Annotated in this window: 200 protein-coding genes and 5 tRNA genes (2 of these 205 only partly in view); 81 read left to right on the forward strand and 124 right to left on the reverse strand. The window is 47.8% G+C overall.

The genetic code is table 11. From position 1 onward, the window contains the following. A protein-coding gene (locus tag HH196_RS03315) for an FMN-binding glutamate synthase family protein (RefSeq protein ID WP_169450659.1) crosses the window boundary here: on the forward strand, window positions 1-1351 show its 3' portion. The gene continues 185 nt to the left of window position 1, outside the view; only the last 1351 of its 1536 coding nucleotides appear in the window; the start codon falls outside the window, past its left edge; it ends in the stop codon at window positions 1349-1351. Here the strand turns inward: HH196_RS03315 and HH196_RS03320 are convergent, their stop codons facing one another. Beyond that, window positions 1352-1747, reverse strand: a complete 396-nt coding sequence (locus HH196_RS03320; RefSeq protein WP_169450660.1) for a hypothetical protein — start codon at window positions 1745-1747, stop codon at window positions 1352-1354. Window positions 1748-1949: 202 nt separating this feature from the next. Here HH196_RS03320 and HH196_RS03325 point away from each other — a divergent pair, with 202 nt between their 5' ends. From HH196_RS03325 to HH196_RS03345, 5 genes are all read left to right on the forward strand, one after another. Continuing rightward, window positions 1950-3350: a dihydrolipoyl dehydrogenase gene (locus tag HH196_RS03325; protein WP_169450661.1), complete on the forward strand. Its 1401-nt coding sequence runs from the start codon at window positions 1950-1952 to the stop codon at window positions 3348-3350. Window positions 3351-3433: 83 nt separating this feature from the next. After that, window positions 3434-4414, forward strand: a complete 981-nt coding sequence (locus tag HH196_RS03330; protein WP_169450662.1) for an MDR family oxidoreductase — start codon at window positions 3434-3436, stop codon at window positions 4412-4414. Between the two features lie 111 nt (window positions 4415-4525). Further along, window positions 4526-5143 carry a DsbA family protein gene (locus tag HH196_RS03335; protein ID WP_169450663.1) on the forward strand — a complete coding sequence of 206 codons (618 nt, stop codon included), beginning with the start codon at window positions 4526-4528 and terminating at the stop codon, window positions 5141-5143. Between the two features lie 122 nt (window positions 5144-5265). Continuing rightward, on the forward strand, window positions 5266-5709 hold the full coding sequence (locus HH196_RS03340) for a YeeE/YedE family protein (RefSeq protein WP_169450664.1): 444 nt from the start codon (window positions 5266-5268) through the stop codon (window positions 5707-5709). Next, window positions 5706-6182 carry a YeeE/YedE family protein gene (locus tag HH196_RS03345; protein WP_169450665.1) on the forward strand — a complete coding sequence of 159 codons (477 nt, stop codon included), beginning with the start codon at window positions 5706-5708 and terminating at the stop codon, window positions 6180-6182. The genes HH196_RS03340 and HH196_RS03345 overlap by 4 nt, the downstream gene beginning before the upstream one ends. Window positions 6183-6807: 625 nt before the next feature. Here HH196_RS03345 and HH196_RS03350 read toward each other — a convergent pair. Next, complete coding sequence (locus HH196_RS03350; protein ID WP_169450666.1) at window positions 6808-8637, reverse strand: ABC transporter ATP-binding protein; 1830 nt, start codon at window positions 8635-8637, stop codon at window positions 6808-6810. 164 nt (window positions 8638-8801) lie between these two features. Between HH196_RS03350 and HH196_RS03355 the strand changes: the two genes are divergently transcribed. The 3 genes from HH196_RS03355 to HH196_RS03365 all read left to right on the forward strand — a co-directional run bounded on the left by HH196_RS03355 (window position 8802) and on the right by HH196_RS03365 (window position 11544). Continuing rightward, window positions 8802-9425, forward strand: coding sequence for a TetR/AcrR family transcriptional regulator (locus HH196_RS03355; protein WP_248276885.1), 624 nt, complete (start codon window positions 8802-8804; stop codon window positions 9423-9425). Window positions 9426-9519: 94 nt separating this feature from the next. Further along, window positions 9520-10179: a response regulator transcription factor gene (locus tag HH196_RS03360; RefSeq protein ID WP_169450667.1), complete on the forward strand. Its 660-nt coding sequence runs from the start codon at window positions 9520-9522 to the stop codon at window positions 10177-10179. 3 nt (window positions 10180-10182) lie between these two features. Next, window positions 10183-11544: a histidine kinase dimerization/phospho-acceptor domain-containing protein gene (locus HH196_RS03365; RefSeq protein ID WP_169450668.1), complete on the forward strand. Its 1362-nt coding sequence runs from the start codon at window positions 10183-10185 to the stop codon at window positions 11542-11544. Here the strand turns inward: HH196_RS03365 and guaD are convergent. The 4 genes from guaD to xdhA are packed head-to-tail and all read right to left on the reverse strand — an operon-like array spanning window position 11534 to window position 17285. Then, entirely contained in the window at window positions 11534-12838 is a 1305-nt protein-coding gene (gene guaD / locus HH196_RS03370; protein ID WP_169450669.1) for a guanine deaminase, read from the reverse strand. The two genes, HH196_RS03365 and guaD, sit on opposite strands and share 11 nt — an antisense overlap. A gap of 2 nt (window positions 12839-12840) precedes the next feature. Continuing rightward, window positions 12841-13611, reverse strand: a complete 771-nt coding sequence (gene xdhC / locus HH196_RS03375) for a xanthine dehydrogenase accessory protein XdhC (protein WP_169450670.1) — start codon at window positions 13609-13611, stop codon at window positions 12841-12843. 3 nt (window positions 13612-13614) lie between these two features. Continuing rightward, a complete protein-coding gene (gene xdhB, locus HH196_RS03380; RefSeq protein ID WP_169450671.1) occupies window positions 13615-15891 on the reverse strand; it encodes a xanthine dehydrogenase molybdopterin binding subunit in 2277 nt (758 codons plus the stop codon). After that, on the reverse strand, window positions 15891-17285 hold the full coding sequence (gene xdhA / locus HH196_RS03385) for a xanthine dehydrogenase small subunit (RefSeq protein WP_169450672.1): 1395 nt from the start codon (window positions 17283-17285) through the stop codon (window positions 15891-15893). Before xdhA ends, xdhB begins: the two co-directional genes overlap by 1 nt. A 222-nt stretch (window positions 17286-17507) precedes the next feature. On the opposite strand from xdhA, the gene HH196_RS03390 reads away from it, so the two are divergent. The 6 genes from HH196_RS03390 to HH196_RS03415 all read left to right on the forward strand — a co-directional run bounded on the left by HH196_RS03390 (window position 17508) and on the right by HH196_RS03415 (window position 24205). Continuing rightward, window positions 17508-18875, forward strand: coding sequence for an 8-oxoguanine deaminase (locus tag HH196_RS03390; RefSeq protein WP_169450673.1), 1368 nt, complete (start codon window positions 17508-17510; stop codon window positions 18873-18875). Window positions 18876-18884: 9 nt separating this feature from the next. After that, window positions 18885-19373, forward strand: a complete 489-nt coding sequence (gpt, locus tag HH196_RS03395; protein ID WP_169450674.1) for a xanthine phosphoribosyltransferase — start codon at window positions 18885-18887, stop codon at window positions 19371-19373. A gap of 215 nt (window positions 19374-19588) precedes the next feature. After that, window positions 19589-21109 (forward strand): ABC transporter ATP-binding protein, encoded by a 1521-nt coding sequence (locus HH196_RS03400; RefSeq protein WP_169450675.1) that lies wholly within the window; start codon window positions 19589-19591, stop codon window positions 21107-21109. Then, window positions 21106-22185, forward strand: coding sequence for an ABC transporter permease (locus HH196_RS03405; RefSeq protein ID WP_169450676.1), 1080 nt, complete (start codon window positions 21106-21108; stop codon window positions 22183-22185). Before HH196_RS03400 ends, HH196_RS03405 begins: the two co-directional genes overlap by 4 nt. Further along, window positions 22185-23108 carry an ABC transporter permease gene (locus HH196_RS03410; protein WP_211160813.1) on the forward strand — a complete coding sequence of 308 codons (924 nt, stop codon included), beginning with the start codon at window positions 22185-22187 and terminating at the stop codon, window positions 23106-23108. The genes HH196_RS03405 and HH196_RS03410 overlap by 1 nt, the downstream gene beginning before the upstream one ends. 26 nt (window positions 23109-23134) lie before the next feature. Then, window positions 23135-24205, forward strand: coding sequence for a BMP family ABC transporter substrate-binding protein (locus HH196_RS03415; protein ID WP_169450677.1), 1071 nt, complete (start codon window positions 23135-23137; stop codon window positions 24203-24205). A gap of 64 nt (window positions 24206-24269) precedes the next feature. Here HH196_RS03415 and HH196_RS03420 read toward each other — a convergent pair whose 3' ends face one another. The 3 genes from HH196_RS03420 to HH196_RS03430 all read right to left on the reverse strand — a co-directional run bounded on the left by HH196_RS03420 (window position 24270) and on the right by HH196_RS03430 (window position 27780). After that, on the reverse strand, window positions 24270-25712 hold the full coding sequence (locus HH196_RS03420; protein WP_169450678.1) for a sigma-54 dependent transcriptional regulator: 1443 nt from the start codon (window positions 25710-25712) through the stop codon (window positions 24270-24272). Window positions 25713-25736: 24 nt separating this feature from the next. After that, the gene (locus HH196_RS03425; RefSeq protein WP_371807845.1) at window positions 25737-25955 is read right to left on the reverse strand and encodes an Hpt domain-containing protein; all 219 of its coding nucleotides are present in this window, start codon (window positions 25953-25955) and stop codon (window positions 25737-25739) included. A gap of 616 nt (window positions 25956-26571) precedes the next feature. Further along, window positions 26572-27780 carry a hypothetical protein gene (locus HH196_RS03430; RefSeq protein WP_169450679.1) on the reverse strand — a complete coding sequence of 403 codons (1209 nt, stop codon included), beginning with the start codon at window positions 27778-27780 and terminating at the stop codon, window positions 26572-26574. An 804-nt stretch (window positions 27781-28584) separates the two neighbouring features. On the opposite strand from HH196_RS03430, the gene HH196_RS03435 reads away from it, so the two are divergent. Further along, the gene (locus HH196_RS03435; RefSeq protein WP_169450680.1) at window positions 28585-29169 is read left to right on the forward strand and encodes a uridine kinase; all 585 of its coding nucleotides are present in this window, start codon (window positions 28585-28587) and stop codon (window positions 29167-29169) included. Window positions 29170-29391: 222 nt separating this feature from the next. Here the strand turns inward: HH196_RS03435 and HH196_RS03440 are convergent, their stop codons facing one another. Next, a complete protein-coding gene (locus tag HH196_RS03440) occupies window positions 29392-30549 on the reverse strand; it encodes a DUF6538 domain-containing protein (RefSeq protein WP_169450681.1) in 1158 nt (385 codons plus the stop codon). A gap of 48 nt (window positions 30550-30597) precedes the next feature. On the opposite strand from HH196_RS03440, the gene HH196_RS03445 reads away from it, so the two are divergent. Beyond that, window positions 30598-30840: a hypothetical protein gene (locus tag HH196_RS03445; RefSeq protein WP_169450682.1), complete on the forward strand. Its 243-nt coding sequence runs from the start codon at window positions 30598-30600 to the stop codon at window positions 30838-30840. 52 nt (window positions 30841-30892) lie between these two features. Here the strand turns inward: HH196_RS03445 and HH196_RS03450 are convergent, their stop codons facing one another. After that, window positions 30893-32065 (reverse strand): nucleotide sugar dehydrogenase, encoded by a 1173-nt coding sequence (locus HH196_RS03450; RefSeq protein ID WP_169450683.1) that lies wholly within the window; start codon window positions 32063-32065, stop codon window positions 30893-30895. 55 nt (window positions 32066-32120) lie between these two features. Beyond that, entirely contained in the window at window positions 32121-33518 is a 1398-nt protein-coding gene (locus HH196_RS03455) for a mannose-1-phosphate guanylyltransferase/mannose-6-phosphate isomerase (protein ID WP_169450684.1), read from the reverse strand. Between the two features lie 157 nt (window positions 33519-33675). On the opposite strand from HH196_RS03455, the gene HH196_RS03460 reads away from it, so the two are divergent. Next, window positions 33676-34056: a diacylglycerol kinase gene (locus tag HH196_RS03460; protein WP_169450685.1), complete on the forward strand. Its 381-nt coding sequence runs from the start codon at window positions 33676-33678 to the stop codon at window positions 34054-34056. A gap of 73 nt (window positions 34057-34129) precedes the next feature. After that, window positions 34130-35704, forward strand: a complete 1575-nt coding sequence (locus HH196_RS03465; RefSeq protein WP_169450686.1) for a bifunctional GNAT family N-acetyltransferase/carbon-nitrogen hydrolase family protein — start codon at window positions 34130-34132, stop codon at window positions 35702-35704. A 175-nt stretch (window positions 35705-35879) separates the two neighbouring features. Here the strand turns inward: HH196_RS03465 and HH196_RS11625 are convergent, their stop codons facing one another. Beyond that, window positions 35880-37016, reverse strand: coding sequence for a HopJ type III effector protein (locus tag HH196_RS11625; RefSeq protein WP_169450687.1), 1137 nt, complete (start codon window positions 37014-37016; stop codon window positions 35880-35882). Window positions 37017-37069: 53 nt separating this feature from the next. On the opposite strand from HH196_RS11625, the gene thiB reads away from it, so the two are divergent. Genes thiB through HH196_RS03485 form a run of 3 tightly spaced genes read left to right on the forward strand, consistent with a single transcriptional unit; the run spans window position 37070 to window position 40247 of the window. Next, window positions 37070-38071: a thiamine ABC transporter substrate binding subunit gene (thiB, locus tag HH196_RS03475; protein WP_169450688.1), complete on the forward strand. Its 1002-nt coding sequence runs from the start codon at window positions 37070-37072 to the stop codon at window positions 38069-38071. A gap of 30 nt (window positions 38072-38101) precedes the next feature. Continuing rightward, on the forward strand, window positions 38102-39643 hold the full coding sequence (locus HH196_RS03480; RefSeq protein WP_169450689.1) for an ABC transporter permease subunit: 1542 nt from the start codon (window positions 38102-38104) through the stop codon (window positions 39641-39643). Beyond that, the gene (locus HH196_RS03485; protein WP_169450690.1) at window positions 39636-40247 is read left to right on the forward strand and encodes an ATP-binding cassette domain-containing protein; all 612 of its coding nucleotides are present in this window, start codon (window positions 39636-39638) and stop codon (window positions 40245-40247) included. Before HH196_RS03480 ends, HH196_RS03485 begins: the two co-directional genes overlap by 8 nt. A gap of 12 nt (window positions 40248-40259) precedes the next feature. On the opposite strand, the gene HH196_RS03490 is transcribed toward HH196_RS03485, so the two are convergent. Together HH196_RS03490 and HH196_RS03495 are read right to left on the reverse strand one after the other, a co-directional pair. Beyond that, window positions 40260-41243 carry a quinone oxidoreductase gene (locus HH196_RS03490; protein WP_169450691.1) on the reverse strand — a complete coding sequence of 328 codons (984 nt, stop codon included), beginning with the start codon at window positions 41241-41243 and terminating at the stop codon, window positions 40260-40262. 22 nt (window positions 41244-41265) lie between these two features. Continuing rightward, a complete protein-coding gene (locus HH196_RS03495) occupies window positions 41266-42027 on the reverse strand; it encodes a DUF4198 domain-containing protein (RefSeq protein ID WP_169450692.1) in 762 nt (253 codons plus the stop codon). A 55-nt stretch (window positions 42028-42082) separates the two neighbouring features. Between HH196_RS03495 and HH196_RS03500 the strand changes: the two genes are divergently transcribed. After that, the gene (locus tag HH196_RS03500) at window positions 42083-43225 is read left to right on the forward strand and encodes a HupE/UreJ family protein (RefSeq protein WP_169450693.1); all 1143 of its coding nucleotides are present in this window, start codon (window positions 42083-42085) and stop codon (window positions 43223-43225) included. Window positions 43226-43368: 143 nt separating this feature from the next. Here HH196_RS03500 and HH196_RS03505 read toward each other — a convergent pair whose 3' ends face one another. Then, complete coding sequence (locus HH196_RS03505) at window positions 43369-44499, reverse strand: aminotransferase class V-fold PLP-dependent enzyme (protein WP_169450694.1); 1131 nt, start codon at window positions 44497-44499, stop codon at window positions 43369-43371. Window positions 44500-44692: 193 nt separating this feature from the next. Between HH196_RS03505 and HH196_RS03510 the strand changes: the two genes are divergently transcribed. Beyond that, entirely contained in the window at window positions 44693-45580 is an 888-nt protein-coding gene (locus HH196_RS03510; protein WP_169450695.1) for a DMT family transporter, read from the forward strand. Window positions 45581-45651: 71 nt separating this feature from the next. Next, the gene (locus tag HH196_RS03515; protein WP_169450696.1) at window positions 45652-47256 is read left to right on the forward strand and encodes an ATP-binding protein; all 1605 of its coding nucleotides are present in this window, start codon (window positions 45652-45654) and stop codon (window positions 47254-47256) included. An 11-nt stretch (window positions 47257-47267) separates the two neighbouring features. On the opposite strand, the gene HH196_RS03520 is transcribed toward HH196_RS03515, so the two are convergent. The 3 genes from HH196_RS03520 to HH196_RS03530 form a co-directional block, all read right to left on the reverse strand. Beyond that, window positions 47268-48089 (reverse strand): phosphate/phosphite/phosphonate ABC transporter substrate-binding protein, encoded by an 822-nt coding sequence (locus HH196_RS03520; RefSeq protein ID WP_169450697.1) that lies wholly within the window; start codon window positions 48087-48089, stop codon window positions 47268-47270. Beyond that, window positions 48086-49942 (reverse strand): response regulator, encoded by a 1857-nt coding sequence (locus tag HH196_RS03525; protein ID WP_169450698.1) that lies wholly within the window; start codon window positions 49940-49942, stop codon window positions 48086-48088. The genes HH196_RS03520 and HH196_RS03525 overlap by 4 nt, the downstream gene beginning before the upstream one ends. A 748-nt stretch (window positions 49943-50690) precedes the next feature. After that, window positions 50691-50778 (reverse strand) — tRNA-Ser (locus HH196_RS03530). A 249-nt stretch (window positions 50779-51027) separates the two neighbouring features. Between HH196_RS03530 and HH196_RS03535 the strand changes: the two genes are divergently transcribed. Then, on the forward strand, window positions 51028-52005 hold the full coding sequence (locus HH196_RS03535; RefSeq protein WP_169450699.1) for a calcium/sodium antiporter: 978 nt from the start codon (window positions 51028-51030) through the stop codon (window positions 52003-52005). A gap of 145 nt (window positions 52006-52150) precedes the next feature. Here HH196_RS03535 and HH196_RS03540 read toward each other — a convergent pair whose 3' ends face one another. Beyond that, complete coding sequence (locus tag HH196_RS03540) at window positions 52151-52864, reverse strand: YebC/PmpR family DNA-binding transcriptional regulator (protein WP_169450700.1); 714 nt, start codon at window positions 52862-52864, stop codon at window positions 52151-52153. Window positions 52865-52995: 131 nt separating this feature from the next. Between HH196_RS03540 and HH196_RS03545 the strand changes: the two genes are divergently transcribed. The 3 genes from HH196_RS03545 to HH196_RS03555 are packed head-to-tail and all read left to right on the forward strand — an operon-like array spanning window position 52996 to window position 55294. Continuing rightward, window positions 52996-53244, forward strand: a complete 249-nt coding sequence (locus HH196_RS03545; RefSeq protein ID WP_169450701.1) for a Trp family transcriptional regulator — start codon at window positions 52996-52998, stop codon at window positions 53242-53244. Then, complete coding sequence (locus HH196_RS03550; protein WP_169450702.1) at window positions 53244-54638, forward strand: anthranilate synthase component I family protein; 1395 nt, start codon at window positions 53244-53246, stop codon at window positions 54636-54638. The genes HH196_RS03545 and HH196_RS03550 overlap by 1 nt, the downstream gene beginning before the upstream one ends. After that, complete coding sequence (locus HH196_RS03555) at window positions 54635-55294, forward strand: aminodeoxychorismate/anthranilate synthase component II (RefSeq protein ID WP_169450703.1); 660 nt, start codon at window positions 54635-54637, stop codon at window positions 55292-55294. The genes HH196_RS03550 and HH196_RS03555 overlap by 4 nt, the downstream gene beginning before the upstream one ends. Window positions 55295-55315: 21 nt before the next feature. Here the strand turns inward: HH196_RS03555 and HH196_RS03560 are convergent, their stop codons facing one another. From HH196_RS03560 to leuA, 5 genes are all read right to left on the reverse strand, one after another. Then, on the reverse strand, window positions 55316-56311 hold the full coding sequence (locus HH196_RS03560; RefSeq protein WP_169450704.1) for an HD domain-containing phosphohydrolase: 996 nt from the start codon (window positions 56309-56311) through the stop codon (window positions 55316-55318). Between the two features lie 5 nt (window positions 56312-56316). Further along, window positions 56317-59952 carry a hybrid sensor histidine kinase/response regulator gene (locus HH196_RS03565; RefSeq protein WP_169450705.1) on the reverse strand — a complete coding sequence of 1212 codons (3636 nt, stop codon included), beginning with the start codon at window positions 59950-59952 and terminating at the stop codon, window positions 56317-56319. Window positions 59953-60118: 166 nt separating this feature from the next. Beyond that, a complete protein-coding gene (gene gcvP / locus HH196_RS03570; RefSeq protein WP_169450706.1) occupies window positions 60119-62986 on the reverse strand; it encodes an aminomethyl-transferring glycine dehydrogenase in 2868 nt (955 codons plus the stop codon). 136 nt (window positions 62987-63122) lie between these two features. Continuing rightward, window positions 63123-64511: an MFS transporter gene (locus HH196_RS03575; protein ID WP_169450707.1), complete on the reverse strand. Its 1389-nt coding sequence runs from the start codon at window positions 64509-64511 to the stop codon at window positions 63123-63125. A 252-nt stretch (window positions 64512-64763) separates the two neighbouring features. After that, a complete protein-coding gene (gene leuA, locus HH196_RS03580) occupies window positions 64764-66425 on the reverse strand; it encodes a 2-isopropylmalate synthase (RefSeq protein ID WP_169450708.1) in 1662 nt (553 codons plus the stop codon). Window positions 66426-66586: 161 nt separating this feature from the next. Between leuA and HH196_RS03585 the strand changes: the two genes are divergently transcribed. The 4 genes from HH196_RS03585 (at window position 66587) to kdsA (ending at window position 69412) form a co-directional block, all read left to right on the forward strand. Further along, window positions 66587-67045 (forward strand): Lrp/AsnC family transcriptional regulator, encoded by a 459-nt coding sequence (locus HH196_RS03585; RefSeq protein ID WP_169450709.1) that lies wholly within the window; start codon window positions 66587-66589, stop codon window positions 67043-67045. Between the two features lie 59 nt (window positions 67046-67104). After that, window positions 67105-68061 (forward strand): MBL fold metallo-hydrolase, encoded by a 957-nt coding sequence (locus tag HH196_RS03590; protein ID WP_169450710.1) that lies wholly within the window; start codon window positions 67105-67107, stop codon window positions 68059-68061. 170 nt (window positions 68062-68231) lie between these two features. Then, window positions 68232-68432 carry a DUF2788 domain-containing protein gene (locus HH196_RS03595; protein ID WP_169450711.1) on the forward strand — a complete coding sequence of 67 codons (201 nt, stop codon included), beginning with the start codon at window positions 68232-68234 and terminating at the stop codon, window positions 68430-68432. 128 nt (window positions 68433-68560) lie between these two features. Then, a complete protein-coding gene (gene kdsA, locus HH196_RS03600; RefSeq protein ID WP_169450712.1) occupies window positions 68561-69412 on the forward strand; it encodes a 3-deoxy-8-phosphooctulonate synthase in 852 nt (283 codons plus the stop codon). Between the two features lie 146 nt (window positions 69413-69558). Here kdsA and HH196_RS03605 read toward each other — a convergent pair whose 3' ends face one another. Together HH196_RS03605 and trpS are read right to left on the reverse strand one after the other, a co-directional pair. Continuing rightward, window positions 69559-70011, reverse strand: coding sequence for a tetratricopeptide repeat protein (locus tag HH196_RS03605; protein ID WP_169450713.1), 453 nt, complete (start codon window positions 70009-70011; stop codon window positions 69559-69561). Between the two features lie 83 nt (window positions 70012-70094). Further along, window positions 70095-71378, reverse strand: a complete 1284-nt coding sequence (trpS, locus tag HH196_RS03610) for a tryptophan--tRNA ligase (RefSeq protein WP_169450714.1) — start codon at window positions 71376-71378, stop codon at window positions 70095-70097. A gap of 131 nt (window positions 71379-71509) precedes the next feature. On the opposite strand from trpS, the gene HH196_RS03615 reads away from it, so the two are divergent. The 3 genes from HH196_RS03615 to HH196_RS03625 all read left to right on the forward strand — a co-directional run bounded on the left by HH196_RS03615 (window position 71510) and on the right by HH196_RS03625 (window position 73698). Then, window positions 71510-71779: a hypothetical protein gene (locus HH196_RS03615; RefSeq protein WP_169450715.1), complete on the forward strand. Its 270-nt coding sequence runs from the start codon at window positions 71510-71512 to the stop codon at window positions 71777-71779. A 14-nt stretch (window positions 71780-71793) separates the two neighbouring features. Next, window positions 71794-72567, forward strand: coding sequence for a peroxide stress protein YaaA (yaaA, locus tag HH196_RS03620; RefSeq protein ID WP_169450716.1), 774 nt, complete (start codon window positions 71794-71796; stop codon window positions 72565-72567). A 279-nt stretch (window positions 72568-72846) separates the two neighbouring features. After that, window positions 72847-73698: a RimK family alpha-L-glutamate ligase gene (locus tag HH196_RS03625; RefSeq protein ID WP_169450717.1), complete on the forward strand. Its 852-nt coding sequence runs from the start codon at window positions 72847-72849 to the stop codon at window positions 73696-73698. 231 nt (window positions 73699-73929) lie between these two features. On the opposite strand, the gene clpX is transcribed toward HH196_RS03625, so the two are convergent. The 9 genes from clpX to HH196_RS03670 all read right to left on the reverse strand — a co-directional run bounded on the left by clpX (window position 73930) and on the right by HH196_RS03670 (window position 81621). After that, on the reverse strand, window positions 73930-75204 hold the full coding sequence (gene clpX, locus HH196_RS03630; protein ID WP_169450718.1) for an ATP-dependent Clp protease ATP-binding subunit ClpX: 1275 nt from the start codon (window positions 75202-75204) through the stop codon (window positions 73930-73932). Window positions 75205-75276: 72 nt separating this feature from the next. Then, a complete protein-coding gene (locus HH196_RS03635; RefSeq protein ID WP_169450719.1) occupies window positions 75277-75945 on the reverse strand; it encodes an ATP-dependent Clp protease proteolytic subunit in 669 nt (222 codons plus the stop codon). A gap of 129 nt (window positions 75946-76074) precedes the next feature. After that, on the reverse strand, window positions 76075-77379 hold the full coding sequence (gene tig / locus HH196_RS03640; RefSeq protein WP_169450720.1) for a trigger factor: 1305 nt from the start codon (window positions 77377-77379) through the stop codon (window positions 76075-76077). A gap of 270 nt (window positions 77380-77649) precedes the next feature. Then, window positions 77650-77734: transfer RNA gene (locus HH196_RS03645), tRNA-Leu, on the reverse strand. A gap of 41 nt (window positions 77735-77775) precedes the next feature. Continuing rightward, window positions 77776-77860: transfer RNA gene (locus HH196_RS03650), tRNA-Leu, on the reverse strand. Window positions 77861-77882: 22 nt separating this feature from the next. Then, window positions 77883-77958, reverse strand: a tRNA-His gene (locus tag HH196_RS03655). A gap of 30 nt (window positions 77959-77988) precedes the next feature. Continuing rightward, window positions 77989-78065, reverse strand: a tRNA-Arg gene (locus tag HH196_RS03660). A gap of 472 nt (window positions 78066-78537) precedes the next feature. After that, window positions 78538-79923 carry a cysteine--tRNA ligase gene (gene cysS / locus HH196_RS03665; RefSeq protein ID WP_169450721.1) on the reverse strand — a complete coding sequence of 462 codons (1386 nt, stop codon included), beginning with the start codon at window positions 79921-79923 and terminating at the stop codon, window positions 78538-78540. Between the two features lie 18 nt (window positions 79924-79941). After that, the gene (locus HH196_RS03670; RefSeq protein ID WP_169450722.1) at window positions 79942-81621 is read right to left on the reverse strand and encodes a glutamine--tRNA ligase/YqeY domain fusion protein; all 1680 of its coding nucleotides are present in this window, start codon (window positions 81619-81621) and stop codon (window positions 79942-79944) included. Between the two features lie 168 nt (window positions 81622-81789). Between HH196_RS03670 and HH196_RS03675 the strand changes: the two genes are divergently transcribed. Together HH196_RS03675 and HH196_RS03680 are read left to right on the forward strand one after the other, a co-directional pair. Next, the gene (locus HH196_RS03675; protein WP_169450723.1) at window positions 81790-82284 is read left to right on the forward strand and encodes a peptidylprolyl isomerase; all 495 of its coding nucleotides are present in this window, start codon (window positions 81790-81792) and stop codon (window positions 82282-82284) included. Window positions 82285-82287: 3 nt separating this feature from the next. Beyond that, a complete protein-coding gene (locus HH196_RS03680) occupies window positions 82288-83025 on the forward strand; it encodes a UDP-2,3-diacylglucosamine diphosphatase (RefSeq protein ID WP_169450724.1) in 738 nt (245 codons plus the stop codon). Between the two features lie 18 nt (window positions 83026-83043). Here the strand turns inward: HH196_RS03680 and HH196_RS03685 are convergent, their stop codons facing one another. Further along, entirely contained in the window at window positions 83044-83676 is a 633-nt protein-coding gene (locus tag HH196_RS03685) for a tRNA-(ms[2]io[6]A)-hydroxylase (RefSeq protein WP_169450725.1), read from the reverse strand. A gap of 292 nt (window positions 83677-83968) precedes the next feature. Here HH196_RS03685 and acnB point away from each other — a divergent pair, with 292 nt between their 5' ends. Continuing rightward, window positions 83969-86566, forward strand: a complete 2598-nt coding sequence (gene acnB / locus HH196_RS03690; RefSeq protein ID WP_169452299.1) for a bifunctional aconitate hydratase 2/2-methylisocitrate dehydratase — start codon at window positions 83969-83971, stop codon at window positions 86564-86566. 267 nt (window positions 86567-86833) lie between these two features. Here acnB and HH196_RS03695 read toward each other — a convergent pair whose 3' ends face one another. The 13 genes from HH196_RS03695 to HH196_RS03755 all read right to left on the reverse strand — a co-directional run bounded on the left by HH196_RS03695 (window position 86834) and on the right by HH196_RS03755 (window position 102652). Continuing rightward, a complete protein-coding gene (locus HH196_RS03695) occupies window positions 86834-87379 on the reverse strand; it encodes a DUF1415 domain-containing protein (RefSeq protein ID WP_169450726.1) in 546 nt (181 codons plus the stop codon). 348 nt (window positions 87380-87727) lie between these two features. Next, window positions 87728-88003, reverse strand: a complete 276-nt coding sequence (yfaE, locus tag HH196_RS03700; protein WP_169450727.1) for a class I ribonucleotide reductase maintenance protein YfaE — start codon at window positions 88001-88003, stop codon at window positions 87728-87730. A gap of 18 nt (window positions 88004-88021) precedes the next feature. Then, window positions 88022-89152: a class Ia ribonucleoside-diphosphate reductase subunit beta gene (gene nrdB / locus HH196_RS03705; RefSeq protein WP_169450728.1), complete on the reverse strand. Its 1131-nt coding sequence runs from the start codon at window positions 89150-89152 to the stop codon at window positions 88022-88024. 39 nt (window positions 89153-89191) lie between these two features. Beyond that, on the reverse strand, window positions 89192-91459 hold the full coding sequence (gene nrdA / locus HH196_RS03710) for a class 1a ribonucleoside-diphosphate reductase subunit alpha (protein ID WP_169450729.1): 2268 nt from the start codon (window positions 91457-91459) through the stop codon (window positions 89192-89194). A gap of 446 nt (window positions 91460-91905) precedes the next feature. After that, entirely contained in the window at window positions 91906-92841 is a 936-nt protein-coding gene (locus tag HH196_RS03715; RefSeq protein WP_169450730.1) for a sensor histidine kinase, read from the reverse strand. Further along, complete coding sequence (locus tag HH196_RS03720) at window positions 92838-93377, reverse strand: heme NO-binding domain-containing protein (protein ID WP_169450731.1); 540 nt, start codon at window positions 93375-93377, stop codon at window positions 92838-92840. The genes HH196_RS03715 and HH196_RS03720 overlap by 4 nt, the downstream gene beginning before the upstream one ends. 121 nt (window positions 93378-93498) lie before the next feature. Further along, window positions 93499-94851 carry a Do family serine endopeptidase gene (locus tag HH196_RS03725; protein ID WP_169450732.1) on the reverse strand — a complete coding sequence of 451 codons (1353 nt, stop codon included), beginning with the start codon at window positions 94849-94851 and terminating at the stop codon, window positions 93499-93501. 407 nt (window positions 94852-95258) lie between these two features. After that, a complete protein-coding gene (locus HH196_RS03730) occupies window positions 95259-96476 on the reverse strand; it encodes an FAD-dependent oxidoreductase (protein WP_169450733.1) in 1218 nt (405 codons plus the stop codon). A gap of 14 nt (window positions 96477-96490) precedes the next feature. Beyond that, the gene (gene serS, locus HH196_RS03735; RefSeq protein WP_169450734.1) at window positions 96491-97771 is read right to left on the reverse strand and encodes a serine--tRNA ligase; all 1281 of its coding nucleotides are present in this window, start codon (window positions 97769-97771) and stop codon (window positions 96491-96493) included. Between the two features lie 26 nt (window positions 97772-97797). After that, complete coding sequence (gene crcB, locus HH196_RS03740) at window positions 97798-98169, reverse strand: fluoride efflux transporter CrcB (protein WP_169450735.1); 372 nt, start codon at window positions 98167-98169, stop codon at window positions 97798-97800. After that, complete coding sequence (locus HH196_RS03745) at window positions 98170-99525, reverse strand: replication-associated recombination protein A (protein ID WP_169450736.1); 1356 nt, start codon at window positions 99523-99525, stop codon at window positions 98170-98172. It abuts the gene before it with no gap. Then, complete coding sequence (gene lolA / locus HH196_RS03750; protein ID WP_169450737.1) at window positions 99525-100100, reverse strand: outer membrane lipoprotein chaperone LolA; 576 nt, start codon at window positions 100098-100100, stop codon at window positions 99525-99527. The genes HH196_RS03745 and lolA overlap by 1 nt, the downstream gene beginning before the upstream one ends. Before the next feature lie 86 nt (window positions 100101-100186). Continuing rightward, a complete protein-coding gene (locus HH196_RS03755; protein WP_169450738.1) occupies window positions 100187-102652 on the reverse strand; it encodes a DNA translocase FtsK in 2466 nt (821 codons plus the stop codon). Window positions 102653-102834: 182 nt separating this feature from the next. Between HH196_RS03755 and trxB the strand changes: the two genes are divergently transcribed. The 4 genes from trxB (at window position 102835) to infA (ending at window position 105560) form a co-directional block, all read left to right on the forward strand. Further along, window positions 102835-103791, forward strand: coding sequence for a thioredoxin-disulfide reductase (gene trxB, locus HH196_RS03760; protein WP_169450739.1), 957 nt, complete (start codon window positions 102835-102837; stop codon window positions 103789-103791). Between the two features lie 7 nt (window positions 103792-103798). Further along, window positions 103799-104491: a leucyl/phenylalanyl-tRNA--protein transferase gene (gene aat / locus HH196_RS03765; RefSeq protein WP_169450740.1), complete on the forward strand. Its 693-nt coding sequence runs from the start codon at window positions 103799-103801 to the stop codon at window positions 104489-104491. A 5-nt stretch (window positions 104492-104496) separates the two neighbouring features. Continuing rightward, the gene (locus HH196_RS03770; RefSeq protein WP_169450741.1) at window positions 104497-105222 is read left to right on the forward strand and encodes an arginyltransferase; all 726 of its coding nucleotides are present in this window, start codon (window positions 104497-104499) and stop codon (window positions 105220-105222) included. 119 nt (window positions 105223-105341) lie between these two features. Continuing rightward, window positions 105342-105560 (forward strand): translation initiation factor IF-1, encoded by a 219-nt coding sequence (gene infA / locus HH196_RS03775; protein WP_169450742.1) that lies wholly within the window; start codon window positions 105342-105344, stop codon window positions 105558-105560. 46 nt (window positions 105561-105606) lie between these two features. Here infA and clpA read toward each other — a convergent pair whose 3' ends face one another. Beyond that, window positions 105607-107868, reverse strand: coding sequence for an ATP-dependent Clp protease ATP-binding subunit ClpA (gene clpA / locus HH196_RS03780; protein WP_169450743.1), 2262 nt, complete (start codon window positions 107866-107868; stop codon window positions 105607-105609). A gap of 88 nt (window positions 107869-107956) precedes the next feature. After that, a complete protein-coding gene (gene clpS / locus HH196_RS03785) occupies window positions 107957-108280 on the reverse strand; it encodes an ATP-dependent Clp protease adapter ClpS (RefSeq protein WP_169452300.1) in 324 nt (107 codons plus the stop codon). A 275-nt stretch (window positions 108281-108555) separates the two neighbouring features. Here clpS and HH196_RS03790 point away from each other — a divergent pair, with 275 nt between their 5' ends. Further along, window positions 108556-109167: a pseudouridine synthase gene (locus HH196_RS03790; RefSeq protein ID WP_169450744.1), complete on the forward strand. Its 612-nt coding sequence runs from the start codon at window positions 108556-108558 to the stop codon at window positions 109165-109167. On the opposite strand, the gene HH196_RS03795 is transcribed toward HH196_RS03790, so the two are convergent. Continuing rightward, window positions 109124-109585, reverse strand: a complete 462-nt coding sequence (locus HH196_RS03795; RefSeq protein WP_169450745.1) for a molybdenum cofactor biosynthesis protein MoaE — start codon at window positions 109583-109585, stop codon at window positions 109124-109126. The genes HH196_RS03790 and HH196_RS03795 overlap by 44 nt on opposite strands. A gap of 83 nt (window positions 109586-109668) precedes the next feature. Here HH196_RS03795 and HH196_RS03800 point away from each other — a divergent pair, with 83 nt between their 5' ends. From HH196_RS03800 to HH196_RS03820, 5 genes are all read left to right on the forward strand, one after another. After that, window positions 109669-110154, forward strand: a complete 486-nt coding sequence (locus HH196_RS03800; RefSeq protein ID WP_248276887.1) for an NUDIX hydrolase — start codon at window positions 109669-109671, stop codon at window positions 110152-110154. A gap of 3 nt (window positions 110155-110157) precedes the next feature. Further along, on the forward strand, window positions 110158-111282 hold the full coding sequence (gene mnmA / locus HH196_RS03805) for a tRNA 2-thiouridine(34) synthase MnmA (RefSeq protein WP_169450746.1): 1125 nt from the start codon (window positions 110158-110160) through the stop codon (window positions 111280-111282). Continuing rightward, on the forward strand, window positions 111279-111950 hold the full coding sequence (gene hflD, locus HH196_RS03810; RefSeq protein ID WP_169450747.1) for a high frequency lysogenization protein HflD: 672 nt from the start codon (window positions 111279-111281) through the stop codon (window positions 111948-111950). The genes mnmA and hflD overlap by 4 nt, the downstream gene beginning before the upstream one ends. A gap of 306 nt (window positions 111951-112256) precedes the next feature. Then, window positions 112257-113621 (forward strand): adenylosuccinate lyase, encoded by a 1365-nt coding sequence (purB, locus tag HH196_RS03815; RefSeq protein WP_169450748.1) that lies wholly within the window; start codon window positions 112257-112259, stop codon window positions 113619-113621. A 66-nt stretch (window positions 113622-113687) separates the two neighbouring features. Next, window positions 113688-114419, forward strand: coding sequence for an RNA methyltransferase (locus tag HH196_RS03820; protein ID WP_169450749.1), 732 nt, complete (start codon window positions 113688-113690; stop codon window positions 114417-114419). A gap of 100 nt (window positions 114420-114519) precedes the next feature. Here HH196_RS03820 and gorA read toward each other — a convergent pair whose 3' ends face one another. Beyond that, entirely contained in the window at window positions 114520-115878 is a 1359-nt protein-coding gene (gene gorA, locus HH196_RS03825) for a glutathione-disulfide reductase (RefSeq protein WP_169450750.1), read from the reverse strand. 140 nt (window positions 115879-116018) lie between these two features. Between gorA and xthA the strand changes: the two genes are divergently transcribed. After that, window positions 116019-116834, forward strand: coding sequence for an exodeoxyribonuclease III (gene xthA, locus HH196_RS03830; RefSeq protein WP_169450751.1), 816 nt, complete (start codon window positions 116019-116021; stop codon window positions 116832-116834). Here xthA and HH196_RS03835 read toward each other — a convergent pair. After that, a complete protein-coding gene (locus tag HH196_RS03835) occupies window positions 116831-117733 on the reverse strand; it encodes a universal stress protein (protein WP_169450752.1) in 903 nt (300 codons plus the stop codon). The two genes, xthA and HH196_RS03835, sit on opposite strands and share 4 nt — an antisense overlap. Before the next feature lie 194 nt (window positions 117734-117927). Here HH196_RS03835 and HH196_RS03840 point away from each other — a divergent pair, with 194 nt between their 5' ends. After that, entirely contained in the window at window positions 117928-118248 is a 321-nt protein-coding gene (locus HH196_RS03840; RefSeq protein WP_169450753.1) for a metalloregulator ArsR/SmtB family transcription factor, read from the forward strand. A gap of 1 nt (window position 118249) precedes the next feature. On the opposite strand, the gene HH196_RS03845 is transcribed toward HH196_RS03840, so the two are convergent. Further along, entirely contained in the window at window positions 118250-118561 is a 312-nt protein-coding gene (locus HH196_RS03845; RefSeq protein ID WP_169450754.1) for an AzlD domain-containing protein, read from the reverse strand. Then, the gene (locus HH196_RS03850; RefSeq protein WP_169450755.1) at window positions 118558-119217 is read right to left on the reverse strand and encodes an AzlC family ABC transporter permease; all 660 of its coding nucleotides are present in this window, start codon (window positions 119215-119217) and stop codon (window positions 118558-118560) included. The genes HH196_RS03845 and HH196_RS03850 overlap by 4 nt, the downstream gene beginning before the upstream one ends. Before the next feature lie 243 nt (window positions 119218-119460). On the opposite strand from HH196_RS03850, the gene HH196_RS03855 reads away from it, so the two are divergent. The 3 genes from HH196_RS03855 to rarD all read left to right on the forward strand — a co-directional run bounded on the left by HH196_RS03855 (window position 119461) and on the right by rarD (window position 121884). Next, the gene (locus HH196_RS03855) at window positions 119461-119652 is read left to right on the forward strand and encodes a PA3496 family putative envelope integrity protein (RefSeq protein WP_169450756.1); all 192 of its coding nucleotides are present in this window, start codon (window positions 119461-119463) and stop codon (window positions 119650-119652) included. A gap of 259 nt (window positions 119653-119911) precedes the next feature. Next, window positions 119912-121000: a histidinol-phosphate transaminase gene (gene hisC / locus HH196_RS03860; protein WP_169450757.1), complete on the forward strand. Its 1089-nt coding sequence runs from the start codon at window positions 119912-119914 to the stop codon at window positions 120998-121000. Continuing rightward, a complete protein-coding gene (rarD, locus tag HH196_RS03865) occupies window positions 120997-121884 on the forward strand; it encodes an EamA family transporter RarD (protein WP_169450758.1) in 888 nt (295 codons plus the stop codon). Before hisC ends, rarD begins: the two co-directional genes overlap by 4 nt. A gap of 362 nt (window positions 121885-122246) precedes the next feature. On the opposite strand, the gene HH196_RS03870 is transcribed toward rarD, so the two are convergent. The 7 genes from HH196_RS03870 to HH196_RS03900 form a co-directional block, all read right to left on the reverse strand. Next, window positions 122247-125408, reverse strand: a complete 3162-nt coding sequence (locus HH196_RS03870; RefSeq protein ID WP_169450759.1) for an ATP-binding protein — start codon at window positions 125406-125408, stop codon at window positions 122247-122249. Window positions 125409-125906: 498 nt separating this feature from the next. Continuing rightward, window positions 125907-127802, reverse strand: coding sequence for a molecular chaperone HtpG (htpG, locus tag HH196_RS03875; protein ID WP_169450760.1), 1896 nt, complete (start codon window positions 127800-127802; stop codon window positions 125907-125909). 79 nt (window positions 127803-127881) lie between these two features. After that, on the reverse strand, window positions 127882-128610 hold the full coding sequence (locus HH196_RS03880; RefSeq protein ID WP_169450761.1) for a DUF599 domain-containing protein: 729 nt from the start codon (window positions 128608-128610) through the stop codon (window positions 127882-127884). Then, a complete protein-coding gene (locus HH196_RS03885) occupies window positions 128607-129065 on the reverse strand; it encodes a YaiI/YqxD family protein (RefSeq protein ID WP_169450762.1) in 459 nt (152 codons plus the stop codon). Before HH196_RS03885 ends, HH196_RS03880 begins: the two co-directional genes overlap by 4 nt. A 63-nt stretch (window positions 129066-129128) precedes the next feature. Beyond that, a complete protein-coding gene (locus HH196_RS03890; RefSeq protein WP_169450763.1) occupies window positions 129129-129560 on the reverse strand; it encodes a heme-binding protein in 432 nt (143 codons plus the stop codon). 2 nt (window positions 129561-129562) lie between these two features. Then, window positions 129563-130528 carry a DedA family protein gene (locus tag HH196_RS03895; protein WP_169450764.1) on the reverse strand — a complete coding sequence of 322 codons (966 nt, stop codon included), beginning with the start codon at window positions 130526-130528 and terminating at the stop codon, window positions 129563-129565. Beyond that, a complete protein-coding gene (locus tag HH196_RS03900; RefSeq protein WP_211160814.1) occupies window positions 130528-131010 on the reverse strand; it encodes a GNAT family N-acetyltransferase in 483 nt (160 codons plus the stop codon). The genes HH196_RS03895 and HH196_RS03900 overlap by 1 nt, the downstream gene beginning before the upstream one ends. 162 nt (window positions 131011-131172) lie before the next feature. Between HH196_RS03900 and HH196_RS03905 the strand changes: the two genes are divergently transcribed. From HH196_RS03905 to HH196_RS03925, 5 genes are all read left to right on the forward strand, one after another. Further along, window positions 131173-132303 carry a cupin domain-containing protein gene (locus HH196_RS03905; protein ID WP_169450765.1) on the forward strand — a complete coding sequence of 377 codons (1131 nt, stop codon included), beginning with the start codon at window positions 131173-131175 and terminating at the stop codon, window positions 132301-132303. A 445-nt stretch (window positions 132304-132748) separates the two neighbouring features. Further along, window positions 132749-134353 (forward strand): isocitrate lyase, encoded by a 1605-nt coding sequence (locus tag HH196_RS03910; protein WP_169450766.1) that lies wholly within the window; start codon window positions 132749-132751, stop codon window positions 134351-134353. 197 nt (window positions 134354-134550) lie between these two features. Next, window positions 134551-136572 (forward strand): response regulator, encoded by a 2022-nt coding sequence (locus HH196_RS03915; RefSeq protein WP_169450767.1) that lies wholly within the window; start codon window positions 134551-134553, stop codon window positions 136570-136572. Window positions 136573-136590: 18 nt separating this feature from the next. Continuing rightward, on the forward strand, window positions 136591-137316 hold the full coding sequence (locus HH196_RS03920) for a fumarylacetoacetate hydrolase family protein (protein ID WP_248276888.1): 726 nt from the start codon (window positions 136591-136593) through the stop codon (window positions 137314-137316). 47 nt (window positions 137317-137363) lie between these two features. After that, window positions 137364-137549, forward strand: coding sequence for a DUF2892 domain-containing protein (locus tag HH196_RS03925; RefSeq protein WP_169450768.1), 186 nt, complete (start codon window positions 137364-137366; stop codon window positions 137547-137549). A gap of 133 nt (window positions 137550-137682) precedes the next feature. Here HH196_RS03925 and HH196_RS03930 read toward each other — a convergent pair whose 3' ends face one another. The 4 genes from HH196_RS03930 to HH196_RS03945 form a co-directional block, all read right to left on the reverse strand. Continuing rightward, a complete protein-coding gene (locus HH196_RS03930; RefSeq protein ID WP_169450769.1) occupies window positions 137683-138864 on the reverse strand; it encodes an NAD(P)/FAD-dependent oxidoreductase in 1182 nt (393 codons plus the stop codon). A gap of 10 nt (window positions 138865-138874) precedes the next feature. Continuing rightward, a complete protein-coding gene (locus HH196_RS03935) occupies window positions 138875-139195 on the reverse strand; it encodes a hypothetical protein (RefSeq protein WP_169450770.1) in 321 nt (106 codons plus the stop codon). Further along, window positions 139196-140107, reverse strand: coding sequence for a ribosome biogenesis GTPase YlqF (ylqF, locus tag HH196_RS03940; protein ID WP_169450771.1), 912 nt, complete (start codon window positions 140105-140107; stop codon window positions 139196-139198). 126 nt (window positions 140108-140233) lie between these two features. Next, the gene (locus tag HH196_RS03945; RefSeq protein ID WP_248276889.1) at window positions 140234-141658 is read right to left on the reverse strand and encodes a glyceraldehyde-3-phosphate dehydrogenase; all 1425 of its coding nucleotides are present in this window, start codon (window positions 141656-141658) and stop codon (window positions 140234-140236) included. Between the two features lie 536 nt (window positions 141659-142194). On the opposite strand from HH196_RS03945, the gene HH196_RS03950 reads away from it, so the two are divergent. Beyond that, the gene (locus tag HH196_RS03950; protein WP_169450773.1) at window positions 142195-142404 is read left to right on the forward strand and encodes a cold-shock protein; all 210 of its coding nucleotides are present in this window, start codon (window positions 142195-142197) and stop codon (window positions 142402-142404) included. A gap of 739 nt (window positions 142405-143143) precedes the next feature. Here the strand turns inward: HH196_RS03950 and HH196_RS03955 are convergent. The 3 genes from HH196_RS03955 to HH196_RS03965 form a co-directional block, all read right to left on the reverse strand. Beyond that, on the reverse strand, window positions 143144-143566 hold the full coding sequence (locus tag HH196_RS03955; RefSeq protein ID WP_169450774.1) for a VOC family protein: 423 nt from the start codon (window positions 143564-143566) through the stop codon (window positions 143144-143146). A 62-nt stretch (window positions 143567-143628) separates the two neighbouring features. Next, on the reverse strand, window positions 143629-144426 hold the full coding sequence (locus HH196_RS03960) for a class III extradiol ring-cleavage dioxygenase (protein ID WP_169450775.1): 798 nt from the start codon (window positions 144424-144426) through the stop codon (window positions 143629-143631). A gap of 27 nt (window positions 144427-144453) precedes the next feature. After that, window positions 144454-144888, reverse strand: coding sequence for a DoxX family protein (locus tag HH196_RS03965; protein ID WP_169450776.1), 435 nt, complete (start codon window positions 144886-144888; stop codon window positions 144454-144456). A gap of 104 nt (window positions 144889-144992) precedes the next feature. Here HH196_RS03965 and HH196_RS03970 point away from each other — a divergent pair, with 104 nt between their 5' ends. The 5 genes from HH196_RS03970 to HH196_RS03990 all read left to right on the forward strand — a co-directional run bounded on the left by HH196_RS03970 (window position 144993) and on the right by HH196_RS03990 (window position 150940). Further along, a complete protein-coding gene (locus tag HH196_RS03970; RefSeq protein WP_169450777.1) occupies window positions 144993-145856 on the forward strand; it encodes a LysR family transcriptional regulator in 864 nt (287 codons plus the stop codon). Between the two features lie 60 nt (window positions 145857-145916). Continuing rightward, window positions 145917-146504, forward strand: a complete 588-nt coding sequence (locus tag HH196_RS03975) for a TMEM165/GDT1 family protein (protein WP_169450778.1) — start codon at window positions 145917-145919, stop codon at window positions 146502-146504. Window positions 146505-146562: 58 nt separating this feature from the next. Next, window positions 146563-147474, forward strand: a complete 912-nt coding sequence (locus tag HH196_RS03980; protein WP_169450779.1) for an MBL fold metallo-hydrolase — start codon at window positions 146563-146565, stop codon at window positions 147472-147474. Between the two features lie 226 nt (window positions 147475-147700). Then, window positions 147701-149635 carry an FAD-dependent monooxygenase gene (locus HH196_RS03985; RefSeq protein WP_169450780.1) on the forward strand — a complete coding sequence of 645 codons (1935 nt, stop codon included), beginning with the start codon at window positions 147701-147703 and terminating at the stop codon, window positions 149633-149635. 99 nt (window positions 149636-149734) lie between these two features. Further along, the gene (locus HH196_RS03990) at window positions 149735-150940 is read left to right on the forward strand and encodes a YbfB/YjiJ family MFS transporter (RefSeq protein WP_248276890.1); all 1206 of its coding nucleotides are present in this window, start codon (window positions 149735-149737) and stop codon (window positions 150938-150940) included. A 2-nt stretch (window positions 150941-150942) separates the two neighbouring features. Here the strand turns inward: HH196_RS03990 and HH196_RS03995 are convergent, their stop codons facing one another. Continuing rightward, window positions 150943-151986, reverse strand: coding sequence for a nitronate monooxygenase family protein (locus HH196_RS03995; RefSeq protein WP_169450781.1), 1044 nt, complete (start codon window positions 151984-151986; stop codon window positions 150943-150945). A gap of 234 nt (window positions 151987-152220) precedes the next feature. Between HH196_RS03995 and HH196_RS04000 the strand changes: the two genes are divergently transcribed. From HH196_RS04000 to HH196_RS04010, 3 genes are read left to right on the forward strand one after another with little or no spacing between them, the layout of a single operon-like run. Then, a complete protein-coding gene (locus tag HH196_RS04000; RefSeq protein ID WP_211160815.1) occupies window positions 152221-153246 on the forward strand; it encodes a Fe(3+) ABC transporter substrate-binding protein in 1026 nt (341 codons plus the stop codon). Between the two features lie 12 nt (window positions 153247-153258). Then, entirely contained in the window at window positions 153259-154881 is a 1623-nt protein-coding gene (locus tag HH196_RS04005) for an iron ABC transporter permease (protein ID WP_169450782.1), read from the forward strand. Window positions 154882-154894: 13 nt separating this feature from the next. Further along, window positions 154895-155932 (forward strand): ABC transporter ATP-binding protein, encoded by a 1038-nt coding sequence (locus tag HH196_RS04010; RefSeq protein WP_169450783.1) that lies wholly within the window; start codon window positions 154895-154897, stop codon window positions 155930-155932. Window positions 155933-155955: 23 nt separating this feature from the next. On the opposite strand, the gene HH196_RS04015 is transcribed toward HH196_RS04010, so the two are convergent. After that, window positions 155956-156456, reverse strand: a complete 501-nt coding sequence (locus HH196_RS04015) for a YgjP-like metallopeptidase domain-containing protein (RefSeq protein ID WP_248276891.1) — start codon at window positions 156454-156456, stop codon at window positions 155956-155958. A gap of 67 nt (window positions 156457-156523) precedes the next feature. Beyond that, window positions 156524-158782 carry a bifunctional diguanylate cyclase/phosphodiesterase gene (locus HH196_RS04020; protein ID WP_169450784.1) on the reverse strand — a complete coding sequence of 753 codons (2259 nt, stop codon included), beginning with the start codon at window positions 158780-158782 and terminating at the stop codon, window positions 156524-156526. A 128-nt stretch (window positions 158783-158910) separates the two neighbouring features. On the opposite strand from HH196_RS04020, the gene HH196_RS04025 reads away from it, so the two are divergent. Further along, on the forward strand, window positions 158911-159891 hold the full coding sequence (locus HH196_RS04025; RefSeq protein ID WP_169450785.1) for a nucleoid-associated protein: 981 nt from the start codon (window positions 158911-158913) through the stop codon (window positions 159889-159891). A gap of 75 nt (window positions 159892-159966) precedes the next feature. Here HH196_RS04025 and HH196_RS04030 read toward each other — a convergent pair whose 3' ends face one another. Together HH196_RS04030 and grxB are read right to left on the reverse strand one after the other, a co-directional pair. Next, a complete protein-coding gene (locus HH196_RS04030; protein ID WP_169450786.1) occupies window positions 159967-160422 on the reverse strand; it encodes a cytochrome c in 456 nt (151 codons plus the stop codon). Between the two features lie 303 nt (window positions 160423-160725). Then, complete coding sequence (gene grxB / locus HH196_RS04035; protein ID WP_169450787.1) at window positions 160726-161376, reverse strand: glutaredoxin 2; 651 nt, start codon at window positions 161374-161376, stop codon at window positions 160726-160728. A gap of 158 nt (window positions 161377-161534) precedes the next feature. Between grxB and HH196_RS04040 the strand changes: the two genes are divergently transcribed. The 3 genes from HH196_RS04040 to HH196_RS04050 all read left to right on the forward strand — a co-directional run bounded on the left by HH196_RS04040 (window position 161535) and on the right by HH196_RS04050 (window position 163428). After that, a complete protein-coding gene (locus HH196_RS04040; RefSeq protein ID WP_169450788.1) occupies window positions 161535-162467 on the forward strand; it encodes a DMT family transporter in 933 nt (310 codons plus the stop codon). A gap of 1 nt (window position 162468) precedes the next feature. Then, window positions 162469-162924, forward strand: a complete 456-nt coding sequence (locus HH196_RS04045; RefSeq protein WP_169450789.1) for a PaaI family thioesterase — start codon at window positions 162469-162471, stop codon at window positions 162922-162924. A gap of 267 nt (window positions 162925-163191) precedes the next feature. Then, window positions 163192-163428, forward strand: a complete 237-nt coding sequence (locus tag HH196_RS04050) for a hypothetical protein (protein ID WP_169450790.1) — start codon at window positions 163192-163194, stop codon at window positions 163426-163428. Window positions 163429-163432: 4 nt separating this feature from the next. On the opposite strand, the gene fba is transcribed toward HH196_RS04050, so the two are convergent. The 9 genes from fba to HH196_RS04095 form a co-directional block, all read right to left on the reverse strand. Next, on the reverse strand, window positions 163433-164467 hold the full coding sequence (gene fba, locus HH196_RS04055; protein WP_169450791.1) for a class II fructose-bisphosphate aldolase: 1035 nt from the start codon (window positions 164465-164467) through the stop codon (window positions 163433-163435). A 50-nt stretch (window positions 164468-164517) separates the two neighbouring features. Further along, window positions 164518-165210: an HAD family hydrolase gene (locus HH196_RS04060; protein ID WP_211160816.1), complete on the reverse strand. Its 693-nt coding sequence runs from the start codon at window positions 165208-165210 to the stop codon at window positions 164518-164520. 27 nt (window positions 165211-165237) lie between these two features. Continuing rightward, window positions 165238-167229: a transketolase gene (gene tkt, locus HH196_RS04065; RefSeq protein ID WP_211160835.1), complete on the reverse strand. Its 1992-nt coding sequence runs from the start codon at window positions 167227-167229 to the stop codon at window positions 165238-165240. Window positions 167230-167277: 48 nt separating this feature from the next. Further along, a complete protein-coding gene (locus tag HH196_RS04070; RefSeq protein ID WP_169450792.1) occupies window positions 167278-168159 on the reverse strand; it encodes a phosphoribulokinase in 882 nt (293 codons plus the stop codon). Window positions 168160-168185: 26 nt separating this feature from the next. Continuing rightward, entirely contained in the window at window positions 168186-169277 is a 1092-nt protein-coding gene (locus tag HH196_RS04075; protein WP_169450793.1) for a class 1 fructose-bisphosphatase, read from the reverse strand. Between the two features lie 27 nt (window positions 169278-169304). Next, window positions 169305-170027, reverse strand: coding sequence for an HAD-IA family hydrolase (locus HH196_RS04080; RefSeq protein WP_169450794.1), 723 nt, complete (start codon window positions 170025-170027; stop codon window positions 169305-169307). A 489-nt stretch (window positions 170028-170516) separates the two neighbouring features. Then, window positions 170517-172763 (reverse strand): nitric oxide reductase activation protein NorD, encoded by a 2247-nt coding sequence (locus tag HH196_RS04085; protein WP_169450795.1) that lies wholly within the window; start codon window positions 172761-172763, stop codon window positions 170517-170519. Window positions 172764-172772: 9 nt separating this feature from the next. Continuing rightward, complete coding sequence (locus HH196_RS04090) at window positions 172773-173555, reverse strand: CbbQ/NirQ/NorQ/GpvN family protein (protein WP_248276892.1); 783 nt, start codon at window positions 173553-173555, stop codon at window positions 172773-172775. 286 nt (window positions 173556-173841) lie between these two features. Next, complete coding sequence (locus HH196_RS04095) at window positions 173842-175221, reverse strand: ribulose-bisphosphate carboxylase (protein WP_169450797.1); 1380 nt, start codon at window positions 175219-175221, stop codon at window positions 173842-173844. A 127-nt stretch (window positions 175222-175348) separates the two neighbouring features. Here HH196_RS04095 and HH196_RS04100 point away from each other — a divergent pair, with 127 nt between their 5' ends. Further along, window positions 175349-176278, forward strand: coding sequence for a LysR family transcriptional regulator (locus HH196_RS04100; RefSeq protein ID WP_169450798.1), 930 nt, complete (start codon window positions 175349-175351; stop codon window positions 176276-176278). A gap of 714 nt (window positions 176279-176992) precedes the next feature. Here HH196_RS04100 and HH196_RS04105 read toward each other — a convergent pair. The 3 genes from HH196_RS04105 to HH196_RS04115 all read right to left on the reverse strand — a co-directional run bounded on the left by HH196_RS04105 (window position 176993) and on the right by HH196_RS04115 (window position 182717). Continuing rightward, on the reverse strand, window positions 176993-178345 hold the full coding sequence (locus HH196_RS04105) for a class II 3-deoxy-7-phosphoheptulonate synthase (RefSeq protein ID WP_211160836.1): 1353 nt from the start codon (window positions 178343-178345) through the stop codon (window positions 176993-176995). 31 nt (window positions 178346-178376) lie between these two features. Continuing rightward, a complete protein-coding gene (locus tag HH196_RS04110) occupies window positions 178377-179324 on the reverse strand; it encodes an AEC family transporter (protein ID WP_169450800.1) in 948 nt (315 codons plus the stop codon). 63 nt (window positions 179325-179387) lie between these two features. Then, window positions 179388-182717, reverse strand: a complete 3330-nt coding sequence (locus HH196_RS04115) for an ATP-binding protein (RefSeq protein WP_169450801.1) — start codon at window positions 182715-182717, stop codon at window positions 179388-179390. A gap of 222 nt (window positions 182718-182939) precedes the next feature. Here HH196_RS04115 and mfd point away from each other — a divergent pair, with 222 nt between their 5' ends. Together mfd and HH196_RS04125 are read left to right on the forward strand one after the other, a co-directional pair. Then, a complete protein-coding gene (mfd, locus tag HH196_RS04120) occupies window positions 182940-186380 on the forward strand; it encodes a transcription-repair coupling factor (RefSeq protein ID WP_248276893.1) in 3441 nt (1146 codons plus the stop codon). Between the two features lie 17 nt (window positions 186381-186397). After that, window positions 186398-187096: a CsiV family protein gene (locus HH196_RS04125; protein ID WP_169450803.1), complete on the forward strand. Its 699-nt coding sequence runs from the start codon at window positions 186398-186400 to the stop codon at window positions 187094-187096. 633 nt (window positions 187097-187729) lie between these two features. Here the strand turns inward: HH196_RS04125 and HH196_RS04130 are convergent. The 4 genes from HH196_RS04130 to sohB all read right to left on the reverse strand — a co-directional run bounded on the left by HH196_RS04130 (window position 187730) and on the right by sohB (window position 191491). Beyond that, window positions 187730-188836 (reverse strand): mechanosensitive ion channel family protein, encoded by a 1107-nt coding sequence (locus HH196_RS04130; protein WP_169450804.1) that lies wholly within the window; start codon window positions 188834-188836, stop codon window positions 187730-187732. Window positions 188837-188909: 73 nt separating this feature from the next. Continuing rightward, complete coding sequence (nagZ, locus tag HH196_RS04135) at window positions 188910-189923, reverse strand: beta-N-acetylhexosaminidase (RefSeq protein WP_211160817.1); 1014 nt, start codon at window positions 189921-189923, stop codon at window positions 188910-188912. A gap of 9 nt (window positions 189924-189932) precedes the next feature. Continuing rightward, complete coding sequence (locus HH196_RS04140; RefSeq protein ID WP_169450805.1) at window positions 189933-190415, reverse strand: L,D-transpeptidase; 483 nt, start codon at window positions 190413-190415, stop codon at window positions 189933-189935. A 14-nt stretch (window positions 190416-190429) separates the two neighbouring features. After that, the gene (sohB, locus tag HH196_RS04145; protein ID WP_169450806.1) at window positions 190430-191491 is read right to left on the reverse strand and encodes a protease SohB; all 1062 of its coding nucleotides are present in this window, start codon (window positions 191489-191491) and stop codon (window positions 190430-190432) included. A gap of 85 nt (window positions 191492-191576) precedes the next feature. Between sohB and HH196_RS04150 the strand changes: the two genes are divergently transcribed. Further along, a complete protein-coding gene (locus HH196_RS04150) occupies window positions 191577-191906 on the forward strand; it encodes an SCP2 sterol-binding domain-containing protein (RefSeq protein ID WP_211160818.1) in 330 nt (109 codons plus the stop codon). On the opposite strand, the gene nudC is transcribed toward HH196_RS04150, so the two are convergent. Continuing rightward, complete coding sequence (gene nudC / locus HH196_RS04155; RefSeq protein ID WP_169450807.1) at window positions 191890-192645, reverse strand: NAD(+) diphosphatase; 756 nt, start codon at window positions 192643-192645, stop codon at window positions 191890-191892. The genes HH196_RS04150 and nudC overlap by 17 nt on opposite strands. Before the next feature lie 120 nt (window positions 192646-192765). On the opposite strand from nudC, the gene nhaB reads away from it, so the two are divergent. Continuing rightward, complete coding sequence (nhaB, locus tag HH196_RS04160; RefSeq protein ID WP_169450808.1) at window positions 192766-194268, forward strand: sodium/proton antiporter NhaB; 1503 nt, start codon at window positions 192766-192768, stop codon at window positions 194266-194268. A 304-nt stretch (window positions 194269-194572) separates the two neighbouring features. Continuing rightward, entirely contained in the window at window positions 194573-194989 is a 417-nt protein-coding gene (locus HH196_RS04165) for an Hsp20 family protein (RefSeq protein ID WP_169450809.1), read from the forward strand. Window positions 194990-195282: 293 nt separating this feature from the next. Here the strand turns inward: HH196_RS04165 and HH196_RS04170 are convergent, their stop codons facing one another. The 19 genes from HH196_RS04170 to HH196_RS04260 all read right to left on the reverse strand — a co-directional run bounded on the left by HH196_RS04170 (window position 195283) and on the right by HH196_RS04260 (window position 216216). Continuing rightward, on the reverse strand, window positions 195283-196191 hold the full coding sequence (locus tag HH196_RS04170) for a tRNA-dihydrouridine synthase (protein ID WP_248276894.1): 909 nt from the start codon (window positions 196189-196191) through the stop codon (window positions 195283-195285). Window positions 196192-196243: 52 nt separating this feature from the next. After that, the gene (locus tag HH196_RS04175; protein WP_169450811.1) at window positions 196244-197473 is read right to left on the reverse strand and encodes an O-succinylhomoserine sulfhydrylase; all 1230 of its coding nucleotides are present in this window, start codon (window positions 197471-197473) and stop codon (window positions 196244-196246) included. A gap of 9 nt (window positions 197474-197482) precedes the next feature. Then, entirely contained in the window at window positions 197483-199003 is a 1521-nt protein-coding gene (gene purF, locus HH196_RS04180) for an amidophosphoribosyltransferase (protein WP_169450812.1), read from the reverse strand. Between the two features lie 19 nt (window positions 199004-199022). Beyond that, window positions 199023-199544 carry a CvpA family protein gene (locus HH196_RS04185; RefSeq protein ID WP_169450813.1) on the reverse strand — a complete coding sequence of 174 codons (522 nt, stop codon included), beginning with the start codon at window positions 199542-199544 and terminating at the stop codon, window positions 199023-199025. Between the two features lie 63 nt (window positions 199545-199607). Continuing rightward, window positions 199608-200195 (reverse strand): SPOR domain-containing protein, encoded by a 588-nt coding sequence (locus HH196_RS04190; RefSeq protein ID WP_169450814.1) that lies wholly within the window; start codon window positions 200193-200195, stop codon window positions 199608-199610. Next, window positions 200177-201448: a bifunctional tetrahydrofolate synthase/dihydrofolate synthase gene (gene folC / locus HH196_RS04195; protein WP_169450815.1), complete on the reverse strand. Its 1272-nt coding sequence runs from the start codon at window positions 201446-201448 to the stop codon at window positions 200177-200179. Before folC ends, HH196_RS04190 begins: the two co-directional genes overlap by 19 nt. 27 nt (window positions 201449-201475) lie before the next feature. Further along, the gene (gene accD, locus HH196_RS04200) at window positions 201476-202345 is read right to left on the reverse strand and encodes an acetyl-CoA carboxylase, carboxyltransferase subunit beta (RefSeq protein ID WP_169450816.1); all 870 of its coding nucleotides are present in this window, start codon (window positions 202343-202345) and stop codon (window positions 201476-201478) included. Between the two features lie 27 nt (window positions 202346-202372). Further along, a complete protein-coding gene (gene trpA, locus HH196_RS04205; RefSeq protein WP_169450817.1) occupies window positions 202373-203176 on the reverse strand; it encodes a tryptophan synthase subunit alpha in 804 nt (267 codons plus the stop codon). 13 nt (window positions 203177-203189) lie between these two features. After that, window positions 203190-204404: a tryptophan synthase subunit beta gene (gene trpB, locus HH196_RS04210; RefSeq protein ID WP_248276895.1), complete on the reverse strand. Its 1215-nt coding sequence runs from the start codon at window positions 204402-204404 to the stop codon at window positions 203190-203192. Beyond that, a complete protein-coding gene (locus HH196_RS04215) occupies window positions 204394-205014 on the reverse strand; it encodes a phosphoribosylanthranilate isomerase (protein WP_169450819.1) in 621 nt (206 codons plus the stop codon). The genes trpB and HH196_RS04215 overlap by 11 nt, the downstream gene beginning before the upstream one ends. A gap of 154 nt (window positions 205015-205168) precedes the next feature. Beyond that, window positions 205169-206002, reverse strand: a complete 834-nt coding sequence (truA, locus tag HH196_RS04220) for a tRNA pseudouridine(38-40) synthase TruA (RefSeq protein ID WP_169450820.1) — start codon at window positions 206000-206002, stop codon at window positions 205169-205171. Window positions 206003-206005: 3 nt separating this feature from the next. After that, the gene (locus tag HH196_RS04225) at window positions 206006-208957 is read right to left on the reverse strand and encodes a FimV/HubP family polar landmark protein (RefSeq protein ID WP_169450821.1); all 2952 of its coding nucleotides are present in this window, start codon (window positions 208955-208957) and stop codon (window positions 206006-206008) included. Between the two features lie 127 nt (window positions 208958-209084). Continuing rightward, window positions 209085-210056: an Asd/ArgC dimerization domain-containing protein gene (locus tag HH196_RS04230; protein ID WP_169450822.1), complete on the reverse strand. Its 972-nt coding sequence runs from the start codon at window positions 210054-210056 to the stop codon at window positions 209085-209087. A 72-nt stretch (window positions 210057-210128) separates the two neighbouring features. Next, entirely contained in the window at window positions 210129-211241 is a 1113-nt protein-coding gene (gene asd, locus HH196_RS04235; RefSeq protein WP_169450823.1) for an aspartate-semialdehyde dehydrogenase, read from the reverse strand. Between the two features lie 98 nt (window positions 211242-211339). Continuing rightward, entirely contained in the window at window positions 211340-212425 is a 1086-nt protein-coding gene (leuB, locus tag HH196_RS04240) for a 3-isopropylmalate dehydrogenase (protein WP_169450824.1), read from the reverse strand. Between the two features lie 106 nt (window positions 212426-212531). After that, window positions 212532-213179, reverse strand: a complete 648-nt coding sequence (leuD, locus tag HH196_RS04245) for a 3-isopropylmalate dehydratase small subunit (RefSeq protein WP_169450825.1) — start codon at window positions 213177-213179, stop codon at window positions 212532-212534. Window positions 213180-213200: 21 nt separating this feature from the next. Next, window positions 213201-214625 (reverse strand): 3-isopropylmalate dehydratase large subunit, encoded by a 1425-nt coding sequence (gene leuC, locus HH196_RS04250; RefSeq protein ID WP_169450826.1) that lies wholly within the window; start codon window positions 214623-214625, stop codon window positions 213201-213203. Window positions 214626-214818: 193 nt separating this feature from the next. Next, window positions 214819-215424 carry a YitT family protein gene (locus tag HH196_RS04255; protein WP_169450827.1) on the reverse strand — a complete coding sequence of 202 codons (606 nt, stop codon included), beginning with the start codon at window positions 215422-215424 and terminating at the stop codon, window positions 214819-214821. A gap of 117 nt (window positions 215425-215541) precedes the next feature. Continuing rightward, window positions 215542-216216: a hypothetical protein gene (locus HH196_RS04260; protein WP_169450828.1), complete on the reverse strand. Its 675-nt coding sequence runs from the start codon at window positions 216214-216216 to the stop codon at window positions 215542-215544. Window positions 216217-216312: 96 nt separating this feature from the next. Here HH196_RS04260 and HH196_RS04265 point away from each other — a divergent pair, with 96 nt between their 5' ends. The 3 genes from HH196_RS04265 to phaC are packed head-to-tail and all read left to right on the forward strand — an operon-like array spanning window position 216313 to window position 219110. Then, complete coding sequence (locus HH196_RS04265) at window positions 216313-217194, forward strand: LysR family transcriptional regulator (protein ID WP_169450829.1); 882 nt, start codon at window positions 216313-216315, stop codon at window positions 217192-217194. 37 nt (window positions 217195-217231) lie between these two features. Beyond that, window positions 217232-218083 carry a hypothetical protein gene (locus HH196_RS04270; protein ID WP_169450830.1) on the forward strand — a complete coding sequence of 284 codons (852 nt, stop codon included), beginning with the start codon at window positions 217232-217234 and terminating at the stop codon, window positions 218081-218083. After that, window positions 218076-219110, forward strand: a complete 1035-nt coding sequence (gene phaC / locus HH196_RS04275) for a class III poly(R)-hydroxyalkanoic acid synthase subunit PhaC (RefSeq protein WP_169450833.1) — start codon at window positions 218076-218078, stop codon at window positions 219108-219110. The genes HH196_RS04270 and phaC overlap by 8 nt, the downstream gene beginning before the upstream one ends. A gap of 1 nt (window position 219111) precedes the next feature. Here the strand turns inward: phaC and phaR are convergent, their stop codons facing one another. From phaR to prmB, 12 genes are all read right to left on the reverse strand, one after another. Beyond that, window positions 219112-219561, reverse strand: a complete 450-nt coding sequence (gene phaR, locus HH196_RS04280; RefSeq protein ID WP_169450841.1) for a polyhydroxyalkanoate synthesis repressor PhaR — start codon at window positions 219559-219561, stop codon at window positions 219112-219114. Between the two features lie 49 nt (window positions 219562-219610). Next, window positions 219611-219871 carry a DUF6489 family protein gene (locus HH196_RS04285; RefSeq protein WP_169450843.1) on the reverse strand — a complete coding sequence of 87 codons (261 nt, stop codon included), beginning with the start codon at window positions 219869-219871 and terminating at the stop codon, window positions 219611-219613. Window positions 219872-219948: 77 nt separating this feature from the next. After that, a complete protein-coding gene (locus HH196_RS04290; RefSeq protein WP_169450845.1) occupies window positions 219949-221103 on the reverse strand; it encodes an MFS transporter in 1155 nt (384 codons plus the stop codon). Next, the gene (locus HH196_RS04295; protein ID WP_169450847.1) at window positions 221103-221735 is read right to left on the reverse strand and encodes a LysE family translocator; all 633 of its coding nucleotides are present in this window, start codon (window positions 221733-221735) and stop codon (window positions 221103-221105) included. Before HH196_RS04295 ends, HH196_RS04290 begins: the two co-directional genes overlap by 1 nt. A gap of 58 nt (window positions 221736-221793) precedes the next feature. After that, complete coding sequence (locus tag HH196_RS04300; RefSeq protein ID WP_169450849.1) at window positions 221794-222603, reverse strand: ABC transporter permease subunit; 810 nt, start codon at window positions 222601-222603, stop codon at window positions 221794-221796. Then, window positions 222600-223505, reverse strand: coding sequence for an ABC transporter permease subunit (locus HH196_RS04305; RefSeq protein WP_169450850.1), 906 nt, complete (start codon window positions 223503-223505; stop codon window positions 222600-222602). The genes HH196_RS04300 and HH196_RS04305 overlap by 4 nt, the downstream gene beginning before the upstream one ends. Further along, complete coding sequence (locus HH196_RS04310) at window positions 223502-224623, reverse strand: ABC transporter ATP-binding protein (RefSeq protein ID WP_169450851.1); 1122 nt, start codon at window positions 224621-224623, stop codon at window positions 223502-223504. Before HH196_RS04310 ends, HH196_RS04305 begins: the two co-directional genes overlap by 4 nt. 68 nt (window positions 224624-224691) lie before the next feature. Further along, on the reverse strand, window positions 224692-225795 hold the full coding sequence (locus HH196_RS04315; protein ID WP_169450853.1) for a polyamine ABC transporter substrate-binding protein: 1104 nt from the start codon (window positions 225793-225795) through the stop codon (window positions 224692-224694). Window positions 225796-226050: 255 nt separating this feature from the next. Next, complete coding sequence (locus HH196_RS04320) at window positions 226051-227289, reverse strand: saccharopine dehydrogenase family protein (RefSeq protein WP_169450855.1); 1239 nt, start codon at window positions 227287-227289, stop codon at window positions 226051-226053. An 85-nt stretch (window positions 227290-227374) separates the two neighbouring features. Next, window positions 227375-228496 (reverse strand): carboxynorspermidine decarboxylase, encoded by a 1122-nt coding sequence (gene nspC, locus HH196_RS04325; RefSeq protein WP_169452311.1) that lies wholly within the window; start codon window positions 228494-228496, stop codon window positions 227375-227377. A gap of 242 nt (window positions 228497-228738) precedes the next feature. After that, entirely contained in the window at window positions 228739-229836 is a 1098-nt protein-coding gene (gene aroC, locus HH196_RS04330) for a chorismate synthase (RefSeq protein ID WP_169450861.1), read from the reverse strand. A gap of 36 nt (window positions 229837-229872) precedes the next feature. After that, window positions 229873-230686, reverse strand: the 3' portion of a protein-coding gene (prmB, locus tag HH196_RS04335) for a 50S ribosomal protein L3 N(5)-glutamine methyltransferase (protein ID WP_169450863.1). It continues 101 nt past the right edge of the window; 814 of the gene's 915 nt are visible here — the last part of the coding sequence; its start codon lies off the right edge, out of view — the gene reads right to left on this strand; its stop codon occupies window positions 229873-229875.

Here is a 230686-nt window from a genome sequence, read left to right on the forward strand (position 1 = left end):
CTTTAGGCAGTATTTCTTTGCTCAAGATCGTGAAGAGATGCCGTTTAACCGTGCGGATCGCTCTTGGGTCTACCGCGCTGCCAAACAAGAGTCGACTATGCAGGCGTTCGGTTCAACTCGCGCGCAGCGTGAAGGTGATGTTCTCTTTGCTAACTCGGTTTTCCCTTACAGTGGTGAAGATACTAATGAGTCACTGGTGTTCGGCCCATATACTGAGAATCCCTACATTACAGACAAGTTCTTCCATATTTCAGGTATGAGCTACGGCGCGATTTCTAAACCTGCAATACGCGCACTGGTAGCAGGTGCAAAAGAGGCTGGGATTTGGATCAACACAGGTGAAGGCGGTGCTTCACGTGAACATCTCCAGGGCGGTGCAGATGTGGTCTTCCAGATAGGTACAGCCAAGTATGGTGTGCGTAATGAAGATGGCACGCTTAGCGAAGAGAAGCTTCGCGCCATGGCCGATAATAGCTGCGTTAAGATGTTTGAGATTAAGTTATCGCAAGGGGCCAAGCCTGGTAAAGGCGGCATCCTTCCTGCTGATAAAGTGACTACGGAGATCGCCCAGCAGCGTGGCATTCCTGTAGGCCAAGCCTCTATCTCTCCTCCAGGACATGCTGAGGTTCTTAATGCTGAAGATCTATTCCAATTTATTCATCACATCCGCTCAATAGTTAAGAAGCCCGTAGGTATAAAGATTTGTGTGGGTAACATGGAGGAGTTCCGCGCCCTATTCCAAACCCTTGTTTCAAAAGCAGAGGCGGAAAGAAGCCAGCATCAAGATGCCCAAACTGCAGAGCGTGCCTATCTTCAAGTACTGGCAGATTATGCGCCGGATTTTATTACGCTTGATGGTGGTAATGGTGGTACAGGGGCAGCCCCTATGTCTTTGATAGATGCTGCTGGTATGAACCTGCCGGAATCGCTCCCGTTTGTTGATAACCTGCTAACGGAACTGAACTTACGTGATCGTATAAAATTGGTATGTTCCGGTAAGTTGATCACGCCAGTCGATGTTGCTTGGGCGCTCTGTGCCGGTGCCGATGCCGTTACTACTGCCCGTGGTTTCATGTTTTCGCTGGGTTGTATTCAGGCGCTTCAGTGCCATCAAAACACCTGCCCTACAGGTATTACGACCCACAACAAGAAGCTGCAAGAGGGTCTGGACCCGCATAATAAGGCGGTTCGCGTGGCTGCTTATGCTAACGAGATGCGTAAAGAGGTTGAAACCATCGCTCACAGTTGTGGTGTCTCAACCCCACATCAGTTGTCACGGAAAAATGCGCTGATCTATGTGAGTAATCAGCACGCTAGACCGATGACTGATATCTATAAATCAAAATCTTAATTAGTGGCGACGTTGAAGTAGAGTTGCTAACTCTGCTTCAACCTCTTCCATATCAAGGTGCAGCATCACATCCCAAGCCAGACGTTTAAACTGATGCGTTGGTAGCTTGAATCCATAGCTATCAATAATCTGTGAATTGACGATCTTAGGAGCGCTTTTAAGATCGATCCAGACGTGCATCTTCTGTCCGTAATCAAATCGGTAGGTCATCTCCATCACAAAAACCAGCCCTTGTTCGGTTGCTAAGGCGCAATGGATGAGAGCCGTTGGTTTCTCAGTTTCGATAGACAAAGCTTTAAGTTCAACCGAACAGAGCTCAAATTTGTTGGCTTTGATCTGCTCGATCATTACTTCGTTTAGCGGTTGGTTCACGAATTGTTGGTTTAGTGAATTCATACTTCTCTACCCTTTTGTTCACGCTGAGCGCGTAGCTCAAATTAGTTATAACTCAACTGGTCATACCTTCGTTAAGCAAGGTGCGTGCCAACTTTCCGAGTAGGCTTTAAAAACATAAATTGATTACCGTCATCTCTTTTACCTAATCCTTTGTCTACAATGCTTTTATTGAATGTTTACTGTTATTTCTTAGAGGTTGCTCGTGCAGAAGTTAGAAGTTGATGTGGCGATTATTGGGTCTGGTACTGCCGGCTTGTATGCGCTTTCAGAGGTTAAGCGTAGTGGTAAAACATGGGTTTTAATTCAAGGCGGGCCTGTGGGTACGACCTGCGCTCGTGTTGGTTGTATGCCCTCTAAGTTACTTCTTAAAACTGCAGATCTATATGCCGAGCGAGCTCATTTTGCAGCGCAGGGTATTAACGGAGCAGACGGCCTCTCGATAGATCCTGTTCAAGTGATGACGCACTTAAGGTCAATGCGTGACCAATTCGTTTCTGGTGTTACCAGTAAAACCACAGACCGAATGGATGAAGATCATTTTGTTCGCGGCTTCGCTAAGTTCACATCTACCAATAGCTTGAAGGTGAATGACCTAGAAGTGAGCTTTAAAAAAGCGATTATCGCTACTGGTTCAACGCCGATTGTGCCGGCTTCCTGGAGTGAGATTAAAGGTATATACACAACTGACAACCTATTTGAGATCAATAGCCTACCTAAATCACTTGCAGTAGTAGGTTTGGGTGCGATCGGGCTTGAAATTGGTCAGGCGATGAGCCAGCTTGGCGTGCTAGTCGTAGGTTTTGATCAAGCGAACACCTTGGCCTCTCTTCAAGATGAGAGCCTTAAAGCGAGCGCTATTGAATACTTCAACAACCTCTTCCCTATTCATCTAGGGGAATCAGTCGAGCTTGAACAGGCGCAAGATGGCAGCGTAAGCGTTAAAAATAGCCAAGGTGTGCAGCGTTTTGACGCGGTTCTCCTCTCTCTTGGTCGCCGTAGCAATATCGGTAGTATGGATATTGAGAATGCAGGTGTGGAATTGACCAATGGTTATGCCAATTTTGATCCTGAATCTATGCAGATAGCTGATACCAATATCTATCTCTCTGGCGATGTGACGGGGGATCGCGCTGTGATGCATGAGGCTGCAGATGAAGGACTTATCGCTGGCTATAATGCCTCCGTAGATGTGCTTGAACAGAAAGCATTCAAGCGCAAAACCCCGCTGGGTATTGTCTTTACCGAGCCAAACATCGCTCGTGTTGGTGATTTAACAATGGATGACTCGGTCGTCTCTGTATCACAACCCATAGTTAACGGCCGTGCAAAGGTTAAAAAGCAGAGTACTGGAGGAATAGTGCTTCATGCTGATGCGCGAACTGGTAAGCTTCGTGGGGCTGAACTGGTCTCAACAGAGGCTGAACACATGGCGCATCTGCTAGCTTGGGCTATTGAACAAAATAGCACGGTAGCCGATCTGCAGAAGATGCCTGTATACCATCCAGTGCTTGAGGAGGCGTTAATGTCTGCTATAGAGGCGCTAGGGCGTAAATTAGAGCCGCAGCTTTCTACGGCAGAACATAAACTACATCGTGCAATCTAAATATTAATTTGCTTACTCTGCTGCATTGACCCCTACCCCTAAACTGCCTAGTCTAACGATCATAATTGAGTCGGAGGTTAGGTATGTTTAAGGCAATTTTGATCAATAAAGATGATTCCGGTTATCAGTGCCAACTGACAGAGGTTGATGAGGCGCAGCTTCCTGAGGGTGATGTTCTCGTCGAAGTGGAATACTCCACACTAAATTACAAAGATGGCTTAGCTATCACGGGTAAATCACCTGTAGTTCGCCGTTTCCCGATGGTTGCAGGTATCGACTTTTCAGGGAAAGTAATTGAGAGCCAACATCCTAATTTCGCGCCTGGCGATGATGTGATTCTCAATGGTTGGGGCGTTGGTGAAACACATTGGGGCGGCCTTGCAGAGCGTGCTTGTGTTAAAGGTGATTGGTTAATAAAACGTCCTGCCTCTCTAAGTTCTCAAGATGCGATGGCAATTGGAACGGCAGGCTATACAGCCATGCTCTGTGTTCAAGCTATACAACGTGCTGGAGTTACTCCAGAGTCAGGCCCAGTTCTAGTAACTGGAGCTAATGGCGGTGTGGGAAGCTTTGCGCTTCGCATTTTGCAAAGACTTGGCTATGAAGCCTGGGCATCAACTGGGCGCATGGATGAGGCGGAGCACCTTAAAGCGATAGGTGCGACTGATGTAATTGATCGTGCAGAGCTATCGGAGCCCGGTCGCCCTCTTCAAGCAGAACGTTGGGCTGCTGCAATCGACAGTGTAGGTAGTCACACTCTAGCCAACGTCTGTGCCCAGATTAAATGGGGTGGCGCTGTTGCTGCGTGTGGTCTTGCACAGGGAATGGATTTCCCATCAACCGTGGCTCCATTCATTCTTCGTGGCGTTACTCTTTACGGTGTTGATAGCGTGATGCAGCCTGTTGCAATGCGTGAACAGGCGTGGGCAGCTCTGGCTGAAATCTTTAATGAAGAGTCACTTGCACAAATCACAGAAGTCATTCCGTTTGAGCAGGCAATTCCAGCCGCACACGACCTGCTTGCAGGCAAGATTCGTGGCCGTGTTGCAGTGAAGATTAAATAATTTGTATTACGGGGTCTGGCTTTCAGCCTGACCCCACTTGCTAATTTCGCTCCGCTCTCTGGAATACCACCGAAAAAGTCGTGTCAGGCTGAAGGCCAGACACGGTATTTAATGAAAGGTCTCAAATTGCTAAACCTCATCTATGTAATGGATCCCATGTGCTCTTGGTGTTGGGCATTTGCCAAGCCCCTGGCCAGTTTCCTAGAGCGCCATCCTGAACTACCCATTCAATATGTGATGGGAGGACTAGCCCCAGATAGCGACAAGCCTATGGATCTCTCGATGCGAAGCAAATTGCAAAGCATTTGGCATCATATCGAAGAGAGCACCGGTACTGAGTTTAATCATCAGTTTTGGAGCCTGAATAGTCCAAGGCGCTCTACCTACCCCGCCTGCCGCGCAGTAATAGCAGCAGCTCAACTGGAGCCGGATAGCACCGCTAAGATGATCGCCGCGATTCAGCACGCATACTACCTAAATGCCAAGAACCCATCAGATATAAATGTACTGGTTGAGTGTGCCACTTCGATCGATTTGGATGGTGAAGCATTTAAACGTTTAATGACCAGCGATGAGATTGACGTAAAGCTGTCTGAGCACCTTAATGCGTCGCGTAATCTTGGGGTTAGTGGTTTCCCAGCACTATTACTTAATGATGGCACGCAACTAACTCCCCTCGCCTTAGGCTATTCAACCCTAGAGAAACTGGAAGCACGCTTTTTAAAATAGAGTGCTAAATAGAGTGCTAAATAGAGTGCTAAATAGTTTGGGAAATATTCAAAAACGATATTGATCAAATTTAATGGGTTGCTACTATACCGGCCGCATTAAAATTTAAACAAAGAGCGACCATGGAAATTATCAACTTTACACCCGTCAGTGCAGCCATTGGTGGTGCACTTATTGGCCTATCAGCCGCATTTCTTCTTTTAGTTAAAGGCCGTGTTGCCGGTATATCGGGAATCGCAGGCGGTGTAATACTGCCTGAGCGCGGTGATATGTCATGGCGAATCGTTTTTATTCTTGGTCTTATCTTGGGTGGCTTCATCTACCAGATGCTAGGTCTAGAACCTAGCGTAGAAGGAATTAAAGCTCAGGTATCTAAAGGCTACCTAATCGTTGCGGGTTTGCTTGTGGGTATAGGAACCACGATAGGAACAGGTTGTACCAGTGGTCATGGAATCTGTGGTCTAGCACGCCGAAGCCCACGCTCGTTGGTTGCTACCCTTACATTCATGGCAAGCGCCATCGCGACTGTTTACGTGGTACGTCACCTTATCGGAGGTGCTGAATGAACACGCAGTCTAAATCTCTGATCGCATCGTTAGTTGCGGGCACTCTTTTTGGCCTTGGTCTTGCTGTTGCGCAGATGATCGATCCTGCGAAAGTGATCAACTTCCTTGATTTTACGGGCACCTGGGATCCCTCTTTGGCTTTCGTGATGGGTGGCGGCTTAGTTGTTAACCTTATCGCGACCCCGCTTATTCTCAAGCGCAAGGCACCGATGCTTGCCGAATTCTTCCGTGTACCTATTAAGAGCCAGATCGACAGTCGTTTAATTGTTGGCGGTGTGTTGTTCGGTATTGGTTGGGGCTTAGCAGGTTACTGCCCAGGTCCAATGATCACAGCACTAAGCTTTGCTAACAGCGATATCCTAACGGTGTTTGCGGCCTACGTTATCGGAACCCTAATCGCTCGCGTTATTCTACGTGCATACGAACGTGATCTAAGTGCCAAAGAGCGTGAAATGCGTTCTTGTGTAGAGTGATTGCTCTTTTAAAAATTTAAGATCAAAAGCAAATACCCAGCCAAAGGCTGGCCATTGGTACTTTTTGGTCAGCAAAAAGTACCCAAAAACTGACCACGCTCCTTCGGCCTGCGGCACACTGCGCTCGATACTATTTTTCTGAAGCCCATCAGGACCGCACAAAGTCGGCTTCCTGCCTCCGTTGTGCTCTTCGGCCGTCCATGGCCTCAGCCTGCTGAACTCTTAACCGAAAAATAGCACCGTGCTCGCTCTCAGTCGGACGTGGACATCTGCAGCGTAATTCGAAATCGACACTCGTAACGATAAATCTACAGAGTGCCAACCTCCCCCTTCGGATGAGAGTGAGCACGGAGTGCTTTTCCGGTTAAAAGGTAATTCCAGCGCTGACAGGACGTCAGCGATGAGCAGCGGAGACAGGATGTCGACTCTGTGAAGTATGGAATTGGCTTCAGGAAAAGCACTGCGCGCGCAACGTGCCGAAGGCCGAAGTAGCGGGGGTGCCCCTTTTGGTTACTTTTCGGGCAAGCGAAAAGTGACAATGTCCTGCGTGAGCGGGATATTCGCTCTAAAGCTCTAAAGCTCTAAAGCTCTAAAGCAATAATTCTATAAAATCGATTCTCGGTTGTTATTCCAACCCTAAAAACCCACCCGTCTGATGCGCCCACAGCTGCGCATAGATTCCACCTGAAGCGAGAAGTTCTTTGTGACTGCCCTCTTCTACTATCTCACCTTGATCGATTACGATCAGGCGATCCATGGCTGCGATGGTAGATAGGCGGTGGGCGATAGCGATTACGGTTTTACCTTCCATTAACTGATAGAGGCTCTGTTGAATAGCAGCTTCTACTTCAGAATCTAGGGCCGATGTCGCTTCGTCTAGCACCAGTATTGGCGCATCTTTAAGAAGCACACGAGCAATCGCGATACGCTGACGCTGGCCACCAGAAAGCTTAACGCCGCGCTCGCCAACTTGGGCATCTAAACCGCGATTACCATCTGGGTCTGTAAGTTGTTCAATAAAGCTATCTGCCTGTGCCTGTTTTAGCGCAGCAAGAAGCTCGGCTTCTGTGGCATCAGGGCGGCCATAAAGGATGTTTTCTCGAATTGAGCGGTGCAGCAGCGAGGTATCCTGTGTCACCATCCCTATCTGTGCCCTCAAAGAATCCTGAGTGACTTTTGATATATCGCAGTCATCAATGCTCACTTTACCTTGCTGCAGCTCATAGAAGCGAAGCAGAAGGTTAACAAGCGTTGATTTACCAGCACCCGACCTACCAACGATACCTACTTTCTCGCCAGGTTTAATTTGCAGGTTTAGAGACTTGAATACTGGGTTGTTCGCGTCATAAGCAAAAGAGACCCGGTCAAAGTGGATGGCACCTGCAGGTACTTCAATATCCTTAGCATCATCACTATCAGTGATGCCAATCGGTTTGGAGAGTGTGCGCATTCCATCAACGACAGTACCGATGTTTTCAAACAGTGCGCTGATCTCCCACATAATCCAGTGAGAAATACCTGCAAGACGAAGCGAAAGACTCACTGCAATTGCTATTGCCCCAACGGTTACAGCGCTTTCAGACCAGAGGTAAATTGAGACAGCCGCTGTGGAGAGCGTCAGCAAATAGTTGATCGTGTTAACTGAGGTATCAAATCCGGTACCCATGCGCATCTGTCGATAGACGGTATCAAGGAAGATATTCATGCTCTCACGGGCATAATCAGATTCGCGATCAGTATGAGCAAAGAGCTTAACGGTGCTGATGTTGGTGTAGCTATCGACGATACGACCGGTCATTACAGATCGTCCATCCGCCTGCTCAGTCGCAATCTTCTTAAACTTAGGTACGAAAAAGAGCTGAATGCCGATATAAGCCACAAGCCAAATCAGAAGCGGCAGCATCAATCGCCAGTCAGATTGTGCAACCAGCACCAACATAGAGATGAAATAGACAGCCACATAGACCATCACATCCAGAAGCTTCATCACGGTTTCTCGAACCGCCAGAGAGGTCTGCATCACTTTTGTTGCAATACGACCAGCAAAGTCATTTTGATAGAAGCTTAGGCTCTGTTTAAGTAGGTAGCGATGCGCTAGCCAGCGAATCGACATCGGGTAGTTGCCTAGCAGTGTCTGATGCATGATCAGTGAATGAAATAGCGAAAGCGCAGGAAAGACAATTAACAGTATGGCAGCCATTAGCCAGAGAGAATCCCCCTTCTCCGCGAAAAGCTGATCAGGCTTGTAGATAGAGATCCAATCGACAAGATCTCCCATGAAGGAGAATAGCAGAGCCTCAAGAATGGCTATGGTCGCAGTCGCAAGTGAGAGTAGCGCCAGAGGTACTTTAAAACCACGACTGTAATAGAGACAAAAAGCTAGCAGCGAGTTAGGCGGCTGAAGCTCTTTAGTTTCTGGGTAGGGATTGGTGAAACGTTCAAAAAGCTTAAACACAGCCTGTCCTTGTATATATCGCTACAGATTTGATCTCGGCATGGAAATTGAGTGAGTTAAAAACTTGACCAAATGCCCAATAAAGTTAGAGTAGTCATTATCGTATGAGATGAGTGCTGTACTCAACTCAATTCACCCCGTTTATGCTTTCAGGGAAAGATTTAATGAAACAGGAACCACAGGGCGGCGCTATTCGCGCTAGAAACCGTGATCTGATCATTCAGGCAGCCATCCAAGAGTTTGCAGCAAAAGGCTTTCGTGGCACCACCGTTCAGTCGATTGCTGATCGAGCTGAACTGCCAAAACCCAATGTCCACTACTACTTCGGTAACAAAGAGGCGCTCTATCAAGAGGTGCTCGCTAACATCATGTCGTTGTGGGATGGCTCGCTAGATGAGCTTAACGCGGACGATGATCCAAGCTTATTTATAGCTGAATATATCGAGCGTAAAGTACTGTTTTCTAAAGAGAACCCGGAAGCTTCCCGCATCTTTGCAGCGGAGATTTTAAATGGTGCTCCACATATGAAAGCGCAGTTTGGTAAGCGCTACCATGAGTGGTTTATAGGACGCAGCGAGATATTCAAAACCTGGCAAACAGCAGGAAAAATTAATGCGTCAGTAAGTCCAGAGCACTTACTATTTATCATCTGGGCTGCAACGCAGCACTACGCTGATTATGAGTATCAGGTTAAAGCAGCCTTGGGCGTACGCAAAATTTCGCAGGATCAGTTCCAACGAGCGATCGACACACTAACCCACATCGTTCTGGCTGGAATTAAACCCTAATTCAGGTTGGTTTAATCGAGTGCTGGCGAAATAGGCATACAGAACACGGGTTCTTTTCATAAGTTCTTTTTAGAGTCTCTTTTTAGAGGTAAGTATGCGAATTCTACTGGTAGAAGATGAAACTGGTTTGGCGAATGCCCTTTCCGAGCACCTAGAGCTGCAGGGTATGGCTGTTGATGCCTTTGATCAACTGCGCCAGGCTGAGCTCGCTATCCGCACAACTGAATATGATATTGTCCTGCTCGATCTGCAGCTTGTCGATGGTGATGCTATTCCTTGGCTTAAAAAGCGTCGTCAGGTGGGTTTGGTTACACCAGTTATTGTTTTAACGGCTCGAGACCAGATATCTGATCGTATAGCGGGGCTTGATGCTGGCGCTGATGATTATGTGATTAAACCCTATGACCTTGATGAGGTGAGCGCCCGAATTCAGGCGGTCACACGTCGAGGTGCAGGGTTGGCAACTAACGCAGTAACCTATGGTCGCGTTACCGCTGATCTGCAGAAGCGCTCTCTTGAGATCGATGGTGAATTGATTGACCTAACCGCTCGTGAGTGGAGTATTTTGGAGACGCTGATTAAGCGCCCTGGCCATGTGGTGAGTAAAGAGCAGATTGAAGATCGCCTTTACGCCTTTGGGCATGAGGTTGAGAGCAACACCGTTGAGGTTTATATAAGCCGTCTTCGCAAAAAGATGGGTAAAGATCTTATCAAAACAGCGCGTGGCCTAGGTTATCGCCTAGAGGCCGAATAAATAGTGCGTCTACAACCGAAAACGCTTGCTGCACAGCTAGGTGTTCAAATTGCCATCAGCCTCGTGATGGTTTGGGTTTTGGCTACCGGTCTTGCGCTATGGGTTCTGATCAAAGAGCTCAACTCATCTTACGATCAGGGTTTAAAAGAGACTGCGCAGCGTATCTTACCTCTGGCCATCAGTGACTATCGCCTAAACCAATTTGGCCTACTTGATCTACGCCCCGAGCTTAGTCTTCTAAACTCTCTAACCCTAGGTATTGGACCTCGCATATTGGGGGACCAGCCTGAATATCTGATGTATCAACTTCGAGATAGACAGGGTCGTGTGTTGGTTCGCTCAAATAATGCACCCGCTGCACCCATGCTTGAGGATATGTCCTTGGGCTTTACACATGTAGCCAACTACTCAATCTACACAGCCACAACGATGGATGGTCGATACTTTATCCAGGTTGCAGAGACCACAGAGCACCGCTACGGCGTACTGTTTGATACTGCCCTGCTCTTTTTAATGGTCTTTGTAATTGCACTGCCACTGAGCGTTTTGCTGGTCTACCTTGCCGTTCGCAAGCGTCTCAATCCGATACAAAGTTTCTCGCGCGCCGTGGCTCAACGCCATGGCAATAACCTAGTATCAATTGAGCAGCGCGATCTTCCGGATGACTTCATCGAAGTGCAAGAGGCCACCAACGCCCTGCTAGAGCGCCTCAGAGGTGCGTTAGCCGCAGAGCGTGAGTTTGCCGCCAATAGTGCACATGAGCTGCGTACCCCGCTTGCAGTTGCCTCTGTGCAGATTCAGCGTCTGCGCCATGAGTTAGGCGATTCTGATCAAGCAGAACGTCTGCACACTGTAGAGCAGAGTCTTAGCCGCTTAACACGTCTAATCGATAAGTTACTGCAGTTGGCTCGCGCTGAGTCCGTATCGCTCTACACCGGAGAGCCCACCGATATTCGTATGATCGCCACCATGGTTGCCCGCGAATTAAATCCAGAGGGTCATCGTGTCGAACTGATCGGAGCTGGAGCTAAACTGTCAATCGACCCTGATGCAATTGCTGTCGTGCTCTCAAACCTAATTGAGAACGCCCTAAAATATGCGCCTGATGAGAGTCCGGTAATTGTGAACCTAGAAGAGAATGGTCAGTTCAGTGTTGCTAACTTAGCCCCTGACCTCTCAGAGTCGGATCTTAAAACCTTACAACAGCGTTTTGTTCGTGGTTCGCAGCGTTCGAAACCCGGTAGCGGTCTAGGTTTGGCTATTGTGGGGACAATGGTTGAGCAGCTTCAGGGTGTTCTTGAGTTGAAACTTCAAGGTAAAGGGCGTGGCCAACGCTTGGTTGTGATTGTATCGCTTACTCAGTGATCGCGGACTTTCGTGTCGGCTCACCTAAGATGTAAGTTTCCGCTACAGCACGGTCATCACCCAAGATCATCAACGAAAACAGCGTATCTTCAATCGACTCTGACTGTTTAGTACGCTCACTTAGAATGGCCGTTGCATTCAGGTTTATACGCAATATATCTGCCTCTTTACCCACTTCAATCGAACCGATCTTATCCTGATAATGCAGTGCCTCTGCGCCGGCCAATGTAGCAAGATAGAGCGCATCCATAGCGCCTAACGATGCACCCTGTAGTTGCTGAACCTTGTAAGCATCCGATTGGGTGGTGAATTGCGACAGAGAAGTGCCAGCGCCAACGTCTGTGCCCAGAGTAACTCGTACTCCAGTCTCACGTATCGCTTTAAGCGGAAACAGGCCAGAACCCAAAAATAGGTTTGAAGATGGGCAGTGGCAGATCGTCGCATCACACTGGTGCATACGTTCAAGATCCTGCTTATCGAGATGAATACCATGCGCAAAAACGCTGCGATCCGTAACAAGACCAAAATGGTCATAGACATCAAGGTAGCTACGTTGCGCTGGGAATAGCTCACTAACCCATTCACACTCGGCACGGTTCTCAGCCAAATGGGTGTGAAGATAGGTACTGGGATACTTTTTAAGAAGGTCGCCCGCAAGCTCTAGTTGCTGCTCTGTTGATGTTGGGGCAAAACGCGGAGTTATTGCATAACCTAAGCGACCTTTGCCTTGCCAGCGCTCGATTAATGCCTGGGATGCATCATAACTGCCCTGTGCATCGTCGAGAATCTGGTCTGGGGCGTTACGGTCCATCAACACCTTGCCGGTTACCATACGCAAATTACGCGCATACGCCGCTTCGTAGAAGGCATCAACTGATTCACTGCTCGATGTTGCAAAAACAAGTGCTGTGGTTGTCCCCTGCTTTAACAACTGCTCTAAAAACCACTCAGCCTTCTCGCTGGCATAGGTTTTATCGCGATACTTGAGCTCAGTTGGAAAGGTGTATCGGTTTAGCCAGTCTAGGAGTTGCTCGCCATGGGCTCCGATCATCTCAAGTTGGGGATAATGAACATGAAGGTCAATCATTCCTGGGATGATCAGTTGGTCCGGAAAGTGTTCAACCGGAATATCTGCTGGAATAGTAGCCTTTAAATCAGTAAAGCTACCAACCTGACTGATAATGCCATCGCTGATGACAATCACTCCATCTGAAAGATAGAACCAACCACTCTCTCCCTGCGGCTTAGCTGTACAGGAGAGTATCTGGGCGCGAAGTATACGGTTTCGGCTCAAGCTTACTTATCCTGCTGTAGTCGTTGCATGAGATCGGCGGTTACTGAAATAGCGATTTCAATCGGTAACTTGGTATGCAGACCCGAAAGTCCAATAGGCGCATGAACACTATTGATCAAAGCCTCATCAATACCGCGCTGCTGCATCCGCTGTTTAAACTTAAGCACCTTAGTATCTGAACCAATCATGCCGAGATATTCGGGCTTTGTGTTGGCAAATGCTGCTAAAAGTAGTTCCATGTCTAAATTGTGATTGTGGGTCATGATAAGCACCCAAGCATCACTGGGTAGTGATGACGCAACATCCACAGGGTCTCGTTCTATACGATTTACATTATCTGGTAACTGGCTTGGGAAGAGTTCATCACGGTCATCAATCCAGTGCACAGCGAACGAGAGTTGCGAAATAAGGGGAACTAACGCTTTTGCAATATGGCCCGCGCCAAATAGATAGAGAGGCTTATGCGCAGCATTAAACACTTCAAAGAGAACTCGAACTTCACCACCACAACACTGACCAAGGTTGCCTGCTAAGGTGTATTCAAGTTCATGTAAACCCGCGCTGCGCGTTACAAGTAGCTCGCGGGCATGTTCAATAGCTTGGTGTTCTAGATTACCGCCGCCTAGTGAGTCAAAAGTCTCCGTCTCCGTGACTAACATTTTAGCGCCAGATGAACGCGGACTTGAGCCTCGCTCACCTATCTGAGTCACCAATACAACCGGTTTACCCGCTTGTAAAAGTTTCGCAAGGCGTGCGCTCCAGACATCACTCATTGTTTAAATCCTTGTGGCGTAAATCGTGTTAAGTATCGCTTCAGGCGTTGCCGGTGCAGGCAAGCTCGGAGAGGTACGATAACCGCTTACACTAGAAATTGCATCGCGAATTGCACACCAGACCGATATTCCCAACATAAATGGTGGTTCACCCACCGCTTTCGAATGGAATACAGTCGCCTCTGAATTGGGCTCATTCATCAGCTCAATGTTGATCTGCTTGGGTCTATCGCTGATTGCCGGAATTTTATAAGTCGAGGCCCCCTGAGTTACTAAGCGACCCTGTGCATCCCACTTCAACTCTTCAGATGTAAGCCAGCCAGCACCCTGCACAAAAGCTCCCTCGATCTGTCCGATATCTATAGCTGGGTTAAGCGATGCACCGGTATCGTGAATAATATCGACACGTTCAATTGTCGACACCCCAGTCAACTGGTCTATAGTCACCTCAGAACAAGCAGCACCATAGGCGAAGTAGAGAAATGGATTCCCTGATGCTGTCTTATGGTCGTACCAGATCTTTGGCGTTTTATAGAAACCAGTAGCCGAGAGCTGAATACGCTCCATGTACGCTGCCTTAATGAGCGCGGCAAAAGAGATCTCTCCCTCTGGCCAGCTCACCTTGTCCTCAGCAAACACCAGAGATTCAGCCTCAACACCCTCTTTTACGACCAGGTGGTCGATAAGACGCTGGCGTAATTCGATTGCCGCATTTTTTGCAGCCATTCCATTTAGATCGGTACCGCTACTGGCAGCCGTTGGTGAGGTGTTTGGAACCTTATCTGTGCGTGTGCTCGACATCTTAACCCGCTCAAGTGAGACCCCCAGTACAGCAGCTACTATCTGAGCAACTTTCGTGTATAAGCCCTGTCCCATCTCGGTACCAGCTTGGCTTACTAGAATTGAGCCGTCAGTGTAGATGTGAACCAAAACACCCGCTTGGTTGAGGTGTGTGGCGGTGAATGAGATACCGAATTTAACGGGTGTTAACGCAAGCCCTTTGAGGAAACGAGGTGCTTTAGAGTTGTATTCAGCTATCGCTTTACGGCGATTATCATAGTCACTAGATATACGAAGCTTAGCGACGAGTCGGCGTAACAACTCACCTTTCACAGGCTGGCCATAGACGGTCTTCTCATCTAAATAGAGGTTATCCATGCGTACATCTAGCGGATCTCGATTGACCGCTCTAGCTACATCATCGATTAGTGCCTCGGCAGTGATTACCCCCTGTGGGCCACCAAAACCACGGAAAGCGGTGTTTGAAACCTTATGTGTTTTCCAGCGTTCACCCAAGATGGTCATTGCAGGGAAATGGTAGGCATTGTCAGCATGAAACATCGCTCTATCAACAATGGCATCACTCAAATCGGGTGAGCAACCACAGTCACCATGTACCTCAATATCAGCAGCTAATAACTTACCCTGGTTATCAAAAGCTACTTCGTAACTGTTCTCAAATGGATGGCGTTTACCCGTCACTTGCATATCAATGCTACGCGGCAGGCGAAGTTTTACCGGACGTCCTGTTTTAACAGCTGCCATGGCGGCTAGGCAGGCCCATGCGGCTGCTTGAGACTCTTTACCGCCAAATGCACCACCCATACGCCGCACTTCAACAACAACCTGATGGAATGGAATATCCAGCACTTCAGCGATGAGTGTTTGTACCTCTGTCGGGTGTTGTGTTGAGCTCTGTACGATAACTCCGCCATCCTCGGTAGGTGTCGCTAACGCTACCTGCCCCTCAAGGTAGAGATGCTCCTGTCCACCAACGACTAAAGTGTTTTTTAATTTCATCGGGGCACTTGCTAAAGCTGAATGTGCATCCCCTTTCGTCATTCGATGGGGTGGTCGTACACGCAACTGCTGTGCCTTGGCTTCGGTAATAGTCAGTACAGGCTCTTTTGATTCATAGGTTATGGATGCTTTTAAAGTGGCGGCACGAGCTGCGCGTTCCGTTTTTGCAAGTACGACCAAGATAGGCTGGCCATAAAATTGAATATCCGATTCAGTGAGAATTGGATCGCCCTTAAATATTGGGCCAACATCGGTGATGCCGGGAATATCAGATAGTCGCAGAAGCTCAACCACACCCGCGCTATCGCGAACTGCATCGGTGTTGATCGACTCAATGGATCCATGAGCGATCGTGCTTAAAACCAGGGCCGCATGCAAAGTACCATCAGGCGCTGGCAGGTCGTCGATATACTGGGCGCGCCCTGTAACATGCTGTAGAGCACTTTCGTGTGCAATCGATTTACCAATTGAAGAGCTCATCACACCTCCTCCGCTGCATTGCACAGCATCGCGTGTATTAGATTCGCAGCTGTTGTTAAACGGTAGGCTGCTGTTGCACGAAGGTCACTCATCGGAGAGATCTCTTTGCTCAGCAACTCTTCAATCTGTTTAGCAGAAAGAGCATCTACATCCTTTCCACACAACTGTTGAGTGGTCGTAGTCAGCTTATATGGGGTCGCTGCTACACCGCCTAAGCCTACGGATAGGCTCTCTATAGCTCGATTATTAATTGTTACTGCCATGGCAATGGCGACGGCTGAAATGTCGTCATCCATGCGCTTGGAGACCTTTTCGAAAAAGATTCGCTTGAACCTATTGAGCGGTACTTTAAACCCTTGAATAATCTCATTCGCTTGAAGATCTGTAGCACGATAGCCCTTGAAGAATTGCTCAAGCGGCAGAGAGCGTCTCTCTTTGGCCGAAACTATATCAACCTCGGCATTGAAGGCTAAAAGAATTGGAGCCAAATCACCAATGGGTGATGCGTTGGCGATAGAGCCGCCAACAGTAGCCCTGTTGCGTATCTGGTATGCAGCAAAGCGCTCTAAAAGATAGACAAGTGCATGCAATTCAGCTTCTTTCGCAAAATCATAAAGCCTTGTCAGCGAAACACCTGCGCCAATCGTTAGCACCTCAGAGTCTAATGAGAGTGTCTGTAACTCCTCAACTCGCAGTGTTGAAATCAATACAGGTAGGGTTTTGAGTTGCTGTGTGACTTCAAGCATAAGATCTGTGCCACCAGCGATAATTCGTGCATTGGGATGGTTACGCCAATACCCAAAGAGCGATTCGAGGTTGCGTGGCTGAAGAAAACTTGGGGCTGTAGCTTCGGATTGCGCAATCTCATTCAGTGCTTTAGCAATCTCTGCAGCTTGCTGATCGTACTGATCACCCTTGCACTCACTCTGTTCTACCGCTTTTACGATCGGGCCATAGCCGGTACAGCGACATAGGTTGCCCCCAAGCGCTAAGTCGATTTCGTGATGCGTTGGTTCAGCGTTATGGTGTTTCAACGCAAAAGCGGACATTACAAAACCTGGTGTACAGAATCCGCACTGAGAAGCGTGTTGTGAGATGAATGCCTCTTGCAGTGGATGGAGTGACTCCTTTGTTGCAAGATCTTCAATGGTCACTAATCCTTTACCGTTGAGCTCTGCAACAGGAAGTAGACAGCTATTAACTGCCTCGTAGACAAGTTTTCCATCTTTTTGGCTCGAGATTAAAACAACCGTACAGGCACCACAGTCACCTGCGGCACAACCCTCTTTCGTTCCTTTTAGGCGTTTTACATCGCGAAGATACTCAAGGAGTGTTGTATCTGCACTCGGTATATCGGTTAGTTGAATTTCACCGTTGTGCCAGTATCGAATCATCTGTAACGCCCATGGATCCAGTAAATAATAGTGTGAGTGTCTTAAAACCTAACTATATGGTCAAGTTTTATAGATAAAATTGCTGACTCTTTGGTCTAGTTTTGGTTGTTTTAAGGGCGATATTTCTGTTCAATTGAACGCCTATTTAGGCCATTCCCTTAAGTTACTCTCATGATTCGATCTTATAGAGAGTAGTTTTGTTGTAAAGGTAAATTCTGATTAATGTCTACTAAGCGCACAACTTGGCTTGCTAATCCGCTAGCTATCTTCACAGGAACTGATGAAGACGCGCGTGGCGGTCTTGTGGTAAGTGGACCTGTGATAGTTGAAATAGTCCCTCTGAATTCTGAGCCTGTAACGCCATATGAAGAGAAGGTTTATCTAACGGATCAGGTGGTTATTCCAGGTTTGATTAATACTCACCACCACTTCTACCAGACACTGACTCGAGCCCTACCAGCCGCACTCAATAAGGAGCTATTTCCTTGGCTGCAGACGCTCTATCCTGTGTGGGCAAACCTTGATCCTGAAGTGCATCGTGCAGCTACTCGTTTAGCATTAGCCGAACTCCTTCTATCGGGCTGCACAACAGCGTCTGACCACCACTACCTCTTTCCAGCTAATCTAACCGATGCGATCGACCATCAAGTTGAGATTGGCTCTGAAATGGGTGTTCGTCTTGCGTTAACTCGCGGTTCGATGAGCCTGGGTAAATACCAGGGTGGATTACCGCCAAACTCAGTTGTACAAACTGAACAGGCGATTCTTGCTGATTCCGAGCGCTTAGTAGCCAAGTATCATGATCGCTCTAGATTCTCGATGAGCCAAATCGCATTAGCCCCCTGCTCGCCATTTTCAGTGACCACTGAGTTGATGCGTGATACCGCAATCATGGCAGAGAAATTGGATGTTCGTCTCCATACGCATCTTGCTGAGACAATCGATGAAGAGAACTTCTGTGAAAAGATGTTCGGAATGCGCACAGTAGATTACTTAGAGTCTGTTGGCTGGCTCTCAAATCGTACTTGGCTTGCCCATGGCATACACTTCAATGAAGCGGAGATTAAGCGCCTAGGCCAAGCTGGTACCGGTGTATGCCACTGTCCAAGCTCGAATATGATGCTGGCATCAGGTATATGTCACGTTAAAGAGTTAGAAGTTGCGGGTTCGCCAGTTGGATTGGGTGTGGATGGGTCGGCATCGAATGACTGCTCGAATATGATTCAAGAGGTTCGTCAGGCGATGTACATTCAGCGTCTTCGCTACGGCTCCTCAGCGGTCACACACTTTGATGCCTATCGCTGGGGAACTTCTGGTTCCGCCAAAGTATTAGGTCGTGATGATATCGGCACCCTGGCTAAAGGTATGGCTGCAGATATCGCTACCTTTAAATTGGATGAGCCACGATTCTCAGGCGCTCATGACCCACTGGCTGCCCTGCTTCTCTGTGGCGCGCACCGTGCAGAGTCGGTCATGGTAAATGGTGAGTGGCGTGTTAAATCGGGTGAGCTGGTCGGTATGGATATCGAACAGATTATGTATGAACATAAACGTGCAGCAGCAACACTTGCTGCCCGTGCAATAGCATAGAGATTTTTTATGACCCCCCACAATAAAGATTTCCCAGTATCTTGGGATGAACTTCACCGTAACGCTCGTGCCCTCTCGTGGCGCCTGCTAGAGCAAGGCCCATGGAAAGGGATTATTGCGATTACCCGTGGTGGGTTGGTGCCAGCAGCTATATTGGCGCGTGAGATGGATATACGCCTTATCGATACTATCTGTGTTCTCTCTTACAGCAATTCAGATTCAGGTGAAGCTTCAGTACAGGGTTCAATCGAAGTTCTTAAAGGTGTTAAAGGTGACGGCGAAGGCATGTTGCTGATCGATGATCTTGTAGATACTGGTCGCACAGCGCGCTATGTGCGCGAAATGCTTCCTAAAGCGCACTTTGCAACGCTTTACGCTAAGCCATCTGGTAAACCCTTGGTTGATACCTTCATTACCGAGGTGAGTCAGGATACTTGGATTAGATTCCCTTGGGATATGGTGCAAACCTTTGCGCCACCATTAGCCGAAAGTCGGTGAGATATTAGCAACTAAACAGTGAGAAAATATTGCTGTTGTGAGTTGTCCGGTTCGCTACTATCAATCGATAGCTTGCAGTGATGTAAAAACAGAAGATAAACTTCTGATTATAAATAGAATATTGATTTAACCAGGCGCTTGAGTGGTCCTAAACTCTGAGCAGGTTGTGAGTGCAGAACTGGTTAAACGAGCATAAGAGTAGGATAAGTTTGTCCATGACAGAGACGCTTCTAGATATCAATGGCATAACCAAAGCTTATCCTGGTGTCGTCGCGAACAGTAATATCTCATTTAAAATCGATAAGGGTGAGGTGCATGCGCTTCTTGGCGAAAATGGCGCTGGTAAAAGCACCCTAGTAAAGATGATCTATGGTCTAGTGAAACCTGATCAAGGCACTATGACCTTTAATCAGTCAGACTATGCTCCGGCCTCCCCTAATGCTGCACGCTCTTCAGGCGTGGCGATGGTTTTTCAGCACTTCTCGCTTTTTGATGCGCTATCAGTAGCCGAAAACATCTCCCTAGGCATGGATAATGCCCCTTCTCCAAAAGAGCTCACAGATAAGATTAAGGAAGTCTCTCACGCCTATGGCCTTCCACTTGAGCCAGATCGTGTAGTGGGTACACTTTCTGCCGGTGAGAGGCAGCGCGTTGAAATTATTCGCTGCCTACTTCAAAACCCTAAATTATTGATCATGGATGAGCCAACCTCGGTTTTAACACCGCAAGAGGTTGAGATTCTTTTCACCACGTTGCGCCAGTTAAAAGCAGAGGGCACGGCCATACTCTATATCTCTCACAAGCTTGAAGAGATCCGTGCGCTCTGTGACTCGGCAACAATTCTTCGTCATGGCGAGGTGGTTGATACCTGTATTCCTGCAGAGACTACTGCACGTGCCATGGCTGAAATGATGGTAGGCACCAGCTTTGCTTCACCCGCCAAGGCGGATCGTCCCAAGGGCGAGACTGTGCTTTCAGTTAAATCCCTTTCTACTCAGTCATCTGAGCCTTTTGGGACATCACTTCGCAATATAAGTTTCACAGTTAAAGCGGGCGAAGTTCTTGGAATTGCTGGGGTAGCAGGTAACGGTCAAGATGAGTTGTTAGCCGCCCTCTCAGGCGAACATATCACTGCCCCTGAAACCGTAGATTTTAAAGGCCGCGCCGTCGGTAATTTGGGTCCCAACAAGCGCCGTGAGCTTGGATTGCTTAGCGCACCAGAGGAGCGTTTGGGTCATGCAGCAGCGCCTGCTATGTCCCTTAAAGAGAACTCTGTAGTCACTGCAGCACGACGCATGTCTCTTTTAAATCAAGGGTTTATAAGTTGGAGTTCAACTGATGATTTCACTCAGAAAATCATCTCCGAGTTTGATGTACGTACCCCAGGTACTCATACACCTGCGGGCTCCCTCTCGGGCGGCAACCTCCAGAAGTTCGTTGTAGGACGTGAGGTCCTTCAGAACCCTGAGTTGTTGGTTATTAACCAGCCTACTTGGGGTGTAGATGCTGCAGCGGCAGCCTCTATTCGCCAGAAGTTACTGGATCTTGCCGATGCTGGTGCAGCAGTCATTGTTATTAGCCAAGACCTTGATGAGTTGTTAGAGATTAGCGATAGCTTCTGTGCCCTTAATGAGGGCCGTCTATCGAGCATTCTACCAACTGCAGGCCTTGAGTTGGATCAAATAGGTTTGATGATGGGTGGTTCAACTGAAGCGGCTCAGGAGGTTGCACAATGATCCGTTTCGAAAAGCGTCTTGCCCCATCACGCACAACTACAATACTGACTCCAATCTTCGCGGTGCTGTTAACTATGATTGCCGGCGGCATTATGTTTGCAGCGCTCGGCAAACCGCCACTAGAAGCGATACGCATTATCTTCTGGGATCCACTGTTTGATCCTATGTTTGCTGAATACTCGCGCCCCCAGCTACTAGTTAAAGCCGGACCTCTTATTCTTATCGCGATTGGCTTATCAGTCGGTTTTAAAGCTGGTATATGGAATATCGGGGCCGAAGGTCAATACATCATGGGTGCCATCTTTGGTGCTGCGGTAGCTCTATCCGTCTACCCTGCCGAGTCAGCCTTTATATTCCCCGCTATGATTGTCGCTGGCGCTTTTGGAGGCTGGCTCTGGGCAATGATCCCAGCAATCCTAAGAACTAAGTTCAAAACCAATGAGATTTTGGTCTCTTTAATGCTGGTATACGTAGCTGAAGCGATCCTAGCATCTGTATCTCAGGGGCTTCTAAAGAACCCGGAGGGTTACGGTTTCCCTGGTTCTCGTAACCTGCAGCAGTATCCAAGTGCTTTCAATGAAGAGATTTTCGTTAACTCAGGCATGCACTGGGGTGTATTTACAGCCTTTGCGGCAGTTATCTTCATCTACATCATGATGACTCGCCACATTCGTGGTTTTGAGGTGCGCTTGATGGGTGAAGCTCCAAAAGCTGCGCAATTCGCTGGTGTCTCTACAACTCGCTTAGTGATCTTCTGTTTAGGCTTCTCCGGTGCTCTGGCTGGTCTTGCTGGGATGTTTGAAGTAGCAGGTCCTGCTGGACAAATCACTATCGATTTCAACTCTGGTTATGGCTTTACGGCAATTATTGTCGCCTTCCTAGGGCGTCTGCACCCAGTCGGCATTCTTCTTGCTGGACTATTGATGGCGCTAACCTACATTGGTGGTGAGCTTGCACAGTTGATGCTGGGTGTACCAGGAGCTTCGATTCAGCTGTTCCAGGGTATGTTGCTACTCTTCCTATTGGCGACAGATATCTTTACAAATTACCGCGTACGCATAGGAGGAGCTCAGTAATGGATTTCCTAGGTATCGATCCAGTTCTATTGATCGCCTCTCTAATGGTCTCTGCAACCCCTATTCTTCTAGCTGCTATTGGTGAAACGGTGGTTGAGAAGTCAGGTGTGTTAAACCTTGGCGTTGAAGGAATGATGATTGTGGGAGCGGTAACGGGTTTTATCGCTGCAGTGAACACTACCAGTCCTGTTATTGGCTTTGTTACTGCCGCTATCGCGGGTGCGCTACTATCGATGGTCTTTGCAACGCTCGTACTCTATTTCAAATCCAACCAGGTAGCGACTGGCCTAGGGCTTACATTGGTAGGACTAGGTATCTCTGCTCTACTGGGTAAACCCTATGAGGGGATTAAATCACCTACCCTAAAGCCATTAGATATCCCAGCGCTGTCAGATATTCCAGTTTTTGGCCGCATGCTCTTTTCACACGATGCGATGGTGTATCTATCAATTCTGATTGTCGCTCTGGTCTGGTACACACTAAAATACACGCGAATTGGACTCATCCTTCGTGCTGTTGGTGAAAACCATGATGCAGCGCACGCTTTGGGTTACAAAGTAATACGTATTCGATTCCTTGCCATTATGTTTGGTGGCGCCTGTAGCGGATTAGGTGGCGCATATATCAGCCTTGTTCGTGTTCCACAGTGGACAGAGGGTATGACGGCTGGCGCCGGCTGGATAGCTCTAGCTATTGTCGTATTCGCAAGCTGGAAGCCTTGGCGTACACTCGTTGGCGCTTATCTGTTTGGCGGAATCACAGTTTTACAGTTAAATTTGCAAGCAGCGGGCGTCGATATACCGGTAGAGTACCTGTCTATGTCGCCATTTGTGATCACCATCATCGTGCTTGTTATTATTTCGGCTAAAGGGAATCATGGCGCCCCCGCCTCCCTTGGCCGTCTATTCCATGCTTCTAATTGAGGCAAACATTAACCAGGGAGTAATCCATGAAACTTAAATCAATCCTAGCAACCTCAGTTGCTGCAATTGCGATGAGCACCGCTGCTATCGCTGCCGACGTAAAAGTTGGTTTCGTCTTCGTTGGCCCAGTGGGTGACGGTGGCTGGACTTACGAGCACAACCAGGGTCGTCTTGCTGTAGAGAAGAAGTTTGGTGACAAAGTTGAGACTATCTACCAGGAGAGCGTTCCTGAAGGTGCTGATGCTGAGCGTGTAATGACTCAGATGGCGCTTCAAGGTGCTGATCTTATCTTCACTACCTCTTTCGGTTACATGGATCCAACTCTTAACGTTGCTAAGAAATTCCCTAAAGTGAAGTTCGAGCACGCTACAGGCTACAAGCGCGCTGATAACGTATCTACCTACTCTGCTCGCTTCTATGAAGGCCGTGCAGTACAGGGTCACATCGCTGGTAAGATGACTAAGACCAACAAAATTGGTTACATCGGTTCATTCCCAATTCCAGAAGTAATCCGTGGTATCAACTCTGCATACATCCACGCGAAAGAAGTTAACCCAAATGTTGAGTTCAACGTAGTTTGGGCTTACACCTGGTTCGACCCAGCTAAAGAAGCGGATGCTGCTAAAGCACTGATCGAGCAAGGTGCAGACGTAATCCTTCAGCACACTGACTCTACAGCACCACAGGCTGCTGCACAGGCTGCAGGTAACGTAATCACCTTCGGTCAGGCATCTGATATGGCTGAGTTTGGTCCATTCCCACGTGTATCTTCAATCATTGATAACTGGGCGCCATACTACATTGCACGTACACAGGCAGTACTAGATGGCACTTGGTCTTCAGTTGATACTTGGGATGGTATCGGTAAAGGCATGGTTGGTATCGGTGAAATCTCTTCTGCAGTACCTGCAGACGTTAAAGCGAGCGCAGAAGCACTTCGTGATGCTATCGCGTCTGGCAAGCACCACCCATTCACAGGCCCTCTTAACAAACAGGATGGTTCTACATGGCTGAAAGCTGGCGAGACTGCTGATGATGGCACACTTGCTGGTATGGGCTTCTACGTAGAAGGCCTTAAAGGTTCAATACCACAGTAATACACTGTTGAATTAAGCTAAGCCCCGACAACCTAGTTGTCGGGGCTTTTTTTATATCTGAAACTTAATCCCAGTTCTGTTTTTTACGGTAGAGTGTTGAAGGGCTGACCTCAAGAAGCGCAGCCGCTTTAGGTACATTACCCTCACACAGATCAATCGCATTCTCGATGATCTCACGCTCTATATCCGCTAACGGACGAATTTCACTTACTGTTTTAGCTAGGCTAAGCTTGCCAGTCGCCTTTCCAGATTTTGAGGCTGGTTTAACTTTGCGTGGTGCCGCTTGTGGAGAATCGGTCGTAGTTTGTTCAGTTTTAACCTTGCTGTCATTCAGCGGTGCTGGGAGCTGCGCAACATCGATTAAACCACCAGGGTGCAATACAACGACGTTACGGATAACGTTTTGCAACTGACGAACGTTGCCTGGCCACTCGTAACTACGGAAAAGACGCTTAACTTCATCCGATAGTCCCTCGAAGAACTTCGACTCTTCTCGTGAGTACTTATTTAAGAAGTAGTCAGCGATCAACAAAATGTCATCACCACGGTCACGAAGTGGCGGGAGGTGCATTGGAATAACATGCAAACGGTAGTAAAGATCTTCACGGAAGCGACCCGCTTTGACCTCTGCTAGAGGGTCACGGTTAGTTGCACAGACAAATCGCACGTCAACGACCTCATCCGTATTGCTACCTACCTTCTGGACAACACCAGACTGAATGAAACGAAGCAATTTTGTTTGCAGGTCTATGCTGAGCTCACCTATCTCATCAAGAAATAGCGTACCACCATCGGCTTTTGAAGCTGCACCCTCACGAGTACTTGAAGCTCCAGTAAAAGCGCCTTTTAGATGACCGAAGATTTCACTCTCCATCAGATCTTTAGGAATTGCTGCACAGTTAAGTGCGACGAAGGGACCATCTGCTCGAGCGCTCTGTTTGTGAAGCGCTTCCGCTGTAAGCTCTTTACCGGTACCGCTCTCGCCGGTAACGAATACTGATGCCTTACTTGGGCCTGCTCGCTCAATGAGCTGGTATAGCTCCTGCATCGGCTGACTGCCACCAATGAAGCTGTGGAAAGAGGTGCGCTGTGTAGCGATCTCTTCCTGCTCTGCATCGCCCTGAGCGAAACCAAGCTTTTGCACCTGAATGAATGCAGAGTTGATAGCCACCTTTAAACGGCGTGCATCAAAGGGTTTCTCAAGAAAATCAAAGGCGCCTAGTCGAATAGCATCGACCGCCATACCAATCGAGCCATGTGCTGTCATGATGATCACAAGACTGTTTAAACGGCGATCTACGATAGTTTGTAGAACCTCAAAACCATCGCCATCTGGTAAGCGAAGATCTAGCAGTACCACTGCAAACGATCTTGCCTCTAATGCAGCTTTGGCAGCAGCAACTGTACCTACACCCTCAATTTCAGCCCCATCATTGGCTAAGTATTGAGTGTAGATTCTGCGAAGACTGGCACTATCTTCGACGATCAGTACGCTATTCTGAGACATTTGAAATCCCTTCTAAAAGGTGAGTTACTGGCCTAGGCCTTTAGAAAACTTATTAAGATTGACTAGCACTTCATTTAGAAGATCTGGAATGAGGGGTACATTCTCATTCACAACTGATTCATCACCAATTTTTGCAGCCTTCTCTACTTTCTCACTGACTGCGCGAAGCTTTTCAGCACCGAAAGTTGCAGAGGTACCTTTGAGTGAATGCGCCTCAACTGCTAGCACGGCCATATCGCTCACTGCGAAAGAGTTCTTGATGCTCTCTAGTCGCTGCGCTGACTCAGCTTCAAGGAGGCATAACTATTCATAACTAATTGAATTTTAATGGCTTTTGGATATGAAAACTTTAGATTCCCCTCTTAAGTAGACAATTAAAAGGCATTTGCACACTTTGATATCTTATTTTTGTCTACACCTTAGGGTCACATTAAGATCAAACAAAATACAATTCACTTGGGATTCTTCAGGTGTCTTTTTTAATCTTTAGGCTGCATTTTACGGTGTATCAAGTGAACTATTTTGTTGAATAAGTGTAGCGATCCTTAGATATCCCAAGGTGCCGCTAAGGAGGCTACTCACTGCCTTTTACGGCTTATGGCTAGGTGAGTGTGTCCCACACTTATTTTTGCCTCTAAGGCCCTCTTAGGAGCTCCTGCAAAGCCTGGCAAGGTGGGTGGCCGGGGGAACGGCTCTGTCTTAGGTAATTAGATATGGCTTCAGAAATTTGTGTCGATTTTTAGGATACTTTCTCGCGACAGAGACTATTCATCAAGCTGCCCTTAGGCGTACTGTATACCCCCCTGGGGTCCCCCTGATTTATATAGAAGCTATCAGCAGCAGAACGCCATCAACACCCTTACCTTATAGATAACTTTGGTTCATAGCCTATGATAGACCTGAAAGACTCTAGGAGTACTTTTGAAGCTAGCTCGCAGTCTTCTAGTTTAACAATGATGCTGTCGTGTACAGGATATGCAGCGATATCATATTCATTAGCTAATCTAGCTATACAACTCAGCACAGCATCCGCTTCTCTTATTTGAAGCAATCCCCATGAAATATCTTGCCCCGTCGTTCCCGTGACAAACCCATATGATTTTTCAATCGTGGACCTGATTTTTTTAAAGGAATAATCTTTAAGATTAATACCCTCTGACTCTAATAAGCTTGATCGTTGTTCTTGAGTCCAGGTTCTAGAAGTACCGCTAGATCCAATAAGAAGTGTAACCATTGCCTTCACAACAGATCGTGGAATTTCCTCAAAACAATATGGGTCATCTAGGGTTAATGGATCAATAAAATCAGCAGTCGCGCTAGTGGCCCTTTTGATAAAGCTAGATAGAACAAGATGGCTTGATTTAATGTCTATTTCACAAACAGGCTCATCATCAATTTTTAATTTAATTCGCTGAAGAGAATTAAGAATCTGATAACTACCTCCAATAGCGTATAACCTTCCTCCTTCAAGCGGCTTGCTTACATCTTTAGAATAGTTATTGAATATGCGGTGTAAGCCGTAAAAGGGAACACCAGTGATAGGGTGCTTCTTATAGAAATGATTTAAAAGTTCAATCCTACGCCAATTTGAAAGTATATCTTCTCTTTTAAGAATAACTACTAAAGGTACTTCCTTAGCCTGAGGTTTGACTCGGCCACGTCTTGTGGGTTTGGGATACTTAGCTCTAATTAATGGAAAGGTAATGTCTTGGGCCACAAAAGCACATGACCACTCATTACCCTGGCTATGGCACCATGTCTCTATTTTACTTGTCACTTCATCTGTAAGTGCGAATGTTGTTGCTACTGACTCACCATTACGTCTTAGACCATTTTTTCTAATAACAAGGTCTGCGAGCTCAACAGAATTTACCACTTTTAAAAAGATGTCATACCCAAACGGAGCATAACTAAATGCTGACTTACTCATTTGATGATATGCAGATGGAATACCGTGCAACTGCAAGTTAATCAACTCTGCCATCAATCTTCTGTAAGCTAATAATCTTTTCTTAATTGTATCTTTAGAGGGGGCCCTACTTTTGTTAAGTAATAAGTCTTCAGGCATTAAGCTCTCTATCAGTGACGATAGCTTTGAGTCTGTAACATCTATGTTGAATAGTAATTTCATGAGCTTGTTCTGCTGCTGATAGCTTCTATATAAATCAGGGGGACCCCAGGGGGGTATACAGTACGCCTAAGGGCAGCTTGATGAATAGTCTCTGTCGCGAGAAAGTATCCTAAAAATCGACACAAATTTCTGAAGCCATATCTAATTACCTAAGACAGAGCCGTTCCCCCGGCCACCCACCTTGCCAGGCTTTGCAGGAGCTCCTAAGAGGGCCTTAGAGGCAAAAATAAGTGTGGGACACACTCACCTAGCCATAAGCCGTAAAAGGCAGTGAGTAGCCTCCTTAGCGGCACCTTGGGATATCTAAGGATCGCTACACTTATTCAACAAAATAGTTCACTTGATACACCGTAAAATGCAGCCTAAAGATTAAAAAAGACACCTGAAGAATCCCAAGTGAATTGTATTTTGTTTGATCTTAATGTGACCCTAAGGTGTAGACAAAAATAAGATATCAAAGTGTGCAAATGCCTTTTAATTGTCTACTTAAGAGGGGAATCTAAAGTTTTCATATCCAAAAGCCATTAAAATTCAATTAGTTATGAATAGTTATGCCTCCTTGAAGCTGAGTTGGCTCAAGCGATCAAGACTGCTATTTCTTTATAAATCAATAGCTTGATCATTAATTCAATGTCCAAAGGTAATCAAAATGTCTGAAATAATTGCTTGTTAGATACAGCTAAAAACTGTGTCTACTGCTGCTATAATTACTGCTTTAAATAACTTTGAATGAGACTTAACGTGACAACACTAGTAGCAATAGTCGGGGCATCAGGATCAGGTAAAAGCACTATCGCTACCCACCTCAAAGAACTATTAATTGATGCAGGATTGAATGTGTCTCTTTTTAGCCAGGATGCATTCTACAACCCTATTGGACACCCCCTGACAAACTATGACGAACCAAAGTCACTAGAGTTAGACTACCTTGCTTCTATTCTGCTCGAGCTTAAAAGTGGTCGAGCTGTGAAAATCCCTACTTATGACTTTGTAACACATAGAAGACAGAAACAAACCGAGCTTATAGAAGCTAGTGATTTCGTGATAGTGGAAGGGTTATTCCTTATCAGTAACGAGTCACTTCGCTCGGCGTTTGATAAAACAATTTACCTAGACGTTCCTCAATCTGAGTGTTTTGAAAGAAGATTGAGAAGAGATCAAAACGAAAGAGGTCGTCATCCTGAGGATATCAAAAGGCAATATGATGAACAGGTGTTGCCGGGGTTTAACAACTATATTTTACCCTTTATCAAAGAGGCCTCCATCACTATCAAACCTCAAAGTCCTTCAATGATGGCTGAAGAAATCTATCAAAATATTATTTAAAAATTTACAAGATTTAAGGTGTGATGACATTACTGAAGACAATCTTGAATGGTTGATGTCTAGTTCAATTGATGCAAGACTCTAGTAGTGGGCATTTGGGTCGCTCAAGACTCACCATCAATGACTCCAACAACCCTAAACAACCAGGAATATCTTGGGGTTTCCTGAAGTTCTCATCAATGGAGACAGTTATGGCTACAAAAAGACATCCGCGTTACACGTTTAAGTCTGAGTATCTATTCTTTTCATGAATTCATGTAAAACCTCTAAGCTGTATCCATCTCCGTATCCTGCCCCTACACTTCTTTTACTCCATCCACCCATTTGATCTATAGCTTCTGTAGGAACTTTCTGATCTCTTAGCCTATCTCTGAATCCATGCCTAAGCCCATGGACAGTAGCATCTTTTGAAATATTAGCTTTAAACCATACTGAAAAATTACCACTTGCAGTCTCAGCGCGAACTTGTGTGTCGTTAGAGTATCTAGGAAAGCAATGCTTTGATGTGTTTTCTGAAGCAAGTATCCTTCTCGCCGCCCAAAGAGAGATCCCGACCAAGGGGACTAATCTTTTACTGGATGTAGTTTTAAGTCTTCTATGAGGATGCTCCTGAATACATACATGAGGTATTGGGTGATCCAGACATATATCTGATTTCAGAAGACCAACCGCTTCACCTAACCTCATTCCACTGTCGCTAATCAACGCTAACAAGTGACGAATATCATCATCAGCTTTAACGCACTTTTGTTGTATCAGTTCTAATTTATCACCTTTGATTGAACATCTTTTATCTGAATCAGTTTTAGGGGGCAGGTATACACCAAGAAGCGGGTTTCTAATCTCAATACCATATTCACTAATAATGAAATTAAGGACCGACCGAACACCTGAATAGTAACGATGTACAGAGCTCATCTTTAATCCTTTTTTTACAAGCCAGTCTCTGTAATTAGCTGCATCCTTTGTTGAAATATCAGTTAAAGCCTTTTTCTTAGTGGCTTTAACAAAGTATTCAATTGATCTTGTAGTCTGAATGTGGAAGTTTCTACCCCTGTTATTGCCCTTTAATTTTAGATACAGCTCAAGCGCTTCGTTGAGCGTTGGAAGTTTATTCTGTTTGATACCTTTGGTGCTATTAGCTAAGAACTGGGCTAGCGGTACATCATTTTCATTAAGTCTCAACTCAAACCAATACTGGTCAAGCCTAGAAGATAGAACCTTAGAAGCTAGGGCTGCTTGTTCTCTGATTTTTGTTTTAAGACTTTCTACAAGCCTATCTGAACAATAATGATGTCTTAGGTCTTTAGGCACGCTTCTTGAAAAGTAATAAACGCCATTCTTCTTAAACGTGTAACGCGGATGTCTTTTTGTAGCCATAACTGTCTCCATTGATGAGAACTTCAGGAAACCCCAAGATATTCCTGGTTGTTTAGGGTTGTTGGAGTCATTGATGGTGATTTAAAACTATTTGGATCCAAGCTAGAGTCTGATGAAACTCAAGCACCAATCGAGGATCTGCCACTTTGTCAGGGTGTTATTGCACCATCTAAACTGAAGCCTAACTATCAGTTTGATGAGATCGAAGAGCAGTTATGGGGCTTTGAACTAGCAAATGAGAAACAGGGCTTCTTCGCCAGTCTCTTTAAAACCATTAAAGCGGCTTTCTAAAAAGGGGTAAAAAAGGAGAGCCTCGGCTCTCCTTTCTATTTTTATATTCAAGTTAGCTGTCGCTATTGAAGATGTCTCGGGTAAATACCTTATCAATAACATCCTCTAGCTCTTCATCCATACGGTTGCAGACAATAACATCAGCGTCTGATTTAAACGCCTCTAGATCAGCATAGACCTTAGAGTGGAAGAAGCTCTCTTCATCTAGCACAGGTTCGTAGACGATAACTTGAATCCCTTTGGCTTTAATACGCTTCATCACACCCTGAATAGCAGATGCACGGAAGTTATCTGAGCCTGATTTCATCACCAAACGATACAAGCCTACCGTTTTTGGATTGCGTTTAATGATTGAATCAGCGATGAAATCCTTACGGGTGGTGTTTGACTGAACAATCGCGCCAATCAGGTTACTTGGCACGTCGTTGTAGTTAGCCAGCAGCTGTTTGGTATCTTTTGGTAGGCAGTAGCCGCCGTAACCAAAGCTTGGGTTGTTATAATGAGTACCGATACGCGGATCCAGCCCAACCCCTTCAATGATCTGACGAGTATCAAGATCGTGAGAGAGCGCGTAGGTATCTAACTCATTGAAATAGGCTACACGCATCGCAAGATAGGTATTTGCAAATAGCTTAATCGCTTCAGCTTCCGTACTGCCGGTAAAGAGTTTCGGAATATCCTGTTTGATTGCACCTTCAGCAAGCATAGCTGCAAACTTCTCTGCACGCTCAGAACGCTCGCCAACAACAATACGTGACGGGTGAAGGTTGTCGAACAACGCCTTGCCTTCACGCAAAAACTCTGGGGAGAAGATGATGTTGTTTGAATCAAACTCTTCTCGCAGATTGCGTGTATAACCTACAGGAATGGTTGATTTAATAACGATCGTCGCTTCTGGGTTAATCCGAATAACATCGCTAATTACAGATTCAACAGAGCGAGTATTAAAGAAGTTGGATACAGGGTCGTAATCGGTGGGTGTTGCGACGATCACATATTCGGCATCACGATACGCAGCTTCAGGCGAAGTTGTTGCAGTAAGGTTGAGCTCTTTTTCTGCTAGGTAGAGTTCTAGCTCATGATCTTCGATAGGCGCCTTACGATTGTTAACGAGATCTACACGGCTAGCGTCGAGATCGATAGCGACTACTTGATGGTGCTGTGCTAACAACACAGCGTTCGACATACCTACGTAGCCAAGTCCTGCGACTGCAATTTTAGTCATAGTAATACCGGTCTATAAAAACCGGCATACTATACAACAAACTGTGACAAATGCGTTAAGAGCGGCCGTAGAGGTCCTCAAAACGGACGATATCATCTTCACCTAGGTAGGAACCTGATTGAACTTCAATTAGCTCTAGAGCTATTTTGCCTGGATTCTCTAGGTAGTGTTTACAACCCACTGGCAGATATACCGACTCATTTTCAGTGAGCATCAGCACTTCATCATCACGACCCACTTTCGCTGTGCCAGATACAACAATCCAATGCTCAGCACGGTGGTGGTGCATCTGAACAGAGAGTTTAGCGCCTGGCTTCACGGTGATGCGTTTAACCTGGTAACGTTCGCCATTATCGATCGAGTCATATTTACCCCAAGGGCGGTAGACCTCACGATGCAGCTGGTACTCTGAACGCCCTTCAGCCTTAAGGCGCTCAACTATCTTCTTAACATCCTGTACCTGATCCTTAGCGGCTACCAGTACAGCATCTTTAGTCTCAACGACTACAATATCTTTAACGCCTACAGTAGCGACCAGCTTGCTGGTTGAGTGCACATAAGAGTCATGGGTGTTGTGAAGCATAGTATCGCCACGAACCGCGTTACCGTTTGAATCTTTATCAGTCACCTCCCAAAGTGATGACCAAGCACCCACATCGTTCCAACCAGCATCCAGTGGTACCACTACAGCAGAATCTGTCTTCTCCATCACCGCGTAGTCAATCGACTCATCTGGGCATTTAAGGAAGGCGGCTTCATAGATACGAACAAAGTCCATGTCCGGAGTAAGCGTCTCAAGCGATGCTGTACAAGCATCTAAAATATCTGGGCGGAATTTAGCCAGCTCTTCGATATAGCGAGAGGCTTTGAACAGAAACATACCGCTGTTCCAGTAGTACTCACCAGAATCCACATAAGTCTGAGCTGTCTCTAAGTTTGGCTTTTCAACAAACTCAGCAACTGCAAAGCCATCGCCCTGCTCTGCACCACGACGAATGTAACCGTAACCTGTCTCAGGACCTGTTGCGACAATGCCGAAGGTCACTAGGGAGCCAGCCTCCGCAAGAGATTTGGCTTTATTGATTTGAGCTTGGAACCCCTGTGGGTTAGCAATAACGTGATCTGCTGCAAGTACCAGTAGAAGCGGATCTTGGTCTGAGCTGATAGCCTGTAAAGCAGCAAGAGCAATCGCAGGGGCAGTATTACGGCCTACCGGCTCAAGCAGGATATTTGCTTTCGTGTTTAGGGCGCGCATCTGCTCGGCAACGATAAAGCGGTGCTCTTCGTTACAGATGATCATTGGCGACTCACCTGACAGTGACGCTACTCGATTGTAGGTCTCTTGCAGCATGGTATTTTTGCCAGCCAATGGCAGAAACTGTTTTGGGTATAGAGAGCGAGATAGCGGCCAAAGACGTGAACCAGAGCCACCGGCCATAATAACGATTTTCATAAACACTTTTATCCAAGCTTCAGATTAACAACTGTGCTGCAGTGCAAACTGTAACACTATTTATATGGAGTTCGTAGCAAGATGCATGCCAAAAACAATTCACCAAACCGTAAAGGAGAATGTGTATCATAAGCAGCAGAGTTAATGAGGCTTTACGATGAGTGATTACAAAATTAAAGAGAGTGGACTTGCACGCCTACTTCCCGCCTTTAAGTTCAGTGTGCAAGGCATTAAACGCGGCCTAAAAGATGAGTCAGCGTTTCGCTTGGAGTTATGGTTACTCCTCGCAGCCGTAATTCTTGCCCCCGTCGTTTCAAAGAGTCTATTTGAATGGTTGCTGTTGATAGCTGTAGTGGTACTGATCTTAATTGTTGAGTTGATCAATAGTGCTATTGAGGCTGTGGTTGATCGCATCGGGACAGAGTTTCATGACCTCTCAGGTGCTGCCAAAGATTATGGCTCAGCTGCGGTGCTCTTCTCATCACTACTTGCAGCGCTTACTTGGCTTACCGTTCTAGCGAAGCATCTCCTCTTTTAATTAACGATTTCCTGCAAAAGCTTATCTATCTGGGCTATCCTTGAGTTAAACGGTGACTCAAGGATAAAGCGCTATGAGCAACGACAATCAGCCTCAAGATTTGCAACTTAAGCTTAGAAACATCACTAAAGAGGATATCGATCAGCTTACCGAACTGATGGATCGCGTTTACGACGACCTCGGTGGCGCCTGGCCGAAAGAGTCTTTAGCACTTCTAATTAAGCAGTTTCCCGAAGGACAGATCGTCATTGAGGATCGCGGCAAAATAATCGCAGGCGCCCTCTCCGTTCGTTGTAGCTACAACCGCTTCACCCGTGCTCACACCTACGATGACCTGATCGGAAAACGCGAGACCTTTCAGCACGATAAACAGGGTGATGCACTTTACGGATTGGATCTATTTGTCCACCCAGATTACCGAGAATACCGTCTTGGCAGACGTTTATATGACGCTCGAAAAGAGATCTGTATCCAATTGAATTTACGATCTATTTTGGCTGGCGGTCGTATCATTAACTACTACAAGCATGCCGAAGAGTTAACCCCCAAGCAGTACATCGAATCGGTGCGTAAACGTGAAGCCTACGACCCCATTCTTAGCTTTCAATTCGCCAATGATTTCGAGGTTAAACGCATCCTGCGTAATTACCTGCCAGATGACCAACGCTCGAAAGGATTTGCTACCCTACTTGAGTGGATCAACATCGATTTCGAACCTGAAGAGGAGTACCTCTCTGCAGAGAACTTCCGTAAACGCTCAGTGCGCGTTTCGGTCGTACAGTGGCAGATGCGTCCGAACCAAACCTTTGAGGATTGGTTGACTCAGGTTGAGTACTTCGTCGACTCGATGGCCGATTACACAGCAGACTTTATCCTCTTCCCTGAATTCTTTAATGCACCGTTGATGGGATTAGGAAACCAAGAGAATCAGTATGAAGCTATTCGATTCCTGGCTGGCTTTGCCGACAAGACAATTGAAGCGATCTCCGGTTACGCTGTCGCCTACAACATCAACATCATTGCCGGCAGTATTCCGGAGATGGATGGCGACACGCTCTACAACAACGCCTACCTCTGTCGCCGAGACGGCAGTGTAGAGGTCCAGCCTAAGCTTCATATCACACCCCACGAACGCAGGGACTGGGTCATTGAAGGGGGTAATTCACTGCAAGCCTTCGATACTGACGCGGGCCGTGTGGGTATTTTGATCTGCTACGACGTTGAGTTCCCTGAGCTGGGGCGTCTACTGCGCGATGAAGAGATCGATATCCTCTTTGTACCCTTCTGGACCGATACTAAAAACGGCTTCCTGCGAGTACAGCGCTGCGCACAGGCCCGCGCCATCGAAAATGAGGTCTATGTGGTGATTGGCGGCAGCGTGGGTAACCTGCCACAGGTACAAAACGTTGATATCCAATATGCGCAGTCAGCGGTCTACTCACCTAGCGACTTCGCCTTTCCACATGATGCGATTATTGCAGAGAGTACGCCGAACACCGAGATGGCTTTGATTGCCGATCTTAATTTAGATCAACTCTATGAGGTACGTGATAAGGGGTCGGTAACCAATGGGAAGGATCGTCGATTGGATCTCTACTCACTGGTTTTGCGGAAAAAAGCGACGAATGCTTTAAAAGAGAGCGAATAATCGAATCGCTTCGCCTTGATGGCTAGCTTCTATTACGGTTAATTTCGCTTCGCCCTTAGGGCTAGCTCCTACGCCCATTAATTTTGTAGGAGCTAGCCCAGCGGGCGAAGCGATGAATAAACCAACCTTTAGGAGCTAGCTCGTAGAGCGAAGCGATAAAAATTCGGTAAAAAATCTATTTAGCCGTCAACACACCCTCAGGCAACTTAACCCCAGCCCAGCCACTCTCCATGAAGTTGCGAATATTGCCGTGATCGCTCCCCTCAGGATTACCTAGCACGTCATTGCGATAGTAAGCACCGAAACAGGCCAAGGTCTCTGCTTCTGATAGCCCCTGCAGCTTTGCAAAGGAGAGCAACTTAGCTGATCCCTGATTCTGCTCTGCACTGTTCTCTAGTGCACCATTTCTAAACGCTGAAGGCGTATGGGTGTAGTTCGCTTCAATAACTGCCATCACATCGGCAAACTCGACGCTCTCTGGGTTCGTTTTAATCTGATTTAGGAGTGCATCCATCTGCATATCAACTTCTACCTTATCTCTGTAGTGGTACCAAATTTGTTCTAACTGATCGATCATATCGATCGCTACGGCTAGCCAGTGCGCAAGTTTACCCTCATCCATCGCCTGAAGACGAGGAATCTGCTTAAACTCACTCAATGTAAAACCACAGTCGCGCGCAAGCACTGCATAGTCAAACCAAGGGTTGCCAAGACCTGCATACTCCCAATCGAGTATGGTTAACCTGTCTGAGTCACTCCAACAGAGATTACCCCTGTGAAGATCGTGATGAACAAGAGAGGCTTCAACCTCCGGGAGGCTTGCTAAGAGAGCAATGCAACTATCTATCGCTTGTTGCGAGCCGGTTTCCGGCAGTTTCGACCGGTATTTGGTGAAGATCTCATCATAATCAAACAATGGCGCGCCTGTTATAGACTGCATCTCAATGACAGCTTTAAGAAGCGCCAGCTTCTTTGATTCACATAGCTGCTCGTGACTCAGACTCCTGCCGGCATCCTCCATCACAACAACACCCAGATCCGGCAGGTTAACGCTTACTTGTGGTGACCAATCCAACGCTTCGATTAGCGACAAAACCACCTTTTCACGAGCAGGATCTACACCAGGAGCTCGGTGTGAATCCGGCTCGACGCGAATCACGTATTCACAGTCATCAATCACAGTCTTAAAGAGCAGATGGCGAGTCGCCCCCGCTTCGAATGCTCTGATTTGTGTAGATTCGGAAAATAAATTTGATATCAGCGCAATATAGCCACTTTCGCCAATGACAGGCTGTAACTGACTCAGTATCATCTCGTATTCGTCTATAGGCCTTAAATTAGGCACTACATTAAAGGAGTTTAGGAATGGATTCAGCTTTTCTTCGTCAATCTCTACTTTCTATTGCAATCGGCACAATTGCTTCACAGGCGATCGCAGCAGAAAAACCAACACTTACCGTATACACCTACGATAGTTTCGTCTCTGAATGGGGCCCGGGCCCACAGCTAAAAAGCGCATTCGAAGCGAACTGTGGCTGTGAATTGGAATTTGTAGCAGTCGAAGATGGTGTAAGCATCCTAAACCGCGCCCGCATTGAAGGAGAGAACACCAAAGCTGATGTTCTACTCGGCTTAGATAATGGCCTGATTGAAGAGACTGCGTCGCTTGGCCTTGTTCAACAGCACTCTGTCGATAACGCACAGCTTACAGCTGACCTAGGCTGGGATAACACGCAATTCCTACCCTTCGACTACGGCTACTTTGCATTCGTATATGACAGCAAAAAGGTTACAACGCCGGCTAAGTCGCTTGATGAACTGATCAAATCAGATGCTAAGGTTGTCTACCAAGATCCGCGCACATCAACGCCTGGTCAAGGACTGATGACCTGGCTAAACAAGGTGTATGGCGATAAAACCACCGATGCATGGACTCAATTGAACAGTCACACAGTGACTGTAACTAAGGGGTGGTGGGAAGCATACAGCCTATTCCTAGAGGGTGGTGCTGATTATGTACTGAGCTACACCACTTCTCCTGCCTACCACATCGTTGCAGAAGAGAACGACCAGTACAAAGCAGCCGAATTTAGTGAGGGACATGTTGCACAAGTAGAAGTTGCAGCAATCAGCAGCTACTCAGATCAAGTAGCGTTAGCCAATCAGTTCCTAGCTTTCCTAGTAAGCAAAGAGGCCCAAGCGATTCTTCCTGTTACAAACTGGATGCTACCGGTGATCGACGGTGTTGAACTTCCGGCTGCATTCTCAACGCTAGTAACACCAAAACAGATTACCGCTTCACCAAGCGAAATCGCTTCAGCTCGCGCATCGTGGATTCGTGACTGGCGCAACGCGACGGCTAACTAACCTGTGACGCTGCTACGCAACACCAGATCTATGCCAAGCTTGGCAGCTGGTGTTGCGTATTTTGTAACATTTGCAGTTACATTCACTGCATTCTGGGGTTTAACAAGTTATCAAGGTAGCGCATTAAGCATTGCACTCCTGCAGGATAACTACCTACAGCAGATTCTTAAGTTCACTCTATATCAGGCTTTAATAAGTACGCTACTGTCGCTACTGCTAGCCGTTCCCGTAGCTCGCGCACTGCATCGTGCATCTCCCTGGGGAAAGTCGCTATTTTTAAAACTTTCACTGCTGGCATTTGTGATGCCTTCACTGGTTTTAGTGAGCGGTATCGTCAATCTACTTGGACCGCAGAGTAATTTCAGCAAGGCGCTTGATGGTTGGAATCTATTTGGCCTCAGCGGTATTTTGATAGCGCACGTCTATCTCAATTTCCCCTTTGCTGTGCGAGTACTCTATGGGGCTTTTCAGGCGATACCCGAAAGCCGCGAGCAGCTCGCTGATCAGCTGAAACTTAGCACCTTGCAACGCATTCAACATATTGAACTCCCCGCCATAAGGGCGCAGCTCTGGACCCTTGCAGGGCTGATTGGCATTCTCTGTTTTAATAGCTTTGCTATAGTACTAACACTCGGTGGCGGGCCTAAAGCGACTACTCTTGAACTGGCTATCTATCAGGCCCTTAAATATGATTTCAATCTCTCTGAGGCGCTAACCCTTGCTTGGCTTCAATTCGCCATCGCTGGCTCTCTATTCCTTCTGCTGAGCTACAGCGCTAAGGTCAATTGGCTTGGGGCTGAGCGTGGGACACAATCACAGAGAACAGAGCGTGGTTCCATTAGATATCTGCAATTGGCTATCTATGTTGCAGCCTGGGTTTATCTACTTTTTCCAATTTTGGCGCTAGTCAGCAAAATTTCAGTCAATCTACTTATCAATTACCCCTACAGTTCGATGTTTAGGGCGCTTAGTGAAACGCTTATCATTGCTACTTCAGCCGCACTTCTCGCGCTTTTATTGTCGTTACTGTTACTGAATCCAATCCGTAAAGCAGCCATTCGCCAGCAGAAATTAACGGAGGCCATTTGGAGCTGGCTGGCTAGCCACTCCCTTGTCGCCCCAGCGATCGTGATCTCTACCGGCACCTACATATTGCTAATTAGCCAAGGCCTGTTAGAGGCTTTCAGCTATTTCTACCTCATAGTTCTCAATGCCATGGTGCTGCTGCCATTTTTATTGAATCAGTTAAAACCTCACCTGCTGCAATTTGATCTGCAGTACTACGCTTTGATAGAGAATTTGAAGCTGCCACTTTTTGAGCGTTTAAAGGTTACCGCCATTCATATTCACAAACCGCTGATTGCAACGGCAAGCTTTGCACTGTTGCTAGCCTTGGGGGATGTAGCCATATTTGCGATATTTGGCTCATACCAGCATCCAACCCTACCCTGGCTGATATACACCTTTGCTGGTACCTATCGACTGGCGGAAGCGGCACTCACTTCACTCATTCTGCTAGCGCTCTGTTTTGTACTTTTGCGCTTAATGGAGCACTATCAACGCCATGACTAAAGATATCGGCCTTAGCGTAACAAGCCTTGCAGTCGTCTACCCAGATTGGCGCTACACCTACAATCTAGAGATTGAGGCTGGGACACGGGTAGCACTTCTAGGTGAAAGTGGGATTGGCAAAACAACCCTATTACTGGCACTTGCTGGCTTTGCCCCTATCGAGTCCGGCCAGATCACTTGGCATAAAAAGGACATTACCCAGAGTCCGGCTAATCAGCGCCCTATCGCCATGTTATTTCAGGCGGATAACCTATTTGAACACCTCAGTGTGCGCAGCAATCTATTGCTAGGCCAATCACCAACGCTTGATCAACAAAGAGTTATCGACGGCGCTGCACGTCTAGGAATCGATAAACAACTGGATAAAATGCCGGCACAGCTATCAGGCGGACAACGTCAACGGGTGGCGATATTACGTACGATGCTACGCGATGAGCCACTGGTAATTTTAGATGAACCCTTCACAGGTTTAGATGAGACTACCAAGGAGCGCACCCTGGCTTGGATCGATGAGCAGTTAACTCAGGATAATAAGACCCTGCTGATGGTCACCCACCAGCAGACTGATGCAACCGGACTGAATGCCCGAATTGCATCGATTTAATGGGATTACTGTTTACGGAATCAGGATTGTCGAACCCGTAGTTTTACGTGACTCAAGATCCGTATGTGCTTTAGAGACATCAGCTAATGGATAGCGCTGATTTATTTCGATCTTAACCTGTCCAGAAGTGACCCGAGCGAATAGATCCTTAGCCATCTCCTCAAGCATTGGACGATCATGTACATAGGTCATTAACGTTGGACGAGTCACTTTAAGCGACCCTTTAGCAGCCAACATACCCACCTCAAATGCAGGCACAGCACCTGTCGCATTACCAAAGGTCACCATAGTACCGCGTGGAGCCAAACAGTCTAACGACCCCATAAAGGTATCTTTACCAATTGAGTCATAGACAACGTTAACACCATTACCGTTGGTCAATTCACGAGTTCTGGCAACAAAATCTTCAGATGTGTAGATGATGGTCTCATCACAGCCATAGGATTTAGCAAGCTCCGCTTTCTCTGCACTACCAACCGTACCAATAACACGAGCTCCTAGGGCTTTTAACCACTGCACAGCAATAAGGCCAACACCACCAGCAGCAGCATGGAGAAGCACCGTATCACCTGCTTTCACAGTGTAACTGTCATTCAGAAGATACTGCACGGTTAGGCCCTGGAGCATCATGGCAGCCCCTTGCTCAAAGCTGATACTGTCCGGCAACACAACCAGAGTATCTTGTGGCATAACGCGTTTTACCGCGTAGGCGCCGATCGGCTGACCTGCATAGGCAACACGGTCACCCACTTTTACATAGGTCACATCACTGCCAATCGCCTCAACAACACCAGCTCCCTCCATACCGAGTTTGCCTGGCATCTCTTGTGGGTATAGGCCCGTTCTAAAATAGACATCGATGTAGTTAAGACCAACTGCTTCATGGCGAACCAATACATCGTTAGCACCTAGGGCGGGTAACTCAACGTCCACCAGTTTCATCTCTTCGGGGTCACCGTTTTGCTGTATGCGAATCGCTTTAGTTATTTCACCCATTGCTTAACTCCATTTATCTCTATTATTCACACTCGTATGTAAACGAGGCCCAATCACTGTACCAATCTCGTCCCTCACCACGAGGAGATTCGCTCCCCTTGGCAATGCGGACAGTATTCATCAAAAACGCGCCCTCAATAGCGTCAAAGGTCACTAGGCCTTCACTATTAGTGCGTAACTCATCACTCTCTTTAGAATCTTTACGGAAGCGTCTCACTAGCAGCCCTTCCACAGGTTCACCCTGCCACAGTACCTTAAAGCTTGGTTGGCTCGCACACTGGGTGATTCCACGTTGCGGGATAATCTCTAGGCGTTGCCCCATCGGTTCTGAAAGCCAATTAGGTTCTGCGGCCCCTGCAGTTCCTGCAAGGGTTTTAGCGTGGCGATAGTAAGTCTCAGTCGCCCCATCCATACTGGTGCCTGTTGTTTTGTACCAACTAAGCGCGGACTCTAAACCCTCGGCACGCAGATAGGTCACAAACTTTACCGTATCATCAAATTTAATATGGAACGCTGTGCTCTCATAGCCAACCATTCGATAACCAGAAGCGTCCAAGCTGTACCGCAGCGCTGGTTTATCACCAGTCATCGCTTTAATAGGAACCAAACCCCTCTCATCTAACGTATGGTAACTGACGGCTTCATGTTCCAAGTAGGGGTAACTGCGGCCATTAAAAAGCTGGCCAATCTTAATATGCACATCAATGCTGTTATCCGGCGCTGTGATGAAAGGGTCGGACTCCAGCCAAAATTCATGAGCGCTGGCATTTAAGCTGAAACTCATTAGTATCAGTGCTGTTGGTAAAATTCTTTTCAATTCAACTGCCTTGGAATTATCGATGAACACTAAAATCTATCTTCAAACTATCTACCGACTGTTTTTACTGATCGTTTTCACGACTCTTTCAGTCAATGTAACAGCTCATGAAGTTACACCAACCATCATTGAGATTGAAGCGGTTTCAAGTCATCAGATAACACTCAAGATCGATACCAACCTCGAAGCACTGATGACAGAAATAGGCGCGGATCATACAAATACTGATGATGCGCCCCAAGCTGAAGAATATAACGCATTACGCTCGCTTACGGATCAGCAGCTTGCTGAAAAAGCTACGCCATTTATTAACGCATTTATCGAAAAAATCACGCTTTTAGGCGAAGGAGATCAACGGGTATCGCTTTCACCTTCACAGGTTGATCTCTCCATCAAACCACAATCAGACTTAGAAATAGCTCGTGAGTCACTCATTAGTTACACACTAGATACCGACGTTGAGCTTGCAACACCACTCACCTTTAGCTGGCCTTCACAATTTGGCGACAGCGTTGTGCGTGTTATCCATAAGGGGGAAGCTGCCGGGGCGCTATGGGTAAAAGCAGGAACAAGTTCCGATCCATTTGAGTTAAACGCAGTAACGCTTAAACAGAGTCTGTTTGACTATGTAGTGATCGGATTCGAACACATCTTGCCCCTTGGGCTTGATCATATTCTTTTTGTACTGGGCATCTATCTGCTAAGCCAGCGATTAAAAGATCTGTTGTGGCAGGTGACGGCCTTCACAGCAGCCCACACCCTCACTTTGGGACTAGCCATTTTGGGATACGTAAGCGTCTCACCATCAATCGTTGAGCCGCTTATTGCCCTCTCTATCTGCTATGTGGCGATAGAGAACCTCTTCCATAAACAGATATCGACATCACGCGTGGTATTGGTGTTTGCCTTTGGCCTCTTACATGGCCTTGGATTTGCCGGCGTATTGAGTGAAATAGGACTCAATCAAGATGCATTTATCCCAAGCTTGATCGCCTTCAACGTGGGTGTAGAGCTAGGACAGCTAGCAGTAATCACCCTAGCTTACATCCTTGCAGGATACTGGTTTGGGGAGAAGCCTTACTGGAATAAGCTAATTCGAGTACCGGTTAGTCTGTTGATAGCACTTACCGGTGCGTTTTGGGTAGTTGAGCGGGTGTTTTATTAAGGTATTGCGGTGGTAATTAGATCGCTTCGCCCTGCGGGCTAGCTCCTACGGCCCTGGAGCAATTGTAGGAACTAGCCCGGAGGGAGAAGCGAAAAATCGAATAAGCAGCTAGCCCATAGGGCGAAGCGATAGGTAAATATTCCTTACAACCCCGCCTTATCTAAAGCATCTTTTAAGTAGTCGATTGTACGATCTACATTCATCAGCTTATCGATACCAAAAAGGCCGATACGGAAAGTACGGAAGCCAGCCGGCTCATCACACATGAGTGGTACACCAGCAGCGATCTGGAAGCCCGCCTGAGCAAACTTAGAGCCGTTTTGGATTTCAGCATCCAGTGTGTGGCTAACCACTACACCAGGTGCACCGAAGCCATCAGCTGCAAGACTCTTGATACCGCGTGAAGCCAAGAGCGCACGTGCTTCAGAGCCTAAACGGGCTTGTGCCTCTTTCAGCTTAGCAAAGCCATACTGTTCAGCTTCCGCCATTACATCACGAAGTTGACGTAGACCATCAGTCGGCATTGTTGCGTGGTAGGCATGGCCGCCGTTTTCATAGGCTTCCATAATCTGAGTCCACTTTTTCAGATCGCATGCAAAACTGTTACTTGAGCTCGCTTCAGCCACTTCACGAGCTTTGGCACTCATCATAACGAGACCTGCACAAGGTGAACCACTCCACCCCTTTTGCGGTGCACTACAGATAACATCAACACCTAGCGCCTTCATATCAACCCAGATGGTGCCAGAGGCGATACAGTCCAGGACAAACAGAGCTCCGACTTGATGTGCAGCATCAGCGATCGCTTTGATGTAATCATCCGGCAAAATCATGCCCGCAGAGGTCTCTACATGAGGCGCAAAGACAACATCTGGCTTCTCATTCAGAATGGTCTCAACAGCCTGTGCAATTGGGAATGGTGCAAGTTGGGCGTCGGCCTCTGTGCTATCAAACTGCGCTTTCAGCACAAGCTCTTCACGTGGAAGCTCCGCCATCTCAAAAATTTGAGTCCAACGGTAGCTAAACCAGCCATTACGGATAACTAGCGCCTTTTTGCCCTTAGCAAACTGACGCGCAACTGCCTCCATACCAAAGGTGCCGCTGCCCGGAACAATGGCAACAGAATCAGCGTTGTAGACAGACTTTAACTGTGCTGAGAGATCGCGCATTACGTGCTGGAATGCATTCGACATATGGTTCAGCGAACGGTCGGTATAAACAACTGAGAATTCGAGTAGTCCATCTGGATCTACATTGGCAAGTAAACCTGACACAGGCGGCTCCTTAAAAAAGACTTAAATATTAGCCACATAATGCGAAACAGAGGCGCTATTGGCAAGCTTTTAACCCTAAAGAATCCTTTATCTGGTTAAAGCAACTTCTTAACCTACTGAAGTTGATGTAATGTGCCTAGGTATCCTATCTACTTGGTAGCAGGTTCTTTAAATTTCTTATGTGAGCACACCTATGCCAACAGCGCAGTTAGTAAATCTCTTTATACTCTCCATCTTATGGGGCGGCTCTTTTCTATTTATCGGAGTTGCGGTAAAAGAGTTAGCACCTCTACTACTTGTATTTCTTCGTGTCGCGATTGCTGCAGTGGCAATGCTTATCGTATTGAAACTGGTAAAAGTTAAATTACCTACCACAATCATTGAATGGCGAAATTATGCAGTTATGGGGCTTATCAATAATGTCATCCCCTTTACGCTTATCTTCTATGCACAGACACATATCAGCGTCTCCCTAGCCTCTATCATCAACGCGATGACGCCGGTCTGTACATTCATAGTCCTTGCCCTCTTTGGTGAGGAGCTGCTTAAGCCCAATAAGATACTGGGCAGTCTAATGGGGTTAGCGGGAGTGGCAATTCTAAGTGGACTTCTTCAGCTATCACTGGATGTGAGTCTACTTGGCGTATTAATGAGCTTTGGCGCAACCGTCTCCTACGGTTTCTCCGGCCTTTGGGCAAAAAGACATCTTGCTGGCCGCAACTCTATTCAATCTGCCACCTGCCAGATGATCTCATCAACAGGATTGATGTTGATACTGATGCCACTATTGGGTGTTAGCCTACCTAGTGCCTTACCCTCTAACGAAGTGATCTGGGCGGTGCTTACTCTGGCACTTGCCTCTACGGCACTCGCTTACATTCTCTTTTTCGAGCTTATCAGCAAGGCGGGCACCTCCAATGCAATGCTAGTCACACTATTGGTACCTGTTTCAGGCTCTGTATTAGGGCACCTAGTGATGGGCGATCAGCTTCATCTTATTCAGCTTGTTGGTGCACTCATGATTGGTCTTGGGCTGCTTATCATCGACGGTCGAATTTTTAAGCGAAAAATAGCGAATTAATTACCATCTAACGTTGTTAAACGAGGACTTTCTCCTATACTGAATTGAACTCTTCAACCAGGGCTAGCTCGGTGATTCGAAATTCAATCAGAACCAAAACTGTGATTGGTATCGCCCTTATCGAGGCGGTGCTGCTTATCGCACTGATTCTGTTGATGCTTGGCTTTATTAAAGAGACCAACTTCAAAGCGCTGGAGACTCGCGCAGAGTCAACGGCCCATCTCTTTGCAACCACTGTAAAGGATTCATTCCTTAGTTATGATCTAGCCACACTTGAGACATTTGTTGCTGAAGTTATGCGCAACGATGATCTTGTCTATGCGCGTGTTATCACCAAAGATGGTCAGATACTCGCCGACTCAAAAACCCAAATACCGGGTGAGCTAGATCGCAGCGTCGAGAGTGTTAAAGATGGCATCTACGATACCCGCGCAGTCATTTCAGAGGGTGGTAAAACCTATGGCTGGGTTGAGGTAGGATTCAGCATCAATCCTATACTTACTGTGATTGCCAATGCCCAACAGTGGAGTATCACCATTGCGTCTCTTGAGATGATCCTGGTTGCCCTATTCTCTCTAGCCCTAGGCCGATATCTCACCAATAAACTCTTAACGCTTCGTGAAGCTGCCAACCAAGTGAGTCGAGGTGAACTAACCACCCAAATCAACGTTAAAGGACGAGACGAAGTTGACGAGGTAGCAACCGCGTTCAACCAGATGACCGATCACCTATTATCATCTCGTGCCCAAGAGAAGAAGTTGCAGTTAGAGCTGCTTAAACTCAATGAGAGTCTTGAGCAGAAAGTTAAAGAGCGTACCCATCAGCTTCAACAGAAGAACACACTGCTTGAAAATGCCAACCGAGAGATTCAACTTGCCCAACAGAAACTCCTCTCAGCAGAGAAACACGCCACAGTCGGCGTATTAGCCGCAGGTATAGCGCATGAGGTGAATAACCCACTTTCAGTCGTTCGCTCCAACATTGGCACAATCAATACCTACATCAAACTCCTTGCTGAGGCGCTAGAGGCCATAAAATCTAAAGCTGATCAGGGCGAGAATGTCTCTTCCGATGAGTTGGCGGCACTCATTGCAAAATCTGATCTTAGCTACATTCAAGATGATTACCCTGAACTGATTAAAGATACCGCCACCGGTGTTACTCGTGTTCGAGATATTATTGAACAGTTACGCGCATTTGAAACCTCCGCTGAGGCAGCGTCAAGTTCGCAATGTGATTTGCAACGCGCATTGCAAAATGCAACCAATCGTATTCCTACCGAACTTAGCCAAGGCGTGGAATACTCACTCTCTGATGACGCACCGCTAAAGCTGCCCTGTCGTGAAGAGTTTGTAACCGAGGTGATAGCAGCAGTCTTGATGAATAGCTACCAAGCAGTTCGCAACGTCACTAAGCCTTTCATCTCCGTTTCGCTAGAGAAGAGCGGCAAAGATCTAGCTATTCAGATTTGTGATAACGGTGAAGGGATTGAAGCAGCGATTCTTAACAAGGTATTTGACCCCTTCTTCACTACTCGCGATATTGGCGCAGGTATGGGGTTGGGACTCTATAAGGCGCGTGCTCTTATCACGGCAATGCAGGGCTCGATTGAGCTAGAGAACAGAAAAGAAAAGGGAGTTTGTGTCACCATCAAACTCCCTCTCACTATTAACTAGTTGGCCTATCTCTATTTCAATAGAGAGTCCAACAGATGCAGATTCAACGAACGTACATCATCCCAATCACTATCATTTGCCGCGGTAAGTGAACCCATTGATAACGATTGTAAAAGCGCCTGCCCTTTAGGGTCTCTGTTCATTGTAAGAAACGCCTCAGTGATCTTAGTACGCGCCTCTTCCGATACACGCGGATGAGCTGCTACCGCATGTGGCGTATAGACTTCAGTTTTCCAAAGCACTCGAAGTTGCTCTTTGATTTCAGGTTTAGTATTTGCAAGGGTACGACCTATACCGCCACCGGCTTTAAAAAACTCCCCCGCTACACTTAGATATACAGAGTCGTGCGAACTGACGTATACAGGCTCGATATTAATCCCTTTTTTAGCAAGTTCACCCTGCGGCAGCAGCGTTGCAGCGAATGCAGCAGGTGAAGGAAACGCAATGCGCTCACCCTGTAGTTCATTGAGTGATTGGATAGGACTATCTTTGCGCACCACAACTATACCCTGAATCCCTTTATCATCACGACGCACCATCGAACGGTATCCGCGGTGCTCATTGAAAAAAGTAAAGTGGTAGGGGTTCATGTAGGCAATATCATACTCACCGTCAAGTACACGCTTTTCAAAGGTAGGGATATCCGGTGCTGTAGCAAAACTTAGTTCAACACCGCTCTTAGTAGAGAGGTATGAGAGTATCGGAGTCCATAGAGCAGCCAGTTTAGTTGCTGATTGCTGCGGCACTATACCGAAGGTTAAATGTTCCGCTTGCACACTCATTGTGGCTGTGAGTCCTAGCGCACAAAGCGTGCCCTTTATTGTTAATTTCATATATCCCCCGTTGCTGCTTTATTTGAAAACTCAGTAAGTGCTTTATTCAGCTCTTCTAAATTGAGTGGTTTGCTAAGTGCAGCATCTACACCGTACTCTATTAGATCTTCTCGCTCCTGTCCCACAGTAGCGGCTGTAACGCCAATAATGGGACCGCTGAACCCGTTTGAACGTAGCGCTTGTGCAAGCTCACAACCGTTCATGTTCGGCATCATAAAATCAGTTAAGACTAAGTCGTAACTTGTTGTATTGAAATAGTTAATCGCTTCAATTCCATCAGCAGCCACATCGACAGTCGCCTCTCTTTTTTGTAGTACAGATTTAGTAAGCAGCTGTAGCGTTGGGTTATCCTCCGCTACCAGAACTCTCAATCCTTTGAGCGGATTACCCATCTCAGTTGATTGAGCCTCACTCACTGTCGAGATCAATTCGATTCTACAGCGAATAACGAAGCGGCCACCCGATACGCCATCAAGACGAGACTCTGAGGTTAGGGAGCCACCACAATGCTCAATCAGTTGGCGTGAAACACTTAAACCGATGCCTGTCCCATCATTTTTAGAAAGGCCACGTTTAAATGGGGCAAACATAGATTCGCGTTGCGCTACCGGTATCCCAACCCCATCATCGACAACCTCAATGCATAGATCGGCTTTATTGTCGCCGCAAGGATCGAGCGAGAGTGAAACTTCAATGTGCTCTCCATCACTGTGTAGAATCGCGTTTTTAATGAGATTGGTCAGGGATTGTCTTAACCCCTTCAATGGAAGTCGTGTATTAGAATTTACGGGGCAGTCACTCTTATATGTGAGCTCAATTCCCGCCTCAGCTGCCATAGAGACAAACGGTGTCACAATCAATTTAAACTGCTGCTCTAAATCGACGGTTACCATCTCAGATTCGCGCCTACCCCCAATTCGCGCAACCAAGCTCATATCTTCCACCAGGGAGAGTGTATGGTTCACCTGCTCTGATATTTGTTTGATATCCGCTTTGCTGCCCTGCTGATCAATCATCATCTTTATAACAGCCAAAGGGGTACGTATCTCATGGCCTATAATTGCGAACACCTCAGATTCCCTCGCCAATGTCTCTTCAGCTAACGATTTTGCATGGCTTAGCTCCTTGGTACGGTGCTCGACTTCGCTCTCAAGACTATGTTTTGCACTCAATAGCATATTCTGCGCATTGAGCAGCGAGAGACGCATCCATTCGAATGCTCTGGCCACTCTGTCTACTTCATCATTACCAACCACATCAATCGTTTTAGTAAGATCTCCATCAGCAATGCGTGTAGCGCTCTCCTTTAGCAGATCCAATTTACGCGTTAAATAATGACCAAGAAGCAATGAAAAAAGCGCTACTAGAAGAAGCTCAATGACAGCAACCCCAATACCCCACTGTTCTGCAGTTTTAATTACAGCCAATACAGGGCCTACTTCAAAACCGATTTTGACCGTAGCAAAGGGACTGCCATTGAATGCGATCACTTCGGCAGCATCAAATATGGACCCTTGCATGGTTTCAACAGTGAGATCGAGTGGTGATGGTTCGTGATTGCCAGCACTGACCAGCGTACGATTTTTAGCATCAACAATATGTACATAGGCAATGGCTTCGCTCTTTAACAGCTCATCAGCCGAACTTTCCAATGTAGCCAAATCAAAACTCATGACCGAATCTGTCACCATTTGCGCAAACAGCTGTGTGGTCGTTTTAGCCCGTAACTCAAGTGCTTCATAGTTGGTAGATTTGATAAAACCATTCATCAAAACCAACAACAGCCCAAGCATCAGTATTTCAATGAAGCCCACACCCAGAATCGTCTTTGCACGTATAGAGAGATTTTTCATTACAACCAAATAGATAAAGTTAAAATCAATTTGATATAAGCAAGTATCGTGCCAGTTTTGTTGTTATTTAAGGTCGGGTAGGAGCGCATTCGCCGTAGGCGAAGCCGCGATTAAATTCTATATATCCAAAAAGCAAAAAGCCCCGCTTAAGCGAGGCTATTTGATTATGGCAGTTGGTGAGGGATAGACTATTTTCAGCCTGTGCTGAAAATCCCCTTCGGGGCCAGCCTAAAGGCTGTTCAAAATTGTTCCATACGTTTAGTACTCGGGCTATCCATACCCTCGCCCCTGCGGGGCCAGCCTAAAGGCTGTTCAAAATTGTTCCAGACAATTTTGTCGAACCCTCTTATCGGGTTCTCATAACTACTTCTAATAAGCAAAAAGCCCCGCTAATGCGGGGCTATTTACTTATTGGCGGTTGAGGAGGGATAGACTATTTTCAGCCTGTGCTGAAAATCCCCTTCGGAGCCAGCCTAAAGGCTGTTCAAAATTGTTCCATACAATTTTGTCGAACCCTCTTATCGGGTTCTCATAACTACTTCTGATAAGCAAAAAGCCCCGCTAATGCGGGGCTATTTACTTATTGGCGGTTGAGGAGGGATAGACTATTTTCAGCCTGTGCTGAAAATCCCCTTCGGGCGCCTTCGGCGGTCCAAAACACTCTGTGTTTTGTCGAACCCTCTTATCGGGTTCTCATAACTACTTCTAATAAGCAAAAAGCCCCGCTAATGCGGGGCTATTTACTTATTGGCGGTTGAGGAGGGATTCGAACCCTCGATACGTTGCCGTATACACACTTTCCAGGCGTGCTCCTTCGACCACTCGGACACTCAACCTAATTCAAAATTTACAAACACTTTCCAGGCGTGCTCGTTATTCGGGCTATCCTTGCCCTCACCCCTTCGGGGCCAGCCCTACGGCTGTTCAAAATTGTTTCAGACAATTTTGTTGACCACTCGGACACTCAACCTAAATCGGTATAAGAAGCGGCGCAGTTTACCAGAGAGTTTTCAAAGCACAAGCTGTATGGGGATTTGATTTACGGTATCATATTGGCAGCAATTTTTGATATTAAGGATCAATCCATGCTTCTGCCTATTTTGGCTGTTATTGTTGGTTTAGTGCTTCTCGTATGGAGTGCAGATCGGTTTGTGGATGGTGCTGCGGCCACAGCAAAGCACATGGGTATGCCGACGCTTTTGATAGGCATGGTGATTATTGGGTTTGGTACCTCGGCTCCAGAGCTTGTTGTATCAGGTTTGGCGGCTTCTCAGGGTAACCCAGGTCTCGCTATCGGTAATGGCTTTGGTTCAAACATCACTAACATCGCTTTGATTCTTGGTATTACTGCCCTATTAAGCCCAGTCAGTGTTAAGTCACAAATCCTTAAAACCGAACTGCCGCTGCTCGCTTTTGCGACACTTCTCGTTGGTGCACTGATTTATGATCTAAATATAAGCCGACTTGATGCCATCATCATGCTGGTTGTCTTTGCATTTATTATGGGATGGTCTATTTTCAACGGCATGCGCTCAAAGAACGATGCTCTTGAGGGTGACTTCGCTAATGAGTTTGCTGATGACGACTATCTGCCATTAAATCGCGCGCTATTCTGGCTTGTCGCGGGTCTAGTAATGTTGATTGCAAGCTCGCGCATCCTTGTCTGGGGTGCTGTGGATATCGCTATGGCGTTGGGCGTGAGTGATCTGATTATCGGTCTAACCATTGTTGCCATTGGTACCTCTCTACCAGAACTCGCCTCATCGATTATCGCTGTTAAGAAAAATGAGCATGACCTAGCAATAGGCAACGTTATTGGCTCGAACCTATTCAACACCTTAGCTGTTGTAGGTATAGCGGGCACTATCCAGCCTCTAGCATTAGAACCAGAAGCCCTCTACCGTGACTGGACAGTGATGGGCATGTTGACCCTATCACTATTCATCCTAGGCTTTGGTGTCCTGGGACGTCGTCGAATCAACCGATTTGAAGGCGGACTTCTTGTGGCTTCATATGCTGGTTACTCGGGTTACCTGCTCTACACCCTTTCAGCTGCGTTCTAACCTATATTGATCGCTTCGCCCTTCGGGCTAGCTCCTACGGGGATTTTTTATCGCGTCGCTCTACGAGCTAGCCCCTAGGGCGAAGCGAAAATCAACGCGCAACAAAAAAGGCACCCTAGGGTGCCTTTCTCAAATCAACGTGAAATTACATCTCTACGTTGTGGTAGACGTGCTGTACGTCGTCAAGCTCATCAAGGATGCTCATGAACTTTTCGAACAGGACTTTGTCTTCATCGCTGATCTGAGTGTATGAGTTTGGAATCCATTGAATCTCTTCAATCTCAAAATCAGTGATACCCATAGCATTGAGCGCGGTCTTAGTTTTGAAGTAGTCCGTTGGTGCTGCGAAGACTGTTAGCATGCCATCTTCATCTTCGATATCAGAGACATCGACATCCGCTTCCATCAACGCCTCTAGAACAGCCTCTTCATCATCAAACTTGAACATGAAGACTGCAGCGTGCTCGAACATGTGAGCAACAGAGCCCTGGGTACCGATCTTACATTTAGTTTTGGTAAACGCGACACGCACATCACCAAAGGTACGGTTAGGGTTGTCGGTTAGACACTCAATGATCGCCATAGAACCGCCAGGACCGTAGCCTTCATAGCGTGCCGGAGTAAAGTCTTCACCTGCACCGCCCTTCGCTTTGTCGATAGCTTTATCGATAACGTGACCAGGTACCTGCTCCTTCTTCGCTTTATCCATTAATGAGCGAAGAGCAAGGTTGCCATCTGGGTCGGTACCACCCGATTTAGCCACCATATAAATTTCACGAGAGTAACGGCTGTACAACTTCGCGTTCATGTCGGAAGTTTTTGCCATTGAATCCTTACGGTTCTGATACGCACGACCCATGGGGATGTAGCTCCAATCTAATAAAACAAAGGCAGAATTCTAATCCCTTGGGCCGGCCAGGAGAAGTTTATTTTTCAACAGAGACAACTTTAGCTTTTGATTCATCACACGTTGTGCTAGTGTACTAGTACATGAATACATCAGAATATTTTGATCAATTGGTCGATCACCTACTTAGCTGCAAATCAAATGAAGCATTAGCACAAGCCCTTCAAGGCCTTTTGACGCCCAGTGAAACAGTAGAGATCAGTAAACGTTTGCAAATTTTTCGCATGTTAGAAGCGGGTGTGCCGCAACGCGAAATTGCTAAACAGTTAGGTGTCGGAATTGCCACAGTGACGCGAGGTTCGCGCGTGCTGAAGTCTGAAGAGAGTGAGTAATGAGTAGTAGAAAACCCGCCAAAATTGAACTGCCACGTAAACCGCAGTATCTAAAATTGGCTGCAGACATCGATTTCTTTGAGCTTTTTAAGAAGATCGAAAAACGTTTTGATAACTGCGTGATGCTAGAGTCGCTAGGCGAAGAGAGCTACATCTCTCGCCACTCTATAATTGGCTTTGATCCAGAACAGATCATTTGGGCAGATGAGGGCCATCTCCACATTGAAGATCGTGCTGGCAATCGCGAGACCTACGAAAGCGAAAACCCCTACTACCTGCTGCGTGAAATTGTTCCGCAAAACATCATCTCGCGGAAATATGCAGGCGGTTTAACGGGTTACATCGGTTACGACTGTATGAACTACTTCGAACCGAGCTTGGATCTTCAGCACAGCGAGATGTTTGATATCTTCCGTTTTGGCGTCTTTAAAGATGGTTTGATACTCGACAAGATGACTGGTGAGGTATTCTACTTCTTCTATACTGACAGCCGTATCGCGCTGCTTGAAGAGATAATGGCTACACCCTGCCCGCCAAACGGTGAGCTAAAGATTCACAATCTTGGCGACACGATGACTCAAGCAGAACATGCTGATGCTGTGATGAAGGTTAAGCAGGACATTATCGAAGGTAAGATTTTCCAAACAGAGGTGGGCTTTAAGAAGCGCTTCCGTCTTATCGGCGATACGATCAATATCTACGAGCAACTGCGCGAAGTGAACCCTTCACCGCAGATGTACTATGTCAAATTTGGTGACCAGAAGCTCATTGGGGCAAGTCCTGAACTGCTGTTCCGACTACGCCAAGGCGAGATGGAGACCTTCCCGCTGGCTGGCACCGCTAAGCGTGGTGCTGATCCAATTGAGGATCAGCAACTGGCGCGTAAGTTGCTGAACGACCCTAAAGAGATTGCTGAGCACAATATGATTGTCGATCTGCACCGCAATGATATCGGCCGTGTCGCACGCTTCGGTACCGTTAAAGTCCGCTCGCTGATGGATATTAAGCGTTTTAGCCATGTGCAGCACATCTCTAGCGAGATTGTCGGTATTATCTCTGATAAACACGATATGTTCTCAGCTCTGGCTAGCAACTTCCCTGCTGGCACGCTCACCGGTGCACCAAAGATTGAGGCGATGAAGATCATTAACGATCTTGAGGCCGATGGCCGTGGCCCTTATGGTGGTGCGGTAGGTCACTTTGCCTTTAACGGTGATTGCACCTTTGCCATTCCAATCCGAACTGTCTTTGCAAATGGCGAACAAGCTTATGTTCAGACCTGTGGCGGTAACGTTTACGACTCTAATGCCGAAGATGAGTATGAAGAGATTCGACGTAAGTTTGCCGGGACTAAAAAAGTGTTAGATCAGTTTATTGTGGAGGCTGACGCATGAAAGTCTACATGATCGATAATTACGACTCCTTCACCTACAATCTCTACCAATTTATCGGTGAAGTACTCGAGTCTGAAGTACAACAAGGTAACCTTGAGTCGTTCGAAATCATCGTTAAACGTAATGATGAGGTGACCCTTGATCAAGTCGCTGCCGAGCAACCTGACCGAATCATTATCTCCCCAGGCCCTGGTTCACCGGATGACCCAGCCTACTTTGGCGTCTGTGCGGATGTGATTAAAGAGCTTGGCAAAACAACACCACTGCTTGGTGTCTGTCTAGGTATGCAGGGCATCGTTCACTGCTTCGGGGGTAAGGTGGTCAAAGCCCCTCTTCCGATGCATGGTAAGATCAGTCCTATCAATCACAATCAGGAAGGGGTATTTGCGAATACACCTAACCAGTTAGAGGTGATGCGTTATCACTCGCTGATTGCTGAGGCTGAAACGCTACCAGAGTGCTTAGATGTTACGGCAGCGGTTGGTGACCTCACTGCTGATCAATTCTCTGATCGACTTCAGCTAAAAGCAGGCGGTGCATTTGAGATCATGGGAGTGAAACACCGTGACTACCCTATCCACGGCATTCAATTCCATCCAGAGTCCTTCGCAACCGAAGGTGGCAAAGAGCTTGTTAAGAACTTTCTGTTTGTTTGAACTTTGATACTAAAAAGGCGTTTAAGACGCCTCTTTAGCACCATAAGCGATGCGAATACGTTCAACTTCTGGGCGTATTCGTATAAAGGTCTCAACCAGTTTGGGATCAAACAGCTTTCCTGACTCCTCAATTATATACTCATACGCCTTATCACTACTCCACGCCTCTTTGTACGGCCTCTCCATGGTCAATGCATCATAGACATCCGCAAGAGTTACGATGCGAGAGATAAGCGGTATCTGATTTCCCTTGTAGCCAGTGGGATAGCCTGTTCCATCAAAACGCTCATGGTGATTAAGGGCAATTTGAGATGCTAACGCAAAGGCTGGCGCTTTAGATCGCGAGAGGATCTGATGACCGATCTGCGTGTGACGTTTCATAATACGCCACTCATCAGCATCCAATTTAGCTGGTTTTTTGAGTACAGCATCGGGTATACCAATTTTGCCTGTATCGTGCATGGGAGCGGCTATTCGAATGAGTTCTACCTCTTCGGGTGAAAACCCTTCGGCTTCTGCAATCAACGCCGCATAATCGGCCATACGCCAGATATGCTCGCCTGTTTCGTTATCATTATAGTGACCGGCAATAGCGATCATCTCTATCGCTTCTCGATGGGTTCGCTCGAGGTATTCAGTGCGGACAGTCGCTAATAAATTATTAATTCGCAGTTTTAATATATCTGGATGAAGGGGTTTATGTATAAAGTCGGAAGCGCCAGATGCAAGCGCCTCAATCTCAGTCTCCAGATTGTTAGCACTGGTCATCACAATCACTTTGATTTCGCAAAGCTCTGGATTTGAGTGCATCATCTTCATCACTTCGAAACCACCCATTTCACCCATTTGGATATCAAGTAGTACTAGATCGGGTACTTTACGAGCAAGAAACTCCATCGCAGACTCACCCGAGTTGGCAAACGCCAGTTCATAAGGCGAATCACTTAGCATCTCTTGAATGTTCGCAAGTGTAGCTGGGGAATCATCAACTACCAGGATAGAGCTTTTACTCAACATAATGCTTACTCACCCATTTGATTATTAGCAATCACAGCTGCCTTTAGGGTATTGATCTGCTCTTTAGCTGTTACAAAATCGAAAGCTTCAAGTGCATCAGTCGCTTTACTCAACAGTACATCATCGACAATACCCGTAAGAGTAACTAGTTCACCTAAAATCGGCGCGGGATTGTTATCTTCAAGAAGTGATTGAGCCCTCTCAATAATCTCCAGTTGCTGCTCGATAGATAGATCAAGCGGATCGTCACTTACAACTTTGATGTTGCAGCGCGACTCTATATGACTCAGCGTTGCGCGAAGTACATCTGCAAATTCATTAATTTTCTGCGCATTTGGCGTGCCTCTACTTCGCAGTGAGTCAAGCAGACTACTAGTTGTCGCAAATAGGCGTTTTAAACCTAGAGCACCTGCAGCCCCCTTAAGTTTGTGAACCTCTCGTTCAATATCACTCATTCGAGCAAAGCGGCTTACGAAGGTTTTATACTCATCGAAGAACTTTTTAAGGTAGGTGTTTAACTTCTCTTCACTTCGCCAAATGGTTAACGCACCCTCTAAGTCTAGAATTCTATTGGCAGCTTGCCCCGCTGCATTAGCTGAAGGCTGTTTAGGTGAAAGCTCTAAGCCGCCTTGGGTATAACGTTGAATCAACGCAACGCTTCGCTTGACATCCAGTGGTTTAGGGATAAAGTCATTCATCCCTGACTGCAGAGCTTTTTCTTTATCCTGAGCAAATGCACCAGCAGTTAGTGCAATGATAGGAAGATCAGTCAGTTTAAGCTCTTGCCTAATCTTACGTGTCGCCTCATAACCATCCATGATAGGCATTTGGATATCCATCAACACAAGATCAATTGAGTGATCATTGTTGGCTAGGAATTCAACCGCCTCATGCCCATCATCAACGCTGAATACCTCTGCCCCTTCTCCAGTGAATATCTCTACAGCAACCTGGCGGTTAAATTCGTTATCATCTACAACTAACAACTTAAGCCCCGCTAGATGATTTTCACTCTCATCACTCTTAGCTGTTGTTGGTTTGTGGATAGACATAACAGCATCCAGTAGAGCGGATGCTGTAACGGGTTTATCTAGCACCGCATCAACATAGATTGAGTCTGCAGAGTTACGAACCTCTTCAGAGCCAAGAGCGGTAACCATCACGATAATAGGCGAACTACTTCTTAACTGCTCCGATTTGATCAACCGAGCAACGGTCAAACCATCCATATCTGGCATATCCCAATCCAGTAGAATCAGATCCGGCGAGTTAGCTTTTAACGCCCTATGGTAGGCAGGGAGGCCGCCATTAAATATCTCGCTTCGCCAGCCGATAGCGTTAACAATCGACTCGAGCGCATCTCGTGCAACGTCATGATCATCGGCGATTAGTACATTGAGATCTTTAATCTCCTCAAGAGATAGATGGTTGGATGAACCAGAAGAGAGATCAATATCAAAAGAGAAGGTGCTCCCCTTACCTGCTATCGAACTTATCTCCAGTTTTGATCCGAATTTTTCGAGAATACGAGTAGAGATAGCAAGGCCTAACCCTGTTCCACCAAACCGACGATTGATAGAGACATCAGCCTGCTCAAATGCTTTCAGAACTCGGGACTGAGACTCCGGTGTCATGCCAATTCCCGTATCTTTAACACTAAACCTCAATCGCACTCGGTCATCAGTCGAAGCGAGCGTCTCAACTCGAACCAAGACATAGCCACGATCGGTGAATTTAATCGCATTACCGATCAAGTTAATAAGAACCTGTTCAAGACGCAGACGATCCGCCTCTACGACTCGATTAAGTGAAGCGTCTGGCTGAATAATAAGTTCAAGCGCTTTATCTGCTGCTGACTGGTTCATAATGACAGCTAGGTTGTCCAACAACCCACTGATAGAGAAGGATTCAGGAATAAGCTCTAGCTTGCCTGCTTCTATTTTCGAGAAGTCGAGAATATCGTTCAAAATACTGAGTAGTGATTTACCCGCATTGGTGATTTTTGAACCAATATTCTGAGATTGTTCAGGCATATTTGGTTTTTCAAGCAGGTAGGCCATACCAAGCACGGCATTCAGTGGCGTCCGAATTTCATGGCTCATATTTGCTAGAAATTCACTTTTCGCAACAGCCGCCTGAACAGCCTCATCCTTAGCGAACTCTAATTCACGATTGATCAGCACCTCGGCTGTGATATCCCGCAAAACACCGAGCAGTATCTGCCTACCCTCTAACTTAGTCCGTGAAGCTTGGATCTTCAGAGTTTTAATGTGTGCAGTTGTTGGGCTACATATCTCTATTTGGGTATCCAATGGCTCCGCACCTGCAAGTGCTAGGTTGAGCTCGGTATTAAAACGGCTTCGATCCTTTTCTATGATCAACTTCTGCCATGCATCAAAGGTGATATCATCACTGATCTCAAGGTCATGAATGTGGAACATCCACTCGTTCCAACTCAACTCGCTTCGATCTAAGTTGATATCCCATATACCGAGGTTTAACTCATCGGCGGCAAGTTCAAGTCGCTCACGTGAGATCTCTAAATTGTGTGTACGAAGCTCAATCTCCTCTTCGAGATGCGTTTGATAATCCAAGCGCTCACGCTCTAGTTCAGCTTCCGCTGCACGACGCTTATAAATTGAGTCGGTCCATCGTAAGGATGCAAAAAGCGCCAAAATCAAATAGAGACCGTAAACACCCAAATTATTGATATTTAATGCACCTAAAAGATTAAACCCCTTGGGTGATGAAATTAGAATATGGAGCTCACGCCCTGCGATTGAACTAGATGGCGATACCTCCTGAGGGTAACTAATATGGCCACTAAGGTAAGTGTAATCGCCAACGTCAAAGGAGGCATTACGATCGCTTGTCAATTGACTCCAAACTTCGGGATTATGGAGATTGAGAGTAGATCGATCTCCAAGCTGCTTGTTCCAGTTGCGCGTACCCTGCTCATCAAATATCCAGTTACCCTTATCATCAAGTAGCGTCAATTGACCTGGAAAGGCCTTTGCAATCTCTAATTCATCTATCAAAGGCTGGCCTAGATAATTGAGTACCAAAACCCCTGCAAAGGCTCCATTAGCACTGTAAATCTTGTGGCTGAGTCTAATCATCGGCTTATGGGGCAATTCAACCTGATTACCCTCCACATTCAGGTCAAAATCTGAAACGAAACTGGTAAACTTTGGCAGGCCAAGTGTTTCAGAAAAGTAGTATCGGTCAGATTTATCTTGTAATTCTGCATCTGAAACAATTTTTGAGATCCCATTTGCGTAATTGATGCGGACCTTCTCAACCCCAGTAGCTGAAAGAAAACGGATCTGATCGTAACGGCGGCTTACAGAGGCAAACATACTAAAGTAACTACTCAGATCAGTTTTAGACTCTGTTGCTGGTGAGTTAACGTAGTTCGCTAGCGCGGCACTGCTAAGAATCTCTGAAAGATCTGTGGAGAGAAAGTTAAGTTTGTGTTTTAAGGATTTTTGCAGCGAAGCAACCAGATCATCATTAACTGATTGGATCGTCTCTTGCTCCTGTTGATCAATTAGGTAGAGATAACTGATGCCCATAACCGCGCCAATAACTGCAGCTGCAGCAAAACGTCTAAACGTTGAAAGTAGGAAACCGCTCGTCATCGCCTTAAATCCTTAAATACTTATAGATTAAAAGTAGTTCACTATTAAAAACTTGCAAGTTAAATGGCTCGATAAATCCAACTTATTTCAGAGGGGTGTGATGAAAAAAAGGCCAGAGCTCTGCGCATCTGACCTTTTTAATTTCTAATGAGAATTAAACCGTGAATTACTCCTGGTAATCGCTCACTGGAGGGCAAGTACAGACAAAGTTTCGGTCGCCGTATACGTTATCGATACGGTTTACTGACGGCCAGAATTTAGCCTCTTTGGTCTGACGAGATGGGAATACCGCCTGCTCCTTCGTGTAAGCTCGATTCCACTCAAGATCGGTGATGTCTGCAAGGGTATGCGGAGCTGCCTTAAGCGCTGTAGCTTCAACTGCGATTACACCTTGCTCAACTTCAGCGATTTCACCTCTGATCTTAATCATTGCATCGATGAAACGATCCAGTTCATCAATTGACTCCGACTCTGTTGGCTCGACCATGAGTGTGCCAGGCACTGGGAAAGACATGGTCGGTGCATGGAATCCATAGTCCATCAGACGCTTAGCGATATCCTCTTCCGAGACACCTGTCGCCTCTTTAAGTGGACGAATATCGATAATACACTCATGTGCTACACGGCCCTGAGTGCCACGATAAAGCACTGGATAGTAGGCTTCTAAGCGGGTTGCAATGTAGTTGGCATTTAAGATTGCAAGCTCTGTCGACTCGCGCAGACCTTTAGCACCCAGCATTCGAATGTACATCCAGGTGATCGGTAGAATCGATGCAGAACCATACTGTGCGGCAGCAACAGCTCCATTGTCAGGATTAAGGCCATCAATTGGAGCAACCTTATGGCTTGCCAAGAAAGGGGCAAGGTGTGATTTAACCCCTATTGGGCCCATACCAGGGCCGCCACCGCCGTGAGGGATAGCAAAGGTTTTATGAAGGTTAAGATGCGATACATCAGAACCGATCTCACCTGGTTTAGATAGTCCTACCTGCGCATTCAAGTTGGCACCATCCATGTAGACCTGACCACCATGCTGGTGTGTCAAATCACAGATCTCCCTCACCGCCTCTTCAAACACACCATGTGTTGATGGGTAGGTGATCATAAGTGCCGATAGATTATCGCTGTGCTCTTCCAGTTTCGCTTTAAGATCTGGAAGGTCCACGTTACCAAGATCATCACAGGCTACCACAACCACTTTCATATCCAACATTGCAGCTGAGGCAGGGTTTGTACCGTGTGCAGATGATGGAATTAGACAGACATTACGATGTCCCTGGCCAATAGACTCTTGGTACTTACGAATAGCAAGAAGACCCGCATACTCTCCAGAAGCACCCGAGTTAGGCTGCATCGACATCGCATCGTAACCGGTAATTTCAGCTAACCAGCTCTCTAGCTGGCTAATCATCTCAGCGTAACCTAGGGTCTGATCTTTAGGTGCAAATGGGTGCATGTTCCCGAGCTCTGGCCAGGTTACTGGTGCCATCTCTGAGGTCGCATTGAGCTTCATCGTACAAGAGCCTAGCGGAATCATACCGTGCACTAGAGAGTAGTCTCTGTTTTCAAGACGTTTCAGGTAGCGCAGCATATCGTGCTCTGCCTGGTAGCTGTTGAATACTGGATGCGTCAGCACCTCATCGTCACGTTGCAGCGCTTCTGGAATAGCAAAAGCAGTGCCAGTGAGAGTCAGTTCATCTGCAGATACAGACTTATCGGTAAGTGCAGAAATAAGCGCTGCTATATCAGCAAGGGTGTGCGACTCATCGACACTAATACCAAAACGCGTCTCACTGATTTTACGCAGATTGATGCCTGCATTCAGGGCTCGCTGGTAGAGTGCTAGATCAGCATTGAAGCTGAGCGTATCGAAGAAGCTCTCATTAACCGCAATACCCGCCTCATCAAGATGAGCGGCTACGATCTGAGTGAAGCGGTGAACACGCTGTGCAATCAGGTTAAGTCCTTTTGGGCCATGATAGGTTGCATAGAAACCTGCCATATTGGCTAGCAGTGCCTGCGCAGTACAGATATTAGAGGTCGCCTTCTCGCGACGAATATGTTGCTCACGCGTCTGCATCGCCATGCGGTATGCCTGATTACCGCGTGAATCGATAGATACACCGATAATACGGCCAGGTACAGAACGCTTGAGCTTCTCACTTGTGGCAAAGAATGCAGCATGAGGGCCACCAAAACCCATTGGCACACCAAAGCGCTGTGAAGAACCAAGAGCAACATCAGCACCAAGTGAGCCCGGAGATTTCAGCAGCATCAGTGCCAGCAAATCTGTGGCAACGGCTACCAGAGCACCCTGCACTTTCGCCTTCTCAACCACAGCACCTAGATCAACAATCTCACCTTCAGAACCAGGGTACTGAATAAGGGCACCGAAGCAGTCGTGTTTATCAATGTTTAGTGCATCATCAACAACAACTTCGATACCGAAGTACTCAGCACGTGTATTGATAACATCGATTGTTTGCGGATGAACCTGCGCATCAACAAAGAAGGTGTCGCACTTCTTACGTGTTGAGCGCTTAAGCAGCGTCATCGCTTCAGCCGCAGCTGTCGCTTCATCCAGAAGCGAAGCATTGGCAAGATCCATACCAGTAAGGTCCATTACCATCTGCTGGTAGTTAAGGAGTGCTTCTAGACGACCCTGCGAGATCTCTGGCTGATAAGGTGTGTAAGCGGTATACCACGCTGGATTCTCAAGTACGTTTCGTAGAATCACACCTGGTACCTTTGTACCGTAGTAGCCCATGCCGATGAAGTTGGTATTGACCTGATTCTTTTTAGCCAGCGCATGTAACTCGCTAAGAGCAGCGCTTTCGGTAACGGGCGCAGGTACCGCCAAGGGGGTATTAATTAGGATGGATGCCGGCACAGTCTCTTTGATTAGCTGTGCACGATCAGCAACACCAAGGGTATTGCACATGGTGGCCTGTTCAGATTCATTGGAGCCAAGGTGGCGATTGATGAACTGTTCAGTATCTAGTAACTGATCTAAACCTAGAGAAATCTGCGACATCTGAAATCCTATACTGGGTTATGCCAAATAATGTCATATTCTAACCTGTATGGATGTTCGGTGACACAAAATGAGCAGCTTTCCCTACAATCATTTCAGAAAGATCTTTCACATTCTGATATAGGGCAATTTTCCTTTAACTATCTCTTCGCCAACTGAACCATGCGGCTGTTAATGCCATCCCCAAAGAGACAATAAGTGCATAGTGCGCTACTGACTCAAGAGGCATTGCGTCCGCAGAAGTGATAGCACGCCCACCGAAGTAGATCGCCATCAACAGGCTGACAACAGCGGTGCCTAACAACTGCCCCGATTGTCGCGCCAAACTGATTAGCGCAGACCCTATACCTACACGCTGCGGCGGGATTGCACCCAAAGCCGATGAGTTATTGGGGGTGGAGAAGATACCGTGCCCTAAGCCCACAAAGAAGATCGCTACAGCGATGGTCGTGAGAGGCATCTGTGTATCCATGAAGGTGAGAATCGCAAGACCAATGGAGATAGCGATACACCCAAGCGTCGCCAACAGGCGGCGCCCTAACCGATCAGAGAGTCGACCTGAGATAGGTGCGCAAACCGTCATAACCAAGGCCTGTAGCATCATCAACTGCCCCGCCTCTGTTGGCGACAAACCGCGGTTGTATTGTAGGTATAACGATAGGACCAAAATAATCCCATAGCCACTGGCATACATAAACAGCGCTGCTGTAACAGAGCGTATGAAGGGGGTGTTTTGAATGAGTAGGTCGATGCGCACCAATGGGTTACTTACACGCTTACAGCGTCGAACGAAAATCCACAAAAGCATAATAGAAAGCGAAACAACCAACAGACCGTTTAGCTCCATCAGGTGACTACTACCAAAAAATAGGCCAGAGATCGCAAGTGCAAAGATAGCAGCACCTAGCCAATCAACAGAGTGTATATCAGCACTGCGCCACTCCCCTTTAATAAAGCGGTTTGTTGCAACAAATACCAAAAGAGCAAAGGGTGCTGTAATAAGAAATACCGAGCGCCAACCAAAGAGATCGACCAACAAGCCACCCACTAACGGACCTGAGGTCATCCCCAGATAAACAGCGGAGGTCATCCAACCAATCGCAACGCCCCGCCCTTTACTCTCGTAAACGCGTGAGATGATAGCCATACCGGTACTAGCCAAAATTGCACCTGCAGCACCCTGTACTACACGAGATAACAGCAGTAGTTCGATGGTTGGTGAGATGGCGCCGAAAACACCACCGACTGCAAATAGGATATTGGACCAAACAAAGGCGCGCTTTAGTCCAACCAGATCAGAGAGACGACCACCTGGAAGCTGGAATACCAGACTACTTAGCACGAAGATCGATGGGATCCAGCTTGCATAAAGCGCCGATGCAGATAGTTCAGAGGCAATAGAAGGAATAGCCACCAGAGTCGCAGAGACAGAGAGCGGGAAGAGCAGTATCGCTAAACTGACGATAACCAGTGCACGTAGGCGAACCTTATCAAACCGTTTGTAGTATCGAGCGGTAACGTCCATGTGCTCTCCCTTTTAAGTGAGGGGGCATTATGAGGCTGGGGAGAGAATGCATCAAGATTCTTTCGCGGCTTCGCCTACGGCGAATGCGCTCCTACGCGACTCTGGAAATAGACCGTAGGAGCGCATTCACGCAAAGCGTGAAGCCGCGAAAGAAGAACCAATTTGAAAGCCAGACACCGGTACTCTGTTGCGAGGCTTGTGCGACGGGGTCTGACCTAGGTCTGCCCCCACCCTTTCAGCGTCCTCCAGAGACTAAGCCGCCAACTGCGCCGATGCAGAAGAGCGATTGATCGCTGAGATCAATGCATTAATCGATGCACGAAGGCTATCACCATCCATCGCCATACCGACAACGCGCTGCCCATCAACATTGATTAGGTAATAAGCTGCTGCATCTGCATCACTGCCGCTACCGATTGCGTGCTCTGCGTAATCAATGACGTTAACGTTTTGACCGGTTAGCTTCTGCCAGCCATCTAGAAACGCGGTTACAACGCCCTCACCTTCACCCTCAAGCGCTTGGTCTTTGCCTTTGATCTTCAAAACACCTTTGAAACGTTCCCGACCATCGCGTTCAATGCTGTAACTATTCATCTGCACCGGATCTGTTGCCGCAATAAAGTTCTCTTTTAGCATCTCAAATATCTGTGCACTACCAATTTCAGAGGCGCTCTGTTCTGAAGCGCTTTGAACAATCGGCGCAAGTTCGGTCTGCATCCAACGTGGCAAACTGATGCCGTAGTCACGTTCTAAGACAAACGCCATACCACCCTTGCCAGACTGGCTGTTCACGCGAATCACTGCCTGATAATCACGGCCAATATCTTTAGGGTCGATCGGAAGGTAAGCAACCTGCCAGTGCTCATCTTCACCCTGACGGTGCAAGCACTTCTGGATTGCATCCTGATGGCTGCCCGAAAATGCTGTGTAAACCAACTCACCAATCCAAGGGTGACGCGGGCTAACTGGCAAGCGTGTACACTCAGTAAAGGTGGTAATAATCTCATCCGGATTAGACAAATCCATTTTAGGATCAACACCTTGGCTGTATAAGTTCATTGCCATTGTTACTAAGTCCATGTTACCGGTACGCTCACCATTTCCTAGTAACGTACCTTCAACACGGTCAGCGCCCGCCATCACCGCAAGCTCTGCAGCCGCTACTGCACAACCGCGGTCGTTATGGGTATGTACAGAGACAATAGCGCCAGCACGATTCTTAATATGCGAACAGAAGTACTCAATCTGGTCAGCGAAGATATTAGGCGTCGACTCCTCTACGGTAGAGGGTAAGTTGATGATGCAGCGATTCTCAGCGTTAGGCTGCCAAACATCCATCACCGCATCACACACCTCAACGGCGTAGTCGATCTCTGTACCAGTGAAGCTCTCTGGCGAGTATTGGAAGGTCCATTTCACTTCAGGGAAGGCTTTAGCACCATCCATCACCCACTGCGCACCCTGCGTAGCAATCGCCTTGATACCCTCACGGTCCTGCTTAAACACACGCTCACGCTGAATTGTACTGGTCGAGTTGTAGACGTGTACTACAGCGCTCTTCACACCACGAAGCGCTTCGTAGGTGCGGTCTATAAGCTCTTTACGCGCCTGAACCAAAACCTGAATAGTTACATCTGCAGGAATTTCATTGTTATCTATTAACCAACGCACGAAGTCATAGTCCGGCTGGCTAGCTGATGGGAAACCCACCTCAATCTCTTTAATACCGATCTTAACCAACAGACGCCATAAGCGTTGTTTCTGCTCAACCGTCATTGGCTCCAGTAATGCCTGGTTACCATCACGCAGGTCAACTGATGCCCAAATAGGCGCTTCAGTAATCTGTTTGTTTGGCCACTGACGATTCTGAATATTGATCTGCGGCGCTGGACGGTAACGAGTGTGGTTGAACATATCTGCCTCTAATAAAGCGTATTGATTTAGTCTGGGTATCATATGCCAAGATTGACGACAGATGATTGCTAACTTTGCTTTAAAATAGATATGTATGTATATTTTATTGCTAATTATTAACTATTTAAGCAATAAAATTTCAATTATCTCGAGGTTGCGCAATGGATAGATACGATAGAGCCATTTTAGAGGTGATTCAAAATGAAGGACGCATCTCAAATCAGGAACTTGCCGATAAAGTCGGCCTATCTCCCTCCCCCTGTCTTCGTCGTGTCAGAGTTCTTGAGGAGACCGGCATCATTACCGGCTATCGAGCGATAGTTGATGCTAAAAAGATGGGGTTGAGCCTTATGGCTATTCTTATGATATCTATGGATCGCCATACGCCTGAACGCTTTGCAAACTTTGACCGTATAGTTTCAGAGCTACCCGAGGTTCTAGAGTGTCTCTTGATCACCGGGCAGGATGCGGATTATCAGTTAAAAGTGATCGTAAATGATATGGACGGCTACCAACGCCTGCTGCTCGAAAAGATCACTCGTATTGAGGGGGTATCAGGGGTCCACTCAAGTTTCGTTATGCGACAAGTTGTTAATAAGACTGCAGTCCCTATTCGATAGACTAAAATAAATCGCGGGTTTATATTCAAAGAGTCCCTAATATAAATATGAGAATAACCATGCGTTTTATAAAACCTCTTACGATTGCCGTAATGCTGTCGGCAGCGCCGTTCGCTTTTGCAGTCACTCCAGCAGATAAATATCCAGAATCACAGCTCTACAGCAAACCAGTGAAAGTGGCCGAAAACATCTACTCCGCTATCGGTCAGCTAAAGTTCTACACCTACGAAAATGCAGGCCATAACAATAACCTGAGCTATGTGATTGGCGACGATGCCGTCCTAGTCGTCAATGGCTCATCTTCGTACCAACTCTCCAAAGCACTGCATGAAGAGATAAAGCAGGTAACGAGCCTTCCTGTTAAGTGGGTAGTCGATGAGAACGGGCAATCACATGCAGCTCTCGGTAATAGTTACTGGAAAGAACAAGGCGCAACCATCATTGCACATAAAGATGCTGCAAAAGAGGTTGAGACCCACGGCTTTTCCGGTTTAAACAGCCTAAAAGAGATCCTTAAAGAGCGGGCTGAGGGAACTACAATCATCCCCTTTGACGAGGTGTTTGAAGATGAGATGGAGCTTGACCTCGGCGGTCTAACAGCGAAGCTGGTTCATTTAGGCCCGGCCCACTCTGCCGGTGATATATCAGTTATCATTCCAGAACGTAACGTAATCATTGCAGGTGATATCGCCTTTCATCAGCGCATGCTGCCAGTCTTTCCAGAGACCAACACCGCAGAATGGTTAGAGACTTGGATTAATGAGTTCACGCCACTGGCAAAAGATATGATTATCGTCCCTGGTCATGGCGACCCAACTAACTTCGTTGAGGTCGATAAGTACACCCGCGGTTATCTTGAGTATCTGCGCGGCAAGGTACAGGAGATCTTAGATGAAGGTGGCACTCTTTCGGATGCCTATGCAATCGATCAAACGCCTTACATGCATCTTGAAACAGCAGACGAACTTGCTGGTAAGAATGCGGGACGTATCTTTGAAGCGATGGAGTGGGAGTAGTTTCAATATTCGCTCCTTTTCTTTTACTAAAAAGGCGACCCTCGTGTCGCCTTTAAATTATCTACCAATCAGCTTAATCAAATATCCTAGCCAAATAACCTTACTTTTTGACCGGTGTTATAGCGCGGATTAAGCCTTAAAATAGTGTCACACTCGTTAGGGAGATTGAGATGCGTTTAGCCGAAATGGAAGCGATTATGTTTAACGTAGGGATTACCGTATTTGCCCTATTCGTATTCTTCATCATCTACGACCTTGCCAAACGCTCTAATGCGGGTAAATTCGGCACCTTCATCCTCTTCTTCGCGCTTGGCCTTGGTCTTGCAGCTTTTCTAGCTAAATCAGTTATCGTCGAGTTTATTGGCGGTTAAAGGCTGCTCCTAAGCACCAGTGACAGGCTTCAGCCTGTCATCTGCTCTCGAATTACATTGAAGCTAAGTTCTACAACATACCTGCTAGTTACTTTATAATCGCGGAATCATTTTTATAAGGAACAACGATGGAACAGCGCAGTATCAAAGTCGGTCAAATCGATGTGAATAACGATAAGCCGATGGTGCTTTTTGGTGGTATGAACGTATTGGAATCGCGTGATCTCGCGATGACCATTGCTGAGCAGTACGTTGAGGTGACCAACAAGCTGAATATCCCTTATGTGTTCAAAGCGAGCTTTGATAAGGCAAACCGCTCTTCTATCAACTCTTTCCGTGGCCCAGGCTTGGATGAAGGTTTGAAGATACTTCAGGAAGTAAAATCGACTTTCAACGTGCCTGTTATTACAGACGTGCACGAACCCTTCCAGTGCCAACCAGCCGCTGAGGTTTGTGATGTGATACAGCTACCGGCTTTCCTATCACGCCAGACTGACCTCGTTGTCGCTATGGCAAAAACCGGTGCGGTGATTAACATCAAGAAAGCGCAGTTCCTAGCACCGCATGAGATGAAACACATTCTGACCAAGTGTGAAGAGGCTGGTAACGATCAGCTTATCCTCTGTGAGCGTGGCAGCGCCTTTGGTTACAACAATCTTGTGGTGGATATGCTTGGCTTTAGCATCATGAAAGAGTTTGGCTACCCTGTAATCTTTGATGCTACTCATGCACTGCAGATGCCGGGTGGCCGTTCGGATTCAGCCGATGGACGTCGTGCTCTGGTTGCACAGCTTTCACGTGCTGGCCTTTCACAAGGTATTGCAGGTCTATTCTTGGAAGCACACCCTAATCCAAACGTTGCGAAGTGTGATGGCCCTTGTGCCCTTCCTCTGTCGAAGCTAGAGCCTTACCTGGCTCAGATGAAAGCGGTGGATGAGCTGGTTAAGTCATTCCCTGCGCTGGATACTTCGGCAGAGTGATCGTATCGGGGCCTTCCCTACGGGCAGGTCCCTCGTACAGGGCACCAGTGACTGGCTTTAGCCTGTCATCTGCTTTCGAATTGCAATATAGGTTCTGGAAGACGCTGGTATAGCTGATGACAGGCTGAAAGCCAGTCACTGGTGTTCTAACCAAGCTTCATCTCCCACTTCTGGGCCTTCTCTACATCTACCTCTCTACCCAACTCTCCCTGCGAATAGATATCGACCATACGCTGTATCGCAACAGGGTGTCCCTGCTCGGCAGCTGCTTTGTAGTTATCAAAGGCTTTATCGGCAATCTTAAAAATCACAGGTGGATAACCCCCCTCGTAGAGTTTACCCATCTGGTATTGGCTGCGCGCATCACCACGTTCGGCGGCAGCTTGAATATACAATGCGCCCTGCTCTTTGCTGGCTAGATCTGAACCACGAAAGTGAAGTAGGAATCCATAGGTCGAGAGGGCTTTCACACTGCCGCGCTGAGCTCCAACCCTGAAGAGCTTCATGGTCTTATCGTGAACCCATTTAGAACGACGCGCCAGAGGGCTTCTGAAAATAGCGTAAGCAGACCAGGCAGCCAAATTACCAATTAGCGACATGCTTAACTCCTAGGTACAAAAAAGGGACCTATATTAGATCCCTACATTTAAATCAGCTCATTGAGAGATATCAAGCCAGAAGATTAAGCGAGCAGCGATGCCCACTCCGCTTTAAGTGCTTCAAGCTCGTTCTCAGCTTTCTGCTTAGCCTTCTTCTTAAGCCCTTCAACCTCTTCTGCTTTGGCAGCAACGATTGATTTTGCCTCAGCAGCAGGGTCTGCAGCGTTGGCAACCTGATCAAGCAGGTTTTGCACACCACGAAGAATCGCGCGACGACGACCCTCTTCAATACGTGCAATCTCCTCATCTGTAAGCTCTTTCTGCTTCGCTTTCTCTTGCTTAGCTTCTGGCGCGACATAGGTAAGTGGACGAATACCTGCAGCAATGCGAACTTTATCAAGCAGAGGTGCAGCTTCGGCACGTGCCTTTTCAGCACCTTTGTGGAGCTCAGCCTCGACAGCATCTAGGTTATTCATAAGATCGTTGTAGCGCGCACGAGGCTCAGCGATCTTAGCATCCAAGAATTCATGCAATTCACGCTTAGCATCACCCCATGAGATACCCTCAAGGAAAGCGTTGCGCATCGAAGCTGTTTCAGACTCATTCGCAAAAAGGCTGTATAGCTGGAAGATGGTGCTATCGTTTGGATCTTTAGGTTCGCCAGGGGCACGCAGATCGGTTTTGATCTGGTTAATGAGTTTGCGTAGCTCATCCGTAGAGGCAAACAGTGGAATGGTGTTGTCGTAGCTCTTAGACATCTTACGACCATCTAACCCTGGGATTAGCTGAGTCTCCTCATCAACCTGCGCTTCCGGTAATACAAATAGATTCTCGTAGGTGTGGTTGAACTTACCTGCGATATCACGCGCCATCTCGATGTGCTGAATCTGATCCTTACCGACAGGAATCTTGTTGGCGTTGAACATAAGAATGTCTGCAGCCATCAGAATTGGGTAACTAAATAGACCCATAGTGATGCCATCATCGAGATCCTCTTTACCTGAGTCGCGGTTCGCATCAACGGAAGCTTTGTAAGCATGGGCACGGTTCATCAAACCTTTAGAGCACATGCAGGTAAGGATCCAAGTGAGTTCTGGAATCTCTGGGATATCGGTCTGACGGTAGAAGGTCGCTTTATCGGTATCCAAACCTAGCGCCAACCAGGTTGCTGCGATCTCACGCGTTGAACGTGCAACACGATCAGGCTCATGACACTTAATCAGGGCGTGGTAGTCTGCCAAAAAGAAGAACGAGCTTGAGTTTGGATCAAGGCTCGCTTCAATGGCTGGCTTAATTGCACCAAGGTAGTTACCAATGTGCGGGGTGCCTGTGGTCGTGATACCGGTAAGAACGCGTGTACTGCTCATTGAATGACTCATCATCTATGTAAAAACAAGGCGCTAATTCTACACAGATAAGCAAGCAACTCCCACCCTGTTTGCACTTCGGCTTGTAAGTCGGTTTAATTCACAAACCAATTAAATGAAGAGTTGAGCAAATGGACAGTCAGATCCCCTCTTACATCTCGCTTTTAGGCTTTGCTGTACCGGCAGTTATATTCATCGCAAGGCTAGCAACACGGAAAGCAGCTACCATCGCACATGCCCTATTAATGGCACTTATCTGCCTGTTCATAGGATTTCTTGCTGCGGGGGCTACCATTTCAATTATCGGTGCCCTATCACCGGTTGGTAACGCACTGATCGTTTCTGGCGCTGGTATCGTAGCTGCCTTTGTGCGTTTAGCCTGGATTAAACGTTTCCCGTAGTTTTAGGAAGTTAGATGTTAGTTGTTATTTCACCCGCTAAAACACTCGATTATGAGACCCCATTAGCCACTAAACAGTTCACGCAACCCGAGTTTACAGCGGATGCGCAGGGGTTGATTGATCAGTTGCGAGAGTTCGCCCCTCAGGATATTGCCGACCTTATGCACCTAAGCGATAAGCTATCGGCACTCAATGTGGCGCGCTACCAGAGTTGGAGCCAAGCACATGATGTTGATAATGCGCGTCAGGCTGTGCTGGCATTTAAAGGCGATGTCTACACAGGACTTAATGCTGAAGAGTTTGAAGAGGCAGATTTTGAATTTGCCCAGAATCATCTTCGTATTCTTTCTGGACTCTATGCCCTACTTAAGCCCCTCGATCTGATGCAGCCTTACCGTCTTGAAATGGGCACTAAGCTCAAAAATGCGAAAGGCGCAAACCTCTACCACTACTGGGGCAGCACCATTACAGAGCGCCTTAATAGCGAGCTTCAATCAGAAGAGACACCAGTACTGATTAACCTAGCATCTAATGAGTACTTTAAATCGGTACAACCAAAGAATCTAAATGCTCGGGTTATCAATCCAGAGTTCAAAGATCTTAAGAATGGCCAGTATAAGATCATTAGCTTTTACGCTAAAAAGGCACGCGGCCTAATGACGCGCTACATCATCAAAAACCGTATCAACAACCCAGAGCAGTTGAAAGATTTTGACTATGAAGGGTATGCCTATAACGAATCCCTCTCTTCTGGTGATAACTGGGTGTTTACGCGTGATCATGTGTAGGAGCGCATTCGCTGTAAGCGAAGCCGCGAAAAATAGAACAAGCCCTGGCACGAGGTTTTGAATAAGCGAACCGTTTCACGGTTCTTTCGCGGCTTCCGACAAAGCCGGAATGCGCTCCTACTGGAGATCCGATAACGTCCGCATGTAGGAGTGCCTTCGCCAGAGGCGAAGCCGCGAAAATTGAATCGATCGATAAAAAAATATCATCGATCCGCCCCATTCTCGGCAGCTGAGCGCAGGCATATAATCGCGCGCAACTAGTCTATGTAGTCACACTAAATGCGTCTGATCTCCTTCGATCCTCTGCGTACTTTACATTTTCCACCCCATACGCCGCTCAAACCGAGCCAGGCGATATTGCATAAGCAAGAGATCAGTGAAGCAGAATGGGTGCTCTACCCTGAGTTCTGGCAGATCAATATGCTCACCTTTGGTTTAAAGGCACGCATCTTCCCCTCCCTGCCAACCTATCTCATTGGGCACAATAAGATAGAGATGACCCGTGCCTTTGAAGCGGTGGTGCCGGAAAACACTCCATGGACTATCATCCTCTCGAACACACCCAGTCACGCTGAATCAGCTTGGGACCAAATGCCGATCCCTTTTGTAGCCAAGATTCCAAAATCGAGCATGGGCGAAGGGGTCTTTCTGATTGAGCAGCGCTCTGACTGGCTTAAGTACCTTGAACTAACCGATGTTATCTATGTCCAGGAGTACCTACCCATAGATCGCGATATGCGAATCGTCTGGATAGGTGACAAGATCGTGGGTGGTTATTGGCGCCTGCAATCCTCGAATGGATTCCACAACAACGTGGCTCAGGGTGGTCAGGTTATGCCAGGGCCAATTCCACAAGCGGCTGCCGAGCTGGTCACCAAGGTTGCTACTACACTTGGGATAGACCATGCGGGATTTGATATCGCCATGGTCGATAACTACCCGTACATCTTAGAGTTTAACCGTATGTTCGGATCCCAAGGTATCAACTCCCTACTCGGAGATACCACGCCTGTTATCCTAGACTACTTAACTCGCAAACTCGCTGAAGAGGAGCCACCACATCCCAGGACACCGAAGGTTGTTGGTGGGCGAAGCACGAAGCGCAGAGCACGACGGATGCGGGTTGCTTGATCGTCGTTGCGTAGGAGCGCATTCGCTGAAAGCGAAGCCGCGAAATATAAAAACAAGATTTGGCACGAGGTTTAAATTGGCGAACCGTTGCACGGTTCTTTCGCGGCTTCCCGCAAAGCGTGAATGCGCTCCTACGGGAATATCTACATAGTGCGAAGTAGGAGCGCATTCGCTGAAAGCGAAGCCGCGAAAAAAAAACCGCCAAGGCGGTCTTTTTCATTCAAGGAGCTATCACTCGTCTGCAGAAGCTTTGGCTAACTGCTCGTTCTCATAGATGAGAATCGGATCGCCGTTGTGCTCGATCACTCCGCGATCGATCACTACCTTACCCACACCCTCAAGTGATGGTAGGTCGTACATGATCTCGAGTAGCTTCGATTCAAGAATAGAGCGAAGACCACGAGCACCTGTGTGGCGCTCTAGAGCTTGCTCTGCAACTGCTACAAGTGCATCTTCACGGAACTCAACTTCAACACCTTCCATCTCAAACAGCGCTTTGTACTGTTTAACAAGGCTGTTTTTAGGTTCAGTTAGAATCTGAATCAACGCATCTTTATCAAGTTCAGAAAGTGTAGCAATCATCGGTAGACGACCAATGAACTCTGGGATCAAACCAAACTTCACTAGATCTTCAGCTTCCACCTCATGGAGACGCTCGACACCCTTCTCATCATCTTTACTGCGAACAGTTGCGCTGAAGCCAATTGAGCTCTTCTCGCTACGCTCTGCAATTACCTTCTCTAGGCCCGCAAAGGCACCACCAACGATGAACAGGATGTTTGAGGTGTCTACCTGTAAAAACTCCTGTTGCGGATGTTTACGGCCACCCTGTGGCGGCACAGAGGCAACAGTACCCTCTATAAGCTTCAACAATGCCTGCTGAACGCCTTCACCCGATACATCGCGAGTAATTGATGGATTATCTGACTTACGAGAGATCTTATCGATCTCATCGATGTAGACGATACCTATCTGCGCTTTCTCGACGTCGTAATCACACTTCTGCAAAAGCTTCTGAATGATATTCTCAACATCTTCCCCTACGTAGCCAGCTTCTGTAAGTGTCGTAGCATCAGCCATAGTAAAGGGTACATTGAGCATACGAGCCAGACTCTGCGCTAGCAGGGTCTTACCGCTACCTGTTGGGCCGATTAGCAATATGTTCGATTTGCTAAGCTCAACATCCGCACCCGCTTTACCTTTGTAACGTAGGCGCTTGTAGTGGTTGTAAACAGCGACTGCAAGAACACGCTTAGCGCGCTCTTGGCCGATTACATAGTCATCTAGGTTCGCTTTAATCTCACTCGGAACAGGAAGGTGCTCATCATCGCCCGCCTCTTCCACTTCGGTAAGCTCTTCGGTGATGATGTCGTTACATAGGTCGACACACTCATCACAGATAAATACTGAAGGACCAGCAATCAGCTTGCGTACTTCATCTTGGCTTTTGCCACAAAATGAACAGTAGAGCTTGCTGTCGTTCTGATCGTTGTTCTCTTCAGACATCCGATTTCCTCTTAATCGCTTTAGCTTCTCAGCTAAGGAGTGCGGCCGCTAACGGACCGCATTAAAATTTCGTTAGGCTTCGTTACGGCTTGAAAGCACTTTATCAGCAAGACCAAACTCAACAGCTTGGGTCGCTGATAGGAAGGTATCGTGCTTCATGATCTCGTAGAGCTCATCGTACGATTTACCAGCAGTGTTACGCTCTGCGTAGATCTCTGTCAGACGATCGTTAAGACGCTTAGCCTCTTCCATGTGACGACGAGCATCTTCAAACTCAAGCTCTTGCACATGGACTGAACCGCGAGTACCTGGGGTACCAGAGCTCACACGGTGAATCATGGTACGCGATTCAGGTAACAAGAAGCGTTTACCCTTAGCACCTGCCATAGCAAGGAATGAGCCCATGCTGGCAGCTTGACCCAACACCATAGTGCTCACGTCAGGCTTGATAAACTGCATCGTATCGTAGATCGCCATGCCGGCAGTCACTGAACCGCCTGGTGAGTTGATGTAGAGGTGGATATCCTTATCTGGATTCTCTGCCTCTAAGAACAACATCTGCGCAACAATAAGGTTGGCCATGTGATCTTCAACAGGACCTACCATAAAAATGACACGCTCTTTCAGCAGGCGTGAATAGATATCATAAGCACGCTCACCACGTGAACTCTGCTCAACAACCATCGGTACCAAACCGCTATTCACAATCTCATCGCTGCGGCCTGTGTAGATATCTGACATCTAGCTATTTCCTTTTATAGACGCTAAAAACTAAAAAACGACAGTCAGCCTAAGCTAACTGCCGTTTTTTGTCGATGATCTATTTAACTAATTATGACTAGGTCGTTAATTAGATCTCGTGCTCAACAATTACTGCTGAGCTGGCTGAATAGCTTCTTCGTAGCTAACTTTTACTTCTTTCACCTTAGCAGATGCAAGAAGGTGGTCAACTACCTGATCTTCAAGTACTAGGCTGCGGATCTGGTTAAGCATCTGCTCGTTGCCTTTGTAGTAGTTGATCACTTCATCAGCATCCTGGTAGCTGTCTGCGATCTCTGCAAGCATTGCATCAACACGCGAATCATCAGCTTCCAAAGCACCCGCTTTGATCACTTCCTGAACTAGAAGGCCTACAGTTACACGACGCTTAGCCTGCTCTTCAAATAGCTCTTTAGGAAGCGTATTTGGATCGATCTTAGCGTTGCCGCCGAACTGCTGTACTGCCTGCTGACGAAGGTTGTTGATCTCATCGTCAATCATAGCTTCTGGTACGGTGATTTCGTTCTGAGCGATCAGTGCATCGAACACTGCAGTCTTAACTTTAGTTTTAAGAGCGTGGTTCATCTCACGAGCCATGTTCTTTTCAACTTCAGCTTTGAAGCTCTCTTCGTCTGCGCTCTCTACGCCAAACTTAGAGAAGAACTCTTCGTTAAGCTCTGGTAGTTCCTGCTTAGACACTTCGTTAAGTTTGATCTTGAATGTAGCCGCTTTACCTTTAAGGTTTTCAGCGTGGTACTCTTCAGGGAAAGTCACTTCGATATCGAACTCTTCACCCTTCTTCTTACCAACGATGCCATCTTCAAAACCAGGAATCATGCTGCCTGAACCAAGAACAAGGTCCTGACCTTCAGCTTTACCGCCTTCGAACGCTTCACCATCAACGAAACCTTCGAAATCGATGTTAACCTGCATACCCTCTTTAGCCATGCCACGAGTCGCTTTGAACGTACCCTGCTGCTTGCGAAGAGTGTCGATCATGTTTTTAACGTCAGCTGCTTTGATAGAAGCAGTTGGTTTCTCAACAGTTACACCTTTAAGATCTTTCAGTTCGATCTCTGGGTAAACATCAAACGTTGCAACGTACTGGAAGTCTTCGCCTTCTTTGTCGTTTTTGAACTCAATGCTTGGCATACCAGCTGGCATTAGCGACTCTTTCTGTACCGCTTCGAAGTAAGTCTCTTGCACAACTTTGTTTAGAACTTCGTAGCGAATCGCATCGCCGTACATACGCTTGATAACAGACGCTGGTACTTTACCTGGGCGGAAACCATCCATACGACGAGTACGTGCCTGCTGTGCAACCTGCTTGTTCACGTCTTGGTCAATACGTTCTGCCGGAACAGTTACAGTAATTTGGCGCTGAAGGCCTGAAGTAGTCTCAACAGAAACTTGCATGGAATTCCTCATTCATTGTTTCGAGTTTATTAATCGCTGCAGACTTGAAGTCGTAACCCGTAAAAGCCACTTAATGAGTCAGCAAACGCTTTAAAATTTAAGCGCGAAATTTTCCGGTAACTTAGCGCAATAGTCAAGTAAAGAGACCTAACCTGCGAGTCAAAAGAGAAGTTTGGGGAGATTAAATGGCTAGAAACAAAAAATCCCCAGAACGGGGATGCAGTGCAGAGTCAAAACAGGGGGTTAAAACACTGGGTGTTTAGTAAGTAATGGTGCGGACGGAGAGACTCGAACTCTCACACCTCGCGGCGCTGGAACCTAAATCCAGTGCGTCTACCAATTCCGCCACGTCCGCACATACTTACAACACATAGCTCAGAAACATACCCCACAAAGTGGTGCGGACGGAGAGACTCGAACTCTCACACCTCGCGGCGCTGGAACCTAAATCCAGTGCGTCTACCAATTCCGCCACGTCCGCATGTTTCTTTGCTCAAGACAAATGGGGTGGACGATGGGGCTCGAACCCACGACCACCGGAATCACAATCCGGGGCTCTACCAACTGAGCTACGCCCACCATAATTTGTCTTCTCATCGGACAGAGAGCTGGCGCACCCGGCAGGGTTCGAACCTGCAACCTACGGCTTAGAAGGCCGTTGCTCTATCCAATTGAGCTACGGGCGCTTCAGAGCTGCCCGACTCCTCAGACAACTGCAAACACTTATAAATAAGGCTGCTTGCTGAAGAGGTGCGTATCCTACGACCTGACCTGCAGAGGGTCAATACCCTACTTTACTTTTTTGATAATTTTTTTTGGGTTTGGTTAATAGTTGATCAGAAACCGGTAAATTGGCGGGCTTTACAGGAGTCTCTGGAAGACGGTGGGATGGCGGATGACAGGCTAAAGGCCTGTCACCGGAGTGTCGAATTCGCTACGGAGTCGCGGTGACCGGCTTTCAGCCTGTCATCCGCTTTGTACAAAACTGACTGGATCAGTTTTGAACAGCTTCAGCTGGCCCGAAGGGCGAAGGCAGGATGCTTGAGTAATTACGCTATAAACAAGATCGCGGCTTCGCCTTTGGCGAATGCGCTCCTACGCGACTCTGGAAAAACACCGTAGGAGCGCATTACCGCGAAGCGGTAAGCCGCGAAAGAACTACCCCTCCCTGTACCAGGTAGTCCCCTCTGGACCATCTTTAAGGATTACACCCGCTGCAGCTAACTTATCACGAATTTCGTCTGAGCGTGCGAAATCTTTATTGGCGCGTGCGGATTTACGCTCTTCGATTAGCGCTTCAACCTGTTCAGCTGTGATCTCACCCGCATTACCCTGCTGTAAGAATGCCTTTGGCTCTTGTTGCAGCAGACCAAGAATTCCAGCTAGCGCTTTGATCTGCGCTGCCATAGCTTCTGCTGCTGCCATATCTTTCGTTTTTAAGCGGTTTAGTTCTGATGCCATCTCGAACAACACAGCAAAAGCGCGTGGTGTATTGAAGTCATCATCCATCGCCTCATAGAAGCGCTGAGCGTATTCGTTGTCGGCAATAGCCACATCGGCAATCTCAACACCATCAAGTGCTTGATAGAAACGATCCAGTGCTGCACGCGCCTCTTTAAGGCTATCGATTGAGTAGTCGATATGGCTGCGGTAGTGAACGCTAGATAGGAAGTAGCGTACCACTTCAGGGTTATGTTCTTTTAATACGTCGCGAATGGTGAAGAAGTTACCTAGGGATTTAGACATCTTCTCCTGATTTACACGAACAGGACCTGCATGCATCCAGTAATTGACGAAGGCTTTACCGTTAGCCGCTTCTGATTGCGCTATTTCGTTCTCGTGGTGTGGGAATGGCAAATCAGGGCCACCACCATGAATATCGAAGGTATCGCCGAGACAACACTTAGACATAGCAGAGCACTCAATGTGCCAACCCGGTCGACCAGGACCCCAAGGAGACTCCCAGCTCACCTCGCCCGCTTTTGCAGACTTCCACAAAACGAAATCCAGGGGCGACTCTTTCGCAGTTTCAACTTCGACGCGAGCACCTGACTTAAGCTCTTCAACCACCTTATTGGTCAGTTTGCCGTAGCCTTCAAACTTCTCTACACGATAGTAGACATCGCCATTACTCGCTGCGTATGCATAGCCCTTATCAATCAGTGTCTGCACCATCGCCAAGATATCATCTATGTGATGGGTAGCACGCGGCTCTTGATCTGGGCGTAAAACACCTAATGCTGCTTCATCTTCATGCATCGCTGCGATCATACGTGCGGTAAGTTGATCTGGGGTCTCACCATTCTCAGCCGCACGTTTAATAATCTTATCGTCAACATCTGTGATGTTTCGAACATACTCAACTTCCCAACCACGAGCTCGCAGATAACGGGTAATAAGGTCAAACGAGACCATCACACGTGCGTGGCCGATATGACAGAAGTCATAGACGGTCACACCACACACATACATGCGGATCTTACCCGCCTGAATAGGTGTAAAAGGCTGCTTAGATTTAGATAGTGTGTTGTAAAGCTGAAACATACTGACCCTAACTATCGCTTAGTTATTAGCAATTTTTGCCCATGAGTCACGCAGACCCACAGTACGGTTGAATACAAGGCGATCAGCGTTAGAGTCCGAATCTACGCAGAAGTATCCCTGACGCTCGAACTGGTAACGCGACTCGACAGCGGCCTGAGCCATACCCACTTCAATGCGCGCATTTGGCATAAGCGTTAGAGACTCTGGGTTGATAAAGTCGAGGAACTCACGCTCTTTATCCGCTTCCGGATTCGCTTCAGTGAAGAGACGATCATATAGTCGAACTTCACAAGGAACAGAGTTATCTGCGCTCACCCAGTGCACAACACCGTTTGGTTTGTAATCTGTTGGGTTCTCGCCTTTAGTAGCTGGGTCGTAGGTACAGATCAACTCAACCACTTCACCGTTAGCATCCGTGATAACCTCTTGGCAGGTTACACAGTATGCACCACGCAGACGAACAGCCTGGTTTGGCGCAAGGCGTTTCCACTTCTTAGGCGCTTCCATAGCGAAATCTTCGCGCTCTATCAGAAGGTTTTTAGTAAAAGGAATGCGACGCGTTCCCATGCTCTCATCTTTTGGATGCATTGGGACTTCAAACCACTCTTCAGCAGACTCATCAAAGTTACTGATCGTCAATTTGATAGGATCGATAACACACATCGCGCGAGGTGATGCAGAGTCGAGATCATCACGAATCGCAGCTTCTAACATACTCATATCAACAGTTGAGTTAGAACGAGTAACCCCGATCATGTCACAGAAGTTACGAATCGATTGCGGTGTATAGCCACGACGGCGTAGACCCGAAACAGTAGGCATACGCGGATCATCCCAACCAGAGACGTGCGCTTCATCTACCAACTGCTTCAGCTTACGCTTACTGGTAATTGTGTAGTTTAGGTTTAGGCGTGCAAATTCGTACTGGCGTGGCTTAGCTGGCACTGGAAGGTTTTCGATGAACCAGTCGTAGAGTGGACGGTGATCTTCAAACTCTAGTGTACATATAGAATGGGTAATACCTTCGATTGCATCAGACTGACCGTGAGCGTAGTCGTAGCTTGGGTAGATACACCACTGATCACCAGTCTGGTGGTGGTGAGCCTTACGAACACGGTAGATCACTGGGTCACGCATATTCATGTTAGGTGACGCCATGTCGATCTTCACACGAAGTGCGGCGGTGCCCTCTTCGTAGCCACCCGCGCGCATCTTTTCAAATGCCGCCAGGTTCTCGTCAACAGAACGGTCACGGAATGGGCTGTTTTTGCCAGGCTCCGTTAGGTTGCCACGGTAGGCACGCATCTCTTCAGGCGATAGCTCACAAACAAACGCCTTACCCTCTTTAATTAGGTAAACCGCCCAATCGAACAGCTGTTGGAAGTAGTCTGAGGTGTAACGGATATCACCAGCCCATTTAAAGCCTAGCCACTCAACATCACGAACAATCGCATCGATATACTCTTGCGACTCTTTCTCAGGGTTGGTGTCGTCGAAACGCAGGTTACAAACACCTTGGTACTTTTCAGCAGTACCGAAGTTCAGACAGATCGACTTTGCATGACCTATGTGGAGAAAACCGTTTGGCTCTGGCGGGAAACGGGTCATTACCTGACCTGCATGGGTACCCTGCTCTAGATCCTTCTCAACGATCTGATGGATAAAGTTTGTAACTGTTGCAGCTTCGTTCTTACTCATAACTCTTCTTAAACCGAGAATTCATGAAGGTCATTATGGAGCTGCTCTCTATAGAGCAGCTTTGACCAAAAATTGTGACGCAAGATTATATGTGAATACGCACCTGCAATACAGGGCAATTGATTGATATACTGCGCTAAATTCAAATGAAATAAGGGATAAGACGCAATGATCGTTCTGCACACCAACCATGGCGACATCAAACTTGAACTAGACCACGAGAAAGCACCTAAAACAGCTGCTAACTTTGAGCAGTATGTTAAAGAGGGTTTTTACGATGGCGTTATTTTCCACCGCGTTATCAATAACTTCATGATTCAGGGCGGTGGTTTTGAGCCAGGCATGCACCAGAAGACCACTCGCGAGTCGATTGAGAACGAAGCGGATAATGGCCTTAGCAACGAAAAATACACAGTTGCAATGGCGCGCACTATGGATCCTCACTCAGCATCTGCTCAGTTTTTCATCAACGTTGCGGATAACGCATTCCTAGATCACTCTGGCAAAAACACCCAGGGCTGGGGTTACGCTGTATTCGGCCGTGTCGTTGAGGGTACTGATGTCGTTGATAAGATCAAAGGTGTTTCAACCACTATGAAAGCGGGTCACCAGGATGTTCCTGCTGAAGATGTGATCATCGAATCAGCAGAAATCGTGGCGTAACGCTTGAAACGACTCTTTATTTCGGATCTGCATCTGCAGAGCGAGCGCCCGGAGATCACCCGAGCGCTCCGCTTCTTTCTATCCGAAGTAGCGCCAGGCAGTGATGAGCTCTATCTGCTTGGCGACATCTTTGAAGCTTGGATTGGTGACGACGCAATAGATCCAACACTCAATGAGATATCCCCTCTCTTTACCGAACTTGCCAAACAAGGCACTGCAATCTTCTTTCAAGCCGGCAATCGCGACTTCCTGGTTGGCGAGAAAACTGCAAAACTGCTCAGTGCAACTCTGCTAGACGAACTAGTTACAATCACCCTTCCTCAGGGCGATGCGCTTATCGCACATGGCGATCAGTTCTGCATTGATGATCACGACTATCAAGCCTTCAGAAAGATGGTTCGTAACACCGATTGGCAACAGCAATTTCTAGCCAAATCACTTGATGAACGACAAGCGATCGCTCGTCATTTACGGGATGAAAGCGGTAAACAAAATAGCAATAAAGAAGATTACATTATGGATGTAAGCCCTTGTTATTGTGCAGAAGTTGTTAAAGAAAAACAGTGTAGCCTTTTAATACACGGACATACACACCGCCCCGCTGTTCATGGCGATATCAATGGTAATGAAGAGTTGAAACGAATAGTCCTTGGCGACTGGTCAGAGTCTGGCTGGTATCTACTAAGTGACGATCAGCAACTGGAACTGATCAAGTTCAAGCCATCAAAAAATTTCAACTAGCCCTTATGGGATCAGTGGCTAGCTCGCTTTTGCCAAAAGTGATTGCGCTGGCGCACCTGAGTGGAACCTAAACTCAGAATCCTCCTCCAACACCAACTCATTTTCACGTTTTCTAAATAGCGCAATTCGATCTTCAATCGAGCAGCTTGCATTGCTTTGCGCTAGATGCAGGTAATCCTGATAGTGACGCCCCTCTGATTTGAGCAGAGAGAGGTAGAACTTCTGTAGCTCCTCATCTAAATAGGGAGCAAGCTTAGCGAAACGCTCACAAGAGCGCGCTTCAATAAATGCGCCTACGATAAGGGTATCTATCAATCGATCCGGCTCATCACGTCTAACCAACGTATGCATGCCGCCGGCGTAACGTGAAGCACTTAAGGATCCATATCTGAGCTTGCGGCGCTTCATAATGCCAAGCACCTTCTCAAAGTGCACAAGCTCTTCACGAGCAAGGCGCGACATCTTATCGAGAAGATCTAGATGATCGACGTAGCGAAACATCAGAGTCATTGCTGTAGAGGCCGCCTTCTTCTCACAGTGCGCATGGTCTGTAAGCAGCAGTTGCAACTGAACTGGATCCTTCGCCATATCAATCCAGCTTTCAGGGGTCTCACAACCCAAAAACGCTTGAATTTCAGCTAATACATCCACAACAGCTCACTCCATACACACCAAGATTGCGGCGCATTATAACGGGAGATAGGTGCAGGATCATCCTAGCAAGCCGAATATTTGGGCTTTTTATAATTTATAATTTTAGAGGTGTAATAAATGGTTCTATCGCGGCCAAAGTATAAGTCTATTTAATGCTTAGAGCGATTAACTTGTTTGTGCAACTGCGGTAAAATTGCGCCCGATTTTTTAAAAAACCATCGATATCCATTTGGGGTATCGGCCCTCTTCTCAAAAGGAATTGGGTGTAGTTATTGATGAGGGCAATACTGTGCTTGAAGCTTACCGTAAACACGTTGCAGAACGTGCCGCAGAAGGTGTACCACCAAAACCACTAGACGCTGATCAGACTAGCGCGCTGGTTGAACTGCTTAAGAACCCACCAGCAGGTGAAGAAGAATTCCTACTCGACCTCATCACAAACCGCGTACCAGCGGGTGTAGACCAGGCTGCGTATGTTAAAGCTGGCTTCCTAGCTGCAATTACTACAGGCGAAGCAAGCTCACCTCTTATCTCTGCAGAGCACGCAGTTGAACTACTGGGCACAATGCTTGGCGGTTACAACATCGAGCCAATGATCGCTTGTCTTGATAACGCTGCACTAGCTCCAGTTGCTGCTAAAGGCCTATCAAACACACTTCTAATGTTTGACGCATTCCATGATGTTAAAGAGAAGATGGATGCAGGCAACGCCGCTGCTAAACAGGTTATGGAATCTTGGGCTGCTGGTGAATGGTTCACCTCTAAGCCAGCTCTTGCTGACAAGATCACTGTCACTGTTTTCAAGGTACCTGGCGAAACAAACACTGATGACCTATCACCTGCTCCAGATGCATGGTCTCGTCCAGATATTCCTCTACACGCTAACGCAATGCTTAAGATGGAGCGCGAAGGCATCAACCCTGAAGAACCAGGTGTTAAAGGCCCACTTGCTCAGATCGAAGAAGTGAAAGCGAAAGGTTTCCCAGTTGCTTACGTAGGTGACGTTGTTGGTACAGGCTCTTCACGTAAGTCTGCAACAAACTCTGTTCTTTGGTTCTTCGGTGATGATATCCCGAACGTTCCTAACAAACGTGCTGGCGGTTACTGTTTCGGCGGTAAGATCGCACCTATTTTCTACAACACAATGGAAGATGCGGGCGCACTACCTATCGAGATGCCAGTTGATAAGCTAGAGATGGGCGACGTAATCGACGTATTCCCATACGAAGGTAAAGTTAAGCGTCACGGTACTGAAGAAGTTATCAGCGAATTCGAACTTAAGACTCAGGTTCTTATCGACGAAGTACGCGCAGGTGGCCGTATCCCTCTAATCATCGGTCGCGGCCTAACTGAGAAAGCGCGTGAAGCTCTTGGTCTTGGTGCATCTGACCTATTCCGCAAACCACAGCAGCCTGCTGACACTGGCAAGGGTTACTCACTTGCTCAGAAGATGGTTGGTAAAGCATGTGGCATGGATGGCGTTCGTCCAGGCATGTACTGCGAACCTAAGATGACGACTGTTGGCTCACAGGATACTACTGGTCCTATGACGCGTGACGAGCTTAAAGACCTTGCGTGTCTTGGCTTCTCTGCTGACCTAGTAATGCAGTCATTCTGTCACACTGCGGCTTACCCTAAACCAGTTGACGTTAACACTCACCACACGCTTCCTGATTTCATCATGAACCGTGGCGGTGTATCTCTACGTCCAGGTGACGGTGTAATCCACTCTTGGCTAAACCGTATGCTTCTTCCAGATACTGTAGGTACTGGCGGTGACTCGCATACACGTTTCCCACTAGGCATCTCATTCCCAGCAGGTTCTGGCCTTGTAGCATTCGCTGCTGCAACTGGCGTAATGCCACTGGATATGCCTGAGTCTGTACTTGTACGATTCAAAGGTAAGCGTAACGCAGGTATCACTCTACGTGACCTAGTACACGCAATCCCTTACTACGCAATCAAAGCAGGTCACCTAACTGTGGCCAAAGCTGGCAAGAAGAATATCTTCTCTGGTCGCGTACTTGAGATCGAAGGTCTTGAAGATCTTACTGTTGAGCAGGCGTTCGAACTATCTGACGCATCTGCAGAGCGTTCAGCAGCAGGCTGTACAATCACTCTAGGTGAAGATTCAGTTGCTGAGTACCTACGTTCTAACATCGTGATGCTTAAGTGGATGCTTGCTGAAGGTTACGGTGATGTGCGTACTATCTCACGTCGTATCAAAGGCATGGAAGAGTGGCTAGCTAACCCAAGCCTAATGCGTGCTGATGCGGATGCTGAATACGCTGCAGTTATCGAAATCGATCTTGCAGATATTAAAGAGCCAATCCTATGTGCTCCAAACGATCCAGATGATGCTCGTCTTCTTTCTGACGTACAGGGCGCTGCGATCAATGAAGTATTCATCGGTTCTTGTATGACCAACATCGGTCACTTCCGTGCAGCGGGTAAACTTCTAGAAGCTTCTGGTAAGTCTATCCCTACTCGCATGTGGATTGCGCCACCTACTAAGATGGATGCAGCTCAGCTAAGCGACGAAGGCTACTACAACGTATTCGGTAAAGCCGGTGCACGTATGGAGATGCCAGGCTGTTCACTATGTATGGGTAACCAGGCACGCGTTGCAGCTAAATCGACTGTAGTATCTACATCGACTCGTAACTTCCCTAACCGTCTAGGTGATGGTGCGGATGTATTCCTAGCGTCTGCTGAACTTGCAGCAGTAGCAGCTCTGGAAGGTAAACTACCAACCGTTGCTGAGTACATGGAGTACGCACAGAAGATCGACAGCATGGCTGGCGACATCTACCGCTACCTAAACTTCGATCAGATGGACAACTACGTTGCTAAAGCATCGTCAGTAATCCCAACAGTTGAAGCTTAATCGCTTAACTGTTTGATCACAGAAAACCCGGCCTTGGCCGGGTTTTTTATTGTCTGAAAATTGGGATTGGCGCGGGTTTAAAGATTGCGGCAATGCGCTCCTACGGCGTATTTCCAAGGTCGCGTAGGAGCGCATTCGCCAGAGGCGAAGCCGCGATTAGATTCCGGAGTGTAATTTGGTAGCGGATGACAGGCTGAAAGCCTGTCACCCACACTTCGTAGCTAGATCAACGCACCGGTGTCAGGCTTCAGCCTGACATCCGCCGTTTCAGTGTTTTCCAGAGATCTGTTCAATAATCCCCTTCACCCCCATTTCGCGCAGCAGCTCGACATTGCGCTCTGGGATTGCATCGATATCGGGGTGGGTTTCGATTGCCCAAGCGACACTCGCTTCTCGAATAATGTGGAGCATGGGATGGGGTGAGCGATTGGTGTGGTTGGCGGGATCAAAAGGAGCAACACCTTCGAAAACGTAATCTGGGTGGAACCCTGCGATTTGATAGGTTCCTGTATATCCAAGCTCATCCATCAACATCTCTACCCCTGCTAAATAGTCGAGGTACTCCTCAAAATCATGGAGCATTTCAGGTACGACCAACAAGGTGGTCTCTATCGCTTCAGAACGGTCTAACTGCTCTATCTCATCCAGAAGAGTCTGACTCAGTTGTGCAAGGTCTTTACCTGTATACTCAACAAAACGGACCTTACCTTGATCAAGCGGATGCTTCGCAAAGGGACAGAGATTGAGCGCCACGACAAAGCGATCGACCCAAGCTTTTGTTGTTTCTATGGCGCTACTTCTGTTATCAGACATACATAAACCTTAGCACTAGAATTCCTTCTCCTAAATAGGAACTACCTGTCAAGGAGAATAGAGGTAAAAATCCAAACTTTTCTTACCCACAGAATCTGTGGATAACTTGGTGGATTGTTTTTGGATTGAAGCCGCTAAGCCCCGTATTTAGTACGCCTTAGCAAATTGGTGTAATTTTAACCTTGATTAAAAATACCTTTTAAATTCAATAACTTACACTAGTCAATATCAAAATAAAAAAATAGTTATAAATTTTTGGAATAAATTTTGATAAGAACTGCTTGCTGTGCAAAAGAATTTTAGAACGCCCTAATTTTGTGCAATTTGCAAGCGTAAAATGACTTTAATTTATTCGCCATTTTCCTTAGGAATTTCAATCTCAATATGCCCTTTCGGACGGCAGCAACAGGTCAGTATTTCATCATCAGCACAGTCGACAAGCGAATCTTGGACAGCCTCAACTTCACCATCGATGAGGCGCACCTTACAACAGCCGCAGTATCCACCGCGGCAGTTATAGGGAGCAGGTATACGTTGTGCTTCTAATGAGTCCAGTAGCGAGAACTCGTACTGATAGTAGAAGGTGTGGAAGTGGTTAACCTTAATTCGCGGAATACCCGACATCAGGCTGGGTATCCCCTACTACAGGTCGAAGTCATCGAAGTCGTCACTGTCGACTTCGTTATCGATCTGACCTACAAGGTAAGAGCTGATCTCTGACTCTTGCGGAGCAACCTGTACGTTGTCACTGACTAGCCATGAGTTCATCCACGGTAGCGGGTTAGCGCGCGTTGGGAATAGCTCTTCAAGACCAAGGGCCTTCATACGGATATTGGTGATGTACTCAACGTAGTCACCCAAAATGCGTGCGTTAAGACCGATCATCGAACCCTTGCTGAATAGGTACTCCGCCCACTCCTTCTCCTGCTCTGCCGCTTCGCGGAAGAGATCGATCACCTGAGGTTTAACCTCTTGTGCGATCTTCTTGAAGTCTGGGTCATCTGATCCCGAGTTCATGATGTTGATCATGTGCTGGGTACCAGTGAGGTGAAGCGCTTCGTCACGTGCGATTAGACGGATAATCTTAGCGTTACCCTCCATTACTGCACGCTCTGCAAAGGCGAACGAGCAGGCAAAGCTCACGTAGAAGCGAATCGCTTCGAGAACGTTTACAGAGACCAGCGTTAGGTAGAGTTTGGTTTTAAGGTTGTAGAGCGTTGCATCGTAGTTTTGACCATCGATGGTGTGCTTACCTTCACCATGTACGGTGTAGACGTTCACTAGCGCAATCAACTCATCGTATAGGCGAGTAACTGCCTCTGCGCGCTTAACGATCTCAGGGTTAGTCACAATCTGGTCAAAGATAACTGAAGGCTCAGTTACGATATTACGAATAATGTGCGTGTATGAGCGACTGTGAATCGTCTCACTGAACGCCCAGGTCTCAAACCAGGTCTCTAGCTCTGGGATAGAGACGATCGGCAAGAAGGCAACGTTAGGCGAACGACCCTGCACAGAGTCGAGCAGCGTCTGATACTTCAAGTTACTTAAGAAGATATGCTGCTCATGCTCTGGAAGCGCTTTAAAGTCTTTACGATCAGTACTGAGGTCAACCTCCTCTGGACGCCAGAAGAAGGAGAGCTGCTTCTCGATGAGCTTCTCGAAAATTGGGTATTTCTGTTTGTCGTATCGCGCTACGTTAACGCCACGACCGAAGAACATCGGTTCACGGGTTGCATCGTGTGAACTGGTACTAAACGTTGAGTAAGACATAAGCCTCAATCGCTCCGAAATAACTTAACTTAACTAAAATTACAACTTACAAGCGCCGCCTTCACAGCCACCCATATCATCGTGCTGATCTTTCGCACCATCACGAGTGTTATGGTAGTAAAGCGTCTTAACACCGTACTTGTAAGCAGTTAGAAGATCTTTAAGCAGCTGCTTCATAGGCACCTTCTCACCTGGGAACTTAGCCGGGTCGTAGTTGGTGTTAGCTGAGATCGATTGGTCTACGAACTTCTGCATGATACCGACCAACTGGAGGTAACCTTCGTTATCTGGGATCGACCAGAGCAATTCATACTGGCTACGCAGTTCAAGGAACTCAGGTACGATCTGCTTCATCACACCATCCTTGCTCGATTTAACTGATACGTAACCACGTGGTGGCTCAATACCGTTGGTCGAGTTGGTGATCTGCGATGATGTTTCACATGGCATCAATGCAGTCAGCGTTGAGTTACGTAGGCCGAACTCACGAATATCTTCGCGAAGCGTCTCCCAGAAGTAGTGAAGCGGCTCATCACAGAAAGTGTCCACTTCACGCTTGTAGGTATCGATTGGCAGAATGCCCTTCGCATAGGTCGTTTCGTTAAACTTAGGACAAGCACCCAGCTCTTTAGCCAAGGTGTTTGACGCTTTAAGCAAGAAGTACTGAATCGCTTCAAAGGTACGGTGTACCAGGCCATTCGCACTACCATCTGAGTAACGAACGCCATTTTTAGCTAGGTAGTATGCAAGGTTAGTCACACCCACACCCAGCGTACGACGCCCCATAGTCGCTGTGTAGGCAGCTGGCACTGGGTAGTCCTGGTAATCAAGTAGGCTATCTAGAGCACGTACAATCAGTTCAGATAGCTCATCAAGCTCATCTAGATTCTGAATCGCACCTAGGTTGAATGCAGAGAGTGTACAAAGAGCAATCTCGCCCTCGGTATCGTCAACATTTTTCAGTGGTTTAGTTGGCAGTGCAATCTCTAGACAGAGGTTTGACTGTTTAACTGGTGCCACTGCTGGGTCGAATGGACTGTGGGTGTTACAGTGGTCGACGTTCTGAATGTAGATACGACCTGTAGATGCACGCTCTGACGCGAGAATACCAAACAGCTCAACCGCTTTAATGGTCTGCTTACGAATTGAAGGATCCGCTTCGTACTGCTCGTAAAGCTTCTCAAACTTATCCTGATCAGCGAAGAACGCTTCGTAAAGGCCTGGCACCTCATGTGGGCTGAATAGCGTGATGTTTCCGCCTTTGATAAGACGCTGGTACATCATGCGGTTGATCTGCACGCCGTAGTCAAGGTGACGTACGCGGTTCTCTTCAACACCACGGTTGTTCTTAAGAACTAGAAGTGACTCAACCTCTAAGTGCCAAATTGGGTAGAACAGCGTTGCTGCACCACCACGCACACCACCCTGCGAACAGCTCTTAACCGCTGTCTGGAAGTGTTTGTAGAACGGGATACAGCCAGTGTGGAACGCTTCACCCTGACGGATCGGACTGCCTAGTGCACGAATACGACCGGCATTGATGCCGATACCAGCACGCTGCGATACATACTTAACAATCGCCGAGGCGGTAGAGTTGATTGAATCTAGGCTATCATCCGCTTCGATCAATACACACGAGCTAAACTGACGCGTTGGCGTACGGACACCCGCCATGATCGGCGTAGGTAGTGAAAGCTTAAATAGCGAACAGGCATCGTAGAAACGTTTCACGTAGCCCATACGTGTATCTTGTGGGTATTTAGAGAATAAACATGCAGCAACTAGCATATAAAGCTGCTGCGGGCTCTCATAGATCTTACCGGTAACACGGTTCTGCAGAAGGTACTTACCTTCCAACTGTTTAACAGCAGCGTAGCTGAAGTTCATATCACGGTCGTGAGCGAGATAGTCATTCATCTCGTTGAATTCAGCTTCAGAGTAATCTTCTAGTAGGTGCTGGTCGTAGCGCTTATCAGCGACCATCGCCTGAACATGAGCATATAGGTGTGGCGGTTCAAAGGTACCAAACGCTTTCTTACGAAGATGGAAGATAGCAAGACGGGCAGCTAGATACTGGTAATCTGGCGCCTCTTCAGAGATCAAATCCGCTGCAGACTTAATTAGCGTCTCGTGAATGTCCGAGGTAGAGATCCCCTCGAAGAACTGCATATTTGCACTCAACTCTACTTGAGAGACTGAAACCGTAGCTAAATCCCCTGCTGCCCAGGTGATTACCTTATGGATCTTTTCAAGATCTAGAGACTCTTGGTTTCCGTCTCGTTTCGTAACTTTAAGCGCTTGTTGCATTTTTAGATTCCGTCTTATTCGCTCAACATGAGTTTTTCCAGGGAGTTAACCTCTTAAATCAAGAAGTTGTGGTTAAAACTCATACTACATGCTGTTGTGTCTGGGGAGTTAAAACACACTATATATAGTGAACCCCTAACCCATAGACACAAAATATAGTGATTTTTGAGCCTAATGCAACACTAAATATAGTGCTTTTTTTACTTGACTTATAGGACAGGAAGAGAAGAGCCAGAGATGGCGCGGGTTGCAGAAAAATCTGCCTTTTAGTCTAACCATTATGAAATTTTTGTGGCTCTTTATATCTAAATAGTAGACTTAATTATATGCACAACGATAGTGCAAAAATGTCGGAATAAGAAGTGCGAAAGTTACAAAAAAAGAGGTGGTAAGTAAGCTAACAAAAATGGTGACAGGGAGTGAAAAAGAGAGAGCGAAAGGTAACGCTATGCAATGTACGGAATTGAGATCGTGAAACAGGTACCCGAGCCAACTCTGGACTCTACAGAGAGTGAGCCTGCATGCTCTTCAATGATTTTATTTGCAATGGATAGACCCAACCCAGTCCCCTCACCTACCGGCTTGGTGGTATAGAAAGGCTCAAAGAGTCGCGACAGTACCGATTCATCCATACCACAGCCATTATCAGCGATGGTAATAACTACGGATTGCTGTGTGACTTTGGATCCAACCGTTAACACCGCTTTGGCCGTATCTTTAAGTGCGTGCACTGCATTCATCATAATATTGAGAAAGACCTGATTGATCTCACCCGGATTACATTTAACCATTGGCAGCTCAGACAACTTTAGATCAACAGAGGTCGATCCTTTAAGCTCATGCTGAAGTAGCTTAAGAGTTGAGCGAATACCCTCATTAAGATCTGCAGGAACGCGAGAGGCACGATCCATACGACCAAAACTCTTAAGGCTCTGCACAATCTCTACCACGCGGCCTACACCCTCTTGGGTATCTTGCATCATCGATGGCAGTTCAGCATTGATGTAGTGCAGATCTTGCTGGTAGATCCTCGCCAACAACTCAGAGTCTGGATCAGCTTGTTGCAGTTGCGCCACAAGCTGGGCAAAGGCTCGGCTGTATTGCTCTGCATGCGTAGTAAGCGATTCAACATTCGCCGTAACGAATGCAAGTGGGTTGTTGATCTCATGGGCTACACCGGAGATAAGTGTTCCCAAAGAGGCAAGTTTTTCAAATTGGATAATCGCATCCTGATGGCCTTGCAGCTCAGCAATACTCTTCTCCAACTCTTGGTTCTTTTTAAAGAGCTCGCGCGAACGACGTTCAACGACAGACTCTGCCGCGATACGCGCTTCTCGCTCACGTTCATAAGCCTGTTTGTAAAGCTCTAACTCTTCGCTCATGCCTGTGCTTCTATAACCAATTCGCAATGATCTGAACCGCGATGCATGCAGATATCGTGGCTAATAGTAATCGGCGTATTAAAGTGGCTTGCAGCCCCCTGAACCAATCCTTCTGCCAGAATACATAATTTACGAGGCGAGCGGTATTGCATGCGCAAAACAGAGCCTGGTGCCTGACTACAATCAATTTGGGGCAAATTCACTTCACTGTAGAGCTTCTTAACCTCAAGGTGAATAACTGAGTCTATGCTCTCTAAGAAGGAGAAAAGATCGGGGGGTGTCTCAACAAACTCTGGGTAACGTTTTGCCAACTGCTGAAACATGAACTCGCCAAAACTACGCACTAGATCTGGCATTGGCACATCTAAAGTTTCAGAGACTGCATGCACTAGCGTAAAGAGCTCTGCATCTTCGTAGGTCTCTACTGCCGTATAGGCGCCCTTAACCCCAGATTGAGATAGTAGCTTCTGCCAAAGAGAGATCCCCCCTTTTGCAACAACCATATCCTCAAGAATATTAAAAACAACGCCCTTCATGCCAACCTCTTAATCCACAGATGAACAAGACAGATATGCACTTTGTAACTTCTCATAACTATGGTTACAAATGTGAATTTTAAGTCTTTAGTGTAGACGCTGTTTTCGATTTAGCTAATTTTTATCGCAAAACGAGATAAAAAATTGAACGACCTCGCTGTAACTGCAGTAATAGTTGATTCGCGGTAGTACTCATCTCACCACGCAGCCCTTCAAGATCCGTAACGCGACGACGGTTTACACTTACCACCAGATCACCCTGAGCCATTCCCGCTAAGGCAGCACGAGAGCCGCGAACTACATCAACCACAACAACGCTCTTGCCATCACTACTCATGCCAAAAGATGCCCCCTCAAGGAGCTTGTGGAGATTGGTTGCACTTCGCTCAACCTGAGGAGCATGAGCAATTCTCAACGAAACTCTTTTTTGCTTGCCGTTCTGAATCAAATCAACTGAGATAGCGTCGCCTTTAGCAGAGAAAGCGACCAAATTGCGAAGCTGCGCTGCATCAGTGACAGGCTTACCATCCATGGCAAGAATGAGGTCACCGACCTTAATTCCAGCTTTTGCAGCTGGGGAGCCCTCAATTACATTGGCTACGATAACGCCATTTTGGCCGTTTTTGAGATCAAAGGCCTGGCGCAAGTCGCTATCCAAAACCTGGACTTCAAGACCCGCCCAACCTCGTTTCACCTCTCCGTTATCCAACAGTTGATCCGCTACCTGGCGCATCATGTTGGATGGGATCGCAAAACCTATACCGACGTTGCCACCACTGGGTGCTAAAATCGCAGTATTGATTCCCACCAACTCACCGTTTAGATCGACCAACGCACCACCCGAGTTACCAGGGTTAATCGATGCGTCTGTCTGAATAAAGTTCTCGTAACCCTCAATACCTAGGCCCGAACGGCCAATGGCGCTTACCACTCCCGTTGTAATCGTCTGACCTAGACCGAAGGGATTGCCGATCGCAACCACAAAATCCCCTACCCGAACGCCGCTCGAGTTACGAATCTTCAACTCACTGAGGTTCTCTCCCTCTATATCCAGTACGGCAATATCAACTTCAGGATCTGCGCCAATGAGAGATGCCTTAAACGTTCGCCCATCGGTCAAACCAACCACGATCTCATCCGCCCCTTTGATCACGTGAAAGTTGGTGATGATGGTCCCCTTCTTAGCATCGACAATCACCCCAGACCCCGCACTGGTCTGGCTACGGCGCTGTTCCGGAACAAAACGGTCTTGAGGGATGTTAAAGAAGTGTTTGAAGAATGGGTCATTCAACAGCGGATTTACCACCTGCCGCGTCGAGAAGGTTGCGATATTCACAACTGCAGGGTTTACACGCTCAAGCATCGGCGCGATAGATGGCAAACCTTTACCCTGCGAATCAGTTACAGGGAGTGCTGAGTGTGCAAGTGGCGTAAAAACAAATGAAGCTAGCAACAGAGCAATAGATGGACGCATAGATACCTCTCAAAAGCCTTAACAATTAAATATGAACAGATATAGGTGAATTCAAGCTGAAGCTTTTGCAGTCCAGGTTATATCATTGAAAATCTGGCGCGAAATTGAAGATGGCGAACCGCTTTGCGGTTCTTTCGCGGCTTCTTGCTACGCAAGAATGCGCTCCTACGGTCTATTTCCAGGGTCGCGTAGGAGCGTATTGGAGCGAAGCGACAAGCCGCGATCAAACCGCAATAGCGGTTTGTAAGTCGTTCAGCGTCTTCCAGGGTCATGTAGGAGCTAGCCTATAAGGCGAAGCGACCGTTTATTAATTCGCGTCGCCCTTTGGGCTAGCTACTACAGTCTGTCGAATGTGGGGTCAGACAAAAGTTCGGACACCGTTTTAACATTTAGCATCGAGCTAAATGTTAAAACCTATCAATCCCAGAGGCGACACGAAGCGCTTTGTTACGCAGGGGTTTTGCGAAACCTGCAGCACCTAGCAGTAGATTGCGCGCCACTTTAAGCGACGTTTGATGGTTGGAAAATGCACGGTAGAAGAAGTCCATCGTCTGCATCATCAAAAGATTGGCCTTACGACGACGATTCTCGTATCTCTTCAGAACGGCCAAGGATCCAGGCGACTCACCCTGCCCTATAGCTTCAAGGATTACCTCTGCGAAGACTTCAACATCCTGAAAGCCGAGATTAACTCCCTGACCTGCAAGCGGATTGATCTGATGTGCGGCATCCCCTAACAGCGCTACACCCTCGGCAACGTAGTGCTGAGCGTGCATTCGACGTAGTGGGAATGCAGCACGACCATGTATCGCTTCTATTGCACCTAAGCGTGCTGGGAAGCTGTGAAGGATCTCTTGCTGAAGAGATAGTAAATCCATAGCTAACAGAGCCTGCACACGCTCAGGAGAGTCATACCAGACAAGCGATGCGTTGTTTCCCGGTAGTGGTAGCAGTGCTCTAGGACCCGAGGGGTTAAATTGTTGCCAGGTGATGTCCTGTTGAGAATCTGCTGTCGCGACATTGATCACCATCGCCATCTGGCCATAGTCCCACTGATGAGCGCCGAGCGCTGCAGCTTGTCGAACCATCGACTCACCGCCATCGCCTGCCACTAACAGGCGCGCAATAAGCGACTCACCCGAGTCGAGCTCGACCAGAGTTGCACCCGCTGAGTAGTCGATTGATACAACGCCATCCGTGATGAGCGTTACCTGCTCACAGAGCGCTAGTTTATCGAGAAGTGCACGTTGGATAAGGCGGTTTTCAACTATATAACCCAGTTGATCAAGTCCAATTTCAGCAGAGTTAAACTCAGTCGCACAGGCGCGAGCCGCTTTGCCTATAAGCCCTTCGGCATCTTCATCTAACTCCCAAACACGCATACGACGATATGGGCAGGCGCGCTGTGCAGTAATTGTCTTCCAAACATCTAAACGATCCAGCAGTTCGATAGAAGCTGGACTGAGTGCCGAGACACGAAGATCTAAGGGTTGATCAACAGAGAAGGATTCTGGAAGGTTGCGCTCCAAAAGCGCGATATTAAGGGAGCTATCAGCGAGGGCCAGTGCTGTTGCAGCACCGACCATCCCGCCACCAACAATAACTAGATCGTACTGTTGATTCATTCTGCCCCCAGCGTTTAGACGCTTAGTTTCTCGAGACCACCCATGTAAGGTTTCAACACTTCAGGAACACGCACGCTACCATCAGCCTCTTGATAGTTCTCAAGCACTGCAACCAGAGTACGGCCCACTGCAAGTCCTGAACCATTCAATGTGTGAACGAGTTCTGGCTTACCCGTTTCAGGATTGCGCCAGCGAGCCTGCATACGACGCGCTTGATAATCGGTCATGTTTGATACCGATGAGATCTCACGGTACTTCTCTTGGCCTGGTAGCCAAACTTCGATGTCGTAGGTTTTAGCAGCTGAGAAACCAAGGTCACCACCACAGAGTGAAACGACACGGTATGGTAGCTCTAACTTCTGCAGAATCGCTTCAGCATGACCACACATTGCTTCCAAAGCATCCCATGAGGTTTCCGGTTTAACTACTTGGACCATCTCAACTTTTTCAAACTGATGCTGACGAATCATACCGCGTGTATCACGACCTGCCGAACCCGCTTCAGAGCGAAAACAAGGGCTGTGACATGCGTAAGCCATCGGTAGCGCTTCGGCATCAACAATCGCATCACGTACAAGGTTAGTTACGGGTACTTCAGCTGTTGGAATGAGGTAGTAGTCACGATCACCGAAAGGAACTTTAAAGAGATCCTCTTCAAATTTAGGTAACTGCCCTGTCCCCTGAAGTGAATCACTGTTGACCATAAACGGAACGTTAATCTCAGTGTAGCCGTGCTGATCAACATGGGTGTCTATCATGAACTGAGCAAGTGCACGGTGAAGGCGTGCCAATGGGCCTTGAATGACCGCAAAGCGAGAGCCTGTAAGCTTAGCTGCAGTTTCAAAATCCAATCCTTTAAGCCCTTCGCCGACGCTTACGTGATCTTTAACTTCGAAGTCAAAGCTTGCAGGTGTGCCCCAAACGCGAACTTCAACGTTATCATCTTCACTCGCACCCTCAGGTACAGAGCTGTCTGGGATATTTGGTGTGCCCAAAAGAATGGCATCAAGCTGAGACTGGATCTCATTGAGGCGCTCTTTCGACTGATCCAACTTAGCACCTAGCTCACCTACTTCAGCTAGTAGCGGCGCAATATCCTGACCCTGAGCTTTCGCCTGGCCAATCGATTTTGAACGGGTGTTTCGCTCATTCTGAAGGGACTCAGTCTCAACTTGCACCTGCTTACGCTGCTGCTCTAACTCGTTAAATAGAGCAATTGGGAATTCGTAACCCTTTTTAAGTAGCAACTGCGCTACAGCTTCTGGGTTTTCGCGAACCTGGCGTGGATCTAACATCGATCAAACTTCCTATAAATCACTAATCAAATCAGGCGTGTTAGCCAAATCGCCACCGCTAAAGCAGTGACGGATAAAACGACGCTCAATAGTACATAAAAGATCGCTGCGGTGACATGACCTTCATGGATCAAGGTCACTGTTTCGAGCGAAAAAGTTGAAAAAGTTGTAAATGCCCCGAGAAAACCGGTCATTAACAGTGGGCGCATCTCAGCTGGTAACTTTGCGCGCTCCATAATGAGCACGAAAAAGATACCCATTAATAGCGATCCAACAACGTTGGCAGTTAGTGTGCCTACCGGAAGTTTCTGGTCTGCAGAGTTAAGCCAACCACTGAGCCAGTAGCGCGACATAGCACCTAGTGCACCCCCTAGTGCAACACTGAGTATATGAAGCATTTAGCTATCTCTCCTCTTGCTGTAGCGTTTGATTGGGCTCTGATGATCAGCCTCCGCGAGCCAATCCATCTTTTCGCGTAACTTAATCTCTAAGCCACGACTCTCTGGCAAATAGTAGCTTCGCTCTGCGATCTCTTCTGGCAGGTAGATCTCACCTGCAGCATATGCGTTGGGTTCATCATGTGCATAACGGTAACCCTCACCAAAGCCCTGCTCCTTCATAAGATTAGTTGGCGCATTGCGCAGGTGGTTAGGCACTTCATAGCTTGGCTCTTTGGCAACATCAGCTCGACACTGATTAAAGGCCTTATAGAGGGCATTGCTTTTAGGGGCGAGCGCACAGTAGACAGCAGCTTGCGCGATGGCTCGTTCGCCCTCAGCAGGCCCTACCCGTTCAAATGCATCCCAAGCGGTAATAGCGACCTGCATAGCGCGTGGATCAGCGTTACCAATATCTTCAGAGGCGATCGCCACTAAACGACGCGCTATATAGAGTGGATCACAACCCGCATCCAACATGCGACAATACCAATAGAGGGCCCCATCTGCACTCGAGCCACGAACTGACTTATGAAAGGCGGATATCTGATCATAGAAGAGATCGCCACCCTTATCGTATCGTCTAACCCCAGCAGAGAGGACATCAGATAGAGCAGAGAGACGAACGACCTCACCCTGCTCTGAAGTCTCAGCAAGCTCAGAAGCGATCTCTAATAGATTGAGTGCTCTTCTGCCATCACCATCAGCAGCCTCAGCTAAGGCCTTGATGACACCCTCTTCAAATTGCAGCTTGCGCTCGACCAACTGACTGTCCATGGCAAGCGCTCGAAGCAGAAGTTGTTCAAGGGTATCGCTTCCTAGGGCTTTTAATGGATAGACCCGTGCCCTAGATAGCAGAGCGTTATTCAACTCAAAGGATGGGTTCTCTGTTGTTGCGCCAATAAAGATCAGCGTCCCCTCTTCAACATAGGGGAGAAATGCATCCTGTTGGGCCTTATTGAAACGATGGACCTCATCAACAAAGAGAATAGATTTACGGCTAGACTGGACACGTAACATCTTGGCGCGCTCAACTGCGGCACGCACCTCTTTAACACCATCCATGACAGCAGAGATAGAGAGAAACTCAGCATCCACATAGTGAGCGATCAAACGTGCAAGTGTTGTCTTACCCACACCTGGTGGGCCCCACAAAATCAATGAGTGGATTGAACCCTGCTCTAATTGACGACGTAGCGGCTTGCCCTCAGCAAAGAGATGATCCTGCCCTAGGTAGTCATCCAGTGATTGCGGCCGCATACGCGATGCCAGCGGCTCGTATGCGGTCGAAGGGGCGTCCGAGAAGAGATCGCTCATTAAGAACCACCCACCTCAATAAGATCGACCCCGACAGGCGGTTCAAATTGAAAAATCGTTGCATCGAATGATTCAGGAAAGGTGATATCAGTCAGCATAATTAGAGAGCGCTGCCCTAAGGTATCTTCGATCAACAGCTCAGCAAGTCGATCTTCGGTAAAGAGCATACGCAGGCGTTTAAACTCAGCTTGTTCAGCCAGCAGAGGCTTCAACTCATAGAGAGTGTTGCTAGCGCCAGCATCAATCAACGTGACATCAAAGTAGCTTTTTAATTGGCTCAACGAACCACCAAGCACACGAGCCGGTGTCATCACCTCACCCTCGCCCAATGGACGGCGAGTCACCTGCTCCAGGTCAGGATCATAGACCCAGAGCGATAGACCATCGGAAACAATCACCTGAGGAAAAGGCTTCTCAGTCTCCCAACGAAACTTCTCTGACCCTTCAAGCCAGAGCACACCCTCAGAGACCTCCTCACGTGCGGAGCCCTCACCTAACGAGTACTGCTGAAATTTTGCAGATAGACGCTGATGTGACTGAAGTTTTGCAGAAAGATCCTCAACATCTGAAGCCATCACTGAACTGCTAGCACTCATGGCACTAACACAAAGAAACATAGAGGCTAGGATTAATCTTCGAAACATCATTACAACCCCTGAATTTAATCCCGCGGTGGCGGTGGTGCTAACACTTCGCGCTGACCATTACTGCCCGCCTCAGTTACAACACCTGCAGCTTCCATGGTTTCAATCATACGTGCAGCCCGGTTGTAGCCAATCTTGAGCTTACGTTGCACTGAAGAGATAGACGCTTTACGTGTCTCCAATACAAAGGCTACCGCCTCGTCATAAAGCGGATCTGCCTCATCATCAAACAGGCTGCCACCGCCTCCAGCAGCGGCCCCGCCCTCTGAGCCATCACTTAAAATGGCATCTACAAAAACAGGCTCACCCAAAGCTTTCCAAGCTTCCACAACACGATGCACCTCATCATCACCGACGAATGCACCGTGGACACGATTAGGAACCGATGTACCCGCTGGTAGGTAGAGCATGTCACCGTTACCAAGCAGGTTCTCAGCACCGGATTGATCAAGAATGGTGCGAGAGTCGATCTTAGATGAGACCTGGAACGCAATGCGAGTAGGCACGTTTGCTTTAATCAGACCGGTAATAACATCCACTGATGGGCGTTGGGTTGCCAGAATCAAATGGATACCCGCTGCACGCGCTTTCTGGGCAATACGAGCAATCAGCTCTTCCACCTTCTTACCGACAATCATCATCATGTCGGCAAACTCATCTATCACAACAACGATGTACGGAAGCGTCTCTAGAATAGGCGCCGGATCGGTAGGAGAAAGCCCCTGCTCCATCGGATTCCATAGAGGATCTCGCAGTGGCTCGCAACGAGCTGCAGCTTCAGCGACCTTCTCATTGAAACCTGCAATATTACGCACACCTACCTTAGCCATGAGACGGTAGCGATTCTCCATCTCAGCCACACACCAACGTAAACCGCCAGCAGCCTCTTTCATATCGGTGATGACCGGCGTTAATAGATGCGGAATACCATCATAAATTGAGAGCTCTAGCATTTTTGGGTCCACCAGCATCAAACGAACCTCTTCAGGGGTCGCTTTAAATAGCAGACTTAAAAGCATAGCGTTAACACCCACCGACTTACCTGAACCGGTGGTACCCGCCACCAATAGGTGGGGCATCTTAGCGAGGTTGGCAACAACTGGGTTACCCGCAATATCATTACCAAGCGCTAGAGTCAGTTTAGAGGCTGCATCTCGATACGGCTTAGAGGTTAGGACCTCAGAGAGACGAACCATTTCACGCGAGTGGTTAGGTATCTCTATACCCATCACTGACTTACCAGGAATAACCTCAACGACACGAACAGCACTTACAGCCATTGAACGTGCCAAATCTTTAGCAAGGTTTGAGATCTTGCTCGCCTTAACACCCGGTGCTGGCTGAATCTCAAAGCGGGTAATAACAGGACCTGGGTTAACCTCAACCACCTCAGCGACCACACCGAAATCAAGCAGCTTCTGCTCAAGTAGACGTGAAAGGTGTTCAACCTCTTCTGGAGTATAGCCAGAGTCGGTTTTAAGTTCGGGTGGATCGAGAAGGTCCAAACTTGGAATTTTGATTTTAGCGACGCGTTTAGGCGCAGGCTTAGCATCCACCTCATCATCACTATCCATAGGCTTATGAGTCTCAGATAGTGGCACGATCTTAGGACCTTTCTTAGCCTCAAGTGCTGACTCTACAACGTCAAGCTCAGTGCTCTTCGCACTCATATCTGGAGCCGAAGTCGATTCAAGTGCTGGTGTAATTGCTGGTTCTACAGTTTCGGTTGATAGATCAGTCAGATCACCAAGTGAAGGTTCATCAATAAACTCTGGTTCGTTTCTAGGCGTCTCTGTTCGCACTGGACGAACATTCATCTCACGCTCTGCACGCTTAGGGGTTACCTGAGCCGCGGATTTAACTTCACTCCCTTCAGTGAGTTTTGACCACCCCCACAAAACTGCACGCCCCAAGCCATCAAGTAGCTGTTTCCATGTAATGTCGACATAGAAGATAGCGCCAATAACAGCGATAACCCAAAACAGCAGAGTTGCACCAATCACATTGAGCCAGCGAACCATGAAGTCGCTTAATGCGAGTCCCGAAAGACCGCCAGCGGTAAAAGGCATCTGTAGATTGGCATTACTGATGTGAATAGCAGCAAGCGAAGAGATGGCGAGCACCAGAAAAATTGCACCGGCAACTCGAAGCACAACAAATGGCAACATATCGACGGTACCGAGGTAGCGGCGGCGAAGCCAACGAAGTGCTGGAACAATAGTTAAGAAAGGGACAATAAAGGCGGCAACACCCACCCAAGAGACAAAGTAGTCTGCAAACCAAGCACCCAACCAGCCAGCCCAGTTACTCACATCGGCTTGATAACCTTGGTGAGACCAGCCTGAATCACGGGCGTCGTAACTAACCAGCGCGACCATCAAAAGAAGATTGATACCTATCGCCAAAACCAGAAAGGTTTCGCGCGCCACACGATTTAACTGCGTGGTTAAACTGAGCGGTGAAGCTGAAGGTTGATTGCTCAAAAAAAGACCCTTAACACAAACCTAAAAAACTTGAAGCAAAATACCATAAATATGCCCATCAGGGCGATCTCTTGAGCCCTTAAACTTATAAAGTGACAGTTAGGCTATTGATCTCTGGTTGAATTAACGTTTCACTGGCCACATATTTGTTAAAACTGAATTATATTTTGGACGAGTTAAAGATGAGCGAAGTACAACATCACCGTTTAGTTATCCTTGGTTCTGGCCCTGCTGGCTACACAGCTGCAGTCTACGCAGCACGCGCCAACCTCAACCCTGTCGTGATTACCGGCATGCAACAGGGTGGCCAGCTCACCACAACCACTGAAGTCGACAACTGGCCTGGCGATGTTGAAGGTGTACAAGGTCCTGAGCTTATGCAGCGTATGCAAGCACACGCTGAGCGCTTTAACACTCAAATCATTTTCGATCACATTAACAAAGCTGAACTAACCCAGCGCCCATTCAAATTGACTGGCGACATGGGTACTTACACCTGTGACGCACTCATCATCGCAACCGGCGCATCAGCTCAGTACCTAGGTCTTGAGTCTGAAGAGGCATTCAAAGGCAAGGGTGTAAGTGCATGTGCGACCTGTGACGGTTTCTTCTACCGCAATCAGAAAGTGGTTGTCGTGGGTGGTGGTAACACTGCAGTTGAAGAGGCACTCTACCTATCCAACATCGCTGCAGAAGTGACTCTAGTGCACCGCCGCGATTCACTTCGCTGTGAGAAGATCATGGCAGACAAGTTGATGGAGCGTGCAGAGAACGGCAACATCAAGCTAGTTTGGAACCATACAATCGACGAAGTACTTGGCGACAAGATGGGCGTAACCGGCATTCGAGTTAAGAGCACAGAGAGTGGCGAAACTCAGGATCTAGAAGCTCAAGGCGTATTCATCGCTATCGGCCACAAGCCAAATACAGAGCTATTCATAGATCAACTTGAGATGGAGCATGGCTACCTGAAGATCCGTTCTGGACTTGAAGGTAACGCGACACAAACCAACATCGAAGGCGTCTACGCTGCAGGTGATGTGTGTGACCACATGTACCGTCAAGCGATCACCTCGGCTGGCTTCGGCTGTATGGCTGCACTGGATGCGGAACGTTACCTAGATAACCTCGGTAAATAAAAGCTCCATGTACCTCCCCTGGTTGGAAACTGGGGATCCCCAGTTTCCAACAATTGATCTCGCCCTAGATGAACCCAACGGCCTTCTTGCTGCCGGTGGCGAGCTCACCCCACAATGGCTTACTGATGCCTATCAAAATGGCATATTTCCTTGGTTTAGCGACGACGACCCCATTCTTTGGTGGAGCCCCTCTCCTCGCTGCGTCATGTTTCCAGAGCAGTTTCATCTTTCAAAATCGCTTCGCAAAACGATACGCAATTTGCACTATGAAATTCGCATAGATCAGAGCTTTGAAAAAGTCATGCGCGCCTGTGCAGCACCGCGCGCAGATCAAAACGGAACCTGGATTTCAGAGGAGATTATCAAGGCCTATAGCCAACTTCATCGCATGGGCATCGCCCACTCTGTTGAGCTATGGGTAGAGAACGAACTAGTCGGCGGACTCTATGGTCTCAACTTCGGTCGAATCTTCTTCGGGGAATCGATGTTTTCCCTAAGAGCTAACGCATCCAAGATCGTTTTTCATCACCTATGTGGCAAACTTCAAGAAGCGAACTATGCTGTAATTGATTGTCAGGTATACAACCCTCACCTGGCTTCACTTGGTGCGGTTGAAATTGATCGCGAAAGATTTAAAAATCTACTCCAAGGGTGCAGTGAACAGCCTGCGTTTGATCCTTGGTTAGAGAAAAGGTGGTAGTTTCGATGTCCAATCTGCAAACACTTAAATTTTTTGTAACCCCGCCACACGACTGCAGCTACATCAAGCCAGCCGAAGCGGTTACATTGTTCGTCGACCCACAAGCAGAGATCAATCGCCCCACTTACACACATCTAACACAACTCGGCTTTCGTCGCAGCGGCACCCATATCTACCGCCCTCACTGTGAGTATTGCAAAGCGTGTATCTCAGCCCGAATCCCTGTTGAGCAATTTAATCTCTCTAAGGGGCAGCGCCGAATTAGCAATAAAAATAGCGACATCTTAGTTGAGACTATTATGCCGAGGCTCGACGAGGAGATTTGGCAGCTCTACCAGAGCTACATAAGCGAACGGCATCAGGATGGCGATATGTATCCGCCAACCAAAGAGCAGTTCGATAGCTTCCTAGTAGAGACCAACCAAGAGACACGCTTCCACCTATTCAGAGATAGCGAAGGCACACTGCTAGCGGTCGCCGTTACAGACCAACTCGAAGATGGCATCTCTGCGGTCTACACCTTCTTTAGCCCCTACCATGATAAACGCAGCCTTGGTGTATACGCTGTACTTTGGCAAATTGAATATCTAAAAACACGCCGCGAACCCTACCTCTATCTCGGCTACTGGGTGAAATCTTGCCGTAAGATGACCTACAAAACCGGATTTAAACCGCTTGAAATCCTTTTAGACGATAATTGGGTAGCGGCAACCGATGATATGATCCTATAGACCATTTCACTTTCAGCTCGTTTTCAGGCAGAATACGCGACCTTCAGGACCAATTAATCGAAAATACGCAGATTTGCGGTCGATTAATTAGGAAAGATTCAATTAAGAGTAGGTAGTTAATGGCTAAAGAAGACGCTTTTGAAATGGAAGGTACGGTAATTGATACCCTTCCTAACACGATGTTCCGTGTAGAACTGGAGAACGGTCACGTTGTGATTGCACACATCTCTGGCAAAATGCGCAAAAACTACATCCGTATCCTTACGGGCGATAAAGTGAAAGTTGAACTAACTCCATACGACCTAAACAAAGGCCGAATCACTTACCGCGCTCGCTAAGCTTTTCGTAGTAAAGCGGTTAGCAACAGATCTCGAGAGATGGCCACTAAACAGTGGCCATCTCTTTTTCTGTAATGGTTAACGTTAGCTCACCATCGCTACCAACCCCGATCTCAACACTACCGCCCGCCTCTGCAAGTTCACCAAACAGAATCATCTCTGCCAGTGGTTTCTTGATCTTCTCTTGAATGAGACGGCGCATAGGTCGCGCACCCATCTTCTCGTCGTAGCCCTTCTCAGCTAGCCAATCGGATGCGTCTGCTGTGGCGTGGATTGATACAGCCTTGTCATCAAGCTGCGCCTGCAACTCCATCAAGAACTTATCAACCACTCCGCGCACGATTTTTGGCGTCAAGGCTTTGAACTGAACAACCGAATCCAGACGGTTACGGAACTCAGGCGTAAAGAGACGTTTAATCGCCTCCATACCATCGCTACTGTGATCTTGCTTGGTGAAGCCGAAGCTAGCACGCCCCATATCTTCAGCACCCGCATTGGTAGTCATGATCAGAATGATGTTTCTGAAGTCCGCTTTACGACCATTGTTATCGGTTAGCGTACCGTTATCCATCACCTGTAGAAGCAGGTTGAATACCTCTGGGTGCGCCTTCTCAATCTCATCAAGCAGAACCACTGCATGTGGCGACTTAGTCACCGCCTCAGTTAACAAGCCACCCTGATCAAAGCCAACATATCCCGGCGGTGCACCAATCAGGCGTGATACGGTATGGCGTTCCATATATTCCGACATATCGAAGCGGATCAACTCGATCCCCAGAATACGAGCCAACTGGGCAGTAACCTCTGTCTTACCAACACCGGTAGGACCTGCAAATAGGAAGCTACCGACGGGTTTGTTAGGCTCTTTTAGGCCTGCGCGCGAAAGCTTGATCGCTGCCGCGAGATTATCGATCGCTTCATCCTGCCCCAACACAACCATCTTCAGATTGCTGTCGAGTTTAGCCAACTGCTGTTTATCAGATGCAGAGACGCTCTTAGGCGGAATACGAGCAATTTTCGCGACGATATTCTCGATTTGAACCACGTCGATAATCTCGACCCGTTTCTCCTCAGGAATAAGACGCTGATATGCACCCGCCTCATCAATCACATCGATCGCCTTATCAGGCAAGTGCTTCTCGTTGATGTAGCGATCAGCCATCTCAGCGGCCGCCTTAAGTGCTGCATCTGAGTATTTAATATTGTGATGCTCTTCAAAGCGAGAACGCAGGCCTTTCAGAATCTGATAGGTCTCATCAACACTTGGCTCAAGCACATCGACCTTCTGGAAACGGCGAGCCAAGGCTCTATCCTTTTCAAAAATGCCACGAAACTCTTGGAAGGTGGTCGATCCAATACAGCGAAGCTTACCTGAGCTAAGGAGCGGTTTAAGAAGGTTGCTGGCGTCCATCGAACCGCCTGAGGTCGCACCTGCGCCGATAATGGTATGGATCTCATCGATAAACAGCACCGCTTCCGGTTGCTCTTTGATCTCATTGAGCAGCGCTTTGAGACGCTTCTCAAAATCACCACGATATTTAGTGCCCGCTACTAGCGCACCCAGGTCTAATGAGTAGACAACTGAGTTAGCGATAACATCCGGCACCTGCTCTTCGATGATCAGTTTAGCAAGACCCTCAGCAATAGCAGTCTTACCGACACCCGCCTCACCTACCAACAGCGGGTTATTTTTGCGACGACGCGAAAGGATCTGAATAACGCGCTCAACCTCTTCATCGCGCCCTACAAGTGGGTCAATCTGACCCAGAGCAGCCTGCTTGTTGAGGTTGATCGCATATTTAGAGAGCGCGCTCTGTTCTTGCTGCTGCTCAGCCTGCCCCTCACCTTCAACGCTGTTATTTTCAGGCTGTTCTGATTCGCCCGCGCCGTGTGAGATGTAGTTAACAACATCTAAACGCTCAATCCCTTGGGATAGCAAGAAGAAGACTGCCTGGCTCTCCTGCTCGCTAAAGATAGCCACGAGCACGTTAGCACCCGTTACCTCACTCTTACCTGAAGATTGAACATGGAATACGGCACGCTGCAGTACCCGCTGAAAACCGAGTGTAGGTTGAGTTTCAGCATCCGCCACATTCTCAGGGAGCAGTGGCGATGTCTGCGCAATAAACTGAGTCAACTGAGCTCGCAAGCGGTCTAGATCTGCACCGCATGCAGCCAGCACTTCAAAGGCGTGACGGTTCTCAAGCAACGCCAGTAGCAGATGCTCAACCGTAAGAAATTCGTGGCGCTGTGATCCCGCAGACCTAAACGCGGTGCTAAGGGTATCTTCTAACTCTCTGTTTAACATATACCGCCTCCATCAGACTCCATTAAGGAATCGACTTAACACTCAGAAACTTTAATCTAGCACTAAACGCATAACATTTGTTTAGAAGTTAAGCTGGCTCAACTTCACACAGCAACGGATGCTTATTTTCGCGTGAGAACTGATTCACCTGATCCGCTTTGGTCTCAGCGACATCACGCGTATAGATCCCACACACACCCTTACCTTGAGTATGCACCGCCAACATCACCTGCGTCGCCTTCTCCTGATCAAGATTGAAGAAGATCATTAACACATCAATCACAAACTCCATTGGAGTATAGTCATCGTTTAGCAAAATCACCTTATAGAGTGAGGGTTGCTTTAACTTGGGCTGCGCTTCTGCAGTGGCTAAACCTGGTGGCTGATGCTCTTCATCACCATCAGGACCCATTGTAAAAATATGTTTCAAATCAACCTCTTTAACAATCAAGGGCCATCAATCCCTTGTAAAACAGCTCAATAATTAAGGCGTACGATGTAACCCTTAGAAGCGATCTCTAATAGTCATCATAGAACCATAGGTTGTAGAGCGATTCAAATATTCCACTAACACTCTAGATGTGGGTTAAGGCATGCGTTTTCAAGTGGTTAGTAGTTGCAAAGTGTTTGAGTTAATTAGGTATAAACGCTAGTTCATAAGCGAGCCATGCCTTAACATTAGCAGCTATGGCGACCATCTATCTTCTTAACAAACCGTTCAACGTGCTTTCGACTTTCACCGATAACGAAGGGCGCGCGACGCTAAGCGAATACATCAATACGCCAAATATCTACGCTGCAGGTCGATTAGACTACGACTCTGAAGGCTTATTGATACTGACTGATGAGGGCCAACTGCAACATCAGCTCGCCAACCCCAAGTTCAAATTGGCCAAGACCTACTGGGTGCAAGTTGAGGGGGAGATCAACGATGAGGCCCTAGATCAACTTAGTGCGGGTGTAACTCTTAAAGATGGACCAACTCGCCCGGCCCAAGCTAAACGAATAGATTCGCCTCAGATCTGGGATCGAGTTCCACCCATCCGTGAGCGAAAATCGATTCCCACTAGCTGGATAGAGCTAAAAATTAGTGAGGGTCGAAACCGACAGGTTCGTAGGATGACGGCAGCTGTTGGCTACCCCACTCTGCGATTAATTCGTGCAGCGATAGGTAACTGGAGTTTGGAAAACCTGCAACCAGGTGAGTGGCGCACCGAAACAGTTCATCTCAGCTCCCCAAAACAGAGTGATAGAGCTAAGCGTCGTCCGACCAACGCTCAGCGGCAGCGACGTCGCTAGATTTTTGTTCAACCCAAACAGAACCTTTATCGCTCACTTCACGTTTCCAGAATGGCGCATCTCGTTTTAGATAATCCATGATGAAGCTAGCGGCTTCAAAAGCAGCAGCTCGGTGTGCAGAGCTGACAGCCACCTGAACCACCTCATCCGAGAGTCGCATAGCACCGACCCGGTGAACGATAAATACGCGTTTAAGAGGCCAACGCTCACGCGCCTGAGCTGTGATCTTCTGCAGCGCTTTTTCGGTCATTCCTGGATAGTGTTCAAGCTCCATAAAGTCGAGATCAGCGTCTGGAAGTTCACGCACCATACCGGTAAAAGAGACAAGCGCACCAACCCCTTGTGAATCCTCTTTCAACCACTGCAAACCGGCTGCGCTATCAAATGCCTGCTCTACGACTTCAATATGATCCTGCATTACCACTCCAAAATCAGATTTGCCCCTCGGCAGGGCTCTAAAGTTTGGTATGATAGGCGTTCACATTCACAGAATAAACTCAGATGTCCCAAATAGATTCAAAAGCTGATACTCAAGTGCGCTGGTTCCCCCATGCTACGGTGGCTACCATCGTTGAAAAAGAGGGTAAATTTCTCCTTGTAGAAGAGCTCATTAACGGTACGGAGCTGGTACTGAATCAACCCGCTGGACACGTTGAGAATAACGAAACCTTCTTTCAGGCGGCTATTCGTGAAACCTACGAAGAGACGGGCTGGAAAGTTGAGCTAGAGTCGGTATTGGGGCTTTATGTCTACCGCGTACCTGAGCGAGACCTCACCTTTCACCGCGTCACCTTTATCGCGCGCGCCGTTGATTTCGACCCATCACTCACACTCGATGAGGGCATCGTGCGGGCACTTTGGATGACCCGTGATGAGATAGCTGCAGCCAAAGAGCGCCTTCGCAGCCATCTAGTCCTTGAGTGTGTTGATGACTACTTAAATGGTAAACAGTTCCCACTCTCCATGATTCAAGACAGTTTGGAATAGACGATGAGTAACAAAGCAATTTCAGAGACCAAAGTGATCGTTGGCATGTCCGGCGGTGTCGACTCATCTGTATCCGCTTACCTTCTTCAGCAGCAGGGCTATCAGGTTGAAGGGCTCTTCATGAAGAACTGGGACGAGGACGATGGCACTGAGTACTGCACTGCTATAGAGGACCTGGCTGATGCTCAGGCAGTCTGCGATAAATTAGGTATCCATCTGCATACGGCAAACTTTGCATCCGAGTACTGGGATAACGTCTTTGAACACTTCCTTGAAGAGTATAAAGCGGGTCGTACCCCTAACCCAGATATCCTCTGTAACCGCGAGATTAAATTCAAAGCCTTTCTTGAGTACGCTCAAATGCTTGGTGCAGACATGATCGCCACCGGTCACTACACCCGTCGTCGTTTAGAGGGTGATAAAGGTTTACTACTCAAAGGACTCGACCCAAACAAGGATCAGAGCTACTTCCTGCATCAAGTTGGCCACAAAGAGTTGGCGATGACCCTCTTCCCCGTCGGCGAACTTGAGAAGCCAGAGGTTCGAAAAATTGCTGAGAAGCTCGAGCTTGCTACTGCAAAGAAGAAGGATAGTACGGGTATCTGCTTTATCGGAGAGCGCCGTTTCAGCGACTTCCTTAAGCAGTACCTACCAGCGCAGCCAGGCAAAATAGTCACACCAGATCGCGACCCTATTGGTCAGCACCAAGGCTTGATGTACTACACACTCGGTCAACGTCAGGGGTTAGGAATTGGCGGCTTAGCCAACTACTCTGAGGATCCATGGTTTGTTGCGGGTAAGGATCTTGGGCGTAACGAGCTGATCGCTGTTCAGGGAATAGATAACGAACTTCTCTACAGCGAGTGGCTTCACGCCTCTGAGATCTTCTGGATTAGTGGAGAGGAGCCAGAGCTTCCCCTGCGCTGCACAGCCAAGGTGCGATACCGTCAGCCAGATCAGGCCTGCACTCTGTTTAAAGAGGGTGATGGGTACCGAGTGGAATTTGACGAGCCTCAGCGCGCCGTTACACCTGGCCAATCACTGGTGATCTACCTAGATGATCTATGTCTAGGCGGGGGCGTAATAGAGTTCAGTTCTCGTGATTTGAGCTGGGAGTTTGCGCAATGAATAACAGAGATCAACAAGCGATCGCACTGGCAGGCGTGTTTCAAGCGGCCCATCTAGTTGACCAGATAGCACGCCAAGGCAGCTGTGCAACCAGCAGCATGGAAGCATCAATTGCTAGCCTATTTGAGATGAACCCAAACTCAACTGAAGATGTTTTTGGCGGCCTGGCTATGCTACCAATAAACCTTCATGATGGCTTTAACACAATCAAACAAGTAATTGAAAAAAAAGGCAATGTATTTTCACCTATGGTGATGCGTTACGCACTTAGCATCCTCACACTTGAGAAAAAACTGAGCCAAAACAGTAGCTACCTTAGCACTATCGGAGAGCGCCTTACTGAACTTGAACAGAAGGCAAATTACTTCTGGGCGTCTAGCAATTCAGATGACCAAGAACCTGATCCAAAACGCTTCTCTCACTCGACCGTAGTGGCAGGTATCGATGCGCTCTATCGCGATACCATCTCGAACTTCAATTTCCGAATTCAGGTTCAAGGTGACCCAAGTAACCTCCAAAACAACGAAAACGCTGCCCGCATTCGCGCCCTACTCTTAGCTGGCATCCGCGCAGCGATGCTTTGGCGGCAGGTGGGCGGCAAGCGCTGGCATCTGATCTTCTTTAGATCACGTGTGGGCGATTCAATCGAGCGGTTGAAGCGGGTATAGAGAGTGGGGTCAGACCAGAAGACAGACCCTGGGGCGGTTGCCGTAGGAGCGCATTCCCGCGAAGCGTGAAGCCGCGAAAGGACCGCAAAGCGGTCCGCCATCTTCGACCTATTAACAATCTCTCTTACATATCGCGGCTTGCCCTTTGGGCAATGCGCTCCTACGCGACCTTGAAAACACTCTGCAGGAACGCATAACTCCGAAGGGGTAAGCCGCGAAAGAATCCCTTTAACACTCCCAAAACGCTCCATTTTTCTATATAATCTCGCACCTAAATTTCACGCTAAACCAAGAGATTATTTCTACATGGAACTCAACGCTCTCACCGCCGTTTCACCGGTTGATGGCCGCTACGGCAGCAAAACTTCTGACCTACGTTCAATTTTCAGTGAATTCGGTCTAATTCGTTTTCGAGTAGAGGTTGAGATTCGTTGGTTACAACAGCTTGCTGAACATGCAGGTATTGCAGAAGTACCAGCGCTAAGCGCAGAAGCTAACGCGCTTCTGAACAACCTTGTAGATAACTTCTCATTAGCAAATGCAGAGCGCATCAAAGAGATCGAACGTACCACTAACCACGACGTTAAAGCGGTTGAGTACTTCATCAAAGAGAGCTTTGCAGATAACGCAGAGTTGAATGCGATCAGCGAGTTCGTTCACTTCGCATGTACCTCTGAAGATATTAACAACCTATCACACGCACTTATGCTGAAAAACGGTGTAGCCGTGGTTCGCAAAGAGATGGTTGAGATCGAATCACAGATCGCCAAACTTGGACGTGACTTTGCTGAGCAGCCAATGCTCTCTCGCACCCACGGTCAGACTGCATCACCTTCTACCCTTGGTAAAGAGATGGCAAACGTCGCTTACCGTCTGCGTCGCCAGATCAAGCAACTAGATGCGATTGAATTTTTAGGCAAAATCAACGGTGCTGTGGGTAACTACAACGCTCACCTAAGCGCCTACCCAGAGATCGATTGGGAAGCAAACGCAGAGAGCTTTATCAACAAGCTAGGCATTAGCTGGAACCCGTACACAACTCAGATTGAGCCACACGACTACATCGCAGAGCTGTTTGATGTTGTATGTCGTTACAACACCATCCTGATCGATTTCGATCGCGACGTGTGGGGCTACATCGCTTGGGGTTACTTCAAGCAGAAAACCATTGCAGGTGAAGTTGGCTCATCAACAATGCCGCACAAAGTTAACCCGATCGACTTTGAAAACTCTGAGGGTAACCTTGGTATTGCGAATGCCATCATGGGCCACCTAACTGCGAAACTACCTATCTCTCGCTGGCAGCGCGACCTAACTGACTCAACGGTTCTTCGTAACCTTGGCGTTGGTTTTGGCCATTCGTTAATCGCCTACGCTGCGACACTAAAAGGTATCAGCAAACTAGAGGTAAACGCTGCGCGTCTAGATGCAGACCTTAATAACAGTTGGGAGGTACTAGCAGAGCCTATCCAGACTGTGATGCGCCGCTACGCAATTGAAGAGCCATACGAGAAGCTAAAAGCACTTACACGTGGCAAAGGGATGACCAAAGAGGTGATGCTTGATTTCATCGAGACTCTTGAGATTCCAGAGAGTGCGAAAGCTGAACTTCGCCAGCTTACTCCAGCAAACTATGTAGGTAACGCTGCAGCGCAAGCTAAACGCATCTAAGCCTGGTTAACCCTAAATAGAGGCGAGCCCCCTGCTCGCCTCTCTTATTTCTGAATAAGACTCGCTATGCTCAGTAATGTTCGAATCGTTCTTGTTGAAACCTTTCACCCTGGCAATATTGGGGCCGCAGCTCGCGCCCTAAAGAATATGGGGTTAAGTCAGCTATGGCTGGTTAATCCTCGTGAGTTTCCTTGTGAAGAGGCGGAATCGCGTGCAGCTGGAGCTAAAGATATTCTGGAACATGCGCGCGTAGTCTCTACTGTTGAAGAGGCGATCGCCGATTGCCAATTGGTGGTGGGTACTAGCGCTCGTGAACGCAGCTACGACCTCCCCCTTCAAGATTTAGAGATCGCCGCTAAGCAGATTCATACTGAATCAAATAGTGGCGAGATCGCGATTCTATTTGGCCGTGAGACGATGGGGCTTAATAACAAAGAGATGTTGCTCTGTAACCGACATCTCTTTATTGATGCCAATCCAGACTACCCAGTTCTTAATGTATCTCAAGCGATTCAATTGGTCTGCTACGAGATTCGCCGCGCATCTCGCCTACAGGTCGGTGAAATACCGGAAGCACCCTACCCACGCCAACAGGAGATGGTGCTCTTCTACGAACATTTGGAGAGAGTACTTCGCCGAGTGCGCTTCATCATCCCGCAACATGAAGGGCGAGTTCTGGATAAACTCCGCCGCTACTTCAACCGCACCCGCCCAGAGAAGGCGGAGATGGGCATGCTGCGTGGTGTATTGAATTCGATTGAAGAGACATTGGATAGCGAAGGTAAAGGCGAGAAGTAATTTTCGCGGCTTCGCCTTCGGCGAATGCGCTCCTACGCGACATTGTAAATACACCGTAGGAGCGCATTCCCGCGAAGCGGGAAAGCGCGATCAAAATCGATTACCTCGTCTTCGTCCGCATAGTAACAAACTCCTCCGCTGCCGTTGGGTGAATCCCAATGGTGCGATCGAAGTCCGCTTTGGTTGCACCTGCAGTCACAGCAACAGCAAGCCCCTGCAAGATTTCACCAGCATCGGCACCGACCATATGAATACCGATGATTTTATCGCTCTCGGCATCGACGATCAGTTTCATCAACGTGCGCTCTTCGCTACCACTTATCGTGTGGCGCATCGCACGAAAATCTGAAACGTAGACATCGACATTGGCAAACCGCTGCCGCGCCTGCTCTTCTGTAAGCCCAAGAGTACCGATATTTGGCTGACAGAATACTGCAGTCGGAATGAGTTCATAGTTAGGCACTTTGCCCTGCCCAGTGCCATATAGGTTCTCTACCAATGCCATCGCCTCTGCCAACGCAACGGGTGTTAACTGTACACGATCGATCACATCACCTAAGGCATAGATTGATGGCACAGAGCTTTGGAACTGATCATTTACCTCAATCGCACCGGCACTATTTAGCTTAACGCCGGCGCTCTCTAGACCTAAATTCGCTGTTTTAGGTTTTCGACCTGTCGCATACAAGATCTGATCAACAACCCGCACCTCACCATTCGCCAGAGTGATATCAAGTGCACCGTCTGCACGTCGCGCAATAGAGGCAACGTCCGTATTGAAGCTCAATTTCACACCCTTACGTGCAACCTCAGTCGCGGTAAATTCACGCACCTCTTGGTCAAAACCACGAAGGAATAGATCTCCGCGATAGACAAGCTCAGCATCTGCACCTAGGCCTGCGAAGATACCGGCAAACTCAATTGCGATATAACCACCACCTACAACCATGACACGCTGTGGGAACTGCTCAAGGTCAAACACCTCATTGGAAGTGATCGCATGCTCTTTGCCTTGGATCTCAGGGACAAAAGGCCAACCACCCACAGCAATCAAAATACGCTCTGCGGTAAGGGTTTTGCCTGCGACCTCAACACTGTTTGGCCCAGTCACAACTGCACGACCATCAATTAGGTCACACCCCGAACCCTCTAAAAGACGACCATAGATGCCGTTTAGACGAGCAATTTCGCTCTTCTTGTTATCACGAAGTGTTGCCCACTCAAAAGAGATGCTACCTGCCTGCACGCCAAAACCACGCGCTTCCTCCATCTCCTGCATATACTCCGATGCATAGACATAGAGCTTCTTCGGAACACAGCCTACGTTGACACAGGTACCACCCAACTGACGATCCTCTGCCACGGCAACTCGAACACCCTTAGAGGCCGCCATACGTGCTGCACGCACGCCACCAGAACCTGCACCAATAACAAAAAGATCGTAATCGTAATTGCTCATTTAAAGCCCAATCCATTAGCTGTTTTGAATATATAGGAAGCTTAACCCAGTAGGAGTCATTCATCCAATTAACTCGAGCAAAGATTGCCATAGAGCAAAGCTATTTTGGTAAAATCCCCATAACTCAACAGGAGATCCATATGTTCGTCGTCTCATTCAACACCAATGGCATCCGTGCCCGTTTCCATCAGCTTGAAGCTTTAGTGACTAAACACGCTCCAGATGTGATTGGAATTCAAGAGACCAAGGTGCACGACGATCAGTTTCCTATTGAAGAGATGGAGAAGCTGGGTTATCACGCCTACTTCCACGGCCAGAAGACCCACTACGGCGTCTGCCTGCTTTCAAAAGAGCCTGCACTCAATATTCAGAAAGGGTTTGCGACTGACGCTGAAGATGCCCAACGCCGTATGATCATAGGTGAGTTCGCAACCGCTAAAGGCGACAGACTGACAGTTATTAATGGCTATTTTCCGCAAGGCGAAAACATCGCTCACGAAACCAAGTATCCCGCTAAACGTAAGTTTTATGCAGATCTCAGTGAGCACCTAGCAGCAAACTGCAGCAACCAAGCCAATCTTTTGGTGATGGGTGATCTCAACATCTCATCGACTGATTTAGATATTGGTATCGGTGAGGAGAATCGTAAGCGCTGGCTAAAGAGTGGTAAGACAAGCTTTCAACCAGAAGAGCGTGCATGGTTACAGCGCCTATATGACTGGGGTTTGGTTGACTCCTACCGCGAACAGAACCCGACCGATAACACTCACTACAGCTGGTTTGACTACCGCAGTCGCGGCTTTGAAGATACGCCCAAACGAGGCCTACGTATCGACGCGATTATGCCTACCCAACCGCTCATGACGAAGTGCGTAGAGACCGGTATCGATCTTGAGATACGTGGTATGGAGAAGCCTTCAGACCACGCACCGGTTTGGGCAAGATTCGATATCTAAAAGCCGTGAATGATCAGCAGGTCCTGATCTAACTTATTAAGGAGTCGAGCGGTTGTACTCCCCATCAACAATCGCTCAACCCACCCCTTCTCTGGCGCACCAAGGATGAGTATGTCTATCTGCTCCTCTTCACAGAAACGCTGTAGCTGCTCATCAGTTTCACCCACCATAAGTTTTAGTAGCGGCTTGCCCAGCGGTCTATCTAGAGGTTTAAGCAACTCTTCTATACGAGCACGATGCTCTTCACCCACTTGCGTCTGCAGCGAATCAAAGTCCGTCACCAGGTGCTCATCGAAGATGACCGACTGCGGCAAGGCTTGGAAACAGTGAACAACATGCAGCTCTGCACACAACTGGTTCGCAATGCGATCGGCGTAGCCCAACAGCTTTTTCTCTAGAGTGTCGTCACGGCTATCTAGGTGAAAAGGATCAATAGCAACCGCTACCCGAGGGTGCACACCCCAGGGTTTATCGTTAACAAGAAGAAGCGGCCCATGAAGCTGATTGACCAGCTCCTGCTCATCACCACCCACTAACCAATCCAGTAGGTCGTGGCGTTGGATACGAGGCACTACCATCAATTCAGGCTGGTAACGTTGCGACTGTTCAAGTGCAGCTTTCAAGAAGCTTGGGTGCCAGCGCATATCGGGCACAACCTGCTGTGGCAAATCACACTCATCAATATGTGCCTCAGCCTGGTTAAGTCGATGCTGAATAGAGAGCTGTAAAGCACTCTCTTGAGATTCGGCATCGCTGTCAGTCGCCTGTTCAAAGGATGCGTTATAGACGGACTGGAACCACTCGATGTGGGCATCTTTTGCACAGAGTGCAGCCGACTTCTCAAGGGGCTGAGGTGAAAAGTGGCTCTCTTCTGTTGCTACAAGTACTCGTTTAAACATAGGGCTCTCCTTATCATCTGTTCATTATAGTCAGAAGAGTTGGAACTTTTCGCTTCAACATTAAAAACTGTGACTTTGCTCAATTAGATAGGCGATTAGCTTTAAAAAGAGAATTAGAAATTTACACAGAAAGGCAAATTGGTTATATTCACTTTTTCTTATATAAGAGCAATTTTAGCCAGAGGCCTAAATAAATGACGACAACCCGACTCTCTCCTGAATCTCTAGAAATGATGCGAGAAAATGCAGGTGAAGCGGCGCGCTTAATGAAAGCCCTCGCCAACGACAGTCGTCTTATGATCCTCTGTTACTTAGATGGTAAAGAGCTTTCAGTATCAGAACTGAATGAGAACCTAGACCTCAGTCAGTCAGCACTATCACAACACCTTGCAGTGCTTCGTCGAGATGGCCTAGTGAAGACGCGCCGTGATTCACAAACGATCTTCTACACATTAGAAGGTGACCGTGCCCAGCGTATTATCGCAACGCTTCACGGAATGTACTGCGGCATCTAACTCAAATCAAAAAGATGTAAAACGCACTGCCTAGGGCAATACTGAGCAGTGCATTTCGGCTGAACCATTGCGTAAACGCCACAATCACCAGCGACAACCCACTTACCCATCCTTGCCCACCTGCTAGAGGTAGATCAGCCGTAGCGTAGACAACCAGCAGCACCATAACCACCGGTGGCAGATACTCTCCTAAATAGACTAGAAGTGGATGCTCTCTGTAGCGTCCCAAAAAAAGGAAAGGCATAGCACGGGTACTCGCCGTTGCTAGCATCGCTATCAGGATAAACAGCGTTAGATAGAGCCAGTCACTCATCGCACCCTCCGATAGTTCAGCAACAACAGTACTAGTGATAGTACGATAGACAACAGCAGCATTTGATTGCTCCAGAGCCAGATAGCCAGCAAACCAACAACCAACGCAGCAGCCATTAGACCTAAAGAGCGACTAGTTCGATACTGCTCTACCATCATCACCACAAAGAGAGCCGGCAAAACGATCTCCAAGCCCATCTCAGGCATCGTGATCGCTGAACCCAACAGCGCACCCAACAGAGTACCCATTACCCAATAGCTTTGATTGATGGCAGCAATCCGCCAGTAGTCATCCTGTTTAAGGCCAACCTCCTTGGGTAGCCCTGTAATAAGTGAGTAGGTCTCATCAGTCAGGGCGAAAATCATATATCTTCGCTTCCACCCTTTTAGCTCTAGACGGGAGAGCATCGATAAACCATAGAAGATATGTCGAGCATTGAGCAGAAATACTGCAATGGCAACAGCAACTAGGGAGGCGTGATTGGCTACCAAGCCCACAGATAAAAACTGAGCTGAGCCCGCAAAAATAAAGAGGCTCATAGCAACAGCCCAGTACCACTCATAGGGCAATTCAGTAACAAACAGAACACCAAATGCCATCCCTAAGGGTACGTAACCAAAAAAGACCGGCAGGGTTAATCGGAACAACGAAGTCATAGGATAGTCAGGTCGCAAAACTCTAAAGAGAGTGAAATGTAAACAATCGCCCCACAATTGAACAGCCCAAGCGCCTATTTCTCGTAATCCTTAGCTCAATAATCCATAGCTTTTTTAATCAAAAAATTAAGAACCAAATAGTAAAAATTAATTTTCTTAAAAAAAACGAGCTGAACTATATTCCGCATTATGCGGTGAGGGTTCATCGCAGTTAAAAATGTACTTATAGAGTGAGATTCAGAGATGGGCAGTAAAGTCCGTGTCGACCAAGCGATCGATGACCTCGAAGATTGGAGCGATCAGCTAGAGCAAGACGACGAAGAGCAGAAATCACGTGTGCGATACAATCCAAAACGTCGCCGCCAGATTGAAGACTATATGGAAGAGCGCTTTCTAGCCAGCCAGCTTCGTGACACTTACGACGAACTAACTTAAGCAAACTGGATATCCGCCAGCGCTTAAAAAAGGCAACATGAAGAACCTTCAAGTTAAAAACTTGTCTTCATTAACTGCCGCTGTTTATAGTGATTACTCGAACCCGTGCCTTACACGATGAGGGGCGAGTTTGAAAAATTCGACCGATGCCAGTAGTTTCGCTGCCATCGGTCGAACTCTTTTGGGCTGTAGCTTCTCTTTCCCTGCCCCATTTGCTACTATCGCCACTTAATAATCACGCACCGATTTAGGTATCTTAATGAACAAGTTCTGGAGCCCTCAGATCAACGATCTGGTTCCCTATACACCGGGCGAACAGCCAAAGATTGCCAATCTCATTAAACTCAATACAAATGAGAATCCATACCCACCTGCCCCAGGTGTGAAAGAGGTAATCAATTCATTCGAGAGTGACCGTCTGCGTCTCTATCCAGACCCTGAATCGAGTGAATTGATTACACAGCTAGCTGAGTCATACCAGCTTCCTAAAGACCACATCTTTGTAGGTAACGGTTCTGATGAGGTGCTTGCGCACGCCTTTATGGCCTTTTTCCGTCAGGCTAAACCTCTCTACAAACCAAGCATCACCTACAGTTTTTATGAGGTGTACGCCGACCTTTACGGGATTGAGTTAGTTGATGTACCGCTAACAGACGAGTTTGCTATCGATCTACAGCAATACCCATCTGAAAATGGCGGTATCATCTTTGCTAATCCAAACGCACCAACGGGAGTGGCACTGCCACTGACTGAGATCCGAGCACTGCTTGATCGCAACCAGGATTCTGTTGTTTTAGTCGATGAAGCCTACGTGGATTTTGGCGGTGAATCGGCTACACAACTGGTCACTGAGTATCCAAACCTAGTTGTGACCCATACCTTCTCTAAATCTCGATCCCTCGCTGGTATGCGTGTTGGTTTTGCATTTGCGCACCCTACTCTTATCGATGCACTGAATCGCGTTAAGAACTCTTTCAACAGCTATCCACTGGATATGCTAGCAATTGCCACTAGCGTCGCTGCACTTAAAGATAAGAGCTACTTTGATGCTACCTGTGAAAAGATCATTACGACTCGTGAAAATTCGGCAGCAGCTCTAAAAAAACTAGGCTTTGAAGTACTTCCGTCAGCAACCAACTTTGTTTTTGCTAAGCACCGATACATTGAAGGTGCCGAGCTGATGGGATTCCTCCGCACCAAAGGCATTCTAGTTCGCCACTTTAGCAAACCGATCATCAGCGATTACCTCAGAATAACCATCGGCACCGATGCAGAGATGCAAGCGATGCTGGATGCCCTTAAAACACATCCAGATATTGTTGAATTGCCGATTGGGGATGGTGAGTGAATCAAGCGGCTGAGATCGAACGTAAAGGGTTAATAGAGGGCACCCTCGCCTACCTCATCTGGGGTAGTTTTGGCCTCTACTTCACACTCTTAGCTCCGGTACCCTCAGATGAGGTTCTAGCCCACCGAATTATCTGGTGTATCTTGTTTGTGATCGCCCTACTGGCTTACCAGCACAAAATTGGTTCGACCCTCGAAATCTTTAAAAACTGGAAAACCCTAGGTTGGCTGACGATCTCTTCCCTGCTGATTAGTGGTAATTGGTATGTATACATCTGGGCAGTAGGCTCTGGACAGGTGTTGGCGGCAAGTCTTGGATACTTCATCACCCCGCTACTCTCTGTGCTGTTAGGCGGCATATTCTTTAAAGAGCGCTTCAATAAGCTGCAAATTATCGCCTTCTGTTTAGCGGTTGTAGGTGTGCTTTGGCAGGTGTTTGCTATGGGCATCTTCCCATGGATTGCATTGAGCCTTGGCATTCTCTTTGCCTTCTACGGCGTGATACGTAAGCGCGTTGCGGTCGATTCCGTCAGCGGTCTTCTGGTCGAAACAGCAATTGTACTGCCAGTGGCTCTACTCTACGTTAACCACCTCAACCAGCAGAACACAGACCACTTTGCCGAGTTCTGGTTACCTCTGGTTGGCTCAGGGTTGATGACAGCAGTACCGCTTATTCTATATGCCGCAGCAGCACGTAAGTTACTTTTCAGCACCCTAGGCTTCCTAAACTACATCGCTCCAATTATTCAGTTCCTCTCTGCCGTTTTTATATTGGGCGAAGAGTTCTCACTGAACCGCTTTATCAGTTTTGCATTCATCTGGGCAGCGCTGATTGTCTTCTCGTTGAACTTGTTGCGGCAGGCTAAGAAGCGTAAGACAGCTTAATCTATAGCGGGACCGGAAAGCCCCGTAGGAGCGCATTACCCTGCAAGGGTAAGCCGCGAAAAATAAATCACAAATTACGCTCCATTAATCTTTTGTTGATCGTGTTTTTATATAGGCGTGGTGAATCGTCGCGTTTGGGAATATACACCGCTTTGAGGTGTGATCGCGGCTTCGCCTTTGGCGAATGCGCTCCTACGCGCCCCTGCAAACACACCGTAGGAGCCCATTCCCGCAAAGCGGGAAGCCGCGAAAAAAAACTGACGGGATCTGTTTTTAACAGCTTTAGCTGGCCCGAAGGGCGAGGGCAGGAGCCCGAGTAAATTAAAACGGAGCCCTTAGGCTCCGTTAACAACACTTAAAAGTTAAACACTCAACTCCAACAACGCCGCTTTCAACCCCTCCACAGATATCGGCTTAGCAAGCACTCGATCAGCACCCGCTTGTAACATTAGCTCTGTCTCATCACCGATGATTGCTGCTGTAAGACCGATAATTGGACCATTAAATTCTGCTTCTCTTAACGCTTTAGCAAGGCCGTAACCATCCATTTCTGGCATAAAAATATCGGAGATGACAAGGTCATATTCCTCATCGTTAAAACTGGCTAAAGCGGACTTACCGTTACTGGTCGCAGTCACTACAGCCCCTTGTTTCTCAAGAATATTTTTAGTGAGAAGCTGCAGAGTTGGATTGTCCTCAGCTAATAAAACCTTGGCTCCCTCTAACGAGTAGCAAACGCGTTTACTTTCGGCTTCATCATGTAACGGGATAGTATCCATTTGGGAAATAGGAATTGTTAACGTAAATCTAGAACCTCTTGGGGTGTTTGGCTCATAGACAATATCCCCACCCATAGAGAGCGCGAGCTCCTGACAGATATGAAGACCCAATCCTGTACCATCAGCATCAGTACGACCGCGCATAAATGGTGAGAATAGATCGTCAATTTCTTCTGTCGATATACCAATACCATCATCTTCAATACTCACTTTCAACCAAGAGCCGCCACCCTGCTCACTGACCGCTCCTTTAATATCTAGGCGACTACCTTTGGAGTGAATCAGTGCGTTTTTAGAGAGATTAATCACGACTTGTCGCAATGCTTGAACAGGCAATTCCACTTCAGATCCAGGCAATTCACTGACATCAAGAGACATGGTGAAACCCTGCTCATTAACCAGTGGCATCAACATCTGGCTATATTGCTCCATCTCTGCTGGTAGATAGAGAGATCGAATATCATTTTTAATCTGCTCCTCAGGTTTTGCCACCATTCTAAGATCATCAAGCACGTCCAAGACATGGTCTACAGTTTTACTCAATAAATGCCCGTTCTCTAGTTTATCTATGCAGTTCGACGCTTCTATCAGCATCTTTAGTGAAGCTACTGGTGTTCTTAACTCATGGCCAATAATCGCAAACATTTGCGCTTGCGCGGCTCTTCGCTTCTCGAGCTCTGCAACTGTTTCAACTAGATGCTCTTCACGCGAAGCAGCCAGTTTCTGCGCCTCAACAAGCTCAGTAATATTTTGTCGATAGAGCATTTGAAACTCATTGCCATCACGCTGGTACTTTTGAGAAAAACCAATTGCCGACCAGTAGAGCGGCTGTGAAGTTTCTGGGCTTAAGGTTTGTACCCAGACTAGGGTTCCTGGATTCTCTTTAGCCTCTAAAAGCTTCTCTCGATCTTCATCTACGTATACAAGTTTTACTAACTCATCAAATTTATAGGTAGAACCTTCTGGATAGACTGGCGAGTGTCCAGCAACCACCTCAATCGCCCCACCATCCTGATCAATCTCAAATACCACCATGTCAGCGAGCTCAAGAGCAAGCTCAGTGACTCGTTGAGCTTTACTTAGTTGCTCTGAATACTTCAGTGCTTTTTCTGTGGCTTCGACAAATTCATCAGTGATTAACCGATAAGCCATTTGGTAGTGCTTACCCTCACTAACATAGGGCTTTGAAAAACCAATTTGAGCGTTGTAGGCCATCTCATCTGACTCATACTGATAAAGGGCTACAGAGGCGGGCTTTCCTGGTTCAGATTGAGCAATCGATAACTTATTTAGGTCATCAAGTTTGTGCAGCCCTTTCATGACTTCCATGAAAGGTTTCTCTTGATAGAGGTGTGGAAAGCTTGATACGCCACTTACGACCTCAGCAAAGCCCGTCTCTAAATCTATTTCAAATACGACGACCTTAGCCGCCTCATTCGCTAGCTGAGTGGCACGCTGTATACGTTGAAGCTCAATAAGCTGCTTATGCTCCTCCGTGACATCAGTCATAACACCATAAAGCGTTGAGTATCCCTTCTCATCTGAATATTTAGAGATAGTTGTAGTACGAACAAATTTTGTGCTGCCGTCATCCATGATCAGCTCGCGAACTCGAACGTATTGAGTATCTAACTGCTCCTCCGACCGCTGCTGAGACCAGACTTTTTGCGTCGCTTCGCTCATTCTTGCAACGTAATCTTTCGCGAAAATTTGCGGGAACTTATCTTCCGGCAGCCCAGCAATCGCTCTAAACTGACTGTTTACCGTAAACTCTCGAGTATCCTGACGCACCTCATAAATACCTACACCGTTAGCATCGGTTACGCGATTTAGCTGCTCCTCAACACGTTCAAAATGCCGGTTTAACTCAAGCAATCTTTTTTCGTAAGCTTCACGTTCAGTCACATCAAACAGAACCCCCTCAATAGAGGTGGCTTCTCCATTAACCATCAATGCTCTAAAGCGGAATTCAACCCAGCGGTAGTCAACCCCTTCACCTACCATTACCGTTCGTTTTTGGATGTAGTCTCTATCTTTATGACGGCTAATATCTTCTAGAAGATCCTCTTTAGGAACCCCAGATATCTGTCCGACAAACGTATCCAATGTGATCTCTTTTAAATCGGTAGGCAGAGCCATAAGCTCAAAAAAGCGTGCATTACCCTTAAGCATATCGTTGCTTAGGTTATGGCTAAAAATACCGATCTCACCCAATTCGGTTGCCTGTCTTAAAAGGGTAGTAACTTCCCCGAGCTCCACCTCAAGATTCTTGATTCGATTGATAATGGCTGATGATTGAATGCGAATTGTTTCACCACGCTTATTTTGGTACTCCGCAAGCGTTGTCTGTCGGATCCACTCGTACTGATTAGTCTCTGGAAGAAGGAACTTATACTCAACCGGCTGGCCGATAATTTTGGCAGCAGTTTTAACTAGATCGTGGTACCCCTCAGGGATATGTTTATATCGCTCCGCACCCACTAAAGGCTTTCGATTCATTGCTTCAGCATTACTGCTAAATAGAAACTCGGCATCGCCTGTATCAAGGTTCTCTTTAAAGATAAAAGTGTTCCTGTCGCGAGCAGCTAGCTTTAGGTAGGTATTAAGGTAATCGAGGTGAAATCGATCCTCCTCAATCTTCTTTGATTCAGCGCGTTGCCTGATAAGGGTAATCGCCCAGCCACTGACACTAAGGATAGTAATTCCCAGCAAAGCGAAGGTCTGGAGAGATGCGTAAGCAAACATCAATTGGCACCTAAAAATGGTTATTCTTAGAGTTGTTTAAGCAAGTTTTGTGCCAACTGTACAGATAGATTTTTTGGGGATTGTCGAATGGGGTTGGGTGAATGGTCGCGATGGATAATACACACCGCTTTGCGGTGTGATCGCGGCTTCGCCTATGGCGAATGCGCTCCTACGCGACCCTGCAAACACACCGTAGGAGCGCATTACCCTGCAAGGGTAAGCCGCGAAAAATAAATCACAAATTACGCTCCATGAATCTTTTGTTGATCGTGTTTTTACATAGGCGTGGTGAATCGTCGCGTTTGGGAATACACACCGCTTTGCGGTGTGATCGCGGCTTCGCCTATGGCGAATGCGCTCCTACGCGACCCTGCAAACACACCGTAGGAGCGCATTCCCACAGAGCGGGAAGCCGCGAAAAAGCAGACGGGATCAGTTTTACAGAAGCCCAAGTAAATAAAAAAGGAGCCAACAGGCTCCTTTATGATCGTCTAGCGATTAAGCGCTCAACTCCAACAACAACTTGTTCAAGCGAGAGGTGTATGCCGCTGGGTCTTCCAACTGGCCTCCTGCTGCAAGCTGTGCCTGATCGTGAAGGATCAATGCTAGATCAGCGAAGCGATCTTCATCGGCCTCTTTATCTAACTTGGCAATCAGTGGATGCTCTGCATTAAATTCAAAGACAGGCTTAGTCTCAGGTACCGCTTGACCCGCGGCTTCCATGATACGGCGCATCTGAAGGCCCATATCATAGTCACCCAATACCAAACAAGCTGGAGAATCTGTTAGACGCTGCGATACACGTACCGCCTCGACACGACTATCAAGCGCTTTACCTAAACGCTCAATCAGACCAGCAAACTCTTCGTTCTGAGCCTCTTGTGCTTTCTTAGCCTCTTCGCTCTGCTCGCCATCGAGTTTCAACTCTCCCTTGGTTACATCTTGGAATGACTTTCCGTCGAACTCAAACAGATGGCTCATCATCCACTCATCGATACGATCGGTGAGTAACAGAACCTCAATACCCCTCTTACGGAAGATCTCAAGGTGTGGGCTCGATTTAGCAGCGGTGTAGCTATCAGCAACAAGGTAGTAGATCTTATCCTGACCTTCCTGCATGCGCTCGATGTAGGCTTCCAGGCCGACGTTTTCATCACCGTTTGTATTGTTAGTTGATGCAAAGCGCATCAGCTTGAGAATACGCTCACGGTTAGCATAATCCTCTGCTGGCCCCTCTTTGAGGACCTGACCAAACTCTTTCCAGAACTCTAGGTACTTATCCGCATCACTCTTAGCGAACTTCTCGATCATATCGAGCGAACGCTTAGTCAGTGCAGATTTCAATTTATCAACGTTAGGATCCTTCTGCAGAATCTCACGAGAGACGTTCAGAGAGAGGTTTTTCGAGTCCACTACACCCTTAATAAAGCGGAGGTAGAGTGGCAAGAACTGATCCGCCTGATCCATGACGAATACACGCTGAATATAGAGTTTTAGACCACGAGGAGCCTCACGATTCCACAGGTCATAAGGTGCTTTCGAAGGTAGGTACAACAAACTGGTGTACTCGAGATTACCCTCAACACGGTTGTGCGCCCAAGAGGCAGGTTCTGCAAAGTCGTGTGAGACGTGTTGGTAGAAGGTTTTGTACTCCTCCTCAGTTACATCACTCTTGTTTCGCGTCCAGAGTGCTGTAGCGCTGTTAACCGTCTCAGTCTCTGCACTAGCCTCTTTCTTCTCCTCTTCATCACCCATATCAGCTTTTGCCATCTGAACTGGAATCGCGATATGGTCTGAGTATTTTGTCACTAGGCTGCGAAGGCGATAGTCATTTGCAAACTCTTCCGCTTCCTCTTTGAGCGTTAGCACTATGCGTGTACCACGGTTAGCCTTATCTACATTAGCGATGGTGAACTCACCTTCGCCTTTAGATGACCAATGTACGCCCTGATCGGCACCTAAGCCTGCACGACGGGTGTAGAGATCAACCTGATCGGCTACGATAAATGCTGAGTAGAAACCGACACCAAACTGACCAATCAACTGTGAATCTTTCTTCGCATCGCCAGTAAGGTTAGAGATAAAGCTTGCTGTACCCGATTTAGCGATTGTTCCGAGGTGTTCAATGACCTCTTCACGAGACATACCGATACCGTTATCTTCGATCGTAATCGTCTTCGCTTCACTATCAACGCTAACCTGAATCTTTAGGTCGCCATCATTTTCGTATAGATCTGCGTTAGAGAGTGCTTCAAAACGAAGCTTTTCAGAAGCATCCGACGCGTTGGATATAAGTTCGCGAAGGAAGATCTCTTTATTTGAGTAGAGAGAGTGGATCATCAGCTGCAGTAGCTGCTTGACCTCTGTTTGAAAACCAAGAGTTTCAGTGCTCATAGCTTAAACCTAATTTCCCAAATGTTGATTTACGATTAAGTACTTCAATAGATGGGGGGCTAAGGTTTAATTTCAACCCCTATTTTGAGAGGGAGTTGATATCGGTACTCATCATCAGGGTGCGCAAGGTTGAAGAGGCAAACTCACGTCGATAGAGAATCCATACCACCACAGCGGTTAAAACCATGAATAGCCAACCATTGACCATCCAGCTTAAGCCAGCAATGGCAAAGTAGTAGGTACGTAACCCAATATTAAAGTTATTAGCGGCCATAGAGGCCATACGCGCTGCACGTTCAGCATGCATATCGAGAGAACGAGGATCTACCGCCTCACTAGGGTTTGGCGCGCCACCAATCATGACCGAGACAAAGCCATACTGACGAAGTGACCAGGTGAACTTAAAAAAGGCGTAGACAAAGATGACCATCAACAGGACGATTCTCAAATCCCACATGAGTGGTGTCATTGGTGTTGAAAATGGTAGTTCAGAGAGCATACCAATAGCAGTATCAGAGCGTGATAATAGCGTCATTAGACCCGCTAAAACCAGCATTGTAGTGCTGGCAAAGAAGGTCACGCCTCGCTCTAGATTGGCCACTGTGGTTGTATCAGCAACGCGTACATCACGTTTAAGCATCGAGTTCATCCACTCACGGCGATAGAGGTGCATCACACTGGCCAAACAGGTCACCTGATAGCTGCGACGTTTAGCGTAGAACTGATACCCCATATAACAGGCGGCGAACCAAATTAGGGCTAAAAGATCCTGATTGAGGGAATTGAAAAATTCGGGGTAACTACTCATTTAGATCCTCGTAACGCTGCAGTCAGTGCTCTATCAAGTGCATTAGCAAACTCACGGCGATCTGTCTGACTAAAGGTCGCCTGACCACCTGATTGTATACCACTTGCACGCATCGTCTCGTAGAAATCGCGTAAATTTAGACGCGTTTTTATATTCTCTTTGGTGAGAATTTCTCCACGATGGGTCAATACCTGCACACCTTTAGAGATCAGATCATTCGCCATCGGAAGGTCGCTTGCTATCACCAGATCTCCTGCAACAGAGCGCGCAACAATCTCCTGATCAGCAACATCAGCACCCTGCGGTACACGACGCCAGGTCAGATAGGGAGATGGCGGTAGTTGGAAGTGGTGATTAGCCACAAACTCCATCTCCACCTTACGCCCTTGAGCTGCCTTAACTAAGATATCGCGAATCACACCCGGACAAGAGTCCGCGTCTACCCATACTTTCAAATCAAAACCTACCTAACATCGGGGTCAGAGTAGTCTTATTAGACTACTCTGACCCCATCGTATTTAACTAATTTCCGCGAAGAAGCGCTCTAAAGCAGCCTGTGCCACAGCGTGATCTTCAGGTGCTTTAGCACCCGCTACACCAATCGCACCTACAACCTGACCATCCACTTTCACAGGTATACCACCACCGACAAAACAGAGCTTAGGGTGCTGACTAAGACTTTGTGCTACGACAGCACGGCCCTCTAGGATGTCGCTCCATTGGCCACTCGGCCAGCCATAACTCGCTGCCGTGTAGGCTTTACGCTCAGCAAACTCAAGCGCACCGATAGGCGCAGCTGGGTTTCGCAGTAGCACAAGCGGATTACCCAATGAATCTGAAACAACCACTATCATCTTAAAACCCATCTCATCAGAACAATTCTGACCGATGGCTGCTAAACGATGAGCAGCCTCAAGCGTTAATGAGGGTTGGTTGTGTGTGATATTCATCTCTAAGCCTTTTTAAAATAGAAATATATAAGCGAAATAGTCGCTGCCAATGCGATGAGAAGCAAGCTTAGGTAGCTCAAAAAACTGCTCGCCATAGTGAAATCACTGCCCACCAGATAACCAGCGCCAAAGTAGATCAGCAACCATAGCGCTCGACCACAGCAGGTGTAGATCAAGAATCGAGTTACAGATATTCCAGAGCTGCCCGCCAAAAGGCTTGCCACGGCACTGATGTGGGCTACCAACGAACGAGTCAACAACAACGTGAGATTTCCAAAGCGCTGGAAAAGACGCTCCAATCTTGCTCTATTGGCCTCTGTATAACCGACCCAACGCCCAACTTTGACCAAACGCGCCGGATCTGTTCGACGACCAATGGAGTAGATCAACATATCCCCCGCCACTGAACCGAACAGAATTGCCAGCGCAGTCGGAAGCGCTGATAGACCGCCACTAAATGCAAACACCCCCGTCATCGCCGCCATAGGCCCTGCCGGTACCGGTGCACCGAGAGAACCTAAAAATACAACCAACACCAAGATGATGAGGCCGTATTGGCTCATCAGATCAAAAAGATAGTCGGATAGCTTTGTTAAGAGTGATTGTTCCGCTATGGAACCCGCAGATGAGGAGATGTTTGCCAACTGCCCCTGAATCGCAGCTATAAGCTCCAATTCAGAACGACTCTCCCTCAGCGCTATCACTTTAATAGTGTCACTTGGAGCGATCTCTTTACTGCCAAATATCAATTCAAGAGTTTTAGAGTCGAGTTGGAACTGAGACTGCAGTTCACCAACCGTCATATAAGCACGTAACAATGCCCCTTCACTGACTCCCAATTCACGGGCATTGTTTAATACCTGAAAGGTACGCCAACTCTTGTTGGCTAAGTAGAGTTCAGCTAAGGATAGGGCGATAAGAATCGGAATCAGATAGATTAGCCGAATCCGAGGAATCGACAGCGCCACTATTTAAGGCTCTTCTGCCAAAACAGTGCATGGCCGCCATCACCGCCCAGCTCATAGCCAGCAAAACCCAGACGGTTGTATGCCTTGTGCGCTGCTGGATTGTTCTCCAGAACCTCTAGAGTAATTTTGCAGCAACCCAAAGCCTTTGCTACCTCTTCTATCGCTGCAAAGAGCCCATCAACTGCCCCCTGCCCACGCGCTTCAGATTTCACATAGACATCATGAATATTAATGAGTGGCGCAGCGTTAAAGGTACTAAAGCCTGTAAATGCATTTAAAAGCCCCACCGCTTCACCGTTCAAAAATGCGATGAAACTGTAGGCACCAGGTACATTTTCCATGCGCTTTGCAAGATTTGCCTTCACATCATCGCGAAGTGGCGTTTCGCCCCCAAGCGGATCACACGCATAACCATTCAATAACTCGACCAACAGTTTCGCATCCACGGGATTTTGGTAATTAACAGCTTTAACTTCTAACACAGCAGCTCCTTTAATCTAGGAGAAAGATTAGCACATGCTGGGGTCAGAGTAGTCTAATAAGACTACTCTGACCCCGATATATCTCGTACCGGGTTCGGACCCCGTAGCGCTTTGCGCTACCGTTGTTTAAACTTCACACCATATTTTTCGTTGGAGTAGATAATGAACGAAATCAACTGGGGAGACCTCACCCTAGAACGCTTCCTAAGCGAGTTCTGGCAGCAAAAACCCATTCTTATCCGCGGTGCGTTTGAAGAGTTCAAACCGGTTATCGCTCCAGATGAGCTGGCAGGTCTCGCACTAGAAGAGGATGTGGAGTCTCGTCTGATTCGTTACAACCCATCCAACAACGACTATCAACTCGAACGTGGCCCAATTCCTGAAGAGCGTTTCGGCGAACTACCCGAAGAGAACTGGACCCTGCTCGTGCAAGCGGTTGACCACTACGTTCCAGAAGCGACCGACCTGCTGAACCTATTCAGCTTTATTCCGCGCTGGCGTATTGATGATCTTATGATCAGCTATGCTACCCCCGGCGGCGGCGTCGGCCCGCACTACGATAACTACGATGTTTTCCTTATACAGGCGAGCGGTACCCGTAGATGGGAATTGGGTGGCTATGAAAATAGCTCTTCACCAAGGCTACCAGATGCACCTGTTATGGTACTGAGTGAGTTTGAATCTGAGATCGAGTTTGATCTCGCTGTTGGCGATATGCTCTATCTCCCTCCTCGCCTTGCCCATAACGGTATTGCGACCAGTGAAGACTGTATAACCTACTCAGTCGGCTTTAGAGCCCCTTCAGAATCCGAGTTCCTGCGCAGTATCTCAGACCACATTGGTGAGCAGCTTTCGGCTGAAAAACGCTTTACTGATCCACAACGCACTATCACTAATGCTTCAGGTCAGGTTGATCAAGCTGATGCAGAGAGCATCAAAGCGCGGTTAGTAGAACTGATAAGTGATGAACAGAACTTCAATCAATGGTTGGGGGAACTGCTATCAGAACCCAAATACCCAGACATGGTTCAAGCCGTTGCTGAAGATGAGTTTAACGACTGGTTCCAAGAGGCACTTGAAGTGGGCGTTGAAGTCGCACCTAATACGAGATTGATCTATCTTGAATCCGACTCCAACAGACTCTACTGCAACGGTGAGGCAATTTCTGTTGAATCCAAGGAGTGGCCACTCGCAAAATCACTGGCTGATTATCGCAATTTAGCCCCAGATGATTTAGACCCTAATCGACAGGAACTGCTCACTAAACTCTTCCAATTAGGCGCTCTTCTATGAGCGCTTTTTTATTTCCACCCCACTCACGCCTCTTCGCAAAAAGTCAGCTTATGTCGTATTTGTGCTAAATTAATTTTTAAAATCTCACGCATTAACCCAAAGTTTAATAGAACTATTAGCTATTAGAACTGCACTGCAACAATCTGTAAAAACCCGTTTCACTAGACGAAAATCTATTAAACTTAAGTCGGTAAGCAAACCAATAAATAATTCTAAGCAACTGATATTAAACATATTTATTTGTTTATAAATTTTTGTAGTTTTGTAGTTTAACTACATACCAAATCACCTTATTACATAAATTAACTGCGCCGCTTTGTTGCTATGCACAAAAAGCTTTGACAGCAGATGCAGCAAAGTTAATGATGTCGCCATCGGTCAGATTTTATTGATGACCAAAAACACTTAATCACGGGTAATTCCACCCTTCGACTGAGGAAGAGAAATGGCTAACTACAAACAAGAGATCGAACAGATTCAGGGTACTGTTAATAAGTACGGCAACACTTGGGGTGCTATCAGCGCTGAATCAGCTGCACGCATGAAACTCCAGAACCGCTTTAACTCTGGTCTAGATATCGCTAAATACACTGCAGCGATCATGCGCAAAGATATGGCTGACTACGACGCAGACAGCTCTCAGTACACTCAGTCGCTTGGTTGTTGGCACGGCTTCATCGGTCAGCAGAAACTGATCTCTATCAAGAAGCACTTCGGCACTACTGATAAGCGCTACCTATACCTATCAGGCTGGATGGTTGCTGCGCTTCGCTCTGACTTCGGTCCACTACCTGACCAGTCAATGCACGAAAAGACTTCAGTACCAATGCTTATCGAAGAGCTATACACCTTCCTTAAACAGGCTGATGCTTGGGAACTAAACCACCTATTCCGCGAATTGGATGCTGCACGTGATGCTGGCAACCAGACTAAAGAAGCTGAGATCGTTGCTAAGATCGACAACTTCGAAACTCACATCGTTCCAATCATTGCCGACATCGATGCTGGTTTCGGTAACGCTGAAGCGACTTACCTTCTTGCTAAGAAGATGATTGAAGCAGGTGCATGTTGTATCCAGCTAGAAAACCAGGTTTCTGATGAGAAACAGTGTGGACACCAAGACGGTAAAGTAACCGTACCTCACTCTGACTTCCTAGCTAAGATCAACGCTGTACGTTATGCATTCCTTGAGCTTGGCGTTGACGACGGTGTTATCGTTGCCCGCACAGACTCTCTAGGTGCAGGCCTTACTAAGCAGATCGCTGTGACTAACGAACCAGGTGACCTTGGCGACCTTTACAACAGCTTCCTTGATGGTGACGTAATTAACGGCCCTGAAGATATCAATAACGGCGATGTTGTTGTTAAAGCTAATGGTCAACTTATGAAGCCAAAACGTCTTCAGAGCGGCCTATTCCAATTCAAAGCAGGTTCAGGTGAAGACCGTGTAGTGCTTGACTGTATTACATCGCTACAGAACGGTGCAGACCTTCTATGGATCGAAACTGAAAAACCACACGTTCAGCAGATCGCTGGCATGGTTAACCGCATCCGTGAAGTGATTCCAAATGCGAAGCTTGTTTACAACAACTCACCATCATTCAACTGGACGCTAAACTTCCGTCAGCAGGTGTTTGATACTTGGGCTGCAGAAGGTAAAGATGTTTCAGCATACGACCGTTCAATGTTGATGAGCGCAAACTACGATGAGTCTGAACTCGGTAAAGAAGCAGATGCTAAGATCCAAAGCTTCCAGCGTGACGCATCACGCGAAGCGGGCATCTTCCACCACCTCATCACTCTACCGACTTACCACACAGCTGCGCTATCTACGGATAACCTAGCGAAAGGCTACTTCGGTGAAGAGGGCATGCTTGCATACGCAGGTGGCGTACAGCGTAAAGAGATCCGTCAGGGTATCGCGACTGTGAAGCACCAAGATATGGCAGGCTCTAACATAGGCGATGACCACAAAGAGTACTTCGCTGGTGATGCAGCTCTAAAAGCGGGTGGTAAAGACAACACAATGAACCAGTTCGCTAACGTATAAGCGGATTAAATTCATAGAAAGGCTCATCGACAGATGGGCCTTTTTTTTTGTTATATAAATGCCAAAAATAATAGCAAACTAGTCGCAGTAAATTTTCAGTAATCTGCTAATCTGTAATTGTAAAAAACAAAGTCCCTTGAATGTGGCACAACTTTTGCATAAATATGCAATCGATTTAACAATTTATGAGTAGTCACTTGAATAACAATCGCATCATCAAATTTCCCCCATCATTTATGTTTGTGGTTATCTTAATACTCTTAGTGATAGCGGAGTATCTGCTAGACCCATTTGGCATAGGTTCTAATAATCTTGGGGTGACAATCAGTCTTCTAGTAGCTCTAGGCATAGCTGCCTACGCCTTAATATTTCGTGAAAAAGCAGAGTGCTACAGTAAGCTCGCAGAACAGGCGACCCAACGCTTCGAAAGTCTTAGTAAAAATATTGATATCGCATTGCTTGAGCAGAATCTAACAACGCTTAAGAGCTGGGAAAACGAACTGTTTACTAGCCTCTTCCCTGCACTCAAGGGACAGGATACGGACAAATTACATTCGCTGATTCATCTTATCGAACCTAAACGTTCAAAAGAGATTATGAAAGCAATTGACGCACTCAGTGTAGATGCACCCGCCATCACAGAAAACTTTACCTTATCTAGTTCTAATGAGGATAAGACACTCTGGCTAGAGGGGAGGTTTAGAAAACATTTAAAACAGGGCGAGACTCACCTAAGCGTTGCACTTATTGATAAATCCAATGAAATTCAGTCCAAGCTTAAGTTACAGAGCTCTGAAGCAAGCCTCAAGGATAGCAAGCATAGACTCGCCGATCTGGACCAACTTCTCAGCGTCACCGCTGTAAAGACATCTTCAGACATAATAAACATCGATTTACCCACCCAAACCTTACGCTTCATATACGGTGCTAAAAACCTCGGATTTGGTCATGAGGAGTGTGGTGTAAATATGTTAATGGATGCAATTATGCCGAGTTACCGGCACTACTTTGCTGCCCTTTTAAAGGGAAGTACCACAACCTTTGAAGCCCCTCTTCTTGGTGTGAATAAATCGACCTATTGGTGGAGCTTTACCCCTATAAAAAATAGATCTGACTCACAAAGCGATTCTATAAACATCTACATACGTGAAGTTTCAGAACAGAAACTAGCGACCGATCGAATTATACAGGCGCGTCACGAGGCTGAATTGGCCATGCGAAAACTTAATGTCACGGCCGATATGGCACACATTGGCTTATTTGACATAGACCCTGTGACCGAAAAAATCCGCCCATCCCCAACGATGCGTGAGTTGCTAGATTTACCCAATGTAGAATCCCTCCCCTTGCACTTCCTTCCGGATGCATTTGAGGGTGTGAGCAATGAAAGACTAATTAAAGTTTTGGAAAAACTCTCGTTTTTTACCGGGCCTGAACGATTTGAACTGACGTTGGTATCAGATGATGTAAAACGCCATTTTGTAATGCACCTTAGCAGCCAAGGACTCATCTCTTCGGAACGGAAAATTCTGGGTTCGCTTGTCGAAACAACTGAGTATATTTCGCTCCAAGAGCAGTTGAGAGATGCCCTTAATAAATCTCAACAATCACTGGCAGAATTAGAGCTTCGATATGAAAAAGAGATGCAGATGTTTGGCTTCATCTCACATGAGATCCGCACCCCCATAAGTGCTATTCGAATGATGCTCGAGGATGAGGGCGATCACAAGAGAGAGTTGTTAGAAACGACTGCTAATTTAGAAAAGCTGATCGACCATCTTAAAGAGATCGTTGACCGTAGCGATATGGATATAAAAATTGGCTCCGAACAAACTAAAGCCACCAACACTGGCACCTTCACTTTAGCAGGGAAGCAAGTTCTCCTAGCCGAAGACACACCCACCATTCGCATGCTAACCACAAAACTGATTGAGTCTCAGGATGCGATAGTCACTGCAGCTGAAGATGGGCAAAAGGCGTTAGATATCGCCAAGAATAGAGACTTTGATCTGGTGATTACCGATATCTTTATGCCAAATATGGATGGCTACCAGTTATCCCAAGCGCTGCGAGAGGCTGGTTACACAGGGCCTATTATCGGGGTCACAGCCGCGACCATAGGAGCAGAAAGAGATAACTTAATAGCAGCAGGTGCTTCGGCTGCGATTGGAAAACCATTAACTAAAGAGAAACTACTAGATACGCTGGCATCTTTATAAGATCATAAAGCTTAAATTATGTCCGTATCGAGTAACCAAAAAGTCATGTCCAATAACTACCTATTTGAGCCAAACCCTAGCGTTTCTGTTCCTATACGAGGCGATGATCGACGCTTTCCTGTCAATCGCATCTTTTGTGTAGGTCGTAACTACCAAGCCCACGCTGCAGAGATGGGAGACTCGATCGATAAATCAACGGCAGAACCCTTTTATTTTATCAAGGATTTATCAGCGATCTGCGAAAGTGGCAGCACAATCCCCTACTCTGCGGGCACCTCTGATCTGCAGTATGAGATGGAGTGGGTAGTCGCAATTCATAAGGGTGGTTTTGAGATCGAAGAAGCGCAGGCACAAGAGCACATCTTCGGTTACGCCTGTGGTTTAGATATGACCCGTCGTGACCTGCAACAGAAAGGTAAAGATAAGCGCCGTCCTTGGGACCTAGGTAAGAACTTTGAGAACGCTGCGGTGATCAGTGAAATTGTTCCTGTAACAACGACTGGTGTTCTAACAGCTGGTCCAATCGAGCTTCGTGTAAACGGCGAAACGCAACAGACCGGCGACCTGAGCGACCTTATCTGGAACGCTTCAGAACTGATTGCCCACCTCTCTAAATTCTACACACTCCAGCCAGGCGACCTAATCTACACTGGCACACCTGAAGGCGTTGGCCCTGTGGTATCAGGCGATAAGATTGAAGGCTGTGTAGCTGGTGTCGGTTCTATCGAGTTGACGATTTCATAAACCGGGTTTAAACCCCAGTAATAAAATCAGAAAAAAGGAGCACCACTATGGGCTGCAATGTTGGAAAAACTGATCGTATTCTTCGTGTAATCATCGGCCTTGCGCTAATCCTAGCAGCCTATACTGGCAACCTAGGCAGCTGGGCATACATCGGCGTGGTACCGCTGTTCACAGGCCTCGTAGGCTGGTGTGGTCTCTACACAATTATGGGCAAGAAGAGCTGTTCTAAATAAGCTTTCTATAGAAGCGGGTCTGACCTTTAGTCTGACCCGTAATCGCGGCTTCGCCTTCGGCGAATGCGCTCCTACGCGACTCTGGAAGTACACTGTAGGAGCGCATTCTCGCGAAGCGAGAAGCCGCGATGGGTTAAACGCTCTCCCCGCAACAGAAACCAGAGGCCCAAGCCCACTGGAAATTGTGGCCACCTAAGTGTCCTGTCACATCAAGTGACTCACCGATAAAGTAGAGTCCTGGTGCTTTTTTCGATTCAAAGGTTTTTTGAGAAACCTCATTAGTATCGATCCCACCAATGGTGACCTCGGCAGTTCGATAGCCTTCAGTACCCGAGGGTTTAACACGCCAATGATGGAAATGCTCTGCGATCTCATCGATACGGGCATTACTTAACTGCCCCACTTCAGCCTGCAACTCCCACATTACAGTCAGTGTTTGCGCAAGACGTTTAGTCATGTGCTCACTTAGAGCACGCTCCACACCCTGTTTCGGGTTGGAGTCACGAAGGGATTTTAAGGTATCACTCAGTGAAATATTCGGAAGTAGATCGATCTCCACTTCATCACCAGGCTGCCAGTAACTGGAAATTTGAAGCACAGCAGGACCACTAATACCACGATGGGTAAAGAGGATAGGCTCGACAAAAGCCATGTCGTTACAGCTCACTTTCGCTGGCTGTGCGATACCCGAGAGCTCTTTCAATGGCGTAAGGATATCCGGCTGTAGTGTAAAGGGAACCAGTGCCGCTCTTCGTGGCGTAATCGCCATATCGAACTGCGCAGCAATATCATAGGCAAAACCGGTCGCTCCTCCGTTTGGAATCGATAGCCCGCCAGAAGCGATCACCAACACCTGACACTGAATCTCTTCTCGCTCGGTACGAATACGGTAGCCTTCGCCGCGCTTCTCAACACTAAGAACTGCAGTATCTAGTTCAATAGAGACGCCAGCCCACTCACACTCCGTCAGAAGCATAGTGAGAATTTCACGGCTAGACTCATTACAGAAGAGCTGACCCGGCGCTTTTTCGTGGTACTCAATCCCATGTCGATCAACCATATCGACAAAGTCCTGAGGCTTATAGCGACTCAGCGCCGATTTGCAGAAGTGGGGATTGTTGGAGAGAAAGTTGACAGGCGTAGAGCTAAGATTGGTGAAGTTACAGCGGCCACCACCAGACATCAGAATCTTACGTCCAGCTTTGTTGGTGTGCTCGATAACAAGCACTGAGCGACCGCGATAACCGGCCGTCAGCGCGCACATCAGACCCGATGCACCCGCTCCAACAATGACGACATCAATATGACGAGACATAAAGACTTAACTATTCGTCGTTAGCGCTATCGTCTGTACCCTGCTCGTCCTGCGCACGCTTTTCGGCGTTATACTGACGAATCTTATCAGCAAGTGGACCACCGTGGCGTTCACCACGTTTACCTGCAGCTACGTCACGGGCCAAAGCCGTTTGCGTGGGTTTAGCGTTAGCTTTTTTCGCTTCAACTGATTGATGTTTCTTTTTCAATTTCTGCGCACGCTGTTTGCGACTCTCGTAGCTATCAGGATCGGCTAGACGCTCCTGCTTCTTAGGCGTTTTATCTAAGACGATCTTATTCGCCATGCGTCTCTGTTTCTTAATACGAGTCACTTATTTACTCTCCTCTGCCTGCTCTGCAGCTAACAACTCAGCAGCTGCGAGCTCTGCAGCAATACGATCTTTCTCTTGCCACTCGGCAACGGTCTCAAAACTGATTCGCCCCAATTTTCCGGAACGCATCTCATTCATTAGAATCTCAGCCGCCTTGTGAATATCCACAACACCGCCAGCGCGCAAACAGCCGCGCTTGCGACCTATCTGATCCAGCAACTGCTCACCTAGCTCAGGTAAATCTTTAAGCTTATAGCGCTCAATTAATCGATCCGGGTAGGCCTTAAGCACGAAGTTAGCACCATAGACTGCAACCATATCGTAATTGATCGCGGTGTCCTTAATGGCGCCACTCACCGCTAAACGGTAGCCAGAATCTTGGTCTTCAATCTTGGGCCACAAGATACCCGGGGTATCAGAGAGGGCCATACCTTGAAACACGCTGTAACGTTTGTTTGCTTTGGTTACAGCAGGCTCATTGCCTACCTTTGCGATCTTACGACCCAGTAGCGCATTAATCAGCGTCGATTTACCTACGTTAGGGATACCCATGATCATCGCTCGAACAGGACGATCATGATTAGTACGTGCAGGTGCGGCCGCTTTACACAGATCTGGGATGCGCTTAATGGCTGCCTTGTCGGTTGTGGTTAATTCGACAGCAGTAATGCCCTCTTGCGAATTAAACTCATCTAACCAGGCTTGGGTAATCGCTGGATCAGCCAAGTCCGTTTTATTGAGAAGCTTAATGACAGGCTTTTGGCCACGCAGTTTCGCTACTAGAGGATTTTCACTCGAGCGAGGCAGACGTGCATCAAGCACTTCAATAACAACATCGACCTCATCCATAAGCTGCGCGATCTCTTTACGCGCCTTATGCATGTGTCCGGGAAACCAGTTAATACGTTCCATGAATCTCCAAACCTTTAAAACTGGCGGCATTATACCTGTTTCCAGCCAATAGATCAGAATCTTGCAGAGATAAAAAAACCGGACACACTTTGCAGCATGCCCGGTCTTTTCAAACGCTTGGAGACCTTACTCTTTAGGGAAAGTCTTCAGCGCACAGTTGGTGATTTCACGTGCTAGGCGGATAACCTGACAGCTGTAGCCGTACTCGTTATCGTACCAAACGTATAGCACACAGCTCTTACCGCTAGAGATAGTAGCAAGCGCATCGACAACACCCGCAGCGCGTGAGCCAACGAAATCGCTTGATACCGCTTCAGGAGAGTTAGAGTAATCAACCTGCTTCTGAAGTTTCGAGTGAAGCGCAATTTCACGAAGGTAGTCGTTCAGTGAATCACGGTCAGTCTCAGTCTCAAGGTTCAGGTTTAGAATTGCCATTGAAACGTTTGGAGTTGGAACACGGATTGCGTTACCGGTTAGCTTACCTTCAAGTTGTGGTAGCGCTTTAGATACCGCTTTCGCCGCACCTGTCTCAGAGATAACCATGTTTAGTGCAGCGGCACGACCACGACGATCACCTTTGTGGTAGTTGTCGATCAAATTCTGGTCGTTAGTGTAAGAGTGGACTGTCTCAACGTGACCGTTCACAACACCGTACTTATCACACATAGCTTTTAGTACTGGAGTGATAGCGTTGGTTGTACAAGAAGCTGCAGAGAGGATCTTATCGCTCGCTTCGATATCGCCATGGTTAACACCCATAACGATGTTTTTGATGCCCTTACCAGGTGCAGTGAGGATGACACGATCCACACCTTTAGACTGTAGGTGCAGAGATAGCCCCTGCTCGTCACGCCAGATACCCGTGTTATCAATCACAAGGGCATTTTTGATGCCGTACTCTGTGTAATCGACCTGATCTGGGCCATCTGCGAAGATAACTTTAATCGCATTACCGTTAACGATTAGCGAGTTAGAGGCTTCATCAACCTGGATAGTACCTTTGAAGGCACCGTGAACTGAGTCACGACGAAGCAAGCTTGCGCGTTTCTCAAGATCATTAGCAGCTTTACCCTTGCGAACTACTATTGCACGTAGACGCAGTGTGTGGCTTGCACCCGAACGGTTCAACATGAAGCGTGCCAGAAGACGACCGATACGACCGAAACCGTAAAGCACAACATCTTGACCGCCAGTATCTTCTGTTGAAGCGCCAGCAAGCTCAGTTGCTAGGTATGCTGCAAGATCAGAACCGCCAGACTTGCGGAAGTTAACCGCTAGCTTACCAATATCGATGTGAGCATTGCGCAGACCCATTTTCGAGATCTGATCTAGAACTGGGAATGTATCAACAACAGAAAGCTCTTCACCTTCGATCTGACGAACGTAACGGTGATCTTTAAGAAGGTCGATAACAGATTTACGTACAGACATCTGACCAAAAACAGAGATCTCAACGTTAGATTCACGGTACAAACGACCCACAATTGGCACCATCGCTTCAGCGATAGATTCACGCGCGTTCCATTCAGCAAGTAACAGTTCTTGAGTCACAATATGCTCCATAACTTAGTTTTTAACATTGATACATTATGACACAACTCACAGAAACAACCATACAACTTACCGCTCATAAGTTATTGATATAACTTGTAAAAAACCAACAAAAAGCGACTACAAAACTACAAAACAGCCATTTTTTTGTGAAAATTACGTAACTCTTACAAAGGTTAATTTTTACTTAGTAAAAGATTAAAAATAATCATGTGTGTGGTTTTCAGTTAAGAATGAAATTGATTTCACTCCAACTGAAAACTCTGCAAACCAGATGAGCCAAAGTGACCTTTCCCCTTAGTTAGTACCACTTCTTCGATAAGATTTTGCTCATCAAGTGAATAATAGAGGTGTACTCCATAGGTTATTTACTGTATCTTGTACTAGCTTGAAATTTACCCTTCATTTATGCTCTTCATTCCAAAGTCGCCAGACTTTCTGTTTTGTTTTCATAAGTTATAAGTAAAGAAATCCTGCAATTACATGCCTCGTAATTGAGGCGTAAATTTATATTTTGAAAATAGGACAGAACTATTATGTCAAACACATTTACTGGAACCGTTAAATGGTTCAACGACGAAAAAGGCTTCGGTTTCATTCAGCAAGAGTCTGGTCCAGACGTTTTTGCTCACTTTAAAGCGATTACGGGTGACGGATTCAAATCGCTAACTGAAGGTCAGAAAGTCGAATTTAGCATCACTCAGGGTCAGAAAGGACCACAAGCTGAGAATATCCGTCCACTATAATTTGGACGCAGTGGGAGGGTATGCCCTCCCATGTATTTTTCTACTCCCCTCCTAGTTTCTTCTATTAAACGAAGTAGCTTGTTTAGGTGGCAGCGTTACTCATATTTCAACGTTCCGTTTAGCCAGCAGCGACTTGTTGAAGTAGCTTATTGCTTACCCACTCATTTGAAATTTTCTATTACATGTAGATACAACCCAACTTGACTGAAAGTTTGAAAATTAGCCAGTCAATTTAAGTCTTATTAGGAGACAATATGCATAATATAATCATTACATTCCGACCAGATGGCAGCGCCATGTGTGCAGAGGACGAACATGGACTTCTCTGCTTCAAATCAGAAGCTGAAACACACGATCAATGGATGCACCGCTGTTCCCAAAAATTCCACAACAGTGCCATTAATCCAGAAATTGTTAACACGAAAAAGTGATAGATGATACTTAACGCAGTGACATCGTTAATGTCTCGGATTTAATTTCGGTGAGCGATTTTAACTATGAATCGCTACGGCAATGCAGGTAGGTACTAAAAACTCCGAGAGAACTGGAGGGACCGAAGCTTTAAATACGCTTGCGTCTGGATTGGGTTGTAAATAGACACCAAAAATACTCAAACCGCTAAATTACGCGATTAAGTGAAAATCTACCGTTAAATTTCACCGTTAAGCGAAAACTCGATTTCACCTCATTGAAAACTTGAACTGTAATTCATTGATTTCCTGTTAAGCGAATTTCATCGTTAACTGAATACCACAAGGGCTTCTGGTCCGACCCAGAAAAAAGGATTGTAGGCTATCTCCCATAGATGACCATCGGGATCTTTGAAATAACCACAATAACCGCCCCAAGTTGTCTTCTGAGGCGTCTTAGTCAAGGTAGCGCCAGCCCTAACAGCTTGCTCTACCACCTGATCAACTTCGAGTTCAGAGGGGACATTGTGCGCCAAGCTAAAACCAGCAAAGCCATTACCTATTGGAGATACTTGCGCATCCTCGGCTAAATCGTTTCGACCAAATAGCCCCAGCCAGGTACCGTTAAGTGTGAAAAAGGCCACCTCTGGAGGTGATTCCATTCTAGGAAAGCCCAACCCATCTTCATAAAAAGCGATAGCTCGTGCTAAATCCTTAACACCCAACGTAATCATGCTGATTCTTGGTTGCACCACTCACACCTCAATACGATTAATGGACTACATTTATAGCAGTCATCTTATGCATAGTGAAACTATGCAGCCTGCCAGAGATAGTTAGAAGCCTGTTTATTCAAGATATCGATATTGGTAAATGAGTCTGCAGATCTGCCTGCAATACCAGCACAGACATGCAGGGGTAGCAGGTGCTCCTCACGAGGGTGGCAGAAATGGGCTCCAGGTGCCTGATTCCACTCAACCAAACGCGCTTTAATTTGAGTGTATTCCAAATCACTGTTTGTCAGCGATTCGGTTAACCAGGATTCAAAGCTTAGATTTGCTGAGCGTATTTCGGCACTGTCCGCAAAGAAGGCACGCATATTATGAAAAGAGAAACCCGATCCTAGGAACAGAACCCCCTCCTCATCTAACTTAGCCAGTGCCTCTCCTAGTTGGAGATGCTGCAGTGGGTCTAATGAGCTTGAGAGTGATATTTGAAGGACCGGAATATCAGCCTGGGGGTACATCAACATCAGCGGAATAAATACGCCGTGATCTAAACCACGCTCTTCATACAATCTGACGTTAAATCCATCTACCTGCAATACCTTGGCAATATTGCTAGCAAGTTGCGGATTTCCAGGCGCTGGATATTTAAATTGATAACTCTCAGCTGGAAAACCGAAGTAATCAAAGAGCAGCGAGGGTGACGAGCTACTTGTAATCGCTATCTCGTCACTCTCCCAATGAGCACTAATCACAACGATTGCCCTTGGCTTTGGGAACTTACTAGGTAGCTGTTTAAGCATAGAGACAAGTTCTGCGTGCTGTGGATCTCCAAGCAGCGGCATAGGGCCACCACCGTGAGAGATAAATGCAATATCGTATTTCATGATTAGCTCTCTCTTGATTTGCTCAACTTAACTCCTAGCTAGCAGCTTATCCACTGATAACTTACCACCGCCCATCACTAGCAGTGATGCAGTTGCAGCAAGCAGTGCCAAAGCATATTCGTATCCATTGTTGCTAAGGAAAAGGCCATTCGCAAAGTGTACCCAGAATAGAGCAACTGCCATCGCAACAACGTTAAGGGCCGCGCCAACCCGAGTCAGTAGACCAAACACCAACATGAGTCCGCCAAAGAACTCACCGCTTCCAGCAAGAAGAGCCATCAGGTAACCAGGCTCCAAACCGATGGAACCCATCCACTGGCCAGTACCCTCTAATCCGTAACCACCGAACCAAGCAAAAAGTTTCTGAGCACCATGCGCAGCTAGGATAAGCCCTACTGGAACACGAAGAAGAAGCGCTTCATAGCCAGCATCACTCTTAAGTAGGCAATTTAATTTACTCATTGTAGAACTCCATTGATTAATTGATGTAGGTGATACTACAGATGATGATTTCATTGATTAATATGACTACTATTGAATAATTATAAATATGGTTTTGATAATTTATGGACAAGCTTACAACCATCAAAACCTTCCACACCGTAGTTAAGCTAAAAAGCTTCTCAAAAGCGGCAGATGAACTTGGGCTATCACCACAACTCACCAGCAAGTATGTCTCTGCACTAGAAGCTGAACTTGGCATTAGGTTAATTAACAGAACGACTCGGCGATTGAATTTAACAGCTGAGGGGGCCTCCTACTTTGAGGAGTCACTTAAAATTCTCGAGTCATTAGAGTCTCTGGAAAATCGCCTTACCGACCTTAAAATGAACCCATCAGGCTTACTACGAGTAAGCGCCCCGGTATCGCTAGGCAACCAACAACTGGGGGATATTATTGGTCATTTTTTAGAGCGCTACCCGGAACTATCCATCGACATTCAGCTTAATGACCGCAAAGTGGATATCATTGAGGAAGGTTTCGATGTTGCCCTTCGCATAGGCTCCATGGTGGACTCTAATCTGGTGGCGAGACGACTAGCACCCGTTGAAGTGTTGGTCTGTGCGTCGCCCGCATACACGGCAAAGCATGGTGTACCAAGAGGAGTAGCGGACCTAAAACCCCACAAGGTCTTAAAGTACTCCTACCTATCCAATCAGAGTGGTTTTGAGGGACACGAAACCCCTGTTATAAGCAACAGTGGAGAGCTACTCGCTAAAGCTGCTAAGTCTGGAATTGGTGTTGTCATGGCGCCAGGTTACATAGTTAAAGACGCAATTGCCGCGGGTGAATTAACCACTCTTTTCTCACTAAACGAAACAGATAATCTAGCACTCTATGCTCTCTATCCGCACCGCACGCTTCTATCGTTAAAGGTAAAAAGCTTTGTTGACTATTTAGTCGATGCTTTTGATGGCGTAAAACTCTGAGTAACTACTCCTAACAGCTCGTTACTCACTATATACTTACATTTTTTGTGGAAAATTAAGATGCAAGCCGACTTTATCCCCTCGCTTCTATCAACCTTATCGCTTGTATCCCTAGCAGAGATTGGTGATAAGAGTCAGCTTGTCTGTATGGCACTGGCTACTCGCTATCGTCACTGGCCAGTACTCTGGGGTGCAGCAGTCGCTTTTATGCTGTTTAATCTTCTTGCGGTTGCTTTTGGAGCCAGTATAGCTGCCTGGCTCCCAGAAATCGTGATAACAGGAATTGTCGCGATCATGTTTATTATTTTCGGAATACAAGCCATCAAGACCCCAGAAGAGGATGAAGAGGTCGATATCGATCAAAATGCTAGCCACAGTATATTTATCACGACCTTCTTAATGATTTTACTCTCTGAGTTTGGCGACAAAACCCAGATTGCTGTTGCAGGCTTATCGACAACCCTCTCAGCAGTTCCTGTGTGGATTGGAGCAAGCATCGCGCTGATTGCCATATCTGCACTGGGAATATGGGCAGGAAAATCCTTAACTGGAAGAGTCCCTATGCATTGGTTACATCGCATAGGCGGTGTCCTCTTCCTAACCTTTGCTGGTTTCGCGAGCGTTCGCTTCATCTCGATTCTCATTTAATATCCAAATAAGCACTATGCAGTATTAACAAACTGGAACTACTTAATCGATGCCAAATATGCAGAGAATTTTAACCCTTACAACAGCATTACTTCTTAACGGCCAGGCCGTAGCAAGTGCGCTAGAGACCATCAAGGTTAAAGAGAACATCTACGCTATCGTGGGTGGTTTAGAACAACGATCTCCAAGCAACCTTGGTAACAACGCTACCTTTGGTTTTGTAGTGACTAGCGACGGGGTCGTGCTAATCGATGCGGGGGGAACTGAACTCGGAGCTAAAGCGATTGAACAGGAAGTTCGCTCGGTGACTGATAAGCCTATAGTAACGGTGATTAATACCGGGGGGCAGGATCATCGCTGGTTTGGCAATCACTACTTCGCATCTCTAGGTGCAGAGACAATTACAGCCATGGCGACCGCTGCAGATCACCTGAAACGTCAATCTATGCAGATAGAGGGGATGAAAAACTTCACGCAAGATGGCTGGGTGGGGACAGAACCTCAGGTAGCAAAAACGCTGATAGAGAGCGAGACCGACTACCAACTGGGCGACACTGAATTCTCATTTATACCGGTGGGCCCTGCACATACCGCCAATGAAAATTTTGTCTGGTTACCTAAAGAGCAGGTGCTATTTAGTGGCGATGTTGTCTATGTAGAGCGCATGCTTGGAATTATGGACCACAGTAACCACAAGCCATGGTTAGAGACCCTAGCACGGATAGAGGCTTTAAATCCGTCGGTTATTATTCCGGGACATGGGCATCCAACTTCGCTTGAAACCGCTAAAAGAGATACCTTTGAGTACCTCAATTTTTTGCGTGAAGAGGTTGCGGCAATATTGGATGACGGTGGCGATATGCAATCGATCTCTACTATCGATCAGAGTAAATATGAGTATCTAATCTCTTATGAGTCACTACACGGGGCCAATGCTCAGCGTGTTTTTGAAGAGATGGAGTGGGAGTAACCTCACCATAGGTTGAGGCATTCACAATACTCCCTACAACCGCTCTCTTTTCAATAAGTTACAAATAACCGGGAAGTGCTCACGCAGTTTCCGGTTTTTTAATTCCAAAATATTTCTAATTTTATCTTCTATTTCGAACCGAACATGATTAACATGCTAACAATAAGTTGATATATCAACAAAATTGATAGAGCTAATACCTACAATAAAATTAGGAGTTAACGTCATGCAGTATCACCTAAATGGCTTTAAACCAGGCAACTACCAGGTCATCGATGAAGCGCGCCAGCCCTACCCGAACCCACCGGTAGAGGATCTACCTAGCGAGGTTGATGTCCTGATTGTAGGTACAGGCCCTGCCGGTCTTACCATGGCTCGCCAACTATCAATATTCTCTGATATTAAAACCTGTATCGTCGATATGGCTCCTGGCCCTCTCCTCTTTGGCCGTGCAGACGGTATCTCTTGTCGTACTCAGGAGATTATGGAAGCGTTCAACTGCAGCGAGATGGTGGTTAAAGAGACCTACCACCTCATGCAGAACACTTACTGGGAACCGGACCCAGAAAACCCACAGAATATCCGTCGCCTATACAAAATCGATGATGCCCGTCTTGGCTTGTCAGAGTTTAAACACGGCATCGTTAACCAAGCGCGACTGCATGAGCTGTTAACTGATGGCATGGAGAACTCAGTTACAGGGCTTAAACCTCACTACAGTCGTAAGCTTGTCTCATTTGAGATCGATGAGTCACTGACTCAGGATCTAAACGCATACCCGATTACTGCCACCTTTGAACGAACGGATGAAATGGGTAAGGGCAAATTGGAGACAGTAAAGGCGCGCTTTGCCGTTGGTTGTGACGGCGGTCGCAGCAGCGTACGTCGCGGTATGGGAATTGCGCTGCAGGGCGACTCAGCCAACAAGGCTTGGGGCGTGATGGATATTCTGCTTAATACAGATTTCCCAAATATTCGTGTAAAAGCATTTATCCAATCAAAGGATCACGGCGCGGTGATGACTATTCCGCGCGAAGGTGGATACCTCATCCGCTTCTACGTTGAATTGGATCTACTCGGCAAGGATAAACGTGCCGCCGATGTAGCCCTGACAGAGAAGGATATCATTGCCAAAGCACAGAAGATTTTCCACCCTTACAAGCTTGATGTGAAAGAGGTCGCTTGGTGGTCTATCTATGAAGTGGGGCAACGTATCGCTGAACGCTTCGATAACCGCCCATTAGAGTCTAGTGAAGATATTTTCCCGCGTGCCTTCCTGGCTGGTGATGCCTGTCATACCCACAGCCCTAAAGGGGGTTGGGGTCTAAACACCTCACTACCCGATACCTTTAACCTAGGTTGGAAGATGGCCCATGTTCTGCAGGGTAAGGCAGATCCTAAACTTCTCAACACTTACGCGACAGAGCGACGTAAAGTGGCTCAGCATTTGATTGATGCCGACCGTGAACTCTCTAAACTGGTAGCAACCCGCCCTACTGCTGATGACCAATCAGAGCAGGCGCACGTCGATACCAAGAAAATTGAAGAGTTCATGAAACGCCAAAGCGGTTTTGTAGCTGGCACATCAATCGAGTACTTCCCATCGTACATTTCGACCGGGCAAGAGAACCAACAGCTAGCAACGGGCTTTAACATCGGTCAGCGCTTCCACTCAGCTGAAGCAGCTCGTGTTGCCGATGGACGCCACCAGCATCTTGGTCATCTGGTGAAAGCTGATGGACGCTGGAGAGTGTTCATATTTGGTGGCAAGGATGATCCGCGTAATAGCGCTTCAAGCAGTTATCAATTGGTTGATTACTTAGCCAACCATAGCGAATCGCCTATCGTTAAATACACACCTAAGGGTGCGGATGTGGATTCTGTAATCGATACCTATGCTGTTTTCCAGCAGCAGGATCTAGAGATGCACGATCTACCAAAATTCCTATGGCCTGCGAAAGGTAAGTATGGCCTCAATGATTACGAGAAGGTTTTCCAACCGATTAAAGGTGCGGATATTTTCGATATGCGTGGCATTAATAGAGATGCAGGTTGTATTGTGATCGTGCGTCCAGATCAGCACGTAGCAAACATCCTTCCGCTAACTGCACATGAAGCGCTGTCAAAATTCTTTGACCACTTCATGATTGAGCAGAACTGATCACAGATTAGATTGAAAGCCTGCTGATGCGGGCTTTTTTTCACCATAAAAAATCATTGTAAAACTCTATTTGAAAAAACAGTCACGGTGTCGTGTATAGTGGACCTATTCAAATTAGGGCATCTCATTGTGAACCAGATTGAACATTCAAAAGAGCTTCGTAACCAGCGCAACAAGGTAATCTTTGCTGGTATCTGCTCTATGATTCTGACGGTAGGTATAGCCCGCTTTGCTTACACCCCTCTTCTGCCCTTAATGCTCGAGGAGACGGCACTAACTAAACTTTTCGGGGGCTGGCTTGCAACATTCAACTACATTGGATACCTAGCCGGTGCGCTGTTAGCTGCAAGCCTTAAAGAACTCTCTGTTAAATTCTATCTCTACCGTCTCTACCTCCTGCTTGCCGCCATAACAACCTATGCCACGGGACTGACTGATAACCAGTTGGCCTGGACTATTCTTCGATTTATATCGGGTGTCTCTAGTACAGCGGGATTATTGTTAGCTTCTGGCCTCGTTATCAATTGGCTGAGAGCCAACAGTTTCAAACCACAACTGGGTGTCCACTTTATCGGCATGGGTGTAGGGATTGTCTTCACCGGCCTTATAACGGCGCTACTAGCAGATAAACTCCTTTGGGACGCGCAATGGCAGTACCTAGGTCTATTTGGCTGCATATTTCTTATACCTGCCTGGTTCTGGATGCCCTATCCAGAGAAGTTTGTACAAAACAGTAGCAGTGCAGTGGAACAGCCCTCTTCACGCTTCATGAAACTCTTTATCGCGACCTATTTCTGCGCAGGCGTGGGCTATGTCATCAGTGCTACGTTTATTGTGGATATCCTAGAGAAGACTCCACAACTTACAGGTAAAGGGGGTTGGGTCTGGGTAATTGTGGGTATATCTGCGGCACCCTCAGCGATACTCTGGGACAAAATTGCCAACCGCATCGGCCAGATACAGGCGCTGCAACTCGCTTACCTAATAGAGATTATCTCTTTTGTCCTGCCTCTAACTACAGAGAACAGCACCTTCAGCTTTATCGCCTCAATATTCTGGGGCGCGACCTTTGGCGGAATAGTGAGCCTCACTCTCGCTATTGTGGGTCGTGCTTTCCCAGCAAACCCAGCTAAAGCGATGGCTAAATTAACAATCAGCTTCGGTGTTGCCCAGATCGTTGCCCCTATCTTTGCAGGCTATATCGCCGATGCTACAGGCACCTATTTGTGGGCGTTGATCATCGCAACCCTGGTGATGCTGGCCGGTATGATCTTCCTTCACAAAATTGGATATGAAGTTAAATAGCTTCAACAAAGTTTTGATACTAACTCCCTAGTTAGTAACTCTGCAGAAATTGCTTTGCAGCCCGCGGTATTGGTCCCAGACCATAGGGGCGTGTAATCTGCACAACTCAACTCTTCTGCAGCTGAACGCAAAGGGGCAGATGCTGGAGTTGCATAAGGGAAACTAGGTGCCTGTCTATTCCAAGCGCCGAGCTTCTCTATCATCCCATTAACTATCCCTCGTGCCGGTCGACCTGAAAATATGTTGGTGATGACTGTGTTAGGTGAAGTGGATGCTGCCAACGCTTCACGATGAAGTGGCGAGGTTTTTGCCTCATCACAGAGAAGAAAAGAGGTGCCAACCTGAACTGCGCTGGCTCCTAATTCAATTAACTCCTTCACATCTTGAGCAGATCCGACCCCACCTGCAGCGATTACAGGTACTTTGACCCGCTCAACTATCTCTTTAAGCAACTGCTTCGTAGGTAACTGGGAACTGAGATCGTCCGTCAAAAAGATTCCGCGATGGCCTCCCGCTTCAACACCCTGAGCAATAATGGCATCTACCCCCTGCTCTTCGAGCCAAATCGCCTCTGCTGCAGTTGTGGCAGATGAGAATATCAGTGCACCACTTTCACGCACTTCCGCTAATAGCTCCTCACTGGGTAGACCAAAATGAAAACTGACAACAGCAGGCTTTACTCGCTTCACCACCACAGCAAACTCTGCACTGAAGGGGCGGCGCACAGAGCCATAGTTAATCGAGTGCTCATCGACGCCATACTTTTGATAATCCGCGGCAAAGAGCCCACTCCAATCAGATAGCGCGGTATCGGTAACATCTGGCATGGTGTGGCAGAAGAAGTTGAGGTTAAATGGGTTTGAGGTCGCGGCACGGATTCGAGCAACTTCAGACTCAACCGTTTCAGGCGTTAACATGGCACAAGGCAGGGAGCCCAAACCTCCTGCCTTCGATACAGCAATGGTAAGTTCGGCATCTTGAACACCTGCCATTGGGGCTTGCACGACTGGCAGGTTGAGACCTAACTGCTTAAACGTAGGGTGCATACAAATTCATCCTTTGAACTCTTAAAACTTTGCACTCTTTAAACTAGTGCTAGCACCACTCTACCACCGAGGATCACGCCTCTCACCCTGCCTATTAGTATATTGATCTTACCTAAGGTCAACTTTTCATATAAAAAACCGTTGTAAATGCGAATCATTCTCATATATTATTCTTCGTAAATGCGAATCATTCGCAAAAACCAATCAACACAAACCTAAAGGATTAAGGTGGTAATGATGAAAGTAAGGAAGAGCGTTTTAGCAATCTCTCTATTGGCTATATCTATGTTTAAGGCGGGCATCGTAAATGCTGATGTTAATGTCTACTCGTCGCGAACCGAAGCCCTAATCAAACCTCTACTTGATCGCTTTTCAGCAGAGACAGGTGTTGCGGTAAATCTACTGACTGGCAAGGATGACGCACTGCTAACGCGCCTGCAGATGGAGGGACCAGCCTCCCCTGCTGATCTATTCATTACTTCCGATGTAGCCCGTTTATACCGCGCCAAAACAGCAGGCATCACAGAGGCTGTTGAGTCAGATGTTCTTAACACGGCAATAGCGAGCCAGTGGCGCGATGCAGATAACCACTGGTTTGGTCTAACAAGTCGCGCTCGCCCTATCATCTATGCAAAAGATAGAGTTAAGAGTGCGGAACTGGATCGTTATGAGGATCTTGCAGACCCTAAATGGAAAGGTCGCATCTGTATTCGCTCATCGAGTAACGTCTACAACCAGTCACTCGTCTCATCTGCACTTATAGCCAACGGCGAAGGGGCAACTCTAAAGTGGTTGAACGGTTTAGTCGCCAACTTCAGTCGCCCACCTGCTGGTGGTGATACAGACCAGCTAAAGGCTGTTGCAGCAGGACAGTGTGACTTAACTCTCGCAAACACTTACTATTTAGCGCGTTTAGCAGCGTCTGACAAAGCTGAAGATAGAGCGGTTGCAGCAAAGCTCTCAGTCTTTTGGCCAAATCAGAGCGATCGTGGTGCCCACTTTAATATCAGCGGAATTGCGTTAACTAAAAGTGCAAAAAACCAAGCTGATGCTGTTAAATTAATGGAGTATTTGGTCTCTGATGCAGCTCAACGCTGGTACGCAGAAGTGAATAATGAGTACCCGATCGTCGCTAACGTAGAGGCGTCAGAGCAGTTAAAATCCTTCGGTTCAGCCAAAGCCGATAGTGTCTCTTTATACAAACTGGGTGAGCTAAACGGCAATTCACTGCGTTTAATGGACCGAGCTGGCTGGAAGTAATAACGCCTTAACATGAATCACACCTCAACACTTAAATTGACAGCACTTCTTATTGGAGTGCTATTAGGCCTGCCCATTCTATCTGTGATTGGGCAGTCGCTATTTGCAGGTGTTGAATCGATTAGCCACCTCTGGAATACCGTCTTATCTGAATATATAAGCAACTCCCTCATGTTGATGCTAGGCGTGGCAGTTGGCACCTTATTAATTGGTGTACCAACAGCTTGGCTAACCACAATGTGCAAGTTCCCTGGTAGAGATTGGTTAAACTGGGCGCTCCTTCTCCCCCTCGCTATGCCTGCCTACGTTATCGCTTACACCTATACAGGTATTCTCGATTATGCAGGGCCTATTCAGTCGACACTTAGAGAGCTGACCGGCTGGGGCTATGGCGACTACCATTTCTGGGATGTACGCTCACTGAGCGGTGCAATTCTGATGCTGATTTTGGTGCTCTATCCCTATGTCTATCTCACTGCTCGCGCTGCCTTTTTCGAGCAATCGTCACTCTCGATGGAAGTGGCCAAGAGTCTGGGCTACTCCACACCTAAAACGTGGTTTAAGGTTGCCCTGCCTCTCGCCCGTCCAGCAATTATCGCAGGTGTCACCTTGGCTCTCATGGAGACCCTAGCAGACTACGGGACTGTTCAGTACTTCGGCGTTTCTACCTTCTCAACCGGTATATTTCGCACCTTTTATGGTTTAGGAGATCCCGCATCTGCTGCGCTGCTGGCGACTGGTTTATTGACCTTCGTTGCTGCACTCATTTTTGTAGAGCGATATTCAAGAAGAGGTATCGCTTATCATCAATCTAAAAGCACTCCTAGGGTGCGCCAGTTAATTGAGCTTCGAGGATTCCACGCTCTTATGGCGACACTGGCATGTGCTCTTCCCTTCCTATTGGGTTTTATGCTCCCTGCCCTGCAACTGCTCTTCTGGTCACTATTTGAGGCGGAGCTGGATTGGCCACAGTTTATAAATCTTGCTTGGAATACATTCTATTTAGCGGCACTTGCAGCGTTAATTGCGGTTATTTTGGCATTCACTCTCGCTTACGCACAGCGCTTTGAAAAACAGAGAGTCCTAAAGCTAATAGGCCAATTTGCCGGTTTGGGTTATGCCCTGCCAGGCACCATCATTGCGATAGGTGTACTTACTCCATTGATCTGGTTTGACCATCAACTTATCAAGCTATTCAACTGGTTCGGCATAGCTAATATAGGCTTGCTCTTAAGTGGCACTATTGTCGCTTTGCTGATCGCTTATGCCGTTCGTTTTCTAGCAGTAGCACTTGGCACCGTGCAAGCTGGACTCAATCAGATTTCGCCATCAATAGACTATGCTGCCAAAAGTCTTGGGCGTTCTACCTGGACCACTCTGCGCTTAATCCATGCACCCATCATGAGAAGCAGCCTATTCACTGCTCTGTTGATTGTCTTTGTTGATGTTCTTAAAGAGTTACCGGCAACCCTCATGTTGCGCCCTTTTGACTTTAACACCCTCGCCATCAGAGCCTACGAACTTGCTACTGATGAACAGCTAATTGCAGCAGCGCCACCCTCACTATTGATCGTTGTGGTGGGTTTAATTCCCGTTCTTCTGATTAACCGTGCGATTACACGAAGCGCCTCATAACAAGAGAGTAGAGATGAAAAGCAGCGAATCCTTCAACCTAGATATTCACGGACTCAGCGTAGATTACGATGATCGTGCCGTGTTTAAGGCGCTAGATCTTCAGGTTGGTAGCGATGAATTGCTCTGCCTTCTTGGTCCAAGTGGCTGTGGAAAATCGACGTTATTGCGAGCCATAGCGGGATTCCAACCGATCGCCAGTGGTGCGATTAAACTGCGCGATAGAGTGCTTGTGAATGAGAAGGTTTCTGTCCCCGCCGAGCAGCGTCATATCGGAATGATGTTTCAAGACATCGCACTCTTTCCGCATCTTAATGTTGTAGAAAACCTTGAGTTTGGTCTCTTCAACCTTTCAACTTCTGAAAGGTCTCATCGCGTCAATGAACTCATCAAACGTGTCGGATTAAGTGGCTTAGAGCAGCGTTACCCACACCAACTCTCGGGTGGGCAGCAGCAGCGCGTAGCGCTCGCTAGAGCGATTGCACCTAAACCGTCGATTCTATTACTGGATGAGCCCTTTTCGGGATTAGATGCCAGTTTACGAGAAGAGCTGGTACCTGAAATTGCGCAACTACTGAAACGAGAGGGTATCGGTGCGATCCTTGTGACACATGATCAGACCGAAGCGTTCAGCTTTGCTGACAAAATCGCAGTGATGCATAAGGGCGCACTTGTTCAGGTAGCCGCGCCTTATGAGATATACCACCAACCTAAAACCAAATTCGTTGCCAAATTTACCGGTGGCGGCTCACTTTTAGAGCTCGATAAGTCGAACACAATGCATGCAAAACTGGTATCAGGTGTTATCTCCACATCTCAGTTTGAAACTTCATCTACCCTCTTTATACGACCAGAAGAGATAGTGATTGATTCAGAGAGTGAAGTGAAAGGTGTTATCACGCAACGACGATTCCAAGGCTCTCACACTCTCTATGAGATTCAACTTGATGATGAGCAAACACTCTTATCGCTGTCACTTGATTGCCACAATTTGGCTGTTACAGACACCGTCGGAGTTCGTTATAAATCAGCGTACCCAGTACTTTTTAACTAGAGCTAGTTCCTGTACAGAGCCCCTTAACTCCAAAGCTCGCCATATCGCTCTTTATGGGCTAGATAGAGGCGCACTTCAAACTCCAGTTGATGGTAGTCAGGCTCCATATAGTTACAGAGTTTATAGAAGGCTTTGTCGTGAGATTTCTCTCGCAGATGGGATAACTCGTGGACCACAATCATTCTAAGAAAGGGTTCGGGGACGGCACGAAATAGAGAGCTTATCTTGATCTCATTCTTCGCTTTTAGCTTATTCCCCTGCACCCGTGAGACAAACTTGTGTAAGCCGAGCGCGTTATCGATCACATGAATCTTGTCGTCATAGCACACTTTAGAGATAGGGTTTGAGCTCTTCATGTACTGGTTTTTGAGCGCTTGGGTAAAGTCATACAGCGCACGCTCAGAGGCGAAGGAGTGCCGTGTTGGATAACGGCCTAACAACCAAGTACCGACCTTATTAGCATCCAACATCGCTTCCGCTTGCTGCACGGTCTCTGGGTTGTAACCTTTTAAATACCTAGACACATTGCTTCCCTCAACTATCCGTTCAATTCTAAACAGGAGGGGAAATAACTCAACAGCTTGTTCGTGGTTAGTTTTGATTCTCGCGCATCCAAACCAATAACTTATCGAAAGGCATCGGTTTAGCACAGTAGTAGCCCTGTATCAGGTGACAGCCTAGATCCCTTACAACCTCAGCTTGCTCTTTGGTCTCTACACCCTCTGCAATCACTTTAAGACCTAGGGCTTTAGACATATCCACAATCCCCTTCACAACACGACGAGTACTCTCGCTTACAGCCAGATCATCAATGAAGGATTTATCAAATTTGAGTAGATCAAAAGAGATCGATTTTAAATAAGCAAAGGATGAGTAACCGGTACCAAAGTCATCCATACTCAGTTTCACACCAAGATCATGCAATTTAGCAAACTGCTCGTTAATACCGATCACATTGGAGACACGCATCGATTCAGTCACCTCAACCTCAAGGAAGTGCCCCTGTAAATGATGCTTGGATAGAGTGGATTCTATTCGTTGCGAAATATCTTCTAACTGAAGCTGTTTAGGCGATATATTGATCGCCATCGAGAAGTCATCGAACCCCTCGTCAACGAGTTGCTTGGCTGCCTTACACCCCTGATCAATAACCCAGCCGCCAAGCAACACAATAAAATCTGTCGCCTCTGCTAAAGGGATGAAGCGATTGGGTCCAAGTAGCCCCTCCTCAGGATGATGCCACCTAATCAGCGCTTCAATCCCCTTACATTGACCTGTAACGGCATCGACCTGAGGCTGGTAGAAGAGCTCAAACTGATGTTTACGTAGCGCTTCATGCATGCCCGCTATTAACGCAATCTGCTTTTGTGCCTGCTGATTATATTCAGGATTAAAGTAAGCCCAGTTATGCTGGTCACTAGACTTCGCTTCACTCAATGCCACAAAGGCTTTATTCAAAAGTGCTTCAGCATCTCTGTCCTGCTGATTTGAGAATACGATACCAAATTTAGGCGTTAGGTATATTTGATGGCCTTCAAGCTCAATTGCAGCATTGAATTTACTCTCTATTGCGACCTTCAACTGCCATACACGATCATCAGATTGACCATCCACAAGCAACAAAAATTGGCAGGCGGTAATACGTGCAAGCACCTCATATGATTTAAGCAGAGGGGTTAAACGCTTTACTGTCTCTAGAATCAACTCATCACCCGCTAAATATCCTAGGCTAGAGTTTGTTGTAGATAGGCCATTGAAATGCACTATAACAAGGCTAAGTTGGTGATTTTGCGCCAATCGATTACCTACTGAATCGATCATACTCATCTTATTTGGCAGTGTTGTTAACGCATCGGTATTGGCCAACTTAACCAGCTTCTGCTCATAGGATTTAGTTTCACTTACATCGTTGATAACGACAGAGTGAAATGTCTTATCGCCTTCACGCCACTCACCAAGCGAGAGTTCAATATTTAGCGATTCACCGGCACGATTTTTGGCTATAAATGGAATCGAGGTACCGGAACCATAGTTGGCCAGAGCATGTTGACTTGAGGCTAAAGAGGAATTTTGAAAGTCCGGTAACTGTGGCGGCATAATCAAGGCATAGAGAGATTGACCAATCACCTCATCGCTTGAGTAGCCAAACATCGCTTCTGCACCTGCATTCCAGCGCAAGATCTTACCTTCGTTATCGATAGCGACTAGCGCTTGACTCAATGCAGACTGCACAAAGGCTTGGGTACGCGCTTCGGATAGCGCTAGCGAGTTAGCTTTATCAAGAGCATCCATCATAAAACGACGCGTAAGATTGCTTAGTCGGTGAACCATGATCCCAATGAGCAGGGTCATAGCTAGGGTTGCAGCAATAACCAGACTCCAAGCTGCACCTGAGTGGCTATAGCTATCATCCACCGACATCACGTGACCATCGCCGAGATGGAAATTCGCAATGAATCCCAATAGCGCCAGAGTGACAATTCCTAGTAGTAAAGCAGCCTGCGGACCAATTAGGGAGACAGTAGCTGTTAGTGCAACCAGAATAAACGCGTGGCCTCCAGTTAAAAGCCCAAGCGCTAAAAAGCCATTGAGTCCAATAAACAGCAGTAGCAAAACCGCAAACCAAGCTTTAAAAAGATAGGGAAAGCGTTTTTTAAAAAAAGTGATCGTAACAAGTGAAATAACAGAGAGAACATGCACTGTCATAATCGGCTGCCATCCGATTTGATTTGCGCGGTAGAGAGAGACCATCAGCAGCAAAACGCCAATGATTGAGAGCACCATAAAGAACTGGTTTACCATCTGGTTTCGCACAGCAATCTCTTGCTCGGTCAACTGAAGTCTAAACATGGCAGTTTCCAATTGTTGATATATTCAATGTAGACCTCATTTCCAGAAGTGCAAATGTTCTAAATCAATAGGAAAGCGATAAGATTGTTGCTACCTTTACCGATCAAATTTTTTGAAGTGCCTTTGTCATGTCCAATATTCAAGCAATTGCTCACCGCCTTACCCGCTGTGTAGGCGAACAATCGTTTAGCCTTAGCGAAACAGTGTTCACCGAAGCTGAACTAAACCGTGCCCTACTCTCAGAACTTAAAGGGGTGTTCAATCGCCGCGCTAGCAAACGCTATGGTCGTTTTGCTGATGAAGGAACAGCATTTAAAGGGCTCGTTTTAAACTTTCTAGATAGTGCTATCGATTTCAAATCGTTTAGCAGCAAGGTACTCGAACAGCTCGCTATGATGATTGAGCATGAAGATATCGAGACCGATGGCCACTGGGTATTCCTACTTGAGGAGATGGAGGGGCGTCGCTACCTATGGGTCGCATCTCTGCTGCAACGTGATGGTTTGGCGTTGAATAGCGATAATAACTTGCTGGCGAGTGGTTACATCGACTTTGCTAAGAGCGGTATCTGCTTCCGTATTGAACTTGATGATCTGCAGCTACCCGATCAGCAGCGTTTTATTACCCTCTCGTTTGGCTTCGGTGATCGTGCCTTACAAGGTGCCATGATGAGCTTTGTCGGGTTTATGGATACTGTGGATACCACCGCTGATACCGAACGCTTTATGGAGGCAGTAAAGCAGTACAGCGCTTCCATGCCAGAGGAGAACTCAAAGCGTTTTCAAAAAGAGGCTGCTGAGTTCTGTATTGAGCAATCAAGCCAAGGCGAGTCTGTCAGTTACAAGGATCTAGCGGACTCTGTTGATTCGGTAGCCAGCGTTCGATTTGACCGCTACGTCGCCGAAGAGGCACCCGAACTCAAGGACAACTTCATCCCTGATCGCAGCGCCCTTAAAAAGTACATCCGCTACACAGGCAGAACACGCGATGTATCCGTAAGCTTCAGCAATGAATCACTGGGGCGCGAGATCTCATTTGACCCAGAGAACAACACCCTGACCCTCAAAGAGCTCCCCGCTTCTCTAATCAAACAGTTGAAGGGCGAATAGGTCAATTTATCTTGGTTTATTGCACCGTAGGAGCGCATTCACACGAAGCGTGAAGCCGCGAAAAAACTGACGGGATCAATCCTTATATTTTCTATGACAATCCGCGCAATCCTGACGCAACGCATCAACGATTGGGCGCAGGGTTGCCAGATCTTGCGGGGTATTGTTTACCAACTCCTCTGTTCGATTAACAAAGGCACTCATCAGCTCATTAAAGTTTGAATTGTCCGCCCAGATTTCCGGTGAAGCATCGCCATAGGGTGCAACCGATTTGAATAACGGTGCTATGGCTTTGGCCGCATCGTTTAATTTAACAACGGACGTATCGATAATAGCCTGTTGATAGGGATCATCACCTTTTGCGATATCACTGATAGGACCAAAGGCGCGGCGCATCTCTTTAAATGCAGCAACACGCTCACCATGCCAGGTGCGGAAGGTTTTGCCATCTACCGCTTTAGTGAAATCGTAATAGAGCCAGCCACCCAACGCGATAACTACAACCAAGCCTACTCCAATTGTCTGTTTCATAATCTTCTTCCAGAATTAATCACACTCCGATTCTATATAAAGATTCTGAACAGAGTCTTTAAACACTGTAAATAAGGGTCACAGGGGCGAAGAGCTCAATCACACTTTTTTTTCAAAACGGTTCGCATAATGCGAATCATTTTGATAATCAGAAAGAAATCAACAGAACTAATTTAGATAAGCATAAAATCAAAAGCATGAAGTAAGGTTCATGTCAGGTTGTTGGGCTAATCTGAAACCAGCTGTTGTAAACACCCCTTATTGAGGGGGCAAATCATCGCCCCCTTCTTTTTCTTCTCGCCGTCAAATTGCTCTATCGAAATAGGTATGAGTACCGGTTACCTTAGCAACCTCCTCAACATAAGCACGCACATGCGGTGGGAACTTAAGCCCTTTCACCATCGATAGATTTCTCAAGGTTGGATAGATAAGTACATCGTCCCAACTAATCTGATCACCCTGCTCACTTGGTAATTTAAGTTGAGGCAATTGATTGAAGGCGGCCTCAATCACTGCAATATGTTCAGCTGTTTCTGAGAGCGCTTGGGTAAACGATTTCTCGATAACAGCCTCTTTATTCTTGGTATAAAACTCGACTGCAGATTCAGTAGCAAACTCAGGTAAACCCAGCGCGATACTTCTAGGAAATAGAAGATTGAGCGCTGTCATCATCACACCACCAAGGATACTGGTGTATGGCTCGGCATTACCCCCAGCTAGTACCACCTTGTCCGATGCACCGATTTCATCCAAACGCTTGGCGATATCAAGGCTCTCCCCCATCGCCTGACCATCCTGTTCAAGGATAGGCACCATCTTTGTACCGATCAGATCGATACAGGTCTGGTTGTCGTCATTGAGTAGATAAACCGGTTCAAAGCTCACCTCTTTGTAGTGGGCCATCATGTCGGCACGGACACAAAATGGGCAGTGGTCGTATTGATAAAGTTTCATAACGATTTCCTAAAAGATCCATAAAAATTAATGACCCCATTAGAGCACAGTTCATTTGAATTTAAAGAGTTTGCTGTCACCATCTGAAATTCACTTGATCTTTGTTAGGTTATTTCGCTCAATAGCCTATCTCCATCGATTTAAACTAACGAGGCCGCATGGATCAGCGACTACCCATCGATCAAAAAGCATCCTTACTGATGCTGTTGCTATGCTCTGTCTGGGCGATGCAGCAGGTACTGCTTAAAGCGACCACTCCTGATTTTTCACCTACTCTACAGCTCGCCTTACGCTCTGGTATCGGCGGCGCTTTAGTGATGCTCTTTGTACTTCTCAGAGGCCAGCGTTTTGATCTCAAAAACGGCACGCTTTTACCTGGCTTAGCGGCAGGCTTCCTATTTAGCTTTGAGTTCTTCCTAGTCTCGATTAGCGTTCAGCTCACCAGTGCCGCCCACCTCGTAGTGTTCCTATACACGGCGCCTATCTTTGCGGCACTTGGACTTGCCTACTTCATTCCAAATGAGCGACTCAAGAAACTACAATGGTTTGGCATAGCTCTCGCTTTTGTTGGCATTGCGATCGCTTTTGGCGGCGGGGCCGATCAAAAGAGTATGAGTAATATTATTCTCGGTGATCTATTAGCTCTCCTTGCTGGTGCAAGCTGGGGTGCAACCACAGTTGTAGTGCGGGCTACAAAATTGAGTCAGGCACCTGCAACTCAGACACTTCTCTACCAGCTCATCGCCTGTTTTGTATTACTGCTGGGTGTGGCATGGATCACAGGAGATATGCGATTCAACCCGACACCGCTTGTTTTAGGCAGCCTCTTTTTCCAGGCTGTCATCGTCTCATTTATCAGCTTTCTCGTCTGGTTTTGGCTGCTAAAAACCTACCTTGCATCGCGTCTTGGCGTCTTCTCATTCCTAACACCGCTATTGGGTGTAGTGTTAAGCTCTGTCCTATTAGATGAGCAGATTAGCGAACGATTTATCGGTGGCGCACTCTTGGTGGTATCAGGCATTACCCTAGTCAGTGCACACAGTTTTATCATTCAGCTAGTACAAGGCTCGAAAAAAGAAGCTGAGGGTTAATATGCAGATCGCCATTCAAGACCTATACCCTGAAAGCCATAGTCACTGTTTCGGCTGTGGGCGCTCAAACCAAGATGGCTGGCACCTGAAGAGTTATTTAGCCGGTGATAAAACACTCGCGCACTTCACGCCAAAACCTCAATACACTGGCGGTGTTCCTGGACATCTATACGGCGGCGCAGTTGCCTCCCTACTCGATTGCCACGGTACAGCCTCTGCTGCTGCATTTAGGTATCTTCAAAACCACTCTGATTTAACCGACAGCTCAAAGATCCAACGCCACATCACTGCCCAACTCAATGTTAAATATATCGCCCCAACACCGATGGATGTGGAGTTAACGATAGCTGGCGAGCTGATTTCAATTGAGGGTCGTAAGGTTAAGGTGTTATTAACGCTAAGTGCAGGCGATAAGCTCTGTGCTGAGGCGGAGATGTTGGCGGTTGGGGTTGATTGATTGTTGGTGCCATTCAATGTTGTGGCGATCTTTTCTTTAATAGCTTGGTCAAAAGGCAGATCAAAATCTTAAAAGCTTCGCTTCGCCATTCAGGCTAGCTCCTACCCTCGATCGGACGTGGACGATTGGCACGAGATTCGAATTAGGCACCCTGATTCCCCGTCCGACTGAGAACGAGCACGGTGCTATTTTTCGATTAAAAGCTTGTCAGGCTGAGGCCATGGACGGCCGAAGAGCACAACGGAGGCAGGAAGCCGACTTAATGCCATGGATGGCATGTATTCCGTTAATGCAGGAGCAATTAACGGTTTGTGCGGTCCTGATAAGCTTCAGAAAAAGAGTATCGCGCGCAGTGTGCCGAAGGCCGAAGGAGCGGGGTGTCCTTTTGCTTACTTTTCCGACAAGGGAAAAGTAAGGCTGGCCGACGCCAGTCGGGGAGAACTGTTTTTGATCTTAAAAAAAGGCGCCAAACCAAGCCTGACACCTTTTAAAAACGATCACTAATGGATTAATAGCGTCCCGCCATATCATCCATGCTAATCGGTTTGATCTTGCTTGCCATACCGGCACAGCCGAAGGCATCGAAGCGGTCTTTAACGATTCCGGCAGCAGCCTCTCGGGCTGCGATTAGGAATTTGCGTGGGTCAAATTCGCTGGTATTTTCTGCCATCATACGACGCATTGCACCGGTCATCGCTAGACGAATGTCAGTATCAATATTGACCTTACGCACACCATTGGCGATACCTTTAACGATCTCCTCGACGGGCACACCGTAGGTCGGTTTCAGCTCACCACCAAACTCACGAATAATCGCAAGCCACTCTTGTGGCACTGATGATGAGCCGTGCATTACAAGGTGGGTATTTGGAATCGCTTTATGGATCTCGGCGATACGATCAATCGCTAGAATATCGCCTGTGGGTGGACGGCTAAATTTGTAAGCACCGTGGCTAGTACCAATGGCAATGGCTAGCGCGTCTACGCCCGTCTTAGCAACAAAGTCTTTCGCCTCTGTAGGGTCAGTCAGCATCTGGTCGTGGCTAAGTTTACCAACAGCACCTACACCATCCTCTTCACCCGCTTCACCTGTCTCTAGAGAGCCCAAACAGCCAAGCTCACCTTCAACCGACACACCAACCACATGCGCCATTTCACAGACCTGACGGGTTACATCTACGTTATATTCGTAACTTGCTGGTGTTTTACCATCGCTCATCAACGAGCCATCCATCATGACACTTGAGAAGCCTGAACGGATCGACTGCTGACACTGTGCTGGTGAGGCGCCATGATCCTGATGCAGCACAACTGGCAAGTTCGGATGCGCTTCGATAGCTGCAAGCACTAGGTGGCGAAGATACTGCTCACCTGCGTACTTACGAGCACCAGCAGATGCTTGCAGAATAACTGGGCTATCCATCGATTCTGCAGCCTGCATTATTGCCTGTACTTGCTCTAGGTTGTTGACGTTAAATGCTGGTACCCCGTAGCTGTGTTCAGCTGCGTGATCGAGTACCTGTCGAAGTGATACAAGTGCCATCGTTGGCCTCCATTATTTTGAAAATTCGCTTAGAGCCCTAATCCCTCTGTTTAAGATGCGAGGGATAGGCGCTCTGATAGTTCATTAAAATTACGTATAACCTGGTCTGGGTAGCAGCTCTCAACTGACTCACCCTGGTTGTATCCATATGAGACCAGCCAAACACTCATATCAGCATTTCTTGCAGTCGCAGCATCTAGGGCTGAATCGCCCACATAGAGTGTCTCTTCAGGACCAATTTCAAACTGATACATACAGTCCCGTACTGAAGTAGGGTCTGGTTTTTTAACGGGGAAGCTGTCACCGCCTACAACGATTTCAAAATAGTTGGCAATTCCCATCACATCTAAGATTTTGCGAACTGAGTGGCTCTTTTTGTTGGTCACTACCGCGAGTCTAATCCCACTAGCCTTTAGCCCCTTGAGAGTACTTTTCACTCCCGGGTAGAGCTTACAGGCCGTAGCACAATGCTTTTGATAGTGGCTCTCATAGAGCTCAAGTGCCTCAACCAGTAGATGGCTACCATCCAGCTCCGTTTCTGGAATAGGACTCACCTCTGCTAGCGCTTTAAGAAGCAGCGGTCGCATGCCACGGCCAAACCAAGTCTGTACCTGCGCCTCACTCACCTCAGGGTAATTAAGGCTGCGCAGTGTATCGTTCACTGCGCGGGTTACCTCTGTTACGGTATCAACGAGGGTGCCATCAAGATCAAAGAGAATTCCACGCCACTGCTTATGTAACACCCTAGGCTCCTAAAGTACGGCCAAGTTTTAAACGCGCGCTCTAACAGCGTCGGCTACCGCCTCTACCGTAATGCCAAAGTGCTTATAGAGCACTGGGGCTGGAGCTGAGTCGCCAAAGGTATCGATACCCACTACTGCACCCTTACGGCCAACGTACTTACGCCAGAAATCAGTATGTGCGGCTTCGACAGCCACAGCTGGAATATCAGAAGGGATCACACTCTCCTGATATGCATCTGACTGACGATCGAAGATATTGGTACAAGGCATTGAAATCACACGGGTTGCGATACCTTCAGACGCAAGCTGTTTTTGAGCTTCTAGTGCTAGCTGCACCTCAGAACCGGTACCGATGATGATCGCCTTTGGAGTATCAGCATCCGAAAGGATGTAGCCCCCTTTACGTACTTTTTCAGCATCAGCAGGATTAGTTAGCAGTTGCGGCATACCCTGACGAGAGAGTGCCATCGCGGTTGGACCATCCTGTCGCTCAACAGCACTAGCCCAAGCGACAGCGGTCTCTAACCCATCGGCCGGACGCCACATATCCAAACCTGGAATAATACGCAGGCTTGGTACATGTTCGATACTCTGGTGAGTTGGGCCATCTTCGCCCAGTCCGATTGAGTCATGAGTAAAGACATGAATCACACGCTGGTGCATCAGTGCTGCCATACGAATAGCATTACGGCTGTAGTCACTGAATGTGAGGAAGGTACCGCCATAAGGGATGTAGCCGCCATGCAGGGCAACACCATTCATAATTGCAGCCATACCGAACTCGCGCACACCGTAGGATAGATGGTTACCCCACTTATCTCGGCCAGCTAAGGTACAGCCTTTAAAGTTTGTTAGGTTAGAACCAGTTAGATCGGCACTACCGCCAAAGAACTCTGGCACCAGCGGCGCAATCGCATCCAAGGCGTTCTGACTAGCCTTACGTGTCGCTACAGGTGAATCATTTGCGGCAATAGCAGCAAACACATCGGCAATTTTAGCTTGGTAGTCACTGCTAAGATCACCGCTCATGCGACGCGTAAACTCATCCGCCTTTTGTGGGTAGGCTGCCGCATAATCTTCAAAACGTTTAAACCAGCAGGACTCTGCAGCAGCGCCTGATTCACGGCAATCCCAAGCAGCCATAACCTCTGTTGGAATTTCAAATGGAGCGTGTGGCCAATTAAGCGCATCACGGGTAGCTGCGATCTCATCAGCACCAAGTGCAGCACCGTGAACATCGTGCGTACCCGCCTTGTTTGGCGAACCCATACCGATCACCGTCTTAGTACAGATAAGTGTCGGTTTACCATTATCAGTAGCACCCTGAGCTTTAGCCGCCCTAATAGCTGCATCAACGGCAGCAGCATCATGGCCATCAACGTTGCGAATAACATTCCAGCCATAGGCTTCAAAACGAGCTGGCGTATCATCCGCAAACCAACCCTGAACATGGCCATCAATCGAGATACCGTTGTCATCATAGATCGCGACCAGCTTAGACAGACGCAAGGTACCTGCTAGCGAACATGCCTCATGGCTAATGCCCTCCATCATGCAGCCATCACCCAAGAAACAGTAGGTGAAGTGGTCAACAATCTTATGGCCTGCTTCATTAAACTCAGATGCCAGCATCTTCTCAGCTAGCGCAAAACCCACAGCGTTGGTGATACCCTGCCCTAGCGGACCAGTGGTCGTCTCAACACCAGCAGTGACACCCACCTCTGGGTGACCCGGGGTCTTGCTGTGAAGCTGGCGGAAGTTCTTTAGCTCTTCAATGGGTAGGTCATAACCGGTTAGGTGTAGGAGCGAGTAGATCAACATAGATCCGTGGCCGTTTGATAGTACAAAGCGGTCACGGTCTGCCCAGTTGGGGTTGTTTGGGTTGTGCTTCAGATGGCGACTCCAGAGAACCTCTGCAATCTCTGCCATACCCATAGGGGCACCAGGGTGACCCGATTTAGCGGCTTCTACTGCATCAATTGAGAGAAAGCGAATCGCATTCGCCATCAGGTTAGCCATGGTTGGGGTGGGTGCTGCCTTAGTCACTGCTGCGCTCCTTTAAATGAATTAATTACCAAGGGCGCGCTGACGGCGCTCCATCATACGCCACACAAATGGCGTAAAGATTAGCTGCATAGCAAGTTCCATTTTGCCGCCCGGTACCACAATAGTATTGGCACGTGACATAAAGCTGCCGCTGATCATGTTTAGTAGGTACTGGAAATCGATCCCTTTAGGATTTGCAAAACGGATAATCACCATACTCTCGTCTGCCGACGGGATATCGCGAGCGATAAACGGGTTTGAGGTATCGACCATCGGCACACGCTGGAAGTTAACGTGGGTGTGCTCAAACTGAGGGCAGATGTAGTGGATGTAGTCCGGCATACGACGAAGAATGGTATCGGTCACCGCCTCAGCACTGTAACCGCGCTGATTCTTATCGCGCCAGAGTTTCTGCGTCCACTCAAGGTTAATAACGGGTACTACACCAATACGTAGATCTGGGTATTGTGCGATGTTATTCGACTCGGTTTTCACCGCACCATGTAACCCCTCATAGAAAAGGATATCGGTGTCGTTTGGAATATCTTCCCAGGGAGTAAAAGTACCAGCCTGCTGGCCATAAGGCTCCGCCTCTTCATCATTGTGAAGGTAGAGACGCTTACGACCAGTACCGTTCTCGCTGTATGTCTTAAAGAGGTTCTCAAGATCATCAAAAAGGTTATTCTCTGGACCAAAGTGGCTAAGGTGCTTATTACCCTGCGCTTCCGCCTGCTCGAGTTGCTTCTTCATTTCGACACGGTCGTAACGGTGGAAACTATCCCCTTCAACGATCGCTGCCTTTACATTTTCACGGCGAAAAATATTAGAGAAGGTACGCGTTACTGTTGATGTGCCCGCACCAGAGGAGCCGGTGATTGCAATAATTGGGTGACGTTCTGACATTTCAAATCTCCAAATGGGTATAGGGCTTAGTCTCGGAAAAGACTACGCTCTGCAAAGAGTGGGATCTCTGAATCACGAGATTTCTGTGGCTCGGCGTGGTAGCGCTCAATGCGCTCAACTTCATTTTTAGAACCAAAAACCAAGCCAATGCGCTGATGCAAACCTGAGGGCTTCACATCAAGTACCGGAACATGCCCAGTACTCGCGCGACCGCCCGCCTGCTCCATAATCATGCCTACCGGGTTTGCTTCGTAGAGTAGACGCAACTTGCCCGCTTTACTTGGATCTTTGGTATCGCGCGGATACATGAAGACGCCTCCACGCATCAAAATACGGTGCGCCTCGGCAACCATCGAAGCGATCCAGCGCATGTTGAAATCTTTACCGCGTGGGCCTGTTTTTCCTGCCAAACACTCATCAACATATCGTTTAACTGGTGCTTCCCAGAAACGGCTGTTAGAGGTGTTGATAGCGAACTCTTGAGTATCTTCAGGAATCGTAAGATTGGGGTGAGTTAACATAAATTCACCTAGCGTAGGGTCTAGGGTGAAGCCCACTACACCGTTACCCACTGTAAGAATGAGCATGGTCGATGGACCATAAAGCGCATAGCCCGCAGCGACCTGCTTAGAGCCTGGCTGCAAGAAGGCTTCGTGTGAAATTGGCGTAGGCTCATCATCTGCAGCACGCAGAATTGAGAAGATACTGCCTACAGAGACGTTTACATCGATATTTGATGAGCCATCAAGTGGATCGAAAACCAACAGGTAGCGCCCCTTTGGATAGCCCTCAGGTATATCTAGTGGATCATCCATCTCTTCAGACGCCATGCCTAATAGATGACCGCCCCACTCGTTGGTTTTGATGAAGAGATCATTACTGAGGACATCCAGCTTCTTCTGCGCTTCACCTTGGATATTAATGCTGCCACCCTCTTCGGCGTTGTGCTCTCCATGAAGCCCAGCCAGCTCCCCATAGGCGACCGCTTTTGAGATCTGCTTACACGCCATCGCAACATCCAAGATCAGTGCGTTAAAATCACCGCTGGCACCGGGGTAGCGGCGACGCTCTTCGATAAGGTATTGCGTCAGCGTGGTTCGGTTCGTTCTAAATGGCATAGTGAGGCACCTGAAGTATTATTAAAATTAGTAGTGGGCGATCATATCGAGCAGATTTTCTAAGCGGCGGAGATTGATCTCCTCCATGCTTGAGATCACCTTAGCAGCACCAGAGAAGTCGTGCTCTATAGAGAATTCATTCGGAGTAATAACCGTCGCAATGCCAGCCGCAGTGGCGGCTCTCAACCCGTTCGCAGTATCTTCAAAGGCGATACACTCCCTAGGCTCTACACCAAGCCGCTCAACAGCTTGGATGTAGACACTTGGATCGGGTTTTTTATGTGGTGCCGTCTCGGCATCTTCAACAACAGCAAAGGTTTGACGCCAATCAGCACCGAGTGCATTAGAGAGCAGCGCTTCAATGTTAGCGGGGCTAGTCGTGGTTGCGATGGCAAGCGTAATATCAGCCTCTTTCGCTGACTGGATCATCTCGAGCACACCAGGGCGCATACTCACCCTGCCCTCAGCGACCATCCGCTCATAAGCTGCCGTTTTGGTTTTATGCAGTTTAGGGACTAGTGTCTCGATCTCATCTTTAGAAGGTTTATTTGCCCCATCTTCAAGCGATGACCAGTAGTGATGCATCCGCTCCTTACCCCCAGAAACCTTCAACAAGTCTGTGTAGGTAGGCAGATCCCAATACCAATCGAGCCCCGCACCAGAGAAGGCCTCATTGAAGGCGTTCATGTGAGCCACTTCGGTATCAGCAAGCGTGCCGTCAACATCAAAGATGATCGCTTTAAGAGTCATAAATAGAGGTCGGTTATATTCTTATAAAGTTTTTTCCTAAGACCCACTGTATGAATCGAGAAGAGTAAGCGCAATTAAAATTAGGTTTAGCGTTGATTAAGGTTTTTGTTAATTATTGATTGGCGCCATTTGTCGCGGCGCTCCTACGGAGTATTTCCAGAGCCACGTAGGAACGCATTCGCCAAAGGCGAAGCCGCGATCACACCGAAAAGCGGTGTGTATCCCCAAACGTAACGATTCACCAAGCCTCTGAAACAAACACCCAATAAAATAATTTCGGTACGAGGTTACATTTTTAATTTCGCGGCTTCCCGCTTCGCGTGAATGCGCTCCTACGGAGTATTTTCAGGGCCGCGTAGGAGCGCATTCGCCAAAGGCGAAGCCGCGATCACAAGGTGAAACCTTGTGTATTCCCAAGCGTGACGATTCACCAGGCCTATCAAACCTGTACACAATAAAATAATTCTCGGCGCGAGATTTAAGCTCGAATCAATTCGTCAACCGAAGAAACAGCGAGGTCAGCGCTTCTGGAAGCGATTCAATACGATCGACAATGGTGGTGTGTTCACCGAAAACAGCGCGGGTCTGCTCTTCGGTTTTGGGGTCGAGATGGATACACCAAACAAAGATGCCTTGTGCCTGTAGTTGGGTCACTGCGTGCCGTGCATCTGCAATTAGATAGTCTGGATCCGACACATCAATATCGCTTGGCTCACCATCAGTCAGTATCAATAGCAGCTTTTTAACGTTTTTACGTGCCTTTAAACCCTCGCCTGCATGACGAAGTGCTGCTCCCATGCGCGTTGAGTAGGCTGGCTCTATGGCGGCCAGTCTCGCCTTGATTGAATCATCCCAAGACTCACTGAAGCCCTTGATATGCGAATAGAGAACCTGGTCACGGGTATTGGACTGGAAACCCGCAATTGAGAAATCATCGTTGAGCGCATCCATAGCCCAGCCCAGTAAGGCAACCGCCTCCTGACTTACAGAGAGGATCGTTTTATCACTCCCTTCGATGGGGTCATTAAGAGACGCGGATAGATCCATCAAGAGTGAAGTTGCGATATCACGTCCACCAGTTACATGGTGCTGCTCGATTCTAGGATCAGGTGTATGCCCTCCCCGCCAGTCGGTGTAGGCCTGAAGTGCAATATCCAAATCAAGATCACTGCCAAACTCCAAATGGCGAACACGGTAACGATCTTGCGGTTTAAGAAGATCCAACACCTGACGCAAACGGTTCGCCAACCCTTTATGGTTATCCAAGAGCTGATCTATTTCTGATGCTGCACCGCTGGCATGCAGGCGTGCATAGAGTGATACCCAATCAGGGCGCTCCGACTCAGTTTGGTAATCCCACTCTGGATAGAGTTGAGGCGGCAGTTCTGAGACATCCTCTTGATGGTTCGACTGGGACGGTTGGGTATCCTCCTCATCACCCTCTTCGATGAAGGTCCAGAGGTGGCGGTTATCGTCACGCCACTCGACGAGGGTATGATCAAAATAGACAGTGGGCTGCTGGTCGCTCTGTTCACGCGTAACAGCGACAAACCGCAACGCCATCGACGCCAAATCCCGAGCTGATATATCCGCCTCTAACGCATTTATAAATGGCTCATAGAACGCACATCCTTTCGAGTGTCCTAGGCGTTCTGGCTGACGATAGAGCACCGCTGCCGAGAATACTGCCAAGCGATGGCGCACCGCTGAGTAGTGCGAGGTATCACACTGCTCGATCCAAGCATCGGGGTGAATAGTTTGCATCCATGTGCGGAGCCCCGGAAACTCATTATAGAGCTTCTCATCCACTCGAATGTCTTCAAACCACTCAACGGCCATTCGCTGTAGGGGACTCCAGTTATCCGCCACCATCGACTCTGAGTAGCGCTGGTGAGCCACCATGTGCGCCGCCATAAGTGAGTAACGTTGCAGGGGTGTTAGTTGCGATTGCTCATCTAGAATCGCTGGCAAACCGAGCAATGAATCGACCATTGCCGGAACGGTAAAACTTAACTCCTCTCGTGGCGGTTCAACAGCAGTGATATCGGGATCTTGCCCCCATAGCGCTTGGATAAAGTACCGAATCCGCTTTTCATAGTCATGAAGTTTAGCCCCAGGTCTAAAGCGCTGAAGCGCCGCCGAAGAGTCCTTAGTCTCAAGAGCGAAGTAAGTGCTGAGGTAGTCTGGGCGTTGTTGACTGGTTTGGATACCAAACTGACACCATTGGCGTATCCCCTTAGCATCAAGCACATTCGCTAGGCGCGGCAACATAGCAAAAAATGGCGGAAGTGCAGCGCTAGGCTCAACAGCTTGGCGACCATGGATAGAGACGGTTGAAGCTGACTCAAGCCATGCAATGGTATCAATCAGCGCTTCAAACTCTGCAGGTGAATCGGGTTTAACTGTGAGGAACTTAGTCAACGCCTCTAGTAGCGCAGGGATTGATTTGTTGTTGATCGATTTTTGAAACTTAAGCAGGGTGTACCAGACTGACTGCGCAGCTTCGGCATTACTATTGAGAAGTATGGGCGCATAGTTGAGCCAGGCGATAACAGGATCCGCCCCCCTACCCCATTTTGATATCTCTAGGGCCCGCTCGTGCCACCAGCGCAGTTGCTGCTGACCTAACAGATGGGACGCAGTAGGCCATACCTGCTCAAATGTATCTGCGATACCTGGAAGAGCATTTTCGAATGACACTGCGTAGGAATCAAAATTGGCATTCAAATCAGCCATATTCGAGACCTAGATTAGAATCGCATCGATAGTTTGCTGCAGCGTCTCTGCAATCTCTGGGTCGTCAGTCACTGGCTGTACCAACGCCATTTTGCAGGCTATTGCCGGTGCTATACCCTGCTTGATTAGCGATGCTGCGTAGACAAGAAGACGGGTAGATGCTCCTTCAGCCAAACCGTGTCCTTTAAGACCACGAGAGGCATGGGCAACCTTAACAAGCTGCATAGCCGTTGCTGAATCTATACCTGTTTCAGCCTGAATAATCCCAGCCTCTTGTTCAGCCTGTGGGTAGTCAAAGGCAAAAGATACAAAGCGCTGCTTGGTCGACGGCTTAAGATCTTTAATCAAACTCTGGTAACCAGGGTTATAGGAGATCACTAAAGCAAAATCGGGATGGGCATCAATCACCTCTCCGGTCTTGTCGATCGGCATCTGACGACGGTGATCAGTCAGCGCATGGATAACAACAGTAGTATCAGCACGTGCCTCTACCACCTCATCGAGGTAACAGATCGCACCTTCACGCGCTGCACGTGTTAAAGGGCCATCCTGCCAGCGAGTACCATTACCATCTAATAAGAAGCGCCCCACTAGATCAGAGGCGGTCATATCTTCGTTACAGGAAACCGTAATCAGCGGACGTCCCAACCTCCAAGCCATGTGTTCAACAAATCGTGACTTACCACAACCCGTCGGGCCCTTAAGCATCACAGGTAGACGCGCAGCATAGGCCGCTTCAAAGAGCCCAATCTCGTCGCCTTGTTCTAGGTATACCGGTTCTTTTTCGATCATGGACATAAGGAGTACCTTTTGCAGAGTAGCGTAGGAGCGCATTCGCCGAAGGCGAAGCCGCGAAAAATAAAATACGAATTACGTGCCATTAATTGTTTTTGTTTGCATTTTTAAAAGACATGTTTACCCGTCGCGTTTGGGAATACACAACATTTCACGTTTTGATCGCGGCTTCCTGCTTTGCAGGAATGCGCTCCTACGGTGTATTTTCGAAGTCCCGTAGGAGCGCATTGGCGCAGAGCGCCAAGCCGCGAACAAAAATGCCGGGGGATACCCCCGGCATTTATTATCGATGGCCCTTAAGCTTATCGCGCCAGCCTGGGAACAGCTTATCTGCATCGCCTGGGAATGACTCGAATGCGCGGGCAAATTCACGGTGCTCTTTCGCCCACTCGATTGGGTCGGCACCCGCCTTCCAACATTCGTATGCCTGACGTAGTGATGTAGCACCTGCTGCTGGGCTATCGATGTGGCCGTATGAACCACCACCCGACGTGTTAATGACGTTACCGTGGCCAAGGTTCTCAAAGAAGCCTGGTAGACGCAGTGCGTTCATACCACCTGAGATGATTGGCGTGGTTGGACGCATGCCATACCACTCTTGATGATAAACAGGACCCTGGTAGCTATCACGCTCAATCACGTATGCAATAGCACGGTCATCCGCATCCCCTTCCATTTTGCCGTAGCCCATTGTACCCACGTGGATACCAGAGGCACCCTGTAGACGAGAGAGCTTCGCCAAGACGTATGCATCATAACCACGTTTAGAGCTTGGGCTTGTAACCGCTCCATGACCTGCACGGTGGTAATGCAAATACTGTGATGGATACTGGCGACGTGCCGTAGTAACCATACCTGGACCACCGACATAACCATCAACCAAAAAGGCCACTTTGTTCGCATCTGGACCGAAAGTTTCAAGAATATAGTCTGCACGAGCACACATCTCATAATGGTCGTCTGCAGTGATATTAGCCGAGAAAAGTTTCGCCTGCCCGGTCTCATCCATCGCACGTTTCATTGCATCAACAACTAAAGGCATAACCTTTTTCATCGGCGCAAAGGTCTGGTTACCCTGCGGCTCATCGTTCTTAATGAAGTCTCCGCCTAACCAAAACTCATACGCAGCTTTTGCGAATGGCTCAGGGCGAAGACCCAGCTTAGGTTTGATAATCGTACCTGCAATGTAACCACCATCTTTACGAGGACGGTCTAGAATCTCCCAAAGATCTGTGATGTCACGCGAAGGGCCATCAAAAAGACGAATCATTTCGCGAGGAGCATAGAAATCGTAAATTTTCGCGTGCTCAATATCTCCCATACCCTGGTTGTTACCAATGATAAGGGTAAGGAGTGAAACAGCCATCATACGACCATCAGTTAAGTTTCGGTCGAACAAATCAATAGGGTATGCAATACGCATATCCTCAGTCGCTTCATCAATGTGATAGACCAGGGCATCAACACCTTTAGTAAAGTCATCAGTTGTAGAGACCTCTACGTTAGTCCCTGTTGAAGACTCAGCGGCAAAGTGCGCTGCAGCCTCAAGATAACCGTAACCGGCTTTAGGTTTCATTCGGTAAGCAACAAGCAAGTGTTTACCACCATCCATCAAATCTTGTTCATTCAATGATAGGTCTGCGTAGCGTGCTGACTGGTCCATAACTGGCTCCTATTCTTATAAATCTTTCCAATACAATCTGTTTGTATTGGGTATGGGTTGACTTTAAGGGAGTAGCTTAGATAAGGTAAATTAAATTCTAATACCACTTTAATTAAGAGATTAGTTAATGAAGAACGCAACCTTTAGACAACTTAGGGTATTCAATGAGGTCGCTAAACACCTCAGTTTTATCCGAGCAGCCGAGGCGCTCTACCTCACTCCACCCGCTGTCACCATGCAGATTAAGGAGTTGGAGAACAACGTCGGCATGGCGCTGTTCGACCGCACCGGTAAGAAGGTCAGCCTCACTACCGCTGGCGAATATATGCTGGTTTATGCACGTCGAATACTTGCAACAGTTAAAGATGCTGAAGATGCCGCCGCCCGCCTTCAGCACGCAGAGGCTGGGATACTGACCATCGGCATGGTCGGTACCGCCAAGTACTTCATGATGAATCTGCTGGCGGAATTTAAGTCCCGTCATGAGGGTGTAGAGATTCGATTAGAGATGGGTAACCGCGAACAACTGGTTAACCTTTTACAAAACAATGAAGTAGATATCGCGGTAATGGGCCGCCCACCAAAAGAGCTACGCACCCGTGCAGAGCCCTTCGCTGCTCACCCACATGTCTTTATTGCATCGACTAAAAACCCGCTACTCATCGAGAGCCGATCAAACAAACTGGCCCTAGAGGAGCTTCGACACCAGCAGCTGATTGTGCGTGAACAGGGCTCTGGAACTCGCGCAGCAATGGAGCGCTTCTTTGAAGAGGGACATATCGAGCCGACGCACCGCATGCAGTTACAGTCGAATGAGACAATTAAGCAGGCGGTTATGGCTAACCTTGGTATTGGCTTTGTTTCCCTCCACACCATCGCACTGGAGCTGGAGAACAATAAGCTAGGCGTATTGGAAGTGGATGGAGCCCCCATAGTACGTGCTTGGAACCTAGTCCACACCCGTTCGAAGATGCTCTCCCCAGCAGCAGAAGCGTTCCGCTACTTCATGCTAGAAGAGGCAGAGGCGTTTCTAGCACAGCAGTTTGGTGCGTTGTAATTTAGGAGCGTAATTACTCAGGCTCCTGCCCTCGCCCTTCGGGCCAGCCAAAGCTGTTAAAAATGGGGGCAGAGCCCGGTGTTAGAGTCTAAAGCAAGAGCAAAATCAAAAGCGAACACCCTGTCTCAGGGCAGTTTTTAAAGATCAAAAGCAATTCTACCCGACTGGCGTCGGTCAGCCATACTTTTCCCTTGTCGGAAAAGTATGCAAAAGGACACCCCGCTCCTTCGGCCTTCGACACACTGCGCGCGATACTCTTTTTCTGAAGCTTATCAGGACCGCACAAAGTCGGCTTCCTGCCTCCGTTGTGCTCTTCGGCCGTCCATGGCCTTAGCCTGAAAAGCTCTTAACCGAAAAAAAGCACCGTGCTCGTTCTCAGTCGGACGGGGAACAGGGGTGCCTAATTCGAATCTCGTGCCAGCCGTCCACGTCCGATCGAGAGTAGGAGCTAGCCTGAAAGGCGAAGCGAAGCTTTTAATATTTCGCTTCGCCCTGTGGGCTAGCTCCTACAAAAATCATTGAACGGAGCGTGCCGCAGGCCGAGTGAGCGTGGTCAATTTTTATAACCATGGATGGTTGGTATACCGAAAATGCAGGACGCAATTTTCGGTGAGGGTACTTTTTGCTGACCAAAAAGTACCCATGGCCAGCCTTTAGGCTGGGTATTCGCCTTTGATCTTAAAAAAGCACCAAAGGCGAAACCATTATTCAAAATTAAGCTCTAGCCTGCTTCAACGTATCCGCAATCAAGAACGCTAGTTCAAGTGATTGGTCGGCGTTGAGGCGTGGGTCACACTGGGTGATGTAGCGATCGGCAAGGGCTGATTCTGTGATCTGGTAAGCACCGCCGACACACTCGGTCACATGGTTACCGGTCATCTCGAAGTGGACACCGCCTGCGTAGCACCCTTCTGAACCCAGAATCTGGAAGAAGGATTTGATCTCGCTTAGGATGGAATCAACCGAACGGGTCTTGTAGCCGTTGCTCGCTTTGATGGTATTACCGTGCATTGGGTCTGAACTCCAAACCACATTGGCACCCAACTCTTTAACTGAGCGCGCAAGCTGCGGTAGATGATCACCAATTTTCTCGGCACCCATACGTGCAATCAGGTTTATGCGTCCTGCTTCGTTTTCTGGATTTAGGATATCTAAAAGGCGTTTTAGATCCTCAACCTGGGTCGTAGGCCCCACTTTAATGCCGATAGGGTTAGCAACACCACGCAAGAACTCCACATGAGCATGATCTGGCTGACGTGTACGATCGCCGATCCATAGCATATGCGCAGAACAGTCGTACCAGCCGCCAGTTAAACTATCCTGGCGCGTTAGCGCTTGTTCGTAAGGTAATAGCAGTGACTCGTGCGATGTGTAGAGTGTCGTCTCAGTCAGCTGTGGGGTATTGCTTGAGTTCAATCCACAGGCCGCCATAAATGCGAGCGCCTGATCAATCTGTGCAGCCAGTGCTTCATACTTCTCATGCGCTGGAGACTGCGATACGAACCCCTGGTTCCACTTGTGAACCTGATGCAGATCTGCAAAACCACCGCGAGAGAAGGCACGCAACAGGTTAAGCGTTGATGCCGACTGATGGTAAGCCGAGAGCATGCGCTGCGGATCAGGAATACGTGCCTCTGCTGTAAAATCAGGGCTATTCACATTATCGCCACGGTAGCTTGGTAGTTCGATACCATCGATCACTTCAGTATCACTTGAGCGTGGCTTAGCGAACTGACCTGCGATTCGCCCTACTTTAACAACAGGACAACCGCCAGAAAATGCGAGTACCACCGCCATCTGCATTAGCAGCTTAAAAGTATCTTTAATCTTATCCGCGCTAAACTCGCTAAAGCTCTCTGCACAGTCACCACCCTGCAAAAGAAACGCTTCACCACGACTCACACGCGCCAGATCAGATTTAAGAGAGCGGATCTCACCGGCAAACACCAATGGTGGCTGCGCTTTGAGCTGCTGTTCAACCGATGCTAGGGCATCAGAATCTGGGTAGGTTGGTAGCTGCTTAACCGGCAGTTGACGCCAGCTGGCAGGGCTCCATGAAGTCATGATTTACATCCTTATATTGTGGTGATTTAAACATTTAGATCCACGCTAGGACCTGCAAGATATACAAACCGAGCGTAATCGTAAACATTGAAGCAAAAGTCGTTAGTACAATGACGTTAGCGGCAAGCTCTGCATCATCGCCTGAAATCTTCGCCATCACATAACTGGCGGCTGCAGTTGGCGCTGCTAGAAATAGGAACAACACACCCAGCTCCATTCCACTGATGCCGATATACCAACCAATTGCAGTGAAAAGCATAGGCACCCACACCAACTTAGTCAGGGTCGCATGCACGGCTAATACGCCAGTTGTTTGAAAGGCTTTAAACGAGAGTGTGGCACCAATACATAAAAGCGCCAGCGGAAGAGTCATCGAGCCAAACAACTCGCCAGAGTGAATCAGCCATTTAGGCAACTGCAGCCCACTTAATGAGAGCACAACCCCGATCATCACACCGACGATCATCGGATTAAGCACCACCTCTTTAGCCACCTTCATTGGGGTTGGGCGATAACGGGTACTCAATACGGAGAAAACAACCACAGCGATAGCGTTGTTCACTACACCTGAGATACCTGCCATAAGGCCCGCCATCTGCAGCGCCTGATCACCATAAAAGCTCAGCGTTAGCGCCAGAGCAATAATCCCTTGGTTGCCACGAAAAGCAGCCTGAATGAATACCGCACGCTGATCGGAACGAATCCAACGCGCCGCGATAACCCAGCAGATCACCGTTGTTAAGAGAGTGGCGAGAATATAGAAACCGAATAGTTTCGACTCAAGCAGAGCCGGCACATTGGCTTTAAGCACCGCCATCCCCAATAAGGTTGGCAGGGTCGCTTTATAGACAAGCAGCGATGCACCCGAAATAAACTCATCACTGAGCAGGTGTAAGCGCTTTAAAACAAGGCCAATAATAACAAGTGAGAAGATGGGCGCAGTCACAGCGAAGATCTGCGCCAAGAGCTCTAGGTGGTCCATTTAGAGTCCAATAGGAATAACAATTGAGGTTATTATCCCTTATTGACTCTAAGCTTGTAACACCTAATCAGCTAATTTATCTAACAACTCTGCAGCTAATTCAGCTGGGTTAATCGGTTTCGATAGGAACCCATTCATGCCGGCATTTAAGGCATTTTCGCGATCGGATTCAAAAGCAGCCGCGGTTAACGCAATAATTGGTAGCGCCTTAGCCTCATCCCCAGCAACACCTGCGCGGATAGCTTTAGCGACCGCTAAACCATCCATCTCCGGCATATGAATATCTAGCAGAATAAGATCTGGCAAAGACTCTTTAATCGCCAAAATTGTAGCCTGGCCGCCATCTGCAGTCGTGACTTGCATTCCCATCTTATTGAGCAGTCCTTGCGCAACCATACGGTTGGTTGGACTGTCATCGACCACCAACAGTCGCTTACCTGCCACAACTTTGACCTTTTCAAATGGATTCAGCGCTTCGACTTCCGTTTGAAGCTGATCGGCAGCAGCCAACTCAACGGGTATCTCAAGGGTAAAACAGCTTCCTTTACCCTCTTCACTTGTCACGGCTATCGCACCCTGCATCAATTCAGCGAGCTGCTTGGAGATACTTAAACCTAAGCCGGAACCACCAAAACGGCGACTAATTGAGTCATCGGCCTGGGTAAAGCGTTCGAACAGTGTTTTAATCTGATCCGCGCTCATACCGATACCTGTATCTTCAACAGCGATCCGCCATCTCGGATTTGCACCCTCAGCATCTACAAGTTCAGAACGGATGGTTACGCGCCCCTGTTCTGTAAATTTAATTGCATTACCAACAAGGTTAGACAATATCTGTTTGATACGGTGGTTATCACCGAGTAGGTTAGATGTTGCTAATTGACTCTGAATCTCTAGCTCCACACCCTTTTGCTGCGCAACCGGCTTAAACAAGGCCGAAACTTCCTCAAGCATCGATTTGGGCGAAAAACTGCGTTTTTCCAACATAATTCCGCCCTGCTCTAGTCTCGATATATCCAAAATATCATCCACGATGTTGCGCAGCGCATTGGCAGAGGATTCAATCAAATTGAGTCGAGACTTGAGTTGCGTATCAGCACACTCCTCTTTAGCCAACACCAACATGCCCAACACACCATTGAGCGGCGTACGTATCTCATGACTCATGGTGGCTAAAAATCGCCCTTTCGACTCTGCGGATTGTTCAGCCAATTGCACAGTTCTTTCAAGCTGGCGACTCTGCAACTCAAGCTCTTCAGAGCGAGCCATTAGGGAGGCAATTGAAAATGCGACTAAAAGTATGAGTAGCAGAGTCACAACTAGCCAAAATAGAGCAATAGGGCTACCAATAAGTGCGAATTGAGCAAGCGACTCCTTAGGTAAAATCTGGATAAACAGAACTGGATTTGAAGATTTGATCCGACTAAAGGTAGCAGTTTCACTTAGTTTAACGCTCAACTCTCGCTGCATACGCTCCGTAACCGTTTGAGCAAGGTCAACTCGCATTAAGAAAGCCACTTGGTCCCCCTGCTCAATAATCTCGACTGAACTGCTGTTTTTACGCAACTCTATCTGTTGCCAAATCTCAGGGTAGGAATCTTCAAAGCGCGAACCTTGCAAATCCAGTGATTCTGCCCATAAGGGGTATCCCTCAGGCGCCATGATGAGGGAACCGCTTGTAGCGACTAAAAAGTTTAGCTCCTCTTCATGTGGATCATATTGAGCATAATTTTTAAGTAGAGCGTCAGCATCAAAATTAAACACCCAAACACCACGTCTATTACCCAAGGTATCAAAGGCTGGCGCTGCGATTCGGAGAACGGGTTGATGAGGCACCTGAACCGTGCCATTTTCAATATTTAGATCGATTTCAGAGATATAAAACTCATTTAAGCCCATAGCTCTAGTTTCGTAAAAATAGGGGCGAGCGGATTTATCCTGTAATTGACTAGGCTCTACAGCGAAAACACCAGATTTATCCTTATTGGCACGTATGATCTCTTGACCAGAGCTATCCAACAACCTTGCCTGCAGCAGGAAGGGCTCGTTCTCTACCAAGGAGACAAGATCACTCTCCAATAGAAGATGCAAACTAGCTGAAGGAGCTGTTAGATACTGTTGACTTAAATTTGATCGGGCACGCAAATTCAAATCACCCACAAAACGGAGCATATCTTGTTCAAATTGATGAACATTCGACTCCAGATGAGATGCTGCAAATGCCAATTGCTCTTGGTAACGTGTACGGTCGATGTGCTGAATAACAGGTACCAATGCCATTAACACTAGAGTTGTAATAAGTACTGTAAAGACAGTTGTGCGTATCCACAGAACATTGCTAAAACGCCCCTGCTCGCTGCCTAACAGCTGAGACTGTTTCTCCCCTCGGTGCGCAATACCCATTGCCACTAGATCAACCAATAACCAACAGACAACTGCCAACATGAACAGTCGCGGAAATAGCACCAGATAATTGATCTCGACAAATTTAGCGAACCCCAATAGAACAACAATCAGAAGCGACAGCATAAAACGCCTCGCCTGTTGTGCCGGTGCAACGAAGTAAACTGCAACGGCAGCTGCCGGTAGAAACAGCATCCCCGCCTCTTGATTGGTGTATAACTCGTAGACCGTGACTAACCAGAAAAGGATAAGGAACAGAGTCGCTCTGTATGGGTAAGCTGGATAAAATTTGGAGAGCACAGCGTGACCAATGAAAAGCCCCGCAGCCATTAATGTACCCTCTGGATGGGTGAAACCAAAGTCATCAGAGACCACCCCCCAAACGGGCACTACCAGCACGCCTAAAGCGGCAAAGAGGCCTACAAAGTCTCTTAATTTATAGCTTTCACCCTCAATAACGGCTTTTTCACCCGCTAACATTCGAATAAACACCAGCCCACCGACAAGCGTTGCACTGAGAGACCTCAATCCATACAGCAACTCATCGCCAGTAAAGTTTTGCAGCGTAATGAAGAGAAGTGCGAGCAGACCTAGATAGAGGTAGAAGCGCCTCTGCTGGCTTGGTAGCAAAAACAGAGATAAGAGCATAGCGCCAGGTATCACCGCATAGGGAATGTATCCTACCGTTATTAATCCAAAGGCGAAGAGCGGCAAGATGAGCCAAACCATAAGTTTAAGCAACAGAAACCCTACTTGCGCCCCTTTAAATAGAGAGAACAGTGAAATACTAAGCAGCGACATTATCGTTGGAAAAACAAACCATTGAGCTGTACTCCAACCAATTTCAGAAAGAAGTTGCAAAGTGCGAGTAGCGATTGTCATTAGCATAAAGCCGACAAAGGCAATGCCTGTGTAGCGACGCATTACCGATTCACTATTGGCAATTTCTAACACCGAATTAGCTGGATCTATTTTTTTTAAAAAACGCATAACTCTACTCAATCCATACCCTCTGCTTTATAGCATGAAGGCAAAAACAAAAATTTACTGCCATTGGTTAAGCAATTTTCATGCCAACTAATAACAATAAACTCAGTGAATTACCGATCATAATACTGGGCTAATAGCAGTGGGCTAGCTAAAATGCAGAACCTCAAGGTTTGCCTATACAGAAGCCAAGCAAAAATCATATCAGATATTAAGGAAAGCGCGTTGACTGTAAAGTTCACTACCCCCAAACGACCTGGTGATGTTCGCCGTATTGGCCAAATTCAGGGCGCCGCTACCGGGTGGTTAATAGAACAGCTACGTATGGCACACCAGTCGCCAGTGCTAATCCTCTGTAATGACTCTGAAAGCGCGAGCCGAATTCGCCGCGAAATACGCTTCTTTGCTGGCGACTCACTGCCGGTAATGCTATTTCCAGATTGGGAGACGCTCGCATACGATAGTTTCTCGCCACACCAAGATATCACTTCAGCACGCTTAGAGACCCTTTATCGACTCCAAGGTCTTAAGTCTGGCGTTATTGTTGTACCTGTCTCCACCGCAATGCAACGCATTGCGCCTAAGGAGTTTGTGGGGGGCAACGTCTTCTGGCTTGAGAAGGGTCAACAGTTAGATGCTGACAAGATGCGTAGCCAACTGATTGATGCTGGCTACACTTTGGTGGATACCGTCTACGAGCACGGCGAGTTTGCTATACGCGGGGCGATTATCGACCTATTCCCGACAGGCACCTCGGCGCCACTGCGTATCGATCTGTTTGATGATGAGATAGATACTCTGCGCACCTTTGATCCAGAGTCACAACGCTCGGTCGATCAGATTGAGCGTGTCCGTATTCTGCCCGCACGCGAATACCCGTTTCACTCTGCAGCGATAGACAGCTTTAAAGCGCGCTGGCGTAAACGCTTTGACGTCGATTACGGTGCCTGCCCTATATATCAAGATGTCTCATCAGGATTAGCACCAGCCGGGATCGAGTACTACCTACCGCTATTCTTTGAACAGTGCGCCACCCTCTTCGACTATCTTCCAGAAGAGACCCTTGTAGTGCAGGAGCAAGGGATACATGAGGCAGCAATCCAGTTCTTCAAAAACGTCTACACCCGCTTTAATGACCGCTTGGGCGATATCACCCGCCCTATTCTGACACCTGAAGAGCTATTCCTTAATGCGGATGAGTTGGCCGGTTCACTGAAGTTATGGCCTTCGATACGGCTCAATCCTGAAGCGGAAGATAGTAAAGCGGGACGCGATAATATTGGCGCAGAAGCACCGCCCATACTAAGTACAGCACCGACAGCGGCAGAACCGCTGCGCCCACTGGCAAATCTGATCGATACAATTAAAGTACCGCTTCTTATTTGTGCAGAATCAGCAGGCCGCCGTGAAGCGCTGTTAACTCAACTTAGCGCCATGTCGATCAAGCCGAAACCGGTTGATGGCTGGCATTCGTTTATTGAATCTGGCGAGAAGCTGGCTATCTGTATTGCACCGCTGGAACAGGGTCTTCGCATTCCTGGCGTGATTGAGGTTGTTTCTGAGGTACAGCTGTTTGGCCACCAGGTATTCCAACGCCGTCGTCGCCAACGCGAACAGAGTGATGCTGACCAAGCAGTTCGAAGCCTTTCAGAGCTGACCATCGGCAACCCGGTTGTCCACATAGACCACGGTGTCGGCCGCTACCTTGGGTTACAAACCATTACACTGGGCGGTGCTGAAACTGAGTTCCTGACGCTTGAATATGCCAATGATTCGAAACTCTACGTGCCAGTTTCATCTCTGCACCTGATTAGCCGTTACACAGGCGCGAGCGATGATAGCGCTCCGCTACATCGTTTGGGCACTGAGCAGTGGTCTAAGGCACGCCGTAAAGCCGCTGAGAAGGTACGTGATGCGGCAGCAGAGCTGCTTGATATCTATGCCCGCCGTGCCGCCCGTGAGGGTTACCAGTACAGTGTTGATGACGCACTCTATGATCAATTCTCGCGCGGATTCCCATTTGAGGAGACACCTGATCAAGCGATGGCGATTGACGCAGTTCGTCGAGATATGCAGTCGCCGCAGCCGATGGATCGTCTTGTCTGTGGTGATGTAGGTTTTGGTAAAACTGAAGTGGCGATGCGCGCTGCCTTTATCGCAGCCCAGGGTGGTAAGCAGGTGGCTGTATTGGTACCTACTACCCTTCTTGCCCAGCAGCACTTCGAAAACTTCCGCGATCGATTTGCCGATTGGCCTCTTGAGGTCGATCTCATCTCACGCTTCAAAACCGGTAAGCAGCAGGATGAGATTATTCAGCGTGTTGAGGCAGGTAAGGTCGATATCCTTATCGGTACTCATAAGCTGATTCAGGGCGACATCAAGTTTAAGAACCTTGGTCTACTCATTATCGATGAGGAGCACCGATTTGGTGTGCAACAGAAAGAGCGTCTTAAATCTCTGCGCGCTGAGGTGGATATCCTGACAATGACGGCAACGCCTATCCCACGAACGCTCAATATGGCGATGTCCGGTATGCGTGACCTCTCCATCATTGCAACGCCGCCAGCCAAGCGTCTCTCAGTAAAGACCTTTGTGCGCCAATCTGACCCCGCCATGATTAAAGAGGCGGTACTTCGTGAGCTACTGCGTGGTGGCCAGGTCTACTACCTTCACAACGAAGTTAAGACTATCGAGCAGACTGCACGTGAGTTAGCGGAGCTGATTCCAGAGGCGCGCATCGGTATTGGCCACGGCCAGATGCGCGAGCGTGAACTAGAACAGGTGATGAGCGACTTCTACCATAAGCGCTTTAACGTGCTCATCTCGACCACCATTATCGAGACCGGTATCGACGTTCCGAACGCCAACACAATCATTATTGATCGCGCCGATAAGTTTGGTTTAGCGCAACTACACCAGTTGCGTGGCCGTGTCGGGCGCTCTCACCACCAAGCATACGCATACCTGCTGACACCGCATCCTAAGTCGATCTCTGGGGATGCAGCGAAACGTTTAGAGGCGATAGTTGAAGCAAGCACCCTTGGGGCTGGCTTTACACTGGCTACCCACGATCTGGAGATTCGTGGTGCCGGTGAACTGTTGGGTGAAGAGCAGTCTGGCCAGATGCAGACTATAGGCTTCTCGCTCTACATGGAGATGCTTGAACAGGCAGTAGAGTCGATTAAAGAGGGCAAAACCCCTAACTTGGATCAACCCCTGCGCCACGGCTGTGAAGTGAATATGCAGCTCCCTGCCCTCATACCTGATGACTACCTACCGGATGTGCATAACCGCCTGATTATGTATAAGCGCATCGCCAACGCCAAAGATGACGAAGGCCTACGCGAATTGCAGGTAGAGATGATCGATCGCTTTGGTATTCTGCCACCACAGGTGAATAACCTAGTGCGCCAGACCTCTATCAAACTCAAAGCTGAGAAACTCGATGTGATTAAGCTAGATGCGGGTGCAGGTTCTGGGCGTTTAGAGTTCGCAGAAGATACCTGCGTCGACCCATACACCCTGATCAAACTTGTGCAGAGCCAACCAAAAGTCTATAAATTGGATGGGGCTACGGCTTTCAAGTTTACGATACCGATGGAAAATGCCGAGACCCGCTTCCAGACAATCGAAGCATTACTTGATACATTATCCAACCCGACCTAAGGGCAAGGCTAAGAGATATGTTTAAAAAGCTCCTAAAACCATTCGCGCCAGCGGCACTCTTAATCCTATCGACCACATCGATTCAGGCTGCAGAGACACTGCTTCCGCTATCAGGCGAACTGAAGGAGTTGGATAACCTCTACTCAGTTGAGGTGGTGCTTTTTAAACAGAAAGAGCCAGCAATGGATGAGGAGAAGTGGCGTGAGAATCTACCACCTCTCGACTACTCAAAAGCGGCAGTACCCCTCTTCAATGAGGGTGTATTACTAAGCCGAATGGAAGAGTTATCTATTACAGATTTTGCTTTAATTGACCAAGCTAACCGTTTGAATAAAAAAGGTTATCAGGTTCTTTATCACAACAGTTGGTTAGAGCGTTTCAGCCCTGGCAGTAAATCGAGTGTGATGATTTTAGATCCAATGGGAAGCTTCGAAGGGACGATCAATATCGAGCGTCAACGCTACCTTCACGTCAACCCTGTAATCTCCTATTACCCCGACAGATTTAGCGATGCACTGCCACCCGAAAAGACCATTCGCCTAAACGAAACCCGCCGAATGAAGTCGACCGACCTCCACTACATCGACCACCCAGTGCTCGGCATGCTCGTCCTCTTCCGCCCCATAAAAGACAGCACCCCCGACCTGTTCGAAGAACCAACCCCGCCTGCTGCAGAAGAGCCAGCGACGTTGGAAGAGCTTTTGAAGCAGCAATAGCGATAGCCAGATCAAAACCAAAAGCAAATATCCAGCCTAAAGACTGGTCATTGGTACTTTTTGGTCAGCAAAAAGCACCCTCACCGAAAATTGCGTCCTGCATTTTCGGTATACCAACCATCCATGGTTATAAAAAATGACCACGCTCACTCGGCCTGCGGCACGCTCCGTTCAATGATTTTTGTAGGAGCTAGCCCACAGGGCGAAGCGAAATATTAAAAGCATCGCTTCGCCTTTCAGGCTAGCTCCTACCCTCGATCGGACGTTGACGACTGGCACGAGATTCGAATTTGGCACCCTATTTCCCCGTCCGACTGAGAACGAGCACGTTACTTTTTTTCGGTTAAAAGCTTGTCAGGCTAAGGCCATGGACGGCCGAAGAGCACAACGGAGGCAGGAGCCGACTTAATGCCATGGATGGCATGTATTCCGTTAATGCAGGAGCAATTAACGGTTTGTGCGGTCCTGATAAGCTTCAGAAAAAGAGTATCGCGCACAGTGTGCCGAAGGCCGAAGGAGCGGGGTGTCCTTTTGCTTACTTTTCCGACAAGGGAAAAGTAAGGCTGGCCGACGTAAGTCGGGTAGAAATGCTTTTGATCTTAAAAAGAGATCAAGCTTATCAATCTTTAGCTATCAACCCGGCTCTGGCATCGATGCTAGGTGCAGGGTTGAGGTTGGGTAGGCAATTTCGGCGCCGTGGAGTTGGATGGTCTCCATCACTTTAACGAGAATATCCTGCTTCACTTCATGGTATTTCACCCAATCAACGGTGCGGGTGAAGGTGTAAATCATAATATCGAGCGAGGATGGCCCGAAGTGGTTGAGGTTTACGATCAAGGTTTGGGTATGGTCGATCTCTGGGTGGTTCTTAAGCATCGTTTTAATGCCTTTAACGATCGACTCAACCACCTGCGCATCATCGTAACGCACCCCTACCGTCTCGTAGATTCGGCGGTTGTGCATACGCGATGGGTTCTCTACTGAGATATTGGTAAAGGTTGAGTTTGGCACATAGAGCGGACGCTTATCGAAGGTGCGAATACGCGTTAGACGCCATCCGATCGCCTCTACGGTACCCTCTATCTCTTGATCCGGTGAACGAATCCAGTCGCCCACTTTAAATGGACGATCCATATAGATCATCAGACCACCAAAGAAGTTCGCAAGCAGATCTTTAGCCGCAAAACCGACAGCAAGACCACCGACACCACCAAAGGCGAGAATACCGGAGACGCTAACCCCTAGATGCTGAAGTAGAATTAGTGCCGTAAAGACGATCACTGTAAGCCTTAGCAACTTAGCCACTGCATCGGCGGTCATCTTATCGACACCGGGCTTACCCGCTACGCCCAACACCATTCGATGCTCCACCCGCTCGATAAATCGAATCACGGTCCATGCAACCAATGGGATATAAGCAAAGGCACGCACTGCCTGTGCTACGGTCTGATCGATTGAGTCGAGCGAGGTAACGGCGATATCAAAGGCGTGCGTAAGACCAACAATCCAAATCAACAGACTCAGAGGTGGACGCAGGGTATCTATCACCACCTCGTTCCAGGTCTCTGAAAGATTGGCAATCATCGGCACTATGCGGTCTAACAGTGCACTGCTTAGAAGAGAGACGAACAATGTAAGGGCGAGTACTAAAACACCCTCTAGCGCCCACTGGTAAGGAACTAAAGCGGGTACAGACTCCAGTAGTGGTGATGTAAGCCAGTTGAGTAGGTTGTTAAGCATCTCAGCCCCTCGTTAGTAGAGTTAAATCAGTTAAATCAGTTAAATCAGTTACAAAAATTATCAGTCACAACAATTAAGAGTTCGATTCGATAAGCTCTTTCGCAAGTGTGCGGGCACGCGCCAAGCGCTCTGAATCTATCTGACGTTTCGGTCTTGCTCGCATACGTTCAATGCGATGTGAACCCTTATGGCCTAACGACTCTAGATGACTTAACACCTCTTTCGCAGCTTCAGGTGCGTTACACACCAGCACCATGTCACATCCCGCAGCTAATGCTGCATCTGCCCGATCAGAGTAGCTACCTGTAGCTGCCGCACCCTCCATAGAGAGGTCATCACTAAAGATCACACCATCAAAACCAAGGCGCTCGCGAAGTTGGCGCTGCAGCCAAAACTCCGAAAAACCGGCCGGTTGCGAGCAGACTTTAGTGAACTGAATATGCGCAGGCATGATGGCATCAAGGCCACGCTTAATGAGTTTAGCGAAGGGCTGAAGATCCTCTTCGTCGATCTCGGCAAAACTGCGAGTATCAATAGGCAACCCAAGATGTGAATCCACCTCTACCCAACCGTGACCAGGAAAGTGTTTACCGGTCGCTGCCATACCCGCTTCGTGCATGCCCGACATAAAGGCACCCGCCAACTGCTCTACCATCGCGGGAGTTCGTCCGAATGAGCGATCACCGATAATCTCTGAGTGGCCAAAGTCGAGATCTAGCACAGGCGCAAAGGAGATATCGATATCATACTCACGAAGCTCACTGGCCATTAACCAACCCAACTCATGTGCCCACGCAATCGCTTTAATGGCATTCACTTGCCACTGATCAGCCAGGGTACGCATCGCAGGCAGACGAGTAAACCCTTCACGAAAACGCTGAACACGCCCACCCTCTTGATCTACCGCTACCAACATATCTGGACGAACCTGACGGATAGCTACCATCAACTGGCGCAACTGTGCAGGTGATTCAAAGTTACGAGAAAATAGAATCAGACCGCCAATCTTCGGCGAGCTCAACTGCTGCGCTTCTGCCGCGGTTAACTCTGTACCAGCGATATCAAGCATCAATGCGCCACGACTCATCTCTAACTCCTAATTAACGATGTCGACTAGGGTGCCTGGCGACACCTTATCAAATAACTCTAAAAGATCGGCATTGCGCATTCGCACACAACCGTGGGATTTGGGAATACCCATAGGTTCGCTATCGGGGGTACCGTGGATATAGATATAACGACGCAAGGTATCAACATCGCCACCCCTATTTACTCCAGATTCCAAACCCGACAGCCAGAGGATGCGCGTTAGAATCCAATCTCGCTGCGGCTCTGCTACAGCCAATTCAGGTGTATAGATCTCGCCGGTCGCACGACGCCCAACAAAGACCGCATTCTCTGGGGCGCTCTCACCAATTTTAATCTTGATTTGATGGCGACCTAGAGGTGTACGACCCGAACCCTGTCTTGAACCGACGCCATTGGCTGCCGTTGAAACCGACCATTGGCTAGTTTCACCCTGCTCATCAATCAGTGTGAGCTGCTGCTGCGATATAGAGATGCGGATCTGGGCAACCATTTAGAAAGAACCTTTTAACGCACCCAAAAACGACTCTGAGAAACCGCACCCCAAGCACGCGAGGCCAGTTGCGACAGTGCCGAAACACCCATGTTCTGAAGCTTATCCTGCAAGGTCTGTTTTGGACGGTACTTCACCTTATAGATATCCGCCTCTTCGCTCAGGTTGAATAGGTAGTCATCACTGGTCTCGATCTGGTCGATCAGTTGATTCTCTAAAGCACGACGACCAAACCACACCTCACCCGTAGCGACCTTCTCGATATCCAGCTGTGGACGGTATTCAGAGACAAACTCTTTGAATAGAGAGTGAGTATCTTCAAGCTCCTCTACAAACTTCTCACGCCCCTTGTCGGTATTCTCACCAAACATGGTCAGAGTGCGTTTGTAGTCACCTGCTGTCAGCACTTCATAATCAACGTCGTTCTTCTTCAACAGACGATGGAAGTTAGGGATTTGAGCTACTACACCAATGGAGCCAATCAAGGCGAAAGGAGCTGCAATTAGGCGATTGGCGATACAGGCCATCATGTAGCCACCGCTTGCTGCTACTCGATCGACACAAATAGTCAGAGGAATGTTACGGCGACGAATGCGCTCTAACTGTGAAGATGCCAGACCGTAGCTGTGGACCAAACCACCGCCACTCTCTAAACGCACCACTACTTCGTCAGTTTCACGTGCCATGGCAATGATCGCACTGATCTCTTCACGCATCGCATCAACCTCTGAGGCGTGGATATCACCATCAAAGTCGATTACATAGAGGCGCTTACGCTCTTCATCATCCTCTTCATCAGACTTAGCCGCCTTTTTACGCGCCTTAGCGTCCTCTTTATCCTGTTTCTTCTGCGCTTTATGAATCGCTTTCAGACGGTACTCATCAAGAATCGAATCTTCCAAGGTCTCTTTAAGGTCGCGGAAATGGTCGTTTAGAGACTCCACTTCGATCTCGCCATCGTTGTGCTTACGACGGCGCGCACTCTCGGCAATAAAGGCCACAACAAAAAGAATCGCAATTAACCAAGTAGCTGTTTTAGCTAGAAATAGACCGTAGTCGGTCAAAAACTCTGTCACTATTCACCTCTAAATCGAAAGTCGATAATCAATTCACGCTAGGTTACCATAGCTGCGCCAATTCAGCGCTAACTAGAGAGTAACAATGTCTAGCGATATTACCCTTGAGAGAGTATTCAACAAACTCACTGACCGCTTTAACTCAGAAGCTGCTTCAGACCTCAATAAAGTTTTTCAGTTCTCCATCAATGATGCCGACTCCTTCTATCTGGATATTCAGAATGGCAGCCTTGCCTCTGCTTGGGGGGAACATAAGGACCCAAACATCACCCTCTATATGGATGAAGCGGTCTTTATTGGCGTGGTTACGGGTGAAATCGATGGCATGAGCGCCTTCATGAAGGGGCAGCTACGTGCCGAAGGCGATGTTATGTTAGCAACTAAGCTGGGCAAACTGTTCAAGAAGAACGGTTAACCCAGTCGTCGATCAACTGACGAGAGATTGAAAACTTTGGCGGCAAAGTAACACTATTAAGTTCATCACGGGTGAACCAACGCGCCTCAGTAATCTCAACTCCATCTGGCTGTAGCTCTCCACCCTGATATTGAGCAAAGAAGGCGAGCATTAGCGAATCTGGGAAGGGCCACGCCTGACTCTTGAAGTAGCGAAACTCGCCTATATCAACTCCCGCCTCCTCTTTTATCTCACGCGCGACAGCTTGTTCAACACTCTCACCCGCTTCGACAAATCCTGCCAGAGTACTGAAGCGGTTCTCATCAAAGCGGGCATTGTGAGCAAGCAGTATGCGATCACCATCCTCTACAAGCGTGATGATACATGGCGATATGCGTGGGTAAGCGTGGTGTGTGCAGCTTGGACATATAAGTACCATTTCGGTAGAACCAAACCGCTTTTCGGTACCACAACGGCCACAGAACTGGTGATTCACTCGCCAACTCAACAACTGCTGGGCGCGCGAGAGCATTTGGAATCGCTCTGCATCTGAGTTTTGTAACTCTGCACGGAGGTCAACCACCTTAGAGTCTTCAGGCGCAACTGAAAGACGAATCAACGAAACACCAGGCAACACAGTAAAACGTTCGATTTCGGTTTCGCTATCTACAATTGAAGCAACACCGATACGATCAAATTCCATCTGTCGACCTGGGTCAAAAGCGAGCAAGCGGTTTCCATGTGCAAGCAGCAGTTTCAATTGATTCACTCCGAGTTATTAGGCCATTATTAGACCATAGATTGATATATCACATTTGGAAATATCGTTAGATTAAAGCATAATAAATCGCTAACTATATTAATAAGGTGGAGATCCACTATGCAACAAAGTGCGGTAGCAGCCCTGTCCCGTAACTTTCTTGGCAACTCGCCGGTTTGGTACAAACAAGCGATCATCTTCTTTCTGGTGATCAACCCTATCCTACTCTATACAGTAGGGCCAGTCGTTACTGGTTGGCTTTTGATCTTTGAATTCATCTTCACACTCGCCATGGCACTTAAGTGTTACCCACTTCAGCCTGGTGGCCTACTCGCGATTGAAGCGGTAGTAATTGGACTCACAGACCCGCACAACGTCTACCACGAAGTATCGAACAACCTAGAGGTTATTCTGCTTCTGATGTTCATGGTGGCGGGAATCTACTTTATGAAGGACCTACTGCTTTGGGTCTTTACCAAAATCCTGACCAAGATCCGCTCGAAAATTGTTATCTCACTGCTCTTCTCTTTAGCAGGCGCTTTCTTATCTGCCTTCCTTGATGCGTTGACAGTAACGGCCGTACTTATTGCCGTTGCGGTTGGTTTCTTCTCGGTCTACCACAAGGTCGCTTCAGGTAAACAACATGACTCAGCGCACGACCACACTCATGATGGTGAGGTTCAAGAGGATCGTCGTACTGACCTTGAGAACTTCCGCGCTTTTCTTCGCAGTCTATTGATGCACGGTGCTGTAGGTACAGCGCTAGGTGGCGTATGTACGCTAGTTGGCGAGCCGCAAAACCTTCTTATCGCAAACAAAGTGGGCTGGGATTTCGTGGAGTTCTTTACACGCATGGCACCCATTACCATGCCAGTACTGGCAATCGGTCTAATCACCTGTGTGTTTGTAGAGAAGTTCAAACTTTTTGGTTACGGTGGCCAGCTACCAGAGACTGTTCGTAATATCCTAGTTAGCTATGCTGAAGAGCAGAGCAGCAAGATGACTCAGAAACAGCGTGTAAGCCTATGGGTGCAAGCAGCTGTTGCTCTCTTCCTAATCATCGGACTTGCCTTCCACCTTGCAGCAGTCGGTATGATCGGTCTAACCGTTATCATCCTCTTAACTGCATTTAACGGTATTACTGAAGAGCACCAAATAGGCAAAGCATTTGAAGAGGCACTCCCCTTCACAGCACTGCTGGTTGTCTTCTTTACCGTGGTATCTGTTATCCATGATCAGCACCTATTCCAGCCGATCATCGATATGGCGCTAGCACTAGAACCTAGCCAGCAGCCTTCGGTATTCTTCATCGCAAACGGTATCCTATCTGCAATTTCCGATAACGTTTTCGTGGCGACTGTCTACATCAATGAGGTGTTGGCGGCCTACAATGCAGGCACTATCACTCGTGAGACACTGGATCACCTAGCGATAGCGATCAACACTGGTACCAACATCCCATCGGTGGCAACACCTAATGGCCAGGCGGCATTCCTGTTCCTACTGACCTCAGCGATCGCTCCCCTGATTCGCCTCTCTTACGGCACCATGGTGTGGATGGCACTGCCATACACTGTCACCATGTCGCTAGTGGGCTGGTTGGCTGTGGTATATACGCTTTAAGCTTCTTAGCTTTAATAAAAAACGCGGCTTTTGCCGCGTTTTTTTGTGCTCAAAGAGCACCCGTGACCGGCCTTCAGCCGGTCATCGGCTTTTGAGCATTTTCCAGACGCCATAATGAATCGAACAGCGGATGACAGGCTGAAAGCCAGTCACCGGAGCCTTGTAGATGGTCCGATACGCCCCCCTTGAAACCCAAAAACCAACCCCCATATTTATATACAGGAGAGGGGCAAAGGCACTCTCCTTAACCTAAACCGCCACGCCTGATGGGTGGCACATATTGCTTAAATTTGAGGATATGACTATGCGTAATTTTGACCTAACACCACTTTACCGTTCTGCTATCGGCTTCGATCGTCTAGCTAATATGATCGATACAGCTTCACGTAACGAACAGCAGTCTGCTTACCCTCCGTACAACATCGAAGCGACTGGTGAGAACACCTACCGCATTACGATGGCTGTAGCAGGATTTACTCGCGAAGAGATTGAGATTACCAGCGAGAGCGGCAACCTTGTGATCCGTGGCAATAAAGCAGAAGACCAAGTAGAGCGCACCTACCTATACCAAGGCATCGCTGCACGTAACTTTGAGCGTCGCTTCCAACTCGCCGACCACGTACTCGTTGAGAATGCATCTATGGAGAACGGCCTACTTCACGTTGAACTTCTCCGCGAAATCCCAGAAGCGATGAAGACACGTCGTATTGAGATTAATTAATTTCTGGTGATTGTATAAAAAACGCGGCCTTTGCCGCGTTTTTTTATCAATTCCCACCACCTGAGCGGGCTGCATATTTTTAATTTTACTCGGGCTCCTGCCCTCGCCCTTCGGGCCAGCTAAAGCTGTTAAAAACTGATCCCGTCAGTTTTTTCGCGGCTTCGCCTATGGCGAATGCGCTCCTACGCGACTCTGGAAATACACCGTAGGAGCGCATTCCCGTGGAGCGGGAAGCCGCGATCACAACGTGCAACGTTGTGTATTCCCAAGCGTGACGATTCACCAAGCCCTTATCAAACAGACCCCAATCTTGCTTTAAGCACATCCCCCACCCTCTGCGCGTTGCGCTCGGTGCGGATCTCATCGAATAGGATTTTGGCTTGTGGGTAATGCCAGCTCAGCATCTGTAGCCACTGTTTGATTCGGCCGTGAACGTGGCGCTCTTCGATATGTGCGATCACATCGTTGTAGAATCCGAGCATGTAAGGTTTGAGAAGCTGCCAGCTCTCCTCTAGCTCACGCGGGAAGGTTTCATCTTTGATCTGACGTGCAAGAAAGGGGTTGGCCACCCAACCGCGGCCAATCATCACATCGTCACACTCGCTTACCTCACGGCAACGCCAGTAGTCATCAGGATTCCACACCTCACCATTAGCGATAACAGGTATATCGATGGAGTTTTTGATCTTAGCGATCCACTCCCAGTGAGCTGGTGGTTTATACCCCTCCACTTTGGTCCGGGCGTGCACAGTTAAATAACTTGCCCCTGCAGCCTCTATTGCTTGGGCATTCTCAATCGCAAGGGATTTATCTTCATACCCAAGGCGCATCTTCGCTGATACTTGGATATTAGCTGGCACCGCATCGCGAACCGCTTTAACACAGTCGTGTACGACTTCAGGCTCTTTCAGCAGAATAGAACCACCGCGACTCTTATTAACAGTCTTTGCTGGACAGCCAAAGTTCATATCAATGGCAGGTGCGCCAAGCTCTAGGGCACGCAGGGCATTATTGGCTAGGGATTCTGGATCAGAGCCTAACAGCTGAACAACCAACGGGATGTCGCCGTATCCGCAGTAGTCAGACTCGAGTTCTGGGACCAGTTTATGAAATATCTTTGGTGGTAAAAGCGTGTCGTTAACGCGAATGAACTCAGTCACCATCTGATCAGCGCCACCGGTTTTAGCTAGAAGGCGTCGCATACTAAAATCTACGACACCCTCCATTGGGGCAACGATCAGTCTCATAGAGCTATTAGATTGCAGCTAGGCCGCGGAGTAGATCGGCTTTGAGATCTTCAACACTCTCAAGACCCACGGATAGGCGAATGAGATTATCGTGGATGCCCGCTTCTGCACGCGCTTGCGCAGACATACGGCCGTGAGTTGTTGTCGCAGGATGGGTAATCGTACTCTTCACATCACCGAGGTTACCGGTGATAGAGACCATCTGGGTTGCATCGATAAAGCGCCACGCTGCAGCTTTCTCTTCACCCGCGGGAGCAACCACTTCAAAACCCATCACCGCACCGAAACCGCTCTGCTGACGTTTTGCCAGCGCATGTTGTGGATGCGACTCAAGACCTGAGTAGTAGACACAAGCAATACCTGGTTGAGTCTCTAACCACTGTGCAATTTCAAGCGCCGCTTCAGAGTGTGCACGCATACGCAGTGGCAGTGTCTCTAACCCTTTCTGGAAGACCCAAGCATTGAAAGGACTTAAGCAGGCACCGGCAGTACGAATATAGCCAAACACCTCTTCCATATCAGCATCGCGTCCTACCACGACGCCACCCACCACACGGCCTTGTCCATCAAGGTGCTTAGTTGCAGAGTGCATTACGATGTCAGCACCCAGTGCCAGCGGCTTCTGTAGAACTGGTGTGAGGAAGCAGTTATCCACGACCAACTTCGCGTTAGCGGCATGAGCAATTTCGGCTACCGCTGCGATATCGGTTAATTCTGCAAGAGGGTTACTTGGCGTCTCTAGGAAAAACATCTTGGTCGTTGGACGAACCGCAGCACGCCAAGCATCAAGGTTTTTTGGATCGACGTAGGTAGTCTCAATGCCCGCACGCGATACGTACTTATCGAATAGCGAAACAGTTGAACCAAAAACGGAGCGCGAGCAGACCACATGATCTCCATGCTTCATCAATGAGAGACAAAGGCTCATGATGCCGGCCATACCAGAGGCAGTTGCGATTGCACGCTCACCACCCTCTAGTGCTGCAATACGACGCTCAAACGCTTGAACCGTTGGATTAGTGAAGCGTGAGTAGATATTCCCCTCTTCATCACCACCAAAGGTTGCCGCAGCTTCACGTGCCGAGCTGTAGACAAAGCTCGAGGTTGGGTAAATAGCATCTGAGTGCTCACCCTCTTCACTGCGGTACTGACCTGCACGAACCGCCAATGTATCTAGCTCATAGCCATCATCATTGAACTGAATTCGTTCTGGTCGTTCAAAGCCTTTACGCGCCATCTCTATTCCTTAGAACGCTTTATGTAGGTTAGCAGACTCATTTCCCTGATCTGCTTCATCTTCGCGTGACGCCTTCGCATCATCATTTCGCTTAGCATTGATGCTGTCGAGGTAGTCGCGAGTTACAGTGCCCGTTACATACTCACCATCAAATACACAGGTATCGAATTCACGAATCGATGAGTTGAACTGAGTCACACAATCTTTTAGATCTTCAAGATCTTGATAGAGCATCCAATCACATCCGATCGCCTCACCCACCTCTTCGGGGGTACGACCATGAGCAATTAACTCCTGTGCGCTTGGCATATCGATACCGAATACGTTCGGGAAACGAACTTCAGGCGCTGCTGATGCAAAGTAGACCTTACGTGCACCCGCCTGATAAGCCATCTCGACGATCTGTGCCGATGTTGTACCGCGCACGATAGAGTCATCTACCAGCATTACAACCTTACCTTTGAACTCTACAGAGATAGGGTTGAGTTTCTGGCGCACCGACTTCTTACGCTGAGTCTGTCCCGGCATGATGAAGGTACGACCGATGTAACGGTTCTTGATAAAGCCTTCACGGTAGGTAACACCCAAGCTCTTAGCCATCTCCAGTGCCGCCGTACGGCTGGTGTCTGGTATCGGCATGATCACATCAATATCGTGATCTGGACGCTCACGACGCACTTTATCTGCAAGCTTCACACCCATCGCCATACGCGAGTTGTGAACAGGTACATCATCTAGAATTGAGTCAGGACGTGCTAGGTAGACATACTCAAATAGACAAGGCGCGAGCGTCGACTTGCTTGCACACTGTTTCGTTGAGATTTCACCATCCTGTGAGATGAAGATAGCTTCACCAGGGGCAACGTCACGAATAATTTCAAAACCAGCTGTATCGAGGGCAACAGACTCAGAAGAGACCATGTACTCAGTACCATCTTCCGTTTCACGTTTACCATAGATGAGCGGACGAATACCGAACGGATCACGGAACGCAACCAGACCCTGACCTGTAATCATGGTCACTACTGCATAACCACCTTCACAGCGCTGGTGCACTCGCGCCACAACCTGGAAGATATCATCTGCGGAAGGAACCAACTTACCCAACTGCTGAAGTTCGTGTGCAAAAACGTTTAGAAGTACTTCAGAGTCAGAGGTGGTGTTTACGTGACGAAGATCTTCACGAAAGATCTCATCCGCCAACTTCTCTGAGTTGGTGAGGTTACCGTTGTGCGCCAGTGCTATACCGTAAGGTGAGTTCACATAGAATGGCTGCGCTTCAGCAGAGCTGGAGCTACCCGCTGTAGGGTAACGGACATGACCAATACCCATGTTGCCGTTCAGCTTCTTCATGTGACGTGTACGGAACACCTCATTCACGAGCCCGTTGTCTTTACGAAGAAAGAAACGGTTACCCTCACAGGTCACCATACCTGCTGCGTCCTGGCCACGATGCTGTAGCACAGTCAACGTATCAAAGATGGTCTGGTTAACGAAGGATTTGGCAACAATGCCAACTATTCCACACATCCGATCTACCTATATCGAACTATTTATTTGCACCGGAGATCACTGAGTCATTACTCATTGACCAGATCGCCCCGCCTAACTGTTTCGCTGTCTCTTTCGTCCACTCCTCCATCAATACGAAGTGAGGAATGAGCTGAGAATCTTGCCACCATTGGTCCTCTGTGACTGGGGTCATACCCAATAGCATCACAATAATCACAACCAATAGACCGCCACGTACAACACCAAATCCCATACCGAGGATGCGATCAGTGGCCGATAAACCTGTTGCGCTCACCAGCGCTGTCACCAACATGGCAACAAGGGAGCCTGCAATCAGAGTAAGAACAAAGAGTATACCGAAGGCCGCCAACACGCGCAGTGAAGGTGTATCGATGTAGTCGGTAAGATAGATACTGAGTTGGCTTGAGAATAGTCGGCCTATGATGAAGGCGCTGACCCAAGTGATAAGCGATAGGGCCTCACGCACGAAACCGCGCTTAAGGCTAAATAGGGCTGAAATGCCCACAATGCCGAGGATAACCCAATCAGTCCAGATCATTTGGAGTGTCCCAACTCTAAAACGGGCGCCATTCTAACAGAGCCCATTGATGAACCCAATCAACTATTCAGTGGTAAACCGAACAATCATACCATCCAAAGAGTACTGCTCTTTGATGGTTACTTTAAGTTTCTCTAAACGTGTACGCTGCATCTCTGGTCCAACATAGACACGAACCAACTCATCCGCACGACGTATGTAGACCTTGTAACCCGCCTGCGTCAGCTCAGCACGCAGTGATTTTGCATTTCGCTCATCACGGAAGCTAGCCAACTGCAAAGACCAAGCGGCTGGAATGCCGTTAGCGTCAAGGGTTGGCATATCTTCAGAGGGTGCTACATCTTGCGGTGCACGCTTTTTAGCAGCTTCGACAATCTCAACTGGCGGCGCTTTAACCACGACCGGCTCGAGAACCTTAGCAGGCTCCGGTTTAGCCTCTACCACCTCCGGAGCCGCTTCAACTGCAGCAGGCGCCGCCTCAACAATAGCTGGCATCTCAGGACGTGGTGGAATCCGATTCTCAATATGACGCTCTTTGTAGCCCGCTGCATCAAAGATCAGCGGCGATACAGCCAACGAAATAATCAGTAGCGCTGCTAAACCAATTAAGCGGCGACGAATACTCGCTTGAACTAACGCGTCTTGAGCCACGCCAGAGCCTCCGTGACAGTTAAAAATGAACCACAGACTAGAACTTGATCATCGCTACTCAAACTACCCTCAAGTTCAGACAGAGCCGCTTGAGTTGAGTCGTAGAGATCAACCTCTAGGTTTGATCCAAGAAGATTTTTAAGTTCAGCAGCTGTGCTAGCACGCGGCCCCTCTAATGAGACCAGCTTCCAGCTATCAACCACAGGTTTCAGCGCTTCAATCACCGCTTCGCGATCTTTATCTTTCAACATCCCCAATACAAGGGTGCGTTTCTTGTTTGCCGGCTCAGCCAACAACTGCTGCGCTAGATATGTAGCCGCTTCAGGGTTGTGGGCAACATCGAGAATCATCTCTGCATCGCCCAATTGTGCTCGCTGCATACGACCGGTTAAATCTGCCGTCGCCAACCCTTTATGGATCGCCTCGATAGGACAGTCCGGCGCTATTAAACTCAACACTTGAAGTACCGTTGCCGCATTACGAACAGGCAGTTTCGGCAGAGGTAGATCTAAGTAAGCGATGTGTTCACCTAGCTTATCAAGGCCCGCCCAGTTCCATGAGACGGCTGATAGATCCATGTGGAAATCTTGGTCACGAATGTAGAGGGGTGTATTGAGCTCGCTTGAGTGCTGAATGATAGAACGTGGTGGCTGAGCTAAACCGATAACTGCCGGTTTAGCTGCACGAAAGATGCCGGCTTTCTCACGGCCAATCGACTCGAGACTGTCACCCAACCAGTCGATATGGTCGAGAGCGATACTGGTGATAACAGCGATGTCAGCATCAATAATATTGACCGCATCGAGTCGTCCACCGAGACCCACTTCAAGAATCACAAAATCAAGTTGCGCATCTGAAAAGATCTTCAGTGCGGCAAGCGTACCGTACTCGAAATAGGTTAGAGAGATCTCACCGCGCACAGCATCGATCGCCTCAAAAGCATCAACTATAACTTCATTATCCGCATTTAAGCCATTGATTCTTATGCGCTCGTTATAATCTATAAAGTGAGGTGATGAGTAGACACCTGTACTTTTACCATCCGCTTGAAGGATTGCTTCCAACAATGAACAGCTGCTGCCCTTACCGTTAGTACCGGCAACAGTGATCACTTTAGATTGGCTAAAATTGAGGTTGAGTCGACCTGCTACCTGGCTAACCCGATCAAGACCCAAATCGATCTCAGTCGGGTGCCCAGCTTCGATACGCGCCAGCCAGTCGGCTAAAGATTTGGCTGCGATCGAATTTGACATCTTAACGACTCGTACTGGCTATTGGAGTTACTTAGCCAGTGCAGGTTTACCCTGCATCTGACGAAGAATCTTACCAAGGCGCTCGCGCAGTTCACCACGCTCGATGATCATATCTACCTGACCATGCTCTAGAAGGAATTCACTTCGCTGGAAACCTTCAGGAAGCTTCTCACGCACTGTCTGCTCGATAACACGAGGGCCAGCAAAACCAACAAGGGCACGCGGCTCAGCCACGTTAAGGTCACCCAACATAGCAAGACTTGCTGACACACCACCGTAGACAGGGTCAGTCAGTACAGAGATAAACGGAATACCCTGCACGCGCATCTCTTCAAGAACCGCAGAGGTACGCGCCATCTGCATTAGGGAAAAGAGCGCCTCTTGCATACGGGCACCACCTGATGCTGAGAAACAAACTAGTGGAATACCCTCAGCCAGTGATACTTCAGCAGCACGCACGAATCGCTCACCAACAACGGTACCCATTGAGCCGCCCATGAAGCGGAACTCAAATGCAACAGCGGCAACTGGCATACCCTCTAGGGTACCCTTCATCGCAACAAGTGCATCTTTCTCGCCGGTATCACGCTGTGCAGCGGTTAGACGGTCTTTGTACTTTTTCGAATCTTTAAACTTGAGACGATCGATCGGCTCAATGTTTGCTGCGATCTCTTGTGTAGAACCTGCATCAAGGAAGTAGTTCAAACGCTGACGCGCACCGATGCGTAGGTGGTGATCACACTTAGGGCAGACAAACAGGGTCTTTTCGAGTTCAGGCTTGTAGAGTACCGATTCACACTTAGGGCACTTTTCCCAAAGACCCTCTGGTACGCTATTACGCTTCTTCGCATCATTACGAGCCAGTGAAGGTACAATTTTTTCTAACCAGTTACTCATCTCAAATCCTCGTTCGATCAATGCGCCTTAGGCGTCGATCGCTTCACGCATATCTTTAACAATTGCAGCGACTGCTGCAGGAATTTTATCTGCATCGTTTGCTAGTTCAGCGATCTTATTGACCAACACACTGCCTACGATAGCACCGTCAGCCACCTGACATACCGCCGCTGCTGACGCTCCATCACGAATACCAAAGCCTACACAGATTGGTAGGTCTGTATCCTGACGCATATCTGAGATGTAGCTTGCCACTTCATCTACGTTCAATGCCGAAGAGCCCGTTACACCCTTAACTGATACATAGTAGAGGTAACCACTGCCCTGCTTACAAATTGCTGCACGACGTACTGGAGAGGTCGTTGGTGCAATTAGGAAGATAATATCAAGATTCTCTGCCTTTAGGGCATCCATCAAGCCAGCTGACTCAATCGGCGGCATATCAACCACCAAAACGCCATCAACACCGGCAGCTTTAGCACGGGTCGCAAAGTTTTCGTAACCGATAGCTTCGATAGGATTTAGGTAACCCATCAAGACCACTGGGGTCTTATCATCGGTGCGACGAAACTCCGCCACCATATCAAGAACATCCAGAAGACGCGTACCGTGAACAAGTGCACGCTCACAAGCTAACTGGATAACAGGGCCATCCGCCATCGGATCTGAGAATGGAACGCCCAACTCGATCACATCTGCACCCGCTTCAACAAGCGCATGCATTAGCGGCACAGTTACCTGTGGATTCGGATCACCGGCTGTCACGTAAGGGACGATCGCTTTACGACCATCCGCTTTCATTGCAGCAAAGCAGGCTTCAATACGACTCATCAAACTACTCCAATTAGATCTCTATGCCGTCGATGCCTGCGACGGTGTGAATATCTTTATCGCCACGACCCGATAGGTTTACAACAATTACCTGGTCTGGACGCATCTCTTTAGCCATCTTCATTGCGTGCGCAACAGCGTGTGCAGACTCAAGCGCCGGCATGATACCTTCAATCTGAGTCAGCTTACGGAAACCATCCATCGCCTCTTCATCGGTTGCCGCAACATACTCTGCACGGCCGATATCTTTAAGGTAGCTATGTTCAGGACCCACGCCTGGATAATCTAGACCTGCAGAGACAGAGTGAGTACCGATAATCTGGCCCGCATCATCTTCCATCAAGTAGGTACGCATACCATGAAGAACGCCTGGACGACCCGCAGTAAGTGGTGCAGCGTGTTTACCAGTCTCTAGACCGTAACCACCCGCTTCGACACCGATCATACGAACCGCTTCATCATCGATGAATGGGTAGAACATACCAATCGCGTTAGAGCCACCACCAACACAAGCGACAACTGCATCTGGAAGACGACCAATTTGCGCCATCGACTGCTGTTTAGTCTCACGACCAATAACAGCTTGGAAGTCACGAACCAGCTTAGGGTATGGGTGTGGGCCTGCAGCGGTACCGATGATGTAGTAGGTGTTATCTACGTTAGTTACCCAGTCACGCATCGCTTCGTTCATGGCATCTTTAAGTGTGCGAGTACCAGAAGTGACTGGAATAACTTCAGCACCTAGAAGACGCATACGGTAGACGTTCAGTGCCTGACGACGAACATCCTCTTCACCCATGTAAACCTTACACTCAAGGCCAAGTCGCGCAGCAACCGTTGCAGAAGCGACACCATGCTGGCCTGCACCTGTTTCAGCGATAACACGTGGCTTACCCATGTATTTCGCAAGCAGAGCCTGACCAATGGTGTTATTCACCTTATGAGCACCGGTGTGGTTTAGGTCTTCACGTTTTAGCCAAATCTGAGCGCCGCCACAGTGAGCAGAGAGACGCTCCGCATGGTATAGCGGCGAAGGACGACCCACGTAGTGAGCTAGATCCTTATCAAATTCAGCCTGAAAATCAGGATCTTTACTGAGCTTATCGTAAAGCGCTTCCAGCTCTTCAAGAGCACCCATTAGTGTCTCTGATACGAAACGACCGCCATGAATACCGAAATGGCCGTTTGCGTCTGGAAGTTGCACCTTGCTGTTATCGTTAGTTGGCACGGTAGACCTCATTCAAGAATCGATTAATCTTTTCAACATCCTTGATCCCTTTAGCCGATTCAACACCTCCGCTCACATCAACTGCGTAGGGTTTAACCTGCGCAATAGCTTGAGCTACGTTTGCCGAATCGAGACCACCCGCAAGGATGATCTTAGACGCATGGTGAGCTGGGATTCTCGACCAATCAAAGGTCTCACCCGTACCACCTGGCGTACCTGGCGTGTAGGAATCAAGAAGCATCCCTTGTGCAGTTCCATACGTCTCAATCGCCGAACTCAGATCCATCTCTGGACGCATGCGCAGCGCTTTAATGTATGGACGCGCAAAGGCGCTACAAAACTCTGGCGACTCATCGCCATGAAACTGGAGCAGATCAATGGCAGTTTCATTGATCACTGACTCAACAAAATCTGCACTCGCATCTACAAAAAGCGCGACGGTCGTAACAAAAGCTGGAAGTTGCGAAATGATGGTAGCGGCCTGTTCAATCGTGACCGCACGCGGGCTCTTTGCGTAGAAGACAAAACCAAGCGCATCAGCACCTGCAGCAATTGCTGCCTGAGCATCCTCTAGCCTAGTAATACCGCAAATCTTTACCCGAGTTCGCAAACTTTTAACTTCTCTAGTAACTATCCATCAACTATACATCGCCTGCCCTAACTAGCGCCCTCATTACTGCTCTTATCATCAGTAGTGGCAAAGTGCGCGCAGACTCTTTTAAAACGGACCTAAGTCTATCAAAACTAGGCGATAACGTCAGTCGCTAAGACAAGAAAAATGGACCTTTTCCACCTTCAGGAAGTTGATACTGATCTGGGTACTGAACATCGACGAAATAGAGCCCCCAAGGCGGTGCTGTCACGCCACCTTTTCGGCGATCTCGCGCCTCTAAAACCTCTTTTGACCAATCGATTTCAGCCTCTCCAGAGCCTATCTTCATCAATACCCCTGCAATGTTTCGCACCATATGGTGGAGAAAAGCATTGGCCTGCACATCAATAACGATAATTTGGCCGCGTTGATAGACCTCAAGCGAGTGAATAGTCCTTACAGGACTATGTGCCTGACAAGCCACAGCTCGATAGGAGCTGAAGTCATGTTCGCCGACCAGATGCTTTGCCGCTGCCTGCATGCGAGACAACTCGAGCTCTTTGTGTGTCCAGGTGACACCACGCGCCAATATCGCTGGTTTTACAGGTGATGGGTAGATGAGATAACGGTAACGCCTAGCCTGTGCAGAGAAACGCGCATGAAAGGTATTATCAACAGGTTTTGACCAGAGAATAGCAACATCATCCGGAAGCTGAGAGTTTGTACCCAAGACCCAGGCACGCTCTGGACGCTCTATCTGAGAATCGAAGTGAATCACCTGATAGGAGCCGTTAACACCTGTATCGGTACGTCCAGCACAGATGACACTTACAGGGTGATTGGCGATCACAGATAAGGCGCGCTCAACCTCCTCTTGGACTGTGCGCACCCCCTCATCTGACTGAATCTGCCAACCATGAAACTTTGCACCTGCGTACTCTACACCCAGTGCATAACGAAACGAGGCGACCTCAGTCGCCTCGTTGTTTTGATCTATATCGCTCATTAACTAAGCTTTATCCAACATCTTTAAGAGAGCATCTGCCTCTGCACGCTGTGCAACAGAGCCCGTTCGGCTAATTGCGGTAAGGATATCACGAGCAGCCTCAGAATCATCCATATCGATGTAAGCACGAGCCAAATCGAGACGAGTCTCATTTTCATCGGTACCGCTAAAGAGCTCACTCTCATCGCCGCTTGTCGATGACTGATCATTAAACTCTTCAACAATCTCAATTTCCGAATCAACTTCACCTAGGATACCGTCCAACTCCGCATCAAGCGCACTTGGCTGTTCGACATCAAACTCTAACAGCTCTTCGACAGGTTCAGGCTTAGAAGCCTCAACTGACTGAACGTCAGCTGTTGAGTCATCAAGGAAGGTGAGATCATCCAAAGAATCTAGCGACTCTTCAGTGCCCTCAGCACCTGCTCTCTCATCAATCTGTTCATCAACTTGCTCTGTTGATATAGCCGGCTTACCGCCTGCAAGCGCCCACAACTCATCATCAACGGCGCCCTGCCCCTCAGCTTCCAGCGCAGCAAACTCCGCTTCAAGATTGATAATACTGTGGTTATCATCCTCATGCATAGATGGCGAATCAGCTGTAGGGTTGAATGTCGCCTTAGAGTCTGTCGAGATCGACATCTCCACTGCAGGAATTTCGGATTCAGCTCTCTCTGCTGGAGCATCTTTATCGAACGGCGTCACGTTAAAGTCGAGGTCAGTTTCTGCAACTGGACGCGGCTGCATAGACATCGCCTGGTTAGCGCGCTGCTCAAGATCGAGATCATTTAGCTCTGAAACCGATGCCACTACACCCTCTTTGCCAAACTTAAGATCCACCTCTGCTGCAACTGGCTCTTCAGACCCAGTAGAGTCGTCCAGCTCACCGAGCAGAGTTTCGATCGAGTCATTAAGCTCGTCATCTAAAACCTCTGATTCGACAGTAAGCTCGGCATCAAGAGAGTCGGCCTCTTTTACAATCTCATCATCAAAATCATTTAACGAGAGGAGCTCATCAGGCTCATTTTCTTGCGCCGTTTCTGGTAGCTCGCTTGGCTGATCTTCTGACGCAATTTCAGAGACAACTTCCGATTCTGGTTCTGGTTCTGGTTCTGGTTCTGGCTCTGGCTCTGGCTCTGGCTCTGGTATCTGATCTGAATCAGAGATGAGCTCTAGTTCAACAACTTCAGTTGTTGGCTCTTCAGAGTGCTCTTTAGCACGTGCTCGCAACACCTCATCAATCATCGACTGAATTTCAGCTTCAGCCTGAGCGATGCTCTCCTGCACCTCATTTGATCTCTCCACCTCTGGCGAAGTAGCGTTGCTGATCAGTTGATCTGATGCGATCGTTTGTGAGTCCATCACAGCTTCTGCTGTAGCTGCGGTTGCAACTGGCACAGCAACAGAAGATGCAGAGGTATCTGGTAGGTTCGATTTAGTAGCGGCCTTACGACTGCTTCTCAGAAGCAGCAGCAATATCAGTAGAAGAACTAGAGTCCCAGCACCTAGGTGAGTTGGATTATTGCGAAGGTAGTTGATAGCACTGATGATGGGGTCTTCAGCAGCCACCTTATTCTGCTCAACCTGTGTCAGAAGCTCTTTCTGTAACTGGGCCATCTGCTGATCTTTCAGCTCGATGAGTCGCTGCATAGCGACCAATTGCTCCTGAATAGCATCTAACTTATCTGAAAGGTCCGCATTGTCACGCTCAACCTTTGCAACACTCTCTTGCGTAACAAGAAGACGGTCTTCAAGATCTCTATTCGCCTGCTCTAGCTGCTGCTCACGCAAAGATTGATCATCAGGAGTAGCCACTGCATTATCAACCTGCTCCGGCTGAACCACCTCGGTTGTAGCTGTTTCATCTACAGATAGCTTCTCATCAATAGGCGCCCCATTTGCAGGCGACTCTTTGAGAGGTGCCTCAGCCTGATCCTCTTTTGGGTTCTCCTCTTCTGTCTGCTCGGCAGGTTTTGCTGCAAGCAATTTTAGCTGTGCTTCATCCTGCACTGGCTGAGTTGGAGTTTCTACTGGAGCTGATACCTGCTGAGATACTTTCTCGTCGATTGGATCTGCAGGTTTAACGACCTCAGGCGCTGCGCGACCTGTCTGCCACTCTTCCCATTGGCGTTTAGTCTCTGCCAAAGCCTGACGCTTACTGATCTCTTTAGCCTGAGCTTCAGTCGGCAGGGTCATCAAGGTGCCCGCTTTGAGATTATTAATGTTGCCGCTAGGGAAGCTCTCTGGATTCAAACGCTGCAGTGCTAGCATCATCTGAGCAACCGATACATCAGCCGCTGGACGATTGTTATCAGCAATACTGTAGAGGGTATCGTTTACCTCAACATAGAGCTGTTTGTTGGTATCTGCAGTGGTTTTAAGATTTTGCGCTGCACCTGCACTTGGATTAGCTATCAAAACTTTTTCAGCCGCTGAAGAATCAGCTGATGTTGGAGTTAAAGAGGCCTCTTCCTGCGTTTCCGCGACTGCACTTTCAACAACTTTATCAGCACTGTTTTGGAGAGTCGGTTTTTGGATAGACTCAGGTACACCCTGCTCTGCGATCAAAGGTGGATCAAGTAGCAATGTATATTCACGAACCAACCGACCATTTGGCCAGTTCACCTCCATCAGGAAGCTTAAAAAGGGTTCGCGCACTGGATCTTCAGATTGAATCAAGATCTTTCCGGCACCATCGGCACCAATCTCAACTTGAAACTCAATTCCATCTAAAGAGCGAGAGCGTGAGATACCCGCCAAATTGAAATCATCGATATTGGCAAGCGCAGGACGAATTTGAGCAGCACGAAGATCCCTTAGCTGTAGCAGCGAGACTTCCGCCTTGAGTGGTTCATTAAGGGCAGACTCTACCTGAATCTCCCCCAAACCTAGGGCCATTACATTTGATGAAAAAATTGCGGTTGCGACCGCTAGATTGAGTGCCAATCGACGCACAACTGTTTCCCCAATAGTGCACACCTAGATGCGCAACATAAATAGTCGTTACTGCAGTATTGTTGCTACCTGACGGGTGGTCAAGTTAACCCGTCAGTTTTTTCAAACTAAACGGGTGTAAGTCCGATCAGTGCTTAGGGATTAATGAGCTAAGAAGCCCCATCAGATTGGCAGCACGACCGAAACGCTGCTCATCAAACATCAGAGTTGCAAGCAGCGTTTGATCAACGCGCGGATCTTTACGAACACGGGTTACCAAACACTCTTCACGACCAATCATCATCTGAGTCGCAGTCGATTTACCCTCACTCCAACGCAGTGATTTATCTCTATCGACAGCTGCAGTGACATCGGCCAGTTCAATTTTCGAGCTCGACTCGATGGTCAGCATCACGCTGGTACCGTGGAACATAGGCACCTGTACAGTTGAAACGGAGGTTTCTGCATCTTCAAACAGCTGTTCCGCATCATCAGCGATACGCGCTTCAACTGCGGTTTCAGACTGATCGTTTAGGTCGAAGGTTTGCGCCAGTGAGTTGAATGCAAGCGTTGCACCGAGGTACTGTTCGGTCGCTTCACGACCATTTAAAAGTGCAGCAGTCTCAAGTGCTAGCGCCTCAACACCAGCGCGATCATGGGCACTTGCAGGTAGCGCAACAGCAACGTTAAGGCGCAACGGTTCAACCTTCGCTTTAATCGCATCACAAAAACGGAATAGAGCAAGCAATGCAGGCTCTGGCGAGCGATACCACTGCCCCGACTCAAGCGAGCAGGCGCCAGCAATAGCAAGTTCAGCACTATCCGCTTCAAGGTTATTGTATAGATCGATTAGGGTTGCACCCTCAGATGCCATCTCCAAAATCTCTTTTGGAATATTAGGCGCGGCCAAAACAACTACATTCGCTTCAGCATAAGGCGCCTGATCATATTCACGTACAAGTGTTGAGTGGCCGTTAACCATCAACGAACGGCCCGCATCCGCTTCGCCATCCCAGAGTGATAGAGAGATCTCACTGGCGATTGCACTATCCTCAAATAGTTCAAAAAACTGATCAGCAGCTAGCGAGCCAACACCAACAATAAATACCTTAACGCTCATCCGAAACCTCACATCAACTGGTAAAACAAAGAGGCCCGCACAGTGGCGGGCCAGAGTAGAAGCGCTTAACTATTACGCTTCTAGAAGGATACGTAGCATACGACGTAGCGGCTCTGCTGCACCCCAAAGAAGCTGATCACCCACGCTGAATGCGTTGAGGTACTGCTTGCCCATCTTCATCTTACGAAGACGGCCAACAGGCACAGTTAGGGTACCTGTCACTTTAGTAGGAGTGAGCTCTTGCATCGTGATCTGACGATCGTTTGGTACAAGTTTAACCCAGTCATTCGCTTCAGAGATCATCTGCTCGATCTCATCCATTGGCAGGTCTTTGTTCAACTTAATTGTGAACGCCTGGCTGTGACAGCGCATTGCACCGATACGTACACAGGTACCATCAATCGCGATTGGGTTAGCGTTGCGACCAAGAATCTTGTTGGTTTCAACGTAGCCCTTCCACTCTTCCTTAGACTGACCATCTGCAACAGGTACATCGATCCAAGGGATCAAAGAGCCTGCTAACGGTACACCAAAGTTATCAACGGCTAGATCGTTACGCATAGTGCTAACAACCTGACGATCGATATCAAGAATGGCAGAGGCTGGATCTTTAAGCAGCGCTTCAGAACCATCGCGGATTTGACCCATCTGAGTGATCAATTCACGCATGTTACGTGCACCTGCACCAGACGCAGCCTGGTATGTCATCGATGTTAGCCACTCAACGTGACCCGCTTTAAATAGACCACCAAGACCCATCAACATAAGCGAAACAGTACAGTTACCGCCTACGTAGGTTTTGATCCCTTTAGCTAAGCCTTTATCGATCACATCACGGTTTACCGGATCAAGAATAATGATCGCTTCATCATCCATACGAAGCGCTGATGCAGCATCAATCCAGTAACCCTTCCAACCTGCAGCGCGCAGTTTAGGGTAAACCTCTTTCGTGTAGTCGCCACCCTGACAGGTAATAATCGCATCCATCTCTTGTAGTGCATCAATATCTGACGCATCTTTAAGCGGAGCAATCTCTTTACCTATGTCTGGACCAGCAGCACCCACCTGAGAAGTGGTGAAGAATACCGGTTCAGCGATCTGATCAAAGTCACGCTCTTCCTGCATACGCTGCATAAGAACGGAACCCACCATACCGCGCCAGCCAACAAAACCTACACGATTCATATTTAACCTCAAAAAACTTTAAAGCCACCCAATTATTGTTTGGTGGCTATATCAAAAAAGGCCGGATTTAACCGGCCCTTTAACTAGTGACCTATCGATTATGCACTTAGTGCAGCGATAACAGCGTCACCCATTTCAGTCGTCGAAACCTTCGTCATACCTTCTGAGAAGATATCGGCAGTACGCAGATTTTGATCCAAAACCTTGCTTACTGCTGCTTCGATTCGATCTGCAGTCTCGCCCTTATCAAGCGAGTAGCGCAACATCATAGCGGCAGATAGGATAGTTGCCAATGGATTTGCGACGTTTTGACCTGCAATATCTGGTGCGGAACCGTGACACGGCTCAAACATACCCTGCCCTTTAACGTTCATAGATGATGATGGAAGCATACCGATTGAGCCAGTAAGCATTGCAGCAGCATCCGACAGGATATCACCGAACATGTTACCAGTTACCACTACGTCGAACTGCTTAGGTGCACGTACTAGCTGCATTGCAGCGTTATCTACGTACATGTGGCTTAGTTCTACTTCAGGGTATTCTGCTTTTAGCTCTTCCATCACTTCACGCCAAAGCACGGTCACTTCAAGAACGTTAGCTTTGTCGACAGAACAAAGTTTCTTACCACGCGCCATCGCTGCTTCAAATGCAACACGACCGATGCGCTTGATCTCCTCTTCGTTATATACGTAGGTGTTGTAACCTTCACGAAGACCCGCTTCAGTCGTGCGAATACCGCGAGGCTGACCGAAGTAGATACCGCCTGTTAACTCACGAACGATAAGGATATCTAGATCTGAAACCACTTCAGGCTTCAAAGTAGAAGCGTGCGCTAGCTGTGGGTAAAGAATTGCTGGACGTAGGTTACCGAACAGACCTAGCTGGGTACGAAGACCAAGCAACCCCTTCTCTGGGCGAATCTGAAAATCTGGGTTGGTATCCCACTTAGGACCACCCACAGCACCCAAAAGAATACCTTTAGAGTCATGCGCTTTAGCCAGTGTCTCTTCTGGAAGCGGTACACCTGTCGCATCGATAGCAGCACCACCCACGTGAGCTTCATCAAACTCAAGACCAAGGTTATCCTGCGCGTTAACTAGCTCAAGTACACGACGCGCCTGAGCAACAATCTCAGGACCAATGCCATCACCTGGCAGAATCAAAACTTTGTTTTCGTTCATCTTTATTTCCTTTTATTTCGCGGCTTGTCGCTTCGCTCCAATGCGCTCCTACGAAGTACCCTGTAGGAGCGCATTGCCTTGCAAAGGCAAGCCGCGAAAAGATCAATTACTTAATCGCGTCAAACAACCAAGGTGCTTCTGCGCGGCGCTTCGCTTCGTATGCACGAATATCATCGGCATGCTCAAGTGTTAAGCCGATATCATCCAAACCGTTCAATAGACAGTGCTTACGGAAGCCGTCTACATCAAAGCTATACTCTTTTCCGTTTGGACTGATCACCTTCTGGTTTGCAAGATCAACCGTGAGGCTCATGCCTGGCGCTGCCGCTACTGCCTGGAATAGCTCTTCCACTTCAGCATCTGTCAAAATGATCGGTAATAGGCCATTCTTAAAACAGTTGTTGAAGAAGATATCAGCGTAGCTCGGTGCAATCACTGCACGGAAACCGTAATCATCCAGCGCCCAAGGAGCGTGTTCGCGGCTTGAGCCACAACCGAAGTTGTTGCGTGCCAACAGCACACTTGCGCCAGCGTATTCTGGCTTGTTTAGCACAAACTCTGGATTCAATGGACGACCAGAACAGTCTTGATCTGGTTGACCTTCATCAAGGTAACGCAGCTCATCAAAAAGGTTTGGGCCAAAGCCAGAGCGCTTAATAGACTTAAGGAACTGCTTTGGAATGATCATGTCGGTATCAACGTTGACGCGATCAAGCGGAGCAACAACACCTGTGTGAGTCGTAAACTTTTTCATATCTCTATCTCCCGCCCTAACTTAAGAGTTCAACTCAAAATCGCGAACATCAACGAAGTGACCCGCAATCGCAGCAGCTGCTGCCATAGCTGGGCTCACAAGATGTGTGCGACCACCGAAGCCCTGACGGCCTTCGAAGTTACGGTTAGAGGTAGAGGCACAGTGTTCACCATTACCCAACTTATCTGGGTTCATAGCAAGACACATAGAACAGCCTGGCTCACGCCACTCAAGACCCGCTGCAATGAATATCTCATGAAGGCCTTCAGCTTCCGCCTGCGCTTTAACAAGACCAGAACCAGGAACTACAAGAGCCTGCTTCACTGTGCTTGCAACTTTGCGCCCTTTAACCACAGCAGCTGCAGCGCGCATATCTTCGATACGGCTGTTTGTACAAGATCCGATGAATACACGATCCAACTTGATATCGGTAATCGCCTGATCCGCTTTCAATCCCATGTACTGAAGAGCGCGCGTGATTGAGTTCGCCTCATCCGCATCTTTAGCATTAGCAGGATTTGGAACTGTACCGTCTACGGCAACAACCATCTCTGGAGAGGTACCCCAGGTTACCTGTGGCTTGATATCAGCCGCGTTGATCTCAACAACCTTGTCGAACTTAGCGTCGGCATCTGAAACGAGATCTTTCCAGTTCTCTACAGCTGCATCCCATTGCGCTGCTGTTGGCGAGAATGGACGACCTTTAAAGTACTCAATCGTCTTGTCATCAACCGCCACAAGGCCCACACGAGCACCCGCTTCGATCGCCATGTTACAGATGGTCATACGCCCCTCGACTGAGAGTGAGCGAATCGCAGAGCCGCCGAACTCCATCGCGAACCCTGTACCACCGGCAGTACCGATAACACCGATTACATGCAGTACAACGTCTTTAGCAGTCACGCCTACGCCAAGATCACCCTCTACACTAATCAGAAGATTCTTCATCTTCTTAGCGATCAGACACTGAGTCGCAAGTACGTGTTCAACTTCAGATGTACCAATACCGTGAGCGAGTGCACCAAAGGCACCGTGGGTAGAGGTATGAGAGTCACCACAAACGACTGTTGAACCAGGAAGAGTCATTCCCTGCTCTGGACCTACGACGTGAACGATACCTTGGCGCTCATCAAGCATCTTGAACTCGACAATGCCGTACTCATCACAGTTCTCATCCAGCGTCTTAACCTGAATACGTGAAACGGGATCTACGATCTGATCAACACCGCCTGAACGCTCAGTTGTAGGAACGTTGTGGTCTGGGGTCGCCAAGTTAGCGTCGATACGCCAAGGCTTACGACCCGCCATACGCAGGCCTTCAAATGCCTGTGGCGAAGTTACTTCATGAAGGATCTGACGATCGATGTAGATCAGAGAACTACCATCATCGTTTTGACGCACTAGGTGTGCATCCCAAAGTTTGTCATATAGCGTTTTACCAGCCATTACTCTCTCCTGGTATATCCCACGTTTGCACGTGTTTTTAAAAGTGGGCAAATAGTAACCAACCCGCCAACGATAGACAAATTCATTATTTCGATAAATTAGATTCCAATTAGGAATACAAAACCACAACGGGGTCAGAGTAGTCTTATTAGACTACTCTGACCCCGTTGTGGATAAGTAATGCAGGTTTGGATTAAAAACCGGTGTAACGACCCGGCTTATGGTTAACCGCGAGAACGAAATTAAGCACTACAGCGCCTAGAATTGATACAGCAAGAAGCATAGGCGGGACTATCCAAAGACCCGCTACAACGATCGATACATCCAGGGCCATCTGCGATTTTCCGACAGGAATTTTGTACTTCTCTTGCAGGTAGAGTGCGAGCACATTAAAACCACCTAGACTCGCCTTATGGCGGAACACAATCAACAGACCAATACCCACCATCAAGCCACCGCCAAGCGCTGCAAACCAAGGCTCAACCGAGCGAATATCAACCCAGTAAGGGATAAACTCGGTCAGCGTTGAGACAAGCGCTACTGCCAATACGGTTTTAAAAGTGAAGCGCCAGCCCATACGTTTAATCGCCAAGATATAGAACGGCAAGTTGACGCAAAACAGAGTTAGACCGAAGTTAAGACCGGTCGAGTAGTGGATCAGAATCGCAAGCCCTGTGGTACCGCCTGTAAGCAGCCCAGCCTCTTTAAGAAACAGAACCCCCATCGCAACCGCCAGCGTGCCAGTGACTATCGCTTGGATATCTTCAAATAGAGAGTGTTTGTGTAGTTTGGTTTCCATACCAGTTCCAAGAAATTCATTTTCGCGGCTTCAGGCTGTGCCTGAATGCGCTCCTACGATGCTTTGTAGCTGTGCTGTAGGAGCGCATTCCATCGAAGATGGAAGCCGCGAAAAATATTAAGAGTAGATAAACGGCGCTAGCTCAACACCCACAAAACCGACTGGCTTCATGATCTTATCGTCTGAGGTGCGCTTTAGAACAAACACTTTACGGCCGAGGTAGCTCGATTCATGCGCTTTAACCTCTTCACCCTTACTTGCATAGTGAGCAACTGAGGCATCTGCCACCTCTTGAGACTCAACATACTTAGAGGCGTTATTGTCGTTCACAGCTTGCTGGGCACCTAGGAAATCGACCGGTAGGTCACGCACCAAAGAGATCGCAGCACGCAGTGTAGCGGAGACAAACTTATTATCTCGAAGCACTTCACGGGTACGCCCTTCTGGTCGAGTCTCATCCGATGCTAGCTCTTTGAGAACCTTCATGATCAACTCCTGCTGACCCGGAGGAAGAACATAATCATCATTAATCTCAGCGGAGGTTTTGGTTAACGCTAGGTAGTAGCTCGCTGTAACAAAGATATCGCAGACTGCATCGAGAGTTTCGGTAAGGTCGCCCACATCCATTGCATGAATCAGTTCATTCAACTCTTCAACGACACGCGCCTCTTGATTAAGCAACTCATCTACACTTGCTTCGCGGCTGCTCGGGTACTTACCTGCGGCGTCATTCCAAGCCACGATTTCGTCGGCAAAACGTTGAAGTGGTGCGGCGTAGTTAGGGAGTGTCATCGTTCGTCTCTTGTCTGCTTAAAAATTATGAGCTGTATTGTCGCGATGTTTTGACTTAAATTCTAGGGATTGAGCGATTTAAGATATGGAGTCACTTTGGATACCGCCGCCCTTACCGCCTTTGTTGAAGTTGCCCAAGCTGGAAGTTTCTCTGGCGCTGCACATCGACTCTTTTTGACCCAGTCAGCTGTCAGTAAGCGTATTGCACAACTTGAGGAGCAGTTAGGCTCTAAGTTATTTGATCGAATTGGCCGTCAGATTCGCTTAACGGAAGCGGGCAACTCCCTATTGCCGCAAGCGCGTCGAATTCTTGCGGAGCTTGAGGATGCCAAACGACTACTGAACAATTTAAGTGGTGAAGTTGCTGGCAGACTATCCTTAGCAGCGAGCCACCACATTAGTCTGCACCGCTTACCGAAGACTTTACGTCGCTTCACTCAAGCACACCCAAGCGTAGAGATGGATCTTCGTTTTTATGAGTCAGAGGTCGCTTATGACGCCGTAGTGCATGGTGATATAGAGCTTGCCCTTATTACGCTGTCGCCTGAAACAGATCCTCGTATTCATGCAGAGACGCTCTGGGTCGACCGCCTCTTCTACTGCGTCTCGAAACACCATCCGCTAGCAAAACTTAAGAAGATCGATTTCAAGACGATTAACCAGTACCCAGGGATTCTTCCTGCACCAGACACCTTCACCTCACGCATCGTGCATGAACAGCTTTTACAACTTGGGCTAGAACCCAACCTAGGCATCAGTACAAACTACCTAGATACCATTCGCATGATGGTTCAGGTCGGCTTGGGTTGGAGCCTGCTTCCAGAGACACTGATCGACAAGGAGCTTGTTAAGTTACCTGCAGATATCGATTCGATCGAACGTCCATTAGGTTTTATCTACCATCGCGACAGAACACTCTCTAATGCCGCTAAAGCACTGCTTGCTATGCTTAAGTCGGATACGTTTGAGGCTTCATAACCACAGCAGAGTGCTTTACCATGGAGGCATAACATTTGTGGATGGATCGCGTGTGAACAACCCCCTCTTTACTCAATTTTCGGATTGGCTTGAAAGAGTTAACCTTGCCAATAACGAACTTCAGCCGAAGATGCTGAAAGAGTGGCGCACGCTAATCAGCCAGATTGAGCTTCATCCAGAGCAACTCTCTACCAACCATAGCCACTTAGTTAAAACCCTAGCTCGCAACTCTCAGACGCTTGTGGATGCGCTAGGCCGACTTAACGATGGTGAGTCTGAGTTAGAGACGAAACTCGATAAGCTTCGTAAAGAGCTACACCAGTTCAATGTCCAATCACTGTTGCATCAAGCAGCCCTACCACAACAACTTGCACCCTTGCTCTTTACCCAGACGGATCAGTTGCAGAGTTTCAATCAGGAGCAGCTAGAGAAGTTTGAACAACTGCGAGGCTCTCTAAACTCACCGCAATTTGCCAAGCTCAACCAAGTCATTGACGCATTCATTGATTGGCAGCAATCCGGCCAATCGCTCCTTGCTGAACTCAATACAATTGTTGAGAGTGCAACAGAGCAGTGGTTAGCGCAGGTGGATAACGATTCCGAACCAAGCGCGCAAATTGCTCTTTGGGGTTCGATCTATGACCTCGCTTACCGCGATCGTTTTGAACAACCCACCATGCAGATGGCGCAAAGCAACTGGCTCAACCACTGGGCGGACCTGAAAATCGCATGGCGCGATATGATTAGCCAATACAGTGATCAGCTGGGCATCCCCTCTCCTTCTCAGGTCGATCAACTGGTTGAGCAACTTGATGCACAACGTCGTCGTATTCGCCAACTAGAGCGTAAGCTTGATGAGCTCTCATCCAAGGTAGCAAGAGATGAGTAACTCATTCGATCAATTCACCCAGTCTCAAGCGCAACTAGGTAAAGCGTTTAAAGTTTTGAATGAGATGGCTGAAGTTCCAGAGACTGCGCTGCAAACTGAGAGCATCTATCAACTCGATAAGATGCGTCTGCTGCACTTTAAGGCCAAAGGTAGAGCGCGCAAAACACCGCTACTAATCTGCTATGCACTGGTGAACCGTCCAACCATATTGGACCTCGAACCCGAACGATCGCTTATCCAAGATCTCTGCAACAAGGGTCACAATGTCTATTTGATCGATTGGGGCTATCCAGACCTCTGTGATAGACACCTGTCACTTGAGGACTACATAGGTGACTACCTTGCAACCGCAGTTGAACAAACGCTTCAACATGCCAAGGCTCAACAGGTCGATCTCTTGGGTGTCTGCCAAGGGGGAGTCTTCTCACTCTGTTTTGCCAGCCTCTATCCAGAGAAGATCCGCAAACTGGTGACTCTAGTGACGCCAATCGATACAGAGGTCGATGGCTTTACGCTGAGTGCTATGACGCGCGAAACAGATGTGAATAAACTTGTTGCCGCTTATGGCAATCTACCAGGCTCACTGCTCAATCAAGTCTATGCAGCCCTTAAACCGCTGCAGCTTGGGGTAGTAAAAGATATTAATTTAGCAAACAACATTAAAGACTCTGCAAGCGCTGCAACCTTCATGCGCATGGAGCGTTGGATTAATGACAGCCCCGACCTAGCTGGTCGTGCTGCAGTTGAATTTGCTGAACTCTTCTTCCAGGGAAATGGCTTGGTGAATCGCTCGATCCATCTACTCAATCGACAGATTGATCTTAGAAAGATCACATCACCGGTGCTCAATATTTTTGGTAAGCAGGACCATCTAGTTCCGCCTAAATCGAGCCAAGCACTTAAAGGGTTGTTAGATTCGAAAGTGGACTATCAGGAGTTAGCGCTAGAGGGTGGGCATATTGGAGCTTTTGTTGGTTCTGGATCACGCCACCAGACAGTAGACGCGATCCATCAACATCTAAAGTAGACTACTTCTCGTTCGTCTCTTCGGTTTTAGTGCCAGGCGTAAACATGTTCCAAAGCGCCATGTTTTTGTCGGCAAGGTTGTTCATCATCGTCAACGGATTGGCAGCGCCCATCATCGTCTTCATCTGATCACGGATTCGGTCTTGGTGCTCAAGGAAGGCACCAATACTCTGCTCTAGGTACTGACTCATCATCCCTTGCATGCTATCGCCGTAGAAACGGATAAGCTGCTGCAGTACCTGGTTAGTCAGTAGCGTACCGCCACCGTCAGCCTCTTGCTCTGCAATGATCTGAAGAAGAATGTTTCGAGTCAAATCCTGGCCAGTTTTCGAGTCCTGAACCTGGAAGGTTTCACCGTTAAGCACTAGCTGCTTTACATCTTCAAGCGTCACATAGCAGCTACGCGATGTATCGTATAGGCGACGGTTGGTATATTTACGAAGAATTCGCACTAAGTGTACCTCTTATAAAATCGCGCTGTAGGTCGTGGAGCTGTGCGCGTTACTTCTTGTTTTTCTCTGTTTCGGTGCTGCCACCGCTCATCATCATATTGAAGAAGGACTTCTGCATCGCTTCCATCGAGGTAAGCCCCGAATTGAGGTAAGGCTTCATAAGGGACATAGGATCATACCCCTCGGCGCCTGAAAGCATCTGCTGACGAAACTGCTCTACCATCTCCTTCTGAATTTCAGAGACATCGGGTAGACCTAAAGTGCGACGAAACTCTTCGGGTGTCAGATCGACATCGACGGATATCTTCATAGCAATCCTCCTAATGAGATTAGCTACAGCATAACCGATATTTTCCGCAGTGCAAAATAGGGCCTTAGCCTAATAACTCAATTTACACTGCGATGTTGTGCAAGTTTCCCAAGTGCAACAATTAGGTAGGCAACAAGACTCGCTGCTGCTGCAAAAAGGAAGGCATATTGTGCGCCCAAATAGTGCCATAGATAACCTGCAGCAATTGAGCCTAGCAAGCCACCCATACCAAAACCGAGACTTGAGTGAAGTGCCTGCGCACGGCCCTCACTGCCTGCAGGAAAGAGCTCCTGTACTAGACGAATACCGCTCGCGTGAAGCACTGCAAAACTGGCTGCATGCATTAATTGTGATGTGATAACTACCGAAGTCGAATCTGCAAAAAAGGCCAACATCAACCAACGTATCACCGCGATGATCAGACTAGCCAACAGCACTCGAGTGAAATCAAAACGATCCCAAAGTTTGTGCAGCACAGCAAAGAGCGCTATCTCTGCAGCCACCCCTAAAGACCAGAGCAGACCAATCGAAATTCCACTGTAGCCCTTATCTTGCAAAAGCAGAGTGTAGAAACCGTTGTAAGGGCCATGCGCCAATTGAGCAAAGAAGATCACCAAGAAGAATTGAATCACTATCGGTTGGCGCATCACACTCGCGATAGCGACCTTACCTCCCTCCCCTTTAACTGGTGCGGCAGCAGGCCTTGGCACTAACCAGGTCACCAGGAAGATCGCAATCAATGCGACAAATAGTCCGTAAGGTACCCAACCTATTCGCTCACCAATAAAAATTTCACCGCCTAGCATGACGGAGACGACAAAACCGACCGAGCCCCAAAGCCTTATCTTTCCGTAGCGATCTCGCTTAGTACCCAGATGTGTCAGGGTAACCACTTCAAACTGAGGGAGTATCGCATTCCAGAAAAAGGAGAAGCAGAGAATGACAACAATGAGCGGCCAAAAGCTCTGCACAAAGATAAAGGGAACAAAGGTAACAAGAGCCAACAAAGCACCTAAACGAACAACACGCATACGATCCATGTAGCGATCCGCTATCGACCCCCAAATACTGGGAGCATAAATGCGTGACAGGTGAAAGGCGCCAAGCAACCAACCAATCTGCTCTGCACTAAATCCAATACTAGCAAGGTAAGGAGACCAAAAAGGCATCACCAAACCAAGCAGTGAGAAGAAGGTGTAGTAGAAGAGTGACAGTCTTAACTCTAAACGCATCAAATACTTCGCTCTGCAAGAGCAATTCGAAGACCCAGAGCGATAAAGACGCCACCACTAACTGCATCAACAGCCTTTAGGAAGGCTCCTTTAGCAATTAGTGTTCGGGCACGATGTACCGCGAATACCAGTACGCCCTGCCAGATCATAGCGATAACAAAATGGAGAGTTGCCATCATCAACGATTGAGTCAGCGCTGAGTACTCCGGCAAAATGAATTGCGGCAAAAGGGCCATATAGAAGAGCAATGTTTTAGGGTTGAGGAGATTATTCAGAAAGCCTTGATAGAACGCGCGTCCCTGCCCCACCGGTTTAGAGCAACCCACCAACAGCAGATCGCGACCACGCACTGCATCCAAAATCGCTTGCAGGCCAAGATAGATCAAATAGGCGGCACCAAGATACTGAATCCACATGAAGAGTTGCGGTGAGCTTGCCAACACTGCAGCCACACCCAAAGCACTCAATGCACCATGAATAAAGAGACCGCAACAGATACCAAGGCTTGCCATTAAACCCACCTGCCAGTTAACAGTAGCACGACGCAGCACCATCAGCGTATCAACGCCGGGGGTAAGAGTTAGCAGTGTGATGGCTATTAGAAAAGAGAACCAGGGGAAGAGTTCGAGCATAAAAAATCCCAGATGAAAACAGACTCAGTTTTAACATCTGGGACCAGTCATTGGGAACCTATTTCTGCTGGCGTCTCTCTTGTTTGTAGATAATTCGACCCGCCACAAGTACAGCAAGCGCAACAATGCCCACCATAATGGTCGCTAGCGCATTGATCTCTGGACTCACACCTAAGCGAACACTCGAGTAGACAACCATCGGCAACGTGGTTGAACCAGGGCCTGAAACAAAGCTCGCAACAATTAGATCATCCATTGACAGCGTGAAAGCTAGCAGCCAGCCGGCCAACAGTGCTGGCGAGATAATTGGCAGGGTAATCAAGAAGAAGACTTTAAATGGATGCGCGCCAAGATCCATAGCAGCCTCCTCTAACGACTGATCCATGTGCGCCAAGCGACTGCGAACCACAACCGTCACGTAGGCCATAGAGAAGGTCGCATGAGCGATGGTAATGGTGGTTTGACCTCGCCCATCTGGCCAACCGATCATCTGCTCCATAGAGATAAACAGTAACAACAGTGATAGACCGATGATCACCTCAGGCATCACAAGTGGTGCCGCCACCAGGGTATCGAGAGCTGAGCGCATTTTTGTTCGTTTAAAACGAATCAACACAATTGCAGCTAGAGTTCCCAATACAGTCGCCACCGAGGCGTTCATCGCTGCGATCTTAATACTGAGCCAAGCCGCTGAGAGAATCTGGTCATTGTGCAGCAGTTCGCCATACCACTTGGTACTGAATCCAGCCCAGACAGTAACAAGGCGGCTCTCGTTAAATGAGTAGACAATCAGACTGATGATCGGGCCGTAAAGAAATGCGTAGCCCAACACCAGGGCACTGAATAGAAATGGAGAACGTCTAATCACGCTTCGTTCTCCTCTGTACGCTGCTCCATATGGCGAAGCAGCACAAATGGGATAATCAGCACAACCAGTAACACAGCGGCCAAGGCTGAGGCGAGCGGCCAATCTTTATTGGCGAAGAACTCCGTCCACATCAACTTACCGATCATCAAACTGTTGGGACCGCCGAGAAGATCGGGGATCACAAACTCCCCCATAACAGGAATAAAGACCAGCATCGAGCCTGCAATCAAGCCAGGCAGTGAGAGCGGTAAGGTGATCAACAGAAACTGCTTAATCGGCGGACAGCCAAGATCTGCAGCGGCTTCTAGCAACGAGATATCAAGACGGACTAGGGTTGCATAGAGTGGCAACACAATAAACGGCAGATAACTGTACACAACACCGATATAGACCGCTGTTGGGGTATATAGAATATCAAGCGGTGCGTCGATCAAGCCGCTCCACATCAAAAACTGGTTCAACAAACCGTTGTTTTTTAGGATACCAATCCAAGCGTATACACGTATCAGGAAGGAGGTCCAAAACGGCAGGATAATCAACATCAAAAGCGGCAGTCGCCAATGGACTGGAGCACGCGCGATTCCGTAGGCCATTGGATAGCCGATTAGAATAGCGATAAAAGTTGAGATAGCGGCCACCTTAACCGAGCCCAACAGTGCATTTACATAGAGCGAGTCCTCAAATAGCAGTTGGTAGCTACCAAAATTGACCACGAGGGTCATGATGCCATCTTCGAATTCGCGGACCAGATCCATATAGGGTGGCTGCGCGAGTTGCGGCTCAGCCAGACTGATCTTTAAAACAAACAAAAAGGGCAATACAAAGAATAGACCCAACCAAAACCAAGGGACTGCGGCGATACCGACCCGCCCCCAGTTAATGGACTCTAAACGCTGCTTCATTCCGTCAACACTCCAGCGGCTTGCGGAGCCCAGGTAAGCGTAACAGTTTGCCCCCAATCTAAAGGCTGTTCAGCTAGAGCTTGGGTATTTGACTGGGTAAACTGTACACGTTTACCTGAAGGGAGATCGATGTGGTAGATCGATACGTCACCTAAGTAGGCGATCTCTTCTATAACGCCCTGAATAGTATTTGCAGCGCCCTCTTCAGCTTCCGTCACTAGACGCAGTTTTTCTGGTCGAACAGCCACAGTCACATCGACACCAGAAGCAATTGGGTGGCTATGGAAGATGCTAAGCATACAGCCCGCCTCTTCACTAAAGATATTGATACAGTCCTCTTCTTGCGACTCAACCGTACCATTGAAAAGATTGATCGAACCGAAGAAAGAGGCTGAGTAACGTGAGCGCGGGAACTCATAGATCATGCGTGGTGTATCGACCTGCTCGATGCGGCCTTCACGCATAAGCGCAACACGACTAGACATAGTCATCGCCTCCTCCTGATCGTGGGTAACCACAATGAAGGTGATGCCTAGACGCTCTTGAATGTTCACGAGTTCGAACTGTGTCTGCTCACGCAGTTTCTTGTCCAATGCACCTAGAGGCTCATCGAGCAGAAGAATACGCGGATGTTTTGCCAGTGCACGAGCAAGCGCAACACGCTGACGTTGGCCACCCGATAGCTGGTGCGGTTTACGCTGTCCAAGTGCTGAGATCTGCACAAGATCGAGCATCTCCTCGACACGCTCTTTACAGGCATCAGCCGGCATACCCTCTTGTTTCAATCCAAACGCGATGTTGTCGATAACATTCATATGCGGAAAGAGCGCATAGGATTGGAACATCATATTGATTGGACGACGGTACGGTGGCACGTCCGTAATATCTTTACCATCGATAAAGATACGACCAGCTGTCGGTGTTTCAAAACCAGCCAACATACGCAGCAGGGTTGTTTTACCACAGCCTGATGAGCCCAGTAGCGAGAAGAACTCACCGCGATAGATCTGTAGGTTTACATCATCAACCGCGTACATAGATCCAAAGGTTTTGGTCACACCTTCGATACGTACAATCGGTTCTTCATCCAATAAGATAGAGGGAGCTGATGGGTGCATTGTAACTCTGCTGGTAGTGTTTACAGTGGATGAAGGGCCCCAAGAGGTTGGGGCCCTTCAAGTTTTGCTTATTGACCTGTTTTAACGCGGGTCCAAGCACGCGTTACATTACGTGTTTCACGATCTGTAGGCGTTTTAAGAGAGAACAGTTTTTCACGCGTTGAAGCTGGTGGGTAGATACCGGCATCCTGACGGATCTCTTCATCAACAAGTGACTCAGAAGCAGCGTTGGCATTCGCGTAAGCAACGTAGTTAGTGATATCGGCAATCACATCTGGACGCAACAGGTAGTCTACAAAAGCGTGAGCTTCTGCTGGGTGTGGAGCATCCGCAAGTAGTACAGCAACGTCAGTCCAAACCACTGCACCTTCACCAGGAACTAGGTAGGCAACGTTAACACCGTTATTCGCTTCAGCAGCACGATCACGCGCCTGCAGGATATCGCCACTGTAACCATGCGCCACACAGATATCACCGTTCGCAAGGTCGTTGATGTACTGTGAGCTGTGGAAGTAGCGAATGTTAGAACGCACTGCATTCACAACGTCTGCCGCTTTCTGAGTACCCTCTTTGCTGTAGTCGTTAGGCTCTGCACCAGCAAAAGCGCGCGCAGCAACGAATACCTCTGTTGGGTCATCCATTAGCGTTACGCCACAGCTCGCAAGCTTAGCGACAGTTTCAGGATCGAAAACGAGTGACCAGGTATCCAGTTTCGCATCTGCGCCCAGGATCTCTTTTACCTTGTCTACGTTGATACCAATACCAGTGGTACCCCACATGTAGGGAATCAACATATCATTCTTAGGATCGATATCAGAAAGGGTATGCAGGATATTGGCATCTAGGTTGTTGTACCCAGAAAGTTTGCCAAGGTCATAAGCCTGGTAGAGGTTCGCTTTAACATGGCGATCCGCAAATGGACGAGCGGTAGGGAACGCCACATCGTAACCACTCTTACCCGCTAGAAGCTTAGCTTCCAACACCTCATTCGAGTCATACACATCGTAAACGACTTTAATGCCAGTCTCTTTCTCAAAGTTAGCAATTGTCTCTTCAGCGATGTAATCAGACCAGTTGTATACATTTACTGTCTGCTCAGCTTGAGCCAAGGTTGTGCCAGCAACAGCTAGTGCAGATGCCAACAGGCTTGCACCTTTAACCCGAATTTTCATGATATCGATATATCTCCAAGATAGTGTAAATGGGCAGCCTGCCCACAAATTTGCGACTATGGCGAAAAACTAAACAAAAAACCAGAAAAAATATTCAATCAATCTTCTGCAATACCAGACTATTTAAGGCCGTAAGAGAGATAGAGCACTACTGATATAAAAGCCATTCAAGCCGGTTTTACGGCCCTAAAAGAGAAAAGGGTCACCCACTTCATGGGCAACCCTTTAAAAAAATAATAGCTTTAAACTATCAATTTAGAAGTGAAGCGGACGCTCGCCATTCTCATCACGGATCCAAGTTGGCAGACCCATGTGATTTAGGTGATTCAGGAATGGACGCGGATCCAGCTCTTCTACGTTAACCATTGTCTTACAATCCCACTCACCGGTAGCGATTAACAGTGCTGCAGCAACTGGCGGTACACCCGCGGTGTAAGAGATACCCTGGCTACCCACTTCGTTGTAAGCATCTTTATGGTCAGCCACGTTGTAGATAAACACTTCACGCTCTTTACCATCTTTAGTGCCCTTCACCTGATCACCAATACAGGTCTTACCGGTGTAGTTAGGTGCAAGTGACGCAGGATCAGGAAGACAGGCTTTAACCACTTTAAGTGGAACAACGCTCTGCCCTTCAGCCGTTTCGATTGGCTGCTCAGAGAGCAGGCCTAGGCTCTTAAGTACTGTAAATACTGTGATGTAACGCTCACCAAAGCCCATCCAGAAACGAACATTTGGACAACCTAGGTTAGCTGAAAGAGAGTGAACTTCATCGTGTCCGGTCATATAGCTGGTACGCTCACCCACCACTGGCAGGTTATCTGTACGGCTCACTTCGAACATCTGGTTAGTCTGCCACTGGTTGTTCTGCCAAGAGTAGACACGGCCAGTAAATTCACGGAAGTTGATCTCTGGATCGAAGTTGGTAGCAAACCAATGGCCATGCTCACCGGCGTTGATATCGATGATATCAACCGACTCCAAAGTATCGAAATATTCATTTTTAGCTAGCGCTGCATAAGCATTAACAACGCCTGGATCAAAGCCACAACCCAGGATCGCAGTGGTGCCTGTCTCTTTACAACGGTCACGACGTTTCCACTCGTAATTGCCATACCAAGGTGGGTTTTCACAAATCTTTAAAGGATCTTCATGGATCGCAGTATCTAGATAAGCAGCACCGGTTTCGATACACGCCTCTAATACATACATGTTGACGAAAGCTGAGCCAACGTTAAGGACAATCTCTGATCCAGTATCACGAATCAGTTTCGCAGTTGCTGCAGTGTCCATTGCATCCAATGCGTATGAAGTGAGTTTACCTTCAACTTTCATAGCACCTTTTTCGTGGATGCTTTCGATGATTGCATCACATTTATCTTTGGTTCGGGAAGCGATCGCGATATCACCGAGAATATCATTGTGTTGTGCACACTTGTGGGCAACAACCTGAGCGACGCCGCCGCCACCAACAATTAAGACATTTTTTTTCATGCTGCTTAGCACTCCATATTCAGGGAGCGAGGCTCCATTAAACTTAAAACCGTTAAACTTTTAACCGCTAACTACCTCCTAAAAACTAGGAGAGGTTGTCAACGAAGTCCTGATAACCAAATTCACGAACCAGCTCGATAGAACCATCAAGCTGTTTAACTGCTATGGACGGCATCTTTACACCGTTAAACCAATTCTTTTTCACCATGGTGTAGCCACCTGCATCCTCTATTGAGATGCGATCACCCGCTTTAAGTTCGTGATCAAAGTTAAACTCACCAAAAATATCGCCGGCAAGACAGGATTTACCACAGATCTGATAGGTAAACGGGCCATCACATGGCGACATGCGTGCACTCTCACGGTAGATCAGTAGATCCAACATGTGCGCCTCAATTGAGCTATCAACTATCGCAAGGTCTTTACCGTTGTGAAGCGTATCCAACACAGTCACCTCAAGGGTAGTGCTCTTAGTAATCGATGCTTCACCGGGCTCTAAGTAGACCTGCACGCCATATTTATTAGAGAAAGCTTTAAGGCGTGCACAGAAAGCATCCAGCGGGTAATCATCACCAGTAAAGTGAATACCACCACCCAGGCTGATCCACTCCATCTTCTCAATCAGATGACCGAACTTAGCCTCGATCTGATCGAGCATGCCACTGAAACGCTCTAAATCGCCATTCTCACAGTTGTTGTGAAACATAAAGCCCGAGATCTGATCGACCACTTTCGCAATGCGCTCAGGATCCCACTCACCCAATCGACTGAATGGACGCGCTGGATCAGCAATGATGAATTCAGAGGTGCTAATACCTGGGTTTACACGCAGACCACGCTTTTTATTGCGGCTCTGCTCTTCAAAGCGCTGGAACTGGTTGATGGTGTTAAAGATGATCTTGTCACAGTTGTTCAGCACCTCGTCGATCTCATGATCGTCGTATGCCACTGAGTAAGCGTGCGTCTCACCAGGAAACTTATCGTGACCTAGCTTCACCTCGTAAAGGGATGAAGAGGTAGTACCGTCCATGTACTCAGACATCAGATCGAATACAGACCAGGTTGCAAAACACTTAAGCGCCAACAGAGACTTAGCACCCGAGTGCTCACGCACGTAGGCGATCTTCTCCATATTCTTTAGAAGCTTAGCTTTATCAATGAGGTAGTAAGGAGTCTTCAACGAAACCGTATTAGAGGTCTTTAACATCATCGCACCCAGTCAAAATAAAGCGCGAGATTTTACAGAAATTGAAATGCTTTAGCGAGTTTTGTAGGAGCGCATTCCCTCAAGGAGGGAAGCCGCGAAATTCAGAGTGTGTAGCGTAATTTGAAGGCGGATGACAGGCTGAAGGCTTATCACTAGTGCCATTTATTAGATCTGAGTCACCGTGACAGGCCTTCAGCCTGTCATCGGTTTTATCAGCAAGCACCAAAGATTATCGACCGGAATTAAAGCTGCCCAAGCACCGGTGTATCCACCTTAACATCAGCATTCTGAGCACGGTGGCGAAGTAGATGATCTACCAGCGTCAGTGCCATCATCGCTTCAGCGATAGGCGTTGCACGAATACCAACACAAGGATCGTGACGACCTGTTGTGATCACTTCACAAGCATTGCCATCTTTATCAATACTGCGACCTGGAATACGCATGCTTGAGGTAGGCTTAAGCGCGATGTGGGCAATAATATCTTGGCCACTAGAGATACCACCTAGAATGCCGCCGGCATGGTTAGAGAGGAATCCTTCAGGAGTCATCTCATCACGATGCTCTGTACCCTTTTGCGCTACAGAGGCAAAACCATCACCGATCTCAACACCTTTAACAGCATTGATACTCATGAGGGCATGCGCAAGATCAGCATCCAAGCGATCGAAGATCGGCTCACCCAAACCAACAGGTACACCCGATGCCACTACGGAGATCTTAGCACCTACAGAGTTACCCTCTTTACGCAACGCATCCATATATTCAGCCATCTGCTCTGCAGCAGCGGCATCCGGGGAGAAGAATGGATTGTTAGCCACTTCATCCCAATTAAAGTTCGCAGGATCAATCGCAATCGGCCCAAGCTGAGATAGGTAACCGCGAATCTCAACACCAAATGCGGCAAGCACTTTCTTGGCTACAGCACCCGCTGCGACACGCATCGCAGTCTCACGGGCTGATGAGCGACCGCCACCGCGGTAATCGCGAATACCGTATTTGTGATGGTAGGTGTAGTCGGCATGTGCAGGACGGAACTGGTCTTTAATATTACCGTAGTCTTTAGAGCGCTGATCGGTATTCTCAATCAACAGGCCGATAGATGTACCGGTCGTCTTCCCTTCAAACACACCTGAGAGGATCTTCACCTCATCAGCTTCGCGACGCTGAGTCGTATGACGAGAAGTACCTGGCTTGCGACGATCCAAGTCACCCTGAAGATCATCTTCACAAATCTCGATTCCTGGTGGGCAACCATCAATAATCGCGCCCAGTGCTGGGCCATGGCTCTCACCAAAGGTGGTAATTGTGAAAAGTTTTCCGTAACTGTTACCGGACATTATCTATTCCTACTCGTTGAACCGAAGGCTCAAGTGTTAAATCAAATCTTGGTGGGCACGCAGTGAAGGGGCATCGATAACAAACACGCCGTTACCTCCCTCTTCCAACTCAACCCAAATCAAAGGTAGCTCAGGGTAGGCTTCCATCAGGTGCACCTCTGAGTTACCAACCTCAACAACCAACAGACCCTGTTCGCTCAGATGACGACCCGCCTCTTTGAGAATTCGACGCGTAATATCCAAACCATCATGGCCGGAGCCCAATGCCATCTCTGGCTCATGGTGATACTCATTAGGCATTGAGGCAAGATCTGCTGCATCCACATAAGGTGGGTTGGTCACGATCAGATCGTACACCTCACCATCTAAGGCATTAAAGAGATCACTATGGATGGCACGCACACGATCTTCAAGTTCGTGGCGCGCAATATTAGTGTTTGCAACCGCTAAAGCATCATCGGATAGATCGACCAGATCTACCTCTGCGTGCTCAAAAGCATAGGCACAGGCGATACCGATACAGCCACTACCGGTGCATAAATCCAGAACTCGCTCTACATCAACATCGCCTAACCAAGGCTGAAACTCTTGCTCAATCAACTGCGCGATAGGTGAGCGTGGAATCAGAACACGATCATCTACGTTAAACGGTAAACCCATAAACCAAGCTTCACCGGTGATGTATGGAAGCGGACGGCGCTGCTGACAACGCTGCGCTACATACTCAACAATTTTAGCCCGTTCAGCCGGCAATAGACGAGAATCGAGGAGCTCCAGTGAGCTATCCCAAGGTAGATCCACTGCATTGAATACCAACTGCAGCGCTTCATTCCACGCCTCATCATGACCA

Source organism: Marinobacterium sp. LSUCC0821 (assembly GCF_012848475.1).
GTDB lineage: Bacteria > Pseudomonadota > Gammaproteobacteria > Pseudomonadales > Balneatricaceae > Marinobacterium_E.

Excerpts from the sequence above, each read along its gene's own strand:
- HH196_RS04030 (WP_169450786.1), bottom strand. The coding sequence starts at position 160,422 with ATGAAACAGACAATTGGAGTAGGCTTGGTTGTAGTTATCGCGTTGGGT.
- HH196_RS03720 (WP_169450731.1), bottom strand. The coding sequence starts at position 93,377 with ATGAAGGGCGTTGTTTTTAATATTCTTGAGGATATGGTTGTTGCAAAA.
- yfaE (WP_169450727.1), bottom strand. The coding sequence starts at position 88,003 with ATGTCGGGTATTCCGCGAATTAAGGTTAACCACTTCCACACCTTCTAC.
- lolA (WP_169450737.1), bottom strand. The coding sequence starts at position 100,100 with ATGGCTTCAGATGTTGAGGATCTTTCTGCAAAACTTCAGTCACATCAG.
- HH196_RS04260 (WP_169450828.1), bottom strand. The coding sequence starts at position 216,216 with ATGACACTCCCTAACTACGCCGCACCACTTCAACGTTTTGCCGACGAA.
- HH196_RS03980 (WP_169450779.1), top strand. The coding sequence starts at position 146,563 with ATGCAGAGAATTTTAACCCTTACAACAGCATTACTTCTTAACGGCCAG.
- cysS (WP_169450721.1), bottom strand. The coding sequence starts at position 79,923 with ATGTTTCAGCTTTACAACACACTATCTAAATCTAAGCAGCCTTTTACA.
- HH196_RS04150 (WP_211160818.1), top strand. The coding sequence starts at position 191,577 with ATGTCTAGCGATATTACCCTTGAGAGAGTATTCAACAAACTCACTGAC.
- HH196_RS04005 (WP_169450782.1), top strand. The coding sequence starts at position 153,259 with ATGAATCACACCTCAACACTTAAATTGACAGCACTTCTTATTGGAGTG.
- HH196_RS03330 (WP_169450662.1), top strand. The coding sequence starts at position 3,434 with ATGTTTAAGGCAATTTTGATCAATAAAGATGATTCCGGTTATCAGTGC.
- HH196_RS03420 (WP_169450678.1), bottom strand. The coding sequence starts at position 25,712 with ATGTCTCAGAATAGCGTACTGATCGTCGAAGATAGTGCCAGTCTTCGC.
- kdsA (WP_169450712.1), top strand. The coding sequence starts at position 68,561 with ATGGAACAGCGCAGTATCAAAGTCGGTCAAATCGATGTGAATAACGAT.
- HH196_RS03905 (WP_169450765.1), top strand. The coding sequence starts at position 131,173 with ATGAACGAAATCAACTGGGGAGACCTCACCCTAGAACGCTTCCTAAGC.
- HH196_RS04310 (WP_169450851.1), bottom strand. The coding sequence starts at position 224,623 with ATGCACCCATCAGCTCCCTCTATCTTATTGGATGAAGAACCGATTGTA.
- hisC (WP_169450757.1), top strand. The coding sequence starts at position 119,912 with ATGAACAAGTTCTGGAGCCCTCAGATCAACGATCTGGTTCCCTATACA.
- xdhB (WP_169450671.1), bottom strand. The coding sequence starts at position 15,891 with ATGAGCTCTTCAATTGGTAAATCGATTGCACACGAAAGTGCTCTACAG.
- nagZ (WP_211160817.1), bottom strand. The coding sequence starts at position 189,923 with ATGAGTCGTGGCGCATTGATGCTTGATATCGCTGGTACAGAGTTAACC.
- HH196_RS04315 (WP_169450853.1), bottom strand. The coding sequence starts at position 225,795 with ATGAAAATTCGGGTTAAAGGTGCAAGCCTGTTGGCATCTGCACTAGCT.
- HH196_RS03495 (WP_169450692.1), bottom strand. The coding sequence starts at position 42,027 with ATGAGTTTCAGCTTAAATGCCAGCGCTCATGAATTTTGGCTGGAGTCC.
- HH196_RS03405 (WP_169450676.1), top strand. The coding sequence starts at position 21,106 with ATGATCCGTTTCGAAAAGCGTCTTGCCCCATCACGCACAACTACAATA.
- HH196_RS04085 (WP_169450795.1), bottom strand. The coding sequence starts at position 172,763 with ATGGCTGATTTGAATGCCAATTTTGATTCCTACGCAGTGTCATTCGAA.
- HH196_RS03555 (WP_169450703.1), top strand. The coding sequence starts at position 54,635 with ATGAAAGTCTACATGATCGATAATTACGACTCCTTCACCTACAATCTC.
- HH196_RS03355 (WP_248276885.1), top strand. The coding sequence starts at position 8,802 with ATGAAACAGGAACCACAGGGCGGCGCTATTCGCGCTAGAAACCGTGAT.
- HH196_RS03460 (WP_169450685.1), top strand. The coding sequence starts at position 33,676 with ATGAGTGATTACAAAATTAAAGAGAGTGGACTTGCACGCCTACTTCCC.
- HH196_RS04230 (WP_169450822.1), bottom strand. The coding sequence starts at position 210,056 with ATGAGCGTTAAGGTATTTATTGTTGGTGTTGGCTCGCTAGCTGCTGAT.
- HH196_RS03835 (WP_169450752.1), bottom strand. The coding sequence starts at position 117,733 with ATGTTTAAACGAGTACTTGTAGCAACAGAAGAGAGCCACTTTTCACCT.
- hflD (WP_169450747.1), top strand. The coding sequence starts at position 111,279 with ATGAATAACAGAGATCAACAAGCGATCGCACTGGCAGGCGTGTTTCAA.
- HH196_RS04075 (WP_169450793.1), bottom strand. The coding sequence starts at position 169,277 with ATGCCATTTAGAACGAACCGAACCACGCTGACGCAATACCTTATCGAA.
- mnmA (WP_169450746.1), top strand. The coding sequence starts at position 110,158 with ATGAGTAACAAAGCAATTTCAGAGACCAAAGTGATCGTTGGCATGTCC.
- xdhA (WP_169450672.1), bottom strand. The coding sequence starts at position 17,285 with ATGATTCGATACTGGCACAACGGTGAAATTCAACTAACCGATATACCG.
- HH196_RS03485 (WP_169450690.1), top strand. The coding sequence starts at position 39,636 with ATGACTAAAGATATCGGCCTTAGCGTAACAAGCCTTGCAGTCGTCTAC.
- HH196_RS03845 (WP_169450754.1), bottom strand. The coding sequence starts at position 118,561 with ATGAGTGACTGGCTCTATCTAACGCTGTTTATCCTGATAGCGATGCTA.
- HH196_RS03745 (WP_169450736.1), bottom strand. The coding sequence starts at position 99,525 with ATGAGCGATCTCTTCTCGGACGCCCCTTCGACCGCATACGAGCCGCTG.
- nspC (WP_169452311.1), bottom strand. The coding sequence starts at position 228,496 with ATGTTAAAGACCTCTAATACGGTTTCGTTGAAGACTCCTTACTACCTC.
- HH196_RS04020 (WP_169450784.1), bottom strand. The coding sequence starts at position 158,782 with ATGTTTAGACTTCAGTTGACCGAGCAAGAGATTGCTGTGCGAAACCAG.
- HH196_RS03390 (WP_169450673.1), top strand. The coding sequence starts at position 17,508 with ATGTCTACTAAGCGCACAACTTGGCTTGCTAATCCGCTAGCTATCTTC.
- HH196_RS04295 (WP_169450847.1), bottom strand. The coding sequence starts at position 221,735 with ATGCTCGAACTCTTCCCCTGGTTCTCTTTTCTAATAGCCATCACACTG.
- HH196_RS04050 (WP_169450790.1), top strand. The coding sequence starts at position 163,192 with ATGGATGGCATGTATTCCGTTAATGCAGGAGCAATTAACGGTTTGTGC.
- HH196_RS03930 (WP_169450769.1), bottom strand. The coding sequence starts at position 138,864 with ATGTCTCGTCATATTGATGTCGTCATTGTTGGAGCGGGTGCATCGGGT.
- leuD (WP_169450825.1), bottom strand. The coding sequence starts at position 213,179 with ATGAAAAAGTTTACGACTCACACAGGTGTTGTTGCTCCGCTTGATCGC.
- yaaA (WP_169450716.1), top strand. The coding sequence starts at position 71,794 with ATGTTAGTTGTTATTTCACCCGCTAAAACACTCGATTATGAGACCCCA.
- HH196_RS03585 (WP_169450709.1), top strand. The coding sequence starts at position 66,587 with ATGGATAGATACGATAGAGCCATTTTAGAGGTGATTCAAAATGAAGGA.
- HH196_RS04170 (WP_248276894.1), bottom strand. The coding sequence starts at position 196,191 with ATGCGACGCCTTCTAGCTAAAACCGGTGGCGCTGATCAGATGGTGACT.
- HH196_RS03590 (WP_169450710.1), top strand. The coding sequence starts at position 67,105 with ATGCGTTTTATAAAACCTCTTACGATTGCCGTAATGCTGTCGGCAGCG.
- clpX (WP_169450718.1), bottom strand. The coding sequence starts at position 75,204 with ATGTCTGAAGAGAACAACGATCAGAACGACAGCAAGCTCTACTGTTCA.
- HH196_RS03480 (WP_169450689.1), top strand. The coding sequence starts at position 38,102 with ATGCCAAGCTTGGCAGCTGGTGTTGCGTATTTTGTAACATTTGCAGTT.
- HH196_RS03970 (WP_169450777.1), top strand. The coding sequence starts at position 144,993 with ATGGACAAGCTTACAACCATCAAAACCTTCCACACCGTAGTTAAGCTA.
- HH196_RS04010 (WP_169450783.1), top strand. The coding sequence starts at position 154,895 with ATGAAAAGCAGCGAATCCTTCAACCTAGATATTCACGGACTCAGCGTA.
- HH196_RS04000 (WP_211160815.1), top strand. The coding sequence starts at position 152,221 with ATGATGAAAGTAAGGAAGAGCGTTTTAGCAATCTCTCTATTGGCTATA.
- HH196_RS04090 (WP_248276892.1), bottom strand. The coding sequence starts at position 173,555 with ATGATCGAAAAAGAACCGGTATACCTAGAACAAGGCGACGAGATTGGG.
- HH196_RS04100 (WP_169450798.1), top strand. The coding sequence starts at position 175,349 with ATGAAGAACGCAACCTTTAGACAACTTAGGGTATTCAATGAGGTCGCT.
- gorA (WP_169450750.1), bottom strand. The coding sequence starts at position 115,878 with ATGAGCAATTACGATTACGATCTTTTTGTTATTGGTGCAGGTTCTGGT.
- HH196_RS03345 (WP_169450665.1), top strand. The coding sequence starts at position 5,706 with ATGAACACGCAGTCTAAATCTCTGATCGCATCGTTAGTTGCGGGCACT.
- crcB (WP_169450735.1), bottom strand. The coding sequence starts at position 98,169 with ATGCTTCATATACTCAGTGTTGCACTAGGGGGTGCACTAGGTGCTATG.
- leuB (WP_169450824.1), bottom strand. The coding sequence starts at position 212,425 with ATGAACGAAAACAAAGTTTTGATTCTGCCAGGTGATGGCATTGGTCCT.
- HH196_RS03450 (WP_169450683.1), bottom strand. The coding sequence starts at position 32,065 with ATGACTAAAATTGCAGTCGCAGGACTTGGCTACGTAGGTATGTCGAAC.
- HH196_RS03670 (WP_169450722.1), bottom strand. The coding sequence starts at position 81,621 with ATGAGTAAGAACGAAGCTGCAACAGTTACAAACTTTATCCATCAGATC.
- HH196_RS04130 (WP_169450804.1), bottom strand. The coding sequence starts at position 188,836 with ATGCTTAACAACCTACTCAACTGGCTTACATCACCACTACTGGAGTCT.
- HH196_RS03950 (WP_169450773.1), top strand. The coding sequence starts at position 142,195 with ATGTCAAACACATTTACTGGAACCGTTAAATGGTTCAACGACGAAAAA.
- HH196_RS04255 (WP_169450827.1), bottom strand. The coding sequence starts at position 215,424 with ATGGAAACCAAACTACACAAACACTCTCTATTTGAAGATATCCAAGCG.
- HH196_RS04025 (WP_169450785.1), top strand. The coding sequence starts at position 158,911 with ATGTCCAATATTCAAGCAATTGCTCACCGCCTTACCCGCTGTGTAGGC.
- HH196_RS03500 (WP_169450693.1), top strand. The coding sequence starts at position 42,083 with ATGAACACTAAAATCTATCTTCAAACTATCTACCGACTGTTTTTACTG.
- xdhC (WP_169450670.1), bottom strand. The coding sequence starts at position 13,611 with ATGAGTGATGTCTGGAGCGCACGCCTTGCGAAACTTTTACAAGCGGGT.
- HH196_RS03960 (WP_169450775.1), bottom strand. The coding sequence starts at position 144,426 with ATGAAATACGATATTGCATTTATCTCTCACGGTGGTGGCCCTATGCCG.
- tig (WP_169450720.1), bottom strand. The coding sequence starts at position 77,379 with ATGCAAGTTTCTGTTGAGACTACTTCAGGCCTTCAGCGCCAAATTACT.
- gcvP (WP_169450706.1), bottom strand. The coding sequence starts at position 62,986 with ATGTCGCAGATTTCTCTAGGTTTAGATCAGTTACTAGATACTGAACAG.
- HH196_RS03800 (WP_248276887.1), top strand. The coding sequence starts at position 109,669 with ATGTCCCAAATAGATTCAAAAGCTGATACTCAAGTGCGCTGGTTCCCC.
- grxB (WP_169450787.1), bottom strand. The coding sequence starts at position 161,376 with ATGAAACTTTATCAATACGACCACTGCCCATTTTGTGTCCGTGCCGAC.
- leuC (WP_169450826.1), bottom strand. The coding sequence starts at position 214,625 with ATGGCTGGTAAAACGCTATATGACAAACTTTGGGATGCACACCTAGTG.
- clpS (WP_169452300.1), bottom strand. The coding sequence starts at position 108,280 with ATGGGTCCTGATGGTGATGAAGAGCATCAGCCACCAGGTTTAGCCACT.
- HH196_RS03715 (WP_169450730.1), bottom strand. The coding sequence starts at position 92,841 with ATGAGCGAAGAGTTAGAGCTTTACAAACAGGCTTATGAACGTGAGCGA.
- folC (WP_169450815.1), bottom strand. The coding sequence starts at position 201,448 with ATGTCAAATTCGATCGCAGCCAAATCTTTAGCCGACTGGCTGGCGCGT.
- leuA (WP_169450708.1), bottom strand. The coding sequence starts at position 66,425 with ATGTTCAACCACACTCGTTACCGTCCAGCGCCGCAGATCAATATTCAG.
- HH196_RS03730 (WP_169450733.1), bottom strand. The coding sequence starts at position 96,476 with ATGAATCAACAGTACGATCTAGTTATTGTTGGTGGCGGGATGGTCGGT.
- HH196_RS03340 (WP_169450664.1), top strand. The coding sequence starts at position 5,266 with ATGGAAATTATCAACTTTACACCCGTCAGTGCAGCCATTGGTGGTGCA.
- HH196_RS03855 (WP_169450756.1), top strand. The coding sequence starts at position 119,461 with ATGGGCAGTAAAGTCCGTGTCGACCAAGCGATCGATGACCTCGAAGAT.
- HH196_RS03675 (WP_169450723.1), top strand. The coding sequence starts at position 81,790 with ATGATCGTTCTGCACACCAACCATGGCGACATCAAACTTGAACTAGAC.
- infA (WP_169450742.1), top strand. The coding sequence starts at position 105,342 with ATGGCTAAAGAAGACGCTTTTGAAATGGAAGGTACGGTAATTGATACC.
- HH196_RS04185 (WP_169450813.1), bottom strand. The coding sequence starts at position 199,544 with ATGATCTGGACTGATTGGGTTATCCTCGGCATTGTGGGCATTTCAGCC.
- HH196_RS03560 (WP_169450704.1), bottom strand. The coding sequence starts at position 56,311 with ATGTTGAGTAAAAGCTCTATCCTGGTAGTTGATGATTCCCCAGCTACA.
- HH196_RS03510 (WP_169450695.1), top strand. The coding sequence starts at position 44,693 with ATGCCAACAGCGCAGTTAGTAAATCTCTTTATACTCTCCATCTTATGG.
- HH196_RS04115 (WP_169450801.1), bottom strand. The coding sequence starts at position 182,717 with ATGCGTTTTTTAAAAAAAATAGATCCAGCTAATTCGGTGTTAGAAATT.
- HH196_RS03975 (WP_169450778.1), top strand. The coding sequence starts at position 145,917 with ATGCAAGCCGACTTTATCCCCTCGCTTCTATCAACCTTATCGCTTGTA.
- HH196_RS04110 (WP_169450800.1), bottom strand. The coding sequence starts at position 179,324 with ATGGACCACCTAGAGCTCTTGGCGCAGATCTTCGCTGTGACTGCGCCC.
- HH196_RS04305 (WP_169450850.1), bottom strand. The coding sequence starts at position 223,505 with ATGAAGCAGCGTTTAGAGTCCATTAACTGGGGGCGGGTCGGTATCGCC.
- HH196_RS03440 (WP_169450681.1), bottom strand. The coding sequence starts at position 30,549 with ATGGCTACAAAAAGACATCCGCGTTACACGTTTAAGAAGAATGGCGTT.
- htpG (WP_169450760.1), bottom strand. The coding sequence starts at position 127,802 with ATGAGCACTGAAACTCTTGGTTTTCAAACAGAGGTCAAGCAGCTACTG.
- HH196_RS03550 (WP_169450702.1), top strand. The coding sequence starts at position 53,244 with ATGAGTAGTAGAAAACCCGCCAAAATTGAACTGCCACGTAAACCGCAG.
- HH196_RS03840 (WP_169450753.1), top strand. The coding sequence starts at position 117,928 with ATGACGACAACCCGACTCTCTCCTGAATCTCTAGAAATGATGCGAGAA.
- HH196_RS03605 (WP_169450713.1), bottom strand. The coding sequence starts at position 70,011 with ATGTCGCTAATTGGTAATTTGGCTGCCTGGTCTGCTTACGCTATTTTC.
- gpt (WP_169450674.1), top strand. The coding sequence starts at position 18,885 with ATGACCCCCCACAATAAAGATTTCCCAGTATCTTGGGATGAACTTCAC.
- HH196_RS04040 (WP_169450788.1), top strand. The coding sequence starts at position 161,535 with ATGGATCAGCGACTACCCATCGATCAAAAAGCATCCTTACTGATGCTG.
- HH196_RS04290 (WP_169450845.1), bottom strand. The coding sequence starts at position 221,103 with ATGCGTTTAGAGTTAAGACTGTCACTCTTCTACTACACCTTCTTCTCA.
- HH196_RS03595 (WP_169450711.1), top strand. The coding sequence starts at position 68,232 with ATGCGTTTAGCCGAAATGGAAGCGATTATGTTTAACGTAGGGATTACC.
- serS (WP_169450734.1), bottom strand. The coding sequence starts at position 97,771 with ATGTTAGATCCACGCCAGGTTCGCGAAAACCCAGAAGCTGTAGCGCAG.
- asd (WP_169450823.1), bottom strand. The coding sequence starts at position 211,241 with ATGAATCGTGTAGGTTTTGTTGGCTGGCGCGGTATGGTGGGTTCCGTT.
- HH196_RS03520 (WP_169450697.1), bottom strand. The coding sequence starts at position 48,089 with ATGAAATTAACAATAAAGGGCACGCTTTGTGCGCTAGGACTCACAGCC.
- HH196_RS03925 (WP_169450768.1), top strand. The coding sequence starts at position 137,364 with ATGGGCTGCAATGTTGGAAAAACTGATCGTATTCTTCGTGTAATCATC.
- HH196_RS03985 (WP_169450780.1), top strand. The coding sequence starts at position 147,701 with ATGCAGTATCACCTAAATGGCTTTAAACCAGGCAACTACCAGGTCATC.
- HH196_RS03965 (WP_169450776.1), bottom strand. The coding sequence starts at position 144,888 with ATGAGTAAATTAAATTGCCTACTTAAGAGTGATGCTGGCTATGAAGCG.
- tkt (WP_211160835.1), bottom strand. The coding sequence starts at position 167,229 with ATGGCTAACCTGATGGCGAATGCGATTCGCTTTCTCTCAATTGATGCA.
- HH196_RS03575 (WP_169450707.1), bottom strand. The coding sequence starts at position 64,511 with ATGGACGTTACCGCTCGATACTACAAACGGTTTGATAAGGTTCGCCTA.
- HH196_RS03880 (WP_169450761.1), bottom strand. The coding sequence starts at position 128,610 with ATGAGTAGTTACCCCGAATTTTTCAATTCCCTCAATCAGGATCTTTTA.
- nrdA (WP_169450729.1), bottom strand. The coding sequence starts at position 91,459 with ATGCAACAAGCGCTTAAAGTTACGAAACGAGACGGAAACCAAGAGTCT.
- truA (WP_169450820.1), bottom strand. The coding sequence starts at position 206,002 with ATGAGCGATATAGATCAAAACAACGAGGCGACTGAGGTCGCCTCGTTT.
- HH196_RS04045 (WP_169450789.1), top strand. The coding sequence starts at position 162,469 with ATGCAGATCGCCATTCAAGACCTATACCCTGAAAGCCATAGTCACTGT.
- HH196_RS03415 (WP_169450677.1), top strand. The coding sequence starts at position 23,135 with ATGAAACTTAAATCAATCCTAGCAACCTCAGTTGCTGCAATTGCGATG.
- HH196_RS03535 (WP_169450699.1), top strand. The coding sequence starts at position 51,028 with ATGCTTCTGCCTATTTTGGCTGTTATTGTTGGTTTAGTGCTTCTCGTA.
- xthA (WP_169450751.1), top strand. The coding sequence starts at position 116,019 with ATGTTCGTCGTCTCATTCAACACCAATGGCATCCGTGCCCGTTTCCAT.
- HH196_RS03820 (WP_169450749.1), top strand. The coding sequence starts at position 113,688 with ATGCTCAGTAATGTTCGAATCGTTCTTGTTGAAACCTTTCACCCTGGC.
- HH196_RS04165 (WP_169450809.1), top strand. The coding sequence starts at position 194,573 with ATGCGTAATTTTGACCTAACACCACTTTACCGTTCTGCTATCGGCTTC.
- thiB (WP_169450688.1), top strand. The coding sequence starts at position 37,070 with ATGGATTCAGCTTTTCTTCGTCAATCTCTACTTTCTATTGCAATCGGC.
- HH196_RS03455 (WP_169450684.1), bottom strand. The coding sequence starts at position 33,518 with ATGAAAATCGTTATTATGGCCGGTGGCTCTGGTTCACGTCTTTGGCCG.
- HH196_RS03430 (WP_169450679.1), bottom strand. The coding sequence starts at position 27,780 with ATGCCTGAAGACTTATTACTTAACAAAAGTAGGGCCCCCTCTAAAGAT.
- HH196_RS03400 (WP_169450675.1), top strand. The coding sequence starts at position 19,589 with ATGACAGAGACGCTTCTAGATATCAATGGCATAACCAAAGCTTATCCT.
- HH196_RS04175 (WP_169450811.1), bottom strand. The coding sequence starts at position 197,473 with ATGGCGCGTAAAGGCTTTGAACGACCAGAACGAATTCAGTTCAATGAT.
- HH196_RS03615 (WP_169450715.1), top strand. The coding sequence starts at position 71,510 with ATGGACAGTCAGATCCCCTCTTACATCTCGCTTTTAGGCTTTGCTGTA.
- trxB (WP_169450739.1), top strand. The coding sequence starts at position 102,835 with ATGAGCGAAGTACAACATCACCGTTTAGTTATCCTTGGTTCTGGCCCT.
- HH196_RS04070 (WP_169450792.1), bottom strand. The coding sequence starts at position 168,159 with ATGTCAGAACGTCACCCAATTATTGCAATCACCGGCTCCTCTGGTGCG.
- HH196_RS03635 (WP_169450719.1), bottom strand. The coding sequence starts at position 75,945 with ATGTCAGATATCTACACAGGCCGCAGCGATGAGATTGTGAATAGCGGT.
- HH196_RS03795 (WP_169450745.1), bottom strand. The coding sequence starts at position 109,585 with ATGCAGGATCATATTGAAGTCGTAGAGCAGGCATTTGATAGCGCAGCC.
- HH196_RS03920 (WP_248276888.1), top strand. The coding sequence starts at position 136,591 with ATGTCCGTATCGAGTAACCAAAAAGTCATGTCCAATAACTACCTATTT.
- HH196_RS03790 (WP_169450744.1), top strand. The coding sequence starts at position 108,556 with ATGGCGACCATCTATCTTCTTAACAAACCGTTCAACGTGCTTTCGACT.
- HH196_RS03465 (WP_169450686.1), top strand. The coding sequence starts at position 34,130 with ATGAGCAACGACAATCAGCCTCAAGATTTGCAACTTAAGCTTAGAAAC.
- HH196_RS03490 (WP_169450691.1), bottom strand. The coding sequence starts at position 41,243 with ATGGGTGAAATAACTAAAGCGATTCGCATACAGCAAAACGGTGACCCC.
- ylqF (WP_169450771.1), bottom strand. The coding sequence starts at position 140,107 with ATGGAACGTATTAACTGGTTTCCCGGACACATGCATAAGGCGCGTAAA.
- HH196_RS03335 (WP_169450663.1), top strand. The coding sequence starts at position 4,526 with ATGAAAGGTCTCAAATTGCTAAACCTCATCTATGTAATGGATCCCATG.
- HH196_RS04080 (WP_169450794.1), bottom strand. The coding sequence starts at position 170,027 with ATGACTCTTAAAGCGATCATCTTTGATGTTGACGGCACGCTTGCTGAT.
- HH196_RS04140 (WP_169450805.1), bottom strand. The coding sequence starts at position 190,415 with ATGGTTGCCCAGATCCGCATCTCTATATCGCAGCAGCAGCTCACACTG.
- HH196_RS03525 (WP_169450698.1), bottom strand. The coding sequence starts at position 49,942 with ATGAAAAATCTCTCTATACGTGCAAAGACGATTCTGGGTGTGGGCTTC.
- HH196_RS03850 (WP_169450755.1), bottom strand. The coding sequence starts at position 119,217 with ATGACTTCGTTGTTCCGATTAACCCTGCCGGTCTTTTTTGGTTACGTA.
- HH196_RS03360 (WP_169450667.1), top strand. The coding sequence starts at position 9,520 with ATGCGAATTCTACTGGTAGAAGATGAAACTGGTTTGGCGAATGCCCTT.
- nhaB (WP_169450808.1), top strand. The coding sequence starts at position 192,766 with ATGCAACAAAGTGCGGTAGCAGCCCTGTCCCGTAACTTTCTTGGCAAC.
- HH196_RS03410 (WP_211160813.1), top strand. The coding sequence starts at position 22,185 with ATGGATTTCCTAGGTATCGATCCAGTTCTATTGATCGCCTCTCTAATG.
- trpA (WP_169450817.1), bottom strand. The coding sequence starts at position 203,176 with ATGAGTCGTATTGAAGCCTGCTTTGCTGCAATGAAAGCGGATGGTCGT.
- HH196_RS04125 (WP_169450803.1), top strand. The coding sequence starts at position 186,398 with ATGTTTAAAAAGCTCCTAAAACCATTCGCGCCAGCGGCACTCTTAATC.
- accD (WP_169450816.1), bottom strand. The coding sequence starts at position 202,345 with ATGAGTAACTGGTTAGAAAAAATTGTACCTTCACTGGCTCGTAATGAT.
- phaC (WP_169450833.1), top strand. The coding sequence starts at position 218,076 with ATGAGTAACTCATTCGATCAATTCACCCAGTCTCAAGCGCAACTAGGT.
- HH196_RS03995 (WP_169450781.1), bottom strand. The coding sequence starts at position 151,986 with ATGCACCCTACGTTTAAGCAGTTAGGTCTCAACCTGCCAGTCGTGCAA.
- aat (WP_169450740.1), top strand. The coding sequence starts at position 103,799 with ATGTACCTCCCCTGGTTGGAAACTGGGGATCCCCAGTTTCCAACAATT.
- HH196_RS03870 (WP_169450759.1), bottom strand. The coding sequence starts at position 125,408 with ATGTTTGCTTACGCATCTCTCCAGACCTTCGCTTTGCTGGGAATTACT.
- HH196_RS04320 (WP_169450855.1), bottom strand. The coding sequence starts at position 227,289 with ATGAAAAAAAATGTCTTAATTGTTGGTGGCGGCGGCGTCGCTCAGGTT.
- HH196_RS11625 (WP_169450687.1), bottom strand. The coding sequence starts at position 37,016 with ATGATACTGAGTCAGTTACAGCCTGTCATTGGCGAAAGTGGCTATATT.
- HH196_RS03695 (WP_169450726.1), bottom strand. The coding sequence starts at position 87,379 with ATGTCTGATAACAGAAGTAGCGCCATAGAAACAACAAAAGCTTGGGTC.
- HH196_RS03725 (WP_169450732.1), bottom strand. The coding sequence starts at position 94,851 with ATGCGTCCATCTATTGCTCTGTTGCTAGCTTCATTTGTTTTTACGCCA.
- HH196_RS04095 (WP_169450797.1), bottom strand. The coding sequence starts at position 175,221 with ATGGACCAGTCAGCACGCTACGCAGACCTATCATTGAATGAACAAGAT.
- purB (WP_169450748.1), top strand. The coding sequence starts at position 112,257 with ATGGAACTCAACGCTCTCACCGCCGTTTCACCGGTTGATGGCCGCTAC.
- HH196_RS03540 (WP_169450700.1), bottom strand. The coding sequence starts at position 52,864 with ATGGGTCGTGCGTATCAGAACCGTAAGGATTCAATGGCAAAAACTTCC.
- HH196_RS03910 (WP_169450766.1), top strand. The coding sequence starts at position 132,749 with ATGGCTAACTACAAACAAGAGATCGAACAGATTCAGGGTACTGTTAAT.
- fba (WP_169450791.1), bottom strand. The coding sequence starts at position 164,467 with ATGGCACTTGTATCACTTCGACAGGTACTCGATCACGCAGCTGAACAC.
- clpA (WP_169450743.1), bottom strand. The coding sequence starts at position 107,868 with ATGTTAAACAGAGAGTTAGAAGATACCCTTAGCACCGCGTTTAGGTCT.
- HH196_RS03565 (WP_169450705.1), bottom strand. The coding sequence starts at position 59,952 with ATGACGAGCGGTTTCCTACTTTCAACGTTTAGACGTTTTGCTGCAGCT.
- purF (WP_169450812.1), bottom strand. The coding sequence starts at position 199,003 with ATGTGTGGAATAGTTGGCATTGTTGCCAAATCCTTCGTTAACCAGACC.
- HH196_RS03625 (WP_169450717.1), top strand. The coding sequence starts at position 72,847 with ATGCGTCTGATCTCCTTCGATCCTCTGCGTACTTTACATTTTCCACCC.
- HH196_RS03770 (WP_169450741.1), top strand. The coding sequence starts at position 104,497 with ATGTCCAATCTGCAAACACTTAAATTTTTTGTAACCCCGCCACACGAC.
- HH196_RS03545 (WP_169450701.1), top strand. The coding sequence starts at position 52,996 with ATGAATACATCAGAATATTTTGATCAATTGGTCGATCACCTACTTAGC.
- trpS (WP_169450714.1), bottom strand. The coding sequence starts at position 71,378 with ATGAGCAGTACACGCGTTCTTACCGGTATCACGACCACAGGCACCCCG.
- nrdB (WP_169450728.1), bottom strand. The coding sequence starts at position 89,152 with ATGTCTTACTCAACGTTTAGTACCAGTTCACACGATGCAACCCGTGAA.
- HH196_RS04285 (WP_169450843.1), bottom strand. The coding sequence starts at position 219,871 with ATGAAGATATCCGTCGATGTCGATCTGACACCCGAAGAGTTTCGTCGC.
- HH196_RS03890 (WP_169450763.1), bottom strand. The coding sequence starts at position 129,560 with ATGAATATCACACACAACCAACCCTCATTAACGCTTGAGGCTGCTCAT.
- aroC (WP_169450861.1), bottom strand. The coding sequence starts at position 229,836 with ATGTCCGGTAACAGTTACGGAAAACTTTTCACAATTACCACCTTTGGT.
- HH196_RS03320 (WP_169450660.1), bottom strand. The coding sequence starts at position 1,747 with ATGAATTCACTAAACCAACAATTCGTGAACCAACCGCTAAACGAAGTA.